Annotated in this window: 185 protein-coding genes and 3 tRNA genes (2 of these 188 cut by a window edge); 81 read left to right on the top strand and 107 right to left on the bottom strand. The window is 59.1% G+C overall.

What is annotated here, in order from left to right; all coding sequences use genetic code 11:
• From GRI91_RS09085 to GRI91_RS16075, 6 genes are all read right to left on the bottom strand, one after another.
• A protein-coding gene (locus tag GRI91_RS09085) for a cadherin domain-containing protein (protein ID WP_160736320.1) crosses the window boundary here: on the bottom strand, nucleotides 1–1192 show its beginning. It extends 2723 nt beyond the left edge of the window; 1192 of the gene's 3915 nt are visible here — the first part of the coding sequence; its start codon is at nucleotides 1190–1192; its stop codon lies beyond the left edge, outside the window.
• 168 nt (nucleotides 1193–1360) lie between these two features.
• Entirely contained in the window at nucleotides 1361–27346 is a 25986-nt protein-coding gene (locus GRI91_RS09080; protein WP_160736319.1) for a cadherin domain-containing protein, read from the bottom strand.
• Nucleotides 27347–27985: 639 nt separating this feature from the next.
• Nucleotides 27986–28891: a tyrosine-protein phosphatase gene (locus GRI91_RS09075; RefSeq protein ID WP_160736318.1), complete on the bottom strand. Its 906-nt coding sequence runs from the start codon at nucleotides 28889–28891 to the stop codon at nucleotides 27986–27988.
• Nucleotides 28892–28906: 15 nt separating this feature from the next.
• Complete coding sequence (locus tag GRI91_RS09070) at nucleotides 28907–29899, bottom strand: 5'/3'-nucleotidase SurE (protein ID WP_160736317.1); 993 nt, start codon at nucleotides 29897–29899, stop codon at nucleotides 28907–28909.
• A gap of 65 nt (nucleotides 29900–29964) precedes the next feature.
• The gene (locus tag GRI91_RS09065) at nucleotides 29965–31974 is read right to left on the bottom strand and encodes a TonB-dependent receptor (protein ID WP_237437778.1); all 2010 of its coding nucleotides are present in this window, start codon (nucleotides 31972–31974) and stop codon (nucleotides 29965–29967) included.
• Nucleotides 31874–32572, bottom strand: coding sequence for a TonB-dependent receptor plug domain-containing protein (locus GRI91_RS16075; protein ID WP_237437759.1), 699 nt, complete (start codon nucleotides 32570–32572; stop codon nucleotides 31874–31876). The genes GRI91_RS09065 and GRI91_RS16075 overlap by 101 nt, the downstream gene beginning before the upstream one ends.
• Before the next feature lie 118 nt (nucleotides 32573–32690).
• Between GRI91_RS16075 and GRI91_RS16335 the strand changes: the two genes are divergently transcribed.
• Nucleotides 32691–33941, top strand: a complete 1251-nt coding sequence (locus GRI91_RS16335) for a TetR family transcriptional regulator (RefSeq protein WP_160736316.1) — start codon at nucleotides 32691–32693, stop codon at nucleotides 33939–33941.
• A 193-nt stretch (nucleotides 33942–34134) separates the two neighbouring features.
• Here GRI91_RS16335 and adhP read toward each other — a convergent pair whose 3' ends face one another.
• From adhP to GRI91_RS09020, 8 genes are all read right to left on the bottom strand, one after another.
• Nucleotides 34135–35169, bottom strand: coding sequence for an alcohol dehydrogenase AdhP (adhP, locus tag GRI91_RS09055; RefSeq protein ID WP_160736315.1), 1035 nt, complete (start codon nucleotides 35167–35169; stop codon nucleotides 34135–34137).
• A 70-nt stretch (nucleotides 35170–35239) separates the two neighbouring features.
• On the bottom strand, nucleotides 35240–36760 hold the full coding sequence (adh, locus tag GRI91_RS09050; protein ID WP_160736314.1) for an aldehyde dehydrogenase: 1521 nt from the start codon (nucleotides 36758–36760) through the stop codon (nucleotides 35240–35242).
• 139 nt (nucleotides 36761–36899) lie between these two features.
• Nucleotides 36900–37847, bottom strand: a complete 948-nt coding sequence (locus tag GRI91_RS09045; RefSeq protein ID WP_160736403.1) for a GAF domain-containing protein — start codon at nucleotides 37845–37847, stop codon at nucleotides 36900–36902.
• A 144-nt stretch (nucleotides 37848–37991) separates the two neighbouring features.
• Nucleotides 37992–39572: a PepSY-associated TM helix domain-containing protein gene (locus GRI91_RS09040; RefSeq protein ID WP_160736313.1), complete on the bottom strand. Its 1581-nt coding sequence runs from the start codon at nucleotides 39570–39572 to the stop codon at nucleotides 37992–37994.
• On the bottom strand, nucleotides 39569–39862 hold the full coding sequence (locus tag GRI91_RS09035; RefSeq protein WP_160736312.1) for a hypothetical protein: 294 nt from the start codon (nucleotides 39860–39862) through the stop codon (nucleotides 39569–39571). Before GRI91_RS09035 ends, GRI91_RS09040 begins: the two co-directional genes overlap by 4 nt.
• Nucleotides 39859–40143: a hypothetical protein gene (locus GRI91_RS09030; protein ID WP_237437758.1), complete on the bottom strand. Its 285-nt coding sequence runs from the start codon at nucleotides 40141–40143 to the stop codon at nucleotides 39859–39861. Before GRI91_RS09030 ends, GRI91_RS09035 begins: the two co-directional genes overlap by 4 nt.
• Entirely contained in the window at nucleotides 40140–42383 is a 2244-nt protein-coding gene (locus GRI91_RS09025) for a TonB-dependent siderophore receptor (RefSeq protein WP_237437757.1), read from the bottom strand. Before GRI91_RS09025 ends, GRI91_RS09030 begins: the two co-directional genes overlap by 4 nt.
• Before the next feature lie 189 nt (nucleotides 42384–42572).
• Nucleotides 42573–43577: a helix-turn-helix transcriptional regulator gene (locus GRI91_RS09020; protein WP_160736310.1), complete on the bottom strand. Its 1005-nt coding sequence runs from the start codon at nucleotides 43575–43577 to the stop codon at nucleotides 42573–42575.
• Nucleotides 43578–43738: 161 nt separating this feature from the next.
• Here GRI91_RS09020 and GRI91_RS09015 point away from each other — a divergent pair, with 161 nt between their 5' ends.
• On the top strand, nucleotides 43739–44956 hold the full coding sequence (locus GRI91_RS09015; protein WP_160736309.1) for an MFS transporter: 1218 nt from the start codon (nucleotides 43739–43741) through the stop codon (nucleotides 44954–44956).
• 267 nt (nucleotides 44957–45223) lie between these two features.
• Here GRI91_RS09015 and GRI91_RS09010 read toward each other — a convergent pair.
• Nucleotides 45224–45298 (bottom strand) — tRNA-Gly (locus GRI91_RS09010).
• Nucleotides 45299–45473: 175 nt separating this feature from the next.
• On the opposite strand from GRI91_RS09010, the gene trxA reads away from it, so the two are divergent.
• Both trxA and GRI91_RS09000 read left to right on the top strand, forming a co-directional pair.
• On the top strand, nucleotides 45474–46403 hold the full coding sequence (gene trxA / locus GRI91_RS09005) for a thioredoxin (RefSeq protein ID WP_160736308.1): 930 nt from the start codon (nucleotides 45474–45476) through the stop codon (nucleotides 46401–46403).
• A gap of 4 nt (nucleotides 46404–46407) precedes the next feature.
• Nucleotides 46408–47022, top strand: coding sequence for an LON peptidase substrate-binding domain-containing protein (locus GRI91_RS09000; RefSeq protein ID WP_160736307.1), 615 nt, complete (start codon nucleotides 46408–46410; stop codon nucleotides 47020–47022).
• Nucleotides 47023–47044: 22 nt separating this feature from the next.
• Here the strand turns inward: GRI91_RS09000 and GRI91_RS08995 are convergent, their stop codons facing one another.
• From GRI91_RS08995 to argB, 6 genes are all read right to left on the bottom strand, one after another.
• Nucleotides 47045–47668 carry a MarC family protein gene (locus GRI91_RS08995; protein WP_160736306.1) on the bottom strand — a complete coding sequence of 208 codons (624 nt, stop codon included), beginning with the start codon at nucleotides 47666–47668 and terminating at the stop codon, nucleotides 47045–47047.
• Nucleotides 47665–48345 (bottom strand): hypothetical protein, encoded by a 681-nt coding sequence (locus GRI91_RS08990; protein ID WP_160736305.1) that lies wholly within the window; start codon nucleotides 48343–48345, stop codon nucleotides 47665–47667. Before GRI91_RS08990 ends, GRI91_RS08995 begins: the two co-directional genes overlap by 4 nt.
• On the bottom strand, nucleotides 48345–49241 hold the full coding sequence (gene folD / locus GRI91_RS08985) for a bifunctional methylenetetrahydrofolate dehydrogenase/methenyltetrahydrofolate cyclohydrolase FolD (protein ID WP_160736304.1): 897 nt from the start codon (nucleotides 49239–49241) through the stop codon (nucleotides 48345–48347). The genes GRI91_RS08990 and folD overlap by 1 nt, the downstream gene beginning before the upstream one ends.
• On the bottom strand, nucleotides 49241–49534 hold the full coding sequence (locus GRI91_RS08980) for a YggT family protein (RefSeq protein WP_160736303.1): 294 nt from the start codon (nucleotides 49532–49534) through the stop codon (nucleotides 49241–49243). Before GRI91_RS08980 ends, folD begins: the two co-directional genes overlap by 1 nt.
• A gap of 72 nt (nucleotides 49535–49606) precedes the next feature.
• A complete protein-coding gene (locus GRI91_RS08975) occupies nucleotides 49607–50155 on the bottom strand; it encodes a hypothetical protein (RefSeq protein WP_160736302.1) in 549 nt (182 codons plus the stop codon).
• A gap of 2 nt (nucleotides 50156–50157) precedes the next feature.
• A complete protein-coding gene (argB, locus tag GRI91_RS08970; protein ID WP_160736401.1) occupies nucleotides 50158–51060 on the bottom strand; it encodes an acetylglutamate kinase in 903 nt (300 codons plus the stop codon).
• Nucleotides 51061–51230: 170 nt separating this feature from the next.
• On the opposite strand from argB, the gene GRI91_RS08965 reads away from it, so the two are divergent.
• Entirely contained in the window at nucleotides 51231–51635 is a 405-nt protein-coding gene (locus tag GRI91_RS08965) for a hypothetical protein (protein ID WP_160736301.1), read from the top strand.
• Between the two features lie 79 nt (nucleotides 51636–51714).
• Nucleotides 51715–52161 carry a nuclear transport factor 2 family protein gene (locus GRI91_RS08960; RefSeq protein ID WP_160736300.1) on the top strand — a complete coding sequence of 149 codons (447 nt, stop codon included), beginning with the start codon at nucleotides 51715–51717 and terminating at the stop codon, nucleotides 52159–52161.
• A 56-nt stretch (nucleotides 52162–52217) separates the two neighbouring features.
• Here GRI91_RS08960 and GRI91_RS08955 read toward each other — a convergent pair whose 3' ends face one another.
• Together GRI91_RS08955 and GRI91_RS08950 are read right to left on the bottom strand one after the other, a co-directional pair.
• Entirely contained in the window at nucleotides 52218–52382 is a 165-nt protein-coding gene (locus tag GRI91_RS08955; RefSeq protein WP_160736299.1) for a hypothetical protein, read from the bottom strand.
• 114 nt (nucleotides 52383–52496) lie between these two features.
• Nucleotides 52497–53552 carry a ribonucleotide-diphosphate reductase subunit beta gene (locus GRI91_RS08950; protein WP_160736298.1) on the bottom strand — a complete coding sequence of 352 codons (1056 nt, stop codon included), beginning with the start codon at nucleotides 53550–53552 and terminating at the stop codon, nucleotides 52497–52499.
• 250 nt (nucleotides 53553–53802) lie between these two features.
• Here GRI91_RS08950 and GRI91_RS08945 point away from each other — a divergent pair, with 250 nt between their 5' ends.
• A complete protein-coding gene (locus GRI91_RS08945; protein WP_160736297.1) occupies nucleotides 53803–54132 on the top strand; it encodes a hypothetical protein in 330 nt (109 codons plus the stop codon).
• Nucleotides 54133–54361: 229 nt separating this feature from the next.
• On the opposite strand, the gene GRI91_RS08940 is transcribed toward GRI91_RS08945, so the two are convergent.
• From GRI91_RS08940 to GRI91_RS08925, 4 genes are all read right to left on the bottom strand, one after another.
• On the bottom strand, nucleotides 54362–56344 hold the full coding sequence (locus tag GRI91_RS08940) for a ribonucleoside-diphosphate reductase subunit alpha (protein WP_160736296.1): 1983 nt from the start codon (nucleotides 56342–56344) through the stop codon (nucleotides 54362–54364).
• Nucleotides 56345–56602: 258 nt separating this feature from the next.
• Nucleotides 56603–56746, bottom strand: a complete 144-nt coding sequence (locus GRI91_RS08935) for a hypothetical protein (protein ID WP_160736295.1) — start codon at nucleotides 56744–56746, stop codon at nucleotides 56603–56605.
• A 385-nt stretch (nucleotides 56747–57131) separates the two neighbouring features.
• Nucleotides 57132–58733 (bottom strand): L-aspartate oxidase, encoded by a 1602-nt coding sequence (nadB, locus tag GRI91_RS08930; protein WP_160736294.1) that lies wholly within the window; start codon nucleotides 58731–58733, stop codon nucleotides 57132–57134.
• Nucleotides 58734–58779: 46 nt separating this feature from the next.
• The gene (locus GRI91_RS08925) at nucleotides 58780–59739 is read right to left on the bottom strand and encodes an ABC transporter ATP-binding protein (protein WP_160736293.1); all 960 of its coding nucleotides are present in this window, start codon (nucleotides 59737–59739) and stop codon (nucleotides 58780–58782) included.
• Between the two features lie 107 nt (nucleotides 59740–59846).
• On the opposite strand from GRI91_RS08925, the gene GRI91_RS08920 reads away from it, so the two are divergent.
• The 4 genes from GRI91_RS08920 to GRI91_RS08905 all read left to right on the top strand — a co-directional run bounded on the left by GRI91_RS08920 (nucleotide 59847) and on the right by GRI91_RS08905 (nucleotide 62753).
• Nucleotides 59847–60104: a zinc-finger domain-containing protein gene (locus GRI91_RS08920; RefSeq protein ID WP_160736292.1), complete on the top strand. Its 258-nt coding sequence runs from the start codon at nucleotides 59847–59849 to the stop codon at nucleotides 60102–60104.
• A 184-nt stretch (nucleotides 60105–60288) separates the two neighbouring features.
• Nucleotides 60289–61713 carry a metalloprotease TldD gene (gene tldD, locus GRI91_RS08915; protein ID WP_160736400.1) on the top strand — a complete coding sequence of 475 codons (1425 nt, stop codon included), beginning with the start codon at nucleotides 60289–60291 and terminating at the stop codon, nucleotides 61711–61713.
• A gap of 86 nt (nucleotides 61714–61799) precedes the next feature.
• Nucleotides 61800–62195: a hypothetical protein gene (locus GRI91_RS08910; RefSeq protein WP_160736291.1), complete on the top strand. Its 396-nt coding sequence runs from the start codon at nucleotides 61800–61802 to the stop codon at nucleotides 62193–62195.
• A gap of 3 nt (nucleotides 62196–62198) precedes the next feature.
• Nucleotides 62199–62753: a DUF924 family protein gene (locus GRI91_RS08905; protein ID WP_160736290.1), complete on the top strand. Its 555-nt coding sequence runs from the start codon at nucleotides 62199–62201 to the stop codon at nucleotides 62751–62753.
• A 54-nt stretch (nucleotides 62754–62807) separates the two neighbouring features.
• Here GRI91_RS08905 and GRI91_RS08900 read toward each other — a convergent pair whose 3' ends face one another.
• The 6 genes from GRI91_RS08900 to guaA form a co-directional block, all read right to left on the bottom strand.
• Nucleotides 62808–63785, bottom strand: coding sequence for a zinc-binding dehydrogenase (locus tag GRI91_RS08900; RefSeq protein ID WP_160736289.1), 978 nt, complete (start codon nucleotides 63783–63785; stop codon nucleotides 62808–62810).
• Nucleotides 63786–63862: 77 nt separating this feature from the next.
• Nucleotides 63863–64843, bottom strand: coding sequence for a serine hydrolase domain-containing protein (locus GRI91_RS08895; RefSeq protein ID WP_160736288.1), 981 nt, complete (start codon nucleotides 64841–64843; stop codon nucleotides 63863–63865).
• 32 nt (nucleotides 64844–64875) lie between these two features.
• The gene (locus tag GRI91_RS08890; protein WP_160736287.1) at nucleotides 64876–65100 is read right to left on the bottom strand and encodes a YrhK family protein; all 225 of its coding nucleotides are present in this window, start codon (nucleotides 65098–65100) and stop codon (nucleotides 64876–64878) included.
• Nucleotides 65101–65212: 112 nt separating this feature from the next.
• Nucleotides 65213–65926 carry an endonuclease III domain-containing protein gene (locus GRI91_RS08885; protein WP_160736286.1) on the bottom strand — a complete coding sequence of 238 codons (714 nt, stop codon included), beginning with the start codon at nucleotides 65924–65926 and terminating at the stop codon, nucleotides 65213–65215.
• The gene (locus GRI91_RS08880; protein WP_160736285.1) at nucleotides 65923–66351 is read right to left on the bottom strand and encodes a GNAT family N-acetyltransferase; all 429 of its coding nucleotides are present in this window, start codon (nucleotides 66349–66351) and stop codon (nucleotides 65923–65925) included. Before GRI91_RS08880 ends, GRI91_RS08885 begins: the two co-directional genes overlap by 4 nt.
• Nucleotides 66348–67922 carry a glutamine-hydrolyzing GMP synthase gene (gene guaA, locus GRI91_RS08875; protein ID WP_160736284.1) on the bottom strand — a complete coding sequence of 525 codons (1575 nt, stop codon included), beginning with the start codon at nucleotides 67920–67922 and terminating at the stop codon, nucleotides 66348–66350. The genes GRI91_RS08880 and guaA overlap by 4 nt, the downstream gene beginning before the upstream one ends.
• 207 nt (nucleotides 67923–68129) lie before the next feature.
• Here guaA and GRI91_RS08870 point away from each other — a divergent pair, with 207 nt between their 5' ends.
• Both GRI91_RS08870 and gyrB read left to right on the top strand, forming a co-directional pair.
• The gene (locus tag GRI91_RS08870; protein WP_160736283.1) at nucleotides 68130–68435 is read left to right on the top strand and encodes a UrcA family protein; all 306 of its coding nucleotides are present in this window, start codon (nucleotides 68130–68132) and stop codon (nucleotides 68433–68435) included.
• Nucleotides 68436–68856: 421 nt separating this feature from the next.
• Complete coding sequence (gene gyrB / locus GRI91_RS08865) at nucleotides 68857–71346, top strand: DNA topoisomerase (ATP-hydrolyzing) subunit B (RefSeq protein ID WP_160736282.1); 2490 nt, start codon at nucleotides 68857–68859, stop codon at nucleotides 71344–71346.
• Between the two features lie 70 nt (nucleotides 71347–71416).
• Here the strand turns inward: gyrB and GRI91_RS08860 are convergent, their stop codons facing one another.
• A complete protein-coding gene (locus tag GRI91_RS08860) occupies nucleotides 71417–71890 on the bottom strand; it encodes a MarR family transcriptional regulator (protein ID WP_160736281.1) in 474 nt (157 codons plus the stop codon).
• Nucleotides 71891–72057: 167 nt separating this feature from the next.
• On the opposite strand from GRI91_RS08860, the gene GRI91_RS08855 reads away from it, so the two are divergent.
• Nucleotides 72058–73821 (top strand): bifunctional metallophosphatase/5'-nucleotidase, encoded by a 1764-nt coding sequence (locus GRI91_RS08855; RefSeq protein WP_160736280.1) that lies wholly within the window; start codon nucleotides 72058–72060, stop codon nucleotides 73819–73821.
• A 54-nt stretch (nucleotides 73822–73875) separates the two neighbouring features.
• Here the strand turns inward: GRI91_RS08855 and GRI91_RS08850 are convergent, their stop codons facing one another.
• From GRI91_RS08850 to GRI91_RS08840, 3 genes are all read right to left on the bottom strand, one after another.
• Nucleotides 73876–74382: a copper resistance protein NlpE gene (locus GRI91_RS08850; RefSeq protein WP_160736279.1), complete on the bottom strand. Its 507-nt coding sequence runs from the start codon at nucleotides 74380–74382 to the stop codon at nucleotides 73876–73878.
• Nucleotides 74383–74443: 61 nt separating this feature from the next.
• Nucleotides 74444–76045, bottom strand: coding sequence for a carboxyl transferase domain-containing protein (locus GRI91_RS08845; protein ID WP_160736278.1), 1602 nt, complete (start codon nucleotides 76043–76045; stop codon nucleotides 74444–74446).
• Entirely contained in the window at nucleotides 76042–77205 is a 1164-nt protein-coding gene (locus GRI91_RS08840) for an acyl-CoA dehydrogenase family protein (RefSeq protein WP_160736277.1), read from the bottom strand. Before GRI91_RS08840 ends, GRI91_RS08845 begins: the two co-directional genes overlap by 4 nt.
• Before the next feature lie 162 nt (nucleotides 77206–77367).
• On the opposite strand from GRI91_RS08840, the gene GRI91_RS08835 reads away from it, so the two are divergent.
• Genes GRI91_RS08835 through GRI91_RS08825 form a run of 3 tightly spaced genes read left to right on the top strand, consistent with a single transcriptional unit; the run spans nucleotide 77368 to nucleotide 81167 of the window.
• A complete protein-coding gene (locus GRI91_RS08835; RefSeq protein ID WP_160736276.1) occupies nucleotides 77368–78864 on the top strand; it encodes a PAS domain-containing protein in 1497 nt (498 codons plus the stop codon).
• 9 nt (nucleotides 78865–78873) lie between these two features.
• Nucleotides 78874–79641, top strand: a complete 768-nt coding sequence (locus GRI91_RS08830) for an ATP-binding cassette domain-containing protein (RefSeq protein ID WP_160736275.1) — start codon at nucleotides 78874–78876, stop codon at nucleotides 79639–79641.
• Nucleotides 79638–81167 (top strand): ABC transporter permease/substrate-binding protein, encoded by a 1530-nt coding sequence (locus tag GRI91_RS08825; protein ID WP_160736274.1) that lies wholly within the window; start codon nucleotides 79638–79640, stop codon nucleotides 81165–81167. Before GRI91_RS08830 ends, GRI91_RS08825 begins: the two co-directional genes overlap by 4 nt.
• 65 nt (nucleotides 81168–81232) lie before the next feature.
• Here GRI91_RS08825 and GRI91_RS08820 read toward each other — a convergent pair whose 3' ends face one another.
• Both GRI91_RS08820 and lgt read right to left on the bottom strand, forming a co-directional pair.
• Nucleotides 81233–82288, bottom strand: a complete 1056-nt coding sequence (locus GRI91_RS08820) for a class I SAM-dependent methyltransferase (RefSeq protein WP_160736273.1) — start codon at nucleotides 82286–82288, stop codon at nucleotides 81233–81235.
• 1 nt (nucleotide 82289) lies between these two features.
• Nucleotides 82290–83150, bottom strand: a complete 861-nt coding sequence (gene lgt / locus GRI91_RS08815) for a prolipoprotein diacylglyceryl transferase (protein WP_160736272.1) — start codon at nucleotides 83148–83150, stop codon at nucleotides 82290–82292.
• A 97-nt stretch (nucleotides 83151–83247) separates the two neighbouring features.
• On the opposite strand from lgt, the gene GRI91_RS08810 reads away from it, so the two are divergent.
• Nucleotides 83248–86049: a [protein-PII] uridylyltransferase gene (locus GRI91_RS08810; RefSeq protein WP_237437756.1), complete on the top strand. Its 2802-nt coding sequence runs from the start codon at nucleotides 83248–83250 to the stop codon at nucleotides 86047–86049.
• Between the two features lie 20 nt (nucleotides 86050–86069).
• Here GRI91_RS08810 and GRI91_RS08805 read toward each other — a convergent pair whose 3' ends face one another.
• On the bottom strand, nucleotides 86070–86735 hold the full coding sequence (locus GRI91_RS08805) for a YggS family pyridoxal phosphate-dependent enzyme (RefSeq protein WP_160736271.1): 666 nt from the start codon (nucleotides 86733–86735) through the stop codon (nucleotides 86070–86072).
• A 22-nt stretch (nucleotides 86736–86757) separates the two neighbouring features.
• Here GRI91_RS08805 and GRI91_RS08800 point away from each other — a divergent pair, with 22 nt between their 5' ends.
• From GRI91_RS08800 to GRI91_RS08785, 4 genes are all read left to right on the top strand, one after another.
• Nucleotides 86758–87306 carry a thiamine phosphate synthase gene (locus tag GRI91_RS08800; RefSeq protein WP_160736398.1) on the top strand — a complete coding sequence of 183 codons (549 nt, stop codon included), beginning with the start codon at nucleotides 86758–86760 and terminating at the stop codon, nucleotides 87304–87306.
• A gap of 101 nt (nucleotides 87307–87407) precedes the next feature.
• Nucleotides 87408–89780, top strand: coding sequence for a DNA translocase FtsK (locus GRI91_RS08795; RefSeq protein WP_160736270.1), 2373 nt, complete (start codon nucleotides 87408–87410; stop codon nucleotides 89778–89780).
• A gap of 146 nt (nucleotides 89781–89926) precedes the next feature.
• Nucleotides 89927–90112, top strand: coding sequence for a hypothetical protein (locus GRI91_RS08790; protein WP_160736269.1), 186 nt, complete (start codon nucleotides 89927–89929; stop codon nucleotides 90110–90112).
• Nucleotides 90113–90755: 643 nt separating this feature from the next.
• Complete coding sequence (locus GRI91_RS08785; RefSeq protein WP_160736268.1) at nucleotides 90756–91721, top strand: GGDEF domain-containing protein; 966 nt, start codon at nucleotides 90756–90758, stop codon at nucleotides 91719–91721.
• A 150-nt stretch (nucleotides 91722–91871) separates the two neighbouring features.
• Here GRI91_RS08785 and GRI91_RS08780 read toward each other — a convergent pair whose 3' ends face one another.
• Nucleotides 91872–94298 carry a TonB-dependent receptor gene (locus tag GRI91_RS08780; protein ID WP_237437755.1) on the bottom strand — a complete coding sequence of 809 codons (2427 nt, stop codon included), beginning with the start codon at nucleotides 94296–94298 and terminating at the stop codon, nucleotides 91872–91874.
• 19 nt (nucleotides 94299–94317) lie between these two features.
• Between GRI91_RS08780 and GRI91_RS08775 the strand changes: the two genes are divergently transcribed.
• Nucleotides 94318–94950 (top strand): MarR family winged helix-turn-helix transcriptional regulator, encoded by a 633-nt coding sequence (locus GRI91_RS08775; RefSeq protein WP_160736267.1) that lies wholly within the window; start codon nucleotides 94318–94320, stop codon nucleotides 94948–94950.
• 41 nt (nucleotides 94951–94991) lie between these two features.
• Here GRI91_RS08775 and GRI91_RS08770 read toward each other — a convergent pair whose 3' ends face one another.
• The 3 genes from GRI91_RS08770 to GRI91_RS08760 are packed head-to-tail and all read right to left on the bottom strand — an operon-like array spanning nucleotide 94992 to nucleotide 98140.
• A complete protein-coding gene (locus tag GRI91_RS08770; protein WP_160736266.1) occupies nucleotides 94992–95552 on the bottom strand; it encodes a hypothetical protein in 561 nt (186 codons plus the stop codon).
• Between the two features lie 48 nt (nucleotides 95553–95600).
• On the bottom strand, nucleotides 95601–96014 hold the full coding sequence (locus GRI91_RS08765; RefSeq protein WP_160736265.1) for an acyl-CoA thioesterase: 414 nt from the start codon (nucleotides 96012–96014) through the stop codon (nucleotides 95601–95603).
• A complete protein-coding gene (locus GRI91_RS08760; RefSeq protein WP_160736264.1) occupies nucleotides 96011–98140 on the bottom strand; it encodes a S9 family peptidase in 2130 nt (709 codons plus the stop codon). Before GRI91_RS08760 ends, GRI91_RS08765 begins: the two co-directional genes overlap by 4 nt.
• Nucleotides 98141–98168: 28 nt before the next feature.
• Here GRI91_RS08760 and GRI91_RS08755 point away from each other — a divergent pair, with 28 nt between their 5' ends.
• From GRI91_RS08755 to ribA, 13 genes are all read left to right on the top strand, one after another.
• Nucleotides 98169–99977: an aminopeptidase P family protein gene (locus GRI91_RS08755; protein WP_160736263.1), complete on the top strand. Its 1809-nt coding sequence runs from the start codon at nucleotides 98169–98171 to the stop codon at nucleotides 99975–99977.
• A 344-nt stretch (nucleotides 99978–100321) separates the two neighbouring features.
• Entirely contained in the window at nucleotides 100322–100852 is a 531-nt protein-coding gene (locus GRI91_RS08750; protein WP_160736262.1) for an EF-hand domain-containing protein, read from the top strand.
• A 34-nt stretch (nucleotides 100853–100886) separates the two neighbouring features.
• A complete protein-coding gene (locus tag GRI91_RS08745; protein ID WP_160736261.1) occupies nucleotides 100887–101621 on the top strand; it encodes a response regulator in 735 nt (244 codons plus the stop codon).
• Nucleotides 101621–103018: a sensor histidine kinase gene (locus tag GRI91_RS08740; protein WP_160736260.1), complete on the top strand. Its 1398-nt coding sequence runs from the start codon at nucleotides 101621–101623 to the stop codon at nucleotides 103016–103018. The genes GRI91_RS08745 and GRI91_RS08740 overlap by 1 nt, the downstream gene beginning before the upstream one ends.
• 79 nt (nucleotides 103019–103097) lie before the next feature.
• Nucleotides 103098–105758: a M1 family metallopeptidase gene (locus GRI91_RS08735; RefSeq protein WP_160736259.1), complete on the top strand. Its 2661-nt coding sequence runs from the start codon at nucleotides 103098–103100 to the stop codon at nucleotides 105756–105758.
• Nucleotides 105759–105893: 135 nt separating this feature from the next.
• Nucleotides 105894–107702, top strand: coding sequence for an aminodeoxychorismate synthase component I (gene pabB, locus GRI91_RS08730; RefSeq protein ID WP_160736258.1), 1809 nt, complete (start codon nucleotides 105894–105896; stop codon nucleotides 107700–107702).
• An 8-nt stretch (nucleotides 107703–107710) separates the two neighbouring features.
• Nucleotides 107711–108877 (top strand): pyridoxal phosphate-dependent aminotransferase, encoded by a 1167-nt coding sequence (locus GRI91_RS08725; protein WP_419866837.1) that lies wholly within the window; start codon nucleotides 107711–107713, stop codon nucleotides 108875–108877.
• A 13-nt stretch (nucleotides 108878–108890) separates the two neighbouring features.
• Nucleotides 108891–109565 (top strand): RluA family pseudouridine synthase, encoded by a 675-nt coding sequence (locus GRI91_RS08720; protein WP_160736256.1) that lies wholly within the window; start codon nucleotides 108891–108893, stop codon nucleotides 109563–109565.
• The gene (gene arfB / locus GRI91_RS08715) at nucleotides 109558–109974 is read left to right on the top strand and encodes an alternative ribosome rescue aminoacyl-tRNA hydrolase ArfB (RefSeq protein WP_160736255.1); all 417 of its coding nucleotides are present in this window, start codon (nucleotides 109558–109560) and stop codon (nucleotides 109972–109974) included. The genes GRI91_RS08720 and arfB overlap by 8 nt, the downstream gene beginning before the upstream one ends.
• Before the next feature lie 152 nt (nucleotides 109975–110126).
• Complete coding sequence (gene rpmG, locus GRI91_RS08710; RefSeq protein ID WP_160736254.1) at nucleotides 110127–110294, top strand: 50S ribosomal protein L33; 168 nt, start codon at nucleotides 110127–110129, stop codon at nucleotides 110292–110294.
• Between the two features lie 76 nt (nucleotides 110295–110370).
• The gene (locus GRI91_RS08705) at nucleotides 110371–111036 is read left to right on the top strand and encodes a LolA family protein (RefSeq protein WP_160736253.1); all 666 of its coding nucleotides are present in this window, start codon (nucleotides 110371–110373) and stop codon (nucleotides 111034–111036) included.
• 309 nt (nucleotides 111037–111345) lie between these two features.
• The gene (locus tag GRI91_RS08700; RefSeq protein ID WP_160736252.1) at nucleotides 111346–112140 is read left to right on the top strand and encodes an exodeoxyribonuclease III; all 795 of its coding nucleotides are present in this window, start codon (nucleotides 111346–111348) and stop codon (nucleotides 112138–112140) included.
• An 83-nt stretch (nucleotides 112141–112223) separates the two neighbouring features.
• Nucleotides 112224–113273, top strand: coding sequence for a GTP cyclohydrolase II (ribA, locus tag GRI91_RS08695; RefSeq protein WP_337190349.1), 1050 nt, complete (start codon nucleotides 112224–112226; stop codon nucleotides 113271–113273).
• A gap of 59 nt (nucleotides 113274–113332) precedes the next feature.
• Here the strand turns inward: ribA and GRI91_RS08690 are convergent, their stop codons facing one another.
• The 3 genes from GRI91_RS08690 to recQ form a co-directional block, all read right to left on the bottom strand.
• Complete coding sequence (locus GRI91_RS08690) at nucleotides 113333–113599, bottom strand: DksA/TraR family C4-type zinc finger protein (RefSeq protein ID WP_160736250.1); 267 nt, start codon at nucleotides 113597–113599, stop codon at nucleotides 113333–113335.
• A 78-nt stretch (nucleotides 113600–113677) separates the two neighbouring features.
• On the bottom strand, nucleotides 113678–114640 hold the full coding sequence (locus GRI91_RS08685) for a right-handed parallel beta-helix repeat-containing protein (RefSeq protein ID WP_237437753.1): 963 nt from the start codon (nucleotides 114638–114640) through the stop codon (nucleotides 113678–113680).
• Nucleotides 114641–114694: 54 nt separating this feature from the next.
• Nucleotides 114695–116509, bottom strand: a complete 1815-nt coding sequence (recQ, locus tag GRI91_RS08680) for a DNA helicase RecQ (protein WP_160736249.1) — start codon at nucleotides 116507–116509, stop codon at nucleotides 114695–114697.
• A gap of 178 nt (nucleotides 116510–116687) precedes the next feature.
• Here recQ and GRI91_RS08675 point away from each other — a divergent pair, with 178 nt between their 5' ends.
• Together GRI91_RS08675 and phhA are read left to right on the top strand one after the other, a co-directional pair.
• Nucleotides 116688–117002 carry a hypothetical protein gene (locus GRI91_RS08675; RefSeq protein ID WP_160736248.1) on the top strand — a complete coding sequence of 105 codons (315 nt, stop codon included), beginning with the start codon at nucleotides 116688–116690 and terminating at the stop codon, nucleotides 117000–117002.
• A 212-nt stretch (nucleotides 117003–117214) separates the two neighbouring features.
• Nucleotides 117215–118132 (top strand): phenylalanine 4-monooxygenase, encoded by a 918-nt coding sequence (phhA, locus tag GRI91_RS08670; RefSeq protein WP_160736247.1) that lies wholly within the window; start codon nucleotides 117215–117217, stop codon nucleotides 118130–118132.
• A 104-nt stretch (nucleotides 118133–118236) separates the two neighbouring features.
• On the opposite strand, the gene GRI91_RS08665 is transcribed toward phhA, so the two are convergent.
• From GRI91_RS08665 to GRI91_RS08650, 4 genes are all read right to left on the bottom strand, one after another.
• Nucleotides 118237–118494, bottom strand: a complete 258-nt coding sequence (locus GRI91_RS08665; protein WP_160736246.1) for a hypothetical protein — start codon at nucleotides 118492–118494, stop codon at nucleotides 118237–118239.
• A gap of 83 nt (nucleotides 118495–118577) precedes the next feature.
• Nucleotides 118578–118847, bottom strand: coding sequence for a GlsB/YeaQ/YmgE family stress response membrane protein (locus GRI91_RS08660; protein WP_160736245.1), 270 nt, complete (start codon nucleotides 118845–118847; stop codon nucleotides 118578–118580).
• A 156-nt stretch (nucleotides 118848–119003) separates the two neighbouring features.
• Nucleotides 119004–121121, bottom strand: a complete 2118-nt coding sequence (locus tag GRI91_RS08655; protein WP_160736244.1) for a M13 family metallopeptidase — start codon at nucleotides 121119–121121, stop codon at nucleotides 119004–119006.
• A gap of 210 nt (nucleotides 121122–121331) precedes the next feature.
• A complete protein-coding gene (locus GRI91_RS08650) occupies nucleotides 121332–123143 on the bottom strand; it encodes an ABC transporter transmembrane domain-containing protein (RefSeq protein ID WP_160736243.1) in 1812 nt (603 codons plus the stop codon).
• A gap of 176 nt (nucleotides 123144–123319) precedes the next feature.
• Here GRI91_RS08650 and GRI91_RS08645 point away from each other — a divergent pair, with 176 nt between their 5' ends.
• Nucleotides 123320–124549, top strand: coding sequence for a polyhydroxyalkanoate depolymerase (locus GRI91_RS08645; protein ID WP_160736242.1), 1230 nt, complete (start codon nucleotides 123320–123322; stop codon nucleotides 124547–124549).
• Nucleotides 124550–124626: 77 nt separating this feature from the next.
• Here GRI91_RS08645 and GRI91_RS08640 read toward each other — a convergent pair whose 3' ends face one another.
• On the bottom strand, nucleotides 124627–126015 hold the full coding sequence (locus GRI91_RS08640) for a putative O-glycosylation ligase, exosortase A system-associated (RefSeq protein WP_160736241.1): 1389 nt from the start codon (nucleotides 126013–126015) through the stop codon (nucleotides 124627–124629).
• Nucleotides 126016–126290: 275 nt separating this feature from the next.
• Here GRI91_RS08640 and GRI91_RS08635 point away from each other — a divergent pair, with 275 nt between their 5' ends.
• The 4 genes from GRI91_RS08635 to GRI91_RS08620 all read left to right on the top strand — a co-directional run bounded on the left by GRI91_RS08635 (nucleotide 126291) and on the right by GRI91_RS08620 (nucleotide 135275).
• Nucleotides 126291–127520, top strand: a complete 1230-nt coding sequence (locus GRI91_RS08635) for a TIGR04063 family PEP-CTERM/XrtA system glycosyltransferase (RefSeq protein ID WP_160736240.1) — start codon at nucleotides 126291–126293, stop codon at nucleotides 127518–127520.
• A gap of 36 nt (nucleotides 127521–127556) precedes the next feature.
• Nucleotides 127557–128906, top strand: a complete 1350-nt coding sequence (locus GRI91_RS08630; RefSeq protein WP_160736239.1) for a hypothetical protein — start codon at nucleotides 127557–127559, stop codon at nucleotides 128904–128906.
• A 276-nt stretch (nucleotides 128907–129182) separates the two neighbouring features.
• Entirely contained in the window at nucleotides 129183–133826 is a 4644-nt protein-coding gene (gene gltB / locus GRI91_RS08625; protein ID WP_237437752.1) for a glutamate synthase large subunit, read from the top strand.
• Between the two features lie 12 nt (nucleotides 133827–133838).
• Entirely contained in the window at nucleotides 133839–135275 is a 1437-nt protein-coding gene (locus GRI91_RS08620) for a glutamate synthase subunit beta (RefSeq protein ID WP_160736237.1), read from the top strand.
• Between the two features lie 49 nt (nucleotides 135276–135324).
• Here the strand turns inward: GRI91_RS08620 and GRI91_RS08615 are convergent, their stop codons facing one another.
• Nucleotides 135325–135654, bottom strand: a complete 330-nt coding sequence (locus GRI91_RS08615; RefSeq protein ID WP_160736236.1) for a TraR/DksA family transcriptional regulator — start codon at nucleotides 135652–135654, stop codon at nucleotides 135325–135327.
• A 32-nt stretch (nucleotides 135655–135686) separates the two neighbouring features.
• Entirely contained in the window at nucleotides 135687–136373 is a 687-nt protein-coding gene (ung, locus tag GRI91_RS08610; RefSeq protein WP_160736235.1) for a uracil-DNA glycosylase, read from the bottom strand.
• Nucleotides 136374–136452: 79 nt separating this feature from the next.
• On the opposite strand from ung, the gene GRI91_RS08605 reads away from it, so the two are divergent.
• The 3 genes from GRI91_RS08605 to GRI91_RS08595 are packed head-to-tail and all read left to right on the top strand — an operon-like array spanning nucleotide 136453 to nucleotide 138361.
• Nucleotides 136453–137070, top strand: coding sequence for a ribonuclease D (locus GRI91_RS08605; protein ID WP_160736234.1), 618 nt, complete (start codon nucleotides 136453–136455; stop codon nucleotides 137068–137070).
• A gap of 24 nt (nucleotides 137071–137094) precedes the next feature.
• A complete protein-coding gene (lptC, locus tag GRI91_RS08600; RefSeq protein WP_160736233.1) occupies nucleotides 137095–137754 on the top strand; it encodes an LPS export ABC transporter periplasmic protein LptC in 660 nt (219 codons plus the stop codon).
• A gap of 58 nt (nucleotides 137755–137812) precedes the next feature.
• On the top strand, nucleotides 137813–138361 hold the full coding sequence (locus GRI91_RS08595) for an LptA/OstA family protein (protein WP_419866836.1): 549 nt from the start codon (nucleotides 137813–137815) through the stop codon (nucleotides 138359–138361).
• Between the two features lie 6 nt (nucleotides 138362–138367).
• Here the strand turns inward: GRI91_RS08595 and GRI91_RS08590 are convergent, their stop codons facing one another.
• From GRI91_RS08590 to GRI91_RS08575, 4 genes are read right to left on the bottom strand one after another with little or no spacing between them, the layout of a single operon-like run.
• Nucleotides 138368–139414 carry a DNA polymerase III subunit delta gene (locus GRI91_RS08590; protein WP_160736232.1) on the bottom strand — a complete coding sequence of 349 codons (1047 nt, stop codon included), beginning with the start codon at nucleotides 139412–139414 and terminating at the stop codon, nucleotides 138368–138370.
• Nucleotides 139411–139902: an LPS assembly lipoprotein LptE gene (gene lptE, locus GRI91_RS08585; protein WP_419866835.1), complete on the bottom strand. Its 492-nt coding sequence runs from the start codon at nucleotides 139900–139902 to the stop codon at nucleotides 139411–139413. Before lptE ends, GRI91_RS08590 begins: the two co-directional genes overlap by 4 nt.
• Nucleotides 139902–142427 carry a leucine--tRNA ligase gene (gene leuS / locus GRI91_RS08580; RefSeq protein ID WP_160736231.1) on the bottom strand — a complete coding sequence of 842 codons (2526 nt, stop codon included), beginning with the start codon at nucleotides 142425–142427 and terminating at the stop codon, nucleotides 139902–139904. The genes lptE and leuS overlap by 1 nt, the downstream gene beginning before the upstream one ends.
• 24 nt (nucleotides 142428–142451) lie before the next feature.
• Complete coding sequence (locus GRI91_RS08575; protein ID WP_419866832.1) at nucleotides 142452–142910, bottom strand: DUF3576 domain-containing protein; 459 nt, start codon at nucleotides 142908–142910, stop codon at nucleotides 142452–142454.
• 413 nt (nucleotides 142911–143323) lie between these two features.
• On the opposite strand from GRI91_RS08575, the gene GRI91_RS08570 reads away from it, so the two are divergent.
• The 3 genes from GRI91_RS08570 to GRI91_RS08560 all read left to right on the top strand — a co-directional run bounded on the left by GRI91_RS08570 (nucleotide 143324) and on the right by GRI91_RS08560 (nucleotide 145237).
• Nucleotides 143324–144088 carry a Rho GTPase-activating protein gene (locus GRI91_RS08570; protein ID WP_160736230.1) on the top strand — a complete coding sequence of 255 codons (765 nt, stop codon included), beginning with the start codon at nucleotides 143324–143326 and terminating at the stop codon, nucleotides 144086–144088.
• Nucleotides 144089–144240: 152 nt separating this feature from the next.
• Nucleotides 144241–144963 carry an acetoacetyl-CoA reductase gene (phbB, locus tag GRI91_RS08565; RefSeq protein ID WP_160736229.1) on the top strand — a complete coding sequence of 241 codons (723 nt, stop codon included), beginning with the start codon at nucleotides 144241–144243 and terminating at the stop codon, nucleotides 144961–144963.
• Between the two features lie 10 nt (nucleotides 144964–144973).
• On the top strand, nucleotides 144974–145237 hold the full coding sequence (locus tag GRI91_RS08560) for a ribbon-helix-helix domain-containing protein (RefSeq protein ID WP_337190342.1): 264 nt from the start codon (nucleotides 144974–144976) through the stop codon (nucleotides 145235–145237).
• A gap of 52 nt (nucleotides 145238–145289) precedes the next feature.
• Here the strand turns inward: GRI91_RS08560 and GRI91_RS08555 are convergent, their stop codons facing one another.
• Both GRI91_RS08555 and murA read right to left on the bottom strand, forming a co-directional pair.
• Nucleotides 145290–145529, bottom strand: coding sequence for a hypothetical protein (locus tag GRI91_RS08555; protein ID WP_202385530.1), 240 nt, complete (start codon nucleotides 145527–145529; stop codon nucleotides 145290–145292).
• Between the two features lie 60 nt (nucleotides 145530–145589).
• Entirely contained in the window at nucleotides 145590–146870 is a 1281-nt protein-coding gene (murA, locus tag GRI91_RS08550) for a UDP-N-acetylglucosamine 1-carboxyvinyltransferase (protein ID WP_160736227.1), read from the bottom strand.
• An 82-nt stretch (nucleotides 146871–146952) separates the two neighbouring features.
• Here murA and GRI91_RS08545 point away from each other — a divergent pair, with 82 nt between their 5' ends.
• Nucleotides 146953–147828: a UTP--glucose-1-phosphate uridylyltransferase gene (locus GRI91_RS08545; protein ID WP_160736226.1), complete on the top strand. Its 876-nt coding sequence runs from the start codon at nucleotides 146953–146955 to the stop codon at nucleotides 147826–147828.
• A gap of 150 nt (nucleotides 147829–147978) precedes the next feature.
• Here GRI91_RS08545 and GRI91_RS08540 read toward each other — a convergent pair whose 3' ends face one another.
• From GRI91_RS08540 to glnE, 4 genes are all read right to left on the bottom strand, one after another.
• Nucleotides 147979–148596 (bottom strand): M23 family metallopeptidase, encoded by a 618-nt coding sequence (locus GRI91_RS08540; RefSeq protein WP_237437749.1) that lies wholly within the window; start codon nucleotides 148594–148596, stop codon nucleotides 147979–147981.
• A gap of 240 nt (nucleotides 148597–148836) precedes the next feature.
• On the bottom strand, nucleotides 148837–149625 hold the full coding sequence (locus GRI91_RS08535; protein WP_160736224.1) for a ferritin-like domain-containing protein: 789 nt from the start codon (nucleotides 149623–149625) through the stop codon (nucleotides 148837–148839).
• A gap of 16 nt (nucleotides 149626–149641) precedes the next feature.
• Complete coding sequence (locus GRI91_RS08530) at nucleotides 149642–150121, bottom strand: peroxiredoxin (protein WP_160736223.1); 480 nt, start codon at nucleotides 150119–150121, stop codon at nucleotides 149642–149644.
• Nucleotides 150118–152829, bottom strand: a complete 2712-nt coding sequence (gene glnE / locus GRI91_RS08525) for a bifunctional [glutamate--ammonia ligase]-adenylyl-L-tyrosine phosphorylase/[glutamate--ammonia-ligase] adenylyltransferase (RefSeq protein WP_160736391.1) — start codon at nucleotides 152827–152829, stop codon at nucleotides 150118–150120. Before glnE ends, GRI91_RS08530 begins: the two co-directional genes overlap by 4 nt.
• A 146-nt stretch (nucleotides 152830–152975) precedes the next feature.
• Here glnE and GRI91_RS08520 point away from each other — a divergent pair, with 146 nt between their 5' ends.
• Complete coding sequence (locus GRI91_RS08520; protein ID WP_160736222.1) at nucleotides 152976–154673, top strand: M28 family metallopeptidase; 1698 nt, start codon at nucleotides 152976–152978, stop codon at nucleotides 154671–154673.
• Between the two features lie 6 nt (nucleotides 154674–154679).
• Nucleotides 154680–155675, top strand: a complete 996-nt coding sequence (locus tag GRI91_RS08515; RefSeq protein WP_160736221.1) for an agmatine deiminase family protein — start codon at nucleotides 154680–154682, stop codon at nucleotides 155673–155675.
• 234 nt (nucleotides 155676–155909) lie between these two features.
• On the opposite strand, the gene thrS is transcribed toward GRI91_RS08515, so the two are convergent.
• The gene (thrS, locus tag GRI91_RS08510; protein ID WP_160736220.1) at nucleotides 155910–157907 is read right to left on the bottom strand and encodes a threonine--tRNA ligase; all 1998 of its coding nucleotides are present in this window, start codon (nucleotides 157905–157907) and stop codon (nucleotides 155910–155912) included.
• 324 nt (nucleotides 157908–158231) lie between these two features.
• On the opposite strand from thrS, the gene GRI91_RS08505 reads away from it, so the two are divergent.
• Genes GRI91_RS08505 through GRI91_RS08495 form a run of 3 tightly spaced genes read left to right on the top strand, consistent with a single transcriptional unit; the run spans nucleotide 158232 to nucleotide 159018 of the window.
• Nucleotides 158232–158414, top strand: coding sequence for an EbsA family protein (locus tag GRI91_RS08505; RefSeq protein WP_160736219.1), 183 nt, complete (start codon nucleotides 158232–158234; stop codon nucleotides 158412–158414).
• Nucleotides 158411–158818: a hypothetical protein gene (locus GRI91_RS08500; RefSeq protein WP_160736218.1), complete on the top strand. Its 408-nt coding sequence runs from the start codon at nucleotides 158411–158413 to the stop codon at nucleotides 158816–158818. Before GRI91_RS08505 ends, GRI91_RS08500 begins: the two co-directional genes overlap by 4 nt.
• Nucleotides 158815–159018, top strand: a complete 204-nt coding sequence (locus GRI91_RS08495; RefSeq protein WP_160736217.1) for a helix-turn-helix transcriptional regulator — start codon at nucleotides 158815–158817, stop codon at nucleotides 159016–159018. The genes GRI91_RS08500 and GRI91_RS08495 overlap by 4 nt, the downstream gene beginning before the upstream one ends.
• 11 nt (nucleotides 159019–159029) lie before the next feature.
• Here GRI91_RS08495 and GRI91_RS08490 read toward each other — a convergent pair whose 3' ends face one another.
• Nucleotides 159030–160373: an ArnT family glycosyltransferase gene (locus GRI91_RS08490; protein ID WP_160736216.1), complete on the bottom strand. Its 1344-nt coding sequence runs from the start codon at nucleotides 160371–160373 to the stop codon at nucleotides 159030–159032.
• A gap of 193 nt (nucleotides 160374–160566) precedes the next feature.
• On the opposite strand from GRI91_RS08490, the gene GRI91_RS08485 reads away from it, so the two are divergent.
• From GRI91_RS08485 to msrB, 8 genes are all read left to right on the top strand, one after another.
• Nucleotides 160567–161298, top strand: a complete 732-nt coding sequence (locus tag GRI91_RS08485) for an alpha/beta fold hydrolase (protein ID WP_160736215.1) — start codon at nucleotides 160567–160569, stop codon at nucleotides 161296–161298.
• A gap of 16 nt (nucleotides 161299–161314) precedes the next feature.
• Nucleotides 161315–162142, top strand: a complete 828-nt coding sequence (locus GRI91_RS08480; protein ID WP_160736214.1) for a tetratricopeptide repeat protein — start codon at nucleotides 161315–161317, stop codon at nucleotides 162140–162142.
• Nucleotides 162142–163131 carry an LLM class flavin-dependent oxidoreductase gene (locus tag GRI91_RS08475; RefSeq protein ID WP_160736213.1) on the top strand — a complete coding sequence of 330 codons (990 nt, stop codon included), beginning with the start codon at nucleotides 162142–162144 and terminating at the stop codon, nucleotides 163129–163131. The genes GRI91_RS08480 and GRI91_RS08475 overlap by 1 nt, the downstream gene beginning before the upstream one ends.
• Nucleotides 163132–163266: 135 nt before the next feature.
• Nucleotides 163267–167967 (top strand): NAD-glutamate dehydrogenase, encoded by a 4701-nt coding sequence (locus tag GRI91_RS08470; protein ID WP_237437774.1) that lies wholly within the window; start codon nucleotides 163267–163269, stop codon nucleotides 167965–167967.
• A gap of 43 nt (nucleotides 167968–168010) precedes the next feature.
• The gene (locus tag GRI91_RS08465; RefSeq protein ID WP_160736211.1) at nucleotides 168011–169237 is read left to right on the top strand and encodes an NAD(P)/FAD-dependent oxidoreductase; all 1227 of its coding nucleotides are present in this window, start codon (nucleotides 168011–168013) and stop codon (nucleotides 169235–169237) included.
• A complete protein-coding gene (locus GRI91_RS08460; protein WP_160736210.1) occupies nucleotides 169234–170184 on the top strand; it encodes an ABC transporter ATP-binding protein in 951 nt (316 codons plus the stop codon). The genes GRI91_RS08465 and GRI91_RS08460 overlap by 4 nt, the downstream gene beginning before the upstream one ends.
• Nucleotides 170181–171440 carry an ABC transporter permease gene (locus GRI91_RS08455; protein ID WP_160736209.1) on the top strand — a complete coding sequence of 420 codons (1260 nt, stop codon included), beginning with the start codon at nucleotides 170181–170183 and terminating at the stop codon, nucleotides 171438–171440. Before GRI91_RS08460 ends, GRI91_RS08455 begins: the two co-directional genes overlap by 4 nt.
• A 9-nt stretch (nucleotides 171441–171449) precedes the next feature.
• On the top strand, nucleotides 171450–171944 hold the full coding sequence (gene msrB, locus GRI91_RS08450) for a peptide-methionine (R)-S-oxide reductase MsrB (protein WP_160736208.1): 495 nt from the start codon (nucleotides 171450–171452) through the stop codon (nucleotides 171942–171944).
• A gap of 22 nt (nucleotides 171945–171966) precedes the next feature.
• On the opposite strand, the gene GRI91_RS08445 is transcribed toward msrB, so the two are convergent.
• The 3 genes from GRI91_RS08445 to hisN all read right to left on the bottom strand — a co-directional run bounded on the left by GRI91_RS08445 (nucleotide 171967) and on the right by hisN (nucleotide 174051).
• Nucleotides 171967–172596, bottom strand: a complete 630-nt coding sequence (locus tag GRI91_RS08445; protein ID WP_160736207.1) for a PilZ domain-containing protein — start codon at nucleotides 172594–172596, stop codon at nucleotides 171967–171969.
• 166 nt (nucleotides 172597–172762) lie between these two features.
• Nucleotides 172763–173191 carry a gamma-glutamylcyclotransferase family protein gene (locus tag GRI91_RS08440; protein ID WP_160736206.1) on the bottom strand — a complete coding sequence of 143 codons (429 nt, stop codon included), beginning with the start codon at nucleotides 173189–173191 and terminating at the stop codon, nucleotides 172763–172765.
• Between the two features lie 77 nt (nucleotides 173192–173268).
• Entirely contained in the window at nucleotides 173269–174051 is a 783-nt protein-coding gene (gene hisN, locus GRI91_RS08435; protein WP_160736205.1) for a histidinol-phosphatase, read from the bottom strand.
• Nucleotides 174052–174128: 77 nt separating this feature from the next.
• Between hisN and GRI91_RS08430 the strand changes: the two genes are divergently transcribed.
• Nucleotides 174129–175106, top strand: coding sequence for a helix-turn-helix domain-containing protein (locus tag GRI91_RS08430; RefSeq protein ID WP_337190348.1), 978 nt, complete (start codon nucleotides 174129–174131; stop codon nucleotides 175104–175106).
• Nucleotides 175107–175174: 68 nt separating this feature from the next.
• On the opposite strand, the gene GRI91_RS08425 is transcribed toward GRI91_RS08430, so the two are convergent.
• Both GRI91_RS08425 and glpX read right to left on the bottom strand, forming a co-directional pair.
• The gene (locus GRI91_RS08425) at nucleotides 175175–176110 is read right to left on the bottom strand and encodes a ribose-phosphate pyrophosphokinase (protein WP_160736203.1); all 936 of its coding nucleotides are present in this window, start codon (nucleotides 176108–176110) and stop codon (nucleotides 175175–175177) included.
• A 160-nt stretch (nucleotides 176111–176270) separates the two neighbouring features.
• Complete coding sequence (gene glpX / locus GRI91_RS08420; protein WP_160736202.1) at nucleotides 176271–177251, bottom strand: class II fructose-bisphosphatase; 981 nt, start codon at nucleotides 177249–177251, stop codon at nucleotides 176271–176273.
• 121 nt (nucleotides 177252–177372) lie between these two features.
• On the opposite strand from glpX, the gene GRI91_RS08415 reads away from it, so the two are divergent.
• Nucleotides 177373–177771 carry a hypothetical protein gene (locus GRI91_RS08415; protein ID WP_160736201.1) on the top strand — a complete coding sequence of 133 codons (399 nt, stop codon included), beginning with the start codon at nucleotides 177373–177375 and terminating at the stop codon, nucleotides 177769–177771.
• Between the two features lie 18 nt (nucleotides 177772–177789).
• Here the strand turns inward: GRI91_RS08415 and GRI91_RS08410 are convergent, their stop codons facing one another.
• Together GRI91_RS08410 and GRI91_RS08405 are read right to left on the bottom strand one after the other, a co-directional pair.
• Complete coding sequence (locus tag GRI91_RS08410; protein WP_160736200.1) at nucleotides 177790–179097, bottom strand: homoserine dehydrogenase; 1308 nt, start codon at nucleotides 179095–179097, stop codon at nucleotides 177790–177792.
• Nucleotides 179098–179173: 76 nt separating this feature from the next.
• Nucleotides 179174–180049 (bottom strand): hypothetical protein, encoded by an 876-nt coding sequence (locus GRI91_RS08405; protein WP_237437748.1) that lies wholly within the window; start codon nucleotides 180047–180049, stop codon nucleotides 179174–179176.
• Between the two features lie 346 nt (nucleotides 180050–180395).
• Between GRI91_RS08405 and GRI91_RS08400 the strand changes: the two genes are divergently transcribed.
• The 6 genes from GRI91_RS08400 (at nucleotide 180396) to GRI91_RS08375 (ending at nucleotide 184212) form a co-directional block, all read left to right on the top strand.
• Nucleotides 180396–181070, top strand: coding sequence for an energy transducer TonB (locus tag GRI91_RS08400; RefSeq protein WP_160736199.1), 675 nt, complete (start codon nucleotides 180396–180398; stop codon nucleotides 181068–181070).
• 84 nt (nucleotides 181071–181154) lie between these two features.
• Entirely contained in the window at nucleotides 181155–181943 is a 789-nt protein-coding gene (locus tag GRI91_RS08395; protein WP_160736198.1) for a MotA/TolQ/ExbB proton channel family protein, read from the top strand.
• Nucleotides 181944–182040: 97 nt separating this feature from the next.
• Nucleotides 182041–182574: an ExbD/TolR family protein gene (locus GRI91_RS08390; protein ID WP_202385529.1), complete on the top strand. Its 534-nt coding sequence runs from the start codon at nucleotides 182041–182043 to the stop codon at nucleotides 182572–182574.
• A 29-nt stretch (nucleotides 182575–182603) separates the two neighbouring features.
• Complete coding sequence (locus GRI91_RS08385) at nucleotides 182604–183038, top strand: ExbD/TolR family protein (RefSeq protein WP_160736197.1); 435 nt, start codon at nucleotides 182604–182606, stop codon at nucleotides 183036–183038.
• 18 nt (nucleotides 183039–183056) lie between these two features.
• Nucleotides 183057–183557 (top strand): GNAT family N-acetyltransferase, encoded by a 501-nt coding sequence (locus tag GRI91_RS08380; protein ID WP_237437747.1) that lies wholly within the window; start codon nucleotides 183057–183059, stop codon nucleotides 183555–183557.
• Nucleotides 183550–184212 (top strand): HAD-IA family hydrolase, encoded by a 663-nt coding sequence (locus tag GRI91_RS08375; RefSeq protein WP_160736196.1) that lies wholly within the window; start codon nucleotides 183550–183552, stop codon nucleotides 184210–184212. Before GRI91_RS08380 ends, GRI91_RS08375 begins: the two co-directional genes overlap by 8 nt.
• On the opposite strand, the gene GRI91_RS08370 is transcribed toward GRI91_RS08375, so the two are convergent.
• The 8 genes from GRI91_RS08370 to GRI91_RS08335 form a co-directional block, all read right to left on the bottom strand.
• The gene (locus GRI91_RS08370) at nucleotides 184209–186653 is read right to left on the bottom strand and encodes a ligase-associated DNA damage response DEXH box helicase (RefSeq protein WP_160736195.1); all 2445 of its coding nucleotides are present in this window, start codon (nucleotides 186651–186653) and stop codon (nucleotides 184209–184211) included. The two genes, GRI91_RS08375 and GRI91_RS08370, sit on opposite strands and share 4 nt — an antisense overlap.
• Nucleotides 186654–186838: 185 nt before the next feature.
• On the bottom strand, nucleotides 186839–187429 hold the full coding sequence (locus GRI91_RS08365) for a DUF1989 domain-containing protein (protein WP_160736194.1): 591 nt from the start codon (nucleotides 187427–187429) through the stop codon (nucleotides 186839–186841).
• Nucleotides 187426–188121, bottom strand: coding sequence for a guanitoxin biosynthesis heme-dependent pre-guanitoxin N-hydroxylase GntA (gntA, locus tag GRI91_RS08360; protein ID WP_419866834.1), 696 nt, complete (start codon nucleotides 188119–188121; stop codon nucleotides 187426–187428). Before gntA ends, GRI91_RS08365 begins: the two co-directional genes overlap by 4 nt.
• Nucleotides 188122–188205: 84 nt before the next feature.
• A complete protein-coding gene (locus GRI91_RS08355; protein WP_160736193.1) occupies nucleotides 188206–189057 on the bottom strand; it encodes a DUF2059 domain-containing protein in 852 nt (283 codons plus the stop codon).
• Nucleotides 189058–189083: 26 nt separating this feature from the next.
• A complete protein-coding gene (locus GRI91_RS08350; RefSeq protein WP_160736192.1) occupies nucleotides 189084–189935 on the bottom strand; it encodes an arylamine N-acetyltransferase family protein in 852 nt (283 codons plus the stop codon).
• Between the two features lie 22 nt (nucleotides 189936–189957).
• Entirely contained in the window at nucleotides 189958–191361 is a 1404-nt protein-coding gene (gene pgmG / locus GRI91_RS08345; protein WP_160736191.1) for a phosphoglucomutase/phosphomannomutase PgmG, read from the bottom strand.
• A gap of 17 nt (nucleotides 191362–191378) precedes the next feature.
• Nucleotides 191379–191663 (bottom strand): molecular chaperone DnaJ, encoded by a 285-nt coding sequence (locus GRI91_RS08340; protein ID WP_337190340.1) that lies wholly within the window; start codon nucleotides 191661–191663, stop codon nucleotides 191379–191381.
• A 4-nt stretch (nucleotides 191664–191667) separates the two neighbouring features.
• Entirely contained in the window at nucleotides 191668–192477 is an 810-nt protein-coding gene (locus GRI91_RS08335; RefSeq protein ID WP_160736190.1) for a division plane positioning ATPase MipZ, read from the bottom strand.
• Nucleotides 192478–192553: 76 nt separating this feature from the next.
• Between GRI91_RS08335 and panC the strand changes: the two genes are divergently transcribed.
• A complete protein-coding gene (gene panC, locus GRI91_RS08330) occupies nucleotides 192554–193417 on the top strand; it encodes a pantoate--beta-alanine ligase (RefSeq protein WP_160736385.1) in 864 nt (287 codons plus the stop codon).
• A gap of 141 nt (nucleotides 193418–193558) precedes the next feature.
• Here the strand turns inward: panC and GRI91_RS08325 are convergent, their stop codons facing one another.
• From GRI91_RS08325 to pepN, 23 genes are all read right to left on the bottom strand, one after another.
• Complete coding sequence (locus tag GRI91_RS08325; protein ID WP_237437746.1) at nucleotides 193559–194758, bottom strand: alpha/beta hydrolase; 1200 nt, start codon at nucleotides 194756–194758, stop codon at nucleotides 193559–193561.
• Between the two features lie 79 nt (nucleotides 194759–194837).
• Complete coding sequence (locus GRI91_RS08320; protein ID WP_160736189.1) at nucleotides 194838–197972, bottom strand: TonB-dependent receptor domain-containing protein; 3135 nt, start codon at nucleotides 197970–197972, stop codon at nucleotides 194838–194840.
• Nucleotides 197973–198252: 280 nt separating this feature from the next.
• A complete protein-coding gene (locus GRI91_RS08315; RefSeq protein WP_160736188.1) occupies nucleotides 198253–199704 on the bottom strand; it encodes a carotenoid oxygenase family protein in 1452 nt (483 codons plus the stop codon).
• Nucleotides 199705–199725: 21 nt separating this feature from the next.
• Nucleotides 199726–200598 carry an alpha/beta hydrolase gene (locus tag GRI91_RS08310; protein ID WP_160736187.1) on the bottom strand — a complete coding sequence of 291 codons (873 nt, stop codon included), beginning with the start codon at nucleotides 200596–200598 and terminating at the stop codon, nucleotides 199726–199728.
• Nucleotides 200595–201719, bottom strand: coding sequence for an NAD(P)-dependent alcohol dehydrogenase (locus GRI91_RS08305; protein ID WP_237437745.1), 1125 nt, complete (start codon nucleotides 201717–201719; stop codon nucleotides 200595–200597). The genes GRI91_RS08310 and GRI91_RS08305 overlap by 4 nt, the downstream gene beginning before the upstream one ends.
• A complete protein-coding gene (locus GRI91_RS08300) occupies nucleotides 201716–202237 on the bottom strand; it encodes a nuclear transport factor 2 family protein (protein ID WP_160736186.1) in 522 nt (173 codons plus the stop codon). Before GRI91_RS08300 ends, GRI91_RS08305 begins: the two co-directional genes overlap by 4 nt.
• 43 nt (nucleotides 202238–202280) lie before the next feature.
• Nucleotides 202281–203738 carry an aldehyde dehydrogenase family protein gene (locus GRI91_RS08295; protein WP_160736185.1) on the bottom strand — a complete coding sequence of 486 codons (1458 nt, stop codon included), beginning with the start codon at nucleotides 203736–203738 and terminating at the stop codon, nucleotides 202281–202283.
• Nucleotides 203739–203892: 154 nt separating this feature from the next.
• Nucleotides 203893–204822, bottom strand: coding sequence for a MarR family winged helix-turn-helix transcriptional regulator (locus GRI91_RS08290; RefSeq protein ID WP_160736184.1), 930 nt, complete (start codon nucleotides 204820–204822; stop codon nucleotides 203893–203895).
• 127 nt (nucleotides 204823–204949) lie between these two features.
• The gene (gene mdoH / locus GRI91_RS08285) at nucleotides 204950–206785 is read right to left on the bottom strand and encodes a glucans biosynthesis glucosyltransferase MdoH (protein ID WP_160736183.1); all 1836 of its coding nucleotides are present in this window, start codon (nucleotides 206783–206785) and stop codon (nucleotides 204950–204952) included.
• Entirely contained in the window at nucleotides 206782–208305 is a 1524-nt protein-coding gene (locus GRI91_RS08280) for an OpgD/OpgG family glucan biosynthesis protein (RefSeq protein WP_237437744.1), read from the bottom strand. Before GRI91_RS08280 ends, mdoH begins: the two co-directional genes overlap by 4 nt.
• Before the next feature lie 103 nt (nucleotides 208306–208408).
• A complete protein-coding gene (locus GRI91_RS08275; protein ID WP_160736381.1) occupies nucleotides 208409–209617 on the bottom strand; it encodes an ABC transporter permease in 1209 nt (402 codons plus the stop codon).
• Nucleotides 209617–210366, bottom strand: a complete 750-nt coding sequence (locus GRI91_RS08270; protein ID WP_160736182.1) for an ABC transporter ATP-binding protein — start codon at nucleotides 210364–210366, stop codon at nucleotides 209617–209619. Before GRI91_RS08270 ends, GRI91_RS08275 begins: the two co-directional genes overlap by 1 nt.
• On the bottom strand, nucleotides 210359–211696 hold the full coding sequence (locus GRI91_RS08265) for an efflux RND transporter periplasmic adaptor subunit (protein WP_160736181.1): 1338 nt from the start codon (nucleotides 211694–211696) through the stop codon (nucleotides 210359–210361). Before GRI91_RS08265 ends, GRI91_RS08270 begins: the two co-directional genes overlap by 8 nt.
• Nucleotides 211693–213171: an efflux transporter outer membrane subunit gene (locus GRI91_RS08260; protein ID WP_160736180.1), complete on the bottom strand. Its 1479-nt coding sequence runs from the start codon at nucleotides 213169–213171 to the stop codon at nucleotides 211693–211695. Before GRI91_RS08260 ends, GRI91_RS08265 begins: the two co-directional genes overlap by 4 nt.
• 217 nt (nucleotides 213172–213388) lie before the next feature.
• Nucleotides 213389–213462: transfer RNA gene (locus tag GRI91_RS08255), tRNA-Gly, on the bottom strand.
• 38 nt (nucleotides 213463–213500) lie between these two features.
• Nucleotides 213501–214115: an OmpA family protein gene (locus GRI91_RS08250; RefSeq protein ID WP_160736179.1), complete on the bottom strand. Its 615-nt coding sequence runs from the start codon at nucleotides 214113–214115 to the stop codon at nucleotides 213501–213503.
• Nucleotides 214112–215986, bottom strand: a complete 1875-nt coding sequence (locus GRI91_RS08245; RefSeq protein WP_160736178.1) for a cation:proton antiporter — start codon at nucleotides 215984–215986, stop codon at nucleotides 214112–214114. Before GRI91_RS08245 ends, GRI91_RS08250 begins: the two co-directional genes overlap by 4 nt.
• Before the next feature lie 94 nt (nucleotides 215987–216080).
• Nucleotides 216081–216617: an adenine phosphoribosyltransferase gene (locus GRI91_RS08240; RefSeq protein ID WP_160736177.1), complete on the bottom strand. Its 537-nt coding sequence runs from the start codon at nucleotides 216615–216617 to the stop codon at nucleotides 216081–216083.
• A 78-nt stretch (nucleotides 216618–216695) separates the two neighbouring features.
• Nucleotides 216696–217553 (bottom strand): cytochrome c1, encoded by an 858-nt coding sequence (locus tag GRI91_RS08235; RefSeq protein ID WP_160736176.1) that lies wholly within the window; start codon nucleotides 217551–217553, stop codon nucleotides 216696–216698.
• 26 nt (nucleotides 217554–217579) lie between these two features.
• Complete coding sequence (locus GRI91_RS08230) at nucleotides 217580–218875, bottom strand: cytochrome b (protein ID WP_160736175.1); 1296 nt, start codon at nucleotides 218873–218875, stop codon at nucleotides 217580–217582.
• A 17-nt stretch (nucleotides 218876–218892) separates the two neighbouring features.
• Nucleotides 218893–219471, bottom strand: a complete 579-nt coding sequence (gene petA / locus GRI91_RS08225; RefSeq protein ID WP_160736174.1) for a ubiquinol-cytochrome c reductase iron-sulfur subunit — start codon at nucleotides 219469–219471, stop codon at nucleotides 218893–218895.
• Nucleotides 219472–219647: 176 nt separating this feature from the next.
• The gene (gene pgeF, locus GRI91_RS08220; protein WP_160736173.1) at nucleotides 219648–220409 is read right to left on the bottom strand and encodes a peptidoglycan editing factor PgeF; all 762 of its coding nucleotides are present in this window, start codon (nucleotides 220407–220409) and stop codon (nucleotides 219648–219650) included.
• A complete protein-coding gene (gene pepN / locus GRI91_RS08215; RefSeq protein WP_160736172.1) occupies nucleotides 220402–223065 on the bottom strand; it encodes an aminopeptidase N in 2664 nt (887 codons plus the stop codon). Before pepN ends, pgeF begins: the two co-directional genes overlap by 8 nt.
• A 53-nt stretch (nucleotides 223066–223118) precedes the next feature.
• Between pepN and GRI91_RS08210 the strand changes: the two genes are divergently transcribed.
• Entirely contained in the window at nucleotides 223119–223895 is a 777-nt protein-coding gene (locus tag GRI91_RS08210; RefSeq protein WP_202385527.1) for a Rossmann-fold NAD(P)-binding domain-containing protein, read from the top strand.
• Here the strand turns inward: GRI91_RS08210 and GRI91_RS08205 are convergent.
• Nucleotides 223859–224821: a DMT family transporter gene (locus tag GRI91_RS08205; RefSeq protein WP_160736170.1), complete on the bottom strand. Its 963-nt coding sequence runs from the start codon at nucleotides 224819–224821 to the stop codon at nucleotides 223859–223861. The two genes, GRI91_RS08210 and GRI91_RS08205, sit on opposite strands and share 37 nt — an antisense overlap.
• Nucleotides 224818–225813, bottom strand: a complete 996-nt coding sequence (locus GRI91_RS08200) for a threonine aldolase family protein (protein ID WP_160736169.1) — start codon at nucleotides 225811–225813, stop codon at nucleotides 224818–224820. The genes GRI91_RS08205 and GRI91_RS08200 overlap by 4 nt, the downstream gene beginning before the upstream one ends.
• Nucleotides 225814–225871: 58 nt before the next feature.
• On the opposite strand from GRI91_RS08200, the gene GRI91_RS08195 reads away from it, so the two are divergent.
• Nucleotides 225872–226171 (top strand): GNAT family N-acetyltransferase, encoded by a 300-nt coding sequence (locus GRI91_RS08195; RefSeq protein ID WP_160736168.1) that lies wholly within the window; start codon nucleotides 225872–225874, stop codon nucleotides 226169–226171.
• A 148-nt stretch (nucleotides 226172–226319) separates the two neighbouring features.
• Nucleotides 226320–226739, top strand: a complete 420-nt coding sequence (locus GRI91_RS08190) for a PRC-barrel domain-containing protein (protein WP_160736167.1) — start codon at nucleotides 226320–226322, stop codon at nucleotides 226737–226739.
• Nucleotides 226740–226845: 106 nt separating this feature from the next.
• Here the strand turns inward: GRI91_RS08190 and GRI91_RS08185 are convergent.
• Nucleotides 226846–226920, bottom strand: a tRNA-Thr gene (locus tag GRI91_RS08185).
• A gap of 108 nt (nucleotides 226921–227028) precedes the next feature.
• On the opposite strand from GRI91_RS08185, the gene GRI91_RS15875 reads away from it, so the two are divergent.
• From GRI91_RS15875 to GRI91_RS08160, 6 genes are all read left to right on the top strand, one after another.
• Entirely contained in the window at nucleotides 227029–227196 is a 168-nt protein-coding gene (locus GRI91_RS15875; protein ID WP_202385526.1) for a hypothetical protein, read from the top strand.
• Nucleotides 227197–227274: 78 nt separating this feature from the next.
• On the top strand, nucleotides 227275–227961 hold the full coding sequence (gene gpmA, locus GRI91_RS08180) for a 2,3-diphosphoglycerate-dependent phosphoglycerate mutase (RefSeq protein WP_160736166.1): 687 nt from the start codon (nucleotides 227275–227277) through the stop codon (nucleotides 227959–227961).
• A 3-nt stretch (nucleotides 227962–227964) separates the two neighbouring features.
• Nucleotides 227965–228471: a 5-(carboxyamino)imidazole ribonucleotide mutase gene (gene purE, locus GRI91_RS08175; protein ID WP_237437743.1), complete on the top strand. Its 507-nt coding sequence runs from the start codon at nucleotides 227965–227967 to the stop codon at nucleotides 228469–228471.
• A gap of 28 nt (nucleotides 228472–228499) precedes the next feature.
• Entirely contained in the window at nucleotides 228500–229555 is a 1056-nt protein-coding gene (locus tag GRI91_RS08170) for a 5-(carboxyamino)imidazole ribonucleotide synthase (protein WP_160736165.1), read from the top strand.
• The gene (locus tag GRI91_RS08165) at nucleotides 229552–230043 is read left to right on the top strand and encodes a dihydrofolate reductase (RefSeq protein ID WP_160736164.1); all 492 of its coding nucleotides are present in this window, start codon (nucleotides 229552–229554) and stop codon (nucleotides 230041–230043) included. Before GRI91_RS08170 ends, GRI91_RS08165 begins: the two co-directional genes overlap by 4 nt.
• Nucleotides 230043–230686: the 5' portion of a bifunctional riboflavin kinase/FAD synthetase gene (locus GRI91_RS08160; protein WP_160736163.1), read on the top strand. 280 nt of this gene lie beyond the right edge of the window; only the first 644 of its 924 coding nucleotides appear in the window; the start codon lies at nucleotides 230043–230045; its stop codon lies beyond the right edge, outside the window. The genes GRI91_RS08165 and GRI91_RS08160 overlap by 1 nt, the downstream gene beginning before the upstream one ends.

Here is a 230686-nt window from a genome sequence, read left to right as displayed (position 1 = left end):
TCGAGAATATACTGAGGTTTTCGCCGGCTATAATGCTGTAGCTCAGTGTGTCACCATCCTGATCCGTGGCGACCACATCACCAATCGCGGTCTCATTTTCGACAATTGTGAAAGCTGCGGCGCTGGTAATTTCCGGCGCATCATTTGCGTTGGAAACAGCAATCGCGATAGTTTGTTTGCTGGTATCGGTGCCATCCGTGGCCGCAACCCTGACCTCGTAAACGCCGTTCTCGCCGTCATCGAGGCGCGTTTCAAAGTCAGGCGCCTCCTTGAAGCTCAGCTCACCCGTGGCGGAATCGATTTCAAAAAAATCGCCATCAGCGCCGCCGTCAATCGAATAGGTCACCGTGTCACTATCAGCGTCCGTGGCCGCCACAGTCATCACCAATGTTTCATTCTCAACGATAGTGCCGGTGGCATCGCTGGTGAATTCAGGTGCTGCATTGGGCTGGGCCGGTTCTGTCACGGAAATCGTGACATCGCGATCGGTCGTGTCCTCGCCGTCGCTGGCAGTCACGGTAACTTTATATTTGTTATCACCGCTCGCATCGAATTGAGGCGCCGTCTTAAATGTCACGGCGCCTGTCTGTCCGTCAATGTCGAACAAATCAGCGTCGCTGCCCGACAGGGAGTAGCTCACCGTGTCGCCATCCGCATCAGTCGCCTTCGCCTGATAGGCTGCCGTCTTGCCTGCCTCGACCGAAGAAGAGGCTGCGCTGGTGAATACGGGCGCGGCATTGCCATCACCGCCATCACCACCATCGCCGCCATCGCCGCCATCGCCACCGCCGGAATCACCGCTATCATCATCATTTCCGGATGCGGCATCGGCGACGGCGACCCCAGCGATACCGACACCAGCCGCCCCCAACAGGCCGGTGCCGACGGTTAAACCGCCAACACCCGCCGCAGCCGCCTGAGCAACGGTTTGCATGGCCGCTTGCGTCACAAAAATCTGACCATTCTGAGCGACGAACTGGCCAGCTTGCAGCGTGACTGTCTGCCCGTTCGCCGTAACCACTTCCAACGAGCCGTTCGGCAAAGTCTGCCACGACGTCACATTTTCAACTCCGCTGAGAGCGACCGTAGCTTCCCCACCGGTCTGTGCGAAAGCCTGATCAGCCAAACCCAGGCCCAATGCGCCAGCCAGTGCCGTTGCGCCTTTTGCCGATCTTCTTTTCCAAATGCTCATGCTCGTTGCTCCTGTAGATCCCTAAATCACTGGCAACTTTGTTGAGCAAACCGCCCCTTTATTCAATTAAGGGCGCGCACCTATGAAGATGGATAAGAGCATTAAATCCAACAAATAAAAGGCCGGAACCTTACGGCCCGGCCTTTTATTTTTCAGCTTTCAGAACAATCAGGAAAGTGGATCATCCGATATTACAGCATCGGATGCCAGTACGGCTTCCGCCATGGAATCTCCGGCATCATCCATGCCGCTTTCCGCATCACCAGCCACATCCTCCGAGTCGCTCGCCATCGGAACGGGGTCCATCGCGAAGCTGGAGAGATATTCCGGATCAGAAGTGGGGGCATCCAGATCCTGACCGCCGTCATTGGAAAGGTCATCGCCGAAACCGCCATCCCAGGAGCTCATCGCTACCGGTGGTAGAGCTGCTGCGACTACGCCAGTTTCAACCGACGCCCCGCTTGCGACGAGCAGGTTCGCATTTCCGCTTTCATAGCGATTGTAGTCAGTTCCATTAAATTGATAAGTTCCATTCGCTGTGAAGCCATCGGCATTTACAATGTCGCCGAAATTGCCCTCGGCAATCAACCATGCTTCACCAGCCATACGCCAGTCGCTGACATCCAGCAGCTGCGCTTCGGTGATCACCAGCGTATTATTCCCGCTGCCGGTGATATCGATCGCCTCGATAGCCGTGAGCTGAGCAGGCAACAGATCGGCAAGATCGTAAGTGTTGCTTCCTCCGCCCAGAACCAGCGTATCGAACCCGCTGCCACCATCCACATCGGCAAATGCCAGATCAGGCATGGTGATCACATCATCACCGGCACCGCCAAGAATGATATCCGCATCGCCATTGCCGGTGATGGCATCATTGCCATTGCCACCAACAAGCGTTTCGGCGCCAACCGTGCCGGTCAGAGTCTGGTCATCCTGATCACCCTGCAGATCCCACTGGGTGCCACCATAGACAATGTAGGCCTGTCCGGTGTCACCGGCCCCAGACGCACCGACAAGCAGATCGTCAAAGCCATCGCCATTGATGTCGCCGGCCGCCACAGCGGAGAGCTCGTCATCTTCCTGGCCGCCCTGGAGAATGAAGCCCTCCGAAGCAGTCAGCTCATCCAGATCGATTACCTGATTGCCACTCACTTCGGTGCCGAAGCCGGAATTCGTGCCGAATATCACATAGGTGGCACCAGCGCTGGAACCGCCGTCGCTGACCTGCGGCGCACCAACAATCAGATCGCGGAAACCATCTCCATTGATATCGCCCGCTCCGCTGACAGAGGTTCCCAACCGATCCGCTGAACCTTGAGAGCGGATGATGAAACCCTGGCTGCCCAATGTCCCAAGATCGATATCGGTGCGGGTTGCTCCACTTTGACCGAAGATGACATAGGCTTCTCCGCCGCCGCCAGCCACTGGGCCGCCGATGAGCAGATCATCAATGCCATCGCCATTTACATCGCCCAGAGCACTAAGCGCACTGCCGGCCTGACCGCCCAGCTTACTGCCGGAAATGGTGAAGCCTGGCACGCTCAAATTGGATGTATCAATGTTGCCCTGCGAAGTTCCGGTCTGACCGAAGAACACATAGATCTCACCCCGGGAGCTACTATAGAGAGGCGCGCCAACGGCCAGATCGACGATACCGTCACCATTAATATCGCCCGCACCAGACACTGCAGTACCGAGCCTGTTCCCTGTGGCATCCCCCTGGATTACGAAGCCATCCGGCGCGCTCAGGCTCCCGGCATTAAGCCGCGCCCTCTCAATGCCAGTCTGCCCATAAATGACATAGGCCTCACCGGCAGCAGTACCGCCGTCATCGCCTTCAGGCGCACCGATAATCAGATCATCAATGCCATCGCCATTGATGTCGCCCACCACGGAAACCGAAGAGCCGAAGTTGTCTCCACCATTGCCACCCTGAATGATGAAACCGTCAGCAGGGAGGAGTGCCGATGTATCAAGGGTGGTACGGCTGACACCAGCCTTGCCATAAATGACATAGGCTTCACCAGCAGAAGTACCGCCGTCATCGCCTTCAGGCGCTCCGATAATCAGGTCATCAATGCCATCGCCATTGATATCACCCGATGCCGAAATCGATGTACCAAGCACGTCCCCGCCGGCATCACCAATGATCCGGAAACCTTCTGATGTCCCGAGAGTGGCAAGGTCCAGCACACGGCGTCCATCGTCACCCAAAGTACCCAAAGGCACCGGGCCACCATAGATGACATAGGCTTCGCCGCTATTGCTACCATCGCCAGCAACGCCCGTGGCTCCGACGATAATGTCTTCGAAGCCATCGCCGTTGATATCACCAGCGGACGCCACCGAGAAGCCGAACAAATCATCCGCAACCTCACCCGAAATGGTGAAGCCAAAGTTCTTGGTCAGTTTGCCTACATCCAGCAGCAGTGACTGGCCATTGGGATCATTCGCTACCGTTACGTCCTGTGCGACCAGCACGTTGGCATTGCCGCGTTCATATAAATTGTAGGTGACGCCCTCATATTCATAGGTGTCGCTATCCATGAAGCCCTGGGTGAGGATATTATCCCCTTCATTGCCTTCAATGATAAGCCAGGCCTCACCATCCATGCGCCATCCACTGATACGCTGCAGCGAGGCATCATCCAGTGTCAGCGAATTGTCTCCGCTGCCTGTAATATCGATGTGTTCGATACCGGTCAGCTGTGACGATCCAAGCGAGGTGACATCAAAATTGGCACCCGCGCCTTCCAGCACGAGCGTGTCGATGCCGTTACCACCGTTGATGACAGCGAAAGTGAGATCAGGCTCAGAGATGATATCATCGCCTGATCCGCCGCGGATCACATCCGCGCCGCCATTGCCCTGAATGATATCATTGCCATTGCCGCCGATCAGCGTGTCAGCACCAGCCGCACCGAACAGCGTGTCATCAACTTGCTCACCCTGTATGCCCCATTTCGTGCCACCATAGATGATATAGGCTTCACCGACATTTTCGCCGACATCGTCACCATTTGGCGCGCCAACGATCAGATCGTCATAGCCATCACCATTAATGTCACCAGCGCCGGAGACTGAAGTGCCCAGCTCATCAACGGCAAAGTCACCCCGAATTGCGAAGCCTGTCGTTGCATCGAGGTCCGAGAGATCGATCGTCTGCACACCGCCCAATGCCTGGCCAAAGCCCTGTCCAGTGCCAAAGATGACATAGGCTTCACCAGCATCCTGGCCGCCGTCGTCCCCCTTGTTCGCTCCGACAATTATGTCGGCATAACCATCGCCATTCACATCACCTGCTGATGATACGGAATAGCCCAGCCCATCATTAGCTCCATCACCCAGGATGACAAAACCTGCACTGCCAGACAGGCTAGCGAGGTTGACGGTGCTGCGGTTTGCGCCTGCTTCACCGTAAATCACATAGGCGGAACCGCCGAGGCCGGTATCTGGCGTACCGATAATGATATCGTCGATACCATCACCATTCACGTCGCCCAAGGATGACACTGAATAGCTCTGCGCGCTGCCCGCCGTTATCGTAAAGCCCTGTGCCAGCGACAAAGAGCTGAGGTCAATCGTGTTACGGTTGGTGCCTGTTTCGCCATAGATGACATAGACTTCATCAGCATTTTCGGTCCCGACGATCAGATCGGCGATACCGTCACCATTGATATCACCCGCTGAAGAGACAGCATAACCAAGACCGTCAGCAGCAGTGACCCCCTCGATCGTGTAGCCCTGAATATTGGACAGACTGCCAACGCTCACGTCACCCCGGCTGGTGCCTGTTTCGCCATAGATGACATAGGCTTCACCGGTGTTGGAATTGGCGTCATTGGCGCCAACGATCAGATCGTCGATACCATCACCATTGACATCACCAGCGGCGGAGATCGAAACTCCCAGATTATCGCCCGTATTGCCACCGATAATCGCGAACCCGTCTTCGTTATCCATAGTCGGAACATAGACAAGGTCGCGACCCGAGCCGCCAACGCCGTAAATCACATAGGATTCATTGCCGCCGTCAGTGCCGACAAGCAAATCATCAATACCATCGCCATTGATGTCGCCCGCTGATGATACCGAGCTCCCCATGTAGTCACCGCTGACCCCATTGGAGATCACGAAACCTACATTTTCAGAAAGTGTCGTGAGATCGACAACGCGCCGACCGGTTCCATCATCCACGCCAAAGCCATCAGCTCCGCCATAGACCACATAGGCTTCACCTGATGTCGAGTCATAATCGGGTGCCCCGATAATCAGATCTGCATATCCATCGCCATTCACATCACCTGCGGACGATACTGAAGCACCCGTCAGGATGTTGGTGCTCGTGTCCCTACCCTTGATGACGAAGCCGTATTCTTCACCCAGCAAGGTCGTATCGACATAGGGCGCGGCGCCGGCAAGATCGTTCTGAACGACGACATTCTGCTCAACCAACAGATTGGCACGCCCACGTTCATAGAGATTGTAGGTTTCCCCGCCATATTCATAGGTGCCACTATTGGTGAAGCCCTGCGTTACGACGGCGTCTCCACTATTACCGGTAACGATCAGCCATGCTTCGCCATCCATCCGCCAATCAGTGATCTGGAGCAGCGTTTCGGCATCAATCTTCAGCGTATTGTCATCCGTACCTTCGATATCAATCAGTTCGATGCCGGACAGACGCGTATGATCAAGGGCGGTGAAGTCGAAACTGGCAGGCCCAGCATTCAACAGCAGCGCATCGAAACCGCTGCCGCCATTGACGTTGAGAAAGTTAAGATCGGAGACAAAGATAACATCATCACCTGCACCACCGCGGATGGAATCCGCCCCTCCCGCGCCGGTTAGAACATCATCATTATTTCCACCGATCAGGGTGTTTGCACCGCTGGTTCCGGCCCGAATAACGCCTTCCTGATCACCCAGAACGCCCCATTGCGGGCCACCATAGACGATATAGGCTTCACCCGCATCAGCGCCGCCATCATCACCACGCCGCGCACCGACAATCAGATCGTCATAGCCATCGTTATTGAGGTCACCCGCAGAGGATACAGAAATACCCAGATAGTCGCTCGGCGCATCGCCCCGGATGGCAAAGCCTTCGGTCGCAGTCAGATCGGTAAGGTCGATAACCTGCCGGCCCCCAACAGTCTGACCGAAACCGGACGTCGTGCCAAAAATCACATAGGCTTCACCCGCATCAATACCGCCATCATCGCTACTATAAGCGCCTACAATCAGGTCTTCCAAACCATCGCCATTGATGTCGCCCGCGAAGGACACCGCGTAACCTAGAGCGTCGCCCGCCGCATCGCCCTGGATAATGAAGCCTTCGCTGGCGGTCAGGTTGCTGGTGTCAACCAGGCCACGGCTCGCGCCAGCCTGACCATAAATCACATAGGCTTCACTCGCGTCGTTGCCGCCATCATCGCCATACCGCGCGCCGGCAATCAGATCATCATAGCCATCGCCATTAATGTCACCCGCAGACGATACCGAAAAGCCCAGACGGTCGTCCACCGCATCACCCTGGATAATGAAGCCATCGCTGGGGGTCAGGCTGCTGGTGTCAACCAGGCCACGGCTCGCGCCAGCCTGACCATAAATCACATAGGCCTCACCAGCATCAGTGCCACCATTTTCACCCCGAGGAGCACCGACAATCAGATCATCATAACCATCGCCATTCACATCACCTGCGGACGATACCGAATAACCCAGACGGTCACCCGCCGCATTACCCTGGATGATGAAACCATCGCTGGGGGTCAGGTTGCTGGTGTTAATCGCGCCACGGGTCGTCCCAGTCTGACCATAAACTACATAGGCTTCACCCGTGTCGCCGTCGACGCCGTAAGCACCGACAATCAGATCATCCACACCATCGCCATTGATGTCACCTGCAGACGACACAGAATAGCCCAGAACGTCAGCCGCCGCATTGCCCTGGATGATGAAGCCTTCGCTGACAGACAGGTTGCTGGTGTCGATCATGCTGCGGCTGGTGCTCGCCTGGCCATAAACCACATAAGCTTCACCCGTTTGGCTGTCGGCGCCAGAAGCACCGACAATCAGATCATCCAAACCATCCCCATTCACATCACCTGCGGACGATACGGAAACGCCCAGAACGTCAGCCGCCGCATTGCCCTGGATGATGAAGCCTTCGCTGGTGGATAGGCTGCTCGTGTCGATCACCCGGCGGCCTGTCCCGTCATCCACGCCGAAGCCATCGGTTCCGCCATAAATCACATAAGCCGTACCCGCTTCGCTGTCAGCGCCATAAGCACCGACAATCAGGTCATCATAGCCGTCGCCATTAACATCACCCGCAGACGATACCGAATTGCCCAGAGTGTCGTCTGCCACATCGCCCTGGATGATGAAGCCGTACCGTTCGGCCAACGCACCAACATCAAGATAAGGCGCATCGCCATTGGGATCCTGCTGCACAAAAACATCCTGTTCAACCAACAGGCTGACACGGCCGCGTTCGTACAATTGGTAGGTGACGCCCTCATATTCATAATCGCCACCGTTCAGGAAACCGCCCAGCAACACGGTATCGCCGTCATCACCCGCCACGATTAGCCAATCGCGGGTGTCCATCCGCAACCCGCCAGCATCGAAAATGAAGTCCTTGTCGATCACCAGCGAATTGTCGCCGGAACCGGAGATATCGATCTTCTCAATATCATAGATTTCGGGCGCATTTTCGTCCGTCAGGTCGAAAATCACATCTTCGCCGCCCAGCACCAGCGTATCGAAACCGCCGCCGCCATCGATATCGGCAAAATTCATATCAGGAACGATGATAATATCGTCGCCGGAACCACTGCGGATCACATCGTTACCGCCGCCAGCAGAGACCACATCGTCACCTGCGCCGGCGATAATCGTGTCATCATTGTCAGTCCCGGTCAGCGCGTCATTGCCCGAAGTGCCTTCAATGACCACCTGCCCCATATTCGCCTGACCATAGATGATATAGGCATTCCCGTTGCCTTCACCGGTTGGTGCACCGACGATCAGATCGTCGTAGCCATCGCCATCAATATCGCCCGCACCGGACACGGAATAGCCCAAGAGGCCGCTAGCTTCAGAACCCCGGATAATGAACCCTTGCTCTGCAGTCAGATCAGCAAGATCAAGCACCTGCTGGCTACCAACAAGCGCGCCATATCCGGAATCGCTGCCGAAAATTACGAACGCTTCACCGCCATTTGCATTATCTTTTGCGCCGATGATGAAGTCATCAATACCATCGCCGTTGATATCGCCAGCAAGGTCAAGACCAAAATCAAGTTGAGAATCGACTATTTCGTCGTTCTTGATGACGAAACCCTCTGACGGAGTCAGGTCATCGACGTCGATCGTGTCCTCCCCGGCAGGGTTCAGCTTACCAAAGGTGCTACCCTTAGCCTTACCATAAACAATGTAAGCTGTACTGCCCCCCGGAGTCTTTGGTGCGGCGATGAGTAGATCATCAATGCCATCATTATTGACATCGCCTATATTTGACAGACCGAGGCCAAGATTGCCGTCCGCGTCAGTCCCCTTAATGATGAAACCATCGCTCTTATTAAGCGACGCATTTGTCTCAAGCGTGCCACGATTTTTCCCGGCCTGGCCAAAGATTACAAATACGGCGCCACTATTGACGGTCGTCCCGTTATAATCATAACCCCGGGCACCGAGTAACAGATCATCAATACCATCATTGTTCACATCACCTGCTGACGATACCGCAACGCCCAGAACATCACCGTTCGCCGAGCCATTAATGACAAAGCCGATGTCTGGAACAAGGCTTCCCGTATAGTCGATATTTGCATAGTTTTGATCGGCCCGGCCATAGATAACGAGCACGCTACCAGCATTCTTTACTTCTGAACCGCTACTGTCTTTCGGATCTGCAAAGGGACTGCCCACGACAATGTCATTGATGCCATCGCCATTCAGATCACCAACGAAGTCTAGGGATACAAAACCGTCTGCGGAGTCGTCAGTGGATTCGATCATGAAGCCTTCACTCAGGCCCAAATTGCTTATGTCGACTGTTTGCTTTGTGCCCTTGGTCCCAAAAATAACGTGCACTTGGCCGTTGCCGTTGGGGTTGAGTGGGTCACCTGCCTCAGTTGCAGAGACAATCAGATCGGCAATGCCATCGCCATTCAGATCACCTCCCCCGGTGACCTCATAGCCCAGCAGGCCTTCTGCAAAATTCGAGCCTGTAATGCTGTAACCCTGGCTTGCGGTCAGAGCACCGACATCCAAGACCTTTCGGCCGGTTCCATCATCCACGCCAAAGCCATCGGAACTGCCATAGATGACATAGGCCTCACCGGAATCGAACAGGCCGCCGCTATCAACGCGACTGGCACCAACCACCAGATCGTCAAAGCCATCCCCGTTCACATCACCAGCCGATGATACAGAGAAGCCCAGTTCATCCCCTGCTGCGGTACCCTGGATGACAAACCCAAGGTGATCCGTCACCAGATCAGAATATATGATAGGTGCCGCTTCTTTACCGTCATTGGCGACAGATACAGATTGATCAACCAGCAGATTGGCACGCCCGCGTTCGTACAGATTGTAGGTTACACCTGCATATTCATACGTGCCGCCAGCGATGAAACCAATGGTGGTTACCTCATCCCCGGCATCGCCTTCCACGATCATCCAGGACTCTCCGCCCATTTGCCAATCAGTGGAATTGAACAGGCTGGTCGCATCAATGGTCAGATAATTGTCGCCGTCGCCGGTCAGATCAATCGCCTCGATCCCGGTGATGCGGTTGAAGCCTATATCTGTGAAATCAAAATTCAGATTGGTGGTCGACAAGCGCAAGGTGTCAAAACCATTGCCACCATCAATTTGCGTGAAATTGAGATCGCTCACCACGACGATATCATCGCCGGATCCGCCATTGATTACATCCGCACCACCGGCGGAAATAATCACATCATTGCCCTGACCACCGATCAAGTTTTCCGTGGCGTTGGAACCATTCAGCGTATCGTCGCCTTTGGTGCCTTCAATCACCTGCTGCCCCATGCGGGCACTGCCGTAGATGATATAGGCTTCACCGGCCGTGGGGTCGCCATCATCGCCAAAATGAGCGCCTACAATCAGATCATCATAGCCATCGCCATTGATGTCGCCCGCAGACGATACCGAATTGCCCAGCTCGTCGCCCGCCGCATCACCCTGAATTATAAAGCCTTCGGCTACGGTCAGATTACTCAGGTCGATCACCTGCTGGCTCCCAACAGTCTGACCGAAGCCGGACGTCGTACCGAAAATCACATAGGTTTCGCCCGCATCTTCACCGCCATTATCGCCCCCATAAGCGCCTACAATCAGATCATCCACACCATCGCCATTGAGGTCGCCAGCATTGGATACTGAATAGCCCAGATTGTTACCCAACGCACCGCTCCGAATAACAAAGCCATCCGCCCCGGACAGTGTGTTCGTGCCGATCGCGGTGCGGTTCACGCCGGTCTGGCCGAAAATCACATAGGCTTCACCCGCATCGCTGTTGACGCCAGAAGCACCGACAATCAGATCATCGATACCATCGCCATTGATATCGCCCGCAGAGGATACCGAATTGCCCAGCTCGTCACCTGCCGAAGCACCCTGGATGATGAAGCCTTCGCTGGCGATCAGGGTGCTGATGTCAATCGCGGTGCGGTTCACGCCGGCCTGACCATAAATCACATAGGCTTCACCCGTATCGCTGTTGACGCCAGAAGCACCAACAATCAGATCATCCAAACCATCGCCATTGATGTCACCTGCAGTCGATACCGAATTGCCCAGCTCGTCACCTGCCGAAGCACCCTGAATGACGAAGCCTTCGCTGACAGACAGGTTGTTGATGTCAATCGAGCCACGGCTGGCCCCCGCCTGACCATAAACCACATAAGCTTCACCCGCATCGCTGTCGACGCCAGAAGCACCGACAATCAAATCATCCAAACCATCGCCATTCACATCACCCGCAGACGATACGGAAACGCCCAGAACGTCATCTGCCACATTGCCCTCGATGATGAAGCCTTCGCTGGTGGACAGGCTGCTGGTGTCGATCACCCGGCGGCCTGTCCCATCATCCACACCGAAGCCACCGGCTCCGCCATAAATCACATAGGCATCACCCATGTCGCTGTTGGCGCCAGAAGCACCGACAATCAGATCATCCACACCATCGCCATTGATGTCACCCGCAGACGATACCGCATTGCCCAGCAGGTCACCCGCCACATCACCCTGAATGATGAAGCCTTCGCTGACAGACAGGTTGGTGGTGTCGATCACCCGGCGGCCTGTCCCATCATCCACGCCGAAGCCACCGGCTCCGCCATAGATCACATAGGCTTCACCCGCATCGGCGCCGCCATCATCGCCCCCATAAGCGCCGATAATCAAATCACCATAGCCATCGCCATTGATATCACCGGCACCGGATACGGATTGGCCCAGCCGGTCATTTGCAAAATCACCCCGGATGATGAAGCCGTAATGTGGGGTGTGAATGCTGGCATCTACCACCGGCGCGATGCCGGTATCATTGTTGGTAACGGCCACATCCTGTTCCACAAGCAGATTGGCACGCCCGCGTTCATACAGATTATAGGTCACGCCCTGATATTCACGCGTGCCGCCGAAGGTGAAACCCTGCGTTTCAACCGCATCGCCAGCATCGCCTTCCACGATCAGCCAGGCTTCGCCTTCCATCCGCCAGTCGGTGATTTCAAACAAGGTGGTCTGGTCAATCACCAGCGTGTTATTTCCGCTTCCCGAAATATCGATCCTTTCGATACCGGTCATTTGCACCGGTTGAAGGTCGCGCAGATCAAAGATCTCATTGGCACCGTCCAGCACCAGAGAATCGTCGCCTAGTCCGCCATTCACATTGGCAAAGTTCAGATCAAGCACAGTAATGGAATCATCACCGGCGCCGCCGCGGATCACATCCGCGCCGCCATTGCTCTCAATCACATCATTGCCATTGCCGCCAACCAGCGTGTCGACACCAGCCGAACCGATCAACAAATCATCAATTTGCTCGCCCTGCATACCCCATTTGCTGCCGCCATAGATGATATAGGCTTCGCCGGCATTAGTGCCGCCATCATCGCCGCCGGCCGCGCCAACAACCAAATCGTCATAGCCATCGCCATTCACATCGCCGGCGCTGGAAACAGACGTGCCCAGATTATCATCGGCCACGTCGCCCTGAATAATGAAGCCTTCTGCTGCCGTCAGGGCAGAAAGATTGAGGATCTGTCGGCCGCCTAATGCCTCGCCAAAGCCCGATCCGGTGCCGAAGATGACATAGGCCTCACCAGCATCGGTGCCGCCATTGTCGCCCTGACGCGCCGCAACAAGGATGTCGGCATAGCCATCGCCATTGATATCGCCGGCTGATGATACGGAATAACCAGCATAATCATCGGAATTGTCGCTTGTGATGACGAAGCCATTATTGGCATCCAGAGTACCCATGTCGACTATCGTGCGGGTTCTCGCCGCTTCGCCAAAGATCACATAGGTTTGGCTTTCGCCAGCCGCATTGGTCGCGCTGACAATCAGATCATCAATACCATCGCCATTCACATCTCCGGCATTTGAAACAGACGTACCCAGCTGGTCAAAGCCTGACGTGCCGCGAATGGTGTAGGCATCGGCTGCTGTAGCAAGCGTATCGATTTCGATTGTGGGGCTGCTCAACCCGGCTTTACCATAATAGATATAGGCGTGATTGGCCCCAGAAGCCCCGACGAACAGATCGTCAACACCATCGCCATCCACGTCACCAGCACTGGAAACCGAAATTCCCAGCTCGGCGGTGCTATTGCTATCCGTAAATTTAACGCCATCGACAGCAGTCAAGGCACTGAGATCAATGTCGTCGCGGCTCGTGCCGTCAGTGCCAAAGATGATATAGGCTTCACCGCCACCTAATGCGGCATCGGGAGCACCGATGATCAGGTCATCAATGCCATCGCCATTCACATCACCGGCACTGGAAACCGACATGCCCAGCGCATCGCCAGCCGCGGCCCCCGTGATCGTATAGCCGGCGGGTTTGACAGCATCGCTGACATTAATCGCACCGCGGTTTCTGCCCGCTTCGCCATAGAAGACATAGACTTCGCCTTTACCGGCATCAGCACTGGGCGCACCGACGATCAAATCGTCAATACCATCGCCGTTCACATCGCCTGTTGAGGATACGGAAATGCCCAGCTCATCACCAGCAGCTCCCGTAATTTCAAAGCCGTCAGCACTGGTCAGCGCGCTAACATCAATGACCTGGCGGCCAGTTCCGTCATCTACGCCGAAGCCGCTGCCCCCGCCATATACCACATAAGCCTTGCCGGGATTAGCCGGGTTGGCAGCATATGCACCGACGATCAAATCGGCATATCCATCACCATTCACATCGCCCGCAGAACTGACCGACCAGCCCAGCTGATCTCCCCCGTTGGCACCCTGAATAATGAAGCCGTAATCCCCGCTCAGCGCAGTCACATCCACGATCGGGGCAACACCATCCGCGTCATTGCCGACCGTGACATCCTGCGCAACCAGCAGATTGCCAAAACCGCGTTCGAACAGATTATACGTTACGCCGTCATAGTCGTAGGTGCCCGAAGCAATGAAGCCAGATGTCAGCACCTGATCGCCCAGATCACCCTGCACGATCATCCAGGCCTCGCCATCCATGCGCCAGTCGCTCACCTGATACAGATCATCCAGCCCCATGCGCAGCGTGTTGGCACCGGTGCCGGTAATATCGATCGCCTCCAGACCGTTAAGGCGGGTCTGCGTGGCCGGGGTGAAGCTGAATTCCTCTCCGCTGCCTTCGATCGCAAGAATGTCGAAGCCATTGCCGCCATCGATGGATTTGAAGTTGAAATCACCCACGGTGATGCGGTCATCGCCGGAACCGGCCCGAATGACATCACCGCCGCCCAGAGCATCGATTACATCATCACCATTACCGCCAATCAGCGTGTCCGCACCAACTGTACCTGTCAGATCCTGATCGCTCTGTTCGCCATAACGGCCCATGTCGGCGCCGCCGAAAATGACATAGGCTTCGCCCGCGCTGGGTCCGCCGTCATTGCCAAGATAGGCTCCGACGATCAGGTCGTCATAGCCATCGCCATCAACATCGCCGGCCGCAGAAACATCACGCCCCAGACGGTCGCCTGCGGCATCGCCCAGAATGCGGAAGCCAGCGGAACCATCCAGCGTCGCAACATCCAACTCTCGGCCGCCATTGCCATCATCGACACCGAACCCGTCAGCGCCGCCAAACACGACATAGGCATCGCCGGAGGCAGCACCGCCGCCATCGCCGTTATTGGCGCCCAGAACCATGTCCGCATAGCCATCTCCATTGAGATCGCCCGCAGAAGAAACTGCGTAGCCCAGCTGATCGCCATTCTGATTGCCGCGGATGACAAATCCGCTCTCACTGTCGAAATCGGCCAGATCGAGAATCAGCCTCCCCGTGACATCAGGAGAGCCGAAGCCGGAGTTCTTGCCGAACACAACATAGGCATCGCCAGCGGCCCCGATGATCATATCATCGAAGCCATCGCCATTGATATCGCCCGCAGAAGAGACCGAACGACCGGCCGACGAACCTGCGATCCCCTGGATCACGAAACCGCTATTGCCTGCCAGACTCGCCACGTCGATCACCTGGCGGCCATTCACAGCATTACCGAATCCGTTAGTGCCACCAAAGATCACATAGGCCTGCCCGGAATTGCTGCCGCCATCGTCACCTTCATAGGCGCTGACCAGCAAATCGGCATAACCATCGCCGTTAATGTCGCCCGCAGAGCTGACATCAGCGCCGAGCTGGTCGGATACGTTATCGCCCTGAATAATGAAGCCGTCTGCAGCAGACAGATTCGTCATGTCGAGCTCTTGACGGCCGTTGTTAACGGTGCCCAGCTGGCCAGAACCGCCATAAATCACATAGGCTTCACCCGCGGAGGCCCCGCCATCGCTGCCTGAACGGGCGCCCACGATCAGATCATCATAACCATCGCCATCGATATCCCCGGCAGCCGATACGGAGTAACCGAATTCATCCCCGGCCTGATCGCCGAGCAGCACGAGGCCCTGGCTTTCCGTAAGGTCGTTCACATCGATAATCGCACGGCCGGTGCCGTTCGCGGTGCGCACACCGCTGGCCCCGCCAAAGATGACATAGGCTTCACCGGTGTTTTGACCGCTATTGTCGGCAGGGTGTGCCCCAACCAGAATATCCTGATAGCCATCGCCATTGATATCACCGGCAGATGACACGGAACTGCCCAGCCAGTCATTCTCCTCGCCGGCCAGGATGAAGCCTTTATCCGACGTGAGCTGAGAAAGCCTGATATGTTGACGGCCCTGTCCATCCAGCGCGCCAAAACCGGCATCCGAGCCATAGATCACATAGGCCTTGCCCGTATCGGTGGCACCGGAATCCGCCTTGTTGGCACCCACGATGATATCGTCAAATCCATCATTATTGACGTCACCGATGGAAGAGACCGAATAGCCGGCACGGTCCTGCGCTGCTTCGCCCCTGATGACAAAACCCTGATCCGGTGCAAGAGTGCTGGTATCGATGCCTTCGACGACATCCGTCACTTCAATGCTAAAGTCACGAAGCGATGTTTCCGTGCCGTCCGTGACCGAGATGGTGATTTCATAAATCCCATCCTCATCTGCATCACCCGGCGCTTCAAAGTCCGGCGCCGAATTGAATGACAGAACACCGGTGTCTTCATCAATTGTGAACTTGTCTAAATCGGCTCCGCCATCAATGGCATAGGTCAATTCATCATTGTCATCATCGCTCGCCAGAATTTCGAGCGATTCCTCATTTTCGGCGATCTGGAGCAGTGGCTCGCTTTCAAAAACCGGGGCATCGTTTACCGACGTTACTGTGACCGTAATCCTTTGCTGCGCGGCATCTTCACCGTCCGATGCCTCGACAATGACTTCATAGATATTGTCTTCATCCGCATCCTGCGGCTCCTCATAATCGGGCGCCTCGATGAAGGACAATGCTCCTGTCGTTTCATCAATCTCGAACAGCGCACCATCAGCGCCCTCGACAATGGAATAGGTGATCTGATCAGAGTTCTGGTCCGTCGCCGTCACAACAGTCACTGCAGCGACATTTTCAGGCAGGCTGGCGGTGTCGCTGCTCGTAATGATTGGAGTGTCGTTTGAATCCGTAACCGTGACCGTCAAAGTCAGATCATAGGTTAAGTCACCATCGCTGACCGTCACGACCACTTCATAGATATTGTTCCCATCACTATCAGCTGGGTTTTCAAAATCGGGCTCATCCACAAAGGACAGCTGGCCATTACTTTCATTAATGGTGAAGGCATCGCGATCTGCACCATCGGTAATCGCATAGGTCAGGGTGGTGCCTGCATCCGGATCGCTGGCCGACAATTGCGTCACCGCAAGCCCGCCTTCTTCAGCCAGAGAGACCTCAGATTGGCTGGTAATAATCGGCGCTTCATTGGCATCGGTGATTTCGATCGTCACCGTTTCCTGCACGACCCCGCCCTTGCCATCATCGGCAGAAACAGTGACTTCGTAGATGTTATCACCATCTTCGCTGTCCGGATTTTCAAAGTCCGGCGCAATCCGGAAGGACAGATCCCCATTGTTCCTGTCGATGCTCAGCTTGTCAGAATCTGCGCCGCCGACAATTTCATAAGTCAGCGTATCTCCATCTGCGTCAGTAAAATCGGGCAGCGGGACTACAATCTGATTTTCGTCCATCTCCAGGTCTTTTGCGCCATCCAGAACCGGTGCGTCATTGGCATCAGTAACGCTGACGGTGATGGCCTCAGTCGTCAGATTGCTGCCATCAGACACACCAACGACAACCTGATAGAACCCATTCGTGTCAGCATCGGCGAAGGTCTCAAAATCCGGTGCGGATTTGAAAGACAATTCGCCTGTCGTTTCGTCAATTTCAAACAGACCACCGTCAGCGCCGCCTTCAATGCTGTAGCGTAGCGACGACACATCATCATCGGGATCCGTCGCGGTAACAGTCATCACTGCGGTCTGATTTTCCTCAACCACCGCACTGTTTTCACTGGTTATGACCGATGGATCATTGGCATCTTCGATCGTCACAGTCAGCGTCTGGCTGTCTGCGGCGCCTTCAGAATCCGTGACGGTTACTTCGACTTCATAGATGTTGCTGCCAGCGTCACTGCCGGGTGCTTCAAAATCCGGTGCGGATTTGAAAGACAATTCACCTGTCGTTGCGTTAATTTCAAACAGATCACGGTCAACGCCGCCTGAAATCGCATAGGTAAGCTCATCATCAGCATCCGGATCCGTGGCTTCCACAGTTTGGGCGAGCGCAATATTCTCAGCCAGAGTAACGTCGGTATCGCTGATGATCGTGGGTGCTTCATTGCCGTCATTCACGATTACAGTGACGGTTTGCTCAACCACAGTCGTACCATCATTAACCGATACGATCAGATCATACTCATTACTGCCTGCAGCACTCCCGGGTGTTTCGAAATCCGGTGCGGATTTGAAAGACAATTCACCTGTCGTTTCTTCAATCGCGAACAGGAGCGCGTCAGCACCGCCCGCAATTGCATAAGTCAGATTTTCGGTCAGCGTATCGACATCAGTGGCGGTGATCGTTCCGACCGCCTCTTCATCTTCACGCACTTCCAGCACAGCGTCGCTGGTGATGATCGGCGCATCATCGGTATCAGTCACCGTGATAGTCATGTCTTTCGTGACCAGGTTAGTGCCGTCATCAACCGAAATGGTTACCTGATAGTCATTGTCTTCATCGGCATCTGCCGGATCTTCAAAATCGGGTGCTGAGATGAAGGACAATTCGCCGGTTTCAGAATTGATAGTGAAAAGATCGCGATCGACACCGCCAGCGATTTCATAGACCAGCGTGTCATCTTCATCGATATCGGTTGCGTCGACATCGACCACCAGGCTTTCACCCTCTGCCATGCTGACCAGCGGATCGGTGGTGATGATTGAGGGATCATTTACGTCCGTCACTTCAATCGTGATCGTTTGCTTGGTCGTCAGAACCCCGTCGCTGACAGCCACTTCCACTTCATATGTGTTGTTCCCCTGGAAGTCCGTTGGCTGTTCGTAATCAGGCGCCTCAATGAAAGACAGCGCACCCGTGACTGGGTCGATTTCGAAGGCGGTCATGTCCACACCGCCAACGATGCTGTAAGTCAGACTGTCACCATCGGCATCTTCAGCCTTGATGGCCGCGGCCGCGAGACGATTTTCTTCAACCTGAAATGCATCCCCGCTGATGATGACAGGCGCATCATTCGCATTGAGCACCTGAACCTGAATGTCCTGACTGGTTGAGGAATTGCCATCGCTGACCGTGATGGTCAGGTCATAAATATTGTTGCTCCCGAAATCTTCGGGATTGTCATAATCCGGAGCAGAGACAAAAGTCAGAATGCCCGTTTCCGCATCGATGTCGAACTTCTCAAAATCCGGACCTCCACTGATCGAATAGGTCAGCGTGTCGTTGGCATCGGTGTCTGTGGCTTCAACCACTGCCACATCTGTCTTGCCTTCTTCGACAGTCAGCACTTCAAAGGTCGGAAGCTCAGGTGCTTCATTTACATTTTCAACGGTAACCGTGATCGTCTGCTCAGCATCGGCTTCCCCGTCGCTTACGCGAACCACGACGACATATTCATTCCTTTCGTCGAAATCATCGGGATTTTCAAAGTCCGGCGGTGAGATGAAGGACAGACCTCCGGTGACCGGATCGATCTCGAACAGACCCTTGTCCAGCCCGCCGATTATTTCATAGGTTAGCGCATCGCTGTCCGCATCTTCCCCGATTACCTGCAAAACAGAGGTCCGGTTTTCGGAAATCACTACGGCATTTGTGCTGGTGATTTGGGGAGCATCATTCTCATCCGTTACGGTGATCGTGATCGACTGCTCAGTCGTGACCTCACCATCGAATACAGACACCCTGATGTTATAAATATTATCGCCGTTCTGATCGCCCGCATTCTCGAAATCAGGTGTGGAGACAAATGACAATTCGCCTGTATTCTGATTGATAGTCAGCAGATCCCGATCGTCTCCGCCAATGATGTCCCAGACCAGCGCATCATCGTCGTCATCACTCGCCACCAGAGTGCCGGCACCTTGCACGCCCTCACCCAGGGTGATGTTTGTGGAGCCTGCGTCGATCACCGGCGCATCATTCGTATCGGTCAGTGTCACTTTGACTGTCTGCCTGACGCTGGTGACGCCATCGTCCACTTCGACAATGACTTCATAGACACCATTTTGATCGTCATCTGTCGGATTTTCATAATCCGGAGCGTTTTTGAACGCCAACTCACCAGATGCCGCGTCGATTTCAAACAGGGCCAGATCATCGCCACCGACAAGACGGTAAGTCAGATCATCCCCATCGGGGTCAGAAGCGACAACAGTGGTGACCTCCCTTATGTTTTCCGCAAGCGTGATATTTGCAGAACTGGAAATGGTCGGCGCTTCGTTCGTATCGACTATCGTGACTTCGATGTCCTGATATGTCGTCCGCGAACCATCGGAAACGCTGACTTTTACCACATATACATTGTTCCCATCTGCATCTTCAGGGTTCGCAAAATCGGGGGCGGATTTAAACTTCAGCTCACCAGTTGCTGCATCGATTTCGAACAATTCCCGGTCGGAGCTTTCGACGATTCCATAGGTGAGTGGATCACCATCGTCGTCCAGCCCTTCAACGAAGCCCACAATCACTGTGCCCTCAACCCGTGTTAAGGCCGCATCGCTCTCAATTGTCGGCGCTTCATTGCGGTTGGTGACCTGCACGCGGACGTCGCTGGTCGTAGTGGACTGACCATCGGACACCTGGATCGTCAGATCATAGTCATTCTGCTCATCCTGATCGGTGGGATTTTCGAAGTCGGGAGAATTGACAAAGGACAGGAGCCCGGTTTCGGGATCGATGATGAACTTGTCTGCATCATCACCGCCAATGATCGAATAGGTAAGCGTATCGAGATCCTGATCCACCGCCTCGATCAGACTTCCGGTGTCGCTGTTTTCCGCCATCGTGAGTTCGATATTGGCAGCCAGCTGAGGCGCATCATTCTTGTCCAGAATGGTTACGGTAACGTCTTCTCGCGTCGTGCTGGTGCCATCGAAAATGGCCACCGTGAATTCATAGGCATTGTTTTCATCTGCATCGGCCGGCGCTTCAAAATCCGGGGCGGTCTTGAAAGACAATTCACCTGTGACCGGGTCAATTTCAAACAGTGCCGCATCCGGCCCGCCATCCAGGGAGTACGTCAGCGTATCGCCATCGTCATCACGCGCGGAAAGGGTTGAAACCGCAAGACGGTTTTCAACCACGCTGAGCGCCGAAGCGCTGGTCATTACCGGTGCCTCCGCCTTGTTGGTGACGGTGACGGTGATGTCTTCATTGATGGTTGTCGTGCCATCGCTGACGCTGATGGTCAGATTATAGCTATTGTCATTGCCGGCATCACGCGGTGTTTCGTAATCTGGCACCTCCTTGAAGGTCAGCAGCCCGGTTGCCGGATCGATCGCGAAATAGTCAGCATCATCTCCGCCGCTTATGCCATAAACGAGCGCGTCCCCTTCACCATCCCGCGCTTCGAGTGTGGCAACGGTCGTCCGTCCTTCAACCACGGACAACGAAGTGAGGCTGACGATGCTCGGCGCCTCGTTTACATCATCGACGGTGATAATCAGGTTCTGGATTATGCTCTTCTCGCCATCCGAGATTTCGACCGCGATACTATAGGTTCCATCTCGATTGGCATCGTTCGGATATTCAAAATCCGGCGCGGCATCGAAAGACAGAGAACCACTATTCTCGTCAATTGAGAAGAGGGCCCGATCAGCCCCGCCAACAAGCGAGTAAGTGAGCGAGTCACCGTCGATGTCGCTTGCATCGATGATGGTCACCTGCTGCAGGTTTTCCTGAATATTCAGCGTTACCGATGCCGCGGCAGTGGGGGCTTCATTCTCATTTTCGACCGTGACGGTAAGCTGCTGAACATAGCTGCCGCCGTTCCCGTCACGCACAAGTACATCAACGCGATATTCATTATTGGCGTCGAAATCGTCCGGGTTTTCATAATCAGCTGCGTTCCTGAAGGAGAGCGCACCTGTTGCGGAATTGATGGTGAAGAGCTCTTTATCAACGCCACCTGCAATTTCGTAGGTGAGCGTATCGCCGGCATCCACATCATCGCCCAGAACCTGCGCCACTGCCGTGCCCTTTTCCTGGATTGTTATGGCATTACCACTCACTATGGTTGGTGCGTCATTCTGATCGGTGACGACGACGGTGATCACCCGTTGGGTGCTGGCTTGCCCGTCCGAGACTGCGACAAGCAGTTCATATTCATTATCGCCATTTTCATCGCCCGGATTTTCATAATCCGGCGCGTTCAGGAATGTCAGTTCACCGGTCGTACTCTCGAGAGCGAACAAATCCCGATCGTCACCGCCGATAAGGGACCACGTCAAAGAGTCTTGGTCATCGTCATTCGTGACCACCACGCCCGCTTCGGTTTCACCTTCGGCGATCGTAATGGGCAGGCCCTGTGTATCGACAACCGGCGCATCATTCTCATTGGTGATCGTGACCGTAATGTCCTGTTCGGTAGAAACAGTCCCGTCATTCACCAAAACCGTCAGCTCGTAGACATTGTTTTTGTCTTCATCGAGCGGGCTTTCGTAATCGGGCGCTTCGCGGAATGACAGAACGCCCGACGATGAAATCAGAAACAGGTCGGCATCTGCCCCGGACAAGAAATAACTTAGACTGTCATCATCATTGTCGGTGGCATCCACCGTCATGACCTGCGTATTGTTTTCGGCAAGTTCGGCAGCGCCATTGCTCGTAACAATAGGCGCTTCATTCGCATCGGTAATTTCGATGCGGATGGCCTGATCAACTGTTTTGCCGCCCTGGTCGGTTACCCGAACTTCAATTTCATAGATCCCGTCGGCATCGTCATCATCGGGGCTGTTAAAATCGGGAGCCGAATTAAAAGACACCTCGCCTGTAGTTTGATCGATCGTGAATTTGCTCAGGTCAGCCCCGCCAATGATCGTGAAGGTCAGATCATCGCCCGCATCCGGATCGGTTGCTTCCACAGTATGGGCAAGCAGATTGCCTTCATCGAGCTGTATATCAGCGTCGCTGATGATGGTGGGTGCTTCATTGACTCCCGTAACAACGACCTGCACGGGGGTAGAGATACTGCCCCCTTTCCCATCGCTGATATTGATGATCAGCTCATAAATATTGTCTTCATCTGCATCGGCTGGATTGTCGAAATCAGGGGCAGTACGGAAGGTCAGCTGCCCGGCTGAATTGATCTTAAACAGTTCAGAATCAAGGCCCTCCTGCAATGTATAGACTAGGAAATCGCCATCATCGTCGGTCACGTCTATCGTGCCGGCCAATGTCTTGTTTTCCGCAACAGTGAAGAAATCAGCGCCATCAAGAACCGGCACTTCATTCTTGTCCGTAACGGTAATTTCCAGGTTCTTGGATGTGACATTCTGGCCGTCATCAACCACGACCGTGATTTCGTAGACATTGTCTTCATCAGAGTCCTGGGGATTTTCAAAATTCGGCGCTTCTGCGAAAGACAATTTCCCGTTTTGGTCGATCACGAAATGCTCAACATCGTTGCCGGTCAACGAATAGGTGAGATCGTCTCCGTCCTGATCCACCGCATCAACATTTTTGATGGATGTACGGTTTTCAACGATGCTGATTTCTGCGTCCGTGGAGATGGTGGGGGCTTCATTCCGGTCGGTGACAGTGATTATCGCATTTTCAGATACGCTTTCATTCCCATCCGAAACCGTAACCGTTAGCTGATAGATATTGTCGCCATCGGCATCTCCGAAGGCTTCGTAATCAGGCGCTTCCTTGAACGACAATCTGCCCGTTACCTGATCAATTTCGAACAACGCGGCATCATTTCCGGTGAGCGTATATTGCAGTGGATCGCCATCGCTGTCTTCTGTCAGCACAGCGCCCAGTTCTGTACGCCCCTCATTGACGGTCAGATTCAGATCGTTGGTTATTTCAGGGGCCTCGTTACGGTCAGTGACCCGAACGATTATGGCTTGTTCCGTGACAGCTTCGCCATCGCCGACGCCCACTGTCACCTGATATTCATTGTCTCCATCGGAATCATCCGGAAGCTCGAAATCAGGAGCATCCTTGAAGAAAAGACGGCCGTCCTCATCAATGTCAAACAGGTTGGAATCCAGGCCACCAACAATGGAAAAACTGATTGCGTCGTCTTCAGGGTCACTGGCGATAACTGTCCCGGCGGCCGTACGGTTCTCCTGCATCAGGAACGATGCTTCGCTCTCGATCAGCGGCGCAGAATTGTCCGAAGTAACTTGAATGCTGAAGGTACGGCTGGCGATGAAGTCGCCATCGGTTGCGCGAACAGTAACTTGGTAGAAATTATTTTTGCCCGTATCTTGCGGATCATCGAAAACTGGCGGCGAACTGAAGGAAAGCTCGCCTGTATCACGGTCGATTTCGAACAAAGCCTGATCGGCCCCGCCATTGATGGACCATTCCAGATCGTCATTATCCGGATCAATACCCGCGACGGTCATCACGGTCGTAGCGCCGGCGGCGACGACCATTTCCGGACTGCTGGTAATTTCCGGAGCTTCGGCGATGTCCAGAACATTGATCGTAACGATCTGTTTTACGATTTCGCTGTCGACAGCAGCAGCGACCTCGATATTGTAGACATTGTTCTTACCGAAATCTTCCGGATTATCGTAGTCGGGAGCGGTTTTGAACGTCAACGCGCCTGTTTTGGAATCGATCGTAAACAGGTTCTTGTCGATACCGCCGGAGATTGAATAGACCGGTGCCTCACCATCGGCATCCTCCGCCACTACGCCGAGCACGTCCTGCTGGTTTTCATTGATGTCCACCGTATCCGGGCTGGTAATGACGATGGGTTCGTTCTTGTCCGTAACCTCGATCGTCAGTTCTTTGTCGATGATCGTTGTGCCATCGGAAACCGACACAGTGACATCGTAAATGTTATCCAGATCGGAATCGCTGGGGTTTTCGTAATCCGGTGCATCATTGAAAGACAGAACGCCGTTTTCATCAATATTGAACAGCAGGGCATCATCCCCGCTGAGCGTATAGGTCAGCGGATCATTGTCGCCATCGCGGGCCGTGATAGCGATAACTTGATTACGGTTTTCTGCCAGAGTGATCGTATCCGATCCGGAAATAACCGGCGGCTCGTTGCGATCGAGAATGGAGATACTGATCTCCTCAACCGAGGAATTGCCAGCGCCATCGCTGACGCGAACCTTAACTTTGTAAACATTGTCGATGTCAGCGTCATTCGGCTGCTCATAATCCGGCGCTTCGATAAACGACAGCAGACCGGTGTTTTCTGAAAGGGTGAAGAGCGCGTCATCCGCTCCCCCAGCAAATTCGTAAGTGACCTGATCGCCATCAGGATCTTGTGCTGAAAAGGTCGTGACGATGGTGCGGTTTTCGATCAGTTGAATCGGCGCGGCATTCAGAGCTGGTGCTTCATTCACATCGCCCACGGTTACGGTGATAGTCTTTTCTACAGACACCTCGCCATCACTTACGGAGACCTTCACTTCGTAAACATTGTCATCGTAAAAATTGGCGGGATCTTCGAAATCAGGGGCGTCCACAAAGGACAGCGCACCGGTTGTCTCGTCAATGCTGAAGGCTGACTGGTCGACCCCACCTGAAATCGACCACGTCAGTTCGTCGCCGTCCTGATCGCTGGCAGGGAGAACGGCGATGGTCGCGCGATTCTCATCAATCGTATAGGCCCCCAGCGCCTCGATCACAGGCGCATCGTTGACATCTTCAATAGTAACTTCGAAGTCTTTGGTAACGCTCAGACCGGTATCGTCCTTGACGGTGATGCTGATGGAGAAAACACCATCCAGGTCGTCATCATGCGGAACTTCAAAATCCGGCGTCTGACGCAGAGACAGAACACCCGAATTCGACAAGGTGAACTTAGCGGCGTCGTCTCCGCCCAGATTGTAGGTTAGAGTGCCGCCATCCGGATCATTGGCGGCGATTTGTCCGACTTTCTTGACGCCTTCCGGGACATTTATCACCGTATCGGTGTCGAATACTGGCGGTTCTTCGACGTCAGTCACAGAAATGCTGATCGAACGTTCTGAACGCAGCAAGCCATCACTGGCGACGACAGTTACCTGATAGGCGCTCTCGCCCGGCGCATAGCCCGGATTTTCGAAGTCAGGAGCATCGATGAAAGACACGGTCCCACTTGCATCAATCTGGAAAAGATCGGCGTCGGCCCCCTCCAAACTGTAGGTAAGTGTGTCATTTTCAGGATCGGTGGCAACCACCTTCCCCACTTGCTGAACACCTTCCGCGACACTGAAAGGCTCCGCTTCTTCAAACACGGGAGCTTCATTCTTATCGGTGATGGTGATCTTGATGGCCCGTTCGGCGGTGAGCGAGCCATCACTTGCGATCAAAGTCACGTCATAGACGCCGTCCCCGTCAGCATCGACCCGGGATTCGTAATCAGGTGCCTCTACAAAGGATATGACACCACTTTCACTCACAGCGAAAAAGCCGGAATCCTGGCCTGAAAGGCTATAGGTCAGCGCATCATTTTCAGGATCGCTAACGGTCAGCTGGCCAACGAGAGTTTCTCCTTCAATAACATCGAAGGCGTCGCCGACTTCGATCATCGGCGCTTCGTTTGTGTCTCCAACAGTAATGCTGATCGGAAGCTGTGTTGTTTCCACGCCATCGCTGACCTCGACGATGATTTTATAGACCCCGTCGGCATCTGCATCCTTGCGGTCCTCAAAATCGGGCGCTTCTTTAAAGGAAATGACACCGGTATCATCCACATCGAACAGGTCGGCGTCATCGCCGGCAAGGCTGAAAATCAGCGTGTCGCCGTCATCGTCACTTGCCGTGACATTGGTAACCGCAGTGTCGTTCTCGCTGACCTCTACCTCATTTGCGCCGGTGACGATCGGAGCGGCATTCTGCAGTTCTTCACCATCATCTGTCACTTCGACAACGATCTCAGTCGTCACCGTTTCGGTTCCGTCCGTGACGGATACAGTCACGGTATATTCGTTGGTCCCGGCCTGACTTGCCGGTGCCTCGTAATCAGGCGCAGTGATAAACTTCAATTCCCCCGTGGAGGGATCGATGGTGAACAAATCGGAGTCACCACCGGCTACAATATCGTAAGTCAGGACATCGTCAGGATCGTCATCCTGAGCCACCACAGTCATGACTGTAGTGGTGCCTTCAACTACGGATTCCGAGCTTGCGCTGGTAAATTCAGGCACATCATTGGTCTGCGCCCCACCATCATCCTGCACCTGAAGCCGCAAGGCCTTAACCGTGGAATCCGTTCCGTCAGTCGCAATAATCTGAACGAAATACGAACCCGGATCAGTATTTTCCGGATCCTTGAGGGAAATCACCCCGGTGTCTGAATCGATTTCAAAAATTCCGGAATAGATACCATTCCGGATACTCAACGAAACCGAGTCACCATCAAAATCCAGGGCCTGGACTCTGCCGTTATTTGTACCGCTGGTAAAAATGTTGAGCGCCGTATTGGTCACAATTTCAGGCGCCAAATTTACGGCCGTTGGGGACAGGGCCATGGGCGCAAAGCTCGCCGGGCTGGCGTCCGCCCCCTCATCAACGACCGCCGCCGCATCGGCAGAGCCGGAAGAAGCATCCTGCGAGACATCATCGACATTGGCATCGAAGTAGCTCTGGCTGATCAGCAAACTCGGGCCTGAATACGCGTAATCGCCAGTGGGAATCGTCAAGTGCCCCCCGGTCGTCAACTTCGCCAGAACGCTTCCGTCCTCTTGCGTTTCATAGGATTCGATATCCTGCAAAACCCGATATTGTACGCGTTTCGCCCCGAGAAAATTGGAGCCGCTGTCCACTTCCTGGGCAGAGATGGAGTTTTCGATCGACCAGCGCGACTTGAAAGACATTTGGAATGCTCCTGAAACAATTTACCCTGCGGTATCTCGCAACAGCTTCCTTATATCAGGCTACACTTCAATAACGTATATCTACATAAACCGGTCTATATTATAGAAAATTTCAAATTGATTAGGTTTTTATACTTATAAGCTTATTAATTATTTAGTTATAAATAAATATGTATTTGTTAATCGGATTTTTATGGAGGTTTAATGGGGACGCTCCCTGCAGAATAAACGGAAAGCGCGTGACAGCGGCGGCGCGAAGCACCGGGTTATTCCTGAGCACGCTCTCTGCGAATAGTGCAATGTGGTGATGCAGAACTCATCGCGTTTGGCGGGGCTATTGATCATGCAGGTGCCGCACTAGGGCGATGCCCCCGGGGCTGCGCACGCACTGAATTGCGCACCAGGCCGCCTTGGCAAGTGTGTAATCGATCTAATTCTCAAGTGCTTAGGAGTTTTCGAAAAAGCAATCGATCGCACCAAATAGCAAGTGTTTACGTTCCGATGCGTGCCGCCTTAAACAACAAACAAAAACCCCACCGTTGGTGCGGTGGGGCCATTTGGAGCGCCGGTACGACGCCAACTGATATGGTGTTGATACGTCCGGCGCTCCCGCGCAAGCTGCAACATTCGGGCCTTCGCTCAGGCCTCTTCGGTTAGGTTCTCCACGATCGCGCGCTTCATGTCTTTGGTGACGCCCAGTTCCTGCTCAATGAAGGCGTCGACCGAGCCATATTCGTCCTCAAGTGCGGAGAAGGCGCTTTCGATATAGGCCGGATCGGATGCGACCAGCGGCTCCACGGTCTCCCATGGCAGCTGCGCCAGCGCGGAGTAGGATGGGTTGCTGTCGGCAGTTTCCTGCATCTGCGCGCGATAATCCACAAGGTCGTCGGACAGCGCGTAATCGGCGACCACGGTTTCACGCGGAACGCCAAGCAGGGTCAGCAGCAGGGCCGCCCCGGTCCCCGCACGGTCCTTGCCCGCCGAACAATTGAAGGCCAGCGGTGTACGGGCTTCGGCGAGGTAGCGGAACATCTGCGCGTAGCTCTCGGCATTATCCTGCGCGATGGTGCGATAAAGGCCGGTCATGGCCTCGCGCGATTTTTCGGCACTCGCATCCGGACCGCCGAGCACATGCATCAGATCCCCTGCATTCAGTGCATAATCGCGCGTCCAATATTCGACATCGCTGTTTTCAGCGACATAGGGATTTGGCTCGCTCGCGCGCTCTTCCGTGGAGCGGAAGTCGCAAAAGGTGCGAATGCCGCGACGGGCAAGTTCGTCATTGTCGGCCTTGGTCAGGCCCGCCGGCGAACCAGAACGATAGACCGTTTCCCACTTCGTGATCCGGCCGTCAGCGGTTCTGTATCCGCCGAGGCCGCGAAAGTTCACACCGCCTTCCAAGTCGAGCACACGGCGCTCATCCGTAAGCGCCTCCTGGTTGGCGGCGACAGGAGAGAGTTCGGCTTCGGCCTGCGAAGGTTGGGCGGCGTTATCGCAGGCGGGAAGCAGGACCAGCGCGGCAAGCGGCAGGAGGATCGGACGCATCCGGCAAGCTCCAGTTTAGTCGGCGCTGTCGGAAAGGAGTTTGGACAGCTGCCAATCGACGGTGGCCGCGCCAGCGGGCGACGCAGCATAGCCGGCCTGCATCGGGCTCACCGCGATATGTTGGCGGTAAACGACGGATTCGTCATTCTGCTGGTCTGCTGTGGGCGAGGTCTCGTTCATCTCGAAGTTGAGGCCCGGCAGCGGCGGTACCTGTATTCCGCGCGCCTCGGCCATGGCCCGCATAGTGGGCGAAGCGGTCTCGGCCATGTTGTCAGAGAACCCGATCGCATAGGCATTATAGGTGCCGATCTGCGTTTGACGCCATTGCGCCCCTGCCAGATCGTCCGGAAAATTGACGTTTAGCGCAAGCCCGCGCGGCAGCAACGCGCCGTCACCCGCCTTGTTATCCAGCGCCGTGACCAGTTCCACGGCGCGCTGCGCGACCTGTACGGAAACAGGGTTGGCAAGATCTGCGCCCTCGCTGTTCGCGCCTGCCGAAAGGGCAATTGCGGGAAGCCCGCGCACGGCGGCAAATTGCGCATTGCTGACAGTGCCCGAACTCAGAATGATCGCGCCGACATTCTGCCCTTCATTGGGGCCCGACAGCACGAGATCGGGCTCACCGCCCCAACGCTCCATGCCCAGCACGTCCAGCCCGTAAAGCAGCGACATGACCGGGGTGCTGTTCACGTAGTAGAAGTCGTCCGCGGGAAGATCGTCGCGCGTCATCGGGCCGGCGCCAGGATCACCTGCCTGTGCGGCGTCATTGAGACAGGACTGCTCCAGCGGGGCGAGCGGCCGCCCGATGCTGAGCGCCGCCCCCATGCCGCTCTGATTGGTGCATGGGACTGACACGATCACATCGTGCCCGGCTTCCTTGAGTGCGTGATACAGCGCCACGACATTGCTGGTGAGGCCGTCGTCATTGGTGAGCACGATGTTGCGCGCCTGCACCTGGGTGGAGGTGAACATCAGGACGGCGGTGAGCAAAGAGAGTGACTTGCGCATGGGACGGACCTCGGATCGTATGAAGTGGAGAAGGCAGACCCTCGCCTGCCTTCCCAAAGTGACAATTAGAAGTTGAAGCGGATGCCGAACAGGTAGCGGCTGCCGATCTGCTCCACTTCGGATGGGGTAGCCGGGGTGCCTTCATAGGCGACGTAAGTCTCGTCGGTCAGGTTGGCGAGATCGGCGAACAGGGTCAGATTGTCATTCAGAGCATAGCGCACTGTGACATCGAGATTCTCGTAGCCGTCGCGAAATTCGCCCGCACCAAGGCCGCCCAGCGTATCGAGATATTTCGACCGCCACTGATACGCGACACGCAGCGAAAGGCCGCCACGTTCGTAAAAGAGCGATGCATTGGCAACGGTATGAGACAGGCCCTGGAAGTCGAAGGTGGCGGTCTGGCCGGTCGCCGCATCGATTCCGTCAAATTCGCCATCAAGCAAGGTCAAATTGCCCTGCACGCCGAACCCGGACAAAAAGCCCGGGAGGAAATCGAACTGGTTTTCAATGTTGAATTCCACACCGTACAGTCTGCCGCTGTCGCCATTGAAGGTGGAGCTGAGCAGGTAGCCGGAGCGATCGATGCCGTCGCTGTTATAGAGATCGGAGCCGACCACGCCCTGACTCTGGTACAGCACGTCGTCCACCCAGCGATGGAAGAAAGCGACCGAGGCCATCCCATTGTCGGCGAAGTAATATTCCGCGCTGGCATCTAGGCCCCAGGTATATTCGGGCGTCAGAGAAGGATTGCCGCCGCTGATCGTGGCGTCGGTATCGCTGACCGAGGCACCCACGCGGATCGCCGCGTAGGCCGGGCGCGATATGCCGCGCTGACCGCCGAGGCGAAGAACCAGATTGGGCATCGCCTCATAGCGCAGATTTATACTGGGAAAGATGTCGAAAAAGTCCTGCGAGGTCGCGACCGGCGTGGCCTCCGAACCACTGAGCACACTCCCCGCATTCTCGATCTTGTACCATTCGACCCGCGCGCCCCCGGTGATCAGCAGCGGACCGCTTTCATATTGCCCCATCGCGTAAGCAGCGAGGATCGTTTCCTGCTGATCATAGAGCGAAGTGGGGAGCACGAAGTCTTCGGTATCAATGTCTCCTGCTGCCAACGCTGCCTGAAGGTCTTTATTCAGCGCGACATCGTCGACGTAATTGATATCGAGGCCGAGCGGAAAACGGGTATCCCATGCACGATCGGTTACATAATCGTTGGGGTTGAAGCCGAGGGCGGCCAACGGCACGACGCCGCCAACACCGATATTGTTGCCTGAGATATCACGGTGTGTGCCGAACAGACCACCGCTGAGCTTCAGTTCGCCTATTTCCTTCCACGCATCCAGCTTGCCCGAATAAGCGTTCGAAACCGTTCCTTGCAGGATCGGAAGGAGGATTGTGCTCGGCACGCTCTGTTCGGTTTGGGGAATGGAGGACAGCTGGGCGCCGCGCGAGAATGTGCCGTCACCATTATCGACTGTGCGATACAGATCGACGATGGGGAAACGCGGATCCTTCGAGCGATCGTAAATCACGCTGAGGTCGCGGATCGATGATTGTACGAGCGGCAGATCGGTGGTGTTCTTGGTACGCGTATAGCCGAGCTTGCCCGACAGACCAAAGTCACCGGAGGACTCGTAATCGAAGCCAGTCGAGAGGATGATGTTCTCGTTCTCGTAGAGACCATCGTTGAAATTGGTCGTGATAGGTACGTTGAACAATTCGCCGGTCACCGGGCCCCGCGTGCCCGCTTCGGCGTCTTCCAGTTCGATCTGGTATGCGTTGCGGTGTTCCTTGTCGGTAAATTCGGTATAGATGCCGCGCGCAAACAGACGCAGATCATCACTCGCCTGAAACTCCAATGTGCCAAACAGGCCATTGTTCGACCGCTCCAGCTCGTAACTGCGAATGTCGATATCGGTCGGGGCACCATCGGCGCTGTAGCCTGCCTCACGGTTGTCGGTTACCTGATCACGCAGATAGTGCGAACCGCCCAGCGCAATGCCGACCACGTCGTTCGACCATGAGGCGCGCAGCGAAGCGGAACGCTGCTGTCCATCGCCAAGATCCATGAAACCGTAGCCGAGATCGCCGTTCACATTGAAGCCTTCCCCCCCCATTATCCAGCGGCGAGAATGTCTCCAGATCAACATTCGCGGTGATGGCTTCAGCCGTGATGTCGGGGGTAAGCGACTTGTTAATCACCAATTGCTGTAACAGGACCGCGGGCACAGCATCGAAGCGATAGGCGCGTTCCGATCCGCCTTCATCCACGCCGGTTTGCGGAATCCCGTCGATGCTGACGGAGGTCCAGCGATTGGGCGCGCCGCGCACCTGAATATAGCGCGCCTGGCCCTGGTCGCGCTGAACAGCAACACCTGGCAGTCGAGCGAGTGCAGCTGCGGTATTCTCGTCCGGGAAACGACCGACCGAGTCGGCGGTGGCCACGTCGACCACATTCACGGCCCGCCTCTTTGCCTCGGTCGCGTTCGCCAGCGATTCACGGATTGAGCCGGTCACGATGATTACATTCTCGTCAGCCGTATCATCCTGATTCTGCGCAAGGAGCGGCTGGTCCTGCGCAACCGCAGGCATCGCCACCGACATTGCAGTGGTTGCAGCGCAACAGAGCAACGCATGGCGACGGATGGTGTGGAAAAGAACACTCATTACCTATACCCCCTGAAACTGATTCGAGGGCTGCCTAGAACGTTTGTATGTCGGGTTCGTGACCAGTTGATTACGGTTGTGAGACTCTGGCACAAGGTTGGCCCAGAAGGGATTTTGAGTGACCAAGACCACCAGTGCGGCCGATAAAGGCTCAAAAAAGAACGAGAAAAGTGACCAGAAAGGGCGGTCAGACGCGCTCATATCGGCTGTAATCCACCACTGGAGCGCCTCACCCGATGACGCCCTGAGTGTTCGCAGCCTTACCTCCTCGATCGGCACTGCCGCCTCAGCGATCGATTATTACTTTGGCGGATTGGAACAGTTGTATGTGAGTGCTTCGCTACGGTCCCTGGCCGATGCAAAGGTCTGGATGGAAAGCGTTATTTGCGACCTTGCATGTTTAGGCGATCAACCGATGAGTGCGGGTCTGCGGTCATTCGTCATTGCCTCTCTGATCGATCGCTGGATCGGCGAACGACCGCTCGCGATGGCTTGGCGTCGGACAAAATCCTTTCCCGCGAAAGGTGAGGCAGTGGCAGCGCGATTGGCTTGGGACGAGGCATGGACCCGCCTCTGGACCCAGCTTGCCGAGCTCTTGGGTTTAGGGAAGCATGCGGACACTCTTGTGGCTTTCGCCGATGGTGAAGCCTGCCGCCACCTGTTGGAATGGAAACCAATTCTGGACGCAAGTCTGCTGCAAGAGACAGCGCAAGCATTGGTCGCATGGCTGGACGCGGGCCAGGTAGCAGGTGATGGCTGCCGGCTGGCATATCGCTCCGGCGTCACGGCAAGCTTTGCAGACATGTTCAGGAATGGCGGGCGCTCGGAAACCTCTTTTAGCGATGCTGCGGCCAATCTTCTCGCGCGCGAAGGGCGTTCGGGTGTCACTTTCCGGGCCGTGGCGAAAGAAGCCAACTCCACTCTTGGAGTCGTCTCCCATCACTTCGGCAGCAAGAGCAATTTGCTACGCGAGGCGCTCTGCCGGCTATATGAGCGCGAAGCGATGACGGGCGATAGGGAGGCACAGTTCAAGCAAGAGATTGCACCTTCGATAATGCTTGATGAAATCGTCGCGGCAATCGCAATCGGCACACACCCCGTTCTTTACGCTTACGACGAGATCGAACTCGCCATCTACAACGATCCCGAATTCATCGATCTACGGGCCGCCGTGCGCTGCATGGACGATCCCTCCGGAACCTGGGCCGTGAAGAACCTGCTCGGCGGACAGCAACCGTCGCAGGCGCTGGTTGCCGCTATTTCCTCCGTTTGCCGAGGAGCAGGACACCTGATCGCAACCGGCGTGAGGCCTGCGGACAACTCGAATGCGTTGATCCGTTCGGCTCTCACCCCATTCTGCGTGAATTGAGCCATCCATCATGACCAGAAGCGAAGCAGCCGGTTTCGCGGCCTTTTCACTCGTGATTAGTGCAAAGCCGGTTTCCGTCGGCCACCAGATCCCCACAATCTCGTACCGGCCCCGATCCGCGTACAGGCGATCACGCGGTGGACCGCTCAGCCCTCCAGCGTGATTGCCATCTCGCTCGGTATATCGCCTGGTTTTACTGCGTCATGTCGAGAACGATGCGGCCTTCGATCTGGCCCTTGTGCATCTGGTCGAACACCGAATTGATATCCTCCAGCTTGGCGGTCGAGATTGTCGCCGCCACCTTGCCATCGGCGGCGAAGTCCAGCGATTCCTGAAGGTCCAGCCGCGTGCCGACGATGGAGCCGCGCACGGTGATGCCGTTCAGCACCATGCCGAAGATGTTAAGCGGGAAATCGCCCGGCGGAAGGCCGTTGAGCGCGAGCGTGCCGCCGCGCCCGATCATGCCGACTGCCTGTTCGAATGCCTTCTCGCTCACCGCCGTCACCAGCGCGCCGCGTGCACCGCCGCCGGTCAATCGCTTGACCGTGGCGGCAGGGTTATGGTCGGTCCGGGCGTTGACCGTCTCCTTCGCTCCCAGCCTGCGCGCCAGATCGAGCTTGGCGTCGTCCACGTCCACCGCGACCACGTTCAGCCCCATCGCGACAGCATATTGCACGGCCATGTGCCCAAGCCCGCCAATGCCGGAGATGACCACCGCATCGCCCGGCTTGGTCTCGGTCATCTTCAATCCCTTATAGACCGTGACGCCTGCGCACAGCACCGGGGCGATTTCGTTGAAGCCGATATTGTCGGGCAGGTGGCCGACATAGTTCGGGTCGGCCAGCACATAGTCGGCGAACCCGCCATTGACCGAATAGCCGGTGTTGAGCTGGCTTTCGCACAGCGTTTCCCAGCCGCCGAGGCAGTGCACGCAATGGCCGCATGCGGAGTAGAGCCAGGGAACGCCGACCCGGTCGCCTTCCTTCACATGGGTGACGCCCTTGCCGACGGCGGACACGAAGCCGACGCCCTCATGCCCCGGAATGAAGGGCGGTTCGGGCTTGACCGGCCAGTCGCCCTCCGCCGCGTGCAGATCGGTATGGCAAACGCCCGAGGCCTGGATCGCCACCTGGATCATGCCAGGGCCGACTTCGGGGACCGGTACTTCCTCGATCCTCAGGGGTTCGCCGAAGGCGCGAACGACGGCAGCTTTCATGGTCTTGCTCATGACATTTCTCCTGAATCTTGGTTTAGTTGGAAGGCAGTGCGGCGGACAGCCACCGCACCGGCCTGTCGCCTCAGAAGAAGCCGAGCTTCTTCGCGCTGTAACTGACCAGCATGTTCTTGGTCTGCTGATAGTGGTCGAGCATCATGCGATGGTTTTCGCGCCCGATGCCCGACTGCTTGTAGCCGCCGAACGCCGCATGCGCGGGATAGGCGTGGTAGCAGTTGGTCCACACGCGCCCGGCCTGGATCGCACGGCCGAAGCGATAGCAGGTGTTGGCATCGCGGCTCCACACGCCTGCGCCCAGACCATAGAGCGTGTCGTTGGCGATCTGCAGCGCTTCGTCCTGATCCTTGAAGGTCGTGACCGAGAGGACGGGGCCGAAAATCTCCTCCTGGAAGATGCGCATCCGGTTGTTGCCGCGGAACACGGTCGGTTTGACGTAATAACCGTCCGCGATTTCGCCCTCGAACCGCGCCGCTTCGCCGCCGGTCAGCAGCTCGGCGCCCTCCTGCTTGCCAATATCGATATAGGAGAGGATCTTCTGCTGCTGTTCGGAGGAGGCCTGCGCACCGATCATGGTCTCCATGTCAAGCGGATTGCCCGCCTTGATCGCTTCGACGCGTTTGATCGCCTTTTCCATGAAGCGGTCATAGATGCGCTCGTGGACCAGCGCGCGGCTGGGGCAGGTGCACACCTCGCCCTGGTTGAGCGCGAACATCGCGAAACCTTCGATCGCCTTGTCGAGATAGTCGTCATCCTCGCGGCATACGTCTTCGAAGAAGATGTTCGGGCTCTTGCCGCCCAGCTCCAGCGTCACCGGGATCAGGTTCTCGGTGGCATATTGCATGATCAGGCGGCCGGTTGAGGTTTCGCCGGTAAAGGCGATCTTGGCGATCCGGCTGCTGCTGGCGAGCGGCTTGCCCGCTTCCACGCCGAACCCGTTGACGACGTTGACCACCCCGGCGGGCAGCAGGTCGCCGATCAGCTCCATCAGCACCATGATCGAAGCGGGGGTTTGTTCGGCGGGTTTCAGCACCACGCAATTGCCCGCAGCCAATGCCGGGGCGAGCTTCCACACCGCCATCAGGATCGGGAAGTTCCACGGGATGATCTGCCCGACCACGCCCAGCGGCTCGTGGAAATGATAGGCGACCGTATCGTGGTCGATCTCTGAAATGCCGCCTTCCTGCGCGCGGATGCAGCCCGCGAAATAGCGGAAATGGTCGATCGCCAGCGGGATGTCAGCGGCCATCGTCTCGCGCAGCGGTTTGCCGTTGTCCCAGGTTTCCGCGATGGCGATCTGTTGGAGATTGTCCTCCATCCGATCGGCGATCCGGTTCAGGATCAACGCGCGTTCGGCCACGCTGGTGCGGCCCCACGCATCCTTTGCCGCATGCGCTGCATCGAGCGCGGCCTCTACATCCGCCGCCTGACTGCGCGCGATTTGGCCGACCGGCTTGCCGGTGATTGAGGAGATATTGTCGAAATAGCGCCCGTCCTTGGGTGCAACCCATTTGCCGCCGATGAAGTTATCGTACCGCTCTGCAAACGGAGCGGTCATCGATGCGGCGGGATTGGTCTGCATGTCCATGATGTCATCCTCTCGAAATCGCCGGGCTGTCCCGGTCGTGAGGATGATGCTCCCGCGAAAACACCGCGCTGGAAAGTGCCGCCGGGCGGATGATCCGCGCAACTGTCTCGCTATCGAGACAGTTTGAAAAAACGAAGCGTCAATCGCGCGTCAGGCCGAGCTTCTCCATCCGGCGATAGAGCGTCGCCCGCCCGATCCCGAGCGCCTTGGCAGCGCGGGTGGCGTTGCCATCGGCCTGCGCAAGCGCACGTCTGAGCACCGCCCGTTCCGAGTCGTGGAAGGACGCTGTCTCCTCGCCGCCGAGAATGTCTGCCGCGCTGCGCGATCCGGTCAGGCAGGCATCGGACAGGTTCAGGCGATGACGCGCGGCATAGGTTGCTCCGATCACCAGATCATCACGGTCCACCGCCAGCAGCGCCGCCTCGCCTCCCGGCAGGTTCGCATCGATGATCCGGTGCCCTGCGAAGAACTTGCGGAATACTCCGCTTTCGATCCTGCGCGCCGCGTCCTGCACGATCTTCTGGATCAGCGCGCCCATCGCCGCGTTGTGATCGTCCCGGCAATTGGAAATGTCGAGCGCCCCGATGAGCTGCCCCGTCGCATCGTGCACGGGCGCGTCCATGCAGCTGATCCCGATATTGCGCGAGGCGAAGTGCTGGTCGCGGTGGATCGTGACCGGCCGCCCTTCGACGAGGCATGTGCCGATCCCGTTGGTACCTTCGCGGCTTTCGCTCCACACCCCGCCCGGGGTCAGCCCGACCTGGTCGAACATTGCACGGTCGCCGGTCTGGCTGCGCGATTCGAGGATGACGCCGTCCCTGTCGGACAGCATGACCGCGCAGCCGGTGGCGGCGACAGTCTGGTACAGCTGGTCAAGCAGCGGACGCGCGACTTCGAGCATCAGGCCATAGCGCTGCCTGCGCTGGGTAAGCTCGCTGCCGGACACCAGCTCCGGCACCCGCGCGGACCCGGCATCGAGCCCATGCTTGAGCCCCGAGCGACACCAGCTGGCCGCGACAAAGGACTGCGCGGCGCTTGAGGAGGACTGCAATACCTCTTCGACTGAGTCTTCATGCCGGTCTGACATGGTGTTTGCATACGACACTCTTCTTGGTTTGGCGAATCGGGCGGCAGGAATGCCACCTGAAGACGCGTACGCTGAAAACTTGGCAGTATGCTGACGGGCAGCTTGTCGCAGAGGTGCCAGCTTGAATGCGCCCGCATTAATCGCTCAAACGCTTTCGCCGATCGCGCTGGCTCCTTTGGCCGCCCATACGCTATCCCTCGGTCCGCTGCGGGCACGTCGCTTCGCGCCACCAGCGCTTCGGACAAGCAGGACAGCCAGCGCCACAGCCGTGCCATCGACGAGCCACAGTGAAAGTGATCCAGGCCAGTCGGATGTTGCCAACAGGCTCGCCGCAGGAATGGTCAGCAGCGCAAAGGCCGCCGCACATGACAGCTCCGGCCCTGAGCGGGCTGCGCCGCGAACCAGCGCCCATGCGGTGAACATCAGGAATACCGCGTAGTAGATGGCGCTATGCAGTTCGGTCGTGGCTGCGTGGCCAAGGGGCTTGGCCGCAGACAGCGTCAGCGCAATGCCGGCAATACAGCCAAGCGGTACGCCGACCGTGAGCGCGGCCAATATCCTGGTGGCGCGCGTCTGCTCGACCGCGCCGGCCTTGCGTTCGCGTTTACGCCGCGATTCGACCCACAACAGGTTGCCGGTGTAGAAAATAAACGCGCCCGACAGCCCCAGCAGGAAATAGGCCCAACGGATCGGCCCACCGCCGAAACTGCCGTAGTGAAGCGCGAAGAAGCTGGTGACGGCTTCGGACCAGCCATCCTGTCGGCCCGGCATATAGTCCACGCTCAGAATCTTGCCGTTCACCGGGTCCGCGGTCACCACACCATAAAGCGGCGTGCGGATCGGATAGTCGGGGTCGCCGCCCGTCGCGCGCACGACGCTGCGCCCGCCCGGCATAGCCGCATAGCTGAGCGTATAGGGTTCAAAATAGGGAGCCTCCTCACGCAGCTTCGCAACCATCTCCGCTGGTGCGAGTGGCTCGGGTGATGGCCCTGCGGCCACCATGCGCGGGCGCTGGCCGCCACTGTCGAAGGCCACGCCTTGCGCCATGTAGAGCTGATCGTGAAAGGCGAAGACCAGGGCAGTCAGCGCCATGACGATATGGAACGGCAGGCTGAACACACCGAGCAGATTGTGCAGGTCGAGCCACATGCGCTTCACGTTCTTGCCGAAGCGCAATGCGAAAAGATCCTTCACCAGACTGGGCAACAGGACGATCAGACCCGAAACCAGCGCGATGACATAGAGCATCGAGACAGCGCCCATGATCGGCATCGTAATCTCGTGATCGAACGGCAGGCCGATATTCCGATGCAGATCGTCGATGAATTGGGCCACCGGCGATGGCCCGCTGGTTTCGACCTGCAAGCTGCCATCCGGACGCAGTGAGGCGTAGTGGGTCGTTCCGCCGCCATGCTCAATCTCCTCCGGGTCGCCGCTTTTCCAGACCAGGCGCGCAGGGTGATGGGCGTCGATGACGAGGTTGACCTCATAAGACGCGGCCGCTTCGGGGTGCGCATCCATGACCTTGGTCAGAAGTTCTGGTGTGCGTTGCAGCGATGGAGCGGGGGCAAGCTGGCTGGGCGCGGAAGCCCATTGCTGCACCGGCCCTTCGAACATGGTGATGGCACCAGCATAAAAGGCGATGAACAAGGCAAGCCCGGAGATGATCCCGACCCAGCCGTGGATCTCCTTGTACATTTTGACGACATCGGCAGGCATCTTCATCGGACCGGCCCTCCCAACAATATGACAAGGCCCCAGACGAGACCATTGGCGAGCGTCAGCCACACCCAGGCGCGCGGGCCGGTGCGGAAGAAGAAACATAGCGAAACGGTCAGTGCCCAGACCGGGGCCATCATCCACATGGAAAACTGGCCCACGGTCGAAAAGGGCGTCGCCCCGCCCGCTACCAAGGTCCGCAACAGGCCCGCCGCGCCAAGCGCGAGCAGAAAGCCCATGACAAGCCCGGCGCTGGCCTTGCCCAACCAGTTCGATGCCCTCAGGGGAGGTTTCATCGCCCTTTCCCCTTACCGCGCATGAACCAGCCAACCATCACCGGCAGGAAGGACCATGTCAGCATCGCCAGCGTGACCAGAATGAATGAGGTCGTCACGGCACCGCGATCACGCAGCAGCAGCACGAACGCCGCAACCAGTCCCGCGATCCCGACCCACGGAAGCATCCCCCGCCATCGCCGTGACGCGAGCAGGGGCTGGTTGGATGATCCGAGATAGACGAGCGCTGCCGCCACCACAGTCAGACCGTAACCGAGACCGGATATCATCACGGTGCTCACCAGCGAAACTGCAGGCGAGCGGTGACGACGCGCCCCTGTCCGATATAGCACCCCGGGCTGATGCAGCTGGCGATATAGTGCTTGTCCGCAAGGTTGCGCGCGTTGAGCGAAAGCGACAGGCCGGAAAGGCGTTCATTGGTGACGCCGAAATCATACCGAACCAGCATGTCGAACAGCGCGTAGTCGGGGATCGCCAGCGTATTGGCCGTATCGCCATAGCTTTCGCCCGTATACCGCACGCCGCCGCCCAGCCCCAGCCCGGCCAGTGCACCCGAGGTGAAGCTCTGATCCACGAACAGCGACGCCATCCATTCGGGCAATTGCGACAGCGTGTTGCCGATCTCACTGACGGTGTTGGACTCGGTGACTTCGCTATCACTGCGGGTTGCGGTGCCGATTACGGTCATTCCCCATGGCAGGCTGGCCTTGCCTTCCAGTTCCGCGCCGCGGACGCGGCCTTCACCGGTCTGCACAAGGCACACCGATATGCCGCACAGCGTACCTTCGGGATCGGGCGTCGTGATATTCTGCTGGGTAATCTGATAGGCGCTTAGCGTCACATAGATGCTGTCGCCCTGCTGGTAGCGCAGGCCCACTTCATATTGCTGGCCAGTCGTCGGAACGAAAGGCACCCCGCCCTCGACCTGGCTGCTCGCCGGATCGCGGTTGGACACCATCGGCTGGAAGCTTTCCGAATAGCTGGCATAGGGGGCCAGCCCGTTGTCGAACAGCCACACCGCACCGGCGCGCCAGGTGAAGGCATCGCTTGTGGTCGTCAGGCGACCGCCCGTCTGGGGATTGTAACTGCGGTCCTTCGCCCAGTCCTGCCGTCCACCGATGGTCAGACGCAAGCGGCCTACGCTGATCTGGTCCTGCAGATACAGCCCTGTCTGCCGGCTGACCGTTTCGGTGTCGATCACGGCCCGCATATTATCGGCAAAGCCTCCCGTGCCGCGCGGCTTGGGATTGAAAATGTCGAGGATGGGGAGAACCAGCGCCCCGTTCACCAGATTATAGGTGTGCTCCCACTCGGCGCGGAAAAAGTCGAAACCGCCAAGCAGAATATGCTCGATCGCGCCGGTCGCAAAGCGCGCTTCGATCTGCGTATCAGTGGCAATTCCGTTTGTCTTGCCATTGCCCTGCACGGCCCTGCGATTGAGCGTGCGCCCCGCAATGCAGCCGGGGATCGTTTCGGGACAGGTGGTCAGCGTATTGCCGGCGGGCACCACACCGCGATAGATCGTGTCGAGATGCGAATAGCGGCTGTTGTTGCGCAGGGTGAACTGACTGCCCAGATCCTGCTCGAAGAAGGAGGCAATCAGATATTGGTTGCGATCGTACTGGTTCCAGTCGGGCTCTCCAAGGAAGGCGCTTTTGTCGAGCACACGCCCGTCGCTGGGGTAGAGCGTGCCGAGCGAGGGCAGGAACTGGAAGGTCGATCCGCCTTCATCGCGCTGATACTGGCCAATGACCGTCCAGCGTGTGCTCTCGCCAGGCTCCCAGGTGAGGCTTGGCGAAACATAATAGCGGCCAGTCGTCACGCCATCGATCTGGGTATCGCCATGGTGCGCAAGGCCGACGATCCGCCCGGCGAGCGTCCCTTCGCCATTCAGCGGTCCGGTGAAGTCGGCCCCGGCCTGCCACGACCAGTCACCAAGATTGGTATAGCCCGCGCCCTGCAGCAGAATCTCACCCTGCGATGAGAAACTCGGGCGCTTGGTGACGAGATTCACCACACCACCCGGCGCGGACTGCCCATAGAGCGCACCTGATGGCCCCTTGAGCACATCGATACGGTCAAGCGCGAAGGCATCAAAGGCGGGGCGCAACCACGTCCCTTCGCCGCCTGCGGGAATGCGCAGCCCGTCGATGAAGTTGTTGTTCGACGCAAAACCGCCAGCCCCGAACCCGCGAACGCTGACCTCGTCGACGCGGCTGTCTACCCCCGTAGGCTGAGCCTGGACGCCGGCCGTGTATGACAAGGCATCGGCCACGGTTTGGGCTGCGCGAAGATCGATTTCTGCTCTGTTGACGACCGAGATCGATTGCGGCGATTCGATGATGGGGGTGTTTGTCTTCGTCGTGGCGATGACGTCGGTCAGCGCGCCGGCGATCACAACAATCTGGCAGTCATCGCCGCGCTGGCAGCGGTGGGTCTCTTGCGCCATCAAGGGCGCGGCACAGCCCAGCGCGGCCAGCGCGATGCAGGATGACGACAGGCGAGAACGAGCACGAAACAACTGAAATTCCCCTGAGAAGTTGCTCTGGCAAGAGCGCGCCCAACAGTGCCGGGCAAGTATCTGCGAGTGATTTTCATTAGCGGACGGCCAGCATGCCTCCAATGGCCGCGTCTGGCGCATGCAGCACAAAAACTGTCGCCAGAAGCACGAGGCGCACAAGCGGGGAGAGATCCGCAGGCACCCGCCGTGTCAGGGCTTGTTCGATCGGTTTCTGAAAACCGGTGCATGTCCGAATTTGCGCCTATAGGCGGCAGAAAAAGCGGAAGGGCTGGCAAAGCCGACCTTATAAGCGGCTTCAGCCGCACCAAGCCCATGGTCGTCGATCATGATCCGGGCCATCTCCAGCCGCCGCTCCCGGACATAAGCGAAAACCGTCGTTCCGAACAAAGCCTTGAACCCGGTCTGCAAAGCATTGCGATTGATGCCCACCCGGCGCGCCAGTTCGATCGTCCCGGGCGGTGATGTAAACGAGGCATCGAGAATGCTCTGGGCCTGGAGAACCGCGTCATAACAGCGCGTGCCGAGCGCCGACCGTCTGTGCCCATCCTGACGTACGAGTTGCAGGGTGCGGAACATGAGCTGGAGAACCGCGGATTCGCGAAATAGCGCGCCAAGCGAGCCGCAATAGGGCGCCTCCGCCAGCGCCCGCGACAGATGGAGCATAACCTCGCAGCGCCGCAGGCTCATGGCGTGAAAATCCGGCTCCATCAGGCCCTGCAAGGTTTCCATGTCGCATTGGGAAAGCACATCCGGCCCCGCCTCCAGAAAGGCCGGAAGGATCATGACCCCCGCGCGCACACCATGCTCGCCAACCATAAGATGACGCGAACATTGCCGAGCTTCCCCGATCCCCAGGAGTTGTGCGCGTTCGGTCGGACTGGGGATCACATCCCCGCCATCGGGCCGGAACCTGCCATTTCCTCCCTTCAGCAACAGGCTGATCATGATGCAGCGATCGATGGGTTGAGCGATGATCGCCTCCGAGACCGAGGTGAGGTCGCTCGCCGAACCCACCAGCCCCGGATGCACCTCTTCCATCCACATCCAGCCTCGAAACCGGCCATTGACCACCCGTCTGGGACACTGCTGCGAGGGCGGTTCCGTCAGCGAGAGGGACACCGCTTCGCGCAAGATGTCCTGAACGGCAAAATCGCCTTCCATGAAACGGGCCATGAAACGGGTCTGCATCTGCATCGCAAAGTTCTTTCCAATCTCGTGCCTCAGCAGTCAGCTTGCGTGCTGCTGGAAACAGAATGAACTGTAGGACACACCCACCGAAGTTGCTATTGATAATTGATTGCAACTTCGGTGGGTGTGTCCATCAAAGAATCCGCTCTAATTATCCTGGGAATGTCATGAATATCGCTACCGAAACCAGAACCGTCAGCGCGCCCTTCAGCTTGAAACCACTGATGTTCGAGACATTCGTCTGCACCATGACCCTCATGGCTTTCGTGGCGCTTGCAGGCCCGATTGCGCGCGTAATCGGGCTTGCTGCCTGGCAGATGGGGATCGCGGTAGCCGTTGCCGGATTTGCTTGGATGCTGATGTCCCGCATTTGGGGCGTCTGGAGCGACAAGCGCGGGAGACGCCCGGTCATTCTCTTTGGGCTCACCTGCTTCGCTTTCAGCTATGCGTTGCACGCCTTGTTCCTCGATCTGGCCATGAAAGCAGCAATGGCTCCGTTTCTGGCCTTTATCGGGATTGTTCTGGGTCGCGGCCTGGCGGGCCTTTTCTATGCGGCGGTTCCCGCCACCAGCGCTGCGTTGGTGGCCGACCACGTACCGGCTGACAAACGCGCAAGTGCAATGGCCGCCATCGGCGCTTCGAGCGCAGCAGGCATGATGATCGGCCCCAGTGTCGCCGGGCTGCTCGGCCCGATCGACCTGAGCCTGCCGCTCTATATGATCGCGGTGCTTCCCTTCATCGCTCTGGCAGTTCTCTGGAAAGTCCTGCCGCGACAGGACATCCCGGCCCCCTCGGATCACCCGGCGCCGCGCATAACCGACCCTCGGCTGCGCAAGTCGATGATCGTGGCTTTCGCTGCAGCCTTCAGCGTGGCGGTGGCACAGATTATCGTCGGCTTCTTCGCACTCGACCGCCTGCACCTGGATCCTGGTGCGGCTGCGTATGCTTCGGGTATGGCGCTGGCAATCGTCGGGGTGGCACTGATTTGTGCGCAGATCTTCCTGCGCAAGCTGGGCTGGCCCCCGGAAAAACTGATCCGCGTAGGCGGCATATTGGGAGCGCTGGGATTTGCCAGCGTGATCTTCGCCACATCGACACCAATGCTGTGGGCAAGCTACGCTGTGGCCGCATTTGGCATGGGCTGGGTATACCCATCGGTATCCGCACTGGCAGCCAACTCGGTGGAGGCGCACGAACAGGGCGCTGCCGCAGGATCGGTCGCCGCAGCGCAAGGCCTGGGGGTCGTCGTCGGGCCGATCATCAGCACAGCCAGCTACGCCTTCGACCAGGGTTTTCCCTATCTGCTGATCGCCATCCTGCTTGCCGGAACAGTTCTTCGCCCGGATCGCAACCGCACAGGGCGTGCTGATTGTGGATGTGCGTGAAGGGCCGGTAGAGAGATGCGTTCATCCGCCAACAAGATACATCTTGGTGACAATGTTCTCGTTGGTCTGACTACCGAGAAATTCGTTGATGCAGAAGCGTCGCCCTGATTATCTCAGCGAAGGACGAGCTGCGATTGATGCATAGTTCGAAGAATCAGAAATAGCATTACCGGCTATCTTGGGAAGTTGCGTTCCACATGTGCGCCAACAGCCCCTCGACATCGCTAACGATGCCAGAAGAGTTACCAAACTAATCAATGGTAGAAATGGAGCGGGCGAAGAGATTCGAACTCTCGACCCCAACCTTGGCAAGGTTGTGCTCTACCCCTGAGCTACGCCCGCTCACTGGCGTTTTCCGGGAGTGTTTCCCGGTGGGGAGGCGCGCAATTAGCAACGCTTTTCGAATCCGGCAAGAGGAATTTTTCACTTTCTTGCTCCGCGTCGCTTTCTCCTTCACAATTGCGCAAGAGCGCCCACATGGGACCAATCCATATAAGCGCAATGACGGGAGCATACATTGGCAACCACAGGCCTCAACATCGACGAACAAAAGGCAGTTGAACGGTTTCGCACGCAGGTCGTCGAAAAGTCACAGACCAAGCTCGTCATTCTCGATTTCTGGGCTGAATGGTGCGGGCCGTGCAAGGCGCTGGCCCCGATGCTGGAAAAGGTCGCGGCAGAATATGCCGATAAGGGCGTGATTCTCCACAAGCTGAATGTCGATGAAGAACAATTCATCGCCTCGCAGTTTCAGGTGCGTTCCATTCCCACTGTCTATGCGATGTTTCAGGGGCAGCCCGTCGCTGACCTCACTCCCGCGCGGACAGAAAGCCAGTTGAAACAGATGCTGGACCAATTGCTGGAAAAGCTCCCCATCGAAGCAGGCACCGATGACGGCGGACAGGCTGGTGGCCAGCCGGCCGATCTGGAACAAGTGATCGCCATGGGCGAACAGGTTCTGGCGGATGGCGATGCAGAACGTGCCGCCAGCGTCTTCATGCAGATCGCCCAGATGGCCCCCGACAATGCCGCCGTGCATTCCGGGCTTATCCGCGCTCTGATCGCTGCCGGCCATGTGGAACAGGCACAACAGGTCTTTGATGGCCTGCCCGATACATTGAAAGAAGACCCCAGCATTGCGCAGGCGGCCAGCGCACTGGCCCTCGCCGAAGATGCGCCGGATGATGGTGAGCTGCAGACATTGCGGGCCGCCGCCGCTGAACGTCCGGCCGATATGGATGCGCAGTTCGAATTTGCTCAGGCAGCCTTTGCTGCGGGCGAACGCGACGAGGCAGCGGATACATTGCTGCGCATGATCGAAGCGGAGCCGGAATGGAATGAAGGCGCGGCCAAAGCCAAATTGCTGCAGATTTTTGAAGCTGTCGGTCTAGAAGATCCTTGGGTATCGGCCAGCCGCCGGCGGCTATCCCTGATCCTGTTCGGGTGATGAAATGAAACGCGCGCGGCTCTCTATATTCTCCTTGCAGGGGGCGATCCTGTTCCCCGGCCTGCAATTGCCCTTGCATGTATTTGAGCCGCGCTATCGCGACATGGTCGGACATGCGCTGGCCCGCGATCGCCAGATCGCGCTGATCCAGCCCATGGAGCCCGAAGACGAATCGGCGCTTTTTTCCATCGGCTGCCTTGGCCGGATTGAAGATGTCGAAGCGTTGGAGGATGGTCGCTACAATATCGTGCTGGAAGGGGTGGCGCGGTTCCGCATGTTGCGCGAGCTGGACGTGTCCACCAGCTTCCGCCAGATCGAGGCGGAGCTGTTCGACGATTCAGATGATGAAGCGATCAGCTTTGCTGAGCGCGCCTGGCTGGAAGACGAAGCGCGCCGGTTTGCCGATCTGCAAGGATATAGCGTGGATTGGGATTCGGTTGAACGGCTCGACGATATGTCGCTGGTCAATGGAATCAGTCAGATTGCCCCCTTCGACCCTGCAGCAAAGCAAGCCCTGCTCGAAGCCCCCGACCTGCGTGCCCGCTGCGAATTGCTGATTCAGTTGATGGAATTTTTCGGACGCAGCGATCCGGATGAGGACCGCGCCACGCTACAGTAACGGCCTCGCTCTTCGCTCCGGCTTAAATCCCGAAACTGCCGCGCAATCCGTCAATCACATATTGCGCCGCCAGCGCGGCCAGCAACACGCCCAGCAGGCGGGTGATAACGGCCTCTACGCGCGTGCCGAACAGCTTCATCAAACGTCCGGCGGCCAGCAAAGCAATCAGCGTCAGCAACATCACCGAGCCCAGCGCGCCAAGAATAACGAAACGCTGCGGCCAGCCCTCTGCCCCGCTCATCAGCAGCATGATCGATGCAATCGCGCCAGGACCAGCCAGCATTGGCATCGCCATCGGGAAAATCGAAACATCTTCGATTACCGGCTCCGACATCAGTTTTTCCGCACGTTCTTCGCGCCGCTGCGTCCGTTTTTCGAACACCATGTCGAGTGCAATCACGAACAGCATGATGCCGCCTGCAATGCGAAAGGCATCGAGTTCGATATGCAGCGCATCCAGCAAAGGCGCACCAAAAAAGGCAAAGCCGAACAGAATTATCGCCGCGATCACGGTCGCGCGAATCGCCATGGAACGCCGGTCATTTTCCGGCGCATCGGCGGTCAATCCGGCATAGATCGGGGCGCATCCCGGCGGATCAATAATGACGAACAGCGTCACGAAGGCAGAAAGAAAAAGCTCGATCATCGCTCGCCCTTCTCGCGCATTGGAGAGTGAAAGTCGATAATCGGCTGCATTTCCCCGTCACGCATCATGGACACCCGTATGAAACTGTCGTCATCTGCGGCCCAGCGATAGGTCAGCGTATCATCAAACGCGGCGCCTGATGGTGCTGTCGGGTCTATGGCAGAGAAATCGGGCCTATCTGACCGCGCGTCATGGAAAAGGTGATCGGCACCACATTGCGCGGTTTTCGCCTGCGCAAACTCCGGGCGCTTTGCGGGTGCCGGCAACTGGCGGGCAAGCCGCACCACCGCGCGATATTCACCCTTCTCTGCGCGGCGCCAAATGGTGACATAATCACCGAAATTCCGCGCTGATTGCTCATAAGCACCATAGGTTGCGGCGAGCGAGCCATCGCAGCTGGACCAGACATTATAGGGCCGCCAGCCCGTCATGGCAGGCAGGCCATTGCGGTCGTCCGGGCCCAGAAAAACCGTGTTTTCGAAAGCATAGTCCCGCCGCGCATGATCCAGGCCGTCAGTCTGATAGGCTCGTGCAAAAGCCAGATCGGCGGTCAGCACCCCGGTCGGATTCGCCGCTGGTCGGAAAGCTATGCCGCCCGCGCCCCGGTGCCCGGATGGGCCAGACGCGCAGGCGGACAGGACGAGACCTGACAATATGATCGCCAGGCCCCGGCGCATCAGATTGCGTCTTTATCCAATGCGATGTTTTCGCGGCGATAGGCCGAGACGAGCGTGTTACGCAGCAGCACGGCAATGGTCATCGGACCAACACCGCCGGGAACGGGCGTGATGGCGCCGGCAACATCGCTGGCACTGTCGAAATCGACATCACCGACAAGTTTGGTCTTGCCTTCTTCCTTACCCGGCACGCGATTGATGCCCACATCGATCACAGTGGCGCCTGGCTTGATCCAGTCACCCTTGATCATTTCCGGCCGCCCGACAGCCGCCACGACAATATCTGCCCGTTTGACGGTCGCTTCGAGATCTTTGGTCCGGCTGTGCGCGATCGTCACGGTGGCATTCGCATCGGTCAGCAATTGCGCCATCGGCTTGCCGACAATGTTCGAACGGCCGATTACGACCGCATCCTTGCCCGAGAGATCATCACCCAGCTGATCCTTGATCAGCATCAGGCAGCCGAGCGGCGTGCAGGGAACGAAGCCTTCCTGACCCACCGACAGACGACCGGCATTGATGATATGGAACCCGTCCACATCCTTGTCCGGATCAATCGTGGAGATGACTTTCTGTTCGTCGAGATGCTTCGGCAACGGCAACTGAACCAGAATTCCGTCGACTTTGGGGTCCTGATTGAGCTGCTCCACCAGGCTCAGCAATTCTTCTTCGCTGGCAGTATCGTCCAGGCGGTGCTCGTAGGAATTCATTCCTGCGGCCACTGTCGCCTTGCCCTTGCTGCGGACATAAACCTGACTGGCGGGATCTTCCCCTACCAGAACCACGGCCAGGCCGACCTTGCGCCCAGAACGCTGTTCAAAATTAGCGGCGAATTCGCCGACCTTGTCCCGCAGATCTTTCGCGAAAGCCTTACCGTCAATTAAAGCGGCACCCATCAAATACTCCCATAGGCCAGATTGTTCAGAATTATGCTTATTACGTTGAGCCCCACGATCAGCACCAGCGGTGAGAAATCGATCGCACCGGTATCCGGCATGATCCGCCGGATCGGCGCCAGCAACGGGTCGAGCAGAGCGTTGATCGCGCGCCAGATGGCCGCAACGAAATCATTCTGCATGTTCACGACATTGAACGATATCAGCAGGCTCAGCACGAATTGCACGATCACCAGAACGATGATGACCGAAATCAGATAGCCGACGATTTGTGCAAGTGTTGCAAATAACACGATAATGGACCTTTCGCTTGATGGTCGGGACCTAGCCCAGCAAGGGCAGGTGTATCAACCGACTAATACGCATTAGTCATTCAATTCAAACTTGGTGATCCGCCAGGCCAATTGCTCGGGCGTGGCACCGGGCACATCATTCACGCGGCGCATCGTAATGGTCCCGGTCCGTTTAACCTGCCCATGATTGGCAATCAGCGTAACCGGCGCGGTGTAATAGAGCGACCCGGCCGCGCCTTCGGTCTCGCCTTCGCCAAATTGCAGCCCGAAATCGTCATATTGTCCGAAAAGCTTGCGCAGGCTGGCGGCGTCGCGCTGATCCTCCTGCCAGGCCTGGGCTGCAGCCTTATAATCGCCCAGCATCAATGCCGAGGTGAAATAGCGCGCGACACGCTCCGGCTTGTCTCTTTCCTGCAAAGCGGCGCGGTCCAGCAGATCGGCTCCCTCGTCAGATCCAGCCGGCTGCGACGTTTGCCTTGCAACCGGAACCGCCACAGCCCCATCTTGCGAAGAGAGGCTTTGCGAGGGTTGCTCTGACGGAGCGTCCGAAGGCTCCGGTTCGGCTGAATTCTGACACGCAGCCAATGACAGCAGCATCGTGGCGAGAAGAATTGTCCGCATGATTATTGCGCCTTTATAAGTGTGCCAGCCCCGCGGGACGTGAAGAATTCCAGCAGCATCGCATGCGGTACACGTCCATCCAGCACCACGGCCGCCTCGCAACCAGCCTCGACCGCTTTTACGCAGGTTTCGAGCTTGGGGATCATCCCGCCACTAATGGTTCCATTTTGACGCAGCTCGGCGATGTCGGCGGGGATCAGATCCGTCAGCAGCCGCTTTTCCTTGTCCAGCACGCCGCTCACATCCGTCAGCAGAAACAGGCGCGCTGCACCAAGAGCCGCAGCGATGGCGCCGGCCATCGTATCGGCATTGATGTTGTAGGTATGGCCATCCTCACCGGCACCAATCGGTGCCACGATGGGGATCATTCCGGCAGCACTGACCGTTTTCAGCACTGTCGTATCGATATGGGAAGGTTCCCCGACAAAACCGAGATCGACTGCCTTTTCGATGTTGCTTTCGGGGTCGCGCGTGGTGCGCTGCACCTTGGTGGCAGTGACCATGCCGCCATCCTTGCCAGAAATACCGATCGCCTTGCCGCCAGCGCGCGCGATCCAGCTGACCAGCTCCTTGTTGATCGCTCCTGACAGAACCATTTCGGCAATCTCAGCCGTGGCTTTATCCGTCACGCGCAGCCCGTCGATAAAGCTCGATTCGACGCCGAGTTTTTTCAGCATGGCGCCAATTTGCGGGCCGCCGCCATGCACCACCACAGGGTTGATGCCCACAGCTTTCAGCAACACGATATCTTCGGCGAAGTCCCGAGCCGCTTCCGGGTCGCCCATTGCGTGACCGCCATATTTGACCACGAAAGTGCGCCCTGCATAGCGCTGGAAATAGGGTAGCGCCTCAATCAGCGTTTCCGCCTTTGTCAGCGTCGTCTTGTCCTGCCCATCACTGCCCATACCGGCCATTCCCATGATCTCCTACATGATCGGGCGCGCTGTAGCGGGATTGACCTCCCGCTGCAAAGGCGCAGTACAGTTCGAGGCCGTGAAATTAAGGCAAAAGCGATTCAGTTAGCGGAACAATGGCGCCATTCATCCGTCTGTCCGGTTTAGGCCAGGAGTATTTTATGTCACGGCAATCGACCACCGGATTAGCTGCGCTTTTGCTTTCAGGAGCAGCACTGACCGGATGCGTTACCCCCGCCGAGCAGGAACAATGCCCGGCCAGCGAAGACTGGCAGGCATGGGTAAATGCGATGCCCGGCCCGGGCACCAGCCGCAGCCTGATCGTTACTGGACAGGTTTATTTGGCAAAAGGCACCACCGCCAAGCTGGAACCGGGCATATCGGACCGGATGCTGCCACCGGGTCAGCAATTTGTGTTGCAGCTGAGTGCAGACGCCGATGCCCCCGGCGGGTGGCAGCCCATTCGTGGGACGCTGAAACCGGCGCTGGAGAGCTATCGTGAAGTCACGATCCGCTGCGGAGAAGGGAGCCTCGCGCGCATTCAGCCGGTTACAACTGCGTATTAATCGCATTATGCTATCGCCGATAGCTTGACACCCTAACCGGGAGAGGTTCTGTGTCCCCCAATAAAATGGGACGCAATATATGAATGTTTTCATGAGCCGCCTGGCCGCGGCCTATTCCTCTTGGGATAAGAGCAGCGGCCACACGCCGGAGCAGTTTTTCAACCTGCTGGCCGAGAATGTGGAAGTTCACACTATTCTCTCCGAGTGTTTACCCCAAGATCCTACTGCCGGACCTTTCCTGGGAAAACGGCATGCCTTTCACTGGTTCGCCTCCGTCGCCCTTCGCTGGGAAGTCCTGTCGGTGGAGACGATAAAGCTCACCAGCTCAGGAAACTGTGTGATTTGGGAGGGAAGATCCAAATATCGCAACCGGCAAACCTTGCGGATTCTGGAAACCCCGCGGCTCCAAATCTGGACGGTTGAGAATGGCCGGGCAGTCAAGGTCCAGGACTATCTGGACAGCCTCAGCTATGCGAAGGCGACCGGCGCGCTGGACGAAAAAAAGCCGGGATCACCTGAGACATAATGTAAGCCTGACGCTGGCGGACTGCTGCCGGCCGCCAGCCGTTTCAGCAGAATGCTCTACCGCTCAGCCAGCACAGAGTGTTCAGCGGAATTCTGATTATGCTCGACCTCGGGATCAAGCGCCCAGATGATCGCCAGCGCAATCAGGAGTGCGATCATAACGAACCAGAGCCATTTCGCATTGGTTCTCAATTGAGGCGGTTCATCGTGCGGTTCGAACATGGCATGCTGCTGATCTGAAAGTCCTTATTGCTCTGCGGGAGAGATGCCCATTGGCACCTCTCCCGCGATGCATTCAGCATTTACGCGAAGCAATTGACGGAGACATAGCGCCTATCATTCAGCCGCTTGCACTCCGCTGTCACCGAACAGGCCGGGGCCGTCATCCAGCTCTTCTTCCGTGTCATTGGCGTTCGCCTGACGACGCTTGTCGAAACTGTCCCAGACATCGTTCCAATTGCCGCGTGTTGCAGCCTTGGAATATTCGGTCGAACGGGTTTCAAAGAAATTGGCGTGCTCCACACCGTTGAGCAGCGGCGCGAGCCACGGCAATGGATGCTCCTCGATCAGATAGATCGGCTTCATACCCAGCTGCTGCAATCGCCAATCGGCGATGTAACGGATATATTTCTTGATCTCCTTGGGCGTCATTCCGTTGACCGGGCCCATTTCGAAAGCGAGATCGATAAAGGCATCTTCCAACCGCACCGTGGTCTGGCACTGGTCAGCGATGTCATCCTTCACCGCTTTGGTAAGGCAATTGCGCTCATTCACAAAAGCGTGGAACAGGCGCGTGATACCTTCACAATGCAGGCTTTCATCGCGCACAGACCAGCTGACGATCTGCCCCATTCCCTTCATCTTGTTGAAGCGGGGGAAATTCATCAGCATCGCGAAGCTGGCAAACAGCTGCACACCTTCGGTAAAGCCGCCAAACATGGCCAGCGTGCGGGCGATATCTTCATCATTATCGACACCGAATTTCTGAAGGTAGTCGTGCTTGTCCTTCATCTCGGCATATTCGAGGAACATGCCATATTCGCTTTCCGGCATACCGATCGTGTCGAGCAGATGGCTGTAGGCCGCAATATGGATGGTTTCCATATTGGAGAAGGACGCCAGCATCATCTTCACTTCGGTCGGTTTGAACACGCGGCCATATTTTTCGTGGTAGCAATCCTGCACCTCGACATCGGCCTGCGTGAAGAAACGGAAGATCTGGGTGAGCAGATTACGCTCATGGTCTGTCAGCTTCTGAGCCCAGTCGCGGCAGTCCTCACCCAGGGGAACTTCCTCTGGCATCCAGTGGACCTGTTGCTGCTTCTTCCAGAAATCAAAAGCCCACGGGTATTCAAAGGGCTTGTAGGTCTTGCGTGCTTCAAGCAACGACATGTTGTGTCTCCGTGGGTTGATCCGAGATTGGAGTGATAGAGGAATCCGGATCGAAAATCGACGATAAACCGGATCACTATCGTGGAAAAATATGTTCGCCAGCCATAGCACAGGGCGACCATTAAAGGCCTCTGCCGGCCCCGCGCAGGAAACGGGTCAGAGCGCCATTCGGAACATCGGGGCTCTGTTCGTCGTTGAACAGGTAATCCCGGTTTATCCGGACCCGAATACCAACCGAAGGAGGCCAGCTATGGGCCAACAAAAATCTGATGATTCGCGCGGCGAAAAACAGGAAGACGGAATTTCGGACTCCGCAATCAGCGAAACGAATCAATATCATCTGAATCAGCCATCGCTGCAGCATGGTGATTCGCAGGAAAGCACCTTGACGAAAGGTATCCGCGCCGAAGCGCAACAGGAAGGCCGGCCAGTCGAAGGCGAGCAAAGCAGCCATGACAGTGACGATGCCTTAACCGGGCAACAGGGTTTCGGGTATGGTGCCAGCGGTGGTTCGGAAATGAAGAAGGCTCCCGATGTCTCGGAACGTGGTTATGGGGGCCGCGGTCAGGCAGACAGTTAAAGGCACGGAGCGATATTCAGGTTCAAGAGGCGTCAGCGGGTAAATCGCAGGCGCCTTTTTTCGTGTCCGCGTCCTTTTTTCGTGTCCGCGTCCTTTTTTGCCGCGACAGGACTGGGTTTTTATCAGTCAAATCGCGCAATCTCGCGGTGATTGCGGCGCAGAAAATCATGAAAAAGGCGGAGGCCCTGAATGAGAGCCCCCGCCTGAAACATGTTTATACCAGCACTGCTTATTGGCAGGCGAGGCATTCCTCATAATCGGTCTGCTCACCGGCATTGAATTCATATTTCGCCGCATCGCTGGTGTTATCGGCTTCGACACCGCCGGCAAAACCGGCGCGCTGCACGCTCTTTGAGCGGAGATAATAGAGCGATTTGATACCTTTTTCCCAAGCCTGGAAGTGGAGCATCAAGAGATCCCATTTATCGACATCTGCCGGGATAAAGAGATTGAGGCTCTGCGCCTGATCGATGAAGGGCGAGCGATCGGCGGCGAATTCAAGCAGCCAGCGCTGATCGATTTCGAAGCTGGTCTTGAACACGGCCTTTTCCTCTGCGGTGAGGAAATCGAGATGCTGAACCGAACCGCCGTTTTCGAGAATGGAATTCCACACATTGGTCGAATCCTTGCTCTTCTCGCGCAGAACCTTCTCCAGATAGGGATTCTTGACGATGAAGCTGCCCGACAGGGTTTTGTGCGTATAGATATTGGCGGGGATCGGCTCGATACAGGCGCTGGTGCCGCCGGCAATGATGCTGATCGATGCGGTCGGCGCGATCGCCATTTTGCAGGAGAAACGCTCCATCATGCCCATTTCCTCGGCATCGGGGCACGGCCCGCGTTCCTTGGCCAGCACCATCGACGCCTCGTTTGCCTTGGCATTGATATGCTTGAACATTTTCAGGTTCCAGGTCTTGGCCATCGCACTTTCAAAGCCGATATTCTTGGCCTGCAGGAAGGAGTGGAAACCCATGACCCCCATACCCACGGAACGTTCACGCATGGCAGAATATTTCGCCCGCGCCATTTCAGAGGGTGCCCGGTCGATATAATCCTGCAGCACGTTGTCGAGGAAGCGCATGATGTCCTCGATAAACAGCTTGTCACCGTTCCATTCGTCCCAATTTTCAAGATTGAGCGATGAGAGGCAGCATACGGCGGTGCGGTCATTACCGAGATGGTCGATCCCGGTCGGCAGCGTGATTTCCGAACACAGATTGGAAGTGGAAACCTTCAGCCCCAGATCGCGGTGATGCTTCGGCATCATCCGGTTCACCGTGTCGGAGAAGACGATATAGGGCTCGCCCGTGGCCAGGCGGGTTTCAACGAGCTTCTGGAACAAGGCGCGCGCATTGATCGTGCTCCGCACGGTGCCATCACGCGGGCTCTTCAGATCGAAATCATCGCCACTACGGACTGCTTCCATGAATTCATCGGTCAGCAACACACCGTGATGGAGGTTGAGCGCCTTGCGGTTGAAATCGCCAGAAGGTTTGCGGATTTCGAGGAATTCCTCAATTTCGGGATGCGATACATCCAGATAGCACGCGGCCGAACCACGACGCAGCGACCCTTGCGAAATGGCCAGCGTCAGGCTGTCCATCACCCGCACGAAGGGTATGATGCCGCTGGTTTTGCCATTTAGGCCGACAGGTTCGCCAATACCGCGAACATTACCCCAATAGGTGCCAATGCCGCCGCCGCGCGAGGCAAGCCAGACATTCTCGTTCCAGGTGCCGACAATCCCTTCCAGACTGTCTTCCACGGAATTGAGATAGCAGCTGATCGGCAGACCTCGCCCCGTGCCGCCATTCGACAGAACAGGCGTGGCGGGCATGAACCAGAGACGCGAAATATAATCATACAGACGCTGCGCATGTTCCGCATCGTCGGCATAGGCATCCGCCACGCGGGCGAACAGATCCTGAAAACTCTCATTGGGCAGCAAATAACGGTCGATCAGCGTTTCCTTGCCGAATTCGGTCAGCAAGGCATCGCGGCTTTCATCGGTGACAACATTGAAACGCCGGTCGCGAACAGTGTGCGAAGTGATTTCAGGCTCCATTGAGGCTTTGGCCGCTTCCGCCATTGCGCCGCTCAAGGCTTCGGCGGCTTTTTCAGCTACCAAATTCTCATCTTTAATCTTATTCGACGACGCCTGAGTGGAGCTAAGTGCATCATCATAATCTTCGCTAACATTGTTGAATGCCATGCCTAGCCCCTTTGTTTATATGATTCTCAGCGAGCGATAACATACGCTCAGAAGTACTTTGCTTCTGAGTGCCATCACGCCGAAAACGCGCTTTCATAGAAAGATCTTTGGAGAATGATGCACATCATCTTGTGTGCCTCTAACAGCTCCTTACTACCAGTGGGGTTTTGAATCTCTCAGCTTCTAAAGTCAACCGTGACCGTTAACCAATGTCACGGCGGCACTAAAAGAGCAGTCAGAGAGATCCGACTCGCCCAATCACGGTGAAACATCTTCATCTGCCCCACTCTCATTGATCACCGAATACCATTTGCAGCCCCATTTCCCGCTGAAGATATCCACAACGAAAATCAGCCTGTTCAAATACCCCGCGACTTCGACAGGTGGTTTGCGCTTCAACATTCTCTTTTCTCCTAAAACCCACCCAAGGTATGGGATTTCTACATGTTGTGCATCGAATGAACTCTTGGCACTACATATGGGGTTAATAGGACATAAACCATTGAGGACTCAAGGTCTCTGAGGCTATCGATGAGGGACATTTGGGAGGTTATCGGGAGTGTATTATTCGACTAATACGCAGCGACGCGTGGAGCATCCTCGGTTGCCGCGCCGCGCAAGACTCAAAATGAATCAGTGCAGAAATATTTTGCTGGAACCGAAGTGATCAGCCCGTTGGACCAATCGAATCCAACCGCGAAATTTTGCGGCCCTGAAAGGCACTGAAATGTAACCTGAGACGCTTGCGAAACTGGCGCGCGCTGTGACGCGCCCCGTCAGGCAGGGATCACGGAACAAGGACGGTATCGCGTGCCTCATCCAGCAAGCCCGGATAGTTCAGCGTATAGTGCAGCCCCCGGCTTTCACGCCTTTTCAAGGCAGATTGCACGATAAGATCGGCGCATTGCAGCAAGTTGCGCAATTCGATCAGATCGGTCGTGACACGGAAATGCCCGTAAAAATCCGCCACTTCGTCATCGAGCATCTTGATCCTGTGCGCGGCCCGCTCCAGCCGCTTGGTGGTGCGCACAATGCCGACATAATTCCACATAAAGCGGCGAATTTCGGTCCAGTTCTGCTTGATCACGACTTCTTCATCTGAATCCGTCACCCGGCTTTCATCCCACGGACGGATGGGCGGCGGGGCGTCGAATTCATCCCATTTTTCGAGAATGTCGCGCGCGGCAGCTTCGCCGAATACAAAACATTCCAGCAGGCTGTTGGAGGCCAGCCGATTGGCGCCATGCAGACCGCTTTCCGTGCATTCTCCGGCCGCATAGAGGCCCGGCAGATCGGTCTTGCCATTAAGGTCGATCAGGATACCGCCGCAGGTATAATGCTGCGCGGGCACCACCGGGATTGGCTCGCGCGTCATATCGATGCCCAGGCCCAGCAGTTTTTCATGAATCGTCGGGAAATGTTCACGTACGAATTCCGGCGATTTATGGCTGATGTCCAGATGCACGTAATCAAGGCCCAGCCGCTTGATCTCATGATCAATGGCGCGGGCCACAATATCACGCGGCGCCAGTTCCGCGCGCTTGTCAAAAGCGGGCATGAAGCGTTCGCCCGCCCCGGGATAGCCGGGCGGGATTTTGAGATGTCCGCCCTCTCCGCGCACCGCCTCTGTGATCAGGAAGTTCTTGACCTCCAGATTATAGAGACAGGTGGGATGGAACTGCATCATCTCCATGTTGGAAACGCGGCAGCCCGCGCGCCAGGCCATGGCGATGCCGTCCCCCGTCGCACCGCGCGGCGCGGTGGAAAAGAGGTAACACCGCCCCGCCCCGCCCGATGCCAGCACCGTCGTGCGCGCAACATAAGCCTCAACCCGGCCCGTAGCCGCATCCAGCGCATAGGCGCCCCAGACATGGCCGGAGCCGGAATAGCGCTTCTCGTTCTTGCCGGTAATCAGATCGATACAGGTCCGATCGGGCAATAGAGTGATATTGGGATTTTCCTCTGCCGCTTTCAGCAAGGCAGCCTGCACTGCCCAGCCGGTCGCGTCATTCACATGCACGATCCGGCGGTGCGAATGGCCCCCTTCACGCGTCAGGTGCAGATCCTGCCCATCGCGATTGAAGGGCACGCCCAATTCACACAGACGGTCAATCGCATGGGGTGCACGCTCAATGACGAATTCCACCGTTTCGCGGCGATTAAGCCCGGCGCCAGCGTCCATCGTGTCGGCGACATGGTCTTCAAATGTGTCGCCCGCGTCGAGCACCGCGGCAATGCCGCCCTGTGCCCATGCGGTGGAGCCGCTGTTAAGTTGCCCCTTGGCCAGCACCAGCACGCGGCATTTGGTGGCAAGCGATAGTGCGGCGGTCAGCCCGGCCGCACCGGACCCGATGACGAGGACGTCATATTCATGTTCATTGTTAGCCATTTGCGTAGCGTCATGCCCCGCAAAACCCTGTGCTGCAAGCGTCCGCTTATCCGGCGCTGGCAGGCTCCGCTGCCTGAGCCTCGGTCGTCAGCCTGACAAACACATCTTCAAGATCGGCTTCACGGGTGGTGACATCGCGAATCGTGAAGCCTTTTTCCTGCACCACGCTCATCACCTGACCGGCATTGGCGCGATCCTTGTCATATGCGATTTCCATGATCTGATCGCCGGCTTTTTCGCAGCGCAGGAAGGCCGGATCATCCGGCAGCACATCAATATCGCGGTCCACGGTCAGCACCACGATCTTCTCCCGCGTCATATCGACCAATTCGCGCGTGGGTTTATTGGCGATCAGCTCCCCATGGTTGATGATCGCAATCCGCTCGCACAATTCCTCGGCTTCCTCGAGATAATGCGTGGTGAGCACCACCGTCACACCTTCACGGTTGAGTTCGGTGACCAATTCCCACAGCTGACGCCGCAATTCCACATCAACCCCGGCTGTCGGTTCGTCCAGCACCAGCACGGGCGGCGAATGCACCATCGCCTTGGCAATCAGCAGGCGGCGCTTCATCCCGCCAGACAGGGACCGCGCATAGGCATTGCGCTTATCCTCCAGATGCACCGCTTTCAGCAGATCTTCGGACCGCCGCAAGGCCTTGGCTATGCCATACATGCCGCCCTGATTTTCCAGCACTTCAAACGGGGTGAAGAACGGGTCGAAGACGATTTCTTGCGGAACAATGCCGATATTGGCTTTGGCATTGCGCTGATTCCGGTCGATATCATGGCCCCAGATGGAGACATCGCCAGAGGTTTTCATGACCAGACCGGACAGAATATTGATCAGCGTCGACTTGCCTGCCCCATTCGGACCAAGCAGGCCGAAGATCCCGCCTTCGGGCACATCGAAGCTGACGCCCTTCAGCGCCAGCTTGGGCGGTGCTTCGCCCTGGCTGGCATATTCCTTGACCAAATTGCGGATTGAAATAGCTGCATCGCTCATGAAATGGACCTCTACTGCCCATCGCTCCTCAGGCCAAGCATTGATAAGCCGAGATAAGCACAAGCTTCATATTGCAGGAATCGCCGGGGAGCGGTAAGCGGGCAGGCATGACCGATGTGCCCGAAACCACCCTTGTCGATACGCGCCATGTCTGGTGCGATGGTGCTGGCTCCATTCGTGCGGGTAAGAATTACAAATCCGCCGCTTTGGGCCATCCGCGAGTCTATATGGAAATAGACGAGCGAGGTTATGTCGAATGCGGCTATTGTGATCGGCGTTTCGTGCTGAAAGGCGGCGCGGCAGAGCAGGGCATCCACGAAATGAGCCCCGGCGATCTGCCCGAACCGAGCGAAACCGCAGCCTGAAACGGCTTCCCCGCGTAAACAGGCTGTGGCCAAAACGCGCCACTGCCTGAGCGCATCCTGCCTTAATAGGCTCCCGATAGAGCACCCCTGAACGGGCAAGCCCGTCCCTGTGAGCAGGCTCCGCGCAGTGTGCCTTGAGGCGACTACGCTTTCCCCGCGCGATAACGCACCCTATATCGCCCTGATGACTCGCAATGATCCGCGCGCTTTCCTTTATGGCGAAGGCAAACTCAGCCCCGATGAAGCCCAGCGTCTGGCAAAACAGACCCTGACCAGCTGCGACGATGGCGAATTGTTTCTGGAATTTGGGGTCAGCGAAACTTTCGCATTTGACGATGGCCGGCTGAAAACCTGTAATTATTCGCGTGATGGCGGCTTTGGCCTGCGCGGTGTCTCGGGCGAAATGACCGGCTTTGCCCACGCCAATGATATCAGCGCAGCGGCGATCTTGCGCGCTGGCGAAACGCTGAGCCTGCTGGACCCGACGTCCGCCCCCTCGGCCCCTGCACCGCGCAGCACCAACCGGCATCTTTATACCGATCAGAGCCCGCTCGACGCGGTGCCTTTCGCGCGCAAGGTCGCGCTGCTGGAACGGATCGATGAAGCGGCCAGAGCGCGCGATCCGCGTGTCGCTCAGGTCAGTGCCTCCCTGTCCGGCAGCTGGCGCGTGGTGGAAATCATCCGGCCTGACGGCTTTCTTGCCACCGATATCCGACCGCTGGTTCGCCTGAATGTTTCAATCGTGGCTGAAAGCAATGGCCGCCGCGAAACCGGCAGCTTTGGCATGGGCGGGCGCTTCCTCTACGATCATGTGTTTGAAGATGTGCAGTGGAACCGCGCGATTGACGAAGCGCTGTCACAAGCGCTGACCAATCTGGAAAGCGTGGATGCCCCCGCCGGACAGATGAAGGTTCTGCTCGGCCCCGGCTGGCCCGGCGTGCTGCTGCATGAAGCCGTCGGCCATGGGCTGGAGGGGGACTTCAATCGCAAAGGCACCAGCGCCTTTTCCGGCAAGATCGGGCAGCAAGTTGCGGCCCCCGGCGTGACGGTGGTGGATGATGGCACCATGGTGGATCGCCGCGGCTCCTTGTCGATTGACGATGAAGGAACGCCCACCAGCGAAACCGTGCTGATCGAAAATGGCATTCTGAAAGCCTATATGCAGGACCGGCTGAATGCCCGGCTCATGGGGGTCGAACCGACCGGGAATGGCCGCCGGGAAAGTTACGCCCATGCGCCGATGCCGCGCATGACCAACACCTTCATGCGCTCTGGCAAGGATGATCCGGCCGAGTTGCTTTCCCGTCTGGATGACGGGATTTATGCCAAGAGCTTTGGCGGCGGGCAGGTCGATATCGTATCCGGCAAATTCGTCTTTTCCTGCACGGAGGCCTACCGCGTCAAAAATGGCAAGGTCGGCGCGCCGATCAAAGGCGCCACGCTGATTGGGGATGGCCCTTCGGTTCTCAACCGCATTATCGGCATCGGCGATGATCTGGCGCTGGATGAAGGCGTGGGGACGTGCGGCAAAGGCGGGCAAAGTGTTCCTGCCGGTGTGGGGCAACCCAGCCTGCTGGTGGAAGGATTGACGGTGGGCGGCACAGCCTGAACTCGCCGCATGTTTCATTCTATCGCGAGTCAGGCTCTATTCAGCGTGCATATGGTTAAACATGCCTTTCAATGGGAGAATACACTATGAACAAGACATTTCTCGCCATCGCTGCATCTGCCCTTGCACTGACCGGCACCACCGCCCAAGCGGCCACAACAGCCGAAAAGGGTGAGGCCAGGCTCGAAAAGATGCTGGAAGGCCGGGTCGCCGGTGAACCCCAAAGCTGCATCTTCACGCCAAGTCAGAACCGCCTGAAGATCATTGACGAAACCGCGATGGTCTATGATGGCGGCAAAACCATCTATGTCGCCAAACCACGCGATCCACGCTCTCTGGACAAGAACGACATTCTGGTGATCGAACGCCGCGGAAGCCAGCTTTGCAGCCAGGACATCATCAAAACTGTCGATCGCTCAAGCGGGTTTATGACCGGGGTGGTATTTCTGGACGACTTCGTACCCTATACCAAACCTGATTGATCAATGACGGCGATGCAGCGCCCTTGGGCCGCGGAAATTATCCACTTCTGGTTTCACAAACTAAGTCCGTCGGACTGGTTTGGGCCAACAGAGGCGGTGGATGCGGCCCTGCGCGAGCGGTTTGAACCCGAACTGCTCGCTCTGCACGGGCAGCCTGCATCGCGGTTTTTAAATGATCCGCAGATCGCGCTCGCAGCGGTGCTGCTGTTCGATCAGATCCCGCGCAATATCTATCGCGGCTCCGCGCGATCCTTCTTCTTCGATCACCGCGCCCGGGAAATTTGCCGGGGCGCTTTGGCGGCGGGGTTTGACGCCGCGCTCAGCCAGCATCAGCGCCAATTTCTTGGCATGCCCCTGATGCATAGCGAGAATATCGCTGATCAACTGCTGAGCAAACGATATTTCACCCAGCTCAACCTGCCAGTCGTGCGCCGCTTTGCGGAAGAGCACTACGCCATGATCGCGCGTTTTGGCCGCTTCCCCCATCGCAACACCGTGCTGGGCCGGGAAAGTAGTGACCAAGAGAAGCGCGCCGTCGAGGCTGGCTTCGCATGGTGAAGTGATGCGCCCTTTGGGAGGGAGCAATTCCCCCTCCCAAAGAACGCGTCATCATCAGGGTTTTATCAGGACTTTACCGGATTTACCGCCAGCACGCGTCGCACGCGCGGCTTCGTCGATCTGGTCCAGCGGAAAGACACCGTCGGTCTCCAGCGTGACCTTGCCCTGGGCCAAGAGTGTAACCAGATCCTTCACAAAGCTTGCCAACCGTTCCGGCGCCATAGTTTCGAGCATTTTACCCAGCCAAAAGCCCCGCATCTCGATCTGTTTCAGAATCAGATCATTGGGTGACACGGTCAATGGCTGGCCAGACATGGCGCCGAAGGAGAGGAAGATCGCATTCTCCCCCAGCATATGCAGAATTTCGCCCGGAATCTCGCCGCCGACACCGTCAATGGCACCGATCAAGGGTGCATCACCGCAAAGCTGGCGCACCTGATCCTGCCAATCGTCTTTCTCGGTAGAGACGACCTTGTCGATACCCAGATCGGCCAGTTCCTTCACCGCTGAATCGCGCCGGACAAGGCCGATGACATTGATGCCCTTATCCTGACAGGCCTGCGCCACCACTTTGGCAACGGCGCCAGTGGCTGCAGTCTGGATGATCCAGTCACCCTGTTTCGCGCCCAGCGCATCAATCGCGAATAAGGCGCTGAGCGGCATCGCCAGCATCTGCGCTGCGGTTTCATCATCTATGGCACCGGGCAAAGGGACAATGACGCGCGCCGGGACACAGAAATATTCAGCCCAAGAGCCCTTGGCCCCCATCGCCGCAACCCGCTGCCCGACTTTCAGATCTTCTACACCCTCACCCAGCGCATCGATGATTCCCATGCCTTCGCTACCGCCAATGGCAGGAAGATCCGGTCGGTAGCCATAATTGCCCTCAACCGTGATGAGATCGTGATTATGGATGGAGGACAGCCCCATACGGACGCGCACCATGCCTTTTTCCGGTTCCGGAATGCCCGTTTCCTGGCATTTCAGAACCTCGTCCGGTTTGCCGAAACTCTCGTAAATAGCCGCTTTCATAAAAATCGTCCTTTCACACCAGCTATGCACGAGCCACCAATTGTTTCCCATTAAGTTGTGCACAATAGGACTTGAGCTCAGTCTTCACCCTTGCCGATGTTCGATATCCAGCTGTCGCGTGTTTGATGGATAAACTCGCGATCATCACGCGCGCTCATCGCCGCATAGCCCGTGTCCGTCACCCGGTCATAGACCGCAACCGATTTATACGGCCCATTGCTGCCGGTCAGCCATCGGATGAAGCGTTTGCCATCGGCCGTTTCGACCTCTTCATACCTGCTGCCCAGCGTGTAATTCTGTTCTGGCGTGGTAATGGTGTTGAGCTGCTTCAGCGAGGCGGCACTTAAGCCGCCGTGATCGGCAAATCGCAGCAAGGCAATCAGATCGCCGGGCTGCGTTGCGATACCTCCGGCACAGCGCAGATAATTGGGCAAAGGCCGTGCAGGCTCACTCGGTTCCTGACCATCCGGCCCCAATTGTCCAAGAAACACGTGGCTGTGTCCCATTCCGGCCGGCTTGAATATCAGCTCTTCCAAAGCGTCCGGCAGCTCTTTGCCGGTAACCCGTTCGATCACCGCCTGCGCGACAATCCAGTTCACGAGATCATAGGACCATTGCGCACCGGGAGTGAAAGCCAGCTCCCCAGCCGCGAAGCGGTTTGCCGCCTCTGCAGGGGGAAGTGTTGCCGTTGCGATGGCCGGGTCCTCCTGAAAGGCCGCCAGCAGCCTATCAGGCAGTCCGGAACGATTCGCCAGAACCTGACGCAGCGTCACATCTTGCGCGGCCGGGTTCTCATATTCGGGCAAGGTGACGCTGAGCGGCGCATCCAGATCAAGCCGCCCGGCCTCCGCCAATCGCAATGCAGCCAGAGAACAGGCGAATTTGCTGATCGATCCAGCCTGATAGATTGCGCCCTCGCCGTCATCACCCAGAGTCCGGCTGACAATATGCCCGTCAGGCGTCAGCTCGGCTTCACTGTAAGAGGGCCCAGCGCCAAAGACGGCCGTTGGCAGCAGACCAGCAACCACCACCGTCAGCCCGAAACACAGTCTTTTCATGTCACACCCCCCTTAAGGGCAACAGGGTGCGATTATTGGTCTTTGCTGTCCAGAATCTTCACGACCAGATCGCCCGCCGCACCTACCATCATCAGCAGGGACCCGGCGATGAACAACCAGACCCCAAGCGTCAGATGGGCCTCGAAGCGCGGGAGGAAGAAGATACTGCCGATAAAAAAGGTCAGATTCCCCAGCACACCGATGCCGCCATGGATCCAGCCATAATCTTTGACGATAACGCTCAATGTCTCTTTCAAACCTGACAGCCTCCTGTTGCTAAATCATGCGCGACTGAAGCGCAGTCTTGCGCCGCCACCCGCTAAAATCACGTCCAGCTTGATTATTACCACTCGATCATTCTTCACGCCATTAATCTGCGGAATTGCACTTCCCTGTCTCGCACAGCGATTGCGCCAGGCAATTCGCGCAATCCATGCGGGCAGGCCGGCACCAGGTCTGGCCGACTTTTTTCATCAGCAGATGATGCTCGTCATAGTCGGCCGCCCGCCATTCCGGCGGCATCACAGGCATGATGGCTGCATAGGCGCGCGCGGTATCCGCCTCGGCCGGGACCAGCCCCATGCGCTGTAGAATACGGCGGTGATGGCTGTCGAGCACAAGCACGGGGCGATCAAGTGTTGAGGCGTTCATTACACCGGCCGCAATCTTGCGCCCGACACCAGGCAGTTGTTCGAGCCAGTCCATCGCGTCTTCGGTGCCCATGTTCGCGAGATGCGACAGATCGACGCAGCCGCGCCGCATGATCAGATCGGCGAGCGAGGCCTTCAGCCGTTCCGCCGCGATATTGGGATAGGTCTGATTAGAAAGCTCGTGCTGCAATTGCTCAAGCGGCGCATCGGCGACGCCCTCCCAGCTTCCATAACGCTTCAACAGGCGATCGGTCGCAGCGTTGGAGACCTCGGACTTTGTTCGCGCCCCGATCACGCCCTGTACCAGCACCCATTCCGGCGCTCTCCACTCCTCTGCCGCGCGCCGGATATGTCCGAAGCGCTGCACCAGCAGCGGCTGGAGACGACGAAGAGTTTCAGTGCGAGGGTCCGGGCCGAGGGGAAGCTCCGTCATCGGGTAAGAGCAAGCCGGACGCTCGTTTGCCCGAAACCCATCTTCTCGTAAAATGCATGCGCCCGCTTGAGTTCGAAGCGGCTGGTGACCTCCACGATCGTACAGCCATCATCAGAGAATCGTTCAACGGCAGCTTTGACGAGCGCCGTTCCAATACCGGCTCCGCGGAATTCTTCTGCCACCACAAGAACTGTGATCCGCCCGACCGGCGCGTCGCGATGCGCGGGGTGCATCTGTGACAGCCCGATACAGCCAATTACGGCATCGTCGCGCTCGGCGACGAGCGTATTATCTCCGGCAGCTATGCTGCGGTCCAGTCGCTGCGGGAAAGTATCGGCAGAGGTTGAGAATCCGAACGCTTCGAATAGCGCGGCAACACATCCGGCATCGCGCTTTTCAATCGGACGAATTCTCAGCCCCGTCATTCCCACTCGATCGTGCCGGGGGGCTTTGACGTATAGTCATAGACCACGCGGTTGATGCCCTGCACTTCATTGATGATCCGGGTCGAAACCTGGCTGAGGAAGCTGGCATCGAAGGGATAGATATCGGCCGTCATCCCATCGGTGGACGTCACCGCGCGCAGGGCGCAGACATTATCATATGTCCGGCCATCGCCCATGACGCCGACGGTCTTGACCGGCAACAGCACGGCAAATGCCTGCCAGATCGCGTCATAGAGGCCCGCGTTGCGGATCTCTTCGAGATAGATCGCATCGGCCTTACGCAGAATGTCGCAGCGTTCCTTGTTCACTTCACCCGGGATGCGAATGGCAAGGCCCGGTCCGGGGAACGGGTGGCGGCCGACAAAGATCTCAGGCAGGCCCAGTTCACGGCCGAGTTCGCGCACTTCATCCTTGAACAGTTCACGCAAGGGTTCGACCAGCTGCATATTCATGCGTTCGGGCAAGCCGCCGACATTGTGATGGCTCTTGATCGTGACCGATGGGCCGCCAGTGAAGCTGACGCTTTCGATCACATCGGGATACAGCGTGCCCTGGGCGAGGAAATCAGCGCCGCCAATGCCCTTCGCTTCTTTTTCAAACAGATCGATAAAGGCGCCGCCGATGAATTTGCGCTTCTTTTCCGGGTCGGTGACACCCGACAGGCCGGTCATGAACTGCTCTTCGGCATCCACATGGATCAGCGGAATATTGTAATGGTCGCGGAACAGGGTGACGACCTGTTCGGCTTCATTCATGCGCATCAGCCCGTGATCGACAAAGACGCAGGTCAGCTGTTCGCCAATCGCTTCATGGATCAGGACTGCCGCAACCGCACTATCAACACCGCCGGAAAGGCCGCAAATGACCTTGCCATCGCCGACCTGATCGCGAATTTCCTCGATCTTGGTCTTGCGGAATTCCGCCATCGTCCAGTCACCGGCAAGGCCGCAGACATGCCGCACGAAATTGGACAGCAGCTTGCCGCCATCGGGCGTGTGGAACACTTCGGGATGAAACTGGGTGCCGTAGTAACGTCGTTCGTCATCGGCGATCAAAGCAAAAGGCGCCCCATCGGATGTGGCAACGATGCGGAAACCGGGCGCAAATTTGGTGACCTTGTCACCATGGCTCATCCAGACCTGATGCCGCTCACCCTTTTCCCACAACCCATCGAACAGAACGCAGCCATCACTGACGGTCAGGAATGCGCGGCCAAATTCCCCGCCATCGCCGGTTTCATGACCGGGGCGCACTTCGCCGCCCAATTGCTGCGTCATCACCTGCTGGCCATAACAGATGCCCAGAATCGGCAAGCCGGATTCGAACAAGATATCGGGCGCCCGCGGGCTGCCTTCATCGCAGACGGAAGCGGGTGATCCGGACAGGATGATGCCTTTCGGCTTCATCCGGTGGAATGCCTCCTCCGCCTGGGTAAAGGGTGTTATTTCGGAATAGACACCCGCTTCGCGCACGCGGCGCGCGATGAGCTGGGTTACCTGGCTGCCGAAATCGACAATGAGGATGGAATCGGGAAGATGCGTAGGGTCCATTCCAGCGCGTTAAGCTCACCTACCCCCTGATGTCCACCCGAGAAAGCGCCTTAATCCGCGTGAAAAGCCATCAATTGCAAAACTTGCAACTCCGCTGCTGGTTTTCTCATTTGTAGGCGGATGCCCGATCAGCGATAAAGGGGCATAACAAAAAAACGGATGTCCAGATGAAAGGCGGCTGAACTTTCACACAGGGGAATTTTTCCTATGCGTACTCTCATTGCCGCCGCTGCTGCCACGCTCGCTCTTGCTGGTGCAGCCAGCTCCGCTTCCGCTGAATCCGTTACCGTCCGCATTGACTATTCCGATCTCGACCTGACCAGCACAGCCGATCAGGCCAAGCTTGAGCAGCGGATCGAAGTCGCCGTTGACGATGCTTGCCAGAAGCCTGACATCCGCAATCTGCGCGGTCGCAGCTACTGGCGCGCTTGCCGTGAGGCCGCCTACGGCGCAGCTCAGGACGAAGCCAAGCGCACTGTCGCCATGGCCAAGTCAGACTCCGCCGACAGCTAAGAATTAGCGCCCCGGCCAAGTATTTCATAATTTGAATCAAGAGTTTACGGCGCACCTTCCGAAGTTGCGAAACACGCAACACGTCTTACAGTTTTCGCATTTGTGCCTTCATGCCGCCTCCACCATATGGCGCGCAAGAAACATAAAGTAAGACTCAGGATGACCGGAAGGTGCCCAACATTTTTATGGAGGACACCATGTTCAAGCGTATTGTAAAATTGTTCGTTGCCGGTGCTGCTGAGCGCCCGATGATCAACTGGATGGTCTGATGTAAGACTGCGGATTTTTCCGCATTGTCTCAGACCGCAAACGGCCGCCCGATGGGCGGCCGTTTTGCGTTGGAAAACACGCCCATCACAAGCCTGTGGGCAGGGTGCAGGGAAAACTTCCCTCTGGGGCTTTGCGCGCCTATATAGGTCCAATGGACGAAAATAACGAAATTGCCCGCAAACCCACGTATGAAGCTGACAGCATCAAGGTGCTCAAAGGACTGGATGCAGTTCGCAAACGGCCCGGCATGTATATCGGCGATACGGATGACGGCTCCGGCTTGCATCACATGGTCTTTGAAGTGTCCGACAATGCGATCGACGAAGCGCTTGCGGGACATTGCGATCTCGTCCTGATCGAACTCAACCCTGATGGCTCTGTCTCCGTTGAAGATAACGGACGCGGCATTCCAGTCGACATGCATAAGGGTGAAGGCGTTTCCGCTGCCGAAGTCATCATGACCCAGCTGCACGCGGGCGGTAAGTTCGAAAACACCTCTGACGATAATGCCTATAAGGTTTCGGGCGGCTTGCACGGTGTGGGTGTTTCGGTCGTGAACGCGCTGTCCGAATGGCTGGAACTGACCGTCTGGCGCAATGGCAAGGTCCACTGGATGCGTTTTGAGCACGGCAACACAGTCGCGCCGCTGGTCGAGCAGGAAGACTGCCCGCCGGATAAAACCGGCACGCGCGTTACCTTCATGCCCTCTACCGACACGTTCAAGAACGTGAACGAATTCGATTTTACGAAGCTTGAGCACCGCTACCGCGAGCTCGCTTTCCTCAATTCGGGCGTTCACATCCTGCTGCGCGACCGTCGCAGCGAAGAAATTGCCGAACATGATTTGTATTATGAAGGCGGTATTGCGGCATTCGTACAATATCTCGACCGCAACAAGCAGGCGATGATTCCCGCGCCAATTGCCATTTCCGCCGAGAAGGACGGGATCGGCATCGAAGTCGCGTTGGAATGGAATGATTCCTATTACGAAAACGTCCTGTGCTTCACGAACAATATCCCTCAACGTGACGGCGGGACCCATCTGGCCGCATTCCGCGCAGCACTGACCCGCACTCTGAATGGCTATGCCGACCGCTCGGGCGCGTTGAAGAAAGAAAAAGTCTCGCTTTCGGGCGAAGACATGCGTGAAGGTCTGACTGCCATCGTCTCGGTCAAACTGCCTGATCCCAAATTCGGGTCGCAGACCAAGGACAAACTGGTTTCCTCCGAAGTGCGTCAGCCGCTGGAAAGCCTGATGAGCGAGAAGATGAGCGAATGGCTGGAGGAAAATCCGCAGGAAGCCCGCAACATCATTCAAAAGGTGGTCGATGCGGCCGCCGCACGTGAAGCGGCCCGTAAAGCGCGCGAGTTGACCCGCCGTAAAGGTGCGATGGATATTGCCTCGCTTCCCGGCAAGCTGGCCGATTGCCAGGAACGCGACCCCAGCAAATCCGAACTCTTCCTGGTCGAAGGGGACTCCGCCGGCGGTTCGGCCAAACAGGGCCGTGACCGCAAGACGCAGGCGATTCTGCCACTGAAGGGTAAGATCCTGAATGTCGAACGCGCACGCTTCGACAGGATTATCTCGTCCAAGGAAGTCGGCACGCTGATCCAGGCGATGGGCACCGGCATACGCGACGAATTCAACCTGGATAAGCTGCGTTATCACAAGATCGTGATCATGACCGACGCCGATGTCGACGGTGCGCATATCCGGACCTTGCTGCTGACCTTCTTCCATCGCCAGATGCCGGAAATCATCCGCAACGGGCATCTCTATATTGCTCAGCCGCCGCTATTTAAGGTGAGCAAGAGCCGGTCCGAAGTATATCTAAAAGATCAGGGCGCGCTGGACCGCTATCTGGTGGAAGCTGGGCTGCAGGGCCGGGTTCTGGAAACCGCTGGCGGTGCACGCGCCGGTGCCGAATTGCAGGCGCTGGTCGAACATGCTTTGCGGCTGAAGAATCTGCTCAGCTTCGTGCCGCGCAAATATGACTCATCCATTATTGAAGCGATGGCCCTCACCGGATCGCTTGCCCCCGATATCAGCGATGCGGCGCGTAAAGAGGCACTCGCTCACGCAGCCAACAAGCTGGAAATGGTGGATGAAGACTCCAAATGGACCGGCGAAATCACCGAAGACGGCTCCATCCGCTTTAACCGGGTCTGGCGCGGCGTCACCGATGTTCACCTGATCGAAGCCCCCTTCCTGACCAGTGCTGAAGCCCGCAAGCTTCACACCCGCGCGCAGGAACATGCGGATGTCTATGAAACGCCAACCCGCTTCATTCGCGGCGGCGCGGCCGATGCTGCTGATGCCACCAGCGGTGAAGAAGACACCGATTTGCCGCTGCCCACGGACGAAAATGCCATCACCCGGCCGACCGTTCTGCTGGAACAGGTGATGGCCGCCGGACGCAAGGGCCTGGCAGTGCAGCGTTATAAAGGTCTGGGCGAAATGAATGCCGAGCAATTGTGGGAAACCACGCTGGACCCCGAAAATCGCGCCTTGCTGCAGGTGAAGATCGAAGATGCGGACGTGACGGACGAAATCTTCACCCGTCTGATGGGTGATGTGGTCGAACCGCGCCGCGAATTCATTCAGATGAACGCGCTCAACGTCGCCAATCTTGACGTCTGAGCCAATCTACCCAGGGAAAAACAAAGCGCGGCCGTCCCAAGCGGCGCCGCGCTTTGGCCCAGGGTGCTGATCAGCTAAGCGGCACTTGTTCGCTCTCCGCACGCGGGTTGCGCGCCGGGAGGCCGGCATCAAGCCGGTCGAGCATTTCTTCCATCGCGGTGACTATTACCGTTTTCGTGTTATCGCTGAGGCCGGCCACCAGCCGTTCCCGCAAGCGATCGGTGATGGCTAACATTTCCTCCAGCGCAGCCGTGCCCGCCGGAGTAAGCCCCAACAACCGGTTCCGTTTGTCCTTTGGATCCGGCAGTCTTTCGATGAACCCTTCATTTTGCAAGGAATCGAGCAGGCGAGTCAGCGTCGGTCCCTCAATCCGCATACGGCGCGCAATTTCAACCTGCGGGCTAAGTGGTGGCGCCACCAGAATTGTCGCCAACACCTCCAGCCGCGCCGAACTTTGCCGGTTGGCACGCAAATGCTCATCCACAATTGCCCGCCAGCGGCGACCAACAATAACCGTCATCCCCGTCAGCCAGATATCAGGCACGAAATCGCCTCTCAGCAACTTTTCGTAAGTTCCCTCTGCGGCTCCATCACATGTATTTTTTACGCCCGTCTTGTTCACTTTGCTGACTACCTTTAACGAAAGCAGAGGCCTCTCCCCTTACCGGAATAGGCGAATATTCCTTACCTTGGCTGGAACAGGATTGGTTTATGAAAGCCTCGTTCATCCTCGCGGGCCTGCTTGTTTTGTTCTCAGGCTGTGCCGCACAAGATACTGAAATCGGTTCATTTTCCAAGCACCTGAATTCACCATCTCCCGTCAAAGTCGGGTTAATCGCGATAAATGACTTTCACGGAGCGCTCGAGCCACCAGGCCGCACAGTCTCAGTTGAACTGGACAATGGCACTGTGGCCGAAGTCCCCGCCGGCGGGGCTGCGTGGCTGGCGACAACCATCGATGAATTGCGGGCCCGTCACCCTTACAATTTGACAGTAGCGGCAGGCGATCTGACCAGCGCATCTCAGCTCGCATCCTCCCTTTTTCTGGACGAAGCCGCAATTGGCGTGATGAACCGCATCGGGCTGGATCTGACGGCCGTTGGCAATCACGAATTTGATCGCGGCTGGCAGGAATTGCGCCGTTTGCAGAATGGCGGCTGCGAGAAATTGGCCAATCGGGAGCCCTGCGCGGTTGAGCCGGATTTCGCCGGCGCCTCTTACGAATATCTGGCCGCTAATGTCCGGATGGCCGACGGCTCAACCGTTTTTCCGGGCACGGCGCTGCGCACGTTCGGAGAAGCGCCGAATGCCGTGACCATCGGTTTTGTCGGCCTCACCCTGAAAGGAACGGCAGAGCTGGTCGTCCCGGGGGGCGTGGCCGGGCTGACCTTTGAAGATGAGGCGGAAACCATCAACCGTGCCACCACCGCATTGGACGAAGCCGGTGCGGATGCGATTGTGGTGCTGATCCATCAAGGCATCCTGACCGACCCGAAATCCCAGCCCAATGGCTGCGCCGATGCCGCCGGGCCACTTTTGCCGATTCTGCCCAAGCTCGACAGCCGCGTGGATGTGATCATATCGGGCCATACGCATTGGCAATATATCTGTGACTGGCCAAGCGGCGATGGCAGCAAGGAATTCCTGCTGACCAGCGCCGGCTTCCACGGCATTCTGGCGACCGACATCAACCTGTCTATCGATCCGCAAAGCGGTGATGTGCTCAGCAAGAGCGCGGAGAATATAGCGGTTCGCTCCCCCGCCTTTGGCGACACACCGATTGAAGCCTCTTTGCCGCCCGTGGCGCCGCGCGCAGATGTGAAGGAGTATGTCGCGCGCTATGTCGATGCGGCGCAGGCTTTCGAAGACCGGCCCGCAGGCCATCTGTCGCAAACGCTGGAAGAAAGCGATGATTACGAACGCGGCGGTGCACTGGGGCGGCTGATTGCCGACGCGCAGCTTGCCGCGACCCGCGAGAACGGGGCGCAGATCGCCTTCATGAATCCCGGCGGCGTGCGTGCACCCTTGCGGCCATCCCCCGATGGCGCGTTGACATTCGGGCAGATTTTCCGCACGCAACCCTTCGGCAATGTGCTGGTGACGATGACCCTGACGGGCGCGCAGATCCGTCAGGTGCTGGAAGAGCAATTGGCCGATGACAGGGATGAGGTGCAGATCCTCTCACCCTCAGCAGGGTTTGACTTCACTTTCGACCGGTCCCGCGCCGAAGGGCAGCGCATCGTCAGCCTGTCCCTGATGGGCGCGCCGCTGCAACCGGACCAGACCTACCGTGTGACGGTCAGCAATTTTCTCGCCGAAGGGGGGGATGGGTTCTCCGGCTTCAAACTGGGCACAGACCGGCAGATTGGCTTGAGCGATCTGGAAGCGCTGGAGGCCTGGCTGAAAGTGACGCCGCCGCGTGAGGCCCCGATACAGGAACGCGCTACCGAGATAGTCGGCAGCGCGCATCTTTAAGCTCTAAAGGATGTGGCAGGGGCGCATGCAACGCGCCCCTGCCAGCATCACTGCTCAGTCTTTTTTATCTGCGATCGTATTGGTGGTCGCACCCGGACCGCCCTGCATGTCTGTATCATCCTTGCGATACATGCCTTCTACCGTGATCTCACTCGGCATGCTGTCTTCATTCTCAAGCCGGTAAATCGCCCCATCGGCGATGGAGAAAACACCGGCCTTGCCGTCGAAATCCTCGATCAGGATGCGGTTGTTGTCGTCCATCCGCTTATATTTGCCGGAGGTGACCGTTCCATCAGGCGCGGTATATTCATAGGTATCATCTTCATTCAGGCGCAGCGTGCTTTTGCCACCTTCGCCATCCTGACTGTAATTCCCGTAATATTTGATGGTCGTCAGGGAATTGGCTGGAACCTGCGGCAGATTCACTGGCACTTCATCCAGCGGCATCGCAGTTTCTTCCACCGGTTCTGGGGTGGCCTCGCCCGCTGGAGTCGTGTCACCACAAGCGGCAAGGCCCAGTGCCACAGGAAGGGTTACGGCCATAGCAATTCCAAAACGCATCAAATCCTCCTTCGAGATTATTTCTCTTCAATGAGCGAAGCCGGGCATGGTTTCAAAATCGCTACATTCTGAAAATTCCGAATTGCGCGCGGTCGGGAATCGGCGCCTCCAATGCTGCAGCCAAAGCCAGTCCCAACACATCACGCGTTTGTGCCGGATCAATCACCCCATCATCCCACAGCCGCGCTGTCGCATAATAGGGATTGCCTTCGTTTTCATACTTCTCGCGAATGGGCGCTTTGAAGGCTTCGGCTTCTTCCTCGCTCCAGCTGTCCGCATCACGGTGGACGGTCGCCAGCACGCTGGCCGCCTGTTCGCCGCCCATCACGCTGATCCGCGCGTTGGGCCATGTGAAGAGGAAACGCGGCGAGTAGGCGCGTCCGCACATGCCGTAATTGCCCGCACCGAAAGACCCGCCGATCACCACGGTGATCTTGGGCACCTGCGCTGTGGCAACCGCCGTCACCAGCTTGGCGCCATGCTTGGCGATCCCTTCAGCTTCATATTTGCCACCGACCATGAAGCCGGAGACATTCTGCAGGAACAGCAAGGGAATGCGGCGCTGACACGCCAGCTCTATGAAATGGGCGCCCTTTTGCGCGCTTTCGGAAAAGATCACGCCATTGTTGGCCAGGATTGCCACCTCGCGGCCCCAGATACGGGCAAAACCGCAAACCAGCGTATTGCCATAAGCGCTTTTGAATTCGTGAAATTCACTGCCATCCACCAGCCGCGCGATCACTTCATGCACATCATAGGGCGCGCGCACATCATCGGGGATGATGCTGTAGAGGTCTTCTTGCGCGAATTTGGGCGGCACCACGTCATGGCTGCCCGTTTGATGCTCTGGGTTGTCTCCCAGATGGCTGACAATATCCCGCAGGATCGTCAGTGCATGGGCATCATCTTCAGCAACATGGTCGACCACGCCGGATGTACGGCCATGAAGATCACCGCCGCCAAGATCCTCGGCGCTGATTTCCTCCCCGGTCGCCGCCTTGACCAACGGTGGTCCAGCCAGAAAGATCGTGCCCTGATTGCGCACGATCACCGTTTCGTCACTCATCGCCGGGACATAGGCCCCCCCGGCAGTGCAGCTGCCCATCACGCAGGCAATCTGCGGGATGCCGAGTGCGGACATATTGGCCTGATTATAGAAGATCCGTCCAAAATGGTCGCGGTCAGGAAACACCTCTTCCTGATGCGGCAGATTGGCGCCGCCACTATCCACCAGATACAGGCAGGGCAGGTGGTTTTCCTGGGCGATTTCCTGAGCCCGCAAATGTTTCTTCACGGTCATCGGATAATAGGTGCCGCCCTTCACCGTCGCGTCATTGGCCAGGATCATGCACTGACGGCCAGATACACGGCCGATGCCCGCGATTGCGCCAGCGCCGGCGACTTCATCCCCATACAAGCCATTGGCTGCCAGCTGTGCGATCTCCAGAAAGGGAGAGCCTGGATCAAGCAAACGCGCAACCCGTTCACGCGGCAATATCTTGCCGCGGGCGACATGTTTCTCCCGGCTTCTTTCGGACCCTCCCAGCGCGGCCTGCGCGACCTTGTCGCGCAATTCCTGCACCAGTGCACGATTATGCGCCGCGCGGGCAATCGCTTCCGGATCAGCCAGATCAAGCTGGCTGGTCAACACTGGCGCGCTCATGCCGCACCGATCAGTTCGCGGCCAATCAGCATCCGGCGAATTTCATTGGTGCCCGCCCCGATATCCAGCAGCTTGGCATCGCGCAAATACCGCTCCACCGGCCAGTCGGTGGTATAACCCGCCCCGCCCAATGCCTGTACCGCCTCTCCGGAAACACGAAAAGCGTTCTCGCTTGCCAGCAGGATTGCGCCCGCAGCATCGAACCGCGTGGTTCGCCCGGCATCGCAGGCGCGCGCCACCGCATAGGTATAAGCCCGCGCGGATTGCAGCGCGACATACATGTCCGCGACCTTGGCCTGCATCAGTTGAAACGTGCCAATCGGCTTGCCGAATTGCGACCGCTCCCGAACATAGGGGATAACGGTATCGAGACAGGCCTGCATGATGCCCAGCTGCACCCCGGCCAGCACGGTCCGTTCATAATCCAGCCCGCTCATCAACACTTTCACGCCCTGACCGACTTCGCCCAGCACATTTTCATCCGGCACAAAGCAATCGTCAAAGACCAGCTCAGACGTGGGCGATGCCTTCATCCCCATCTTTTCAATCTTTTGCGCAGGCTTGAAACCGCCAAAGTCCTTTTTCACCAGAAAGGCCGTGATGCCGCGTGATCCGGCATCGGGATCGGTCTTCGCATAGACCACCACCACTTGCGCATCATGGCCATTGGTAATCCAGAATTTGGTGCCATTCAGACGGTAACCGCCGTCGGTCTTGGTGGCGCGCAATTTCATCGAAACCACGTCGGAGCCCGCGCCGGGTTCGCTCATCGCCAGCGCGCCGACATGGTCGCCGGAAATGAGCCCAGGCAGATGTCTGGCCTTCTGCGCATCATTGCCCCAGCGCGCAATCTGATTGATACACAGGTTCGAATGGGCACCATAACTCAAGCCCACCGAAGCGCTTGCCCGGCTGACTTCCTCAATGGCGACGACATGTTCGAGATAGCCGAGGCCCAGCCCGCCATCATCCTCCGCCACCGTGATACCGTGCAATCCCAGCGCGCCCATTTCCGGCCATAATTCTATTGGGAAGCGGCTGTCGCGGTCGATCTCTTCTGCCAGCGGCTCAATCCGTTCATCGGCAAAACGGGCGATGCTGTCACGGATCATTTCCGCTTCTTCCGTCAGGGCAAAGTCAAATTCAGGCGTTGCTTTCATTTGTATTTTCCTCTCACGGTGTGTTGTAACGATCCCGCGCCTCAGGGCAAACTGCTTACAATTGGAACTTTGTCCAAAGGAAACAAAAATCTCTCGATAATCTCGGGTTCCCAATTGAAATCCCGCAATTTTCGACTAACTCCACCACTCGGAGGGTCTCACGTGACAGAAGCGAAAACCGGATCAGGCAGCGGCAATCCGCTGCCAGTTATCAACGAAGCACGCCGGTTGGAAACTCTGGCCGATTATCACGCCACGCAACTAAGCGGCGACCCTGAATTGCAGCGTATCGTGCACTTCGCCGCGAAACTGTGCGACGTGCCGACGGCAATCGTCAGTCTGGTTGAAAGCGAGCGGCAATGCTTCATCGCCCGTGAAGGGCTTGAAGACGAAGAAACGCCCCGCAGCGTGTCTTTCTGCGCACACGCCATGCTTGATGACGAGCTGATGGAGATCCGCGACGCCACGCAGGATGATCGTTTTGCGAAGAACGCTCTCGTACAAGGTGGGCCGCAGATCCGCTTTTATGCCGGTCAGCCACTGCATGCGAATGATGGATCGCCATTGGGCGCACTATGCGTGATCGATACGAAACCGCGCCCTGATGGTTTGAACGCGCTCCAGAAACAGGGGCTCAAAGTTCTCGCAGAGGCCGTGATGTGCCGGATGCAGGGCCACCGGGATGCCCTGTTCGCTGCAAAAGAAATCAAGGGCAAAGAAGGACAATTCCTCACTCTGGTGGATTCGATACCGGCGATTGCCTGGTCCACCGATGCGGAGGGTAATTTCGATTATTTCAACCGCCGGATGATCGAGTTTACCGGGATCGAACGCGCCGATAATATCGATGCGATCCATCCCGAAGATGCCGAGGCGGCCGACAAAGCCTGGCGGCATTCACTCACGACCGGCGAACCCTATGAGGCAGAACACCGGCTGCGCCATGCCGATGGCAGCTTCCGCTGGATGATGGCCCGGGCCATTCCGGTGCGCGATGATACAGGCAAGATCATCCGCTGGTTCGGCTCCGCCGTGGATATCGATGCCGTACACAAATTGTCGGACAGCCGCGATCTGATGGCGCGCGAATTGTCGCACCGGATCAAGAATATTTTCGCCGTGGTGTCCGGCCTGATCTCTCTGACCATTCGCAAACGCCCGGATCAGCGCGAACTGGGGGATGAACTCATTCAGACCATCCGCGCCCTGGGACGTGCACATGATTTCGTGCGCCCGGTGGACGGTGCGGCGAGTGACAATCTGCGCGGGCTGTTGCAGGAACTCTTTGCCCCCTATGGCACCGGAGACGGTGCAAGAGTGCGCGTGGTGGGCGATGATTTCGGGATTTTGGCCCGCAGCGCCACCCCGCTGGCGCTGGTATTCCACGAATTGGCAACCAATTCCGCCAAATATGGCGCCTTGTCGGTTGAGGATGGTTTTGTTGAGCTGTCCGTATCCGATCAGGATGACGATTTGCTGGTTCTGCTATGGGAAGAACATGGCGGCCCGCCGCCCAAGACGATGCCGACAGATGGCTTCGGATCGCGGCTGGTCGAAATGAGCGTAACCGGCCAGCTGGGCGGATCATGGGAGCGCCGCTGGAGCGAAGACGGCCTCGTCGTGGAGCTAAGCCTATCCAAGAAGGCCATCGCGGCTTAGACTCGCCTGATGGCTGATCCCCACATTCCCTTCCTCCATTTCGACAATGTGGGGAAGCGGTATGGCGAAACGATCGCGGTCAAATCAGTCGCCCTTTCGATCACGCCGGGGAGCTTCGTGGCTCTGGTCGGTGCATCAGGGTCCGGCAAATCGACGCTGCTGAAAATGGTCAACAGACTGATTGAGCCAAGCCAGGGCCAGATCGCGCTGGAGGGAATGGATGTCAGTGCGATGGCCCCAGCCCGCCTGCGACGGCGGCTCGGCTATGTTTTTCAGGGGATCGGATTGTTTCCCCATTTCACCATCGCCGAAAATATCGGCATCGGCCCGAGGCTTGAAAAATCGCGCCTGAGCGCCGCGCGCATTGAGGAATTGCTGGAACTCGTCGCGCTTGATCCCGCCATGGCCAGCCGCATGCCGGCGGAATTGTCAGGGGGCCAGCGCCAACGTGTGGGCGTGGCCCGCGCGCTGGCGGGCGAACCGCATGGCCTGCTGATGGATGAACCCTTCGGCGCATTAGACCCTGTCACCCGCGATGCGCTGGGCGAAAAAGTGCGTGAGCTGCATCGTCAGCTGAAGCTGACCACCATCATGGTCACGCATGACATGGCGGAGGCTTTGCTACTGGCAGACCGGGTGCTGGTGATGGATCAGGGCCAGATCGTGGCGGATACCACGCCGCGGCAATTGCTGGCCGGGGATGGCGGCGATGTTGCGCAGGCACTGGTGGCGGTCCCCCGCGCTCAGGCGCGGGCGCTGGCGGACCTGACACCATGAACGCATTTATCACCGCGCTCACCCGTCTTGGCGACCCTCTGGCGCAGCATGTGCTGCTCAGCGCGGCAGCGCTGGCGCTGGGCACGGCCTTTGCCTTGCCACTGGCCGTCTGGGCCAGCCGGTCGCGCAATGTCGCGCGGATAGCACTCGGTTTCGCCAGTCTGGTGCAGACCGTGCCCGCCCTCGCTCTGCTGGCCTTGTTCTTTCCCCTCCTGCTGGCGCTGCGGTCGGTTTTCGGACCCTCTTTGCCGACATTGGGGTTCCTGCCTGCCCTGCTCGCGCTGGCGCTCTATGCCTTGCTGCCCGTGCTGCGAAATGCCGTAACCGCGCTCACCAATCTCGACCCCGGCATTCTGGAAGCGGCCGATGGCGTGGGGATGACCGCATGGCAGAAATTGCGCCTGGTGGAGGCGCCATTGGCCGCCCCCTTCATCATGGCGGGTCTGCGCACCGCCGCGGTCTGGACCATTGGCGCTGCCACTCTGGCCACCACAATCGGGCAAACCAGCCTGGGCGACCCGATTTTTGCCGGCCTGCAAACGCAAAACTGGGCATTGGTGCTGGCGGGCTGTTTCGCATCGGCCGCGCTGGCACTGATTGCGGACGGACTGCTCGGCCTCGTCGAATGGGGCTTTCGCAAGCGCCGCAGGCTCGCCGTTTTTCTGGGGCTCGCACTGGCGGCAATCGGCATTATCGGTGCGGGTATTTCCACGCGGGACGGATCGCGCGACGTGGTGGTGATCGGGTCCAAGAATTTCTCCGAACAATTCACGCTGGCCCGGCTGATCGGGCAGCGGCTCGAAAATGCGGGCTATGCGGTGCAATATCGGGAAGGACTGGGCTCCGCCGTCATTCACGGTGCGCTGACCAGCGGCGCGATTGATGTGTATGTCGATTATGCTGGCACCATCTGGGCCAATGAAATGCAGCGCGGCGAGACACCGCCCCGCGCGCAGATGATCGACGAGATCCGCCAGTGGGAAGCGGACAATTCCGGCACATTGATGCTGGGTGCGCTGGGTTTCGAAAATGCCTATGCCTTCGCCATGAAGGAGGATCGCGCCGAAGTATTGAGAGTCGCCTCCCTGACGGATCTGGCAGCGTCCGCCCCCTCGCTGGCAGTGGGCGGCGATGTCGAGTTTTTCGAACGGCCGGAATGGCGCGCGGTGCAGAAAGCCTATGGTTTGCGCTTTGCAGACCAGCGCAAATATACCGCCACCTTCATGTATGATGCGCTGACCGGCGGAGAGGCAGATGTGATCGCCGCCTTTTCATCCGATGGCCGGATCGCCGCCGATCGGCTGCGCGTACTCACGGACCCCAAAGGAGCGCTGCCCGCTTATGACGCGCTGTTGCTGATCACCCCGTCGCGCGCAGAAGATGCGCGATTTGTCGATGCTCTGAAGCCGCTGATCGGCGCGATTGACGTCGAAACAATGCGAGAAGCGAATTATGCGGTTGATCGTGAGGTGGATAAGAAGTCACCGCGCGAAGCGGCCCAATGGCTGGCGGAGCAGATCGACTAAGCGCGCGGGTCAGGCCGCAGCCCCGGACCGGACCTCAAGCATATATCTGGGAAAGCCTGGCCCGCTCACGCCGAAAAGCCTGCCGCATCTTGCGGCCAGCCCGGCCCGGTCAGCGCCATAACCTTGAACAGAGTGCCCATCTGATCAGCGTTACACAGCCGCTCCATCGCAATTCGGGGCTCATCCGCTTTGTCAGGCGCGGCCTTGGCCAGCATGGCCGCGCGTTGCTCGATCCCCATGGCCCGCAGCCAGTCCCCCTGATCCGCAATGCCCAGACAGTGAGCCCCGCCCTGCCGGGCAGCTTCAGCCATGGCGGAAAAATCGACATGCGCGGTCAGATCCGCATCCCCCGGCATGGCCAGCGCATCCACCTTGCCATGCGCGCGCACCGCCTGCAGCGTTGATCCGCTACGCTCCTGCGCAGAGCCATAATCAATGAACAGCGCCACCCCGCCCTGTTTGGCCAGCCGGCGCGCCACCTCATCCACCACCGCAGCGGCTGCCGGGCAGGTTTCTATGATGTTCCCTGCCTTTGCATCGCGCCGATGCACCGGAACGGCGGCATCCATTGGTCTGTCACCGGCGATAAAAACGAAGGCATCCCCCTCCAGCGCAACCATACGCTCACGCCAGCCATTCTCCGTCATCACCAGTTGGCGGATCGGCAGAGCATCCAGAAATTCATTGGCAATCAGCAATAAGGGCCCATCATCCGGCAGTGTAGAGAGATCCTGATGCGCGGTTACATTTTCCACCGCCTGATCCTGCACCGCCCGCAAGGCTTCCGATCCTTCGACCAGATGGATATCGGGCCGGCATTGGAAGCGGTTCATCGCGCGCAAGGCATCCCGTGCCAGAGTGCCCCGGCCCGGCCCCAATTCGACATAATGCGCCGCACGGGAAGCCCCGCCCCGCGCCCACATATCGGTCAGCCACAGGCCCGCCAGTTCACCGAACATCTGGCTGATTTCGGGCGCGGTGATGAAATCGCCATCGCGCCCGAAAGGGTTATGCGTGCTGTAATAATGCGCGTTCGATTCGCCCATGAACTGCGCCACGGTGATCGGCCCGTGATGCGCGATCACCCGGCGCAGGCGCGCGGCAATATCCCGGTCCGGCATATCAGCTCACCGGCCGATCACCGCTGGCAATCGGTTTGCGGTTCAGCGACCACACGATCAGGCCGATCCCCAGAATGATCAGCGGAATGGTCAGCCACTGGCCCATATTGAGGCCGCTGCGCGCTGCAAATTCGGCCAGTTGCGCATCGGGCTGGCGGAAGAATTCGACCACGAAACGCGCGAGTGCAATGCCGGTAACGAACACGCCCACCAGCAATCCGGTCCGGAAACGTGCGCGCGTCCGCCAGAACAGGAACAGCATGATGATGACCATCAGCAGCCCTTCCAGAGCCGCTTCGTAAAGCTGGCTGGGATGGCGCGCCAACGGCCCGCCACCCGGGAAAACCATGGCCCAGGGCACACCTTCGCCTGCGGGGCGGCCCCATAATTCGCCATTGATGAAATTCGCGATCCGGCCCAGCGTCATGCCAAAGGGCACATTGACCGCGACATAATCCGCGACGCGAATGAAGGGCAGTCCGCCGCGCCATGAGACATAGGCCATGGCCAGAACGGTGCCGATCAACCCGCCATGAAAGCTCATCCCGCCATTCCAGACAGCGACCAGAGCCGACGGGTCGCTCCACAAGGAGGGTTCATAAAACGTCGCATAGCCCAGCCGCCCACCGAGAATCACACCCAATGTGCAGTAGAAGAACAGGTCTTCGACATGATCCTGGGCCATCGGGGCCCCCGGCGCCTTCACCATTTTGGAAAGGTGCCAATAGGCCAGCAGAATGCCGATCAGATAGGCGAGCGAATAATATCGCAGGGTGAAAAAGCCCAGCTCGATACCGGGGCGCAGCCCCAGATCAGCCCAATGGATCGCTTCTCCGCTGGCAGCGTTCAGAAATTCGAGCATGCGCGTGGGTTCCTTAGTCGCCTATGCCCCATGACATGGGGCAGCCCGCGCCTCTTTGGCACAAGCTCAGGACGGACGAAAGACCGCGAAACGTTGCATGATGCGGCGGGCTGGTTATCTTAGCGATGTGAGCGCCATACGGATCCCCAATCAGCGCGCGGTTATCGACCGCCGACGCCTTTCTCTCTCGCTGTCCGAGCTGGTACAGAAGCACGGCACGCAGAAGTCCCGCCAATATATTGTCGAGGCACTGCGCGAAGCGCTGGCCAAAGGGCGGGAGGAATTGAGCCGCCGGCTGATGCAGAAGCCATCTGCCGGGCATGAATGCACGCATGGCCACGCTTTTCTGATCGATCAGCTGATCCGGGTGATGCATGATCACATCATCACCGACATCTATCCCGCGCCCAATCGCTCCACGGCAGAACGGCTCACCCTGATCGCGGTCGGCGGTTATGGCCGCGCCGAAATGGCGCCGCATTCGGATATCGATATCGCCTTCATCACACCTTCCAAGGACACCCCCTGGTGCGAACAGGTGATCGAAGCGATTCTGTATCTCCTCTGGGATCTCAGCCTGAAGGTCGGCCATTCCAGCCGCACATTGAGCGATATGGTGCGCATGGCGAAACAGGATCTGTCCATTCGCACCGCTCTGCTGGAAGGCCGCTATCTATGGGGCGATCAGGAATTGTATGAGGAAGCCAGCAGGCGCTTCCATTCCGAAGTCGTCGCCGGCACCGAATCGCAATTCGTCTCGGAAAAGCTGGCCGAGCGCGATGCCCGCCATGGCCGGATGGGTAACAGCCGCTATGTCGTCGAACCCAATGTGAAGGAAGGCAAAGGCGGCCTGCGCGATCTTCAGACGCTTTACTGGATCGGCAAATATATTCACAAGGTCCGCAGCGCCGCCGAACTGGTCGATGTGGGCCTGTTCACACAGCCCGAATATCGCGCTTTCCGCCGGGCGGAGGGTTTTCTGCTGGCGGTACGGTGCCACCTGCACACCATCACCGGACGGGCCGAGGACCGGCTGACCTTTGACCTGCAACCCCAAGTGGCGGAGCGTATGCAATTTGCCGAAAGGCCCGGCAAAAGCGCGGTTGAACGCTTCATGCAATTCTATTTTCTGCAGGCCAAACATGTCGGTAATCTTACCGGCGTTTTCTTGGCCCAGCTGGATGAACAGATCGCCAGCAAGCGGCGGGCAAAGGGCCTGCTGGCCGGGTTCAAGGCACGATCACGGATTGTTAAGGGCTATAAGGTCTTTGGCGGTAAGATCGCCGCGCCTTCGGATGACTGGTTTCAGAAAGATCCAGTCCGCATGATCGAGATCTTTCAGATTGCCGAAGCCAATGGCTATGAAGTCCATCCCGAAACCATGCGGATGGCCAATCGCGATTCCGTGCTGATCAAGGGCCAGATCCGCAAAGACCCGCGCGCGAACCGATTGTTCATGGACGTGCTGACCGGCCATAACGACCCGGAAACCGTTTTGCGCTGGATGAATGAAGCCGGGGTCTTCGGACGCTTCGTGCCCGATTTCGGCAAGGTCAACGCGCAGATGCAGTTCGACATGTATCACCATTATACGGTGGATGAGCATACGATCCGCGCCATCGGCCTGGTCTCTCGAATAGAGAAAGGTGAGCTGCGCGAAGATCACCCACTGGCGCATGAAGTCATTCACAAGCTCGGCTCACGCGAAGTCATCTATGTCGCGACCTTGCTGCATGACATCGCGAAGGGCCGCAATGGCGACCATTCGGTGCTGGGCGCCGAAATTGCCCTGAAACTCTGCCCGCGCTTTGGGCTGTCCGAACGGGAGACCGCATTGGTCAGCTGGCTGGTACGCTATCATCTGCTGATGAGTGCGACCTCCTTCAAACGCGATCTGGCCGATCCCAAAACGATCGAGGATTTCGCCGCGCAAACGCAGAGCCTCGAACGGTTGCGCCAATTGCTGGTGCTGACCATTGTCGATATTCGCGCGGTCGGGCCCGGTGTGTGGAACAGCTGGAAACGGCAATTGCTGAGCCAGCTTTACGAACTGACAGAAGAGCGTTTGCGCCCCGGGAGCAAAACCCGCGGCCGTGATGAACGGGTGGAACGCAAACGGCAGGAAGTCGCTGAATTGCTGGGCGACGGGTCCGATGTCATCGAACATCTCGATGACCGTTTCGATGCCTCTTACTGGCTGTCCGAACCTGCCGATATCATCGCGCTCAACCTGCCGCATTATGCCGCAGCGAAACGGCTGACGCATCATCTGTCGATCCATTGCGAATATTATGCCGCGCGCGGCGCCACGCTGGTGACGGTGATTGCCGATGACCATCCCGGCCTGTTCTTCCGCATAGCGGGCGCCATTCACCTCGCTGGCGGAAACATCATCGACGCGCGCATTCACACCACAAGGGTGGGCAAGGCGGTCGACAATTTCCTGGTTCAGGACCCGCTGGGGCGCCCTTTCCATGAAGAAATGCAGCTCAACCGCCTGCAAAGCGCGATCGAAGACGCGCTGGCCGGCAAGATTGAACTGATGCCGCAACTGGCGCGTCAGCCCAACCCGCGCACTCGCTCCGACAGTTTCGAAGTCCGCCCGCGCGTGACGATCGACAACAAGGCCAGCGATCGCTTCACCGTGATCGAAGTGAATGCGAAAGATCGCCCGGCGCTGCTCAACCGACTGGCGCGGGCGTTGTTCGAATCCACCCTGATGGTGCATTCCGCCCATGTGACCCATTATGGCGAACGAGCGGTGGATACATTCTATGTCACCGACCTGCTCGGCGGAAAGCTGGACCGCGCAGAACGCCGCGACAATGTGGAAGAGATGCTGCTAACCGCTGCCAGCGAGGAAGCAGAACAGCAATATCTGGAAGCTGTCGCCGACTGAGCCGGCGGGCGGTAGGCCGATCAGGCCTCCCGCGCACCGAATAAGGCACTGCCCACGCGGATATGGGTCGCACCCAGCATGATCGCGGTTTCGAAATCACCGCTCATCCCCATGCTGCGCCCCTCCAGCCCATGATCGCGGGCGAGCTTGTCCAGCAGCGCAAAGAAGGGTGCGGCTTCGATTTCCAGGGGGGGTACGCACATCAGACCGGCAATCGGTATGCCCGCATCTTGCGCCGCGGATAGCAAGGCGGGCAGCTCGTCAATCGCACAGCCACCCTTCTGCTCTTCCTCGCCAATATTGACCTGCACGAAACAGGGGACCCGGCGATCCGCCTTATCCATCGCTTTGCCAAGCGCCTTCACTAGGCTCATCCGGTCCAGCGAATGGATGCAGTCAAACAATTCCACGGCATCATCGGCTTTGTTCGATTGCAACTGACCGACAAGATGCAGTTCAGTATCGGGATAATCCTCACACAGGGCCGGCCATTTGGCCTGCGCTTCCTGCACGCGGTTCTCCCCAAAAACGCGCTGCCCCTCTTCCAGCAAGGGGCGAATCCGGTCTGCATCATGCGTCTTGCTGATGGCGATCAAGGTAACAGAATCTGCCTCGCGCCCGGAGATCTTGCAGGCATGGGCCATTTTCTGGCGAATATTCCCGAGCGGGGTGGCTGAATTATCCATAGGATCCGCCTATAGCGTGGCTATGGCGCATTTCCAGACCCGGCCTTGCGATACTCTGCCGCGATTGTGGCTGATTTCGGATGCCCGCAATGATCGGCAGCTGGAAAATGCGCTGCAACGCCTGCCGCGCGGGTCGGGCTTTATCTATCGCCATTACCACCTCTCTCACCGCGAACGGGCCGCACGCTTTGCCGCTCTGCTGCGACAGGCGAAATCGGCAAACCATGTGGTAGTGCTGGCAGATGATGCAGCAACCGCCCGCCAATGGGGGGCAGATGGTGTCTATGGCCGCGCGGCCCTGCATCCGGCACCCGGCCTGCTGCGCCTCTCCACCGCGCATTCACCGGCAGAGATTGCACAGGCCAATCGTGCCCGCGCCGATATGGCCCTGATCTCCCCCATATTCCCGACCCATTCGCATCCCGGCGCGCCGCATCTCGGGCCGATGCGATTTCAGGCACTGGCCGCACTGGCCACCATGCCGGTCATCGCCCTGGGGGGCATGAATCCGCGCAATGCCCGGCGATTGCGGATCAATCACTGGGCGGCGATTGACGGTCTCACCCCCTGACCCCATTGCTCCGACTTGACGGGGACTCCACCGCTTGCGCATTATAGAGCGCTCCAGCGACATATCGGGCCACCTATTCGGCCACAGATCAGGAAAGCATCATGGCGACACGGGCAGCGAGCCGACAAGGCAGCAAGAACAGCGTGACCGATTGGCGCGCCGCTTTCCGCGCCAGCTTGCGCCGCGCCGCGCAGCTGACCGGTGCGGTGCTGCTCTTCGCTGCGGCGCTGTTTCTGGCACTGGCGCTGCTGACCTATAGCCAAACCGATCCATCCTCCTCCACCGCCGCGGCAGGGTCCAATGTCCACAATTGGATGGGCCGCCCCGGTGCCTGGGTGGCGGATTTTGTGCTGATGATTTTTGGCCCGGTCGCCATATTGTTGCTGCCGCTGCTATACGCTTTTGGCCGCAAGCTCTGGCGCGATGCCGAGAATGAAGCCACCCCGCATGGCCGCCGCTGGTGGCGCACCGTGGGCATGCTTTTGGCCGCGATGTTGTTGCTGTGCATCGTTCTGTCGCTGATCTTCGACGGGCCCGGCGGCAGTCTGCCCGCATCCTTTGGCGGACTGGCCGGGCTGCTCGGCGCCAAATTGGTCGAAGCGCTTTCCGGATTGCTGCCAGAGGCGGTGCAGGGTTGGGCTATTCTGGCGCTTTCGCTGGCCTTTCTGGCTGGTGCCGCGACATTGATAAGCCGGGTCTTTGCCATTGACTGGGCGCAATTGCTCACCCTGCCCCGCTTCCTGCCGAACCTGCCTACACTGCGCCGCGCACGCTCTGAGAGAGCGGAAAAGCCGAGAAAAACCGCGCCGGAAACAACCCGCGAAGAGAGCAACACAGCCAGCCCCGCCATTCCCTTTGCAGAAACGCCGCCGCGCAAGGCGCCGGAAATTTCCGACCCCACCGCTCCGGTCGCCCCCGCTATCGCGAGCGGCAAGGCGAAGCAGAAGGATTTCTTCGACGATTTCGATCTGCCCAGCATCGATCTGCTGACCGATCCGCCGGTCAATAACGGGCCCAAGCTCGACAAGCTGGCACTGGAGCGCAATGCCCGGCTGCTGGAAAATGTGCTCGATGATTTCAACGTGAAGGGTGAGATTACCGCGGTACGCACTGGCCCGGTCGTCACGATGTACGAACTGGAACCGGCCCCCGGCATCAAGGCCGCCCGCGTGATCGGCCTGGCCGAGGATATCGCCCGCAATATGAGCGCGATTTCCGCGCGTGTTTCCCCCATTCCGGGCAAGACGGTGATGGGTATCGAACTGCCCAATGCCGACCGGCAGATGGTAGCCTTCAAGGAACTGGTCGCTGCCGCAGCCTTTCAGGATGCCAAGGGCAATCTGCCGATCATTCTGGGCAAGGATATTGCCGGCGAACCGATCGTCGCCGATCTTGCCGCCATGCCGCATTTGCTGGTCGCCGGTACCACCGGTTCGGGTAAATCGGTCGGGCTGAACTGTATTTTGCTCTCGCTGCTCTATCGTTTCAGCCCGGCGGAATGCCGCATGATCCTGATCGACCCCAAAGTGCTCGAACTGAAGAGCTATGACGATATTCCGCACCTCCTGTCCCCGGTGGTGACCGAACCGCATAAGTCGGTCCGCGCGCTGAAATGGGCGGTGGAGGAAATGGAACGCCGCTACCGGATGATGTCCTCCATCGGCGCGCGCAATCTGGGCGGTTTCAATGAACGGGTGAAGACTGCGCAGGCCAAGGGCAAACCGCTCGGCCGCCGCGTTCAGACGGGCTTCGACCCCGAAACGGGCGAGGAATTGTTCGAGGAGGAACAGCTCGATTACGAAGCGCTGCCACAGATCGTGCTGATCGTCGACGAACTGGCCGACCTCATGGTGACGGTGGGCAAGGAAATCGAAGTGCTGATCCAGCGCCTCAGCCAGAAATCGCGTGCCGCCGGCATCCATCTGATCATGGCGACACAGCGCCCGTCGGTCGATGTCATCACCGGCGTGATCAAGGCCAACCTCCCCACCCGGATCAGCTTCCACGTCACCAGCCGGATCGATTCGCGCACCATTCTGGGTGAACAGGGCGCGGAACAATTGCTGGGCAAAGGCGACATGCTGTTCAAACCCAGCAGCGGCGCGCTGAAACGCGTCCACGGCCCCTTTGTCTCCGATGAAGAAGTGGAAGTGGTCGCCAATCACTGGCGTGCGCAGGGCCAGCCCGATTATGTCGAATCGGTCACCGAAGAACCCGAAGATGGCGGCGGTCTGTCCTTCGAGGATGAACTGACCGCTTCCGACAATCCGGAAGAACGCAAATACCGCCAGGCCTGCCAGATCGTGATCGAAAACCAGAAGGCGAGCGGCAGCTGGCTGCAACGCCAGATGGGCGTCGGCTACAACACCGCGGCCAAATGGATCGAACGGATGGAAAGCGAAGGTCTGGTCGGCCCCGCCAACCATGTCGGCCGCCGCGAAATCTTCCGCGACCGCGACGGGAACCCGCTGTGAGGGGCGCCTGACCCCGCTCGTCATTCCCGCATAGGCGTGCAGGAGCCGTTTGCAGACAGTCTGATTTTGCAACACCAAGCCCGGAAAGCGGCCCTTCAGCTTACGACAACGTTGCAGACAACTGGTTCGGGTGGCATTGATGTCACGTGAGCCGCAGTAAACATCAGACCCGCAAGGGTGTCATGGACGGACAGTCCAAGCGGGGGATCGATTTGATGTTCGCCGAACGAGACCATGATGCAATGGAATGGGTTGCGAAACGACAGATCAAAAAAGACACTCTTAACGGTCGTCGTGCGGCGAAGATGGGCGCTGAATCACAAGAGGACTGATGTTCTCTTCCGCGACATTGCGGGCGTTGAATACTATGCTCGTGGCCAGCGTTTCTTGGGTTCCTGAGTAGCGAGACGAATCGTTTTCTCGTCTCTCTCATCGATGTTAATGATGTGATGGGGGCCGAAAGGCAACTCGATGCCGCTCCAGAACTCTCCATTCTCCGCAAGGGAATCCGGGTCGTTATCCAATAGTCCTAGATAGCCACCTACAGTCCGCTCCCGAACAAGCACCCACATGCGTTCTACCGCGACAGGCTCACCGGGGTCATCTACGCTGATGCGAAAGATGAGTTTGGCAAAGTCGCCGGGCTGTAACGCTTCGCGAGCCTCACGGGTTGGTATCAAGAACGTCGCAGGAGCGTCTCGATGACGCTCTTCACCGTCTTCTAGGCACCAACCGTCTACGTCGTAATCAGGCTCTCTCATCACAGACACTTATCGCCTCGCCGGACGTCTGGAAAGCACCCCATTTCTGCCGTACCATCGTTTCTCGCGCAGCTCTGAAAGACGACATGACAGCTTTGGCGATTTTCTGATTAAAATCTGCCATTCCGCTCACGACCCACACTCCGTCGTTGAGTGCGCAAATGTCGCAGCCTGGGAAACGGTCTCTTAAGATACGCAGGACTATGGGCATATCATGTCGATGTCTATTCAGCAGTCCAATGTGCCCTGTCGCGCACAGATCGAGTCACCGCAGACCTTGCCGGGATGCCAGCCGGGCCGGATCGACCCACTACTCGACCGTGCGATGGCCTCAGCAAAGGTCGGCGCCTGGTCTTGCGACCTTTCCGACAACGGGCTGAACTGGACATCAGGTGTCTACGATATCTTCGGGTTACCTCACGAGACCGTCGTTGATCGGCGAGAGACGCTTGATATGTACGCGGAAGAATCCCGTGATGAATTAGAGAGGCTCCGCGCCGAAGCCATAGCCCGAAGCGGCATCTTCACTCTCGATGCTCAAGTTAGGCGTTCGGATGGAGAAAAGCGGTGGATGCGTATCCACGGAGAGATGATCCGTTCCGCTGGCGCTGCTCCCATCCTCCATGGCTTGAAGCAGGATGTGACCGAAGAAAAAATGCGTTCGGAGGCGCTGCGGCGCTTGGCGGAGAATGACGCACTTACCGGCCTGGCCAACCGCGCTATCTACGAAAGCCGATTCCTTAACGGGCAGCGCACTGGTGCAGGGGTCGGATCACTCGGCGCACTTGTCCTTTTCGATCTGAACGATTTCAAGCAGATCAACGACCGGTGGGGCCATTTGGCGGGAGATGCCTGTCTTAAGGTATTCGCGGAGCGGTTATCCGCGATCTTTCCAGAAGCACTGCTTACCGCGAGGATCGGCGGCGATGAGTTCGCCGTGATACTTGGTAACGATGAGCCAGCAGACGTTATTGAGGCGCGCATCGCCCGCTTCCTGATCCACTTGCGTGCCCCCATTCTTTGGCAAGGGCACATGTTCACCGTCAGCGCCTCCAGCGGCATCGCGTTTTCGACCGATCCATATTCCTACGATGCCGAAGAAGTGTTCATCAGGGCCGACGCAGCGCTTTACGCCACCAAAAGAAGTTCTTGGCGGGCGCGGGTATCTGACCGCTGCTGAAACCGGGCATAGCTGGCCATAGATCCATTCCGACCGCAAGACCCACTCGCAAGCGTCTAAAGCGTAGATCCGCGGAGGCGTCGCTCTGCAGCAAAAACGGGGCAGCCCCAAAGGACCGCCCCGCTCTTGTAACCCTCTGACTTTCCGCAATCAGAACTCAGCAGAAACCTGCACGTACCAGTTGCGGGGGCGGGCGTAGATCTTTTCGGCGTAGCCCAGCGTGCCGAGCGAGGCGTTGCCCTGGATCAGATAGTCCTTGTCGAACAGATTGATCACGCCGGCCTGCAGTTTCCACGTGTCGTTCACGCCCAGCTCGACCGAACCATTGGCCACGAAATAGCCATCCTGTTCGATTTCCGGAACGCTGCCGGTGATAAACTGGAGCTTCGAGGTGTAGCTGCCATCAAACCGCGGGGTGAGCGTCATCCGGTCATTCAGCAGGAATTCGTAAGAAATCGCGAAATTGCCCTGGAATGACGGGGTCAGCGGCAGGCCGTCACCTGGCTGCACCGTGGCCGTCGCGCCCGGAATCGGGGTGATGGACAGGATTTCATCATCCAGCGTGCTGGCCCCGGCATCGATCCTCAGACCGCTGCCATAGGGGTGATAGCTTGCTTCCGCTTCAAACCCGCGAATGCGCGCTTTACCGGCATTGAACAACAGCGGCACGGCGCCTTCACGGAAGACCAGCTGAATGTCCTTATAGTCGGCCTGGAACGCGGCCATGTTCAGGCGGAAATCACCGACTTCCATCTTTGCACCGATTTCATAGCTATCGACCGATTCTTCATCGAAGGGAACCGGTTCGAAATCTGGCGGCGGGGCGTTGTAGCGCGTGTTGAACCCGCCCGATTTGAAACTGCGGGCATAGGATACATAGCCATTCAGCCAGTCGGTGAATTCATATGCGGCACTGGCGGAGCCAGTCAGCGCGCTGAACGTCTTCCGATTGGGTGTGTTGTAGATATAGAGCGGACCGCCATCGGGAATGGCTTCGGTCGGCAGCGGATCGGGATCGGGCAAGGTCGAGGGGAACAGGTTGAACACTGTCCCCTGATAGGTCTTGCGGTCTTCCGTATAACGCAGGCCGCCGGTCAGTTCGAGCCGGTCGGTTACTTCATAGGACAGCTCGCCAAATGCCGCCATGGAACGCGTTTCCAGATCGGAGAACTGCAAGTCGCGCGAACCGGGGCCACCATTGAGGATCGACCCGATCACCTGCGGCGTGGGCGGGAAGGACAAGGGCACGGTCGCCCGTTCATTGGTGTCTTCATCGAAATAATAAAGGCCGATGATCCCGCTGACCGGACCGGAATCATATTGCATCTGCAGTTCCTGACTGAACTGCTTCGATTCCGAGCCGACATCGGTGGTGATGATTTCAAACGGCGTGTTGTCGGCATCGCGAATGCCGCGCGATTCGGTGGAGCGATAGGCCGTGATGCTCTTCAGCGTCACTTCGGGGGAGACATCCCACACGGCAGTGCCCGACACGCCCCACACTTCCGAGGTACTGAGCACGGGCGCCGTGCCGCCATTGACGAATTTGCCCTTGGCCTGGAAGTCATTGGCGCAGCGCGCATCATCGATCAGCGGCACATTGGGCGCACCGAAACGTGGATCACCCGGTTCCAGCGGAGCGAAGGGAATGGTCGCGCCGGGGCATCCCGCACCGACGCTGACAATGGCCGGAACCGGCGCATTTTCATTGATCCCGGCAAAGACGAATGGCGCTCCGTTTTCGTCGCGCTTGGTGTAATCGCCGCGCAGCGAGATTTCGAAATTGGGAGTTGCTTCCCAGCGGAAGGCGCCGTTCAGCGTGAAACTGTCATCATTGCCCAGATCCAGCCCGTCAAAGGCGCGAATGACATAGCCGTCACGCTTGCGGAAACCGCCCGAAACACGCGCCGCGGCATTGTCTGAAATCGGCAGATTGAGCGCGGCAAACCCTTCGATCAGATCGTCTTCGCCAGCACGAATGCGCCCCTTGCCGGAAAATTCGCCGAAAATCGGTTCTTGTGTGCGGATCAGAATGGCACCGCCGATCGTGTTGCGGCCAAACAAGGTACCCTGCGGCCCGCGCAGCACTTCAACCCCGGCAATGTCGCCAAATTCGATCGTTCCGCCAACCGAGCGACCGACATAGACTTCATCAATATACATGCCGACGCCCGGATCGACCGCAGCCGTCGGGTCAAGCTGACCGATACCGCGAATGAAGACAACCGATGCGGCGCTGTTGCCGGACAATTGACCGGCAGGTTTGAACTGCAGGCTGGGCGTGATCTTTTCGAGATCCTGCGTCTGGCTGATCTGACGTTCGGCCAGCATGTCCGCGCTGAACGCAGAAATCGCAACCGGCGTTTCCTGCAGGCTTTCTTCACGGCGACGGGCGGTCACGATAATCGCCTGATCAAGCGACTGAACCGTGGCATCCTCTGGCGCGGGTGAAGTGGTGGTATCCTGTGCAGTTTGCGCCTGGGCGGTTGTCGCCAATCCGCAGGCCCCCAGCATAGTGGCGGCAAGGGCGCAACTGCCCAGCAATGGCGCGTGAAAGCGGCGTGAACCGTTCCTCATGATGTACTCTCCCAATTTCATGGCAAATTTCTATTCGCCGAGATTAGGTAATCTGTTACGGTTCATAATAGATACAGGCAATAATCAAATTCGGATGCCCGCCAACAAGGTCAAGAATAGAAGCAAAAATGCCACACTCTCTCTTTCCAAAAAAACGCGTTTACCCATGGTGAAGCCCCATCCGACTCGCTTTCCGGAAATAGAAAATGAGGGGGTGGACTTTGGTATTCTGCTGAGTCTTTCGGGATTTTCTACGCGTCTGGCCTGGATATTGGGCAGGACCCTGCTCGACGAGGCTATCGCTGAGCCGGGGGTTACACCGCAACGCTTCTCTTTACTTGAAGTGATTGGATGCAATCCCGGCCTTACTCAAAAGGCATTGGCCGATGCGCTCGGCATTTCCGGCCCCGCCGCATCCGTCATGATCGATTTCTGGACCAAAAAGGGCTATGCCGAGCGGCGAACCGTAAATGCAGACCGGCGCTCCTTTGGCATTTTCCTGACCAAAGAGGGCGAGACGGGACTGGCCGAATTGCGTGACCGTGTTCTGGCGGCCGACGCGGCCCTGACCGCAAATCTGACAGCGGACGAAATCAGGCAGTTCCGCAGCCTTCTGGCCAAGCTGCATTATCAGTCGAGACTGGCTCCGTGAAGGCTGGGCCAATGCTCGACGAGAGACCGAATTCTCGACACTTAATTTGCAGGATTGTATATCGCCGTTGCGATCACCTGCACTCTGTCTAACCTCTGGCCGGACTCATTTGCGCGACTGACGATCATGGAGAAAGCTGGTTCCTCGCGGTTGCGATACGTCGTAGAAACCATACCGCCTGCCGAACGCGTTTCCAGCACCTCCCAGCGGCGCCGAAACTCTCTCTGATTGATGACAGCTTCAACAGTAGGCTGCAAATCCTCTCCACCGCCACCGGTGATATGACACATGGGAAGCCGGTCAGAGACAACGAGTATATACCCCGCTTCGTCCGTCGAATTGATGCGCCAGTAATGGTTCGCCACGCGCAGCTTCTCCGGCGGGAGAGCAGCCGCATCTACCGATTCAACAAGGCCCATCCGATTGCCGAGGCCAATTGTTGCGATGAAGGGCTCAACACCCTCAGCCCAACTTGCCGGGTTGAGAACCCACTCTTCACAGCCGCGCAGTGCTCCGGCAAACCCTGCTTTCAGCGGATCCTCAGCGTGAACAGGATACGCTGTCGTGAAAGCTGCAAACAGGACTGCAAAACGAAAGGTCATCGGGAAGCCTTTTCAAGTAAACTGCGCGGTGAAGCGGTTCGGCATTTGCTATTCGCCTGATGCGACAGGCAGAAACGGCGCGGCCACTTCAGCCGGAACGCGTGTCAGGCGCAGGGTTTCGCGGTCGATCATCGCCCAGCGGGTACGGGCGGTGACGATGGCCTTCCCCGCTTCATTGCGGAAGCTGTAGTGGCGCGTGAATTGCGGGCCGCGCGGCCCTTCGCGGATTTCGGTCACACCCTCCACGCTTTCACCTTCACGGATATTGCCGCGATAATCGATCTCATGCCGGGTCACCAGCCAGGCATAGCGCTGCTGATGCTCGGCGGGTGCCACCGCTTCCCAATGGGCGGTGGAAAGATCCTCCATCCATTGCACCCAGACGGCATTGTTCACATGGCCGTTCACGTCGATGTGACGCGGCTCGGCAGTGAAGCGGAGGCGGTGGCTGCTGTGGCTCATGCCGCCGCGGTTTCCTCTTCGCTCAGGCCGAACTGCCACAGGATGAAGGCGAATTCCTCGGCCATTTCTTCCAGCGACTGGAAGCGACCGGACTTGCCGCCATGGCCCGCGCCCATATTGGTCTTGAGCAGCAATTCATTGTCGTCGGTCTTCAGCTCGCGCAATTTGGCGGCCCATTTGGCCGGCTCCCAATAGGTCACGCGCGGATCGTTGAGCCCGGCGGTCACGAGCAGCGGCGGATAGGCCTGCGCCCGGACATTGTCATAGGGGGAATAGCTGCGGATCAGCTCGAAAGCCTCGCGATCCTCTATCGGGTTGCCCCATTCGGGCCATTCGCCCGGCGTGAGCGGCAGCGAGGCATCGAGCATCGTCGCCAGCACATCCACGAAGGGCACATGAGCGACGCAGGCGCCGAACAGATCCGGGTCGGAATTGATCACCGCGCCCATCAATTCGCCGCCCGCAGAACCACCCGAAATGCTGATCCGGCCCTTTTTGGTGTCACCGCGCGCGATCAGTCCCTTCGCCACATCAACGAAATCGGTAAAGGCATTGGTCCGGCTTTCCAGCTTGCCCGCCTTGTACCAGGCGCGGCCAAGATCGTCGCCGCCGCGAATATGCGCGATGGCATAGGCAAAGCCGCGATCCACTAGGCTGAGCCGCGTGGTCGAAAAGCCCGGCGGAATGGCGAGGCCATAGGCACCATAGCCATAGAGATGGAGCGGGCCGCCCTGTGCGCGGTCTTTCCGATACATCAGGCTGACCGGAACCTTCGTGCCATCGCGCGCCTCTATATCCAGCCTTTCGGTGACATAGAGATCGCGGTCATAGCCCGAAGGGATTTCCTGAACCTTCAGCACCTCCAGCCGCTTCTCCGCGACATGGTAATCATAGGTGGTCGCCGGGCTGACCATGCTTTCATAGGACAGGCGCAGCTTTTCCATATCCCATTCGGGATTGTCGGCGAGGCCGGCGGAATAGCTTTCTTCGGGAAAGGCCACTTCCTCCACCTGCGCCGCGTCGTCATAGCTGCGGATCTGGATTGTATCGAGGCCGTTCAGCCGCCCTTCGGTGACATAGAAGCGTTTGAAAAGCTCAAAGCCGGTGAGATAGAATTCATCCGACCCTTCGATCAGCGTGGTCCATTCACCCGGACGGGTGAGTGGTGCGGTGGCGAGGCGGAAATTCTCATGGCGATCATTGGCATGGATGAAGAGCGTATCATCCCTGAGATCCACGTCATATTCGACGCCCACCTCGCGCGCTCGCACCAGAATGGGTTCGACCAACGGATCGGCAGCGGGCAGCAATCGTATTTCGCTGGTTTCATGGTCGCCCGTGCCGATGATCAGCCATTCTTCATTCGCGGACAGAGCCGAGGACACACGGAACCCCTCGTCATCCTCGTGATAGAGCTCGATATCCTTTTCAATCGCATCACCCAGCCAGTGCAGCCGTGCATTGTCGGTGCGCCATTGTTCATTGGCGAGCGAATAGACGAGGCCCTTATCGCCGCCCACCCAGATCAGCGATGACAGCGTACCGGGAATTTCGTCACCCAGCATTGCGCCGGTGTACAGGTCCTTGATCCGCGCGGTGAAGCGTTCGGAGCCATTGTCATCCACCGCATAGGCCAGCAGGCGGCCATTGCTGCTGATGGAAAAGGCACCGAGGCGGAAATAATCCTTCCCCTCTGCCAGCGCCACCTCATCCAGGATCAGCTGGTCAGCGCTGCCATCCTCCGCTGCCCCCACCGGGCGGCGCCACCATTTCTTATATTCGGCGCCTTCTTCATATTCGACCCAGTAAAGATAATCGCCATCCTTCTGCGGCACCGATCTGTCGGCTTCCTTGATCCGACCGCGCATCTCGGCAAAAAGTTTTTTCACCATGCCGCCTTGCGGCTTCATCCGCGTTTCGAACCAGCGATTCTCCTCCTCCAGATGGGCAAGGATAGTTTCGCTGGAAACCTCCGGATAACCGGGATCGCGCAGCCACGCATAGGGGTCGTCGATCGCGATTCCGTGATGCGTCATCACGAAATTTTTCTTTGCCGCGAGTGGCGGATGGATCGGTTCGGGGCGGGTCGGCTCGGTGCCGGTGGTGGAATTGGCCATGGGGAGCATCTATGTATGCGGGGAAAGGACCGCAACTATGTTGATGCAAACACATGAATCCCGATTGGAAGCGCTGCGCAAGGAATTGAGGCGTCAGGAGCTGGACGGATTCGTCGTGCCCATCTCCGATGAGCATATGAGCGAATATGTCGGGGAATACGCGCAAAGGCTGCATTGGCTGACCGGCTTTGAAGGGTCCGCCGGTGCTGCGGCCTTGCTGAATGACGAAGCCGCGATCTTTGTTGACGGCCGCTACACTGCGCAGGTCCGTGATCAGGTGGATGGCAAGCTGTTCCAGTATAAATCCGTGCCCGCCGACAATATGGGCGAATGGCTGGGCCAGAATGCCGAAGAAGGCGCCCGGATCGCCTATGATCCGTGGCTGCATACGCGCGGCTGGGCACAGAAACTGGCCGCCACGCTGGCAAAATATGGCGTGGAACTGGTCGAGGCACCGGACAATCCGATCGACCATATCTGGGAGGATCAGCCGCAGCCTTCCGCTGCCCCCGCCTTCCTGCAGGATGATGCGCTGGCAGGGCAGACCAGTGCGGATAAACGCGCCGCCATTGCGGAATGGCTCAAGGCCGAGGGGCTGGACGGAACCGTTATCTCCGCGCTCGATTCGGTTGCCTGGCTGCTGAATATCAGGGGTGAGGATGTCGCCCGCACGCCGGTGGCGCTGTCCTACGTTGTCGTCAATCAGGACGGTACGGCGGACTGGTTCATCGACCCGCGCAAAGTGCCTGAGGAAGTCTCGCGCAAGCTCGGCAATGCCGTGCGCATCCGCCAGCGCAGCGGCTTTGAAGGCGTGCTGCGGAGCGAATATGGCGGGCGGCGGATCGCGGTCGATCCCGAACGCACGGTCGCAGCGGTGTTTCAGGCGCTCGAAGCCGGACGCGCCGAAACGGTCGAGGCGATGGACCCCGCCGTGCTGCCCAAGGCCATCAAGAACGAAACGGAAATCGCTGGACAGCGCGCTTCACAGGCGCGGGATGGCGCTGCGGTGGCCAATTTCCTCCACTGGATTTCGGTCGAGGCGCCGAAGGGCGCCGTGGATGAATTATCCGCGGCCGAGAAATTGCAGGATTGCCGCGAAGCCTGCGGCGATCTGCGCGATCTTTCCTTCGATACGATTTCGGGTTCAGGCCCCAATGGTGCGAATCCGCATTACCGGGTGAATGAAAATACCAACCGCACGCTGGAGCCGAACAGCGTCTATCTGGTGGATTCGGGCGGCCAATATCCCGATGGGACGACCGATATCACCCGCACCGTCTGGATCGGCCCCGATGCCCCGCCGGCGGAAGTAAAGGACCGCTTCACCCGCGTTCTGAAGGGGCATATCGCGCTCGACCGGCAGATCTTCCCCGCCGGCACCAGCGGCGCCCAGCTCGATACGCTGGCGCGGCAATATCTGTGGATGGCAGGTGTGGATTATGGCCATGGCACCGGGCATGGCGTGGGTAGCTTTCTGGCCGTGCATGAAGGGCCGCAGCGCATTTCCAAACCGCGCGGCGGGCAAGCCGGCACCGATCAGGAACTCTTCGCGGGCATGATCCTGTCCAACGAACCAGGCTATTACAAGCCGAGCGCCTTTGGCATTCGGATCGAGAATCTGATCCTGGTCGAACCACGCGCCATCGAGGGCGCTGAAGGGGACTATTTCGGCTTCGAAACGCTCACCCTGGTACCGATCGACCGCAACTTGGTGGATGTCAGCCTGTTGCGCGAGGAAGAAATCGCCTGGTGGAACGACTATCATGCCAAGGTGCATGAGTGCCTCGCCCCCCAGCTGGAAGGCGATGCCCGCGTCTGGCTGGACGAAGCCTGCAAAGCGCTCTGACGCGCAAGCAGCCGCCCCGGCCTGATTGACCGGGGCGGCGGCTGCCCTGATATTGATGTTCGAAGACAGCCCTGTGTCGATGTACACGGGGCTGTTTCGCTTGGCCGCATGAATCCCGCACAGCCTGCCTCTGATGGGGACCGCTCTGCTTGCGGAAAGCCTCAATCTTTCGCCGGTATGAACGCCATCCGCGTCTTGCGACAATTTGCGACAAGGTCGCCCTGCACGGGCATAAAGCTGCGACACACGCCCCCTAAAACGGCATTGTGAGTGGCAAGGCAACGATGTTTCCCCCGTCTGATTGAAGCCCCGCCACTCTTACCATTTCAAGGAGTATATGAGCGATGGCTAAGAAACTGACTTTGAGCCTGGCAGCGGCCGCGACTGTGATTGCAGGCGGCGCGGCATTTGCTGCTCCCGGTGGCTATGGCGCCGGTAAGGATGTGACCCGCGCCAAGGTGCAGGAAAGATCCTCCGCGATGTTCGACCGGATGGATGCGAATGGTGACGGCATGCTTGATGAGGCCGACCACACGGCGCGCCTCGAAAAACGCTTCCAGAAAATGGATGCCGATGGCGATGGCGCACTCTCGCAGCAGGAATTTACCGCTGCCCATGAAAAGCGCGGCGGAAAACGCGGCCACAAGATGGGCCGTCATCGCGGGATGAGAGGCATGATGGGCGGTATGCCCCGCGCCAATGCCGATGGCCCGGTCACCAAGGCCGCATTTCAGGCTGCCGCCCTCGCCCGCTTTGACGCGGCCGATGCCAATAGTGACGGCACGCTGACCGCGGGAGAGCGGAAAGCCGCCCATCAGGCGATGCGTGAACAGCGCAAGGACCGGCGCGCTGCACGAAACAACACCGCCAGCTGACATTGATGATGAAAATGGGCTATCCCGGAACAGCATGACCGAAATGTCTTCCATCACGCTGTTGCTCGTCGATGACGAGCCCAGCCTGCGCGAACCCCTGGCGGATTATCTGACCCGTCAGGGGTTCGTCGTGCATGAAGCCGAAGATGCCGCCAAGGCGCGATCGGCGCTGATCCAGTTGCAGCCGGATCTGGTCCTGCTGGATATCATGATGCCAGGCGAAGATGGTCTTTCGCTATGCCGCCACCTGATCGAAACGAAGAAGATTCCGACCATCCTGCTCACCGCAAAGGGGGAGGCTATGGACCGGATCATCGGGCTGGAAGTCGGCGCAGATGATTATGTGGTAAAGCCTTTCGAACCGCGTGAACTGGTCGCTCGCATCCGCTCCGTCCTGCGCCGCGCCACCCGCCCGGCGAGCGAACCGTCAGAGGATGCACATTATGAATTTGAAGGCTGGAGGCTCGACCCGCTGAAGCACCGCTTGACCGACCGTGACGGCGCGGTGGTTCCGATTTCATCGGCCGAATTCCGGCTCCTGACCGCCTTTCTCGATCATCCACGGCAAGTGCTGGACCGCGACAAATTGCTGGATATGGTCCAGGGGCGGGAGGCGCATATGTTCGACCGGGCCGTCGATAATCAGGTCAGCCGTCTGCGCCGCAAGATCGAAGAGGATAGCCGCGATCCGAAGATGATCCAGACAGTCTGGGGCGGCGGCTACCGCTTTGCCGCCGATGTCCGCCGCATTCCGGCGGATCAGGCCTGATGCGGCGTCTGTTCCCCCGCAGCCTGCTGGGCCAGATGCTGCTGGCCGTGGCTGTGGCCCTGTTCGTTGCACAGGGGATTTCCGCCATATTGCTCTATCGCGCGCAGGAACAGCGGCGCGAAGCCGGTCTGCTTAACGCGGCCGCCTTCACCCTGCTGGCTGAACCGAATGAACGGCGCGAAAATCGCGGCGGAAAGCATGACCGGCACCATTGGCGCGATTTGCGCACCAGCCTGCGCGCTGCATCTCCGTTGCAACCCGGTGAACAGCGCGACACCAAACGCGAAACGGTTTTGCGGCGCATTCTGGAGGATCAGGGCACGCAGATTGACGATCTGGTCGTGCTGGAACGGCCCGTCACGCGGGATAGACCATCGCTGGAATATCTGCAGAACAGGCGCAACCGCCGTTTCTACGATGATCTGATAGAGCGCGAATTGCTGATCGCCGGATTGCGCACTGCGGGGCAGAGCGAGTGGGTTGTGGTGCGCATCCCCACGCCCAAGGGGGAGCCCCGCGCGCTGGGCTCTTTGGTGTTGCAAACCCTGTTTCTCTACGTCGTGCTGGTCGGCGGACTGGCCTTGCTGCTGCGCCGGATCACCCGTCCGATTGCCGCGCTGACCCGGCGGGTCGAAACCTTTACCGAAACCCGCGCGCTGGAAGGACAGATCATCCCCGGCGGCCCCGCTGATACGCGCCAGCTGATCAGCGCGCATAATGCGATGGAAGAACGGATCGCCGCGCTGCTGAATGAAAAAGACGTCATGCTCGGCGCGATCGGTCATGATCTCAAAACCCCGCTTGCGGCGCTGCGTGTCCGTATCGAATCTGTCGAAAATCCGGTTGAACGCGCCAAGATGGCCACCACGATAGAGGACATCACCCGCTCGCTGGACGATATTCTCTCGCTTGCCCGTGTGGGCCGCCCCACCGATGATCTGGAACGGACCGAACTCTCTGCGCTGGTTGCCTCGGTGGTTGAGGAATTTGAAGATATGGGCGAAGCGGTCGAACTCGGATCGACCACGCGCGTGTCGCTGCCTCTGCGCGCCACTTGGCTGCGCCGCGCCTTGCGCAATCTGGTCAGCAATGCGCTGCGTTATGGCGACAGGGCCCGCATTTCCGTCTTCGCGGAGGGGGATCAGGCCGTGATCCGGGTGGATGATGACGGCCCCGGCATCCCTGAAGACGAGATCGACAAAATGCTGCAACCTTTTACGCGCGGCGACCCTTCGCGCAATCGCGGCACGGGCGGTGCCGGACTGGGCCTGACACTGGCCCGCGCAATCGCCGAACAGCATGGCGGCACGCTGGTTTTACGCAATCGCCGGGATGACGGGGACGCCATCTCTGGCTTGCGCGCGGAGCTCCATCTTCCGACGAACGTTCCACAATGATCGACGAAAGGCTTAGACGCATCGATATTTGTTGCTAAACGGTTACATCGGAAATCATGATCCGGAGTCTCCTAAGAACATGCGTATAATTTTCCCATCCCTGGCCGCGATGTTGCTGGCTGGATGCGCCTCCATTCCGGCGAATGATGCAGGCCAGACACCGCAATTGTCCGGTGCGCCAGTCCCCGCCTCAATCCCCAGCGACCTGCCCCGCATTGCGCGCCCGTCGCATTATTCCATCACCATCACGCCCGATGCGGCCAATCTGACCTTCTCGGGTGTGTCCAGCGTGGACCTGGAAGTCTATGAAGCGGCCGATGCGCTGGTGCTGAGCGCGGCTGATCTGGACATTACCAAGGCCAGCCTGATCGCCGCCGACGGCAGCGTGATGGAGATGCAGGCAGCGCTCGATCCGGAAAAACAGACCGTGTCCTTCGCCAATGGCGAGACCATCGAGCCAGGCAAATATCGCCTCGACACGGCCTATACCGGCACGATCAACACGCAGGCCAACGGCCTGTTTGCACTGGATTACCCCGACAAAGTGACGGGTGAAGACCGCCGTGGTCTGTTCACCCAGTTCGAAGCGCCCGATGCGCGCCGCTTCGCACCGATGTTTGACGAGCCGATTTACAAGGCGACCTTCGATCTATCCGCCATCGTTCCCGCCGACCAGATGGCGGTGAGCAATATGCCGGTGGCCAGTGAAAAGGAGCTGGGCAACGGTTTCAAACAGGTCACGTTCGGCACCAGCCCGAAAATGTCCTCCTATCTGCTGTTCTTCGGCCTTGGCGATTTTGAACGCATGGCGAAAGCCACGCCCAGCGGCACCGAAGTGGGCATCGTTGCGCCCACCGGTAGCGGCGAAGAATCGCGCTATGCGCTCGACACGCTTGCCCCGCTGGTCGGCTATTACAACGATTATTTCGGCGTCGATTACCCACTGCCGAAGCTCGACAATATTGCCGGTCCCGGCCAGTCGCAATTTTTCGGCGCCATGGAAAACTGGGGCGCGGTGTTCACGTTCGAACGCATCCTCCTCAACGATCCCGCGATCACCAGCCCCGCCGTGCGCCAGCAGATTTACGTGACGCAGGCGCATGAAGTCGCGCATCAATGGTTCGGCGATCTGGTCACCATGGCATGGTGGGACGATCTCTGGCTGAATGAAGGTTTCGCCAGCTGGATGGAAACCAAGGCGACCGACCATTTCAATCCCGAATGGCAGGCGCTGCTCGGCCGCGTAAATGGCCGCGAATATGCGATGGGGCTCGACAGTTTCGAAACCACCCATCCGGTCGTGCAGAAAATCCGCACGGTGGAGGAAACCAATCAGGCCTTCGACGCCATCACCTATCAAAAGGGTGAAGCCGTCATCGCCATGCTGGAAGCCTATGCTGGCGAGGATATCTGGCGGACGGGTCTGCAGGATTACATGCAGGCCAACAAATACGGGAACACGCAGAGCAAGGATCTGTGGCAGGCGGTTGAAAAGGCTGGCGCGCCCGGTCTCACCACCATTGCCGATCAATTCACCCGTCAGCCCGGCGTTCCGCTGGTGATGGTTGAGGGTCAATGCGTGAATGGCTCGACCAAACTGGCCCTGACGCAGAGCGAATTCAGTCAGGACCGGCGCGAAGAAGCTGCTGCCAATCCGCAAAGCTGGAATGTGCCGCTGCTGATTTCTGTCGGTGACAATGCCCCGACGCGCCATATTCTGAAAGGGTCCACCTCGCTGACCCTGCCAGGCTGCGGCACGGTCATCGTCAATGCCGGTCAGCTGGGCTATTTCCGCACGCTCTATGCCGATGATATGCGCGCTGATCTGACCAAAACCCTGCCTGATATTGCCCCGATCGACCAGATGGGCCTCGTCTATGACAATATCGCTCTGGCAGAGGCGGGCTATCAACCGCTTGGCTCCGCGCTCGACATGCTCTCGGCAGTCCCGCAGAACGCCGATCCAGTGGTCGCACGCTCGGCGGTCGGTATCTGGTCCGATCTGGCGGGCTATCTCGAAGGCGAACCGGAAGAGGCGCAATTCAATGCGCTGATCGCGCAGAAATGGCTGCCGCGCCTGCAGCAGCTTGGTTTCGAACCCCGCAAGGGTGAAAAGCTGATCGATGCCAATCTGCGCTCGGCACTGCTCGGCACGCTGGGAACGCTCGGCAATCCGGAAGTCGTGAATGCGATCCGCAGCCGCTTCGCAGAGCTGAAAGACAATCCGCAGGCGCTGGACGGCCCGCTGAAGACCACTCTGCTGGCTGTCGCTGCGCGCAATGCCAGTGCGGAGGAATGGACGATGCTGGCCAACCTCGCTGCGAAGTCGAACAGCGCGGTGGAACGTTCGACCTATTACCGTCTGCTCGGCGCATCGAAGGACAAGGCCATTGCGCAACAGGCGCTGGATCTTGCCCTGACGGATAAGCCCGGCAAAACGGTGAGTGCGTCGATCATCACCAGCGTTGCCCAGAACTATCCGGAGCTGGCCTTCGATTTCATCCGGGCGAATCAGGACCGTGTGGACGAGCTGGTTGATAATGCTGGCCGCTCACGCTTCATTACCCGTGTGGTGTCATCATCCGATGAGCCGACCATGCTGACCAAGCTGGAAGCCTATCGCAGCACTCTGGATGCTGATGAAGCCAAGCCGGTGGACAAGGCGATTGCTGCCCTGCGCCAACGGATTGCCGCCGCGCCGAAAATGCGCGCCGGTATCAAGGCATGGCTGGCCCGCTAAGCCGCCCGGCGACACGTCCCGTCCCCAAGCCATCAGGCTTCGGGGCGGGATCGCCCACCTGTTGACTGAAATTCCTTCTGAAAAGGCGCTGTCAAGCGCTCGACTTCGGCGCAATTCGCGGTAAGGCAGAGGGCGATGCTTGGTCACGACCCTTTCATATTGCTGGATGATGCGCGCACCGAAAATCCCGGTGATGCGCGCTTGTTTGAAAACCCCCGCGCGCTGTTCATTGCGCGCCGCCCTGAAGATGTGCCCGGCATATTGCAGCAGGCCGAACAGGCACAGCAAGAAAACGGCGGCATTCTGGCCGGCTATCTATCCTATGAAGCCGGACTCGCACTGGAAGGACGGCTGGAAACGCTCGCCGCACCGCGCTGCGGCAGCAAAGGGCCCTTGGTCTGGTTTGGCCTGTTCGACAACGAAACCCGGATAGCCAGCTACGCCGTCCCGCAATGGCTGGCGGATCACGGCTCAGCCGGTGCAGCAGATCGCCCGGCAACACTCGGCCCGCTTGATCCGCAAATTTCAACCGGCGCCTATTGCGCGGCATTCGATCGGTTGCAGCAGGCCATTCGCGCTGGTGATATCTATCAGGCCAATCTCACTTTCCCGCTGGCGGGTGCTGCCGAGGGCGACCCGCTGGAAATTTATGCCCGCATCCGGGCGGAAGCGGCCGCGGGTCATGGCGGCATCATCTTCGACGGATCGCACTGGCTGCTGAGCTTCAGCCCCGAACTGTTCTTTGAACTGAAGGGCGACAGGGTCGAATGCCGCCCGATGAAAGGCACCCGCCCGCGCGGCACCACGCCGGAACGCGACGCGGAACTGGCGCGCGAACTGGCCGCATCGGCCAAGGACAAAGCCGAAAACCTGATGATCGTCGATCTGATGCGCAATGATCTGTCCCGCGTGGCCCGCCCGGGTTCGGTTCAGGTCGATGCGCCCTTCACGATTGAAACCTATCCCACCGTGCACACGATGGTTTCCACCATCAACGCCGTCATGCAGCCGCAAAAGGGCGCGATGGATGTCATCCGTGCGCTGTTCCCCTGCGGATCGATCACCGGAGCGCCCAAGATCCGCGCGATGGAGCTGATTGATGAAGTGGAGCGCGATGCCCGCGGCCCCTATTGCGGCTCAATCGGCGCGATCGATGCGGCTGGCAATGCCAGCTTCAACGTGGCGATCCGCACCTTGCGCCTGACCCCGGGTGAAAATCAGCGACATAGCGCAGAGCTCGGTGTGGGCGGTGCCATCGTGGCCGATAGCGACGCCATGGATGAATGGCGCGAATGCCTTGTCAAAGGCGGCTTCACCCGCAAAACGGCCGGCGGCTTCGATCTGATCGAAACCATGGGCTTCCATCCCGAAAACGGCATCCCTGAGCTTGAATTGCATCTTGGCCGAATCAAGGCCAGCGCCGCAGAGCTGGGCTTTCACTTTGACCGGCATGAGGCGCGCAACCGCATTCAGGCGGTGTGTTTCGAACTCGAGCAGCCCGCCCGTTTGCGCCTGTTGCTGGCACGCAGCGGTGCCATCACGCTCGACGCCGGCCCCATGCCCGCCCGCCCGATGGCCGAGCCAGTGCAATGTATTGCCCTGCCCCATCCCACAGTGGCGGGCGACTGGCGGCTCCGCCACAAGACCACCGATCGCCATTTCTATAATGATGCGCTGAGTGTTGCGCGCGAAAATGGCGCAGTGGAAGCTGTGCTGGTGCGCGAGGATGGCCGGGTGAGCGAAGGGTGTTACACCAATATCTTTGTGGAACGCGGCGGTATGCTTTACACGCCGCGCCTGTCGCTTGGCCTCCTGCCCGGCATTCTGCGCCAGTCGCTGATCGATGGGGGCAAGGCTGAGGAAGCCGATATCATGCTGGATGAACTCGGCGACGGTTTCTGGATCGGCAATGCCCTGCGGGGACTTATGAGAGCCACTTTATAATGAGCGAAATATTGCTGTCCCGCGCGCTGGAACGCATGGAACCATCCGGGACAACCGCCATGACTGACCGCGCGAGCGCTCTCCGTGAGGCCGGGCGGGACATCATCTCGCTATCGGTTGGCGAACCGGATTTCCCGACCCCTGCCCATGTCATCGCCGCAGCCAAGGACGCACTGGATCGCGGGCTCACCAAATATACGCCGGTCATCGGCACGCAGCAGCTGAAAGAAGCAGCCGCGACGCATTTCGAGCGTGATCTCGGTCTTCCTACCGCAGCCAAAGACGTGATCGTTTCTGCCGGCGGGAAACAGGCGATTTTCGAAGCACTGGTTGCCACGGTGAATGCCGGCGATGAAGTGGTCATCCCCAACCCGTGGTGGGTCAGCTATGCGCAGATCGTCAAATATGCCGGGGGGCAGGTCGTTCCGCTGGTCACGCAGGCGGACAACAATTTCTGCTTCACCGCGCGCGAGCTGGAGGCCGTAATCACGCCCCGCACGCGCTGGCTGTTGCTCAACAGTCCGGGCAACCCCACCGGTGCGGTGTATTCAGCCGGACTGCTGGCCGAAATCGGCGAAGTCCTGCGCCGCCACCCGCATGTGATGGTGCTCAGCGATGATATTTATGCGCCGCTCAATTACACCGGCCAGCCGCATCGAACATTGGCGGCCTTGTGTCCGGATCTGAAGCCGCGCGTATGCACCATATCCGGTGTGTCCAAAAGCCACGCGATGACCGGCTTTCGTATCGGCGTCGCCACCGGGCCGGGTTGGTTGCTGGAGGCGATGGGGCGGCTGCAAAGCAATTCATCGGGCAATGCCTGCTCCATCAGTCAGGCCGCCGCTGTGGCTGCCTTTACCGGGCCGCAAGACTTCCTGGATGAATGGCGGGAGCGTTTTCGCCAACGCCGGGATCTGGTGGTGCAGGGAATCAATGCCTGCCCCGGGCTTTCCACGCCATCTCCCGACGGCGCATTTTACTGCTTCATTGATGCCGCGCCGCTGATGCAGACCTATGGCAATGATGAAGCGCTGGCGCTGCACCTGCTGGAACATGGCGTGGCCGTGGTGGCGGCATCGGCTTTTGGCGGTGTCGACGGGTTCCGAATCAGCTTCGCCGCGGATGATGCCGTGCTTGAAGAAGCCCTGCGCCGCATCACATTGGCCCTATCATGAAAAAGACGACGCCATGAATTCATCTGCCCCCGGACGCCCCTCGATCCTGTTCGAAGATGGCGAAGCGCTGGTTATCGACAAGGCCGCTGGCCAGCCGATGGAACGGCCGCGCAAGGGCGGACCGTCGCTGTCCGATTGGTATGACGCGCTGAAACTGGGCTTCCAGCGCGCGCCCATGCCCGTCCACCGGCTCGATACCGACACCTCTGGCTGCCTGTTACTCGCCCGCAATCCCAAGGCGCTGAAGCGTTTCGCCAAGAGCTTTGAGGAGCGCCAGGTTGAAAAGCGCTATCTCGGTGTGCTCGCCGGTGAACTGGCGGAGGATGAAGGCACGGTGGAATTGTCGCTCGCCAAAGTCAGCAGCCAGAATCGTGGCTGGCGCATGATTCTGGCGAAGAAGGGCCAGCCTTCCGTCACCCACTGGACCAAACTGGCGGAAAAGGACGGGCTGACCTTTGTCGAATTTCGCCCGGAAACCGGGCGCACCCATCAGATTCGCGTTCATGCGGCCTCCGGCCTGGGCGTGCCCTTGCTGGGCGATCCCCTATATGGCCGCCCGGATCAGCGCGTATCGCGCATGATGCTGCATGCGGCATCGCTGCGGGTCGAGCGAATCGGCAAGCTCCCGGTGGAAGCGGCGGCGCCATTGCCCCATGCCTTTTCCCGGCTTGGTTTTGCTGATGGCTGATTCGGGGTCGGGCCTTGCTCAGCGTGCGGTTGCACTTTCGGAAGAAAGTTTCATCGCATCATCCGGCCCCGGCGGCCAGAATGTGAACAAGGTCGCCACCGCCGTACAATTGCGGCTGGATGTCTTTGCGCTGCGCCTGTCCCCACCCGTTTTTCACCGTTTGAAGGATCTTGCGGGAACGCGAATGAATTCGCGCGGCGAAATCGTGCTGACGGCGCGCAACCACCGCACGCAGGACGCGAATCGGCAGGATGCGCGGGAGAGACTCGCCGCCCTGATCGAACAGGCCGAGGAAGAACCCAGAAAGCGCAAGAAAAGCCGCGTCAATCGCGTGGGCAAGACAAAGCGGCTGAAATCCAAGAAGGCGCGCGGTACCGTGAAGGCCAATCGCGGCAAGGTGGACTGGTAAATTGCGCGGCAAACCGATGCTTTGCACCACGGTGGGCTTGACTTTTCACCACGCCTGACGCAATGGCCTCGCCTTGAAGGGCGGCGCACTTTGCGCCGCTTTGTTGTTTCGGCCCGCCGCGGCCGCTTGTCGAACATTTCAGGATTTGAGCCATGGCGAAGCCCGCAACCGTCAAGATCAAGCTGGTCTCCACCGCTGACACAGGTTTTTTCTACGTCACGAAGAAGAACCCGCGCAACACGACCGAGAAGATGACCTTCCGTAAATATGACCCCGTCGTGCGCAAGCATGTCGAGTTCAAGGAAGCCAAGATCAAGTAATCTTCGGCTTTGCTGAACGGCAGGAACCTTTGAGGTTCAGAACGGGTTCAACGCTGAACTGCTTGGAACTCGTTTTATGATTACACAATTTTCTCTGCTCAAAAAACCCGGGCGCGTTTTCGCGGCCGGGTTGCTTTCGCTCGCTGCTCCGGCGGCGCTGGTCGCGCCTGTCACCGCGACAGCGGCGACTTCGTCTTCGCAGCTTGATAGCGCCGTCGCCGCCTTGCGCGGGATTAAAACGATGCGCGCGGACTTCGTGCAGACGGATCGCTCCGGCCAGACGGTCGGCGGCGAACTGACGCTTAAGCGCCCCGGCAAAATTCGTTTCGAATATGAAGATGCGGTCAATATGCTGATCGTATCCAATGGCGATGCGCTGACCCTGGTCGATTACGATGTGCAGCAGGTTCAGCGCTGGCCAATCAGCAATTCCCCGCTGGGTGCGCTGCTTGATCCCAGCCGTGATCTGAAGAAATACGGCAAGCTCAAGCCTACTGGCGATCCCAATGTGATCAGCGTGGAAGTGCGTGATCCCAAGCGGCCGGAATATGGCGTGATCACTCTGGTATTCCTGCGTAATTCCGCTGCCCCTGGCGGCTTTGAGCTCAATAGCTGGGTTGCGCTCGATTCGCAGAACAAGCGCACGACCGTCCGTCTTTCGAATCAGCGTTACGGCGTTTCGGTTTCAGACAGCGCTTTTACCTATCGCGATCCGCGTCGCCGGTCACGCCGGCCACGGTAATTCGCCGCTTGGCGGTGAGACGTGCCATGGCAGCGACAAAGCCTAGGCTTTCATTCATCGATCAGAAAGCCTGCTACGCCTAAAACCGAATCAACAAGACGGTGATGAGCGGGTTTTCCCCCCTGTTGCCCTGCCATCGCAGAGCCGGCTTGTTAGCGTGACGAACGCTGTTGATGAACCCTCGCCCCAATGCCCCCGGGGTGAGGGTTTTTCTTTGCCTGTAACAGCCTGACCGCCGCTGGCGGATTGTCCGCAGTCACCGCGCCCGACTCTTCCCATTCCGCGCAACACGGCCTATTGCCCCCGGCCATGGTCAAGATTGCAAGCTGGAACATCAATTCGGTGCGTCTCAGGATGCCCATCGTCTCCCAATATCTGCAGGAGGAAGCACCCGATGTGCTCTGCCTGCAGGAGATCAAGACGATCGAGCAGAGCTTCCCGTTCAAGGCCTTTGCCGATCTTGGATATGAACATGTCGCCGTGCATGGTCAGAAGGGCTATCACGGCGTGGCCACGGTCAGCCGCATCCCCTTGCGGGAATTTTCGCGGCATGACTGGCAGGATAATGGCGAAGCGCGCCATGTCGGCGTCGAATTGCTCGGCCCTGGAAAGGGCATGATCGTGGAAAATGTCTATGTCCCGGCCGGCGGCGACATTCCGGATCGCGAGCAGAATGTGAAATTCGGCCAGAAGCTCGATTTCCTCGAGCGCATGACGCAGTGGGCGGGCAAGATTGACCGTCCCACGCTGATCGTGGGGGATTTCAACATCGCCCCGCTGGAAAGCGATGTCTGGAACCACAAGCAATTGCTGAAAGTCGTCAGCCATACCCCGCTGGAAGTGGAAACGTTGCAGCGTTTTCAGGATGCCCATGGCTGGACCGATATTGGCCGCAAACACATTCCCGCGCCTGAACGCTATTTCAGCTGGTGGAGCTACCGCTCCAAGGATTGGAAAGTGAATGATCGCGGACGGCGGCTGGACCATATGTGGGCCTCGCCCGAATTGGCGCAGCAATCAGTGGGCCATTCGGTTCTGGAAGCGGCGCGCGACTGGGAAAAACCTTCTGACCACGTGCCTTTGCTGACGGAGTTTGATCTCTGAGCACCGCTTCGCCGCCATCATCCGGATCATCTGACCCCGCCCGGGCGCAGTCCCCCTCGCCCGAACGCCGCGTAGCACAGGCGATTGACGGTTTGCGGCATGGCTGGCCAATAGCACTCGCGGGCGCTCCCGTGCTCCTCCCGGTGGAAACAGCCATTTCTCCCGCGGCGCAGGCGCCGCACATGCTGCTCGGTGCATCGCGGGCCGTCACGCTCAAACTGACGAATCAGCGAGATGCCGCCCCCCCCCATGCCCCGGTCCTGATTCGCGGAGCGGACGATTTCGCCCTCGCCGCCGCACGCGACATCGCCGATCCTTCGCGTGATCTGGTCAGCCCACTAAAAGGGCCATTTCGCGCAGAAACGCTGGAATGGGACGAAGCCGCCGCGGCGGCACTCGATCTGGCACGGCTGGCCGGGATCCTGCCCGCCTTTCTGGTCGCCCCCCACATGGGCGATCCGGCTGGTGCCGACCAACTGGCTGAGCCGGTTACGCTTGATCCGGCCGATCTGGATTGCTGGAAAGACAGCGGCGCGCTGACCATAGCCACGCGGGCCACATTGCCGGTGGCGGCCTGCGAAGATGCGCAAATCGTGGCGTTCCGTTCGACCAATGATCTGCGCGAACATGTCGCACTCATCATAGGCGAACAGAATGCTGATCGTCCGCCGCTGGTCCGGCTGCATAGCGAATGTCTGACCGGAGACATTCTGGGCAGCCTGAAATGTGATTGCGGGCCGCAGCTTGATGCCGCGCTGGCCGCCATGGCGAAAGAGGCCGAACAGGGCGGCTGGGGCGTATTGCTTTATCTGAGGCAGGAAGGGCGCGGCATCGGCCTGATCAACAAGCTACGTGCCTATCGGCTGCAGGATCAGGGATATGACACGGTGGATGCCAACCGGCGGCTGGGCCTGCCCGATGAAGCCCGCGATTTCCCGGTTGCCGCACGAATGCTGGAATTGCTGCATGTCGGTGCCATCCGGCTGATGACCAATAATCCGGCTAAAGTCGCGGCACTATCCTCCGCCGGGGTGAATATCAGCCAGAGGGTGCCGCATCAGTTGCCCGCCAATCCGCATAATGCGCGCTATCTCGATACGAAGCGCGATCGGGCGGGTCATTTGCTGGATTAAGCCGTAACGGCGGATCAACGGCACATTCTGAACCTCCGGCTGCTCATGGATCTATCCGACTACCGCAGCTGGCTGTCTTTACTTCCACGGCGATTGAAAGCACTGCTGGCCCGGTTGCTGCTGTCGCGTTCCTGCTGACAGGCAACACAGGTCCGCGCGCCTGGCAGCGCCTTGCGCCGGGCCTCGGGAATGTCCTCACCGCAAATCGAGCATTCACGCGCCGCTTCGCCCTGCGCCAAGGATGCACGCGCGCGCTGCACCGCATCCTTTACCGTATCATCGATCTGATCCTGCACCGCGCCATCGCGGGTCCATCCGCCTGCCATAGGCCATCTCCTTGTCTTTCAAAGGAAAGATAGGAACGCATCAGCCATTTCGCAAATTTCGGCAGCTTTTGACCCGGCTCACCGTCGTTCATATTTCTGGATCCGTGGACCCAGCTTATTATCCGATAGCCGAACATTATCGTCTGACCAATTGGCCACAAAAGTGGTGTCGTGCTGCACATCGGGAGCGACCCGCGCATCATTGCCGATGATCTGCAGGCCTTCCGATGTGTGGGGCTGCCCCTCCGCCGCGATGGCGATGAGGGCGGAGTAATTCTCCTTATCACGCCCCTGAACAAACCGATTGTTGCTGATCTGGCCCACTGATCCCCCCGGCAAGTCGATCATGTAATTGGTGGCGCGGCCCTGCGTATCGTCGAAGGAACTGCTGGCGACATCATTTTTCCGGGCGCGGCTTTTGAGATAATGCCCGCCACGCCCCTGTTCAAACCGGCTACGCGTCACGCGCAGGACGCCATAGTCACCAATATAAGCGGAATGGGCACAGCCACCGGCCCCGGCACATGTGCCCAGCCGACTGAAAGTGGAATGATCGATCACGATTTGCCCATTGGGATCGGCTGCTGTCAGGATACCCTGCTGGCTGTCGCGAAACCAGCTTTGCGCCACGGTCAGATTACCGCGTTCCAGCCGGATGCCCGCCCCATTATAATCAGGCACAGCCATATTCTGGAAAACCAGCCCCGAAACCTGCGCGCTGCGGCCACGCAGAACGAGGGCAGCCTTGCCTTCACATGTCACGCCATCAAAAATCGCCTGCCCCGCTTCAACCGCCAGATACGTCACCGCGCCGGCCGCCTGCACCGCGCATTCGGAATAGACCCCATTGGCGATGCGAATCGTTCCCCTGCCATCGCCAATGGCGTTAACCGCCTGTTGCAGCCGCGCGAAGCTCTGCCCGGTTTCCTCCACCTCAAAAGCGCCCGATTGGGCCTGCCCCATCGCCGCAGAGCCAGCGCATAGGACGGACAGGCCGCACAAAGTGACGGCGGTGCGAAGCGAGAATCTGCGTGTTTTCATGAAATGACGATAGCATGGTGCCCGCGCCATGCGACATGCGAAGTTGGCACTGCCTCAATATTGAGCAATCACCCGCAGGAAAGCATCGCCATAGGCATCCAGTTTTTTGCGCCCAACCCCCTGTATGTCCGCCATTTGCGCCAGATCCATGGGCCGTGCTTCGGTAAATTCGCGCAGCACCGCGTCATGGAAAATAACGTAAGGCGGCACTTTGGCGGCACGCGCCAGATCGCGGCGCAAGCTGCGCAGCGCATCGAACAGAGGGTCGCCCACAGGATTGGGGGTGGCATTGGCCTGGCCGCGACGGCTGCCGGTTTTGCGAGCCGGAGGGCGGGCCATGGCAATGATTTGCTCGCCAACCAGAACTGCCCGCGCATCACCGCCCAGCGCCAATCCGCCATGATCGGTCGGCAGCAAATGCCCGCGTGCCTGCAGAGCCCGGGTCAGCGGGCGCAATAAAGGCGCTTCATCGCGTTCGACAATGCCGAACACGCTCAACTGATCATGCCCGCGCTGACGCACCCGCTCATCATCCGCGCCGGTCAGCACTTTCTGAATATGGCCAAAGCCATAACTCTGCCCGGTCCGATACACCGCGCTCAGCAATTTGCGGGCCAGCTCTGTCGCGTCGATCACATCAGGGGGATCAAGGCAATTGTCGCAATTACCGCAGGTTTCAGGCGGGTTTTCGCCAAAATGGCGCAGCAACACCGCGCGGCGGCACCCGGCGGTCTCCACCAATGCGGCCAGTGCGTCGAGACGCTGGCTTTCTCCCTGACGGCGCCCCTCATCCATTTCAAACAGACGCTGGCGCGCGCGGGCGAAATCTTCTGCCCCCCACAGCATGATCGCCTGCGACGGGTCACCATCACGCCCGGCACGGCCGGTTTCCTGGTAGTAGGCCTCAATCGATTTGGGGATGCCCGCATGGGCCACAAAGCGCACATCCGGCTTGTCGATCCCCATGCCAAAGGCAACAGTGGCGACGATGACCGTATCCTCGCTCCCCACGAATGCCGCCTGATTATCCGCCCGCTCGTCCGGCGGCAATCCGGCGTGATAGGATAAGACGTTGCGGCCAGTCTGGCTGGACAGCCTCTGCGCCAGCTCCTCCACCTTCTTGCGGGTGGGGGCATAGATAATGCCCGGCCCCGGTTCATCCTCCAGCAGCTGTGTCAGCTGCCGCATCAGACTTTCACGGGGGCGAATGGCATAGCGGATATTCGGCCGATCGAAGCCGGCAATGATCAATCCACTTTCCGGAATGCCGAGCTGCGCCAGAATATCGGCGCGCGTATGCGCATCCGCCGTCGCGGTCAGCGCCAGCCGGGGCACATCGCCAAACCGCTCCAGCAACGGGCGCAAGGCCCGGTAATCGGGCCGGAAATCGTGCCCCCATTCTGATACGCAATGCGCTTCGTCGATCGCGAAAAGGGCAATGGGCGCGCTTTCCAGCAAGGCTTGGAAAGCGGGCTGACTGGCCCGTTCAGGCGCGACATAGAGCAGATCGAGCGCACCAGCGCGGAAGGCATCCTGTGTTTCGCGCCAGTCGGCATCGGCGCTGGTCAGCGTCGCAGCGCGAATTCCATTGGCGCGCGCTGACCGCAATTGATCATGCATCAATGCGATCAAGGGCGAAATGACCACACAGGTGCCCTCCCGCATGATGGCGGGCAATTGATAGGTGAGCGATTTCCCCGCGCCCGTCGGCATGACGGCAAGAGTGGACTGCCCGGCCAGAACCCGCTCCACCACTTCGGCCTGCCGGCCGCGAAACCCGGAAAAGCCAAAGGTTTCGCGCAGCGGGACAAGTGGATCCAGCGTCAGATCTTGCGCCGGCCCCGGAGGAGGTGATGCGGAAGCATGCATGATCAGATCACTGGCAGATGGCGGGCGGCAGGAAAACCCGTCGGCACGCTTTTATCCCGCATCACTTTGCCTCAGCATATCGCTTTTCCATTGCATCACGTCTTGGCTGCTTTAGGTTCCGGCACCTGCGAACGTGAAATATCATCCTGTTTGCGACATTATTATCGAGAGGTTTCTCATGAAGAAAATCGCCTATACCCTGCTCGCATCCGGCGCCGCTCTGGCCCTTGCTGCTTGCGGAAGTTCTGACAATGCATCGCAGGATGCAATGGCCGACACCGTGGAAATGCCAGCTGACGAAGCCATGCAGCCTGGTGTGGAAGACCCCGTGGCCGATGCGGATGCCGCGTCCGACGCTGCGGAAGATGCTGCCGAAAGCTCCGAAGCTGCTTCTGACGCCGCTGCCGAAGCGGGTGAAGCTGCAGAAGCCGCCGCTGCCGATGCAGCCGCTGCTGCAGAAGCTGCCACGCAGGCTGCCGAAAACGACATGTAAGCAGCCGGGCTTTTCGAAGCCTTGCCTGTTACACACAAATCAAGGCGGCTGGTCATCCGGCCGCCTTTTTTGTTGTCCTGCCGAATGACAAAGGCGCAGCCTTTCCGCAGCGTAGCCAGCGATATTCTGGCGATTGGGCGCTTGGCGGAAACAATTCACCGCTTGGCGCGGGAACATCGCCAAGGATTGTGTAGTTTGTTACAATAGTAACCATGTCAGATTTTTCACGCATCCCCCGGGTTCCGGAAGGAACCTACACCGCCCCCCTTCGCCGGCCGTCCCATATCGGCGAAAACTGGCTCGAGCCGAAACAGCGCAGCTATGATTCGGATGATGATGCGATCTGGAATGATTTGTTCGCGCGGCAGATGGAGCTTTTGCCCGGCCGTGCCTGCAGCGCCTTTCTGGAGGGGCTTGAGCGACTTGATCTGGGCAAAGGCGGTGTGCCTGAATTTGAAACGCTGTCCGAACAGCTGAACAAGCTGACCGGCTGGAGCGTGGTGCCCGTGCCGATGCTGATCCCGGACCACGTATTCTTCTGGCATCTGGCCAATCGCCGCTTTCCCGCAGGCAATTTTATCCGCACGCGTGAGACATTCGATTATATTCAGGAACCGGATGTCTTCCACGATGTGTTCGGCCATGTGCCCTTGCTTACCAATCCGGTGATGGCCGATTATATGCAGGAATATGGCAAGGCCGGGTGGAAGGCCATGCAGTACAACCGGTTGAAGGCGCTGGGCGCATTATATTGGTATACGGTGGAATTCGGCCTGATCCGCGAAAATGACGATCTACGGATTTTCGGCGCCGGAATCCTCTCGGGTCCGCGCGAGGCGATCTTTGCGCTGGAAGGACAATCCCCCAATCGCATCATGCTGAATGTCGACCGGGTCATGCGCACGGATTACGTGATTGATGATCTCCAGCCGACCTATTTCGTGATCGACAGTTTCGAAGATCTTCACCGCCAGACGGTGGAGCGCGATTTTGATCGCCTGTATCGGAATATCTCACCCGGCTTCACCTATGCCAATGCCGCGGTGATCGATGTCGACAATGTGCTGCATCGCGGGACACAGGAATATCAGCTGACCGGTGGCCGAGGTTCGGACGCGCGGCCGGTCTGAGCCTATCGCGCGGCGGGCCAAACCCGCGTACGATGTTTGCAGATTGCAGATACAAAAACGGCCCCGAATTGCTTCGGGGCCGTCTGTTTTCGCTGAACGCGAAATTACATTGCGTTGTCGTCCATTTCTTCGCCAACGGTATCAGCTTTTTCTTCCATTTCGTCTTCGACGGCGTCAGCCTTGTCTTCCATGGCGTCTGATTCGGCTTCCATGCCGGCATCGTCAAGCGCTTCAGCCTGCGAGTCCAGTTGAGCTTCCATTGCTTCGCCCTGGTCTTCCATAGCTTCTTCCTTCGGGCCGTCACATGCGGCAACGCCGAGGCCGAGAGCTGCTGCGGAAGCGAACATGATAAGTTTCTTCATAGGTAATTTCCCCTTCAAATATTGGGCAATGGCCCGTTAAAATGGCGCCATCGCCCTAGTGAACTCAGTAACGTACTGCTCTCTTAGCGCAACTTACCGCGATAAAACACATTAAGTGCGACGAGCATTAAAACCGAACCAACAAGGGATAGCAACAAACCACCCACACTATTGGTTCCCCCAACAAATTGAGCAAGGCCAAAAACTGGGTTAAAAATCAGCCCGACCAGCAAAGCACCGAGGATTCCTGCCCCGATATCCAGCCAGATTCCTTTCGAGCTTTCCGTATGCATGATGATCGAGCAGAGCCATCCCAAGACGGCCCCGGCGCCGATCATGAATAGAACGCCCATAAAAACCTCTTTACCACTTGTTCGAGAAAGCCGGTGTGGCAGGCTTTTGTTCCGCGAAACACGACGAACGGAGGAAAGACTTTTCACAGGAAGTATCGGGGGAACGGATACAAACATGTTCCGCACCCCGATATTTTATGGTTATCGGCTAAATGCTTACCAGATGGTCACGCGTTGTTCGGGCGGCAGATAGAGATCATCCTCCGGCGTCACGTCAAACGCATCATACCAGGCGTCCATATTGCGCACGATGCCGTTGGTCCGGAATTCCTCCGGACTATGCGGATCGGTCATCAGACGCTGCCGCCCGGCGGCGTCGCGCTGGGTTGAACGCCAGACCTGTGCCCAGGCGAGGAAAAAGCGCTGATCGCCCGTCAGCCCGTCAATGACCGGTGCTTCCTTGCCATCCAGCGACATTTTATACGCACGATAGGCCAGGCTCAGCCCGCCCAGATCACCGATATTCTCGCCCAGAGTGAAGGCGCCATTCACGCATGTTTTGCCATCATCATAGGGACAGAACTGGTTATATTGCGCCACCAGTTTGCCAGTCAGCTCTTCAAATTTCGCCTTGTCCTGCGGGGTCCACCAATTGCGCAACATGCCGGTGCCGTCGGACTTTGCGCCCTGGTCGTCAAAACCATGGCCCATTTCATGGCCGATCACGCCACCAATCGCGCCGTAATTCACGGCCGGATCGGCTGTTTCGTTGAAGAAGGGTGGCTGCAGGATAGCCGCCGGGAAGACGATTTCGTTCATCACCGGATTGTAATAGGCGTTCACGGTCTGCGGCAGCATGAACCATTCGCGGCGGTCCACAGGCTGCCCTAACCGGCTTAGATCATAGTCATGCTGCCAATCCATGGCCGCAACCCGGTTGGCCAGCGGAGTGTCCGCCGAAATCGTCAGACCTTCATAAGTCTTGAATTCATCCGGATAGCCAATCTTGGGCGTGAAGGCGTTAAGCTTGGCCTCTGCCTCTTTCTTGGTCTGATCGCCCATCCAGTCATTTTCGGCAATGCTTACGGCCAGCGCCTGGCGCAAGTTCTCGACCAGATCATCCATCGCGGCCTTGTTCTCTGGCGGGAAATACCGATCGACATAGATCTTGCCCAGCACTTCACCAAGCTCACTCTCCGTCGCGGCAATGGCGCGTTTCCAGCGCGGGCGTTGTTCTTCCTGCCCGTTCAGCAATTTGCCATAGAGATTGAAATGCGCCTGATCGATATCGCTCGGCAGAACGGAGGCGTTATTCGACAGGAACTGCGCCGCCATATAGGCCTTGAGCGTGGCAAGCGGCACTGTGTCGACCAGTTTCATCATCGCCGGCAAGCCACCGCCAATACCGTTCAGCATGGCCGCATCCAGCCCGGCGCTTTCCTCAGCTGTCGGGGGCAGTTGCGAGGCAAGGAAGGTCTGTTGATCGCCATAACCCTGCGATGCCAACATCTCATCGAGCGGGAAATCAGGCGCCAGCGCCTGCAATTCAGCGCGGCTGAGCTTGTTATAAGTCAGATCACGATTGCGCAGAGCCGTCCGGTCCCATTCCAGCATAGCGACGCTATGTTCGAAACTATAAACAGCCTCCGCCGCCTGCTCCGGCGCGGCATAGCCGGCTTTGCCCAGCAGGAAAGCGAGATAGCCCTTATAGGCTTTGCGGATTTCCTGATTACGTTCATTGTCGACCAGATAATAATCACGATCAGGCAGGCCCATGCCGTTAAAGCCGATCGAAACGATGTAGCTGTCGGGATCCTTGGAATCGACCGTGACACTGCCGCTGACAAGCGCCGGTTCGCCCGGTTCGCCCATCACATCAATCAGGGCCGACAGATCCTGCGCGGCCATGATCTCGTTCAGATAGGGCTTGGCAGGCGCCAACCCTGCACTGTTGATCGCATTCGTATCCATATAGGCGTTATAGGCATCGACAATCCGTCGCTCCTGCGTCCCCGGAGCAGGATTGGCCGCAAGCAGCTCATCCACCAAGGCATCCACATCGGCGGTCGATTTCTCGCGCAGGATGTTGAAAGCCCCGAAACGCGCATATTCGGGCGGGATCGGATTGTCAGCAATCCATTTGCCATTCACATAGGCGAAGAAGTCATCACCCGGATCAACCGCCGGATCGAGAGCATCGGGATCAACACCCCAAGTGCCGAAATGCATTTCCGGCGTCGGGATTTTTTCTTCCATTTCGTCCTGCGCCGCAGCGGGGATGGAAAGGGCAAGCGCAGCGGCGGAAACGCCGACTGCAAGAAGCTGTTTGATCATAAGTGACCTTTCAAAACAAAATCATCCGCCTTCCCCCTCCGCAGCGGACGAGGAAACGGTCATGAACCTATCTTAGTGCTGCACGCTGGCAAGCGTACGACGCTGATCGGTTACATTTGATACTTCGTAGATTAACTCAGCATGGCACCGCATCACAATCCGGGAGCCTTGAGGACTGCGTTGCTGGTTGTTTCTAGCCAGAAAAGATGATCAGCCAGTTGCGCCGGGATCAAGCGGCGTGTTGAACTGCAGCGATGCGAGGCGCGCATAAAGGCCACCTGCATTGGCGAGATCGGCATGACGGCCCTGTTCGACAATCCGGCCCTCTTCCATCACCACGATCCGGTCCGCCTCCCGCACAGTGGCGAGACGATGCGCGATGACCAGGGTTGTGCGATTTTGCATCAACCGTTCCAGCGCCTGCTGCACCAGCTGCTCACTCTCGGCATCCAAAGCGCTGGTTGCTTCATCCAGCAACAAGATCGGCGCATCGCGCAGGAGCGCACGGGCAATTGCCACACGCTGACGCTGCCCGCCTGACAGGCGCGCACCGCCTTCACCCAGGAATGTATCCAGACCATCGGGCAGATTGCGGAGGAATTCCTCCGCATTGGCAGCGCGTGCCGCGTCCCAGATCTGCGCATCGCTGGCATCCCAGGCGCCATAACGCAGATTATCGCGCGCATTGGCGGCAAACAGCACGCCTTCCTGAGGCACCAGCGCGATCCGGCTGCGAATATCGGCGGGATCGGCGGCAGTCAGGGCAACCCCGTCCAGCCGCACCGTCCCGGCATGGGGATCATAAAACCGCTCCACCAGCTGGAAAATCGTGGATTTCCCGGCGCCTGACGGCCCAACGATCGCCACCGTTTCTCCCGGCTCCACGGTCAGGTTGAAATCCGCCAGCGCCGCGTCCTTTGGCCGCGTGGGATAGCGGAATGTGACATTCTGGAAGGACAGGCCGCCGCGCGGCGGCTCTGGCAAGCGCTGTGGACGGACAGGCGCGGCAATTACGGGCCGTTCGCGCCATAATTCGTTCAATCGGCTGGCCGCCCCGGCACCGCGCAGCAAATCGCCATAAACCTCTGTCAGCGATCCGAAGGCCCCGGCCACCAGCACACCGGTCAGCACGAAGGCTGCAATAGTCCCGCCTGACAGAGATCCGGCGGCAACCTGCAAGGCGCCGCGCCAAAGCAAACCGGTAATCGCCCCGAAAATCACCAGAATGACGGTTCCGGTCATCAGGGAGCGCAGGAAAATCCGCCGCCGCGCCGTATCGAATGTGTCCTCCACCGCATCGGCAAAGCGCCCGGTTTCGCGGCTTTCCTGATTGAAACCCTGCACGATCTTCATCGCGCCCAGCACTTCAGACACCATCGAACCGACATCGGCGACCCGGTCCTGACTTTCGCGGGACACGACACGCAGGCGGCGCCCGAACCAGACAATCGGCAACAAGACGACCGGCACCGCGATAACCAGCAGACCGGTAAGACCCGGGGCGAGATAAAGCAGATAAACCACCCCGCCCAGCGCCATGATCAAATTGCGCAAGGCAACCGAAATCGTCGTGCCCACGACATGCTCGATCTGCGATGTATCGGCGGTCATGCGGGAGGAGATCTCCGTGGGGCTGTTCTCCTCGAAAAAGCCGGGAGAAAGCCTGAGCAGATTGCGCTGCACGCCCAACCGGATATCCGCCACCACGCGTTCACCCAGCCAGCTGACGAAATAGAACCGGCTGGCCGTGCCGATCGCGAGCACGACAACAATCACGAACAGATAGCGAAACCAGCGCGCGATATCGCCCGTATCGCCCGCGCCCTCCGAAAATCCGCGGTCGATGATCAGTCGGAAAGCCGCCGGAACGGCCAGAGTGGCTGCTGCAGTGACCGTGAGCGCCACACAGGCGAGCGCCACACGGCCGGGATATTTGGCCGCAGCCTGCCAGATCATGCGCAAGGGACCGAGCGTGTCGGCGGGGGCTACTTCGGAACGCGAAGACTTAGGGGAACGAGCCATACGGGGCCGTTAGCCGATAAATGCCCCAGTTTGAAGCAGTTGGTTTCAAGCCCCTGTTTCGGGCGCATTTTACCTCTGTAGCTATTGAAACTATTATGCCGCAGTGCAACATTAGGGGTGATGTAAGGTTTGCGCCGAGAACCTGCTATAAAGAGGCGCGCTGTTAGGAATGCCACATGCTGTATCAAGCTTATGAATTTAACCGGTCGCTCTTGTCGAGCGCCAGCAACTGGGCCTCTATCGGCGCGGAACTGCTGAATAATCCGGCATTACCCATGGGCTATTTCGGTATGGGGCCGATGGTGGCGAGCGCGCTGCAGGTGTTTGCCCATATCTATGAAGATCGCGGGAAACCGGTCTTTGGCATCGATTCGGTCGAGGTTGAGGGCAAGGAATATGCCGTTCATGAAGATGTAGTCTTCGAAAAACCCTTCGGCAGCTTGCGGCATTTCCGCCGCGAAGGTCTGCCCAAAGACGCGCCGCGCCTGCTGATAGTTGCGCCCATGAGCGGCCACTACGCCACGCTGCTGCGCGGTACGGTAGAGCGGATGGTCGAAAATCAGAACGTCTGGATCACCGATTGGGCCGATGCCAAGATGGTGCCGCTATCGGCCGGGCGCTTCGATCTGGATGATTACATCGATTATCTGATCGAATATCTCGAATTCCTGGGGCCGGGCATGCATATGCTGGCCGTGTGCCAGCCGGCCGTTCCCGCCTTTGCCGCCGCAGCGATTATGGGCAAGGACAAGAATCCGAATCGTCCGGCCAGCCTGACCATGATGGGCGGCCCGATTGATACACGCGCCAGCCCGACGTCGGTGAATGATGTGGCAATGGAACGGCCACTGAGCTGGTTCCGCAACAATGTGATTGCCACCGTGCCGCTCAATCATCCGGGCGGCGGGCGCAAGGTCTATCCGGGATTCTTGCAGCTGGCCGGTTTCATCTCGATGAATTTCGAGAACCATCTGAGCAGCCATTACGAGATGTTCAAACACCTCACCATGGGCGATCAGGAAAGCGCGGATGCGACCAAGAAATTCTACGACGAATATCTCTCGGTTTGCGACATGACCGCCGAATTCTATCTCCAGACTATCGAACATGTGTTCCAGGAACATTCGCTGCCCAAGGGCGAATTCGTCCATCGCGGCACGGCAATCGACCCCTCTGCCATTCACGATACGGCCTTGCTCGCCATTGAAGGGGAGCGGGACGATATTTCCGGCATCGGACAAACCCGCGCCGCTCTGGATCTGGCCGAAAAACTGCCCGTGAAAATGAAGAAATACCATCTGGCTCGCGATGTGGGCCATTACGGCATTTTCAATGGCAGCAAATGGCGCGGACGCATTGCTCCGGTGCTGGAAGAATGGATACGCGCGAATAGCCGCAAGAAATAAGGCTGGCCCGGCTGGTTCTTGCGGCAACTGGCTTCCAGACGATAACAGCCAAGCGCTGCATTACGCCGCCGCCCGCATCACTTCTGCCACGCGGGCCGGTGATCTTCGCTCAAGCGGGCTTTTTCATCGCGCAGCGCATGACGTTTACCCCGCGCGGCGGGCGCTTCAGTCCTCTGGACATAGCTCCACAAGCCACATTGCAGCCCCACGAGCATGAAGATGAAGGGTTGATAGGCAATGCCCACGAAGGCCGAGCCGACCAGATAAACGATCTGGCCCTGTTGCAGGGCAGTGGCCAGACCCCATTGCCAGCTTTTCTTGCCTGCATCGCTGCGTGCCATCCGCCAGCGAATCTTTTCCATCTGCCAGACACCCAGCAGCTGTATCCAGACCCACAGGATCAGCCCCGGCCAGCCTTGTTCGCCCAGCATTTCGAAATAAGAGGAATGGAAGGCGCGCGCTCTGTCGGTCACTTCCTGATAGGTCACTTCGCGATTGTCAGCGGGACCAGTGACGACCTGCGTAAAATAGGTGAAACTGTTGGCGCGATAGACGTCAAAGCCTCCGCCCAGCGGATGCTCCTTCACATAATCCAGCGTCCAGCCCCATACGGCGATGCGAGTGGATGCAGATTCATCCCCTTCGTGCTTCGTAATCGTGCCCATCCGGTCGACATAGCTTTGCGGCAGAAACGGCACCGCCGCCAGAAATGCCAGGCCTGCCGCCGCAACATATAATGTGCGGTAGCGCACACTGCGCAGCATCAACACACCCAGCACGCCGATACATAATAGTCCCGTGCGCGCCTGCGTGCCGATGGGGATCAGCAGGCTGGAAAAAATCAGGCCTGCCCCAAATATGCGGACCCGCCAATCGGGCGGGAAGATAGTGCCATGACGCATCAGCCATACAGCGACCGGAATGGATGCAATCGCGGCACAGGACAAGATCGACCCTTCATAGAGGCCGGTATTATCATTCACGAACAAATGCAGCATGCCATAGCCGCCGCCGCCGCCCAGGGTCTTGATACCGCCAGAAATCACGATGGCGCCCAGCGTCAGCACCATGGTCAGGGCGACAGCCTCCAGCCGCAATCGCGTCCGCAAGGTCAGCGGCAGGAACAGCGCGAAAAGCAGCGCTTTCCAGACCCATGACCATTTCGCCTCGGCCGCTTCCGGAAATACGGCGAATAATGTGGAAACACCGCAATAGACCAGCAGGATGGCCAGCAAGGCCTGACGCATGGTGAAGCGGCTGCCTTCTTTTTCATCCAGAGCCAGCCAGCCACCAAACGCCGCCACAAACGCAATCAGCGACACCGGAATGACCGTGACCAGAGACCAGCCGATTTTCTGCGGCGCGAGAATATCGATATAGATATAAAGCAGCACCCACAGAAAGGGGCGCTTCAGTCCGGCCAGAAGTACCAAACCGATGAAGCCGATGAAAAACAGATCAAGCATTATGCTGACCGGGGCGCGTGTTCCCCTCCGGCATGTCTCTTTCAGACACCGGCGCCTCTTCCGAAATGCTCAGATCAGGATCAGCGTCCAGTTCATCCCGCATGAGCAGCCGCCAAAAAGCGACAGCCAACAGAAAATGAATCATAAGCAGAACCAGCTTGTCGATCACTAGACTACCGCTTCCCCAACTTGCCGGCCCCTTCGCTCGGTAAAGGCTTACTTAATCAGCCATAGTTGACACCCCGTTAAGTTTCTTATGCCACATACACCGCCAGATGACACGAATACTGCACATCCTTGACCATTCCTTGCCGCTGCAAAGCGGCTATACCTTTCGCACGCGCGCTATTCTGAAAGCGCAGCAGGCGAGCGGTATGGATGTGCGCGGAATCACCGGTTTGCGGCACAGCGCCAAGGGGCCAAATCCCGAATATGCCGACAATCTCGAATTCCACCGCACACCGGGGCAGGCAAACGGCCCCGCTGGTTGGCGCGAATGGCAGGAAATCCGCAAGCTTTCGGCAGCGATTGGCGAAGTCATTGCCCAGTTTCAGCCCAATATTCTGCATGCGCATTCCCCGGCGCTGTGCGGCATGGCTGCCCTTGCTGCGGGACGCCGCCATGGCATCCCAGTGGTCTATGAAATACGCGCATTCTGGGAAGATGCCGCCGTCGGCAATGGCACGGGATCAGACCGGTCCTTGCGTTATCGCCTGACCAGAGCGCTGGAGAATAACGTGGTTCGCCGGGCCGATGCCGTCGTCACCATCTGCAACGGGTTGCAGGACGATCTCATCGCGCGCGGCTTCCCCGCAGACCGGATCAGCATCATGCCCAATGGTGTGGACCTGTCCATGTTCGGCAAACCCCTGCCGCGTGATCAAGCCCTCGCCGATTCGCTGAATATCGGTGACGGCCCGATTATCGGCTTTATCGGCAGCTTTTACGATTATGAAGGGATCGACGATCTGATCGCCGCCATGCCTTTATTGCTGGAGCGCCAGCCACAGGCACGGCTGCTGCTGGTCGGCGGAGGCCCGTGCGCAGATGCGTTGGCGGAGCAGGCTGCACGCTCCCCCGCGGCATCGGCCATCCACTTTACCGGGCGCGTGCCGCATGATCAGGTCGAACGCTATTACTCGCTATGCGACATCATGGCCTATCCCCGCAAAGCAAGCCGGCTGACCAATCTGGTTACGCCGCTCAAACCGCTCGAAGCCATGGCGCAGGGAAAAATCGTCGCCGCATCGAATGTCGGGGGACACCGCGAATTGATCCGTGATGGGGTAACCGGCTCACTCTTCACCGCCGACTCGCCGCATGACTGCGCCCAGGCTCTGGCTGAACTGATTGCGAAACGCGAAGACTGGCCAAATATGCGCGATGCAGGGCGTAATAATGTTACAAAGAACCACGACTGGGCCACAAATGTCGCCCAGTATCGGGACGTCTATAACAATGTCCTCGCGCAGGAAGAACGGAACCGGCAAGCTCGAGCGGCGTAATCTATCGCGGCCTTCACGATATGGATTGGGAATGAGATGATCACACAGGATGAAAGTTTCGCGACTGAGCGTGACAAGTCACCGATCAGCGCACATCCGCTGTTCCCTGCGATTGTCGCCTTGTGGTTCGCCGCATTGCTCGGCTTTGGCAGCCTGGTGCTCCCCGATGTCGTTCTGGAACGGCTGGTAAACGCACTTGGCCTGCCGGATATCATTCCCAGTGCGGCCGCTCCGCTTGGTTCGACAGCCCATGGATTGATTGCCGCCGTCGCCGCCTTGGGCGGCGCCTGCCTGGGCTATTTGCTGGCATGGCAGGTCGCGCGAGCACAGCGCAACAGTCTTGCCCAGCGGGTCGAGGAAGATGAGGCTTCGAACGACGTCGCCGCCACGCCGAGACGCCGCCGCCCGATTGCCGCACATAAAGAGCTGGGAGCAGATGGATTCGACGTTGAAGGCACGGATTACAGTGCAACGCATGGTCATGTGCTGACCGCGAGCCTGGATGAAAATTCCGCCAATGGTCTTTCCCTGCATCCTTTCGACGAGGCTGAAGCCGCGCTGACTGATGAGCCTGAAAATCCTCAAGGCATCTTCGAAATAGAAACCAATCAGGTGGCGGAGGACGCAGCCGACACTGAGGACGGTTTCACCTACCACCCCTTTACAGAAGCTGGCGCAGATGCGGCGGAGTACGGTGTGACAACGGATTATCTGGCAGGCAAGGCCGAGCTGATCGACGATGACACTGTACATGCCAGTCTGGCGCCCGGCGACGAACCCTTTACAAATGCCGAAATCGATTCTGCAGCAGAACTTGCTTCTGCGCCTCTATCGCACCTCAGCCTCGACGAACTGACCCAGAGACTGGCGCTGTCGATTGCTCAACGCCGTGCACAAGCGGCAGCGCGCAAGGAAGCTGAAGAAGAAGCGCACGGCCTGCAGCTCCACACTTTTCAAATGATTGACGAGCCCCCTGCAACCCCCGGCAGCGCCGCCGAAGCGCGCGAGGCATTCTTTTCGGATGAGGCGATTGAAGCAGTTCAGGATCATCGCAATGTCGGCGAGGATGATGCCGATATGGGGGGGCTGCACAGCTTCTTTTCCGAAGTGACCGAAACCAGCGATTCCGACGATTCCGCGACTCCGGAGAATTTTGAGGAGCAGGATGACTCAGCGCAGCGCGCGAATGGGAACGTCTTTGCCTTTGAGAATGGCAATGCGGCGCCGCGTAGCGATAATCAGTCAGTCAGGGAGCAATCCGGCATTACCCGCCCGTTTGATCCGCCCCGCGAAAATTCCGTTGCCGATGCTAAAAATGCCGCGACGCGGAGCGATCAGGAACAGGCCCTGCGCGAAGCCTTGCGCAAATTACAGCGCGTCAGCTAAACTGATTTTAGAGCGTCTTGATTTAATCCCGCCTCAAAAGGCATAATCAATCCGAAAACAGCGGCTGATGCTCACTGTTCATGTCCGGCGCGATGGTTGCATGGGCTGGCGAGGCATGGATTATGCTATCCAGAACCTTGCCAAAACATCTTCGTGTCGCCATGGGAGCATCTCGCGACATTTTTGGAGCACCTAAATTGGGGTGGGTCGCGTTTCATTGCCGGAAAACCCGACGATGAAGCGGCGATCTTTCCCGCTCGATACAGGATGGACAAGTTGACCGAGTTTCCCGCCCCGCAAGGCCTTTACGATTCACGCAACGAGCACGACGCATGTGGTGTGGGCTTTGTCGCCCATATTAAAGGCGAGAAATCTCATGCGATCGTAAGCCAGGCGTTGGAAATTCTGGCCAATATCGATCATCGCGGCGCGGTCGGTGCAGACCCGCTGCTTGGCGATGGTGCCGGAATTCTGATGCAGATTCCTGATCAGCTGTATCGCCAATGGGCCGATGCCGAAGGGCACGACCTCCCGGCAGCCGGCGATTACGCCGTGGCGATGTGCTTTCTGCCGCAAGGCGAAAAAGCGCGGCAGTTCGTGACCGAGCAATTCGAGAAATACATCGAAAAGGAAGGTCAGCGCCTCGTAGGCTGGCGCGATGTGCCGACCACGCTGGACGGCCTTGGCAAAGCGGTGCTGGAATCCATGCCGCTGATCCGCCAGGCATTTGTCGCTCGGGGAGATAATTGCCCCGATCAGGATGCTTTTGAGCGGAAATTGCTGGCGATTCGCAAGCAGCTGCAGAACCCGCTGCAGGAACTGGCTGAAAAGCATGACGACCCGGAAATCACCCGGCTCTATATGCCCAGCTTCTCCAGCCGCACCGTCGTTTACAAGGGCCTCCTCCTCGCCAATCAGGTGGAGACATTTTATGACGACTTGCGCAATCCCGATTGCGTGTCTGCATTGGGACTGGTGCATCAGCGCTTCTCGACCAACACCTTCCCCAGCTGGCGCCTTGCCCAGCCGTTCCGCCTGATAGCGCATAATGGCGAAATCAACACGGTTCGCGGCAATGTGAACTGGATGAATGCCCGCCGCCGCACGATGGAATCGGAGCTGCTCGGCGCGGATCTGGACAAGATGTGGCCGATCATCCCGCATGGTCAGTCCGATACGGCGTGTCTCGACAATGCGCTCGAACTGCTGCTGGCTGGCGGATACAGTCTGGCCCATGCAATGATGATGCTGGTGCCCGAAGCCTGGGCCGGCAATGATCTGATGGATCCATCGCGCAAGGCGTTTTACGAATATCACGCCGCGCTGATGGAACCCTGGGACGGGCCCGCCGCACTGGCCTTCACCGATGGTCGTCAGATTGCTGCGACGCTGGACCGCAACGGTCTGCGCCCCGCGCGCTATTGCGTGACCAAGGACGATATCGTCTGCCTCGCATCGGAAAGCGGCGTGCTGCCCTTCAAGGAAGAGGACATCATCCGCAAATGGCGGCTGCAGCCGGGCCGTATGCTGCTGATCGACCTGGAAGAAGGCCGCATCGTCGAGGATGAGGAAGTAAAGGCCAAGCTTGCCGACGCCCACCCTTATGCCGAATGGCTCGATCAGGCGCAGTATAAGCTGAAAGAGCTGGAAGCGATCGAAACCGATCACGAAGCCGTGCGCAATACCGAAAGCAGCTTGCTTCAACGGCAGCAGGCCTTTGGCTATACGCAGGAAGATATTGGCCGCTTTCTGGAACCGATGGCGACTGCCGGGGATGACCCGATCGGTTCCATGGGCACCGATACGCCAATTGCCGTGCTTTCGAACAAGAGCCGTCTGCTCTACGATTATTTCAAGCAGAACTTCGCGCAGGTCACCAATCCTCCGATCGATCCGATCCGCGAAGAATTGGTGATGAGCCTGCTGTCGATGATCGGCCCGCGTCCCAACCTGCTGGGCCGCGATGCTGGCACGCATAAGCGTCTGGAAGTCAGCCAGCCGATCCTGACCAATCAGGGCATGGAAAAAATCCGCTCGGTCGAAAAGAGCATGGATGGCGCTTTCCGTACCGAAACGATCGACATCACCTGGGATGCCGCAACCGGGGCCGATGGTCTCGAAATGGCCTTGAAGGAAATGTGCTGGGCGGCAACCGAGGCCGTGCTGCAGGACCGTAATATCCTGATCCTGTCGGACCGTGCGGAATCGAAGGACCGCATCCCGATGCCGGCTGCACTGGCGACCGCCGCCGTGCATCATCACCTCGTGCGCCAGGGCCTGCGTATGCAGACCGGTCTGGTGGTGGAAACCGGCGAAGCGCGCGAAGTGCATCATTTCTGCGTGCTGGCCGGCTATGGCGCCGAAGGGATCAACCCCTATCTCGCCTTCGAAAGCATGGAAGCTTTGCGGCGGGACAAGTTCCCCGAACTTGATACCAAAACGGTTGAGCAAAACTACATCAAGGCTGTGGGCAAGGGCATCCGCAAGGTCATGTCCAAGATGGGGATTTCCACCTATCAGTCCTATTGCGGTGCGCAGATCTTCGACGCGGTTGGTCTCTCCACCGAATTCGTCGAGAAGTTCTTTACCGGCACCGCCACCACGATCGAAGGCATCGGCCTGCCCGAAGTGGCCAGGGAATCGGTCCGCCGTCATGCTGGGGCCTATGGCGACAATCCGATCTACCGGAACATGCTCGATGTCGGCGGGATCTATCAATATCGCCTGCGCGGCGAAGATCACGCCTGGACACCCAGCAATATCGCCAATCTGCAACATGCAGTGCGCGGCAATAACCCGAAGAATTACGAGGAATTTGCCCGCAGCATCAATGAGCAGTCCGAAAGGCTGCTGACCATTCGCGGATTGATGGATTTCAAGAAGGCGGAAAACCCGATTCCGCTCGACGAAGTCGAATCCGCCGAAGAAATCGTGAAGCGTTTCTCCACCGGCGCGATGAGCTATGGCTCCATCAGCCGTGAAGCGCATACCACGCTGGCGATTGCGATGAACCGCATCGGCGCACGCTCGAATACGGGCGAAGGCGGCGAAGAAGTCGATCGCTTCACCCCGATGGCCAATGGCGATTCGATGCGCAGCAGCATCAAGCAGGTCGCTTCGGGCCGGTTCGGCGTGACCACTGAATATCTGGTCAATGCGGATGATATTCAGATCAAGATGGCGCAGGGCGCAAAGCCTGGCGAAGGCGGGCAATTGCCTGGCCATAAGGTCGACAAGGTGATCGGTGCAGTCCGCCACGCGACACCGGGTGTGGGGCTTATTTCCCCGCCGCCGCATCATGACATCTACTCGATCGAAGATCTCGCGCAGTTGATTCACGATCTCAAGAATGTGAACACCGGCGCACGGATCTCCGTCAAGCTCGTGTCTGAAGTGGGCGTGGGCACGGTCGCTGCGGGTGTTTCCAAGGCACGTGCCGACCATGTGACCATTTCGGGCTATGATGGCGGTACCGGCGCTTCGCCGCTGACCAGCCTCACCCATGCCGGCAGCCCCTGGGAAATCGGCCTGGCCGAAACCCAGCAGACCCTGCTGCTCAACGATCTGCGCAGCCGCATTGCGGTGCAGGTCGATGGCGGGCTGCGCACGGGCCGCGATGTCGCCATTGGCGCATTGCTGGGCGCGGATGAATTCGGTTTCGCCACCGCGCCGCTGATCGCCGCGGGCTGCATCATGATGCGCAAATGCCATCTCAACACCTGCCCGGTCGGTGTCGCGACGCAGAACCCCGAATTGCGCAAACGCTTTGTCGGCACGCCTGAGCATGTGATCAACTATTTCTTCTATGTGGCTGAGGAACTGCGCCAGATCATGGCGGAGATGGGCTTCAGGACGATCGACGAAATGGTCGGCCGGGTCGACCGGCTCGATACGCACCGCGCGATCAAGCACTGGAAGGCCGAAGGGCTCGACCTGTCGCGTCTGCTCTATCAAGTGCCGCTGGGCGAAGGTAAGAAGCTCCGCCACACCGAAACGCAGGAACACGGCCTCAGTGCGGCGCTTGACGTCGAATTGATCGAAGCAGCCAAACCCGCGATCGAATCCGGCGAAGCGCTGGTTCTCGACCGGCAGATCCGCAATGTGAACCGTACGGTCGGCGCGATGCTGTCGGGTGAAATCGCCCGGGCACATGGCCATGCCGGGCTGAAACCTGAACAGCTGCGGATCAATTTCACCGGTGTTGCCGGGCAAAGCTTCGCTGCATGGCTGGCACATGGCGTCACGCTGGATCTGGTGGGCGATGCTAATGACTATGTCGGCAAGGGACTCTCCGGCGGCCGCGTAATCGTGCGCCAGCCCGATGGCCTGGGCCGTACCGCCAATGACAATATCATCGTCGGCAATACCGTGCTTTATGGCGCGATTGCAGGGGAAGCCTATTTCAATGGCGTCGCGGGTGAACGCTTTGCGGTGCGCAATTCGGGCGCCCTCGCGGTGGTCGAAGGCACTGGCGATCATGGTTGTGAATATATGACCGGCGGCGTCGTGGTCGTACTCGGCCAGACGGGCCGCAATTTTGCAGCCGGCATGTCGGGCGGTATCGCTTATATTTACGATCCCGACCGGACATTCGAACAGCGCTGCAATATGGCAATGGTGGAACTCAGCGCCGTCACGCCGCAGCCGGACGAGGATGAAGGCCTTGGCCGTCCGCAGCAGCGCCCGCTGGGGGTCAATGATGGCGGCATGGGTGACATGCTGCGTCACGATGCCGAACGCCTGCGTATTCTTGTTGAGCGGCACAAGCTGCATACCGGCTCCAGCCGGGCGACAGAACTGCTCGACGATTGGGACAATGCACTCGGCAAATTCGTGAAAGTCATGCCGCGCGATTATTCCCGCGCGCTGAAACAGCTCGAAGCCGAACGCGAAGAAGCTGCCGCCGAAGCGGCCGAATAAGGGTTACAGACAATGGGTAAGGAAACCGGCTTTCTCGAGATCGATCGCCAGGATCGCACCTATGCCGATCCGCAGGAACGGCTGAAACATTACGACGAATTCACAATTCCGCATAGCGAGGAAGGGCTGAAGAATCAGGCCGCCCGCTGCATGAATTGCGGCATTCCGTATTGTCATAATGGTTGTCCGGTGAACAACATCATCCCGGACTGGAACCATCTGGTCTATGAAGGGGACTGGAAGAATGCACTCGAAGTGCTGCATTCAACCAACAACTTCCCCGAATTCACCGGCCGCGTCTGCCCCGCCCCGTGCGAGGCAAGCTGCACGCTGAACATCACGGACGAGCCCGTAACGATCAAGTCGATCGAATGCGCGATTGTCGATCGCGGATGGAAAGAAGGCTGGATCAAGCCGCAAATGCCGGAGAAGAAAACCGGCAAGCGCGTGGCCGTGGTCGGTTCCGGCCCGGCAGGTCTGGCCTGCGCCCAGCAGCTGGCACGCGCCGGCCACAGCGTCACCCTGTTCGAAAAGAGCGACCGGGTCGGCGGATTGCTGCGTTATGGCATTCCCGACTTCAAGATGGAAAAACATCTGATCAATCGCCGCATGGTGCAGATGGAAGCCGAAGGGATCAATTTCCGCACCTCCACCGAAGTAGGCGTGGACGTCTCGGTCAAATCCCTGCGCGAGAATTTTGACGCCATCGTGATGTCCGGCGGTTCGGAAAAGGCGCGTTGGCTCGACATTCCGGGTTCGGAGCTTTCCGGCGTGCGTCTGGCGATGGAATTCCTGACCCAGCAGAACAAGCGCAATGCTGGCGACGATGAACTGCGCGCCGCGCCGCGCGGCTCACTGACCGCGACCGACAAGGATGTGATCGTGATCGGCGGCGGTGATACCGGCTCCGACTGCGTCGGCACATCCAACCGTCAGGGTGCCAAAAGCGTTACCCAGATCGAAATCATGCCGCAGCCGCCTGAGAAGGAAAACAAGCTTCTGACATGGCCCGACTGGCCGATGAAGCTGCGCACATCCTCCAGCCATGAAGAAGGCGCGGATCGCGAATGGGCCGTGCTGACCAAGGAAGTGGTGAGCGAAGACGGCAAGGTGACCGGCCTCAAATGCGTGCGTCTCGAATGGGAAGGGCGCGAGATGAAGGAAGTGGAAGGCAGTGAATTCGTCCTTCCGGCCGATCTCATCCTGCTCGCCATGGGCTTTACCGGCCCGCGCAAGACCGGCCTGGTCGATCAGACCAACGTCGCGCTGACCGATCGCGGCAATGTCGATGCCAATACGCAGGACTACAAGACCAGCGAAGACATGATCTTCGCCTGCGGCGATATGCGCCGTGGTCAGAGCCTGATCGTCTGGGCCATCCGCGAGGGGCGCCAATGCGCCCGTTCGGTCGATGAAGCCCTGATGGGCGTCAGCGAATTGCCGCGCTGATATTTTGAAACCCGCTCTTCCAAACGGGAGAGCGGGTTTTTCTTTCCTCTCAGCCCCTTGCGCAGCTTACGCAAACGGCAACGCTGGGATCATGCCGCAATCGGCCTTCCGCGATTGTGTCTCCGCAAGTCGCGCAATAGCCCCATTCGCCGTCTTCCAATCGGGCAAGTGCGGCATCGATCCGCAGCCGTTCCGCCTTGCGGCGGCGCTGCGTGGCAAGATCCATCGCCTGTAGCTGCATCGCATCCATCCGGCTGAGACGCCCGACACTGTCCTGCTGCAGCGTCACGGGTTCGCGCCCTTCCGCGCTCATCGCATCCTGCTGATCAAGCTCATCGCGCCGGGCGAGCAGACTTTTGCGGGCTTCCTCTTCAGTCATGCGCGCCAGTCTCTCGCCAAATCAGCAGCTTGTCAAAGCGCGGACCAGTCGATCGAACCGCGGCCCTGCTCCTCAAGGAATGTATTGGCCCGGCTGAAGGGTTTGGAGCCGAAAAAACCCCGATAGGCCGAAAGCGGGCTCGGATGGGGGGAGGAAATCACCAGATGGCGGCCATCGGCTTTGAGTTCCGGAATATTGCGCGCCTTCTTCTGTGCGTGGCTGCCCCACAGGATAAACACGCTCGGCTCCTCGCGCGCCGCCACAGCGGCCACTGCCGCATCGGTGATGGCATCCCAGCCCATGCCCTGATGCGAGCCGGCCTTGCCGGCCTCTACGGTGAGTGCGTTGTTGAGCAGCAGCACACCCTGTCTGGCCCAGCCTTCCAGATTACCGTGATCGGGCACGGCAGTGCCGCAATCATCGGCCAGCTCCTTGTAGATATTCACAAGCGATGGCGGCACCTTGACGCCTTCCGGGACGGAGAAGGACAGGCCGTGCGCCTGACCGGGGCCATGATAGGGGTCCTGCCCCAGAATCACGACCTTCACCTGGTCCAGCGGCGTCAGTTCCAGCGCACGTAGCCTTTGCCCGCGAGGCGGATAGATGGGCGTGCCAGCCGCTTCCTGCGCTTTCAGCCAGCCACCCAGCTTGCGGCTTTCCTTCGCTGCGAGCACGGGTTCCAGCGCATCGCGCCAGCTTGGGGGGATCGATTCTGCCATCTCTCCTGCCTAGCCATCCCGGTGCTGCGGCAAAAGCACCTCTTTCCCTATTTTCGCAATCAGACTAAGGCGCATAGTCATGAGCGTTTATTTTCACGAAGAAGATCTGCCCGCCGACGCGCTGGGCCCCGGCCCTCTCGCGGTCGATACCGAAACCATGGGCTTAATCACCCGCCGTGACCGGCTGTGCCTGCTGCAAATCAGCGATGGCAGCGGTGACGAGCATCTGGTGCGTTTCGCCCCGGACAGCGACTATGCAGCCCCCAATCTCAAAGCGGTTCTCGCCGATCCTGAGCGTGTGAAACTGTACCATTTCGCCCGCTTCGATCTGGCTGCAATCGAATATTATCTGGGCGTGACCGCCGCTCCCGTTTTTTGCACCAAGATCGCCAGCAAGCTGGTCCGCACCTATACTGATCGTCACGGTCTCAAAAACCTCGTCAACGAATTGCTTGGCGCAGAAATTTCCAAGCAGCAGCAGTCAAGCGACTGGGGTGCGCCCGACATCAGTGATGCACAGCGCGACTATGCCGCATCCGATGTGCGCTTCCTTCACCGCATGAAAGACATCCTTGTGGAACGTCTCAAGCGCGAAGGACGTTTGGAAATGGCTCAGGCCTGTTTTGACTTCCTGCCGACCCGTGCGCGGCTCGATATTGCAGGCTGGGAAGACAAGGACATTTTCAGCCACGAATAAGGCAGCAGGCCGCTAAAACACATCATGACCGCCAAGGCCGATCAAATCCGCAGCCGCCGTCAGGCGTTTGCTGCACCAGGCAGCCCGCTTGACCGGGTGGTGCGCTGGCTTGCCCTTGGCTTGCCGGCGCTGGTCGGCGTGGTGGCGGCGCTGATGATCATCACCCCGCTCTCCCCGCGCGGTGAAGTCAGCTTTCTGCTTGATCGCAACAAGGTCGCCATTGCCGAGGACCGCCTGCGGGTCGATAATGCCATGTATCGCGGTCAGGATACGAGCGGGCGCCCCTTCTCGCTATTGGCTGGTGAAGCGGTGCAGAAAAGCGCCTCTGAGCCGGTCGTGAAGATGCAGGATCTGGTGGCCCGCCTGCTGCTTCCGGACGGGCCGGCGGTGCTGCGCGCCAATGCAGGCCGCTATAATCTCGATCTGGATGATGTGGTGGTGGACGGATTCATCAATTTCAGCGCCGCTGATGGATATCGCATGTCCGCCAGCAATGTGACAATCAATCTCGCCACCAAGACATTGCAGGGCGATGGTCTGGTTGAGGGCACCGTTCCCGCGGGCAGGTTCCGCGCCGATTCCCTCACGGCCGATCTGGCCGAGCGTACGGTTGCGCTGATCGGCAATGCCCGGCTGCGCATGACGCCGGGAAAAATGAAAATGCCGGCCGGAACAATGGAATGATATCCGCATGAGTGTGCTCTTCCCCTTCTCTGCCAAACGCTCTAATCAACCGATGATGATGCGATTGTCTTTCTCCCGGCTTGCTTTGCGCGGCCTGTTGGCAGGTTTGCTGGCCGGCGGTGTGGCCGCTACGGGCTTCAGCACCTTTGCCGGTGCACAAGCCATTTCCGGGTTCAATTCCAACGCGCCGGTCGATTATGCCGCTGACCGCATCGAATTACAGGACCGGCAGAACCGCGTCGTCCTGTCGGGCAATGTCCAGATTCGCCAAAGCGATCTGCGGCTTGACGCCGCGCGGACCACCGTCTCCTATAGTGACAATGGCAGCCTGCGTATTCAGCGTATTACCGCCAATGGCGGGGTTGTTGTAAGACGCGGCAATGAAACGGCGCGCGGATCAGTCGGAATTTATGATTTCAATCGCCGGATCATCACGCTGACGGGCGGCGTCGCTCTTAAACGCGGTGGGGACACGCTGAATGGCGGGCGACTGGTCATCGATCTCAACACCGGTCTTTCCAGCGTTGATGGTCGCTCCTCTGGCAGCGGATCGCAGCAGAATGGCGGCCGGGTAACCGGCAGCTTCTCCGTCCCTGATCAGAATTGATAAAACTCAGCGGCGCGGTGCAGCCGCGCGGGTAATTTCTGCGAGAGCCTGCGCCAGCAGCAGATCCCCGGCCTGACTGTCGGCCAGCATGGCGCGATGGGTTTCCATCAGCCTTTGTACCAGCCGGTCGAGCTTGCGACCGTTCCATGCGCGCAGCTGCGTGATCAGATCGCCCTTGTCGCGCCAGAATATCCGCCGGGCCTTCTGTTCTGATTCGAGCAGCGCCTGAACATTGCCCCCCGGGCCCAATTTGGCCGCCAGGGAAGCCAGCTGCGCCGCGCGCCGTTCCAGCGCCAGCAACACGCCCACCCCGTTCAGGCCGATTTCGCGCATGCGCTTCAATTCGCCGGATAGTTTGGCCGTTTCGCCAGAAAGCACCGCATTGACGAGCGGCATGAAGCCGTCCTCCTCCGTCTTGGCACCCACTTCCTGCAGGGCCTCCACCGTGGCGCTACGCGGACTTTGCGGGGAAGCGTTGAGATAGAGGGCGAGCTTGGTGACTTCGGATTGGGCCAGCCGGACATCGAGGCCCGATGCGCGCGCGATCTGTTCGGCCAGGTCGCCATTCAGGCGCAATCCCGCGGCATCCGCCATCATCCGAACATCGCCCGTTACCGAACGCAGATCAGGCGGATAGAACATCGCCACCAGCGCATCATCGCGCCCGGCCAGCAATTTCGCGCTGCGTGATTTATCGGTCGCCGAAGTGGCCACCACCAGCACTGGACAGGCGCCATCAGCTTCGCCGGCGTCATAATTCCCGATCAGCACTTTCAGCGCGTCATGCGCCTCGTCACCCTGCGCGCGGACATAAATATGACGCGCCCCGCCAAAGAGGGATTCGGACCGAGCTTCATCACCCAATTTCACCGGGTCGCGGCGCAATTCGCCGCCACTCATGTCCATGCGTTCACCGGGATCGGCCATTTGCGACAGGATCTTGCCCGCCGCGGCAGATGCCCCGGCTTCATCCTGACCGCAAAAGAAGAAAATCCGGCATTGGGCGGCTGCCCGGGCCGCTATTCCGCCAAAATCGCGCTGCGTCGCCTTCACTGCGCCTCGCGCATGCTCAGCGCCACCCGGGTAACGATCTGGTTTGCCACTTCCACCGCCAGGTTTTCCATCGCTGTTTTTTCCGCAGCGATCGTTGCATATTCAGAAGATACGACATCAATCCCGGCATCGGACCCTGCTGTCCGGTCCAGCAATATGGTGCCGGTCTGATTATCAATCAGCTGATAGCGGGCCCGCATGGTCAACCTTTCGCGGCCGATCGTGTCATCCGTCAGCAGGCCCAAACCTTCGAGCTGTTCATCCAGCCGCACATCCAGGCGGTAGCGGGGCGCGGTATCATGTCCGCCCTGCCCCAGCTGGTCGCGCAAAGCATTGCGCACCAGCCAACCGGACCGGCCGGAAATCGGACCGACTTCCACAGCCGACAGACCGCGTGCCACAGCTCCATTGCCGCCGCCCTGATACATCGGGCTGAGCCCGCAACCGCTCAGCGCGGCCGCCAGCAGAGCAAGAGGCACGAAGCGCATCATATGACGATATTCACCAATCGGTCGGGCACTACGATCACCTTGCGGATAGCTGCTCCATCGATTGAACGCTGAACCTTCTCGCTCGCCAGTGCAAGCGCTTCGAGCTCATCCTTCGGCATGCCCTTGGCCACGGTCAGCGTATCGCGCAGCTTGCCCTTCACCTGCACGGCGATGGTGACTTCGTCATCCACGAGCAGCGCTTCATCCACTGCGGGCCAGCTCGCTTCGGCAACCAGCGCACCGTCGCCCATCTGCGCCCAGCCTTCTTCGGCCAGATGCGGCATCATTGGCGCGATCAGCAGCAGGATGGAACGAATAGCCTCGCTGCGGCTGGCGGACGGCTTGGCCTTCTCCACCGCGCCTGTCAGCTCATAGATGCGCGCCACGGCCTTGTTGAAGGACAGGCCTTCAATATCCTCGGCCACTGCGGCGACAGTCTGGTGGGTCTTGCGCGCGAGCGCCTTGTCTTCGCCTTCGGCAGCCGCATCATATTGCGCGAACAGGCGCCACAGACGCTGAACGAACCGCGAGCAGCCTTCAATTCCGGCTTCAGACCAAGGCAAATCGCGTTCTGGCGGGCTGTCGGACAGCATGAACCAGCGCACGGCATCTGCGCCATACAGATCGACGATCTGATCGGGATCGACGACGTTCTTTTTCGACTTGGACATCTTGATCACGCGGCCGATTTCGACCGGCTGACCATCCGCCTTCAATGTTGCGCCTTCACCTGTCCGGTCCACTTCCGCCGGGCTGTAATAGACCGGCTGACCATTTTCAGCGCTCTTCCGCGAATAGGTCTCATGCGTGACCATGCCCTGGGTGAAAAGCTGGGCGAAAGGTTCGCTGACGTCCAGCATGCCGACATGCTTCAAGGCACGAGTCCAGAAACGGGCATAGAGCAGATGCAGAATCGCATGTTCGATCCCGCCGATATATTGATTCACCGGCAACCAGGCCGCGGCTTCTGCTGGGTCGAAGGGTTTGTCCTTCGGCTGGCTGGCAAAGCGGATGAAATACCACGAACTGTCAGCGAAGGTGTCCAGCGTGTCGGTCTCACGCTGCGCAGCACCGCCGCATTTGGGGCAGCTCGTGTGCTTCCAGGTCGGATGACGCTCCAGTGGATTGCCCGGGATCGAGACATCGACATCTTCGGGCAGTTTAACCGGCAGCTGATCCTTGGGCACCGGCACCACGCCGCAGCTGTCGCAATGGACGAAGGGGATCGGCGTGCCCCAGTAACGCTGGCGCGAAACGCCCCAGTCGCGCAGCCGCCAGACAGTCTTGCCTTCGCCCCAGCCTTCACTTTCGGCACGCGAAATGACGAGTGCCTTGGCCTCGGCCACGCTCATGCCGTCAAGCTCGCCCGAATTGACCAGCACGCCGTCGCCGCTCTCGGCTTCACCGTCGAAAGGCTTGTCCGCTTCTGCGGCGGAAGGCGCGACGACGCGCGGGATCGGCAAGCCATATTTGGTGGCGAATTCAAAGTCGCGCTGATCATGGCCCGGCACCGCCATCACTGCGCCGGTGCCGTAATCCATCAGCACGAAATTGGCGATATAGACCGGCAGCGCGGCCCCGGTGAAGGGATGCTTCGCCGTGATGCCCGTATCAAAACCCAGCTTTTCCGCTGTTTCCAGCTCTTCCGCCGTAGTCCCGCCAGCGCGGCATTGCTCGATAAAGTCCTGCGCATCGGCATTCTTCTCTGCGACCGCCTGCGCGATCGGATGATCGGCCGCAACCGCGACAAAGCTCGCGCCATAAATCGTGTCGGGCCGGGTGGAGTACACCTCCACATCGCCGCCATCGGACAGATCGAAGCGGAATTGCAGGCCGCTGCTCTTGCCGATCCAGTTTTCCTGCATCAGCCGGACCTTTTCCGGCCAGTTCTGGAGACTGCCGAGACCATCCAGCAGTTCCTCGGCAAATTGCGTGATCTTGAGGAACCACTGGCTAAGCTTGCGCTTTTCCACCAGCGCGCCCGAACGCCAGCCGCGCCCGTCGATCACCTGCTCATTCGCGAGCACGGTCTGGTCGACCGGGTCCCAATTGACCGCGCTTTCCTTGCGATAGACGAGACCCGATTCGTAGAAATCGAGAAACAGCGCCTGCTCGTGCCCGTAATAATCGGGGCTGCAGGTCGCCAGCTCGCGGCTCCAGTCGAGCGCGAAGCCAAGACGCTTCAATTGCGCCTTCATGTTTTCGATATTCTGATAAGTCCATTCGCCGGGATGGACCTTCTTTTCCATTGCGGCATTTTCGGCCGGCATGCCGAAGGCGTCCCAGCCCATCGGATGGAGCACTTCATGGCCCGTCATCCGTTTATAGCGCGCGAGCACGTCACCCATCGTGTAATTGCGGACATGGCCGATATGGATGCGCCCGGAGGGATAGGGGAACATCTCCAGCACATAGCTTTTCGGCTTGGCGCTGTTGCTGTCCGCACGGAAACAATCCTGTTTGTCCCATGCGCGCTGCCAGCGCCCGTCGACCTGCGACGGATCGAAACGTGTCTCGTTCACTTACCTGCCCCTTAGTTCAAGCAATCAGCCAATGGCCGAACGGCGCAAATCGCGGGCCTTGGTCAGGATAATATCTTCCAGCTTCTGCACCGTGGCCGCCTGCACCGGCGCCGCGACCCAGTTTCCGCCCTGCAGCACTTGCCGCGCGGCCGACACACGCAGCGCATCCGCGCGCAGATCCTGATCGAGAATGGTCACGGTCAGCTTCACGCGTTCTGTCGGATTTTCCGGCTGCGAATACCAATCGGTCACAATCACGCCGCCGGCACTGTCCGCCTGCGTCAAGGATGCAAAAGACAGCGTTTCGAGACTGGCGCGCCAGAGATAGGAATTGACGCCAATGGTCGTGACCTGCGCGGCGGCGACATCCGCTTGCGGACGTTTGTTGCCGCCACCACAGGCGCTCAACAATGCGGCCAGAACACCCAGAGCAGCAAACTGCCCGGCCTTCTTCATGCGGAGGGAGGAATATGAATGTGCCATGCTCGGTCCTGTTCGTATCGCGGGCAGCTGCCCTTTGGGGCCTCTATAACCACCGCAGATTTTGCGGCAAGGTCGCGGGATATATCGCGGGAATTTTCAGCCCTTGCCCAATGCCGCAAACTCAGGCCATTATGGCGCTGAATAACCCCTTAACCGAAGGCTGCGCAAACACGGTGAGGATTCACGGAATCGCGGAAAGCAAGCACGCAGAAACCCGGCCTGTGTATAAATGGCAACAGCCAGATGATTTTTTCGCAATTTCCAAATCTTCTCTATACAATCACCATATCTTGCGCGAAAACACATGCACTAGCTGAAGAATTATATTCATATTTCTCTGCTAAGAATGGGTTAAGAGTCGCAATGCTCTGATTTGGGGTGTTGCATTGGAATTAGGGGCGATTCGAAAGATCATGACACACAAGCGGAACAGGACCTGGCGCGGCTTTGCCGTCCCCCTGCTCGCGGCAGGTGTGCTTGGCGTAATTGCCGTTCCTACAGCCAGCCTCGCCGTTGATTCGCTGAATTCCAATGTGGTCAGTCTGGCGGCACGCGGCAGCTTCGCTTCCTTCACTCCCGCATCGATTGATCAGAAGCTGGCGCAGTTCATTTCCGAACGCAGCAGCGGCAAAGGGCGCATGATGCGCTTCACGCCTGCTGGCGTTACCGAACGCAGCAGCCGGCCGGTAACGGTGGCGATTCGCGTGGATGAACAGACCGCGCGGGCCATTTCGGTTCACTCCTCGATTGCCGCGGCCAAGGAACAGGTCGCATCCGAAAGAGATGTTCAGATTGCGCCCACGCGTTATAATCTGGGCCTGTCGCGCGGTTATAAGAGCTTTGCCCAGAACGAAAAACCGCTGGTCAAGAATCTTGCCGATGTGCAGATCCCTGATCTTGCGGCTTTCAAACCCAGCACAACGGATAAGGACAAGCCGAGCCGGTTTGCAGCCCGCATCGCGCTGGACGAAAAAGAAAATGCTGGCGTAAGCAAGAACACGATTGAAGCACTGGGTGGCCAGAGCGTTGATCTGGGCGGCAGCTATCGTGTGACGCGCAATCTCAATGTCACGGCGGGTGTTCGCTATTCGCAGGATCGTGACCGGTTGAGCCCGCTTGCCGACACGGATCAGCTGGATAGCCAGGCCGTTTATATCGGTACGCAATTCCGCTTCTGATCATTCAGCCGGATGTGAACGTCCGCTGGTCTCAAAATTCAACACAGTCTTTGAATCAGGCGGCCTTTCCCTTTGCGTAAAAGGGACTTCGCGCATAGGTTTTCCCTAGCTTCTCAATGAAGCCAGATCCACTTTATGGGAGTACTTTGCGAATGGCTCGTGTTGCAATCGTTACCGGCGGAACCAGAGGCATAGGGGCAGCCATCAGCGTGAAGCTGAAAGAAAACGGTTTTACCGTTGCCGCCAATTATGCAGGCAATGACGATAAGGCACGCGCCTTCACCGAGGAGACCGGCATTCCCGCGTATAAATGGGATGTGGGTGATTTCGAAGCCGCGCAGGAAGGCTGCACCAAAGTTGCCGCAGAACTCGGCCCCATTGAAGTGCTGGTGAACAATGCCGGGATCACACGTGACGGCACCATTTCCCGAATGACGCATCAGGATTGGGATGATGTCATCCGCATCAATCTCGGTGGCTGCTTCAACATGGCCAAGGCCTGCTTCCCCGGAATGCGGGAGCGTAAGTGGGGCCGCATCGTCAATATCGGCTCCATCAACGGTCAGGCCGGTCAGTATGGACAGGTCAATTACGCCGCAGCCAAAAGCGGCATTCACGGTTTCACCAAGGCCCTGGCCCAGGAAGGCGCGAAATTCGGGGTTACAGTGAACGCTATCGCCCCGGGCTATATCGACACCGACATGGTTGCCGCGGTGCCGGAAAATGTTCTGGAAAAGATCGTCGCTCGCATTCCGGTGGGCCGCCTTGGTCAGGCAGAGGAAATCGCGCGCGGCGTAGCCTATCTCTGCGGCGAAGATGCTGGCTTCGTCACCGGATCGACCATGTCGATCAATGGCGGACAGCACATGTATTAAGGACGGCCAGGTGTCCGGTGATTCGTATCATCCCCCCGTCAAACGGTCGGTTGAAATCGCCGGGCACAAGACGTCTATCAGTCTTGAACCGATTTACTGGGATGCCTTGAAACGGGCCGCCTTGGCCGAAAACGTACCCCTGAATGCCTTGGTCGCGCGAATTGACCGGCAGCGGCTCGACTCAGACGTACCGCCCGGCCTGGCCGGAGCCATCCGGATCTGGTTGCTGAGCCAGCTATTGGCGGAACAGGCACAAAAAAAGGTGGAAGGCTAAACCCAGTCTTCCACCTTTTTTGATTTAGATGGAGCAGATCGCTCCGTGCCCATCAGTAATTGGCAGGCGGATCGCTGGCCGGGAAGCTCTGATCCGAATCTTCATCGGCTTCATTCCATGAACGTGCCGGCTTGTCGCGCATGGCATTGGGGCCGGAATCACGCACATTGGAGAAGTTGGAATTGCTGCCCTGCCCTTCAGCATAGGCAGCACCGCCATCCTTGTTCTTCTCGTAATATTTATACCCGACATAGCCGAGCGTTCCGAGTGCAGCGAGTTTAAGCAAACCCATGATAAAACTTCCTTTCGTTCTTTCCCGACCAACGATCAGGATTGCAGAAAGGTCCGGAGCCTACCCGCCGACCCGTTCAATATCCGCGCCAAGCAGTGCCAGTTTTTCTTCGAGCCGTTCATAACCCCGATCAAGGTGATAAAGGCGGTGAACCTGCGTCTCCCCTTCTGCGGCCAATCCGGCGATAACGAGGCTCATCGATGCGCGCAGATCGGTTGCCATGACCTCAGCCCCCGTGAGCGCCTCCACCCCATGCACGATCGCTGTGCGGCCGGATGTTTCGATATTTGCCCCCATGCGATTAAGCTCGGGCACATGCATGTAACGATTTTCAAAAATCGTTTCTGTCAGCACGCTGGCGCCTTCTGCACGGCACAACAGAGCCATCAATTGCGCCTGCATATCGGTGGCGAAGCCGGGATAGGGCGCGGTCGACAAATTGACCGGCTTAAGCGGACCATGCACCTCAACCGAAATGCCCTTGGCATCACTTTCGACCGTCACACCGGCGTTGCGCAAAGCATGCAAAGTGGCCGACATCTCATCCGCTCGCGCGCCTTCCAGCCGCACCGAACCGCCCGTGATCGCCGCCGCGCAGGCGTAGGAGCCAGCTTCGATCCGGTCAGGCATGACCTTATACGTCGCCCCATTGAGCCGGGGAACGCCATGAACCACCAGTTCAGATGATCCGATGCCTTCGATCTCAGCCCCCATCGCGCAGAGCAGATTGCACAGATCGACGATCTCGGGTTCGCGCGCGGCATTGCTGAGGCGTGAAGTGCCCTTTGCCAGCACAGCCGCCATCAAGGCATTTTCGGTCGCGCCGACAGAAACGACGGGAAAATCGAAATCACCGCCCGGCAATCCTCCATCGGGAGCAACAGCCCGCACATATCCCTGCGCCAGTTCAATTTCCGCGCCAAACGCCTCCAGCGCCTTCAGATGCAAATCGATCGGACGGTTGCCGATGGCGCAGCCACCCGGCAGCGAAACCGTCGCCTCACCGGCGCGGGCCAGAAGCGGGCCCAGCACCAGAATCGATGCGCGCATTTTGCGCACCAGATCATACGGCGCCACGGTGGATGTCAGGCGGGTGGCCTGCAGCGTGACAACGCGGCCAAAATCTTCCGGCCGATGACCGGCAATCGCAACCGATACGCCAAACTGGGTCATCAGATGCTGAAAACCGTCAATATCAGCCAGCCGAGGCAAATTGCGCAGCGTTAACGGTTCGTCGGTCAGCAAAGCACAAGGGATCAGCGTGAGCGCTGCATTCTTGGCGCCTGAAATAGGAATCGTGCCGGAGAGACGATTGCCGCCTCGAATAATAATTTTGTCCATCGAACAACCATCTAAAGGTTTTATGGCATCGGACAAGTCAGCGGTTGACCAGAAAAATGGTCAACTTATAGTGCATCGCAACATGAGTAATAATCGCAGGATCCGCAAAGCCGTATTCCCCGTAGCGGGACTGGGCACTCGTTTTCTTCCGGCTACCAAGGCGGTACCGAAAGAATTGCTACCAATAGTGGATCGCCCACTTATTCAATATGCGATAGACGAAGCGCGCGAAGCGGGCATCGAAGAGATGATTTTCGTTACCGGACGCGGCAAGACTGCTTTGGTCGAAAATTTCGATACTGCATTTGAACTTGAAACCACGATGCGGGACCGGGGCAAGGACTTGTCCGTTTTGGACCCCACGCATTTCACCCCCGGAAATTTGATCACCGTACGGCAGCAGGTTCCGATGGGTCTGGGGCATGCCATCTGGTGCGCCCGCGCGATTGTGGGTGATGAACCCTTTGCCGTGCTCCTGCCCGATGAGCTGATGGTTGGCGAACCCGGCTGCATGGCGCAGATGGTTGAAGCCTATGAAGAGGTGGGCGGAAATCTGATTTCGGTGCTCGAAGTGCCGGAAGAGAATGTCTCCTCCTACGGCGTGATTGATCCCGGTGAAACGACAGGCGCGCTGACCGAAGTACGCGGCCTGGTGGAAAAGCCACCGCGGGGCCAGGCACCGTCCAACAAGATCGTCTCGGGACGCTATATTCTCCAATCCGAAGTCATGCGCACGCTCGAAACGCAGGGCAAAGGCGCTGGCGGAGAAATCCAGCTGACCGACGCCATGGCCAAGATGATCGGCAATCAGCCTTTCAACGCGGTTACCTTTCAGGGGCGCCGGTTCGATTGCGGCAGCAAAATAGGCTTTATCGAAGCCACGATCGCTCTGGCGCTGGAGCGCGAAGATATGGGCGCGGATGTGCGCAGAGTTCTGAAAGAAATGCTCGGCGACTGAGCTGCTAGGCCAACTTCCTCTGACGGGCTCTCAAACAGGCGGCACGTCACCAGGCAAATAGTCACAGGGCACATAATTGCCTACGCAGCAGATATGAAAAAGGGCGGTTGCAACCGCCCTTTTTCATATCGCCTGGATTTCAGCAGTCTCTTATTCGGGGCCGCCCTGTCCGCCGGGGCCTTCCACCAGCGCCAGATCGGTCGACACCATATAAGGCCGCGGATCGACCGGTTCACCGGCAACGCGCACTTCATAATGAAGATGCGGACCGGTTGAGCGACCAGTGGAACCGACATAGCCGATCAGATCGCCCTTATGGACGCGCTCACCGGCATGCACAGTGTAGGATTGAAGGTGAGCGTAACGTGTCTGCAGGTCGCCGCCATGTTCGATCTGCACATAATTGCCATAGGAACCGAAGCGGAAGGCTCGGGCGATCAAGCCGTCAGCCGTCGCATAGACCGGCGTACCGCGGGTCGCCGCGAGGTCGACACCATTGTGACGGGCGCGTTTGCGCAGAACCGGGTGGTTACGCATCCCGTAACCGCTGGTGAGGGTGAACCCTTCTACCGGCATGCGGGAGGGAACGGAGATCTTGGGGCTCGGTGCTTCACCGGCCGGGCTGTTACGGTCAAGATCGCGCCAGCTGGCAAACAGCTGCTGAAATTCGCGTTCGCCGCCTTCTGGTTCTGCGTCGGTTGAAACCGCGCTGGTGATCTGGGTGGTAGCGGTGTTGCTGGTGCCAGCCTGAGCCGGAGCAGCAGCCATTGCCACAATCCCGATAGAAAAAACTGAAAGGCTACGAAGCGAATTGCTAAAAATCATGCGACCTGTTTCCCGTCCTGTGTATCCGGTGCCAGCCTATGGCCATTGCACCTTGCGGATCCCCCAAAGCGGACCGAGCGATCAGCGTTCTGAAACGCCAATTTTCCCGGACCGGGAATTTTTCAAGAGACTTTCGGAACCCCCTTCGGTCTCTTGAGTTACAGTTATGCGGGTAATGAAAGATTACGCAACAGCAGCATAAAAGCTGCGCGACAGACCGGCAGCTTGCCGCGCCGAGTCGTTGAACGGCGGCTTAATGCGCCCCCGGAAATAGGTTTCCACCAAATTTTTCCAGAGGTTTTCCGGGGATTCTCCGCGATTCTCCGCCCTTGCGATAAAATGCTTGGCGCCAAAGCCAACGTGACGGATTTCATCGTCAAGAATGCGCTGGAGCACTTTTGCGCCGCTCAGATCGCCTTGCGAGCGTACCCTTTCCAGTGTCGGCGGCGTCACATCCAGCCCGCGGGCCTCCAGCACCATCGGCACGATGGCCAGCCTTGCGGCGACATCATGAGCCGTGGACTGCGCAGCTTCCCACAATCCATCATGCACCGGCAGAGCGCCGTAATGGCTGCCCATCCCCTTCAACTTGCGCGCGATAAGCGAGAAATGCATCGCCTCATCCGCAGCAACCGACAGAAAATCATCCGTGAAGCTGCGTTCCATCTCCCCGCCGAAGCGGCCGACGATATCAAGCGCGAGATCAATCGCCACAAATTCAATATGAGCCAGCGAATGCCACAGTGCGATGCGGTTCTTATCCGAACCCGCTTTGCCGCGTCTGGGCATTTTCGTGGGGTGCAGCAATTCGAGATAATCGGGCCAGGCCGGACGATCGGGCATGGGCGAATCGAATGTCGCCTCCAGCCGGCCATGACGCCAATCGCGCACCAGTGCGCGGGTCGTCATGACTTTAGCATGGGGATCTGCCGTCAGCAGAGCTGAGCGGATCGCGGCGGAGAGAGATGTCATGGAATCGTCCGGATCACTATGCGTCAAAGCGCTTGGCCGCCTCCAACACTTCCTGCGCGTGGTCCTTCACCTTCACCTTGCGCCATATCCGCACAATCCGTCCTTCGGCATCGATCAGATAGGTGCTGCGCTCCAGCCCCATATGGGTTTTGCCGTACATCATCTTTTCCACCCATATGCCCAATGCGTCGGCCAGCCCGTTTTCAGCTGGATCGCTGGCCAGTGGTGCCTTGAGATCCTGTTTGGCGATGAAGTTCTGGTGCTTCTTTGGCGAATCCTTGCTGATGCCGAGCAATGCAGTGTCTGCTTGCTCAAATTCGGGCAACAAGGCGCTGAAATCCTTATTCTCGGTGGTACAGCCCGGCGTGTTGTCGCGCGGATAGAAGAACAGCACCAGCTTGCGCCCGCGAAAATCGGACGGGCGGATTTCACCACCATCCGGGGTCTGCATGACCACATCGGGCACCATATCACCTTGTTCGGGGCGCTTGCTCATAGCTCTATCTCCAATGTTTCGTCGAATATGTCGGTCCAGATTTCTGCTACCCCCTGCCTCGCCTTCCCCAGCTTTTGCAAGAGCGTGTCAAAATCCGCCGATCCGCAGGCGCTCGCCAGTACGTCTTGCGCCGTTTTGGTCGGCACCTGACCATCCGGCGCGAGCAGCCGTGACGCGATCAGACTGCGCGCCAATGTTTGATAATGATCCAGCAGTACCGGCGGCACCAGATCGGCCTTTGCCAATGCGGTGATCGCATCGGCCATATCCGGATGCAGCCCAATACCTTCACGCAATTGAAGATAATGGATCAAAAATTCACAATCGACGAGCCCGCCGCGCAGCATTTTCATATCCAATGGGCCAGACGGCTGTTTATGCGCCGCCACATCGGCCCGCATTTTGAGTACATCGGCGCGCAGAGTCTCATGATCGCGCGGCGCCTGCAAAATCGCACAGATTTCTTCCTGCAGACGGGTGCAGGCCTCACTTGATCCGGCCACAGGCCGCGCACGGGTGAGCGCCATATGCTCCCACGTCCAGGCATCCTCGCGCTGATAACGGGCGAAGCTTTCCACGCTGACCGCGATCGGCCCCTGCGCACCCTGCGGGCGAAGCCGCGTATCCACTTCGTACAAGGCCCCCTGCGCGGTGGGCACGGACAAGGCCGCGGTGACACGCTGCGCCAGCCGGTTGAAATACAGCGATGCGGTCAGCGGGCGGCGGCCATCCGATTCCACCCCGAATTCACCATCGAACAGATAAATCAGATCAAGGTCGGACGCATGGGTCAGCGATCCACCGCCCAGACGCCCCAGTCCCAGAACCAGCAGCTCATCGCCCTCCACGCGGCCATGCGCCTGCGCGAATTCAGCCTCCGCCACACTGGCCCCGGCTTTCAGTGCGGCTTCCGCGACACGCGACAGGCCGGCGGCAATATCCAGCGGGTCATGACGGGATTCGATCAGCTGGACCCCCAGCGCGAATCGCTCCTCCCCCACCACCTGCCGGATGCGGTCGAGTTTGCGTTCATAATCATCGCCCTTCTCGCTGCGCAGCATCCGCTTGCGGAGCGTCTCGACATCCTCTGGCAGATCGAGGGCAGAGGCATCGATCAGCGCGTCCAGCAGCTCTGGCCGCCGGGCCAGCTCATCGGCCAGTGGCGGAGCCAGAATCAGCACCCGCAGCACCTGATCAAGCAAGCCAGGACGCGCTTCAAACAGGCGAAACAGATTGATGGCCGAGGGCAGCCGCGACAATAAGGATTCCCAGCGCGCAAAGGCCCGCTGCGGATCAGGCGCCTGCGCCAGTGATTCGATCAGCGCGGGGCGGATGGCATGAAACGCCTCCCGCGCAGCGCCGGAGCGCAGGGCCCGGATCATATCCGGCCAATTGGCGATCCGTTCGGCCAGCCGCTCCGCATCGGGCAGGTCATGGCGCGCCAGCATCTCCGCCACGCTTTCATTCCGCGCCTGACCGGCGGCAGACGAAGAATCACCCGCCGAGCCATCATTATCCAGCAATTGGTCATAACGTGCCGCGACCGCACCGGTAATCTCCTCCAGCTCTGCAATCAGGGCCGCTCCATCCTTGAGACCGTCCAGCTGCGCGACATTGTCGATGGCGCCCGCATCCTGCGGCAATTCATGCGTCTGGCGGTCCTCCACCATTTGCAGCCGATGCTCGATCACACGCAGCCGGTCATAGGATTCGCCCAGCATGGCGGCATCCTCCGCCGCTATGATGTCCGCCGCAGCCAGCGCATCCAGCGCCGCCCGCGTGCCTCTCAGCCGTAAATCGCGGTTACGTCCGCCGTGAATCAACTGATGGGTCTGGGCGAAGAATTCGATCTCTCGAATCCCCCCGCGCCCCTTTTTCACATCATAGCCGGGACCGGGACGGCGGGCGCCTTCATGACTGTCCCGAATACGCTGGGTCAGCTGGCGAATTTCCTCAATCGCCGTGAAATCGAGATTGCGGCGCCAGATAAAGGGCCGGATCGTATCCAGAAATTCCTGCGCCTCCGCGATGCTCCCGGCCGAAGCGCGGGAGCGGATGAAGGCAGCGCGTTCCCACGCTAGCGCCGAGCTTTCATAATGCGTCAGCGCCCCGTCATACGATATTGCCAGCGGACTGACTTCAGAGGCAGGGCGCAGCCGCAGATCAACCCGAAAAACATAGCCATCACCGGTCTGCCGGGTCAGCAATTCCATCAGGCGGCGCGCAACACGCTGGGCCGCTTCGCCGGGCTCATCCCGTTCCCGCCGGGGCAGCGTATCGGGATCATACAGCAAGATCGGATCGATGTCGGAGCTGTAATTAAGCTCCCTCGCCCCATGTTTGCCGAGCGCGATGGCGCTGAATCCCGCCGGTTCGGCGTCGGGCACCCTGTGGGTAATCCCCGCGGTAATGGCGCGGTCCAATGCGCGGTCGGCAAAGGCTGACAATTGCTCCATCACCTGCGCCAGAGGGAAGGCCCCGGCCAGATCTCCGATCGCCAGCGATACCGAAAGCGCCAGCTTTTCGCGCCGCAGCGCCGCACCGACATCCTCGATCCCTTCCCCCGCATGATGGGCGAAATCCAGCGCCGCATCGCCATTACCCGCCGCCAGCAATTCGGCGAGCTGCGGCAAACGGTCCAATCCGCGTGACAAGAAGGGGGCGTGGGAACGGGCGCGCTTCAGCGCGAATGACCAGTCAGCTTGCATAGGCACTGAGTGCCCGCGCGGCGGCGCTTCCACAAGCCTTCACTTCAGACATCCATTCATAGGGGGCTTCTTGGGGGGCAGACTTGTGGAGCACGCCCTGCTTTGCCACAAGACGCGCATCGCAAGAGCCCATGAGGGGATAATTCATGCTTCGATTTGCCTGTTTCGCCGCCGCCGCATCGCTGATGCTGGCCGGCTGTTCCGATTCTGCGGAGGATGCGGATCAGGCCGCAGCCACGCTCGACATTCCCGAAGTGGCACCGGGGGATATTTCGCTGGAAACAATGAAAGAGGTCACCAAGACCCTTTCTTCCGATGAATTTGAAGGCCGCGCACCGGGGACGCCGGGCGGTGCAAAGACGCTGGAATATCTGGTCGAGCAATTCAAGCAGGCAGGGTTGGAACCCGGCAATAAGGGCAGCTGGTATCAGGACGTGCCGCTGGTGGAGATTACCAGCGAGAATTTTCAGCCGCTGACCGTCAATGGCGGGGATAAGAAATTGTCCTTCTCCTATGGCGATGACTGGGTTGGCACCACCTACCGTGAAACCGACTCCATCGCGCTGAAAGACAGCGAACTGGTCTTTGTCGGCTATGGCATCAACGCGCCGGAGAAGAACTGGAACGATTATGCCGGACTGGACATGACAGGGAAGACTGCGGTCATCCTCGTCAATGATCCCGATTGGGAAAGCGAGGCCAGTGAAGGCCCCTTCAATGGCAAGGCGATGACCTATTATGGCCGCTGGACCTATAAATATGAAGAAGCCGCAAGACAGGGCGCGGATGCAGCGCTGATCATTCATGACACCTACCCCGCTTCCTATGGCTGGAATGTGGTCGAAAGTTCATGGTCCGGCCCGCAGGCCTATGCTCAACGCAAGGATAAGGGCGCGGATCAGACCATGCTGAATGGCTGGGTCCAGAAGGATGTGGCCATGAAGATCATGTCCGCCACCGGCCATGATCTGGGCGATCTGATGGAAGCGGCGAAGAAACCCGGTTTCGAGCCGGTCGATCTGGGCGCGAGTATCTCCACCGGCTTCGACAACACCGTGCGCACCTTTGATTCAAAGAATGTCGTCGGCGTGCTGCCGGGCAATGAACGGCCTGATGAATATGTGCTCTATACCGCGCATTGGGACCATCTGGGGCACTGCAAGGCCGATGATACCGGTGACGATATCTGCAATGGCGCGGTGGACAACGCCACCGGCACCGCCGCTCTGGTCGCCATTGCCGCCGCGCAGAAAAAAGCCGGGCCGACCGCGCGCAGTCAGGTCTTCCTGGCAGTAACGGCGGAAGAATCGGGCCTGCTCGGCTCCGAATATTACGGCGCCAATCCGGTCGTACCGTTGGAACAGACTGTGGCCGGGGTGAATATGGATGCCCTGTCCTTGGCGGGCGAAGCAAAGGACGTGACCGTGATGGGCATGGGCAAGAGCCAGCTTGACGGCTTCCTGGAGTCCGCGCTCAAGGCCGAAGGGCGTGTGGCGACAGCCGATCCCGAACCGCAAAATGGCTATTACTATCGTTCTGACCATTTCAGCTTCGCCAAGCGCGGCGTGCCGATGTTCTACATTGATGGAGGACAGGATCTGGTCGATGGCGGCACGGAGGCTGGCGCCGCCTATCAGGCCGATTACACGGAAAATCGCTATCATGGTCCCAAGGATGAGTATGATCCGAACTGGGATTGGAACGGGGTCGGGAAGGACCTTCAGCTGTTCTACCGGCTCGGACGGATGCTGGCGATGAGCAGCAGTTGGCCCAATTGGAATGACGGAGATGAATTCCGCGCCGCGCGCGAGGAAAGCTGTGCCGCCTCCGATGCAGGGTGCTGATCATCCATGAATGCGTATTTCCCGCCTGAGTGGCACGAACAGGACTGGCTATGGATCGGCTTTCCGCATGATGAAAGCGAATGGCCGGGCTTCCTCGCCCGCGCGCAGGAACAGATCGCGGCCTTTGCCAATGCGGTAGCGGACAGCGGTCAGGAAGTGCGACTGGTGGTGCGCGACGGGGCCAATGCTCTCCGCGCCCGCCAGCTTACCAGCACAGCGGTAAAGATCGTGCCGCATCATTATGGGGATGTCTGGCTGCGCGATACCGGACCGCTGGTGCTGCTGCAGGAAGATAGGCGCGTCGCGCAGCGCTTTGGCTTCAATGGCTGGGGCGGCAAATATCTAATGGAGGGTGACCAGACCATCGGCGCGGATCTGGCCGCAGAGGCCGGTCTGGAGGTGCGCAGTGCCGACTGGATTCTGGAAGGCGGCGCGCTGGATATTGATGGCAGCGGTCTGGTCGCCGCGACCGAGCAATGTCTGCTGAACCCGAATCGCAACCCGTCGCTGTCACGCAGCGATATCGAAGCACGGCTTGCGCGTGATCTGGGGCTGGATCGGGTCTTGTGGCTGGGCGATGGGCTGATCAATGATCACACCGATGGCCATGTCGATAATCTGGCAAGGTTCGTTGCGCCGGGCATTCTGGCCCTGCCGCAAGCGACCGGGCCGGACGACCCCAATGCAGGCATTTATGCGGATGCGAAGGCACGGGCCGAGGAATTTGGTCTGACCGTGCGCAATGTCCCCTCCCCCGGACGGGTGGAAAGCGGCGACCGGATCGAGCCGGCAAGCTATATGAACTTTGCCATCACATCGCATCTGGTGGTGGTGCCGATCTATGGCACGCAGCATGATGATGATGGTGTGGCCGCGATTCGCGAATTGTTTCCGGACCGCCGGACAATTGGCGTTATGGCCGATGCTGTGCTGGCCGGAGGCGGCAGTTTTCATTGCGCCAGCCAGCAAATGCCGCGGCAAAGCAGGGGTGCGACGGCGTAAACGCTTCTTTAGGGTTTTGGGCGGATTATGGCTTTATGAACAAAGCCTTTGCCCCCCCAGCCCCTTCTCTTGCCGATCGGATTCTCTCCGTTTCCCGAATGGTAATCGTGACGGGGTGTGCAATGGCTTTGATTCTGGCGGGCGAGACCCTGCCTTTCTGATTTCTTTCTCTCCCGAAATCCGGAAACTGAAAAGGGGAGCGCAAAACGCTCCCCTTTTTTCGTGCTCGCTTGATCAGCGTAGATCGGGCGGCGTCGCGGCTTCCTTCAGCATGGTGATGGCGTCATCAATGCTCATCACGCGCTGTTCCTTTTCGCCCAATGTGCGAACGGCAACGGTGCCTTCCTCCGCCTCTCGCATCCCCATGACGAGCAGATAGGGCACCTTGGCCAGGCTGTGTTCGCGCACCTTGTAATTGATCTTCTCGTTCCGGAAGTCGCTTTCCACACGAATGCCCGCAGCCTGAAGCTTGCTGATGCTTTCTGAGGCATAGGCATCGGCATCGGAAACGATCGTTGCGACCACGGCCTGTACCGGTGCCAACCAGACAGGCAGGCGACCGGCGAAATGTTCGATCAGAATGCCGATGAAACGTTCATAGGACCCGAAAATCGCGCGGTGGAGCATCACCGGACGGTGCTTCTCGCCATCTTCGCCAATATAGCTCGCATCGAGCCTTTCGGGCAGCACGCGGTCCGACTGAATCGTGCCGACCTGCCAGGTGCGGCCAATGGCGTCGGTCAGATGCCATTCCAGCTTGGGTGCGTAGAAGGCCCCTTCGCCGGGCAGTTCTTCCCAGCCAAATTCCTCCGTCGCCAGCCCTGCGCGGACAACCGCATCGCGCAGCTCATTCTCGGCCTTGTCCCAATCGGCATCCGAACCAAACCGCTGTTCAGGACGCAGCGCCAGCTTGATCGCATAGGTGAAACCAAAATCCTTGTAGATCCGGTCCGCAAGTCGGCAGAAAGCCTGCACTTCCTCGACGATCTGGTCTTCTGTGCAGAAGATATGCGCGTCATCCTGCGTGAACTGGCGGACCCGCATCAACCCGTGCAACGCACCATGCGGCTCGTTCCGATGGCAGCAGCCATTTTCATAGATACGCAGCGGCAGATCGCGATAGGATTTGATCCCCTGACGGAAGATCAGCACATGTGCCGGGCAATTCATCGGCTTGAGCGCCATCCACTCAGCCGCGTCGGAAACAATCGGGCCTTCATCCTCAGTATTGGGGACTTCATCGGGGATGACGAACATGTTTTCGCGATATTTGCCCCAATGGCCGCTCTGTTCCCACTGGCGCGCATCCATCACCTGCGGCGTCTTGACTTCATTATAGCCGGCCCCGTCGATCGCCCGGCGCATATAGGCTTCAAGCTCACGCCAGATCTGATAGCCATGGGGATGCCAAAAAACCGATCCATGCGCTTCCGACTGCAGGTGGAAGAGGTTCATTTCCTGGCCCAGCTTGCGGTGATCGCGCTTGGCGGCCTCTTCAAGCCGGGTGAGATGCGCATTCAGCTGTTTCTTGTTCAGCCAGCCCGTGCCGTAAATACGCGTCAATTGCGCATTATTCTGATCACCGCGCCAATAGGCACCCGCCACACGCATCAGCTTGAAAGCCTGCGGGTCGAGCTTGCCGGTGCTGGGCAGATGCGGGCCGCGGCACATGTCGAGCCAGTCATCGCCTGACCAGTAAACGGTCAGTTCTTCATTTTCAGGCAGCTCAGCGGCCCATTCGGCCTTGAACGTTTCACCTTCGGCAGACCATTTGTCGATCAACTGCTGGCGCGACCAGATTTCACGCCGTAGCGGCTTGTCCGCCTTAATGATCTCCCGCATCTTCTCTTCAATTGCGGGCAGATCATCCATCGAGAAGGGATCGCGCGTCGTCGGCGCCTTCACATCATAATAGAAACCGTCATCGGTTGCCGGGCCAAAAGTGATCTGCGTCCCCGGCCACAGCGCCTGGACCGCTTCAGCCAGAACATGCGCAAAATCGTGCCGCGCCAGCTCCAGCGCCTCCGCCTCATCGCGTGAAGTCACCAGCGCCAGCTCGGTGTCCCCCTCCAGCGGGCGGTTAATATCGCGCAATTCGCCATTTACCTTCGCCGCCAGAGCCGCCTTGGCGAGCCCCGGCCCGATTGCAGCGGCGACATCGCCCGGAGTCGAACCCTGCGGCATTTCTCGTACGGAACCATCGGGAAGGCTGATCTTGATCACTTCACTCATCGCACTCGTCTTTCATACTCATCCGGTAACCGCCCATGGCACAATGGGCCGCGCATCGGAAGATACGGCGTCCTGCTAATCTAACGGTTTCGGGAGGAGACGCCATTCCGCCCGAAATCCGGGCGGCGTCGGCGGCTTGGATCAGGCCGCGACCAACCGCCCCGGAGAAGTCCGGGTGGTTGTGGTGGTGGTCGTGGTCAGCCGATGTGCCATGGGCAGGCCTCTAGCAGCGCAATCAAAGGATGTCACCCCGTGTCAATGTTGCTTGACATCGGCATGATGATAGTCAATCTTGCTTTACATAAAAGCAAGGGAGCTTGACCTATGAACCGTATGACCAGCATCATTTGCTGGGCGCTCGTCTTTATCGCTCTGGCCATCGCCAATGTGGCAGGCTGGGTGGAGGACACAGACGCCCACACGATGTTCCTCCTGCTCGCCATCATCTTCGCTGTTACCAGCGCTGGAAGCTGTCTGCGTTCATGCCGCAGAGGAATGGGATCATGACCTGCCATCCACGCTCCACACCGGCATTCCGCCGCTACATGCGCCGTTTTCTGATCGCGACCGGTCTTTATATCGGGACATTCATGATTGGCGTACGCCTCGTACCGGATGATGCTCCGCCCAGCCCTCTCTATATCGGGCTGGCTCTGTTGCCGGGGCTCGCTATCCTCGGGTGGATCTGGGCCATGGGACGGCTGCTGATCGAGATGGAAGACGAATATTTGCGGATGCTTGAAGTTCGCAAATTCATGATCGCGACGGCTTTCGCTCTGACGATTTCCGGCGTCTGGGGCCTGCTCGAACTCTATGTGACTGTACCGCGCCTGCCGGTTTTCATGATCTTCCCCCTGTGGTGCGTCGGCCTGGCCGTGGGGCAGATATGGAACCGGGTCAGCGGGGCATGAAGAACCGGCTCAGGGTTCTGCGCGCCGAACATGGCTGGAGCCAGCAGGCACTGGCCGACAAGCTGGGTGTCTCACGCCAGAGCGTCAATGCGATCGAGACCGGCAAATATGATCCTTCGCTGCCGCTGGCCTTCAGAATCTCCGAGTGCTTCGGTCTCCCGATCGAGGATATTTTCCTGCGTGAAGAGCCGTCATCATAACCCTCGGCACACTATAAACGCTGCATGGCGGGGTTCCGGGCCGAGGATAAATGCAGCGTCAGCAACCAACCACAAGTAAGGCAGATGAAGGGCATGATCGGATAGTGAAAGCGTGACTGACCGGAAAATACCACGCAAATGAGGGTGAGATAGAGCGCCAGCATATAGGGTAGTAGCCACCAGCCGGCCCAGCGTTGCCCCACACGCAATCGCAGCTCTGTCCGCATCATGAAGGCGGCCAGAAACCCGATCATCAGCAGCGCGTAATATGCCTGATTGGCGTAACGCAGGGTGCGATACAGCCTCTGGTACTCATAATAAGACGGCGCACCGCTCTGATAGGCCCATTCCCCCTCCCCATCGGGCAGCCACAGACGCAGTATTTTGCGCGCCGAAAGCGACAGAAACCTCTGCGGATTATCGGCAATCCATTCTTTCGCAATCCGGCCCGCTTCGGCGTCGCGCTCCACTTCAGACAGACCGGGCCGGTTCTGCACTTCCCGTACCACTGGTGCGTCGGGTGAGTAATCTCCCGTGGCAAAGTCATGATTGCCGGTCAGCAAAGTGATGCCGCCATTGGTGGAGACCGGGACAAATTCGCCAAGCTGCTGATAATTGCGGATCGTCCACGGGGCTATAGTCAGCAAGGCAACCAGCAGCACCAGCGCACCCTGACCGAACAAGGCCGGAAAACGCCGCCAGAATGGAGCAGCTCGCAGCCAGTCGATCGCGAAGATCGCCGGGATGACGACAATCGTCTGTGCCTTAACCAAAGTCGCCACACCGAAGATCACACCAGCCAGCAGCAAGCTGCGCCAATGGGTGCGGCTTAGCAAAATCCAGCAGCCGAGCATCAGCAAGGCCGTGTAATATACCTCCGTCAGCGCAAGCGGCACATAGGCAATGGCATTGGGATATACGGCCAGCAGCAACAGCCCGGTCCGCGCGGCGAGTTCATTGCCTGATAATAAGCGCCCCAGTTTGAGCATCATAAGCCCAATCACCAGCGAGGCCGCCAGATTGAACAGACCAACCACCAGCGGCGAAGCGCCAAAAACCCGGAAGATAACGGACAGCGTCAAGGGCCAGCCGGGCGGCCAGAAGGCGCTCGGCTCCCCCTCGCCATTCATATACCCCCGGCCTTGCGCCAGACTGATCGCCTGATCGTAATACCAATCCGCATCAGGAGTGAGTGCGACCTCTGGGATCAGGGCGAGAATTCGCAAACCGATATAGAGGCCCCAGATAAAGCACAACCATTGCTGACCCTCCGCAAAGGCGGAACTCCGTGAAAGCACATCGTCAAACGCGCGATGAGCGCCGCGCGCCCCAACCTGCCTTGGCCGTACAATCATCAATTGTCCCCCCTGCCGAGGGATTAGGATGGACTAAGCCTCACTCTGCAAGGCTTTCTGACAAGCCCCGCGGAGGCTGTCTTAAATTCGGACACATTTATCTGGGCGGGCGACGGGACTTGGGTCCAACCGGCCAACCGATCACTTGCACCAGCCACTTGTGCATAGGCGCGCCACTTCCCACTATCCCTATATGGCTGACATTCAATTTCACGAGATGGCCGATGGGCGCAGAATAGCCTTCCGTCATATCAAAGGCACCGGCCCTGCGCTGATTTTCCTGCCCGGATATATGAGCGACATGGAAGGCAGCAAAGCCACGGCCCTGTTTGACTGGGCGGTGCGCGAAGGGCGCGAATGTCTGCTACTCGATTATTCGGGCTGCGGCCGCAGCAATGGCGATTTTGCCGAGGGGACCTTGTCCCGTTGGCGCGAAGAAGTGCTGTCATTGGTGGAGCAGCGAATTATCGGCTCTGTCATTCTGGTCGGGTCCTCCATGGGCGGATGGCTGATGCTGCTGGTGGCGCGCATGTTGCCGGGCCGTGTTGCGGGCATGGTCGGCATTGCCGCGGCCCCCGATTTTACCGAATGGGGTTTCACCGCAGAGGAAAAAGCCATCATGCAAGGCGGTGAAACACTGCTGCGCGATAATCCCTATGGCCCCGAGCCGACGCCGACCCATGCCGGGTTCTGGCAGGATGGCGAACGGGTAAAGCAATTGCGCGGCATCATCGAAGCCGATTGCCGGGTGCGTCTGCTGCATGGGCAGGATGACGACGTAGTGCCACCGGAAATCTCGCTACGTCTGGCGTCCCGCCTGCGTTCAGACGATGTGCAGGTCACTCTCGTCAAGCGCGGGGATCACCGTCTCTCGCGCGAAGAGGATATTGCCCTGTTGCTGCGCACTGTGGAGGCGCTCCGCTGAGACAGGACCCTATTGCATGCCCCTGACACCCCTCATTTCCGCCGCGCTGCTGCCGCTGTTCCTGCAGACGGCCGCGCAAGGAACCACACCGGATCTTCCGGTCCCATCCAGCCAAACTGCGATGTCCAGCCCGGCCACAATCGAACGCGACCGGCTGACCGTTTGCCTGGAAGAAGCGCGGCAGGATCCGGCAACCGCCATCGTCACCGCCTCCACCTGGCTGGCCGAAGTCGTCGGGCCGGAGCGCAGCTATCCGCAGCAATGTCTGGGTATGGCCTATACCAGCCTGCTACGTTGGCAGGCGGCAGAAGATTCCTTCATGATGGCGCGCAATGCCCGGCTGGAAGATAACCATCTCAGCCGAGCAAAACTGGCCGCCATGGCAGGCAATGCAGCGCTGGCCGACAATCGGCTGGAGGATGCGCTGGGCACGCTCGATCTGGCCTTGCGCGATGCCGCGCTGACCGGTGATCCGATGGTAAGCGGCGGCATCGAAGTGGACCGGGCACGGACCCTGGTCGGGCTGGGCCGAATGGACGAAGCGCGGCAGGCGCTGGCAACGGCCCGGCAGGATGCCGCACAAAATTCCGAAGCATGGCTGCTTTCGGCAACGCTTTCCCGGCGTGAAGACAGGCTGGAAGATGCCCAGATGCAGATCCGCACCGCCGCGGGCCTTGCCCCGCAAGACCCGCGAATCGGCTTGGAGGCAGGCGTTATCGCCATGCTGGCCGGTGACAGTGAGGCCGCACGGGCAAGCTGGGAATCGGTCATCGCGCTCGACTCAGACAGCGAACAGGCCGCCACCGCCCGCACCTATTTGTCTCAAATGAAGGAGACGCCGTAATGACCCCCTTTTCCGTTCTCGACCTCATCCCCGTCCGCGAAGGCAGTGACGTTTCCGGCGCCTTGTTGGAGGCCGGCAAGCTGGCACAGACGGCCGAGGAGCAAGGTTATAAACGCTTCTGGGTGGCCGAACATCACGCCACCGAGGGCATTGCCGGCGGTGCCACGGCGGTTGCCCTGTCCCATATCGGCCATGTCACCAGCACTATTCGCATCGGTTCCGGCGGGATCATGCTGCCCAATCACAACCCCTTCGTGATTGCCGAACAATTCGGCACGCTGGAGGCGCTGTTTCCCGGGCGGGTTGATCTGGGCCTGGGCCGCGCTCCCGGTGCGGGCGGACGGATTGCGCAGGCGCTGCGCAAGGATCTGATGCGTTCGGCCGAGAGCTTCCCGCAGGATGTCGTGGAACTGCGCGCCTTGCTCACCGGCGATATCGATCTGCCCATCAAGGCAACGCCGGGCCTTGGATCGAATGTCGAGATGTGGATGCTCGGCTCCAGCCTCTTCGGCGCGCAACTGGCCGCCCGGCTCGGTCTGCCTTATGCCTTTGCGAGCCATTTCGCGCCCGCGCATCTCGATGAAGCGCTCAAGACCTACCGCCAGGAATTCCGCCCTTCGGCACAGCTGGATAAACCCCATGCGATGGCCGCGATGACAGTGATTACCGCTGAAAGTGATGCGGAGGCTCAATTGCTGGCATCATCGGGCGATCAGTCCTTTGTCCGCTTGCGCAGTGGTGATCCGGGCAAGCTTCCACTGCCCGTCCCCGGTTACCGCGATTCGCTGCCCGGACCGGCGCAGGCCATGCTGGCAGGAATGGATGTGGCCCGGGCGGTCGGCTCCCCCGCCACGGTGAGGAAACACATCGGCGCCTTTCTGGACCGCACACAGGCGGACGAACTCATTCTGTCTGGTGCCACATTCGACCCCGCCGCGCGCCGCCATTCGCTGTCGCTGACCATGGAGGCCATGCGGGCTGAGGTTTGATATGCAGCGGCTCTGGCTCTTCCAGAATTATCGGATAGAGTGGCGCAAAATTATTTCAGCGCTGCCGGTGGAACGCTCTGCGCTGCGAGCCGCTTGCATAAGGCAGGCATAATAAGAGAGGCAAATATGGCGGATATGCAGGATCGCGAAACTGAAGACACCCAGCTGAGCCCGGCCGAGCGCGCCCTGGCGGGTGAGCTGTCGGAGAAAATCTGCAATTCGCTGCTCCCCGGTGAAACCGCGCTGGACGACGGGCCACTGGAAAACGCCTCCCACTTTCTGCTTGAAGCCGCGCGCATACGTGAGCCAGGCAAACCGGCCATATTGATCCGCAGCGCGCAGGATGAACGCCGCGTCACGCGCATTGCCATCATCAATGACGACATGCCGTTTCTGGTCGATTCCTGCACTGCTCTGGTGGCGGAACAAGGCGCGCCGGTTGATCGGTTATTGCATCCTGTTCTGATGGTGGAGCGGGATGCAAATGGCCAGCTCACCAGCATTTCCGAAGAGGAAAGCTCCTTGCGCGAATCCATGATCTATATGGAAACGCCGCGTCTGGATGCCAAGGAACGCGCCGCCTTGCGCAGCGGGTTGCTTTCCACACTCGACGACATTGCTGCGGCGGTCGAAGATTGGGGGGCAATGCGTGACCGGCTGATGCAGGACGCCAGCAGCATCGCCAGTGAAGAAGGCGCCGCCTTGCTGAAATGGCTGAGCGATGGGCAGATGACGCAGCTCGGCCATGTCACGCGCCAGCGCGACGGATCGCAAAGCGAGAGTATGGGCATATGCCGCGCCAGCACGAATAGCCTGCTGGCGGAAGAAAGCCTCGCCCGTGCCTTTGCATGGTTCGATGATGGCCCTGGACGCGATCAGCACGCCCCGCTCATCATCAAGGCGAATCAGGGTGCACAGGTTCACCGGCGCGCACCGATAGACCTGTTCATCATCCCCGTGACGCAAGATGGGGAGATTACGGCCCTGTCGATCCATGCCGGCCTGTGGACCAGTGCGGCCCTCGCCATGCGCCCTTCCAACGTGCCATGGCTGCGCGGGCAATTGGAACGGATCCGGAAAGATCTGGGCTTTCAGGCGGACAGCCATGACGCCAAGGCCTTGATTCATGCGCTGACCACCTTGCCGCATGATCTGGTTATCGGCTTCCCCGATGACGATATTGCCCGCGTCGCTACCACCATGATGAGCCTGGTGGATCGCCCGCGCCCCAAACTGGCCCTGGTTGAGGCGCCATTGCAGCGGCATATCTTCGGCTTCGTCTGGTTGCCGCGCGATATGCTTTCCACCACTGTCCGGCTTCAGGTGCAGGCTCTGCTGGAACAGGAAACCGGCGCGCGGACTCTTGATTGGAGCCTGGTGGTCGAAGGCGGATCGCTGGCCATGCTGCGCTATGTGCTCGATATCCGGAATGTCGAAAAAGACTATGACGAAGCCGCCATCGACCATCAGCTGCAGGATATGCTGCGCGGCTGGACCGAAGCGGTCGAGCATGAGCTGATCGCGGTGACGGAAAGCGGCCGCGCTGCGGCATTGGCGCACCGTTATGCCGACAGTTTCCCGGCCTCCTATCGCACCACCTACGGCCCGGCCGAAGCGGCGCGCGATATTGAGCGGATGCGGCGCTTGGGTACGGATAGTGAAGCACTGCCGCTCAAACGCGACGCCCGTCTTTACCGGCTCAAAAATGATGCCGCTCACGAATTACGGTTGAAAATCTATCAGGCAGAAGGCTCCATGCCGCTGTCCGACGCCGTGCCAGCGCTGGAAAACTTCGGCTTCCGCGTACTCGCTGAAGTGCCGACGGAATTGCAGAACGGTACGATTGGTACCATCCACGATTTCCGCCTGTCGATGGCCGATAGCGATGATGCCACGGAATTGCTCCACCGCGATCAGGCAATCGAAAACGCCATCAGCGCGGTGATCAATGGCACCAGCGAAGATGACGTCTTCAACCGTCTGGTGATCGACACGGCACTGAAGGCCGAGGAAGCAAACTGGCTGCGCGCGATCTATCGCTATTTGCGGCAGACCGGAATGGGCTTCACCATCTATACGGTGGTGGATGCACTGAGCAGCGCAAAGAATGTCACCCGCGCTCTGACAGATCTGCTGCGTGCACGGCACGACCCGGAATTTGACGGAGACCGCGAACAGGCCTGCGAACAGGCAGAAGAAGCTGTCCGCGACGGGTTGAGCCACGTTGCCGCGATCAATGATGACCGTTTGCTCCGGCTTTACCGCGCAGTCATCAAGGCCGTGCTGCGCACCAATGCCTTTGCTCCGGCAGGCAATGAAGCACTCGCCTTCAAACTGAATTCACCGGAAGTCCCCAACTTGCCAAAGCCCGTGCCATGGCGGGAAATCTTCGTCTATTCGCGCCGGGTTGAGGGCATCCATTTACGGGCCGGCCCCGTGGCACGCGGCGGGCTGCGCTGGTCGGACCGCCGGGACGATTTCCGCACCGAAGTGCTGGGATTGATGAAAGCGCAGCGCGTGAAGAATGCCGTGATTGTGCCGACCGGCGCGAAAGGCGGCTTCTATCCCAAATTGCTGCCCGATCCCTCCACCGATCGCGATGGCTGGGCCGCCGAAGGCAAGGCCAGTTACCAGATCTTCATCCGCAGCCTGTTGTCGATCACGGACAATATTGTCGATGACGCCGTGGTGCATCCTGACAATGTGGTGATCCTGGACGGCGAAGATCCCTATTTCGTGGTCGCAGCCGATAAGGGCACGGCCAGCTTCTCCGATGTCGCCAATGCCATCGCGGCAGAGCGCGATTTCTGGCTGGACGATGCTTTCGCCAGCGGCGGCAGCCATGGATATGACCATAAGGCGATGGGAATCACCGCCCGGGGTGCCTGGATTTCGGTACAGCGCCATTTCCTGGAAATGGGCGTCGATGTGCAGAAGGACCCGGTCCGCGTGATCGGCTGCGGCGACATGTCGGGCGACGTGTTCGGCAATGGCATGCTGCTTTCCAAATCGATCAAGCTGGTGGCGGCCTTTGACCACCGCCATATCTTCCTCGATCCCGATCCCGATCCCGCCGCCAGCTGGGAGGAACGCAAGCGCCTGTTCGACCTGCCGCGTTCGAGCTGGGCGGATTATGACGAAAGCCTGATTTCCAGCGGCGGCGGCGCATTTGCGCGCAGTATGAAACAGATCCCGCTGAGCGAGGAAATCCGTACCTTGCTGGGCATTGAGGCGACGGAACTCGACCCCGACAGCCTGATCTCAGCCATATTGAAGGCTCAGGTTGATCTGCTCTGGTTTGGTGGAATCGGCACCTATGTGAAGGCCGCCTATCAGAACAATATCGAAGTCGGCGACCCCACCAATGACTCATTGCGGATCAATGGGCGTGATCTGAACGTGAAAGTGGTCGGCGAAGGCGCCAATCTGGGCGTGACGCAGGCCGGGCGTATTGAATTCGCACTGCAAGGCGGGCGAATTAACGCTGATTTCATCGACAATTCCGCCGGGGTGGATTGCTCCGATAATGAAGTGAATATCAAGATCGCGCTGGCCGCAGCACAGCGCAAGGAATCACTTAGCGATGATGATCGGAACGCCTTCCTTGAGGAGATGACCGAGGACGTGTCCCAGCTGGTGCTGGAAGACAACCGGTTGCAGGCACTGGCCTTGTCCATCGCCGAACAAGGGGGCGCCCGCGCCATCCCTGCGCAGATGCGTTTGATCGAAACGCTGGAGGAAATTGGCGATCTCGACCGACGCACCGAAGGGCTGGCTGACGCCGAAACGCTGTCACGCCGGGCCAGTGATGATCGCGGCCTGACACGGCCGGAACTTGCCATCCTGCTTTCCAGCGCAAAACTGGCCTTGCAAGCAGCACTGGAAGGTAGCGGGATCAGCGAAGATCCCTCCGCCGTGCCCCTGCTGCTGGCCGATTTCCCGTCCGCGATGCAGGACCGGTTCCGCCAGCAGATCATCAACCACCAGCTGCGCGATGAAATCGTGGCGACGACTATCGCCAATCAGGTCATCAATCGCATGGGGCTGGTCCAGCCGTTCGAACTGGCGGAAGAAGAAGGCGCCAGCCTGTCCAAAGTCGGGGCTGCATTCCTGTGCGCCAGCCGCATCTTTGACATGCCCAGCCTGTGGCATGATCTGGAAACAGCCGACATGTCCGAGCCGGCCCGGCTTGAATTGTTCGATCTTGCCGCATTGGCACTGCGCGGCCATATGGCTGATCTGATCCGTGCCGGTGCGGGTGATGTACCCTCGCACGAACTGATCGAACAGCTTTCACCCGCCGTCGGCGAATTGAAAGCCGAGGTGAATGCCCTGATTTCCAAGGCAGCATCCGATCATGCCGAAGCCATCATTACCCGGCTCAGCGAACAAAAAGCGCCGCAGGATCTCGCCACCCGGGTTGCGGAACTCTTCAAGCTTGATGGGGCTATCGGTCTGGCCCGCCTGTCGCGCGATACCGGCATTCCTGCGGAGCGCCTGACCGTCAGCTTCACCGAATTGGGTGAACGGCTCGCGCTCGACTGGGCCCAGGGCAAGGCGGCCCTGATGGACCCGTCCGATCCGTGGGAACGGCTGCTGGTCGCCGGGCTCGCGCGCGATTTCCAGCAAATGCGCTTCGACTTTCTCGAAATCCTGGCGCAGCGCAAGGATGCGGGCTCCGATCCTGCTTTTGCACTGGATGTATGGGCGGAAAGTCATGACGCGGGAATAAAGCACTTCCGCAGCATGATTAACCGCGCGCAATCCTCCTCTCCGGTCAGCCCGGCGATGCTGGCACAAATAGCCAGTCAGGCGCGAAACCTGCTGAAAAGCTAATCCGCCCTTGACGATAAGCGGTTTTCCGCCAATCCACTCTCCCATGAGCCAAGCAGATGTCCTTATCGTCGGCACCGGTCATGGGGGAGCCCAGGCCGCGATTGCCCTTCGTCAGCAAGGTTTTGAGGGGTCGATCATGATGATCGGGCGCGATCCTCACCCGCCTTATGAACGGCCCCCTTTGTCCAAGGAATATCTGGCGCGCGACAAGACTTTTGAACGCATCATGATCCGTCCGGAGAAGTTCTGGGCGGACAAGAATGTGGAACTAAGGCTTTCCAATGCGGTCACTGCGGTCGATCCGATTGCCAAGGAAATCTCCACCGCCTCTGGCGAAACGATTTCCTATGGCTCGCTGATCTGGGCTGCTGGCGGCGACCCGCGGCGGCTGTCCTGTTCCGGCGCCGATCTTGATGGTGTGCATTCGGTGCGCAATCGTGCCGATGTTGACCGCATGATGAAGGAACTGGATGCCGGCGCGAAACGCGTGGTCGTGATTGGCGGCGGTTACATCGGGCTGGAAGCAGCCGCCGTGCTGACGAAATTCGAATGCGAAGTGACATTGATCGAGGCACAGGACCGGGTCCTGGCACGAGTGGCGGGTGAAGACCTTTCCCGCTTCTATGAACGGGAGCACCGTGCCCACGGCGTGGATCTGCGACTGGAAGCTTTGGTGGATTGTCTTGAAGGCGATGGCCAAAAGGTAACCGGCGTCAAACTGACTGACGGCACCACCATTGCCTGCGACATGGTCGTGGTCGGTATCGGTATCGTACCGGCGGTCGGCGCGCTGATCGCCGCCGGGGCCAGCGGCGCCAATGGCGTGGATGTGGACGAATACTGCCGCACCAGTCTGGAGGATGTATTCGCCATCGGAGACTGCGCCGCCCATGCCAATGCCTATGCCGCAGGCGCGGTCATCCGGTTGGAAAGCGTCCAGAATGCCAATGATATGGCAACCACAGCCGCCCGCGCGATCTGCGACAATAGCGAACCCTATAATGCACTGCCGTGGTTCTGGTCCAACCAGTATGATCTGAAGCTGCAGACGGCCGGGCTGAGCATGAATTATGATACGACCGTGCTACGCGGCGATCCGGAAGAGCGCAGCTTTTCCGTCATCTATCTGCGTGAAGGGCGCGTGATTGCGCTCGATTGTGTCAATAGGATGAAGGATTACGTTCAGGGGCGCAAACTGGTGGAAGCCCGCGCTCAGATCGAACCTGAAAGACTTTTGGATACAGACACCCCGCTAAAGGAAATGCTTTGACGGAAACCAACCCCGCACTCGCCATTGAGGCACGGGGGCTGGTTAAGCGTTTCGGCCGCAATCTGGCTGTGGACGGCGTCGATATTTCCGTGCCGCGCGGCGCGATATACGGAATTCTTGGGCCCAATGGCGCGGGCAAGACCACGACCCTGCGCATGCTGTTGGGCATCATCGATCCCGATGCGGGGGAGAGGCTGGTGCTGGGGGAAAGCAACCCCCGCAATGTCTCCCGCCTGATCGGCTATCTGCCCGAAGAGCGCGGCCTCTATCCCTCCATGAAAGCGATCGATGCCATCGCTTTCATGGGGGCCTTGCGCGGCTTACCGCTGAAGGAAGGTCGCCTGCGCGCGCGTGAGATGATGGAAAATCATGGCCTGGGGGACGCTGTCGAACGTCAGGTACGGCATCTGTCCAAGGGCATGGCGCAAACCGTGCAATTGCTCGGCACACTGGTCCACCGGCCCAGTCTGGTCTTTTTGGATGAACCCTTTGCCGGGCTGGATGCACTCAATCAGGGCCGTCTGGAGGCCACGATCCGTGATCTTGCGGCCGATGGCACAACCGTGATCTTTTCCACCCATGTCATCGCCCATGCCGAACGGCTATGCGAAGAGGTAGCGATTATCGCCGGGGGCAAGGTGCCCTTTGCCGGTAAAGTCGAAACAGCACGGGACCGTATTCCGCCCCGCGTTCAGCTCGAAACGCGTTCCGACGATGGCCCATGGCGTGACGCCTTGCCAGCCGATGCGAGGAAGGAAGGCCGCAGCTGGCTCTTTTCGCTTCCCGAAGGCGAGGTCGAGGATCTGCTGAAAGCTCTGATCGCCAGCGATGCCGGGATCAAATCGCTTTCGATCGAACGGGCCGGATTGCATGATGCCTTCGTCGATATTGCCGGCGCTGCCGCAGCACAGGCGATGAAAGATAACCATCCGGGGGAAACAGCATGACGGGTGCGGCAGGACGGCTCAGCTTCTGGTCCGCCGCATGGGTCATCGCGCGGCGCGATTTTCTGGCCATTCTCACCAGCCGGGCATTTCTGTTTTTCCTGCTTGGCCCGCTGTTCCCCCTGATTGTGGGTGTCTTGGCAGGAAGCATTGGCCAGTCGATTGATCGCGGTGGTGGGGCCACAGCCCCCATTGCCGTCGCCATGGAGCAAAGCGACGCCGATCGCGTCATCGCGGCACGTGAGCAATTTGCCTCCTCCCTCAACGATTTTGCCCCTCCCCTGCGCAAAGTGGGCGCCCTGCCTGCCGGAATGGCACCAAGCGAATTCATGGACGCGCATGGAAGCGAATTTTCCGGGGTTCTCTATGGCAGTTTGCAATCGCCTGGGCTGGCCGGCTCACCCGCTTTGCTGGAGAACAGCAAAGGTCCGCTGACCATGTTGTGCAGCTGGGCCGCGGCCGCATCGGTTCCCAAATTACCAGAGCTAGCCCTTACCCCCACAGCCGCCCCTGACACGGCGCAGCGCCCACGCGACAGATTGGTCACCGCGCAAGCGGCGCAGACCCTGCTCTTCCTGCTGATCATGCTGCTGGCCGGCATGGTCCTGTCCAATCTGGTGGAGGAAAAAGGCAATAAGATCATCGAGATTCTGGCCGCCGCCATTCCCATGGATGCGCTGTTTCTCGGCAAATTATTCGCCATGCTGGGCATATCCACGGTGGGGATTGCGATCTGGGGGTCTTGCGCCGCGCTGATTCTGATGCTGGGCGGGTCCGCGCTGGGCGCAATCACCGCCCCGGCAGTTGGCTGGACAGCATTCTTCGCGCTCGGCACCATCTATTTCGCGATGGGCTATCTGCTGCTCGGCTCAATCTTTCTCGCCATCGGCTCGCTCGCCACAACGGTCCGCGAAGTACAGACGCTATCCATGCCGGTCACCATGTTTCAGGTGCTGGTGTTCTTCTTTGCCAGTCTGGCCATTGCCCATCAGGGCGATATTCTGGAATGGATCGCCATTGCCTTTCCGCTCAGCTCTCCCTTCGCCATGATCGCGCGCGCGGCGACGCAGCCGGAATTGTGGCCTCATGCGCTGGCCCTGTGTTGGCAGATCGCCTGTGTTGCCCTGTTTATTCGCCTGGGTGCGCGGCTGTTCCGCCGCAAGGTGATGCAAAGCGGCACCCCGCAGGGCAAAGCGGGCAACGCCGGCAGGCGCAGACTCTGGACCTTGTTAAGGAAAGGTTCTGAATCAAGGGGATAAACTGCGATCATGCTTATTCAGAACACCAGCCGCAGACGAGCACTCGGCCTTCTGGCCGGGGCAGCGCTTACGCCGGTGCTGGCAGCCTGTGGCAGCACCCCCGCCAATGCGCGCGATTACCCGGTCAAGCTGACCGAAGCACAATGGCAGGGGCGCCTGTCGCCCGCGCAGTTCCGAATTTTACGTCAGGCAGGGACCGAGCGGCCCTATAGCTCGCCGTTGAACGATGAAAAGCGCAAGGGCACGTTTTTATGTGCTGGCTGCGACAATGCGGTGTTCCCCTCCACCACCAAATATGACAGCGGCACGGGCTGGCCCAGTTTCTACCGCCCGCTGAAAGGCGCCATTGGTCGCTCGACCGATCGCAAGCTCGGCTATTCTCGTACCGAAGTGCATTGCGCCGATTGCGGCGGCCATCTTGGCCATGTGTTCAATGATGGCCCGGCACCGACTGGCAAGCGTTACTGCCTGAATGGTGTGGCGCTGAAATTCCGGCCGGCCTGATCCGGTACCCCGGCTAGGCGATTCAGCGCTTGATCGGGGCTTGAATCTCGGCGGCGACACTCGCCAGATCGCCGAATTTCAGCGTATCGGTGAAGACGAGCCCATAGGCCCCATTTTTACGCCAGCGAACCTTGGCCGATATGACCGGCAGGCAATCCGCCTCCAGTCTTAATGGCTGATCAATCGCGAGATGTTGCGAACAGGCGATTCGCGCGCCTTGCTGAGAGATATCCAAAATCACCACCCCGGCCGTTTCACCATGGAAAGAAACCAGGGCTGGCAACTGCAGACGCAGCCGCAAGGGGCGCTTTGGAAAACGGCTTTTCCCCACAATCAGGCGGTCAATGTCGACCGGTCCGACGAAGGCAAAGCCCGCTTTCCCTTCGGTTTCCCAGACACGTTGCAGCTCGTGCCGGTCGCCATTGGGCATTTCCAGCGTCAGGTTCGTGTCTTCAGGCAGGGGGTGAAATGTGCGTACGCTGATCCCGGTGGAGGATGCATCGCGTACCACGCAGAGATATTCGCCCGAAGTGCCAATCAGCTTGGCCGTGCGGATTAAAGGCGTGAAGCGCGGCGCCTGCCGCTGATCCGCCCATTCAGGAGAGAAGCCACCTTCCCCCGCTGGATGGTTGAGATCAACATAGTCAGACATAAGGCCAGGCATCTCCGCAATTCATGGGTGGAATTCACCCTTTCTCCCACGCTAGTGTCACGCTCTTAAGGAAGAGTAAAATGCATAAGGTACTCTGAACAATAAATAATCTCCGGTCAGATTGAGCGCAGCCCCTCAACCATCCCCGATCCTGCTCCCTCAGCTGTCAGGTGCCGGAATAAGGCTGATGCCCGGTTTCCTTGAGGAAGCGCGCAAAATCGCCATGCGGAATGGGGCGCAGCTGCGGCGAGAGCGCATGATTGTAAAAATAGACTTCTGCCACGCAATGCGTGCCGTCCGCGCAAACCGCATCCATCTCTATTCGGCGATATTCACCCTTGTCCGGGTCATCCGGGTCGATCCGTTCAAACCGGTCCAGCGCCTCGGTATCAACCGATCCCGCCTCATGCACCATGCCTTGCACTTCGCCTGTCCCCTCCACCAGCACGGGATAGGCCCCCTGCGGGTCACCTGCGGCATATAATCGCCCGGTGACAGTGGCCCGGCGACCCGGCCCGAGATCAGCCAGCAGAGTTTTGACAGCAGGCGGCGCTACATCGCCCAGCAAGACGCCATAGAAGAACAGAAAACGCATGGGTGTCCCTTCCTCAGGAACCGCGTGCAAACATGCCGGGCGCTAACCGCTTGTCAGCCTGCCTTCGCGCTTGCGGTTCAATGACTATGCGCCAGAGCCTCGATCACATCATCCATCCGCGCACTGTCACCCAAGGCGAGGACATGACCGTCAGACCCGGCATGAAGCGGATCACCATTCCAGTCACTCATCACCCCGCCAGCGCCTTCAACAATCGGGACCAGCGCGGCAAAATCGTATAATTTCAAGCCAGCTTCGCAAATCACATCGATATGGCCGGAAGCCAGCATGGCGTAATTGTAACAATCTCCGCCCATCACCATGCGCTTATGATCGGTTTGCCCGGCCAGAGCCATGAATTGGTGACCCTGCTGTTCATCAAAATAATGCGGTCCGGTGGTGGCCAGCGTCGCATCGGACAATTCGCGGCAGGCGCGCGTGGTGGCAGGGCGGCCGTTAAAGGTCGTTTCCTGCCCGGCGACACCTATCCAGCGCTCATCCAATATCGGTTGATCGATAATGCCCAGCAGGGGAAAGCCATCAACCAGCAGCGCGATCAGCGTACCGAAAATCGGCCGCCCCGCCATAAAGGCGGTGGTGCCATCAATCGGGTCCAGCACCCATTGGCGGCGGGAAGAGCCTTCGGTAACACCGAATTCCTCGCCTATTATACCGTCTTCGGGCACCGCTTGTTCAAGCAGCGTCCGCATGGCGCGTTCAGCATCCCTATCCGCCTGCGTTACCGGAGAGGCATCATCCTTGCGCTCACTTTCCGTCAAATTGCGGAAATGAGGGCGAATGGCCTCGCGCGCGGCGTCCGCCAGAGAGACAGCCAGTTCAATATCTTTTTTTGAAACCATGAATTATCGCCAATGCGGTCCTCTAAAAGTGTCACGGATTTAATCAATTTGCGAAATCGTCTGCGTTGTCTAAACTGATGTGCAGGGGGTCGTTAATGCCAGATAGAATAGATGCGAACACTAGTAATGTGAAAAGCCCGCTGGTTTCGCATACCGGTCAGACAAACTCAGGTTTGCCACTGTCGATTAACCGCCCTGCCTCGCCAGATTTACAGCCTTGGGTCGCCCGTCTAGTCGCGGCTCAAGTGGATGCGCCGGAGGACACCTTCATCTCCTGCGGCATGTGCAATGATATCACCTATATTCGCATGCTTATGAAGGGCAAGTGGACCGCCGAGACCGCGGACGGCACCGGCCATTATGAGAAACAGGCCCTCCTCTTCGGCCCGCATTCCCACCGTATGCCCATCACCTGTACCGGGCCGATTGCAACGGTGGGGATTGGGCTGCGGCCCGGCGCACTGCACGCCATAACCCGGTTGCGCAGCGATCAGATCGTCGACCGGATTTTGCCGGTGGAGGAATTCGGCCTTGCGCAACAGGATTTTACCGGCGCTCTTGAACCCGGGAGCACACCAGAGGATTGGCTGGAGATTGCCGAAAATGCCCTGATCCGGCTGATTGACGCAAAGGGCGCGCGGCGTCCGGACCCGCTCTGCACGGCATTTGATCAGGCCTGCTTTGCCAATCCGAACCTGTCCGTATCCGACTTCTCTGATCGGCATGACGTCGGGATCCGGCGACTGGAACGGTTGGTGAAACGGGATTTTGGTCTGACGCCGAAACAGGTTTTGCGGCGGGCGCGGGCACTGGACCTGGCGTCACAGCTTTGCGGTGTCGCTGATAGCAAGGAAGAAGCAGAGACCCTGCTCCGCTATTGCGATCAATCCCATCAGATACGCGAATTCGCGACATTTTTCGGCGCCACGCCGCATCAATTCGCCATTCACGCAAAGCCGCTCTTAACGCTCAATCTGGAAACGCGCCAATCACGGCGACTGGAGGAACTGGCCCGGATAGAACCGGATGACCGCCCACCCTGGCGCGATGATTGAGCGGTCATCGGCCGCCGGACCGCGCCCCGAGCCAACGGCTCAGGGCTAACGGTTCCGGCGCCGACAGATCAATCGAACAGGCTGGAAACCGAACTTTCATCCGCAATCCGCCGCACGGCTTCGCCAATCAGCGGGGCGATGGTCAGGTTGCGGATACGGTCGCTCTGCATCGTCGCTTCGGTCGGCAGGATGGTGTCGGTAATCACCAGTTCCTTCAGCGCGGATTTGTCGATCCGGGCCACGGCGCCGCCGGACAGAACACCATGCGTGATGTAAGCTGCAACGCTCTTTGCCCCCTGATCCAGCAAGGCCTGCGCCGCATTGCACAAGGTGCCGCCCGAATCGATGATATCGTCGATCAGCACGCAGGCACGGCCCTGCACGTCACCGATAATATTCATCACTTCCGATTCGCCGGGACGTTCACGGCGCTTATCGACAATGGCCAGAGGCGCATTATCAAGTCGCTTCGCAAGGGCGCGGGCGCGCACAACGCCGCCAACATCGGGGGAAACAACCATCAGCTCTTCATCGCCATAACGCGCCTGAATATCGGCGGCCATGGTCGGCGCAGCATAGAGATTGTCGGTTGGAATATCGAAGAAGCCCTGAATCTGCCCGGCATGGAGATCAACCGACAACACGCGGTCTGCCCCAGCTTCGGTGATCAGATTGGCTACCAATTTGGCTGAAATCGGGGTGCGGGGGCCGGGTTTGCGATCCTGACGGGCATAGCCGAAATAGGGTACCACGGCGGTGATCCGGCGGGCCGAAGCGCGTCTGAGCGCATCGATGCAGATCAGCAATTCCATCAGATTGTCATTCGCCGGGAATGACGTGGACTGAATAAGGAAAACGTCTTCGCCGCGAACATTGTCGAGGATCTCTACAAAGATCTCCTCATCCGCGAAACGGCGCACGCTGGCATCAGTCAGCGGCATTTCCAGATAGGCGGCGATCGCCCGGGCGAGCGGCAAATTGGAATTGCCGGCCATGATCTTCATTGCGGAGTACCTCTTTTATCGGCGCGCGAAATGGTGCTGTCCGGCGCTCTAGCGCAGAGTCACACGAATGCAACCTGCGCCGTGGCCGGACAATGCGAAGACCGCCTTTTTGGCACGGGTGTGCCACCTGAGCTATCGGCTCCGGTGGCACCCGCTGTCTTCAGTAACGGTGTTCGCCGCGCACCCAGCGCACCGTGCCGGAGCTCGCGCGCATCACGACGCTTTCCGTCGTCATCATCTTGTTCTTGCGCTTCACGCCTTTGAGCAGCGACCCATCGGTCACGCCGGTGGCCGCGAAAATGCAATCGCCCTTGGCCAGATCATTCAGCAGATAGATCCGATCGAGATCTTCAATGCCCCATTTACGGGCCCGTTCACGCTCATCATCATTGCGGAAGATCAGCTTGCCGTTGAACTGACCGCCGATACAACGCAGGGCCGCCGCCGCCAGCACGCCTTCAGGCGCGCCGCCCGAGCCCATATAGATATCGATCGTGGTGTCTTCATCCGAAGTGGCGATCACACCGGCCACGTCACCATCTGGAATCAGGTGTATGCCGCAGCCGATCTTGCGCAATTCCTCGATCATTTCCGCGTGACGCGGGCGGTCGAGTACGCAGACGATAATATCGGCAGGCTCCACCCCTTTGGCCGCCGCGACGGATTCGACATTTTCAGTGACGCTTTTTTCCAGGCTGATCACACCTTCCGGATAGCCGGGGCCAATTGCGATCTTCTGCATATAGACATCAGGCGCGTTAAGCAGGCAGCCTTCTTCCGCTGCGGCGAGCACAGCCAGAGCATTGGGGCCGGCCTTCGCCGTGATGGTGGTGCCTTCCAGTGGGTCGAGAGCGATATCGATCTTCGGCCCCTTGCCAGGTGCACCGCCGACCTTTTCACCGATATACAGCATCGGTGCTTCATCGCGTTCGCCTTCGCCGATCACCACGGTGCCATCCATGTAAAGCTCGTCGAAGGCTTCACGCATGGCTTCTACTGCGGCGGCATCGGCTGCTTTTTCATCGCCACGCCCCACCAGTTTAGACGCCGCAATAGCGGCTGCTTCGGTAACCCGAACCATTTCGAGCACGAGCACCCGATCAAGTATATTGCTGGCTGGTGTGGAAGGCGTAGCATTCATGTCCAATTCACTCCCGAATTCATTACGGATAAGCGCTTAGGGCGGAGAATAGTCGATGTCGAGATTAACGGCCACAATTGCTTTGGTTGTTGCGCTATTACTTAGTGCACCCGCAAAAATTGTGGCTGCTGACAATACGGGCCCAACGGCCGAAGATGCACTCGCCAAGGCTCGGGAAGTTTATGGCCCGCCGCAGCTCGCCAAACCGAAATGCCCCGAGGCGCAAACACCCGGCGAACTGGTGGTCTGCGCCTTGCCGCAGGACGATTCGGATTTCAGGGTCAACCCGACCAGCACAACCGACCCGCGATCAGCGCAAGCGCTTGATGACGGGATTCCGCGCGCGCCGGACGTGGCGGGGGACGGGATTTTCAAAGGACCCGGCACCATGTCCGGGGGCTGCTTTTTGAATAAATGCCCGCCGCCGCCTGCCTATATAGTGGATTTCAGCAAGCTGCCCGAGCCACCACCGGGTTCGGATGCCGATCGCATGGCCCGCGGTGAAATACCGGGACCATAGCGATCGGTGTCATCGAGGTCAGGAGCCGAGCAGCCGCATGACCAGAGGCGGTTCGGTAATGCTGGCCGATCCTTCGAGCAGCTTCAGCGCCTCTGTAATGCAATGTTCGGGCGCCTCATGCGTGACGATGGCGACCAGCACATCATCGCCATTGGCAGGCTCACCTTTCTGGATCAGGCTTTCTATCGAAACACCGGCATCGCGCATTGCGGCCGTGATTTCGGCCAGAACACCAGGGCGATCCGCGACGATGAAGCGCAGATAGGTACGGCTGATCCGGTGGCCGGCATCAGCACGCGGCATTTCTTCCAGTTCCGCGACGGGGATCGAGAAGGGCGCGCCCAGCTCGCCGCGCGCGATATCGATAATATCGGCCATCACCGCGCTGGCGGTGGGGCCATCACCCGCACCGGCGCCCTGAAACAGCAGGCGGCCGACAAAATTGCCCTCTGCCACCACCGCATTGGTCGGGCCATCAACTGCGGCCAGCGGATGATCGAGCGGCACAAGGTAAGGCTGCACGCGCTGCAACAGGCGGGCACCTTCATCGTCATGATCAACATCGGCCATACCGATCAGGCGGATGACATAGCCCAGCGATGCGGCCTGCGCGATATCCGCCGCGCGAACACGCGTGATGCCGATCATGTCGACCGCCTGAAAATCAAGCCGCGTGCCAAAGGCGATGGATGCCAGGATCGACAATTTATGCGCTGCGTCGACGCCATCAATATCGAAACCGGGATCTGCCTCGGCATAGCCGAGGTCCTGTGCTTCCTTCAGCACATCGTCAAAGTCGCGGCCGGTATCTTCCATGGTCGAAAGCACATAATTACACGTGCCGTTGAGAATGCCGTAAATCCGCTCGATAACATTCGCGGCCGCGCCTTCGCGCATGCCCTTCACCACCGGAATGCCGCCAGCCACTGCCGCTTCATATTTGAGAGCGACGCCTTGCGCCTCCGCGCTTTGCGCCAGAGACAGGCCGTGATGCGCAATCATGGCCTTATTCGCAGTAACCAGAGACTTGCCGGATTGCAGCGTATTGCGCGCCAATGTCAGCGCAGGTCCATCCGAACCACCGACAAGCTCCACCACCACATCGACATCATCACGGGCCGCCATGGCCGTCATGTCATCTTCCCAGGCATAAGGAGACAGATCGACGCCGCGATCCTTGGTCCGGTCGCGGGCGCTGACCGCCGTAATCTGGATCGGACGCCCGGCGCGCCGTTCAATCAATGCGCCATTGGCTTCAAGAAGACGAATGACACCGGCGCCCACAGTCCCCAGGCCGGCAAGTGCGATGCGTAACGGTGTAGCCATTTTTCTCCCCTATGCTTCAACGGCGCGGGAATTAGGCGGCTGGAACCGCCTTGGCTAGGGCGATGTCATCCTTTTTTCAGCTGCTGGTGATATTTCGCGTACATTCGCCCAGATCACGCCGGACAAATTCATAATCGACCTGGGCCTGATAGCGCGGCGCCGATTCTGACTGCAAAAACGCCGATTCGGGTATCTCATCGGGCATCAGGCAGGCGATTCGGTACCATTCCATCGTGTTCGGCTCAGGCGGCTGTGCGGATTGGTCGACGATTTCACTCCATGAAACGCCCCAGCGGGGGTCCATATTCGGTCGCCGCACCACGCTGATGGAAACCGGCGCTCCGCTCTTCGTATTGAAAAATATCTGGGTTTCGGATTCTCCGGCCAGATTGCCGCGCACCGACATCACATCCTGTATTCCGGTAACGCGGGGCAAGGCATCCGGGGCGGTCATCTCACCCAGCAACTTACGCACCGTCGCTTCGAGCTCGGGTGTTGCCGGCAATTGCGCATCGGGTGTCACCAGACTGAATTGCCCCGGGCGCCCGGCCACGTTTTTGCCGAATAACAGAACGGACTGCTTCTTCACTTTCGGCGCCTTGCCATTTTCAGTGAGCGGCAAATCGACAAGATATTTGAGCTTCTCCCCCACCGCGGCAGAGCCAAAAAGAAGCGCCTGCGTATCTGCCTCAAGATAGAGGCGGACATGGCCGGGCTGCAGCCCTGCGGATCGCTCCGGCTCCACGGTCGCCTGATCAGTGATTTGCGCGCGGATCACCATGTCGGAACGATCCACCAATGTAGCCAGATCGGCAAAGGTCGGCGCATCCGCCGCAGCCTGCGCAGACGTGGAGGAAACAGGTTGGGCACTTCCCGGCATGGCGCAGCCCCCAGCAATCAATGGCGAAAGCACGAGCGCAAGATGGCGAAAGGGGGGCAGCTGCAATGTCATGCTGGAAAAGGACTCCTGATGAGAATCGACTCAATTCAAAACGTGTGATCGTCAGGTTCGCTCCCGAAAATCTCTAAAAAGTAACAATGCATTCATGTATGAATCGCAGGTTAACCGATAAAGCGTTTGCTCACGCTAACGATCATCGCTAAGACGCCGAAAAAGTGGGAAAACAAACTTTATAATTATAGTCCCACTCTCCTGATGCGCGTTTTTTCGGGTCCGAAGTTGCGCCAGAAGGTTTTGCAGGGTGGACAAGTTTCGCTAGTATCTGACAGGATAAGTTTCCCGTCAGATACAAAGCTGGGCGTTTGCCTGGCGTTGTCAAATGGAGTGATGCGACTGAATGGCATACGCTGACCAACAGATGAGCGGTTCGCGCATTGTCGCGATTATCATCGTTGTCCTCATACACGTTGCAATCGGTTACGCTCTGATCACTGGGCTTGCCTATTCGGCTGCTCAGCAGGTGATCGAACGTGTGACGACTGTGGATATCGAGGAACCACCGCCACCTCCGCCGGAGGATGAACCGCCTCCGCCGCCGCCGGAACAACCCGCGGCACCCCCACCTCCCGTGGCCCCCCCGCCTCCCATTAATGTGAGCCGGACGCCGCCTAAAATTGTGACTCAGATTGAAATTCCGCCGCCCGCGCCGCCTGCGCTGGTCGTGCCGCCGCCGGCTCCGCCTGCGCCGCCACCGCCGCCGCCTGCTCCGCGCGTGCAGCCCAAACCGCCGCAGCCGCGCAACAACCCGGGTACATGGGCAACGCCCAATGACTATCCGTCGCGTGCCCTGCGTGAGGAACGTGAAGGCGTTACCCGTTTCCGGGTCACCGTCGGCACAAACGGGCGGGTTGAAAATTGTCAGGTCGTCGGCTCGAGTGGCCATCCCGATCTTGATGAAGCAACCTGTAAGAATGTCACCCGTCGTGCACGTTTCCGTGCAGCAACGAATGGCAATGGCGATGAAGTGACCGGCACATATAGCAATGCCGTGCGCTGGGTCATTCCAGACTAAGTTTACAATTTCGCGCCTCCGCCCAGGGTGGGCGGAGGCGCTTGATCATTAAAACTGCTTTTGTCTTAGAAGAGGACTACCCGCATGCTTATCGATATCCTAGCCGCCGCCGGTGGCGAAGCGGCTCCGCAGAACAAATTCGGCTTCATGGAAGCTCTCAACCAGGGCGGTCTTATCGCCTGGTCGATTTTCACCGTGCTGGTCATCATGTCAGCCGGCTCTTTCTACATCCTGATCACCAAGCTGCTCGAGCAGAACAAGATCATGCGTCAGTACAAGGCGGTTCGTACGAGCTTCTGGCGCGCCAACACCGTCAAGGAAGGTGCGACCAAGCTCGAAAAGAACAGCGCATGGCGCCAGATCGCCGACGATGGTCTCGCTGCCGAAGCACAGCACGGCAAGATGAATGACGAACTGGAAGCCCATGACTGGCTGCACGGTTCGCTGGCTCGCTCGGAAGCAGCAGTGAATGCCAAGCTCGCCGGCGGCCTGTCCTTCCTCGCAACCGTGGGTGCTACCGCACCGTTCATCGGTCTGCTTGGTACGGTTATCGGCATCTATCGCGCCCTGATCAACATCGGCCTCGCTGGCTCCGCTTCGATCGACAAGGTCGCTGGCCCGGTTGGTGAAGCTCTGATCATGACCGCCATCGGTCTGCTCGTGGCTGTTCCTGCTGTGCTTGCCTATAACTGGCTGCAGGCTCGCAACAAGCGTATCGCCGAATTGCTGAATGGCTTCTCGACCGATCTGCTGGCCAACTTCACCTCGCATGGTGCTGTGAAGCCTGCCGTAATGACCGCAACGTCAACGCAGCAGGCTGGCAAGGCTACGAAAACCGCTCCTGCGGCAGCCAAGCCGGCGCCGAAGGCCTGATCCAGCTAACCAGGATCGTTCGGGCAGGAACGGGCTCCGGCATGCGGGCCGCCCGTTCCTCCCAAATCGCAACGAAGCTTTGAGTTAGGACTAGACCATGGCCATATCTGCAGGCGGCGGCGGCAGCGAAACCCCGATGTCAGACATCAACACCACGCCTCTCGTGGACGTGATGCTGGTGCTCCTGATCATCTTCCTTATCGCTGTTCCGGTCGCCATCCAGACTATCGAAGAACTGGAAATTCCAGTCTTCGAATCGACCGAATCCAAGGACAAGGTCGAAAATCTCCTGCTGACCGTCACGACCACCGATTCGGAAGGCCGCACTGCGGGCGATCCGGGTTATACGGGTGCAGCACGCGACGGCGAATGCCGGGTGTATTTCAACAATATCACCCCGGTCACATCGCAGGAACTTTATGACAAGGCGTTCGAACGTCTCGACAATGTCGTGCAGCGTGAAGGCGGCATCGAAGCGATCATGCAGGATCCCGAAAAGATCCCGCAGGTTCACATCCGCGGGGATGTCGATGCACCCTGGCGCTGTGTCGCGGGTACGATCTTCAACGTCCAGGCAGCCGGTTATCCGACCATCGGGTTCATTTCGAATCCGGTCGATCCGAACGCTTGATCCGCACGATACTCAAGGAGTAACACTCTATGGCAATGTCAGGCGGCAAAGATGATGGTTCGCCGATGATGGAAATGAACACGACGCCGTTGATCGACGTCATGCTCGTTCTCCTCATCATGTTCATCATCACCATTCCGGTTGCAACGCACTCGGTCGATATCGATCTGCCGACCCCTTCCCCCAATCCGACCAACGATGTCGATCCGGTGAAGAACAAGATCGTATTGACTCAGAATGGCGAAATTCTGTGGAATGGCGAAGCCATCAATCAGAACCAGCTGGTTGCGAATCTTCAGCAGACGCTGACCTTCGCAGTTGAGCCGGAACTGCAATTCGAACCAGAACCTGTCGCGAGCTATGACCTCTCGGCAAAGGTTCTCAACATCATCAAGGGGTCCGGCGTGACCAAATTTGGTTTTGTCGGAAACGAACAATATCGCACCTTCGGCAAGGCCGGATAAAGCGATCATCTCCGATGAATGGCAAAGGGGTGGAGGTTTCTCCGCCCCTTTTCTTTTGCCCTCGTCCGGCGCGGTGGTTATCCTATCCGCATGTTGCCCTCCGCCTATCTTCTCCGCCGCGCAATCCCCGAAGTGGAGGACTATCTTCGCTTGCGGCGCGATTCGGGCCTGACCCCGCATAGCCGGGCTGCGGCACAGATCGGCCTGCCCAATTCCTTCCTAAGCGTATCGGTGCTGCTCGATGAAGATATGGTCGGCATGGGCCGGGTCATCGGCGATGGCGGCCTGTTCTTCCAGATCGTCGATATCGCCGTCCTGCCTGCGCATCAGGGCAAGGGACTGGGCAAGGCAATCATGGCCACGCTGATGGATGATCTGCGCAGCCGAATCACCGACAGGGCCTATGTCAGCCTGATCGCCGATGGACAGGCGCATGAACTCTACACCCAATATGGTTTCGAACCCGTCGCACCGCGCTCCATCGGCATGGCTCAATTTCTCGACCCGGCACGTGGCTGAAGGCCTGCCTGAGAAGCGGACTATCCTGTTCGATGTTGATGGCGTGCTGATCCATGGCTGGCACGCCAAGGAGGAGAAACGCCGTCGCTGGGATGAAAATCTCCAGACGGATCTCGGTATTGATCCCGCTGAATTTACCGCGACCTTCTTCCCTGACATATTCCCTAACCAAGTGCTGACTGGCCGCATCTCACTGATTTCCGCGCTTGAAATATGGTTGAGCGAGCGGAGCTATGACGTGTCACCCATGGCTCTCATCTCCTATTGGTTCGCTCAGGACGCTGTAGTGAACAGGGAAATGCTCCCTATACTTGAAGCACTGTCTGAACATGGCGCCGTCCGGCTGTGCCTCGCTACCAATCAGGAGCATTTACGGGCGGCCCATCTCTGGCAGCAGGTGGGTTTCAGCAGCTATTTCGACGACATGTTTCATGCGGCGCGGCTTGGTGCGATCAAGCCCGATCCTGCCTTCTTTCATGCGGTCGACAAACGGCTCGGTCGTCAAATCACCCCTCCGCTTTTGTTCGATGATAATGAGGACGTCATCGCGGCGGCCGGCCGTCATGGATGGGAAGCTATCCTCTTTGAGGACGAAACAAGCTGTAAAAACCATCCCTCTATCGCAGCTTATCTAGCCGAAATTACCCATCGCTAAATCCCCGCATCAGGCTGCATTGCCGCGCCAGCGAGACTGTCTGCCTCAAACAGCAATTCATCATCGACCGAACCTTGCGGCAGGCTTTCGCGGCCGATCATCACCATGACGGGCACGGCCAGCGGGCTAACCCGCTCAAGCTTCACATGCTGGAGATTGTCGGCCGCGCCATCGAGCAGATCGCCGAGGCGCCCGATATCGGTCATCCGCGCGCGGGCATCGGCCCAGGCGGCTTCGATCAGCACGTGGTCCGGTTCATATTTTCGCAGCACGTCATAGATCAGATCGGTCGAGAAGGTGACTTGCCGCCCGGTCTTGCGCTTGCCCGGATGTTGCCGCTCCACCAATCCTGAGATCACCGCAACTTCCCGAAAAGCCCGGCGCAGCAGATAGGAATCCTGCACCCAATCGACGAATTCATGCGCCAGAATATCGGGAGAGAGCAGCGGTGCGGGGTCGTCCACCGGTTTCAGACCCCAGACGGCGAGCGAATAATCATTGGCGACGAAGCCGCCCGGCGCGAGGCCGCGATCCTCCATCCTTTTCGTGATCAACATGCCGAGCGACTGGTTCGCATTCCAGCCGGTGAACGTGTAATAAACCGTATATTCGCGTTGCGCATGGGGGAAGCTTTCCACCAGCAGCCTGTCCGGCCCCGGCATGGCGGAGCGCCAGTCCTGCATTTCCAGCCATTCGCGCACGTCATCGGGAAAACGCGCCCAGCCCACCCGATCGACCAACATCGCCTGCACCCGGTCCGCCAGATGGGTGGTCAGCGGCAAGCGCTGTCCCCCATAGCTCGGGATCATGGCGGATTTCTTGGCCGCGCGGACGATGACATCCATATCTTTCAGAGATTCGACTTCCAGGCTCATCCCGGCGAAGGAAAATGTGTCACCCGGCGACAGCGACGCAGCGAAGCGTTCCTCTACCTTGCCCAGCGAACGGCCATTCCGAAACCGCACCGTCAACATTTCCGAATCGACAATGATGCCCGCATTCATGCGGTGACGCTGAGCATGATCAGGATGCGTCAGCCGCCAAATGCCGGCCTTGTCGCGCACAATCCGGCGAAAGCGGTCATAGGCTTCGAGCGAGTACCCCCCGGTTGCCACAAATTGCAGCACGCGCTCCCATGCGGCCTCATCCAGATCGACATAGGATAGGGATGAACGCACTTCTGTCAGGAGCTCCATTTCCTGAAACGGCGCCGCGCAGGCGCAAGCCATCACATGCTGCGCCAGCACATCGAGCCCGCCGGGGCGAAAGCTCTCACCATCGCGCTGCCCCTCATCCACCGCATCCTTGGCTGCCGTGGCTTCCAGAAATTCGAAGCGGTTGCCCGGCACCAGCAGCGCCCGGCTCGGGCTGTCGAGCCGGTGATTGGCCCGCCCGATCCGCTGCAGAAGGCGCGAGGAGCCCTTGGGCGCTCCCATCTGCACCACGCAGTCGATATCCCCCCAATCGACGCCCAGATCGAGACTGGCGGTCGCCACGAGGGCACGCAGCTCCCCCCGAGCCATCGCGCCTTCCACCTTGCGCCGCGCCTCCCGCGACAGCGAGCCATGGTGGATGCCAATGGGCAGCGTATCGTCATTCACATCCCACAATTTCTGGAAGATATATTCGGCCAGAAAGCGCGTGTTGGTGAAGATCAGCGTGGTTCGGTTGCGGCAGATTTCCTCATAAAGCTGCGGAATTGCCCAGATCGCGGCATGGCCGCCCCAGGGGACGCGTTCTTCCTGTGGCAGGAGGATTTCAACCTCGGCCGGGGCGCCTGCCTCCCCTTCGACCAGATCCACCGCATCCACGTCTCCCCAAGGCGCCAGCCAGGCGCGGAAGGCTTCCGGATCAGCCAGCGTGGCGGAGAGCGCCACACGGCGCATGTCGGGCGCGATTTTCTGCAGGCGGGACAGCGACAGTGCCAGCAGATCGCCGCGCTTGCCGGTGGCGAAGGCATGGATCTCGTCGATCACGATCCGTTTCAGATCTTTGAAGAGCTCAAAACTGTCAGGATAGGACAGCAGCAGCGAGAGCGATTCAGGCGTGGTCAGCAGGACATGGGGCGGCTTGCTGCGCTGGCGTTTCTTGCGGTCGGAGGGCGTATCACCGCTGCGGGTCTCGATCCTGAGCGGGAGGCCCATTTCCTCCACCGGCGTCACCAGATTGCGCTGCACATCATGCGCCAGCGCTTTCAGCGGTGAGACATAGAGCGTGTGCAACCCCTCGGGTGGCCCGGCCTCCCCGAATTGCGAGGGGCAGAAGGCCGCCAGTGTGGGGAGGAAACCCGCCAGCGTCTTGCCCGCCCCGGTATCGGCGACCAGCAGAGCGTGCTTATCGGCCAGCGCCGAATCGAGCATCGCCATCTGGTGCCGACGCGGCCGCCAGCCACGCCCCGCAAACCATTCTGCAATTTCTGGCGGGAGAGGTGATTCGTTCATCCGGCCGGCTCGCTTGCTGAATGGGATGGAACGGAAGTGACAGTCTTAAACAGCGCAAATCCGCCGATTTCTGCACAGAGCGTCACGCTCCCCGCCCTGTCCCGGCAGGCCCGGATCATTGATGAAAGAACGGAAACGCGCATGCGGGGAATCTAGGCCCCGGCCATAGGCGTAGGAAAGCGCAATCAGCCCTCTATCCGGTAATGAATCGGGCGGAAACTGCCGCCATTGGAATCATAGGCCGAACAGGCGGTAAGCCCGATGACCAGATCGCATTCCGCACGCAGCCGCAGGAAGTCGCCCGGACTGGTCGTGGGCGGCAGCACTTCCAGTTTCCCACTCGCGCCATCCACCGGCACATTCATGAAGACGTTGAAGGCCGTGGGGATGGCATCGGGCTCCACGCCATAGGGCGCCAATGCCTCCGCCAGATTGCCGAAGCAGCCGCGATGGACGGGCTTGTCCTTGTAGAAATGGCGGAACGTCGCTTCACTGCACGGGGTGAGCAGGAAATCATGCCGCCCGACGCTGTCCTCGATGATCGTCAGCATCGGGTTCGAACGATTGGACCACAGCACATTGCCGGTGGTGAGGCTGATAGTCTCCTCATAATCGAAGGTTCGCCCGTTGGAGATCACCTCGCGCACATCATCGGCGGCATAGGCCAGCAGATCACTCACCTGCATACCCTCGGGATCGATCACCTGAAGCACCTGGCCTTTGGCAAGGCGAAATGCAGCGCCGCTGCGCGGAGGAATCTCGGTAATTTCGCTCATGCCTTGTCATTACCCAATGTGGTGTCGCGGGGATCATGGAAGGGGCAGGCCCAGCCATCCTCCACCGCGCGCCCGCTATATTGCCGCGCCTCGCTCGCTTCGCCGTGGCGCGCCAGCATCGGATTGAGGCTGCCGGCCAGATCAAAATCGCGGGCAAGGATCGTTTCCCGCATACGCTCATAGCGGTTCTGATCACGCAAACGCTCGAACTGGTCATGCAAATTGAAGACCATGACCGGATGGGCGAAACGGCGTGCTGGCCGTGAAGCCTGGGGATGCAACCCCACAACGAAAAAGGCCTCGCCGCCGAAACTCAGCGAAAAATGCGGCTCGGCCGGGTCGGCGCTGACGGTGGTGTTGTAAGGCTGGCCGCGCCAGTGGTCCTTGTCCGCAAAAGACTGGATTCGTGTCCACATCGCGCTTTCAAATGCACCTTCGTCCAGATCATCCGGGCCGTCAAAGATGAAAGCAAGGCTGCGCAGCCCCGCCGGATCTTGGCGATAGGCGCGAGACCAGTCGAGCAAGTGCTGATGGATGCGCACATCATCCCAACCGCTGGTCAGTCTGTGACAGGCCACGACTTTCAGCGTGCCCCGCGCCATGGCCGATTTGGCTCCGACGCAGGGGAAACCCTTTTCTGCGATCATCGCAAAGAGCTCTTCCCCCGCCTCATCATCCTGTTTCTGGTCAATCACCACCGCCCCTCCCTTAAACAACCCCTTGAAAACGCGGAGTTAAGCGGATCGTTCCGGGCAGGTCAGCGCGTTCAGGAAAATTCAGAATTTGGGCTTGTCGGGCGCTTCCTCCGGCATGGTCGCAGCAAGATCTTCAGCCGTAATGCCAATCAATTCCGCCAGCTCGGCCTGCTCTTCCGCATCCAGATCGGCCAGACCGCGTGGATCATCCAGACCAGCCAGGGCCTCCGCTATATTCGCCGACATTTTCGGCATGGCCTTGATGATCATCGGCATGACCTTGGTCGTCGCCGCCATGATCTGTGGGTCGGTGTAAAGTGGCAGGGTTTCGGCAGCAAAATGCGCGCCGCTGGGCGTGGCAAAGAAGGCGTTGATATCAGCCAGTTCCTGCGCGCTGAAGCGGACGGCATAGGCGCGCGTCAGCCCTTCACGCAGAGCAGGCTCCAGCACTCCGGTCATTTCGGTGACTTGTTCCACCATCACCGCCATTGCCCGTTCGCCGCGCTCGGCAAAGTAGGGATCGATTATCTGCATGACCGCCCGTTTGCTTTCTTCATCCAGCGCCGCGATACGCTCCGTCGGCTGGCCGAGCTTGCGCGCCAGCAAAGCATCCGGAATGCCTCCGCCAAGACCGAGCATCCGGTTGAAGATGTCGCTCATGGTGGTGCCGACGATTTCGCCATAGATTCCCTCTGGCACAATCAGAGCCACGGCTTTTTCCGCTTCGGGCAGACGGGCCTCCTGCTCGGCAGTGAGCGGATCGGCAGTGAAGAGGTCGTCCATCATCGCCTGCATCTCCGTCATCTCCGCATCCGCGGTGTTCTGAGATGACGAGGGAGTCGATTCCTGGGCGGAGGCTTGCACGGGCGCGGCCAGCCCGAAAGCGAGCGCGGCCAGAGCCGTGGCGGGATAGCTGGAAATGCGAAGTTTCATGATCTCTCTCTGGTGGTTCCTCGTGATCATTCCTGCCTGAAGAGCGGCAGTGATCTGATTTCCTGTTCGTTCAAATCAAGTTTGAACAGCGTCTGCAGCACATCGCGATATTCCGCGGCATCGCCGATTTCGCGCCGTTCGCTGTGTCCATCGCTGTGGCGGGTAAAGATGCGGTCTGTCAGCGAGGCAAAACCATCTGGCAGCGCGATACTGACCACTTGCAGTGTCGTAAAACGCGTGTCCGGCCGCGTAGCTGTCCAGTGATTGGCTTGCTCCAGATCGGCTGCCGCCACGGGGGCGAGGTCGAATGTATATTGCGCCTGCCACCCTTCATGCGGTGCCGGGCGCCCGTCAGTGGCCGCCACGGGCCCGGCACGCTCCAGCAACCATTCCCCGTTCAGACCGCCGCCCTGTTTGCGCAGGCGATGGGCGGCACCGTCATTGCTGGGAATTTCCGACCCCTCTGTCAGCGGAATAGGCGGCAGGAAGCTGCCCCCGAAACCGCCATCGACAATCCATTCTCGCCCGCCAATATCCGCCAACAGCAGCACGTGGCTGCGCACCGGCACCGGATCATCCGCGCCCAGCCCCAGCCGCACACGGCCCAGCAGGGGGCGATTGGCAATGCTCATATCGTGCAGCATGTCAGACAGCAGACGGTTCTGTTCGAAACAATATCCGCCACGCCGCTGACCGGTGAATTTGGCAAACACGGCGTCGCTGCCGATCGCGATGCCGCGGCCCAGCAATATATCGAGATTTTCGAACGGGATCGCCTGCCGGTGCGCCTCCACCAGCCGCGTTATACCTACCGGATCGGATGACGGCACATGGCCCAATCCGATCCGGCGGCAATAGGTTTCCAGTCTTTCACTCATTCCGGCGATGCCAGTGCTGAAATCAATGGCCAGCCTGCGGTCCGCGTTCGAGGCCGGAAAGCCGCAACTGCTCATCAATCTGCGCCATCAGGCGGTCGAGCCCTTCCTGCGTGTCGCTTTCGGCGCGGGCCACCAGCACATCCTGCGTGTTGGAGGCGCGCAGCAGCCACCAGCCATCCTGATTGGTAACGCGCACCCCATCGGTGCCGTTCACATCATCAGGGCTATCCGCCAGACGCTCCTTCACTTCGTCGATCGCGGCGAATTTGCGGCTTTCATCGACCTGGAAGCGCATTTCAGGGGTGTTGAGCATATTGGGCATCTCGCCGCGCAATTGCGTGACCGATTTGCCCAGCCGCGCGGAAGCGGCAAGCAGGCGCAAACCGGCATAGAGCGCATCGTCATAGCCGTAATAGTCATCGGCAAAGAAGACATGGCCGCTCATTTCGCCTGCCAGCGGTGCGCCGGTTTCCTTCATCTTGGATTTGATCAGGCTGTGCCCGGTCTTCCACATCACCCCGTTTCCGCCGCAAGCGGCGACATGATCGAACAAGGCGCGAGAGGCCTTCACATCGGCAATGATCGTCGCGCCCTTGCGCCGATTGAGCAGATCCTCGGCATAAATCATCAGCAGCTGATCGCCCCAGATGATCCGCCCTTCCCCGTCAATTGCGCCGATCCGGTCGCCATCGCCGTCGAACGCAATACCAAGGTTAAGATGTTGTACAGATACAATGTTTTGCAGGTCGTTAAGGTTTTCGGGGACAGTAGGGTCAGGATGATGATTCGGAAAATTCCCGTCGACCTCCGCGAAGAGGACATGATGCTCACCTGGGAGCCGAGCGACGAGCTTTTCGAGCGCTGGCCCGGCAGCACCGTTTCCGGCGTCCCATGCGACCTTGATTCCGCTCAGTTGCTCCACCGGGATTCCATCGAGTGCGGTGAGGAGCCGATCGATATAGGCATCCATGATGTCACGGGTTTCGACAGTCCCGGTTCCGTTGGACCAGTTCCCCGTTTCAGCAAGCTCACCGATTTTGAGGATATCAGCCCCGAAGAACGGCCGCCCCTGAAATACCATTTTGAAGCCATTGTAATTGGCGGGATTGTGGCTGCCTGTTATCTGAATGCCGCCATCTACATCCTCAGCTGACGCCTCGGCGTAATACAGCATCGGCGTTGGCCCCATGCCCACGCGCACGACATCGCAGCCGCCCGACGTCAGCCCTTCGATCAGGGCATGTTCGAGCACGGGTGAACTCACACGCCCGTCATAACCAACCGCGACCTTCGATCCGCCCGCCTCGCGCAGCAGGGTGGCAAAGCCGCGTCCGATCGCCCGGGCATCGTCCGGCCCCAACGTTTCACCAATAATTCCGCGAATGTCATATTCACGCAGCACGGTGGAATCGAATTGATGAGACATGATGTTCCTCGCTGTCACTACTTGTTTCTATCCATACGCTCGAGCAGCAGATCACGTGCCGCATTCACTGCAATAACATCCTCATGCCGCCCACCCCGATCGGGATGAACTGCGGTGAGGCGTTTGCGATGTGCGTCGATAATGTCTTCGCGCGAGGCATCAGGCCCGAGGCCGAGCAGACGGCGCGCCTGTTTTTCCAGATCTTCGCGCGTGGGGCGGAGCAAACCCTCCCACGGCCAGCGCCCGGTGAGCATTTTCCAGATGAGCACGCCCAGCGCCGCGAGGAGGAGAAATTTGCTCACCGCGTCAGGCCGTTTCGGCTTTGCGGCGGTCAGGCATGGGCAGATTGAGACCGGAGACCAGACCGCGCAATTCCTGACGCGCGACCAGATGGCTGGTGCCCAGATCGCCCAGATGCCCCTTGTCGAGCAGCGTCAGGCCGGAAGGGAACAATTCGCGGTAGATCACGCGTTCGGACATGCCGCGCGCCACCCGGAACCCCACTCGTTTGGAGAGTTCATGCAGCGCCTGATCGATCCGTTTCTGGTTGCGCGCCTCGATATGCTGGGTCCGGTTGCGCACCACCACCCAGTCCATTTCGCGGCGCTGGTCACGCAATTGGCTCATCGCCCGCTTCTTGCGCGTTTCCCAGATCAGTTCGGCATAGAAGCTGAGCCGTTTGACCTTGAAATTCTCCGCATCGACCTGACCGATCAGGTCGAAATCGACGAAGGAATCATTCAGCGGCGTCACCAGCGTATCGGCTTCGGTCGCCACGTGGCGGGCCAGCACATCGTCACGCCCCGGCGTATCGAAAATGATGAAATCGGCCCCTTCGCTCAGCCGTTCGATCTGGGCATCGAGCGCGGCGGTCTCGTCCCCCTCAAACACGTCGAATGTCGCCGTGGGCAGGTCGATATCGCGCCGTTTGGCCGTCTCCGCGCGGTTTTCCAGATAGCGGAACAACGTGCGTTGACGCGGATCAAGGTCGATCGCAGCCACTTTGACGCCGTGATAGGCCAGTGCCACGGCAACATGCACTGCGGTGGTGGATTTACCCGTCCCGCCTTTTTCATTGGCGAAGACTATCCGGTGGGGGGCTGCTGTCTCAGACACGAATGCTGGCTCTTTCTCTCAACAGGGCACCCGTATAGGGCATTTGACCATAAGCCTTATCGAAGCGGAGAATCCGGTGCAAATTATCAATCAGCTTGATCCCCTGCGCAATGCCGTTTCGGCGCTGCGCGAAAGCGGCACTATCGCGCTCGTCCCGACCATGGGCGCGCTGCATGACGGACATATGGCATTGATCCGCGCTGCGGGCGAGCGGGCCGACCATGTCGTGGCATCCATCTTCGTCAATCCCACGCAATTCGGCCCGAATGAAGATCTGGATTCCTATCCCCGGCAATTGGAAGACGATGCCCGCATGCTGCAGCAGGCCGGCACGGCCCTGCTTTGGGCACCGGATGTGGAGCAAATGTACCCGCAAGGTTTCGCCACCAGCATTTCCGTGTCCGGCGTGTCGGAAGGATTCTGCGGCGCAGCGCGGCCGGGACATTTTGATGGGGTGGCAACGGTGGTGGCCAAATTGTTCAATCAGGTCCGGCCCGATCTGGCGCTGTTCGGGGAGAAGGACTGGCAGCAACTGGCCGTCATCCGCCGCATGGCGCGCGATCTGGACCTGACGCAGCCCCGCGCCGACGCGATTCTGGGTGTGCCGATCGTGCGTGAAGAGGATGGCCTGGCGATGAGCAGCCGCAATCGCTACCTTTCCGCCGAAAACCGCCGCCGTGCCGCCAGTTTGCCGCGCGCGATGAAACAGGCGATTCACAAGATCGACGGCGGCGATGATGTGGACAATGCGCTGACCACGCTTGAGGAAACGCTGCTGAGCGCGGGCTTTTCCGCGGTAGATTACGCCCAGCTCGCCGATGCCGCCTCCTTAGCGCCGCTTAGCGAAATGGGTACGCAGCCCGCCCGCCTGCTGGTGGCGGCACGGATCGGCGGGACACGGCTGATCGACAATATGCCGGTTCTTCCCACCACCGAATAAACGCGCAACGGCCAATGGATGCGCAAAATCCCTGGGAGTGCCGGCCCCGGCCAAGGTGGTGAGATGCCGGGGCCGGCAGAATGCGCGGCGGCGAGAGGATACTGGCCCAACCGCCACGCATTCCAACCGTGACATCGTGCCTTATTGAAACAGGCGCGGTGCAAAATCTGCGAAATAGCGCCGCCAGTTGATCCAGGTGTGGCCGCCTTCGCTTTCATTATAAATATGGTCGATTCCATATTTCTCGAAGATACCGCGGGTCGGTGCGACGGTGCCATGGAGGAAATCGTCCTTGCCCATCGCGTAATAGACCAGCTTCAGATCCTGCGCCGCCTGCTTCAGCGCGGCATCGTTGGTCTTTTCATAATCCGCGACCTGATCGCCCGCACCCTGCATGCCAAGCCCCATCGAGAAGATCCCGATATAGTGGAACAGGTCGGGATGGGTGAGCCCGTTACGGATCGTATGCGCGCCGCCCATGGAAAGCCCTGCCATCGCCCGCGCATCGGGGTCATCGATGGTGCGAAAATGGCTGTCCACATAGGGGATGAGATCCTGAATCAGATCATTGCCGAAATCATTATTGGCCAGCAGATCGACATCGGGGCGCACCGGCGTGTGCCCATCGGGCATCACGACGATCATCTTCTTCGCCTTGCCCGCGGCAATCAGATTATCGAGGATGACATTTTCCCGGCCCACTGTGGACCAGCTGTCATCACTGTCGCCTGCACCATGGACGAGATAAAGGACCGGATAATCGGCTTCCCCATCATCATCCATATAGCCCGGCGGGGTGTAGATATGCGCCCGGCGCGGCGCACCGATCGCATCGGACCAATAGGTGATTTCACTCACCACCCCATGGGCCACATCCTTGTTCCATTGCTGGAAGGCCCCCTCCGGCCCCGGCACCTGGAACATCGAATTGATCCCCACACGCTCTTCCGAAAACATCGTGCCGAGTGGATCGGGCACGCGCGCGCCATCGACCATGAAATTGAAGCGATAGGTATCGGCGGGCACCGGCTTGGCCGTGGTGACGCTCCACAATCCGGTGTCGTCCTGCGTCATTTCCAGACCAAAAGGCGTGCCCGGCGGGAAACCCATGGGGATGATGTCGGCGATATCCGAACTCGTCACCCGCACGTCCTGCGCCTCAGGCGCACAAACGCGGAAGGTCACGCGGTGATCAGGCAGCACCTCGACCGATGTGTAATCGGGCATGGCGAACATGCCGGTCGGGCGGCAGCTTGCTCCATCGGCGGGGGTTGGCTGGGCATAGGCAGGCATCGCCAGAGCGGCGAGCGCGCCGAGAATGGAATATTTGAGCAGTTTCAAAGTGGGTCTCCCAGTCTGAAAGGGCGGGAAAGCGGGTAAATGGCCGGCGCGATCCCTCTTTCGCGCCGGCCGTCCTTCGTCAGAAGGATTTGGTGACCTGGAACTGCACATAGCGGCCATAGGCATTATGCGCGGTCAGATCGATCGAGGAGCTCGGCGTCAGGGCCGAATTCACGATCGGCGGGTCCTTGTCGAACAGATTGGTGACCGTCGCACTCAGCCGCAGCCCGTCCATGAAGCCGAAGCGGTTATCGCCGCGGTCGAAGCTGAGCGAGAGATTGAGATCGAAGGTCGTCCAGGAACCGATTTCCTGTTCCGGTTGCAGCTCACCCGCAATCGTCAGCGGCGCATCATTGGTATAGCCGCCGGTGTAATTGCCGAACAGCGTCGCCGAGAACGGGCCGGTGGCATAGGAGATATTGCCGCGACCGCGCCAGCTGATCGGGTCACCGATCGTGTCCAGCGTATCGACCGGATCATTGCCTGCGACCGTCACCGACTTGCTCGACAGGATGTGGCTGACACCCAGATTGAAGCCGAAGCGGCCGGCATCGGTGCCTGTGACATAATCGAGGCTGAGATCGATGCCGTCCTGCATGGTTTTGGCTGCGCTCAGGCCGCGCCCGTCGAGCACCACGTCGATCCCGCAATAATCGCGCGGATTGACGCCGGCATTCGCCTGATAGAGAAAGCTCGCATATTCGACGAGATTGGGGTCGAAGGTCGAGGGGTCCGAATTAACGCATGTGTCGGGATTGTTGATCGGCACGATATAGGCCGAATAGATCTCCCGGTTCTCTGCCGTTGCCAGGAACAGATTGTTGTTGGGCGCGCTGCCCAGCTTGTTGTTGTAGGAAATATTGTAATAGGTGGTGGTGAATTTGAAGCCGGGCAGCGATGTCGGCGTGAAATCCATCCCCACTTGCCAGTTCGTCCCGGTTTCCGCCTTCAGATTGGGATTGTTGCCGATATAGAGCAGTGTGTTGGCCACCCCGCCATCGTTCGGAATATCGTCGACCCCGGGCGGCAGCGTGGTGGAAAGACCGACCCCGACCGAGAAGACCCCGGCATTGAGTTCTGGCAGACCCGGCGCGCGGAACGACGTCCCCCATGATCCGCGGAAGGAGAGGCTCTGATTCACCATCCAGTTCGCGCTGATCTTGGGATTGGTGGTCGATCCGAAGTCCGAATAATGGTCATAACGCAGCGCCCCACTCAGCGTCAGTTCCTCCATCAGCGGAACGTCCATATCGTAGCCCACCAGCGGCAGATAGATTTCACCGAACACCGCATATTGTTCACGTGTTGAACGGGCATCGGCATCGGGCGTGGTCACATAACCCGGGTCAGGCGGACGGTTGGCCGCATTCTGTAGCTTCTGAATGCCATAATAATATTCGCCGCCGATCGCCGCCTTCATCGTGCCGCCCGGCAGCTGTGCCAGCGAGCCGTCGAGCTTCATCACCACGTCATGGGAGTAATTCTGCCCATATTGGGAATTGGTGCCGAGGATATAATCGAGCTGATCCTGGGTAAATTGCGTGGTCGCAAAAGGATTGACCCGCAGCGGATCACCTTCCGGACGGTCGATCAGATTCTGCAAGGCGTTCTGAAGCCCGAGGCCCAGCTGCGGCACGCTGCCGATGGGATCGTAAAGCAGATTGATCGCCGAGGCGTTGTTTTCGAGCGAGATGTAATTGCCGAGATAGCAGACGCCGCAGCTCTTGTTCTGGCCGTATGTGTAATAGGTTTCCCAGTTCCAGTCACCAAAGAGACCGGAACGCACCCCGAAAGTGTTGGTGAAGCTTTCATCCGGGTTCTGATTGCCGAAGCGCGGCGCGCCATCGGGCATCCGCGCCAGCAGATTCATCTGCACCACGAGCGGCTGTTGCACGGCAGGGAACGCGCCGGGGACCGAGGAACGCACCGTATTGGGCAGGCCATCGATATAGGCCGGGTTTTCCGGATCGATATAGACGCTGGCGCTGGTCACGGAATTGCCGGACAGATAGGTGCGCGTAAACTGTTTGGAATGGGTGTAGAAGGCCTGATCGTAGATCGTGAAATCGCCGATTTCCTGATTGAAAAACACCGCCACCTGATGACGATCGAGTTCGCCCAGATAGTCTTCGTAATCGGTGCGATCGACAAGATTGGGATAGCCGACACAGGAACCGTCATCACAATCGAGACGCACTTCGCGCAGATCGGCTGCGGTCAGAGGAGCGCCGGTCGGATTGTCGGGCACGGCATAATAGGTATAGGCGCCGCCCTGCGGGAACAGCGGATTTCGCAGCCCGTCGGCGGTAGGGATCACCACATTGCCGGCATAAGCGGCGGTTGCCGCATTATCGACCACGCGATCATCCTGCCCGCCAAAACCGCGCTGATCGGCCCGCAGCCGCGCATTGCGCCCGCGCAGATAGGGATCACGATGGAAATATTCATAGGTCGCGATGATATTGCCCGACCCCATGCCGGTATCCCATTTGGTGCCGACCGTGCCGGTGAGAGCATATTCATCATTATTATAGGCGCCGATCGTGTAGCGACCGCCCAGCTCCACGCCCTGAAAATCCTTGCGCAGAACATAGTTGATCACGCCGGCGATGGCGTCCGAACCATAAATCGCCGAAGCGCCATCGGCGATCACCTCGATCCGTTCGATCGCTGCAATCGGCACCTGATTGGCTTCGCTGAACGCCCCGGCAGTGCCGCTAGGCGTGACGCGGTGACCATCGACTAGCGTCAGCGTCGCCCCCTGCCCGACCCCGCGCAGATTGATCGCATTGCCGCGGGTCGCATTGCCTCCACCCTGCGCATTGCCGCCATTGCTGGCCGCAGTGAACGACCCGACATTCTGCACTTGCGGCAGCGTGCGCAACACATCCGCGACCGAATTCCGGCCGGTGGAAAGCACGTCTTCCCGGCTCAGGACGACCGTTTCACTGCCGACATTCTTGACGCCGGAAATATTGGTGCCGGTAACGACGATTTCCTTATAGGCGGTGGCCTCGTCAAAGGCGCTGTCGGCCTCGCGCGGCAATTGCACCGGATCGGTAACAGTCGAATCTCCATAGCCGGGCTGATCGGTCCGGTTCTCCGATTCACTGGTATCCTGTGCATGCAATGCCGGCCCGCTGGCCAGCGCTATCGCCATCACGCCCAGGCTGATTCCAAAGCGCGCAATTGTCCTGTCTTGGTATTTCTTCATATCCCCCCCACGAACCGAGTAAAACTCGTCCGTATCGGCCTGTTGCCAGCCGATATTGCTTCACCATTTTCGGAGAGGGTTGTAATTGCGGCTGCCCCACGCAGTCAGCGCGTGACAGCCTGTGTGCGCTCGTCTGCCACATGGCAACGATCCGCCTATTTCCTCTCCGAATGCCCGCATCTTTTGGCGAGTCACCAAAGAGTATAACTACAACTTTATTATTAGCGCTACAAAAATTTACCTTTCCGTGACTGCCAGGCGACAGCCAAGGAAATAAAACTCAGATTTCCGCCAGTTCGTAGGGATATTTTCCGCTGCTTATTGTTTCGGCCGGGACCCATGTTCCGTGAAAGGTCGACCGGACCCGCACTGGCAGTTTCACCGTCGCCACCGGTCCGGCAGCCAGGTTCTGCGCGTCGAGTATCACCAGATCGCTGCGCCCTTCGGAGACACGCGCCACCGGCACCAGCAGCCAGCCATCCCCTTCCGGTGAATCGGGTGTGCGAGGCACGAACTGGCATTCCTGCACCGTGTCGCCCGGCCCCGGTGAATAGGTATCGAGCGTGCCGGTTTCGAAGTCGAACCGCCCGGTGGAGCTGGAGCCGTCTTTCGAACGATAGACGATCATGAAACCATGGCGATAGGGGCGCCCCTGATACCGGTCATCGGTGCGCGGCATTTCGCAGCTGACATCCAGCAGCCGGTTCTTCTCGATAGCGCCGTCATTCGACGTCAGATCCATCGTCAGCCGGGTGAGGAAAGGCGGCACGAAGGGTGTTTCCGCGCCATCAGGCGCCGGGAAAAACGGGAAGCAATTGCCTTCATAGAAACAGACGTCGAGATGGACCTTGTCCCCCTCGCGCACCGCATTCATCATATGGCCTGCGCTCGCCGCCGGACCTTTGAACCATTTGATCCCGCTGGCATCGCCATAACGCGGCACCAGTGCGATATGGGTTTCCTCCTCGGGCCGCCACTGGAAGTAATTCCCGCCCGCTTTCACCACATCCATATCGGTGATCAGCGGGAAGAAGGGGAAAACGATCCATTCATCGGTCACCGCGAAATCATGCACGCAGCAGGGATAGGGCATTTCGAACCAGACTTCGTTCGCCTTCTTGCCGTCCTTGTCGAACAGATAGAAGCAGATGTCCTTCGACCCGTCCCCCTTCGCCTGATAGGCAAAGGCGAGCAGTTCATTGGTGATCGGATCGACCTTGGGATGCGCGGTGAAGGTCTGCGCCGTAATCTGACCGTTCATGTCGGTGCGGCCGATCGTTTCCAGCGTATCGGGATCGAGCTCGTAGGGGTGGTCGTCTTCCTTGAGCGCATAGAGATGCCCGGCATGGAACATGGCGGTGGTGTTGGCCGTGCCCATATTCGCATCGCGTGCCTCGGGCGCATTGGTGTAGCGATTGCGATATCGGCCGAACAGCGCGCGCTTGGCGTCCTTCTGCATCTTGTAACGCTCGGTCGTGACCCAGCGGCTGCGATAGGAAACCTGCCCCTGCTCGAAGCGGAACATGTGAAACATGCCCTCCCCATCGATGAAGATATCGTCGTCCCTGCCCGAAGGATATTGCCAGTCGGCCCCGTTGCGATAGAGCGTGCCTTCCAGAGCTTCAGGGATTTCCCCCTGAATGACCTCCAGCCCTTCTATCGTGCTTTCGGTCCGCATCGGCTGGCCCCAACCCTTGAACAGGGCATTCTCCGAAAAACGCACAGGTTCCATAGTCTCTCTCCCTCTTGTTTCCTACGCCGTCTGCGCGGCGATGAATTGCGTGATGATGGGCTCCAGCGTGCTGCCGGGCGAACCGACCTCCAGACCGGGCGACAGATGGTTGTGGCCGGTGAGATAATGCATGCGGGGATAGCGCGAATGCGCCTTGCCATAGGCTGCGACCAGCGCCGCCGCCTGTTTCTGAAAGTCCGGCACGTCAAATTCGGACACGGTCGCCAGCCAGGGGATCGGGCTGGAAATCAGCCCGTCCTGCGTGGAACAGCCGGCATAGAAGCTCTCATCCTCGCCATAATAGGCCTTGTGGAACGGGTTCGCATCGGCCCGCGCGACATCATAGATGCAGGAGATCAGCAGCGCCCCGGCAATGCCTGCTTTGCCGCCGGGATGGAAACGCTCATGCGCGCAATAGCTGGCGACATGCACCGCGCCGGCAGACTGCCCCATCAGGAATACCTGCTCCGGATCACCGCCATGTTGCGCGATATTTTCCTGCAGCCATGTGACCAGCCGCGCGAGATCCTCCGGCCCGGCAGGCCAGGGATTATCGGGCGCGAGGCGATAGGTGATCGTTACGCCCACCATGCCATTGCGGGCCGCGAAATCGCCGATATTGTCGTGAAAGGGCGTGTCTGGCGTGCGTTTGTCCCCCATCACGAAACCGCCGCCATGGACATAGACCAGCACCGGCGCGGCTTTCGCGCTCTCCTGCCGGAAAATATCGAGCCTGTGGCGCTCATGCGGGCCATAGGCATGGTCGCGCGTCACCACGGTCGCGGAATCCATCCCGCCATGGCTGGCGGCAAAGATCGCCTGCGTTGCGCGCATCATATCGGGTGTCAGATTGAGACCAAGTTCGGCGAGTTTCTGGCGTGTCTCCAGCTTCATGCGGCATCTCCCTCAGTCTGGCCGGGCATGATCAGCACCGGCTTGAACACATTGCCCGCTTCAAGATCGGCAAAGGCATCGCCAATCTGGTCGAAGCGATAGGTCCGGATCAGCCGGTCGAACGGGAAGCGGCCCTGCCGCCAATAGTCGATCAGTTTCGGCAGGAAGAGACGCGGCGCGGCATCGCCGCCCAATATTCCGCGCAATTGCTTGCCCCCCGCCAGCATCGGGAACATCGCCGGCGCCCATTCACCGCGCGGTGCGGAAACGAAGCCAGCCGTGCCGTTCATGGCCAGACAGTCGAGCGCCAATGTCTGCACCGCGCCCACGGTCGTCGTGTTGAGCGAATATTCGACCCCGCGCCCGGTCACCGCGCGGATCTTGTCCGCCAGCCCCTCTTCATCGGCGAGGAATGTGTCGGTCGCACCCATTTCGCGCGCCATTTCCAGCCGGTCCGGCTTCACATCCACCGCGGCGATACGCTGCGCGCCCATCAGCCTGGCGGCCATCACAGCGGAAAGGCCGACCGCGCCGGTGCCGAAGATGGCGATACTTTCCCCATAGCCGAGCTTCAGCGCCTCGATCACCGAGCCCGCGCCGGTGATGATACCGCAGCCAAGCGGTGCGAGCTTGTCCAGCGGCAGATCCTTATCCACCTTCACCGCCGTGCGCTGCGGCACGATCGCATGGGTGGCAAAGCTCGATTGTCCGAAGAAATGCGAATGCAGGCTCTCCCCGCCGCAGCACAGCGCGGTTGATCCATCCATCCGCTTGCCGCCGAAAGTCAGCGGCATGGCCATGTCGCAATAGCTGGGCTTGTTGTTCAGGCAGCTTGGGCACTGGCCGCAGGAGGAACCGCTGAGCAGCACGTGGTCGCCCACGGCGAAACCCTGCACGCCCGCGCCCAGTTCTTCCACCACGCCAGCCCCTTCATGGCCGAGCGTGATCGGAAGCGGTGACAGCCGCCCTTCATGCGCGTGAATATCCGTGTGACAGATACCCACTGCGACGATGCGGATGCGCATTTCGCCCGCGCGCGGAGCCTCCAGCTCGGCCTGTTCCAGAACCGGGGCCGGCGTGCCCGGGCGGCTGACAGCGGCGGTAATCTCCATCACGCTCATTTCGTGCCGCCAAGATTGTCAGGGTCGACTGGCGGAGCCACATGATTGGGGCGCTCAGCCATCAGGAAGTCCCCTTTCCAGGGCACCTGATCGGCCGCGGTCCAGGCGTTCACATGCAGCGACTGGAAGCGCCACGGCCCTTCCTTTTTCGTCACATGGTCGATCCGCGTGCCGATGCCGAAGACGAAATTGGTCTTGTAGTCGGTCTGGAACTGCAGGATCTGGAAGAAGCAGCGGACATCCACTTCGCCTTCTTCCTCACGCGGCTCCATGATGAAATGGTTCATCAGATGCTGGCGGCCATACCACCAGTGCTGCCGGTCGTTCCACAGCGAGCGGAGGTTATCGGCAATCGCTGCATGCCCTTCGACGCGGCCCTGCCAGAGATGGTCGAAACCGGCATCCTGCGTGAAGGTGGACAGCGCCATGTCGAGATCGGCGAGATCGATCCCCCAGGCATAGCGCGCATAGAGCTCCTGAATTTCCATCCGATCGAGCGCGGTGAGTTCCCAGGCCATTGTCTCTTCCCTTGTCTGTTATGTCGTCAGGTCGCGGTGCCGTTTAATCGGGCGCGCCCAGATGGTGGTCATCGCGGATATCGGCGACCGCGCCATTCTGCGTCAGCAGCGCCTTGCGCCGGACATAACGCAATATCGCCTCCGGCCCGGTGCGCGCGCCGCCGCCGACACCTGACACGCCAAAGGCATTGCTGCCCACTGTGCGGTTCTTGGCGAAGGTGAGGAACGTATCCTGCATGAAGACCGAACCGGCATTGATCCGCTCGCCAATTGCCAGCGCCTCTTCATTGCTCCCGGCGATGACATTGGCGGTGAGGCCGAAGTCGGTGTCATTGGCGAGCTCAATGCCTTCCTCCAGCGTGTCGAAGGCCATTATCGGCAGGCATGGACCGAAGGTTTCCTCGCGCATGATCGCCATGTCATGGGTGACATCGGTGAGAATCGTGGGCCGCATATAAAGCCCGCCGTTGATCTCCAGCACCTCGCCGCCGGTGTGTACGGTGGCCCCCTTCGCCTTCGCATCGTCGATCTGTTTCATCACGATCTGCGCCTGCGGGGCGAAGGTGAAGGGGTGGAGATGGCCGGCACGCGGATCATCCGAATTCAGCCGCACCTCACCCGCCTTCTCGATCAGCCGCTCGACAAAGGCATCATGCAGGCCGCGCTGAACATAGATCCGCTCGACCGAGAAACAGACCATCCCATTGGCATGCACGGCCCCGCGCAAGGCGGCGGTTGCCGCACGTTCCAGATCGGCTGTGTCCGTAATGATCAGCGGATCCTTGCCGCCCAGTTCGAGATAGCACGGGATCAGCCTTTGCGCGCATTGCACCGCGATTTGGCGCCCCGTCGGCACCGATCCCGTGAAACAGACCAGATCGGATTCCTCGATCATCGCCTGACCGGTGGAACCATCGCCCTGCACGAAATCGAACACACCGGCCAGTTCGGGCACCTCAGCCACGGCATCAAATAGCGGCTCAACCCAGCGCGGGGTCACTTCCGATGGTTTGATCAGCACTGCACAACCGGCGAACAACGCCGGAATCGCATCGAGCAGCACCAGCATCATCGGCGCGTTCCACGGGCCGATCACACTCACCAGCGGATAGGGCACGAATTGGGTGGTAACATCCACCTGCGGCTGCGCCCTGGATGGCCCGTGATAGGCGGCATCTGCCAGCGCGGCCTCGGCATCCTCCACCCAGCCGCCAATATTGCCCATGGTGATGAAGCCCTGAAGATAGGACGTGTGACACCCCCCGGTATCGGCTGCATCCGCTTCAGCAATGGCATCCTTGCGCCGGGCCACTTCACCCAGAAAACGCTGCATCACACCAATGCGGGCCTGCAGCCCCATCTCGGCCCAGCCATGCTGATTTGCGCGTAAGGCCGCAGCCTTCTGCGCGACCTGCTGCGCCGTGGCGACAGTGATCTGAAAATCCACCATGCCACTGCGCGGATTACGCACCGGCAAGGTCGCCTGGTCTGCATCGGCCATTGCTGTCTCCCAAAGCGGGACGTTCTTATACGACGCCCTCAATCAATTAGTCCGACATAGTTGTATTTACATTAGGTGAGGAGTCAAGAGATTGCTTGGAGCAGTCAATCACAGGGGCGAAGGGGCTGCCGCAGGGCGCGACTCAGGACATTGCCTAAACGGCAGAATGCGCGGGTATCAGAGCGATAGCACCGGGGTAGCGCAAGCGGTCGCTATGGGCGTGGACCAGTGTCCGCAATTGACCGATCAGCCATTCAACCCGTTCCGCGCTCATGCAATCGGTCAGCACTCTTTGCGATTTATCTGCCAATGGCTTCACCCCATCGAGCGCCGCTGCCCCCGCATCGGTCAGGCGATACACCGTCGCCCGGCCATCTTCGGGTGAGCGCTGCCCCGCAATCAACTTGCGGCGCGCCAGTCCCTTCATGATGACCGCGCAGGTCGAGGGATCGAGACCAAAAAGCCGCGCGAAACCGGTCTGGGTCAGATGCGGCCTGTGCAGCAGCAGGAATAGCAGGGAAAACTGCCGCAAGGTCAGGTTGAAAGCCGCCGCATCGCTGAGGAAGTTCGCATGGTACAATTGCAGGGCCCGGCGCATGAGGAACGTCGGCGCAAGATCCAGCACCCCGGTCTGCGGATCACAAGCCGGCAGCCATGTCGGTGCAGCATCCGTTGGATGCCGCGCCACGCGATGCAGCAAATCCACCAGCACATGTGCATCTTCCTGCTTCAGCGGCGCTGTCAGCTGGTGCTGCAAGCGCAGGAATGCGCGGCGCAAACTCGGCAGCTGCGCCAGCCCGGCATCGGTGAATGTAATCAGCGCGCGCCGCCGATCTTCGCGGCAGGGGCGCCTTTCCACCCATCCACGTGCGACCAGATTGTCGCAAATATAGGCGGTGGTCGACTTATCGACCCCAGCGGCACGGCCGAGCGTCACCTGCGGTGATGGTCCCAACCGGTCGATCAGCAGCAGAAACTCGCTCTGCGGCAAAGTGGCTTCACAATCCGCTTCATTGAACAAAGCGGTCGCAATCTGATCGATACGGGCCAGCAGAAACCCCGGTTTGCCCAGAAAAATCTCCATCAGCGACGTGTCGCTGAGATTGTTTTCCGCTAAATTGCTCCGTCCACCCCGCATCTGGTCATATTAGGCACAACTTCAGTCCAAAACCAAATCCGCAGCGCGAATAAGGGGATTATCGATACGCTGCTTAAGCACGCCCGGCGGTGTTTTCCGGCGGACGCTGCCGTTCGGGCGGGCGCACGGAACGCTCCGTATCGTCGATAATAGGCGGCGGAACGATGAACAATCCTTTGCCCAATGCCCAGTCCCCCCAGCGCTTGCTCGATGTCCAGGAAACCAGCCAGGGCGCCACCAGCAGTCCCAGCGTCACCGGGGTGAGCCATGCCGCAGCCACCGGATCAACCAGCGCAACCACGATGAACAAGGCCGCCAGCGCGAGATGTTCACGGAAATGTGGCAGCACCTCGCCCACGGACAACCCGTCCACTTCGCGCACCTGTTCCGTCCAATGAGACGGAATGCCCAGCAACAGGCCCACCAATGCCTTGGTCTGCATCACCATGGTGATCGGCGCGAGCAATACGGCGAGGCCCGCTTCCAAGGCAACCGATTTGATCACCGATTTCGCCCCGCCGAAACTTTCCCGCCGGGCCTTGTTCGCCAGCACCCAGATCCCGCTCATGATCTTGGGACCGAACAGGATCACCGCCGTCAGTGCCAGAACGAAACCGGGAAGCCCGTCAGAAATCACGCTGGCAGGCGTAAGCTGGGCATGGATCAGTGTGGTGAGAATCAGCACGAGCCACGCCGGTGAGGTGCAATAGGCCGATGCACCGATCAGCAATTGCAACCGCCCGGCCCAATGGAAACCGGACGCATCGATAAGACGCAGATGTTGCAGATTGCCCTGCATCCAGCGTCTGTCACGGATCGCATTGTCGATGATGGTGGGCGGAAATTCCTCATAACTGCCGTCGATCATCACCATGTGGACCGCCCAGCCACGGCGGCGCAGCAAGGCGGATTCGACCATGTCATGGCTTTGTATGTGGCCGCCAAAGGGCGGTTTTCCCGGCAATACCGGCAAGCCGCAACTTTCGGCAAAGGCGCGCGTGCGCACAATCGCATTATGGCCCCAGAAATTCGCCTCCGTCCCCGACCACCAGAGCAGCCCGGCTGACGCGATCGGGCCATAGGCATAGCCCGCAAATTGCATCCAGCGCTGAAAGAGCGTTTGCGCGTTGATCACTTGCGGCACGGTCTGAAGCAGGCCGACCGAGGGCTTGTTTTCGAGAATCGACGCCATCCCCACCATGGCGCTGCCGCTCATCATGCTATCGGCATCAAGCACGATCATATGTTCATAGGCACCGCCGAAGCGCTTCACCCATTCTTCGATATTGCCGGGCTTGCGGCCGATATTCTCTGGCCGGCGGCGATAATAGACATTGATCGGCGCATGAGCCGCAACCTCCGCCCAGACTTCCTCTTCCCGCTTGCCATTGAGCTCCTTGGAATCGCTCAGCACAAAGAAGTCGAAATAATCCGCTCCGCCGGCACGGGCGACCGATTCAGTCATCGCTTTCACCCGCGCGAACACAGCCTCGACGCTTTCATTATAGATCGGCATGAGAATAGCCGTGCGGTGGCTCAGCACCGAGACCGGGCGGGGTATGGGCGTAAAGCCGGGATGATCGCCGGTGATCAGTTTCAAAAAGCCAATCGAAGAACTGATAAAGCCGAAGGCGATCCAGCAGAACAGCGGGAAGAACACCGCCATCAGCAGCATATCCGCTATGCCAAAGCCGTCGCGCCCCAGCGCAATGCGAATTTCGGTTGTCCCGGCCACGCCCAGCAACAGGGTCGCCAGAATCAGCACGAGCCGCTTGGCAAAAATGTGCTGCGGCTGGGTCTGGACTTCGATCGTGCCCGGCGGATTACCGAAAAAGCGCTGCTCCGGCATGGCGATCGGGCTTTCCTCCGGTAAATTCCGGGGGGCGGTCGGGGTGATGATATCGCTCATGGCAGCAAGGGCTGAATGACTGTTTCGGACAAGGCATCGTCTCCCTGACGGAGATAGAGGCGGAATTCTGAGGGCGGCTTACCGTCCAGTGCGATGTCGAGTGTGACCCGGCACAGTGAATCCTGACCTGCCACCGGGAAGGCTGCCGAATGGAGGAGGCGGTCCTCTGGCAAATTGGTGTCAGCCACCAGACCCGACTGACGGGTCAGACCGGCCAGATTCGGCCCTGCAAAATCAAACACATATTTGCGCGCATGCTCGGTCGGCAGCGCGCCGGGGATACCGGCCGCGCCTTGCCAGCGATGCACCAGACGTGCGCCCTCCCATGCCGAAGGGTCAGCCGAAACCCAATGCAGCCGATATGCATAGTCGCGCCTCTCACCAGCGCGAGGCGCGGCATCAGGCGTCCAGAAAGCGGCGATGTTATCGGCCGTTTCAGAGGCCGTCGGCATCTCATAGAGCATCACCGCGCCCGCCCCCCATTCGCCTTGCGGTTCGACCCACAAATCGGGACGCTTTTCATAAAAGGCCCCGTCATCCTGATAATGCGCGAAATTGCGATCACGCTGAATCAGGCCGAAACCTGCCGGTGAAGGCGCGTTAAAAACGCTGATCCGGGCATTCGGCGGATTAATCAGCGGGCGGAACACACGCTCTCCATTGGCCGCGAAAATGGCCAGCCCATCAGAATCGTGAATTTCCGGGCGCCAGTCGATCCGTTTCTCCGCGCTTTGATCATACCAGAACATCGAACTCGCAGGCGCCACACCCAATCGTTCAATATCTTTCCTCATGAACAGCACCGCACTGACATCCTGCGTGACGCCTTGCGGACCCTTGCGATTGTCGAAACGATAGGCGCCCGACAGGCTTGGCCCGTCGAGCAGGGCATAGACGATCGTCTGATCGGGCCCGAGTTCCTCGATCCAGAAATCCGAAAAGCGCGGAAATTCCTCGGCCCGGGCAAGGCCGGTGTCGACGGCAATGCCTCTTGCGGAAAGCCCGTATTGATTGTCCGCCCCAGCGCTGCGGAAATAAGACGCCCCGAGAAACGCCAGCCAATCGCGCGGTTGCCCGGCATCCATCACGCGGAACCCCGCCGGGTCGGCGGTGCCGCCATCGGCAAACAAGCCCCTGCTATCCATCAGCGGCCGCGCCATGCCATTTTGCAGCAGATGCAGGCCCACCGGCTGCTCCGCAACGGCTGCAGTCGCGGGGAACAGCCGGATATTATCGCCCAGAAACTCCGCCTGACCATAAGTGAGCCTGACCGATTCATCATAATCGGACGCCAGATGGGTCGATTTCGCCCCTGCGCGATACGGACGCGCCGCCAAGTGCCGTGCCCTGTCCTGCAATTCTTCCCACGAGAAACGGCGAGCCTTGCCCAGCGCCCCTGCCGGCGTTGCATGAGCCATTCCCGGCAGACCGAAAGCGCCGAATGCAAGGCCGAAGCCAAGACTGGCATTCAATCCGCCATGGAGAATGGTGCGACGGGATAGGGGGGTATCAGCGCTCATGGGGGAGTAGGGGTTTTCCTAAGGGTTTATGGAGGACACGCCAATCTACTCTTCGCAGGCGCAAAATGTCCCCCGATGTCGGTAGTTCATCGCAGATTGCCCACTATTCGTGGCGTAAAGCGTCAATCGGGTTGAGCCGGGCGGCCCGCCGCGCCGGAAAATAGCCAAACACGACCCCGATCAGCGCCGAAATCACAAAACTCAGAATATTGATGAAGGGATCGAATGCGAAGGGCAGACCGAGAGCGCCAGCGAGCCCCCATGAGGCAAGCAATGCAATCACGATGCCGGTTATTCCGCCAAGGCAGGACAGCACCACGGCTTCGACCAGAAATTGCAGCATCACTTCCTTGCCCAGCGCCCCGATAGCGAGGCGAATGCCGATTTCCCGGGTCCGTTCGGTCACGGAAACCAGCATGATATTCATGATCCCAATGCCGCCCACGACCAGACTGACCGCGGCAACCGCCCCCAGAAAGGCGGTGATGGTGGCGGTGGATTGCGACACTGCATCCGCAATCTGGCGGGTGTCGAGAATGTTGAAATCATCGGGCGTTTGCGGCGCAATATGGCGTCGTTCACGCAGCAACGCACTGATCGCGCGGGTTACCTGCTGCGTATCGAAGTCATCTTCCACCGACACCATGATCGCGCGGATGTCGCGGTTGCCCGTAAAGCGCCGCTGCACGGCTTTGATTGGCATCACCACGATATCGTCCTGATCCGCGCCAAAACCGCCCTGCCCACGCGCTTCGAGCACGCCGATCACATCGCAGGCGACATCGCCCAGACGGATGCGTTGCCCCTCCGGATCGACATCACTGAACAGCTGCTGTTTTACCGTAGCGCCGATAATACAGACCGATTTACCCGCTTCTTCTTCCTCTTGCGAAAAATATCGCCCGCTTTCGAGTGCCCAGCTCTGGGCCACGAAATAGCCATTTCCGGTGCCGGTGATGGTGGTCTGCCAATTCTGCGCATTGCGCACGGCCAGCGTGCTCGCCTGCGCCTGACCAGCCACAGCGCGCACACCGGCGATCTGATCGCGAATTGCGTCGAGATCGCTATTGTCGAAAGGTGGCGGCGCAACCCCGCCCCCGCCGCGCCCGAAACCCTGGCCGGGGCGGATCATCAGCACATTGGCACCAAGCGAGGATATCTGCTCGCGCACCGATGCGGTCGCGCCATTGCCCAGCGTCACCATGGTAATCACGGCCCCGACACCAATCACGATACCAAGCGTGGTCAGAAAGGAGCGCAGGAGATGGCGGCGGATCTCACGAATTGCCAGCAGCAGAGTGGTGAAAAACATCATCCGCCCGCTCCCGCCGATGGCTGGCCACTCTGGCGCTCCACGCTTTCCACCAGCCCATCGCGAAAATGCACGATCGTGCGCGCAAAAGCCGCCATTTCGGGTTCATGGGTCACCATCAGCACGGTAATCCCGTCGCGGTTGAGCGCGCTCAGCAGTTCCATGATTTCAATCGATCGTTCGGAATCCAGATTGCCGGTCGGCTCATCTGCCAGCAGCAGATCGGGATCCGTCACGATCGCCCGGGCAATCGCCACGCGCTGCTGCTGCCCGCCCGAAAGCTCTGCCGGTGAATGATCGGCCCATGGCGCCAGGCCAACACGGTCCAGTGCTGCCATCGCCTTGGTGCGCCGCTCTGTACGGCCCGCGCCGCGATAGAGCAGCGGCAATTCGACATTTTCTATCGCCGATGTCCGGGCGAGCAGATTGAAGCCCTGAAAAACGAAACCGAGATAGTTCCGCCGCAACAGGGCGCGGTCATCGCGCCCCAATTGCTCCACGGCAACGCCGCGAAACAAATAGCTTCCCGCGCTTGGCACATCGAGACAGCCAAGAATGTTCATCGTGGTCGATTTGCCCGATCCCGAGGCCCCCATAACGGCGGCAAAATCGCCGCGCTGGATTTCCAGATCAACTCCCTTAAGCGCCTGAAATGCAGCCGGGCCTTCTCCAAATACCTTGGTCACTCCTTGAAGCCGGATCATCGGCGTGGCCGCCCCGGCTGAACCGGATGGCGAAGCGTCAGCCATCGCTGCCCGTCGCCCGTTGCCCGACAATCACCTTCATGCCGGCTTTCAGTTTCTCCGAAGTGACCTCGGTCTGGCTCCCATCGCTGGCTCCTGTGGTGACATTCACCCGTTCGGGCTGACCATCATCGTTCAGAATATAGATAGTCTGTTCACTGCCGCGGCCGATGGTCGCCTGCGCTTCAGCGCCATCGCCGCCCGGCGGACCGGGGCCGATCTGCAGCCCTCCTCCGTCACCCGCAGACGTTGCGCTTTCCAGTTCGAAGCGCAGCGCGCCATTGGGGACCAGCAGAACATTGTCGCGCTTCTCCACCGCGATATCAGCCGTCGCTGTCATCCCCGGCCGCAATTTCAGATCCGGATTGGCGACGCTCAGCGTGGCCGCATAAGAGACCACCTGAGACGTGCTGGTGGAGCCGGTGGACGTGCCGCTATCCGCCGAAAGATTGGAGCCCAAATCGACGCGCGTTATCCGCGCCGGAAAACGCTGCCCCGGAAAGGCATCGACCGTGAAGGTCGCGCTTTGACCTTGCTCGACTTCGCCCACATCCGCTTCATCCACCGCGACTTCCAGTTTCATCTGCGAGAGGTCTTCAGCGATCACGAACAGCGTCGGCGTGTTAAAGGAAGCGGCCACCGTCTGCCCCGGTTCGATCTGACGCGCCAGCACCACGCCATTTACCGGAGAACGGATCACCGTGCGGGTGAGCTGCGTACGATCGGAGCTGAGCGTTGCCCGCGCCGACACCACATTGGCCTCGGCCGAACGGAGCGCGGCAACGGCGCGATCGTAATCCGCCTCTGCTGCTTCCATCTCCGTCTTGGCCGGCACTCTGCCATCGGACAGGCGCTTGACCTCACGCAGACGATTAAGCTGCGCCCGTGATTGCTCCAGCGTCGCCCGCGCCTGTGCCACAGCAGCGATATTGGCCTTGAGCATAGCCTCGCTCTGATTCACGGCATCCTGAAACCGCGCCGGATCGATCAGCGCCAGGCGCTGCCCCTTGGTAACCCGGTCGTTCACATCGACCATCACCCGCGTGACGAGGCCGGACAGTTCCGAGCCGACATCCACCTGATTGGTCGGCTGCAACTTGCCCGTGGCCGAAACCGTTACCGCGAGATCCCCGCGCACCGCTTCCTGCGTAATATAGCTGGGCTGTTCCGCCCCGCCCGCGCAACGCGCCAGCAGCAGCAGCAGGACAATGATCGCCAGTCCGGCGACCATCCATTTGATCCGCCCGCGCCAGCGCCCGCCCGGACGCGCGCCGAGAAACTGATCGAGCGTTTCCTCGGTTTCGACCGGTGTTGCGCTGCCCGTTTCCGAATTCATTCGGCACCTCCGATTGGTTCGACGGCGCTGCCATCGGGAATATCTGCCACTTCCCAGCCTCCGCCCAGGGCCAGATAAAGCTGAATCAGCGCGGTCGAGCGCGCGGTGCGCGCCTGATCGACCGAATTGCGGGCCGAAAGCAGCGCGCTTTCCGCATTGTTGAGTGTCACGAAGTCAGTCAGGCCAGCGCGATATTGGCTGCGCGACAGGATCGCAAAATTCTCGGCCGCTTGCAGAGCATCCTCATACCACACCAGCTGGCTTTCGGCACTGCGCGCGGAAACCAGTGCATTCTCGACATCTTCCAGCGCTGTGTTGACGCTCTGGCGATAGGCGGCCAACGCTTCTTCCGCAGCGGCCTCACGCGCTGTCACTGCCGCGCGCCGCGCGCCGCCATCGAACACGGTCTGCGCGAGTTTGACAAAAATCTGCCCGCTGACGAGATCAAACAATCCGTCAAGATTATCAGCGCTGGTGTCGATCGTGCCGCCAATATTCAGGGCAGGTAGCAGCGCCGCCCGCGCCACACCGATCCGCGCCGTCGCAGCTGCCAGCGACCGCTCTGCCGCCATGACATCAGGCCGCATCCGCAGAACATCAGCAGGCACGCCTATTCCTATTCCCGCGTCCCCGCTGGGAATATCCTGAGCGTCTGAAAAGCGTTCACGGAAAGCGCCGGGTTCGCGGCCCGCCAGCACGGCGAGCCGCGCCGTCGTCTGCGCAATGGCCGCTTCCAGATCAATAATATTGGCCGCTGTTTGTGAACGCTGAATCCGTGCCTGTTCGCTGTCCAGACTGGAAACGAGACCTGCCTGAACGCGAAACGTGGCGATTTCGTAATTGTCTTGCTGAATCTCGAAACTCGCGCGCGCATTGGCAAGTTGCGCCTGTTGGCCACGCAAAATCACGTAATTGCGGGCCATTTCCGCTTCGACTGCGGCCAGCACATCGGCATAGCGCAAACCCTGTCCGGTCAGATCCGCGAGCGAAGCCTCCACATCACGGCGATTACCGCCGAAAATATCCGCTTGCCAGCTGGCATCCACCCCCAGGTTGAAACTGTCAGTATCGGGCAATGTAGCACCGCGGATACCGACATTGCGGCCATATCCCCCCGAAGTGGCAATTGTCGGAAACAGGCTTGCGCGCGACTGTGAAAGTGCGGCCCGCGCCTGCTTTAGCCGGGCCAGAGCCTGTGCCACATCGAGATTGGCGGCGCGGCTTTCCTCGACCAGATCAATCAGCTGCGGATCGTCAAACAATGTCCACCAGCGCGTGAGCATATCGGCCCTGTCCTCGGTTTCAGCCACCGAGTAACTGTCCGGCAATCCCAGCTCACTGGCACTGGGCGGCCGATAATCGGGGCCCGTTGCACAAGCCGACAGCGCCAACGCCCCGGCGCCCGCTCCCAGAATGCGGCGCAGGTGATGATATCGACCACCAGCAGAGATAGTTAGGGCCCTATTCGGAAACATACTCTGTCTAAGCCAGATCCGCGCGGTCGGAGCAAGTCATTCTCCCCAAAACTCTACCGGCACTCGAACCATCGCCGCATCCATTCGGCGCCTTGATCGCCCCCGCGTGCTGCGGCGTGGCGTGACTGCCGCGAGCGTTACGGCACGCGCACCACCTGCCACACTCGTTTCCTGCGCTGGCGGAAGGCAGGCGTCCTGAATCTTATGAGGGAGGAAATGGAGCGGGTAGCGGGAATCGAACCCGCATAACCAGCTTGGAAGGCTGGGGCTTTACCACTAAGCTATACCCGCTCGGGTCTGATCCCGATGCCACCGGCGGTGCCCATCCGTCAAGCGTCTGGTTCGTCTTTCGGTGTTTCTTCGTTATTATCCGCTGCTTCTTCCGCATCTTTGCCGATTTCAGGTTCGGGAGGCGCGATGCTGATATCAACTCTGCGGTTCAGCGCGCGGCCCGCTTCATTCGGTGTGCCATCGGGGCGCGCATTGGGTACGACTGGATTCTGTTCACCAAAAGCGATGACCGTGATCCGGTCTTCATCCACACCATTGGCGATAAGATATTTCGCCACCACTTCCGCGCGTTTTTTCGACGCTTTCAGATTGGCACTGTCGGTCCCTTCCGAATCGCTGTGCCCGCGAAGAATAATCGGCCAACCTTCAGCCGCCTGATCGGATTCCAGCACAGTCTGAAGCGTCTTGGTCGCATCGGGGCTGAGTTCAAAGCCGCCATTGGCGAAGGAGGCCGTCGCTTTCAGCGGTTCGGGCGGAATATCGAGCACGGGTTCCGGCGCGACATCGGGGCGAATGATCGACGTCGGCGCGGGGGTGGAAGCCTCCGCAGTTGGCGTCGCGCTGGGTTCAGCTTCGGGTGTTTCCACCCTTTCGCAGGCGGATAACAAGGCTGCTGCAGAAATCAGCGCCGCTGTGGCTCCTATGAATTTCATGTCTGTGCCTCTCCCTTTTGTATTCCCGCACGGCGAGCGCCGCTCGCCTTGGCCGCTTTTCTGGCAGCAACATCTTCAGGTTTTTTCTGCCGCGGCGGTGAGAATGAAATGATGGTGTCGCCTGGCGCCGGCTCCGGCGCGGCCGCATGGGTGAAGAAACGCATCTGGCCATCCGGTTTCAGCAGCAACAACATATTCGCCGAATCGGGCAGGTTTTCACGCGCGTCTTCGACGTCGAACTGATCGGACAGCCGCGTCTTGCGGAAGACCCAGCCCTCCATCAACCGGCGATGGACATCCGATACGCCGTAACCCGATGCAAAGAGCGCGCGCCCACGCAAGGAACCGGGCAAAGAGCGCGGATCTTCGTCATTGGTCGTCTCGCCCAGCTGATACACGGCATCGCGGCCAATTTCGAAGGCGAACTCATTGCAGACGAGCGCATTATAAGCCTCGTTCTCCGTCGCCGCGACCAGCACATTATAGGGCGAAAGATCGAGATTATGCTCGGTCGCTTCATTCAGAATTTCACCATGATACGTCGGCAGTCCGGCTGCACGGGCGGGTTTCAGGCGCTGCCAGCTGGAATCCACGATTGTGATGGGCGTTTTCATGTCATGCAATTGACGGCCGAGCTGGATCGTCCACGGCGTGGCACCCACAATCAGCAGGCCGGGGCGGCTCGCCCCTTTCACCTTGAGCCAGCGTGCAACCAGATCAATGGTGAAGCCATGCGCGACGATGGTGGTCACAACGACGGCAAAGCTGAGGCCGATCAGGATCGAACCATCACCATACCCAAGATCGGACAGGCGCAGGGCGAACAGACCCGAGATAGCCACCAGAACGATACCGCGCGGGGCGATCCACGCTAGGAAAAGGCGCTCATTCCAAGGCACTTTGCTGAAGGCGAGTGAGATAAGGATCGTGGCCGGACGGACCAGAAACAGCAGCGCCAGAAGGAACAGGCCGAAGCGCCATTCGAACTGCCGCAGCGATTCGAGGTCGAGCGAGGCCGACAGCAGGATGAAAATCCCGGATACCAGCAGCACCGCGACATTCTGCTTGAACGGATGAATGGAGCGCAAGGATTGCACATCCATATTGGCAAGCGCGATGCCCATGACCGTAACCGCGACCAGACCAGCCTCATGCTCGATCATGTTACACAGGACGAAAATGCCGATCACCGCGACCAGCAGCACCGGCACTTTGAGATATTCCGGCACAGCGCCGCGCGGGAAGGCCCAGGAAATCGCCCAGGCGGCAGCGTAGCCGATAACGCCCGATACGCCTGCCGCGATCAGCAGCGGCGGGACGACCTCGAACACGGTCGCGCCATCGGCAGACAGCCGGAAATATTCATAGGCGATAACCGCACAGAGTGCGCCGAAGGGGTCATTGACGATCGCTTCCCATTTGAGCAGCGCAGCAGGCCGTTGCTGAATGGTCGACTGGCGCAGCAAAGGCAGCACCACGGTCGGCCCTGTAACCACCAGAATACCGGCGAAGAGGATCGAAACCGGCCAAACCAGCCCGGCAATGTAATAGCTGGCCAGTGAACCAAACAGCCATGCCAGGGGAACGCCCAGGATGACGAGGCGCCAGACACCACTGCCATATTTGTTGAGTTCGCGAAAATCGAGGCTGAGCCCGCCTTCGAACAGGATCAGCGCAACACCGATCGAGATCATCGGCTCCATCAGCGCACCGAATGTTTCGTGCGGATGCATGATGTGAAGGATCGGCCCCACCAGGAAACCGGCCGCGAGCATCAGGACGATGGCTGGCCAACCGGTGCGCCATGCGATCCATTGCGCGCCGATACCCAGCACCCCGACAAGGGCAATCACCAATGCTTGTTGTTCCATCTTACCCCGTCTTGGTGGCGTGACTGCACCAGGGGACCAATGCCCCACAATGCCTTTTTATCCCATAGCGCCCCGGTTTACCGAAAAAGTCATTCTAATCGCCGGGAAAATCAAACAGGGCTGTGCTGCTGATCTCGGCCTCTCGCAATTTCTGTGCGCCGCCAAGATCAGGCAGATCGATCACGAACATCGCATGATTGACCCTTGCCCCTGCCTGCCGAAGAAGCTGGGCACCCGCAACCGCAGTGCCGCCGGTGGCGATCAGATCATCCACCAGCACGATAGAATCGCCGCTGGCGATATCGGTGGCATCAATCTCGAGCCGGGCGGTGCCATATTCCAGCGCATAATCCATGCCCATCGTCACCACCGGCAATTTGCCGGGTTTGCGCAAGGGAATGAAACCAAGCCCAAGGCGTGCAGCGACGGCAGCGCCGAAGATGAACCCCCGCGCCTCAACCCCGGCAATGGCCGCAGGCTGCAGCGCCGAGACGCGGTCAGCCAGGAGATCGACGGCTGCCGACAGGCCTTTGCCATTGGAAACGAGCCCGGAAATGTCACGGAACTGGATGCCGGGTTTCGGAAAATCCGGGACAGTGCGGATCAGGGCCTTGAGCTCTTGCAAATTCATCAGGCCACCTTTCAGCAAAACGCCCCCCGCATCAAGCGATGCGAGGGGCGATTGCAATCTGAAGGATAATCCGCGGGATCAATCCTGCGTGATGATCTTCTTTTTCTTATTCGCCCAGACCTGCTGTTTGGCAAGATAGGCCAGGACCGTGGCGAAGAGCAGGAAGCCGAGAACCGGCCAGCCGGTCTGCTTGCGCTTCACCATGCTGGGTTCCGCAGTCCAGGTCAGGAAAGCGGCGACGTCCTGCGACATCTGATCGACCGTCGCCTCTGTCCCGTCACTATAGCTGACCTGACCATTGCTGGTCAGCGGCGGTGCCATCGCCAGATTGAGGTTGGGGAAATAGGGGTTGTAATGCAGGCCGGAAGGCGTCTTCGAAGCCGGAAATTCTTCCAGCAATTCGGCAGGCTGATCTTGGAAACCGGTCAGCAGCGAATAGACATAGGCCGGGCCTTCATGCCGCGCCTTGGTGATCAGCGAAAGATCAGGCGGTACGGCATTGTTGTTGGCAGCGGCTGCCGCGATATTGTTGGGATAGGGTGACGGGAAGTAATCCGTCGGTTCGCCCGGACGCGTGGTGGTTTCACCCGTGTTCGGATCAATACCCGGGACAACCCAGCTGGCAGCTTCGGCCTTCACTTCAGCTTCGCTATAGCCAAGCTGCTGCAAGTTGCGGAAGGCAACATGGCGCAGCGAATGGCAGGCCGAGCAGACTTCCTTATACACCTGGTAGCCGCGCTGCAGCTGCTGGGTGTCCCATTTGCCGAAAGCACCGTCGCTGGCGAGATGCAGTTCCTTGGGATGTTTGTGGAACACATGCTCGGCGGTTTCTTCGCCCATGCCTTCCGTGACGGCGCTATAGGCGCCGACGCCGAAGGCCCACAATACGCCGACCGAGAAAAACAGGCCGGCAAGGATTCCGATGATGCGGATCATGATCGTATCTTTCCTCTAACCTGTTCTTACGTTGCCGGAGTGGCGTTTTCGCCCTGCACGATCTTGTCTTCCGAACCGAGCACCGCTTCGGTGATCGAATAAGGCAGTGGCTGCGGCTTTTCGATCGAAGAGACGATCGGCAGCACAACCAGGAAGTGCAGGAAGTAATATGCAGTCGCCACCTGGCTCAGCATCACGAAGGGTTCTTCTGCCGGAGCACCGCCACAATAGAACAGCACCGCCATCGTCGGGATCAGGCCGAACCAGAAGAACTTCTTGAACATCGGACGATAATGGCCCGAGCGTACCGGCGAACGGTCCAGCCATGGCAGGATGAACCACAGGAGGATCGAACCGAACATGGCAAGCACGCCCATCAGTTTCGCCGGAATGAAGAAGAAGTCCTGCGTGAAGGCACGAAGAATCGCGTAGAACGGCCAGAAATACCATTCCGGAACGATATGCGCCGGCGTGGAAAGCGGGTTGGCCGGAATGTAATTATCCGGATGCCCCATATAGTTCGGCAGGAAGAACACGAACGCACAATAGAACAGCAGGAACACGCCCAGCCCGAAACCGTCTTTGGCGGTGTAATAGGGATGGAAGGGAACCGTGTCGCTTTCGTCCTTGATTTCCACGCCAGTGGGGTTGGAAGAGCCAGGAATGTGCAGCGCCCAGATATGCAGGATGACAACACCGGCAATCACGAAGGGCAGCAGGAAGTGCAGCGAGAAGAAGCGGTTCAGCGCAGCGTTGTCCGGCGCAAAGCCGCCCAGCAGCCACACCTGCAGCGGTTCACCCACCAGCGGAATAGCGCTGAACAGACCGGTGATCACCTTGGCACCCCAGAAGCTCATCTGACCCCATGGAAGCACATAGCCCATGAAGGCGGTTGCCATCATCAGCAGGAAGATAACCACGCCCAGCAGCCAGATCATCTCGCGCGGGGCCTTGTAGGAACTGTAATAGAACCCACGGAAAATATGGAGATAGACCACCACGAAGAAGAAGCTGGCACCGTTGGCATGCGCATAACGCAGCATCCAGCCCCAGTTCACATCACGCATGATGTGTTCGGTGGAATCAAACGCGACCAGCGCATTGGGTGCGTAATGCATCGCCAATATGACGCCGGTTATGATCTGAAGCATGAGACAGAAGCCGGCGAGCACGCCGAAATTCCACATATAGTTCAGATTGCGCGGAACGGGGTAGCCGGCACCCACGGCGTTATAGACGAACCGCGGCAGAGGCAGTTTCTCGTCGAGAAACCGCATCAACGGGTTAGTGGGTGTGTAATGCTTGGCCCAGGGGAAGCTCATAATGTCTCTCTCTCGCCTCAGCCGATCAGGATGGTGGTGTCGGAGGTGAATTCGTAATCAGGCACGACCAGATTGGACGGTGCCGGACCTTTACGAATACGCGCTGCCGTGTCGTAGCTCGAACCATGGCAGGGGCAGAAATAGCCGCCATATTCGCCTTTGTTCTCACCTTCGCCGGCGCCCAGCGGCACGCAGCCAAGATGGGTGCAGACACCCATGGTCACGAGAAGATTGTGATGACCTTCCCGGGTCCGCTCATCCAGTGTTTCAGGATCGCGCAGGGTTGAAATATCAACTGCATTCGCTGCCTCGATTTCCTCCGGCGTAAGATTACGCACGAAAACGGGCTGCTTGCGGAATACCGCCTTGATCGCCTGACCTGGCTCAATCGCGGAAATATCCAGCTCTGTGGTACTTTCCGCCAACACGTCTTTCGACGGTGCCATTTGGCTGATCAAAGGAAGAAGCGTTGCGAGACCGCCAACGCCAGCGGCGCTTACCGCCGCGATATTGATGAAATCGCGCCGACGAACGCCTTCGCTGTTCGCTTCGGTGGCCAGCGCATCCGGTTCTGCGGTGCCAGTGCTTGTTGCCATCAACCTTGCCTTACCTGCGGGAACACCCATGTTCGGTGACATGGCCCCCTGAATCTAGACCCGCCGTGCGCCACGGATACCCCCTATGACGCATGCTCCAGACGCAAATCCGGAACCGACTTGGCGCGGCTGATAGACGAGCGGAAGCTTAAAGCCAACAGGGTTTTAGCCGCTTTTTATTGCGGCAGACCAATCAAAGAGAACTCGCGGCCATAGGTATCCTGCCCCAGATGGGTCGAACGGCGATAAGAAAAGAACCGCCTTTCATTACTATAGGTATCCAGTCCGAGCGGCTCTATGCGGGCGATTTCCGCGCGTTGCAGCCGCGCCGCGACATAATCTTCGAGTGCGAATTGCCAATGACCTGCCCGGCCCGCAGTAAAGAATCGCCCGTCTTCTTCAGAAAATTCCCGGCGAAAATCTTCCCCAACTTCGTAGCTCTCCTGAGCGATGCAGGGACCGATTGCGGCCGCGATATTTTCCCGCCGTGCGCCAAGTGCTTCCATCGCCGCAATCGTCGCCTCGATCACGCCGCCATGCGCGCCGCGCCAGCCGGCATGCGCGGCACCGACAATGCCGTGTTGCGAATCGGCAAACAGCACCGGCGCGCAATCGGCGGTGAGGATGCCGAGCACGATACCCGGCCGGTCCGTCACCATGCCATCGCCGCGCGGACGGTCCGCTTCGTCCCAGCATTCGCGGACCGTCACCACGTTGGATGAATGGATCTGATAAAGACAGGCCAGCTGCGCGCCGGGCTGCACCGCATCCACCGCAAGGCGGCGATTCTCTGCGACAGCATCGGGATCGTCTGCGGAACCAAGCCCCACATTCAGCCCCGCCGTCACGCCGCCGGAGACACCGCCCCGGCGGCCAAGAAAGCCGTGTGGCACGCCAGCAAGTGCGCTGGCGCGAATCACTTCAACCGGCTCAGCCAAGGCTGCGGCTCACCTGTTCATACGTATCGCGTGACAAGGCGGGCGCTGCGGCAATCCGCTCCAGTTCCTGCTTCATCATGGCCGCACGTTTCGGCTCGATCCGGCGCCAGCGGCCGAGGAAGGGCACGAAACGCGCCGCCGTCTGCGGATTGATCGGGTCCAGCGCCAGAATCACATCGGCGATCATGCGGTACCCCTCGCCATCGGCCTGATGGAAGGTCGGCGATGCCGCCGCAAAGGCCATATAGAGCGAACGTGCCCGGTTGGGATTGCGGAGCGTGAAGTCGGGGTGTTCGGCCAGCTCTTTCACATGGCGCAAGGCGCCCGGATGCAGCGATTGCGCCTGAATCGCGAACCATTTGTCCACCACCAGCGGATTGTCGCGATAGCGATCGTAAAAATCGCTCAGCATGGCATCGCGGTCCGGCGATTCCAGCCCCGCCATCACCATCAGCGCGCCCTGACGATCGGTCATGTTGTCGGCTGCCTGATATTGGTCCTGCGCAAGCCCAGCCGCCAGCTCCGGCTTACCCGCAGCCAGATAGACCAGCGCCTGCGTCTTCACCTTGCGCAGCCCGCGTGCCGCGGCATCACGGCTGTAGGAGACGCCCGATGCGCGCTGGTGAATGGCCTGCAGCTCTGCGCCGCAATGCGCGCCCAGCCATGCCTTCAACCCTTCACGCTCGGCATGAATCTCCGCCGGGTCGCTCACCAGCATCTGTTCGGCAAGATAGGATGCTCCGGGCAGGATCATCAATTCGCCGCGCATCAGATCATCCAGCGTATCATCGGTCAGAATCGCGCGGAAAGCGGTACCGATCGCGGCGCGTGCAGCGGCGCGGTCATCGTCGCTCAAATGGCCGCCGATCGCTTTTTTCAAATGGCCCACGATCAGATCCTGCATCGCCTCATAGCGGGCGAAGGGATCATCATCACGCGCGGCCAGAAACACCAGATCATCCGCGGCGATTTCACGGTCGATCGCCACGGGCGCGGAAAATCCGCGGTTGAGCGAGAGGATCGGCAATTGATCAAAGCCGGCGAAGCGGAAGCTTTGCTGTTCCTGCGTCAGGACAATCAGCTGCTCCCCGCCATGCTGGCCGCTTTCCCGGTCGAACAGGGCGATCCGCAGCGGAATCGGCATGGGCTGCTTGCCGCTTTGCCCCGGCGTGGCCGGTGCGCTTTGCTGCAATGTCAGCACCGCTTCGCCGTCCTCCAGCGCCAGTTCCACGGTCACACGCGGCGCCCCGGCCTGACTGTACCACAGGCGGAATTGCGCCAGATCCAGCCCGGCGCCTTCCTCGATCGCCGCAACGAAATCCTCGCATGTGGCCGCTTCGCCATCATGCCGGTCGAAATACAGATCGGTGCCCTGGCGGAAACGCTCCTCACCGGCCATGGTCCGCATCATACGGATGACTTCGGCGCCCTTATTATAGACAGTCGCAGTATAGAAATTAGAGATTTCCCGATAGGAATCGGGCCGGATCGGATGCGCCAGCGGGCCGCTATCCTCAGGGAATTGCGCCGCGCGCAGCACGCGCACATCCTCAATCCGCTTCACGGCAGCACTGCCCATATCCTGACTGAAGAGCTGATCGCGCAGGACGGTAAAGCCCTCTTTCAAGGACAGCTGGAACCAGTCGCGGCAGGTAATGCGGTTGCCCGACCAATTGTGGAAATATTCATGGCCGATGACACCTTCCACCCCGTCATAATCACCATCGGTTGCACTGTCGGAATCGGCCAGAACATATTTCGTATTGAATATGTTGAGCCCCTTATTCTCCATCGCGCCCATGTTGAAATCGCTGACGGCGACGATGTTGAACGTGTCGAGATCATATTCACGGCCGAAGCGCTCTTCGTCCCACTTCATGCTCTTGATCAGCGATTCCATCGCATGTTCCGTGCGGCCAAGATCGCCTTCACGCACCCAGACGGCGAGATCGACCTTGCGCCCGCTCATCGTCGTGAAGACGTCTTTGCGCGCCACCAGATCGCCGGCCACCAGGGCGAAGAGATAGGATGGTTTGGGCCACGGGTCATACCATTCCGCCCAATGCACACCCTCCGCACTCTCGCCGCCATCCACGTGATTGCCGTTGGAAAGCAGCACGGGAAACTGATCCTTGGGCCCGCTCATCCGCACGCGATAGGTCGAAAGGACGTCTGGCCTGTCGGGGAAGAATGTGATGCGGCGGAAGCCCTCGGCCTCACATTGCGTGCACAGCATGCCGTTGGAGGCATAGAGACCCATCAGCTGCGTATTTGCGGAAGGATCGATTTCGGTGACGATTTCCACCTGATGCGCCTCGCCCGGCAATGTCAGCACCAGATCGGCACCTTCCATCACCCAGCTTTGGACAACCGCGCCATCCACCCGGATTTCAACCGGGGTGAGGCCATCACCATTCAGCCGCAAAGTCGGGTCGGCCTCCGCGACGGGATTGCGTTCGACATCCAGCCGGGCCGTGATTCGCGTCTGGTTCAGGCCCAGCACGAAATCGAGCGCAACCTGCGGCACATTCCAGGCGAAGGGGCGATAATCCTCCCGCCGGATCAGTTGCGGCTCCGGCGACGTGTGGGGTTCGACCGCGGCATCAGCCATTTCAGGGTTGCCGTCGGGATTTGAGGGGGTGCGTGCAATATCCATAAATTGAGCCTTTAGCTGTTTTCCTGACGGCATTCAGCAGTAGAATGCAGCGCATGACCTATTTGTTCATCTTCGGGCTTGGCTATTCGGCAAAATGGATCAGAGCTGAGGCGGAATCGGCCGGCTATATTGTGGAGGGGACCGGGCGCGGCGGCACGGTTTCCTTCGATGATGATGCCGCAGTCACAGCCGCCCTGGCCCGCGCCAGCCATGTGCTGTCATCCGTCCCGCCCGATGGTGAGAGTGATCCGGTGCTCGATCGCTATGGCGCGCAGCTGGATCACACTTGGCTGGGCTATCTTTCCTCCACTGGCGTCTATGGCGATGCGGGCGGGGCGTGGGTGGATGAAAGCGCGCCCACCGGCCATGGCCGCCGCAGCGCCCGTGCGGAGATGGATGGCCGCTGGCTGGACCGCGGCGCGCGGGTGTTCCGCCTGCCTGGCATTTATGGCCCCGGCCGCAGTGCCTTTGACCGCATCCGGGAGGGCCGCGCCAAGCGGATCGACATGCCCGGGCAGGTTTTCAGCCGCGTTCATGTCGCGGATATTGCGCGCGGGGTCATTGCCGGGTTTGTCGCCCCGCCGGGCGCCTATAATCTGGCGGATGATCTGCCTTGCAGCCAGAACCGGCTGATCGAGGAAGCCTGCGCCATCATGGACGCGCCGCTGCCGCCGCTGCAAAGTCTGGAGGAAGCCAATCTCTCCCCCATGGCGCGCGGCTTCTATGCTGAAAATCGCCGGGTCGCCAACGGCAAGGCAAAACGCGTGCTGGGCTGGCGCCCGCAATACCCTGATTATCGCAGTGGATTGCGGGGAATCGCCGAATCCTGAATGCTGCGCGCCGCAGGCAGGCTACGTGCGCGCAAGGCCACCAGCATGCCCAGCAGCGCCACCGCCGCCCCGGCGATCGCCAGCGATGACCAGCGGAAATCCTCGAACAGGGTGGAAAGCAGCATCGCCACCACCGGCACCAGCACGCCATTATAGGCCGCCCGCCCCGGCCCCAGCTGCCGCACCAGCCCGAAATAGAGCGGGAAAGTGACGACCGAGCCAAAAATCCCGAGATAGGCAACGCCGAGCCAATATTCGCGCGAGGTGGGAAATACGGGCGCGCCCGCCACCGTCCAGGCGAAGGCCGCGTCGGCCAGCGTGCCCCACAACATAGCCCAGGCAAGCATCAGCACCATCGGCCGCAGCCGTGCGGTTTCGGATGCCTGAAGAACATTGGCAGTCGAGGCCGACAAGATCCCGCACAAGGCGAAGAATACCCCCAGCGCCACCATTCCATCTGGCGGTGCGGCACGATATTCATGCACCAGAAGACAGGCGATCCCGACCAGCGCCAAGCCGGTGCCGGCCAGGAAACGCGTGGTGATCTCCTGCCCCAGAAAAATGCGCGCGAATATGGCATTGGGCAGCATCAGCAGTGCGAAGATCACCGCCACCAGCCCCGATGTCAGGTGGATTTCCGCGCGATAGACGAAGTTGAAATTGAGGAAGAACTGGCTGAGACCAATGGCAATCGCCATCAGATGCCCGCCCAATGTCATGCGAAAACCGCGCCGCTGGAAAGCCGCGAGCAAAAACATGCCGACGGTCGCAATGGCGAAGCGATAGGTAACCGACCAGCTTTCAGGCGCCAGGCCGATCTGGCCCTTGATCACCAGCCAGGTCGACCCCCAGATCAGCGCCACCAGCAGGAAGGGCAGCACGATGCCGGGCCGCATCAGGGCATGGGGAGGCTTGGGACCGATCATAGCGCAGCAATCGCGCGGGCCAGCCCCGCCGCATCATGGGGATGGGTGTTCCAGGCCGTGACGAAGCGCGCCGCATCATCGCCCCAATCGTAAAAGCCGAAGCCCTGATCGCGCAAGGCGGCCTTTTCCGCCTGCGTCAGGCGGCAGAAAACCTCATTCGCTTCCACCGGAAAGAGCAATCTGTCCTCCGCCCTTGCCGCAATCTGTGCCGCAGCCTGATTGGCCGCGCGCGCATTCGCCAGCCACAGATCATCCTGCAGCATCGCCAGCAATTGCGCCGCCAGATAGCGACCCTTTGATTGCAGATGACCGGCCCGTTTGCGGCGGTAGCGCGCGATATCGGCGAGGTCGGAATCGAAAAAGACGATCGCCTCAGCGCTCATCGCGCCATTCTTGATACAGCCGAAACTCAGTGCGTCGACCGGTCCGGCGGCGTCTGCGGGGGAACAATCCAGCCCGGCAACCGCATTGGCGAAACGCGCACCATCCATATGGAAGCGCCAGCCTTTGCTGCGCGCCAAGGCGCCCAATGCGGCAATTTCCTGCGGCTGATAGAGTGCGCCATATTCACTCGCCTGCGTGACCGACAGCGCCGCGGGCTGAACCTGATGCACATCATCACGAATATTCGCCGTGGCAGCCAGCACGCTGTCCGGATTGAGCTTCGCCGCGTCGCCCTCCGCCAGAATCAACTTGGCACCGTGCAGATAGAAACCGGGCGCACCGCCTTCATCCATCTCGATATGCGCTTCACGGTGACATATGACCGCGCCATGCGGCGGCACCATGGTGGACAGGGCGAGGCAATTCGCCGCCGTCCCGGTGGCGACCCACAAAACATGGCACTCGCGGCCAAAAGTTTCCGAGAAGGCGGCATCCAGCCGCTGGCTGAGCGCATCTCCATCATAGGGGGCGCTCGCCTGATCGGCGTCACGCATGGCCTGCCAGATCGCCGGATGCACCACAGCGGCATTGTCAGAGAGAAATTGCATAGGAACGCCATGGCCAAGCCGTTCGTTTGAAGCAAGAATTCTAACAGGAGATGCGCCAATGTCCGGCAAAATTGCGATCGAACGCGAAAGTCACACCACACATGGCGCCTATCGCGTCGACATTGATGGCGCGAAGGCCGAGTTGACCTGGCAGGCAAAGGGCGGAGCGCGAATCGCCGATCACACATTTGTCGCGCCGGAATTGCGCGGACAGGGCATTGCCGCTCAATTGGTCGAAGCACTGGTCGAAGATGCGAGACAGGAGGATTTCACCATCGTGCCGCAATGCAGCTATGTCGCGGCCGCTTTTCGCCGCCATCCCGAATGGCGCAGCCTGCGCGCACCGACCGAGAGCTGAGGCGGGAAATAGTCTAAAACTGAAAGTTTCTCATTTGCGGGCAGGCGGCGGAACCCAAATGCTCCCATGCCGTTTAAGAATCAGACCGGTGGCGGGGACCATCCCCCCTCCCTCCCCGTCACCGGCAAATTGCGGAAGGAGACCTGAGATGTCCGACACCGACCCCACCCCCCAGGCAGAGCTTGATAAACGGCGCGACTATGATCGCAGCCGCCCGCTCGAACGCGATGAAACGACCAATCTGATCAGCTCGGACAAGGTTGAAGGCACCAACGTCTATGCCAAGGATGGCGAAAAGATCGGCCATATCGACCATTTGATGATCGGCAAGATATCGGGCCGCGTCGAATATGCGGTGATGAGCTTTGGTGGCTTTCTGGGACTCGGCGAACTGTATCATCCCCTGCCGTGGGATGCGCTCGATTATGATCCCGAAAAGCACGGCTATGTGGTCACGATCGACAAGGAAAAACTGCACGACGCGCCGCGTTACAAACCGGAAGATCTGCCCATGTTTGACCGGCAATTCGGCCAGACCGTCTATGGCTATTACGGCGTGATTTACTGACATCGCCCCCGACTGCCCGCCCTCCGGCAGTCGCAGACATGGCGCGCAGCACAAAAGGCTCCGGTTAATCGGGGCCTTTTTTCGTTCTGGATGTGGGGGGAGCCGATGGTGCTGCTAGAGAGAATTGAACTCTCGGCCTCACCCTTACCAAGGGTGCGCTCTACCACTGAGCTACAGCAGCCAGCCATCGGGACCATGCCGGGCAGAGAAACTCCGTCCGACAGGGGCGCGCTCTTGGCCATGCGCGACGCTCTTGTCAAGCGCTGCCTTTAGCGCCAAGGCATTGATCATGACGAGCGGACAGCAAAAACCCCTCAGCCGGGAAGAACGGCTGGCAGCCAAATTGCGCGAAAATCTGCGCCGGCGAAAAACGCAGGCGCGCGCGCTGGAAAATAGCGGTGAAATGGATGCCGATGAGAACGGTGCCGATTCGCGGAATAATTCTAGCGAGGGGTAAAGAAACGCGCCTCTTTCCAAATTGAGCGCGAAAAGCTACCCAGCCACGCTCCCGAAAGCTGTAGGAGCTAATGACGCCGTGCCCACGCTTATTCTCGTCCGCCATGGCCAGAGCCAGTGGAACCTGGAAAACCGTTTCACCGGCTGGTGGGATGTCGATCTGACTGACAAAGGCGTGAGCGAAGCACGCGCCGCTGGCACGCTGCTGAAGGATAAGAATGTCCTGCCCAGCCGCGCCTTCACCTCTCTCCAGACCCGCGCCATCCGCACGCTGCATTTTGCGCTGGAAGGATGCGGGCGGCTGTGGATCCCGGAAGTGAAGGACTGGCGGCTGAATGAGCGCCACTATGGCGGGCTGACCGGCCTCAACAAGGCCGAAACCGCCGAAAAGCATGGCGAGGAACAGGTTCATGAGTGGCGCCGCAGTTTCGACGTGCCGCCCCCGGAAATGGACGCAGACAGCCCGTTCGATCTGGCATCCGATCCGCGCTATGACGGCATCGACGTGCCCCGCACCGAAAGCCTGAAGCTGACAATTGAACGCGTGCTGCCTTATTGGGAAAGCGACATCAAACCGGTGCTCGCCAGCGGGGAGACGGTCATCATTTCCGCGCATGGCAATTCGCTGCGCGCGCTGGTGAAGCATCTATCGGGCATTTCCGATGAGGATATTACCGGCCTTGAGATCCCGACCGGCCAGCCGATCGTCTATGATTTCGACGATGCGATGCAGCCGGCCGAACGATATTATCTGAAGGATCGCTGAGTTATGGTGGATCAGGCCAGCGGTAACGCAAAGGTCGCACTCGTTATGGGCAGCCAGTCGGACTGGCCCACGATGCAGCGCGCCGCCAATATCCTCGATGAACTGAACGTCGCCTATGATGCGAAGATCGTTTCAGCCCATCGCACGCCGGACCGGATGTATATGTTCGGCAAACGCGCGGCGGATGAAGGCTATCAGGTGATCATTGCCGGGGCTGGCGGCGCGGCGCATCTGCCGGGCATGCTATCCGCACTCACCCATTTGCCGGTGCTCGGCGTTCCTGTGCAGAGCAAGGCCATGTCGGGCCTCGACAGCCTGCTGTCGATTGTCCAAATGCCCGCCGGTATTCCCACCGGAACCCTGGCGATCGGCGAAGCCGGCGCGACCAATGCCGGATTGATGGCGGCGGCGATTCTGGCGTTGCAGGATGCCGATCTGTCCGACCGGTTACAGAAATGGCGCGCCGCACGCGCAGTGGCGGTGGCCGAAACACCTTCGGATGAGGTATAAGACAGCACTGCATGAAACGGGACGGCAAATGATCCAACCGGGCGCGACGATCGGAATTATGGGCGGCGGCCAATTGGGCCGAATGCTGGCGGTGGCAGCAGCGCAGCTTGGCTATCGCTGCCATATATACGCCCCCGAGGCAGAAAGCATCGCCGCGGATGTCAGTGCCCGCTTCACCAGCGCGGACTGGGATGACAGGGCGGCGCTCACTGCCTTTGCCGATGATTGCGCGGTCATCACCTATGAGTTTGAAAACGTACCGGTGGAACCGCTGACCGCGATCCCGGCGGAAAAACTCGCCCCCGGCACGCGCGCGCTTGAAGTGGCGCAGGACCGCCTGCTGGAAAAACGCTTCATCACCGAACTGGGTGGCCGTCCGGCCCCCTATGCACCGGTCGATTCGGCAGCCGATATGGCAGAGGCGATCCGCTCCATCGGCGCGCCCGGAATTCTCAAGACCCGCCGCGATGGCTATGACGGCAAGGGCCAGTGGCGCATCGCCTCGGCCGATCTGGCCGAAGAACTCGATCTGCCCGAGACACCGCTGATCTATGAAGGGCTTGTCCGCTTTGCCGGGGAATTTTCGGTTATTCTGGCGCGGCGCGCCGATGGTGAAATCTGTTTCTGGGAAAGTGCGCAGAATACCCATGTGAAAGGCATTCTGGCCAAATCCGTGCTGCCCGCCGGACCGACCATTGCCGAACAAGTGCCCGTGGCCCGCAAGCTCGCTGCCGAAGCGGCTGAAAAACTGGGCTATGTCGGCGTGCTGACGCTGGAATTTTTCGCCACGGATGACGGGCCGGTCTTCAATGAAATGGCCCCGCGGGTTCATAATTCAGGCCATTGGTCCACCGAAGGCGCGGTCACCAGCCAGTTTGAAAACCACATTCGCGCCATTTGCGGCTTACCGCTGGGCGATACGGCCACGGTGGGCTCCTCGGTGGAAATGCGCAATCTGATCGGCACCAGCGGCGAAGAAGCGCTCGCTTTGCTGGAGGACCCGCAGGCGCATCTGCATTTTTATGGCAAACTGGACGCTCGGCCCGGTCGCAAGATGGGCCATGTGACCCGGATCGACGCATGAATACGGGCCGCGAAATCGTCTTTGTGGTGGCCCGCGCGCAGGATGGCACAATCGGGCAGAATGGTCAGGTTCCGTGGAAAATCCGCGAGGATCTGAGGCATTTTGTCGCTCTGACGCAGGGCACCCCCATGATCATGGGACGCAAGACATTTGAAAGCCTGCCCGGCCTGCTGAAGGGGCGCCGCCATATTGTGCTGACGCGTGACCGGGAATGGCGGGCAGAGGGCGCCGAAGTCGCCCATTCCCCCGAACAGGCGATGGATATTGCCGGCAAGGGCACCATTTCCATCATTGGCGGGGCGGAAATCTATGATCTGTTCCTGCCCTGTGCGAGCCGGATTGAACTGACCGAAATTCACGAAGAAACCGGCGGCGACACCAAAATGGACGCCCCCGGACCCGATTGGCGCGAAATAGCGCGGCAGCACCACCCGGCCGAGGGTAAAAACCCGGCCTTTTCCTTCGTCACATTGGAGCGGAGCACGTGATGCGCCTCGATCATCGCGAACCTATTCCCGACCATTTGCGCGGGGCCATTGTGGCGCTGGGTAATTTTGATGGCTTCCATCTGGGACATCAGAAGGTCGTGGCCGAAGCCGTGGCCTGGGCAAAGCGTGAAAACCGCCCGGTGATTGTCGCCACATTCGACCCGCATCCCGTGCGCCATTTCGCGCCGCATGTCCCGCCCTTCCGCCTGACCACGCTGGATCAGCGGCAGGAATTGTTCGAGGCGGCCGGCGCGGATGCGATGCTGGTGTTTCATTTTGATCAGCAACTGGCCGCCACCACGGCAGAAGGTTTCGTCCATAAATTGCTGGGCGATCATATTGGCGCAGGTGGTCTGGTCACCGGCGAAGATTTCACTTTCGGCAAGGATCGCGGCGGCAATCGCGATTTGATGGCCCGCTGCGGCGCGGAGGCCGGAATGGGCACGCGCGCCGTGCCGCCCGTTCTGGATGGCGGCATGCCCGTTTCCTCCAGCCGGGTACGCGATGCGCTGAAAGCCGGCGATTGCTTCAATGCCGCGCGGCTGATGACGCGCCCTTTCGCCATTCGTTCCTGCGTGCAGCATGGTGACAAGCGCGGCCGGGAAATCGGCTTTCCCACCGCGAATCTGGATATGAGCCATTA

The organism is Altericroceibacterium endophyticum, assembly GCF_009827595.1.
Classification (GTDB): Bacteria; Pseudomonadota; Alphaproteobacteria; order Sphingomonadales; family Sphingomonadaceae; genus Altericroceibacterium; species Altericroceibacterium endophyticum.
The sequence above is the reverse complement of the archived record's forward strand: the minus strand, read 5'-3'. Positions and strand labels throughout refer to the sequence as shown.

Coding starts and splice junctions, on each gene's coding strand:
- GRI91_RS09080 (WP_160736319.1), bottom strand. CDS start 27,346: ATGTCTTTCAAGTCGCGCTGGTCGATCGAAAACTCCATCTCTGCCCAG.
- GRI91_RS09075 (WP_160736318.1), bottom strand. CDS start 28,891: ATGCGTCCGATCCTCCTGCCGCTTGCCGCGCTGGTCCTGCTTCCCGCC.
- GRI91_RS09070 (WP_160736317.1), bottom strand. CDS start 29,899: ATGCGCAAGTCACTCTCTTTGCTCACCGCCGTCCTGATGTTCACCTCC.
- GRI91_RS09065 (WP_237437778.1), bottom strand. CDS start 31,974: ATGGATCTTGGCGATGGACAGCAGCGTTCCGCTTCGCTGCGCGCCTCA.
- GRI91_RS16075 (WP_237437759.1), bottom strand. CDS start 32,572: ATGAGTGTTCTTTTCCACACCATCCGTCGCCATGCGTTGCTCTGTTGC.
- adhP (WP_160736315.1), bottom strand. CDS start 35,169: ATGAGCAAGACCATGAAAGCTGCCGTCGTTCGCGCCTTCGGCGAACCC.
- adh (WP_160736314.1), bottom strand. CDS start 36,760: ATGGACATGCAGACCAATCCCGCCGCATCGATGACCGCTCCGTTTGCA.
- GRI91_RS09045 (WP_160736403.1), bottom strand. CDS start 37,847: ATGTCAGACCGGCATGAAGACTCAGTCGAAGAGGTATTGCAGTCCTCC.
- GRI91_RS09040 (WP_160736313.1), bottom strand. CDS start 39,572: ATGAAGATGCCTGCCGATGTCGTCAAAATGTACAAGGAGATCCACGGC.
- GRI91_RS09035 (WP_160736312.1), bottom strand. CDS start 39,862: ATGAAACCTCCCCTGAGGGCATCGAACTGGTTGGGCAAGGCCAGCGCC.
- GRI91_RS09020 (WP_160736310.1), bottom strand. CDS start 43,577: ATGCAGATGCAGACCCGTTTCATGGCCCGTTTCATGGAAGGCGATTTT.
- GRI91_RS09015 (WP_160736309.1), top strand. CDS start 43,739: ATGAATATCGCTACCGAAACCAGAACCGTCAGCGCGCCCTTCAGCTTG.
- GRI91_RS09000 (WP_160736307.1), top strand. CDS start 46,408: ATGAAACGCGCGCGGCTCTCTATATTCTCCTTGCAGGGGGCGATCCTG.
- GRI91_RS08995 (WP_160736306.1), bottom strand. CDS start 47,668: ATGATCGAGCTTTTTCTTTCTGCCTTCGTGACGCTGTTCGTCATTATT.
- GRI91_RS08990 (WP_160736305.1), bottom strand. CDS start 48,345: ATGCGCCGGGGCCTGGCGATCATATTGTCAGGTCTCGTCCTGTCCGCC.
- folD (WP_160736304.1), bottom strand. CDS start 49,241: ATGGGTGCCGCTTTAATTGACGGTAAGGCTTTCGCGAAAGATCTGCGG.
- GRI91_RS08975 (WP_160736302.1), bottom strand. CDS start 50,155: ATGCGGACAATTCTTCTCGCCACGATGCTGCTGTCATTGGCTGCGTGT.
- argB (WP_160736401.1), bottom strand. CDS start 51,060: ATGGGCAGTGATGGGCAGGACAAGACGACGCTGACAAAGGCGGAAACG.
- GRI91_RS08965 (WP_160736301.1), top strand. CDS start 51,231: ATGTCACGGCAATCGACCACCGGATTAGCTGCGCTTTTGCTTTCAGGA.
- GRI91_RS08960 (WP_160736300.1), top strand. CDS start 51,715: ATGAATGTTTTCATGAGCCGCCTGGCCGCGGCCTATTCCTCTTGGGAT.
- GRI91_RS08955 (WP_160736299.1), bottom strand. CDS start 52,382: ATGTTCGAACCGCACGATGAACCGCCTCAATTGAGAACCAATGCGAAA.
- GRI91_RS08950 (WP_160736298.1), bottom strand. CDS start 53,552: ATGTCGTTGCTTGAAGCACGCAAGACCTACAAGCCCTTTGAATACCCG.
- GRI91_RS08945 (WP_160736297.1), top strand. CDS start 53,803: ATGGGCCAACAAAAATCTGATGATTCGCGCGGCGAAAAACAGGAAGAC.
- GRI91_RS08940 (WP_160736296.1), bottom strand. CDS start 56,344: ATGGCATTCAACAATGTTAGCGAAGATTATGATGATGCACTTAGCTCC.
- GRI91_RS08935 (WP_160736295.1), bottom strand. CDS start 56,746: ATGTTGAAGCGCAAACCACCTGTCGAAGTCGCGGGGTATTTGAACAGG.
- nadB (WP_160736294.1), bottom strand. CDS start 58,733: ATGGCTAACAATGAACATGAATATGACGTCCTCGTCATCGGGTCCGGT.
- GRI91_RS08925 (WP_160736293.1), bottom strand. CDS start 59,739: ATGAGCGATGCAGCTATTTCAATCCGCAATTTGGTCAAGGAATATGCC.
- GRI91_RS08920 (WP_160736292.1), top strand. CDS start 59,847: ATGACCGATGTGCCCGAAACCACCCTTGTCGATACGCGCCATGTCTGG.
- tldD (WP_160736400.1), top strand. CDS start 60,289: ATGACTCGCAATGATCCGCGCGCTTTCCTTTATGGCGAAGGCAAACTC.
- GRI91_RS08910 (WP_160736291.1), top strand. CDS start 61,800: ATGAACAAGACATTTCTCGCCATCGCTGCATCTGCCCTTGCACTGACC.
- GRI91_RS08905 (WP_160736290.1), top strand. CDS start 62,199: ATGACGGCGATGCAGCGCCCTTGGGCCGCGGAAATTATCCACTTCTGG.
- GRI91_RS08900 (WP_160736289.1), bottom strand. CDS start 63,785: ATGAAAGCGGCTATTTACGAGAGTTTCGGCAAACCGGACGAGGTTCTG.
- GRI91_RS08895 (WP_160736288.1), bottom strand. CDS start 64,843: ATGAAAAGACTGTGTTTCGGGCTGACGGTGGTGGTTGCTGGTCTGCTG.
- GRI91_RS08885 (WP_160736286.1), bottom strand. CDS start 65,926: ATGACGGAGCTTCCCCTCGGCCCGGACCCTCGCACTGAAACTCTTCGT.
- GRI91_RS08880 (WP_160736285.1), bottom strand. CDS start 66,351: ATGACGGGGCTGAGAATTCGTCCGATTGAAAAGCGCGATGCCGGATGT.
- guaA (WP_160736284.1), bottom strand. CDS start 67,922: ATGGACCCTACGCATCTTCCCGATTCCATCCTCATTGTCGATTTCGGC.
- GRI91_RS08870 (WP_160736283.1), top strand. CDS start 68,130: ATGCGTACTCTCATTGCCGCCGCTGCTGCCACGCTCGCTCTTGCTGGT.
- gyrB (WP_160736282.1), top strand. CDS start 68,857: ATGGACGAAAATAACGAAATTGCCCGCAAACCCACGTATGAAGCTGAC.
- GRI91_RS08855 (WP_160736280.1), top strand. CDS start 72,058: ATGAAAGCCTCGTTCATCCTCGCGGGCCTGCTTGTTTTGTTCTCAGGC.
- GRI91_RS08850 (WP_160736279.1), bottom strand. CDS start 74,382: ATGCGTTTTGGAATTGCTATGGCCGTAACCCTTCCTGTGGCACTGGGC.
- GRI91_RS08845 (WP_160736278.1), bottom strand. CDS start 76,045: ATGAGCGCGCCAGTGTTGACCAGCCAGCTTGATCTGGCTGATCCGGAA.
- GRI91_RS08840 (WP_160736277.1), bottom strand. CDS start 77,205: ATGAAAGCAACGCCTGAATTTGACTTTGCCCTGACGGAAGAAGCGGAA.
- GRI91_RS08830 (WP_160736275.1), top strand. CDS start 78,874: ATGGCTGATCCCCACATTCCCTTCCTCCATTTCGACAATGTGGGGAAG.
- GRI91_RS08825 (WP_160736274.1), top strand. CDS start 79,638: ATGAACGCATTTATCACCGCGCTCACCCGTCTTGGCGACCCTCTGGCG.
- GRI91_RS08820 (WP_160736273.1), bottom strand. CDS start 82,288: ATGCCGGACCGGGATATTGCCGCGCGCCTGCGCCGGGTGATCGCGCAT.
- lgt (WP_160736272.1), bottom strand. CDS start 83,150: ATGCTCGAATTTCTGAACGCTGCCAGCGGAGAAGCGATCCATTGGGCT.
- GRI91_RS08810 (WP_237437756.1), top strand. CDS start 83,248: ATGATGCGGCGGGCTGGTTATCTTAGCGATGTGAGCGCCATACGGATC.
- GRI91_RS08805 (WP_160736271.1), bottom strand. CDS start 86,735: ATGGATAATTCAGCCACCCCGCTCGGGAATATTCGCCAGAAAATGGCC.
- GRI91_RS08800 (WP_160736398.1), top strand. CDS start 86,758: ATGGCGCATTTCCAGACCCGGCCTTGCGATACTCTGCCGCGATTGTGG.
- GRI91_RS08795 (WP_160736270.1), top strand. CDS start 87,408: ATGGCGACACGGGCAGCGAGCCGACAAGGCAGCAAGAACAGCGTGACC.
- GRI91_RS08785 (WP_160736268.1), top strand. CDS start 90,756: ATGTCGATGTCTATTCAGCAGTCCAATGTGCCCTGTCGCGCACAGATC.
- GRI91_RS08780 (WP_237437755.1), bottom strand. CDS start 94,298: ATGAGGAACGGTTCACGCCGCTTTCACGCGCCATTGCTGGGCAGTTGC.
- GRI91_RS08775 (WP_160736267.1), top strand. CDS start 94,318: ATGGCAAATTTCTATTCGCCGAGATTAGGTAATCTGTTACGGTTCATA.
- GRI91_RS08770 (WP_160736266.1), bottom strand. CDS start 95,552: ATGACCTTTCGTTTTGCAGTCCTGTTTGCAGCTTTCACGACAGCGTAT.
- GRI91_RS08765 (WP_160736265.1), bottom strand. CDS start 96,014: ATGAGCCACAGCAGCCACCGCCTCCGCTTCACTGCCGAGCCGCGTCAC.
- GRI91_RS08760 (WP_160736264.1), bottom strand. CDS start 98,140: ATGCTCCCCATGGCCAATTCCACCACCGGCACCGAGCCGACCCGCCCC.
- GRI91_RS08755 (WP_160736263.1), top strand. CDS start 98,169: ATGTTGATGCAAACACATGAATCCCGATTGGAAGCGCTGCGCAAGGAA.
- GRI91_RS08750 (WP_160736262.1), top strand. CDS start 100,322: ATGGCTAAGAAACTGACTTTGAGCCTGGCAGCGGCCGCGACTGTGATT.
- GRI91_RS08745 (WP_160736261.1), top strand. CDS start 100,887: ATGACCGAAATGTCTTCCATCACGCTGTTGCTCGTCGATGACGAGCCC.
- GRI91_RS08740 (WP_160736260.1), top strand. CDS start 101,621: ATGCGGCGTCTGTTCCCCCGCAGCCTGCTGGGCCAGATGCTGCTGGCC.
- GRI91_RS08735 (WP_160736259.1), top strand. CDS start 103,098: ATGCGTATAATTTTCCCATCCCTGGCCGCGATGTTGCTGGCTGGATGC.
- pabB (WP_160736258.1), top strand. CDS start 105,894: ATGCTTGGTCACGACCCTTTCATATTGCTGGATGATGCGCGCACCGAA.
- GRI91_RS08720 (WP_160736256.1), top strand. CDS start 108,891: ATGAATTCATCTGCCCCCGGACGCCCCTCGATCCTGTTCGAAGATGGC.
- arfB (WP_160736255.1), top strand. CDS start 109,558: ATGGCTGATTCGGGGTCGGGCCTTGCTCAGCGTGCGGTTGCACTTTCG.
- rpmG (WP_160736254.1), top strand. CDS start 110,127: ATGGCGAAGCCCGCAACCGTCAAGATCAAGCTGGTCTCCACCGCTGAC.
- GRI91_RS08705 (WP_160736253.1), top strand. CDS start 110,371: ATGATTACACAATTTTCTCTGCTCAAAAAACCCGGGCGCGTTTTCGCG.
- GRI91_RS08700 (WP_160736252.1), top strand. CDS start 111,346: ATGGTCAAGATTGCAAGCTGGAACATCAATTCGGTGCGTCTCAGGATG.
- GRI91_RS08690 (WP_160736250.1), bottom strand. CDS start 113,599: ATGGCAGGCGGATGGACCCGCGATGGCGCGGTGCAGGATCAGATCGAT.
- GRI91_RS08685 (WP_237437753.1), bottom strand. CDS start 114,640: ATGAAAACACGCAGATTCTCGCTTCGCACCGCCGTCACTTTGTGCGGC.
- recQ (WP_160736249.1), bottom strand. CDS start 116,509: ATGCATGCTTCCGCATCACCTCCTCCGGGGCCGGCGCAAGATCTGACG.
- GRI91_RS08675 (WP_160736248.1), top strand. CDS start 116,688: ATGAAGAAAATCGCCTATACCCTGCTCGCATCCGGCGCCGCTCTGGCC.
- phhA (WP_160736247.1), top strand. CDS start 117,215: ATGTCAGATTTTTCACGCATCCCCCGGGTTCCGGAAGGAACCTACACC.
- GRI91_RS08665 (WP_160736246.1), bottom strand. CDS start 118,494: ATGAAGAAACTTATCATGTTCGCTTCCGCAGCAGCTCTCGGCCTCGGC.
- GRI91_RS08660 (WP_160736245.1), bottom strand. CDS start 118,847: ATGGGCGTTCTATTCATGATCGGCGCCGGGGCCGTCTTGGGATGGCTC.
- GRI91_RS08655 (WP_160736244.1), bottom strand. CDS start 121,121: ATGATCAAACAGCTTCTTGCAGTCGGCGTTTCCGCCGCTGCGCTTGCC.
- GRI91_RS08650 (WP_160736243.1), bottom strand. CDS start 123,143: ATGGCTCGTTCCCCTAAGTCTTCGCGTTCCGAAGTAGCCCCCGCCGAC.
- GRI91_RS08645 (WP_160736242.1), top strand. CDS start 123,320: ATGCTGTATCAAGCTTATGAATTTAACCGGTCGCTCTTGTCGAGCGCC.
- GRI91_RS08640 (WP_160736241.1), bottom strand. CDS start 126,015: ATGCTTGATCTGTTTTTCATCGGCTTCATCGGTTTGGTACTTCTGGCC.
- GRI91_RS08635 (WP_160736240.1), top strand. CDS start 126,291: ATGACACGAATACTGCACATCCTTGACCATTCCTTGCCGCTGCAAAGC.
- GRI91_RS08630 (WP_160736239.1), top strand. CDS start 127,557: ATGATCACACAGGATGAAAGTTTCGCGACTGAGCGTGACAAGTCACCG.
- GRI91_RS08620 (WP_160736237.1), top strand. CDS start 133,839: ATGGGTAAGGAAACCGGCTTTCTCGAGATCGATCGCCAGGATCGCACC.
- GRI91_RS08615 (WP_160736236.1), bottom strand. CDS start 135,654: ATGACTGAAGAGGAAGCCCGCAAAAGTCTGCTCGCCCGGCGCGATGAG.
- ung (WP_160736235.1), bottom strand. CDS start 136,373: ATGGCAGAATCGATCCCCCCAAGCTGGCGCGATGCGCTGGAACCCGTG.
- GRI91_RS08605 (WP_160736234.1), top strand. CDS start 136,453: ATGAGCGTTTATTTTCACGAAGAAGATCTGCCCGCCGACGCGCTGGGC.
- lptC (WP_160736233.1), top strand. CDS start 137,095: ATGACCGCCAAGGCCGATCAAATCCGCAGCCGCCGTCAGGCGTTTGCT.
- GRI91_RS08595 (WP_419866836.1), top strand. CDS start 137,813: ATGCGATTGTCTTTCTCCCGGCTTGCTTTGCGCGGCCTGTTGGCAGGT.
- lptE (WP_419866835.1), bottom strand. CDS start 139,902: ATGCGCTTCGTGCCTCTTGCTCTGCTGGCGGCCGCGCTGAGCGGTTGC.
- GRI91_RS08575 (WP_419866832.1), bottom strand. CDS start 142,910: ATGGCACATTCATATTCCTCCCTCCGCATGAAGAAGGCCGGGCAGTTT.
- GRI91_RS08570 (WP_160736230.1), top strand. CDS start 143,324: ATGACACACAAGCGGAACAGGACCTGGCGCGGCTTTGCCGTCCCCCTG.
- phbB (WP_160736229.1), top strand. CDS start 144,241: ATGGCTCGTGTTGCAATCGTTACCGGCGGAACCAGAGGCATAGGGGCA.
- GRI91_RS08555 (WP_202385530.1), bottom strand. CDS start 145,529: ATGGGTTTGCTTAAACTCGCTGCACTCGGAACGCTCGGCTATGTCGGG.
- murA (WP_160736227.1), bottom strand. CDS start 146,870: ATGGACAAAATTATTATTCGAGGCGGCAATCGTCTCTCCGGCACGATT.
- GRI91_RS08545 (WP_160736226.1), top strand. CDS start 146,953: ATGAGTAATAATCGCAGGATCCGCAAAGCCGTATTCCCCGTAGCGGGA.
- GRI91_RS08540 (WP_237437749.1), bottom strand. CDS start 148,596: ATGGCTGCTGCTCCGGCTCAGGCTGGCACCAGCAACACCGCTACCACC.
- GRI91_RS08535 (WP_160736224.1), bottom strand. CDS start 149,625: ATGACATCTCTCTCCGCCGCGATCCGCTCAGCTCTGCTGACGGCAGAT.
- GRI91_RS08530 (WP_160736223.1), bottom strand. CDS start 150,121: ATGAGCAAGCGCCCCGAACAAGGTGATATGGTGCCCGATGTGGTCATG.
- glnE (WP_160736391.1), bottom strand. CDS start 152,829: ATGCAAGCTGACTGGTCATTCGCGCTGAAGCGCGCCCGTTCCCACGCC.
- GRI91_RS08520 (WP_160736222.1), top strand. CDS start 152,976: ATGCTTCGATTTGCCTGTTTCGCCGCCGCCGCATCGCTGATGCTGGCC.
- GRI91_RS08515 (WP_160736221.1), top strand. CDS start 154,680: ATGAATGCGTATTTCCCGCCTGAGTGGCACGAACAGGACTGGCTATGG.
- thrS (WP_160736220.1), bottom strand. CDS start 157,907: ATGAGTGAAGTGATCAAGATCAGCCTTCCCGATGGTTCCGTACGAGAA.
- GRI91_RS08505 (WP_160736219.1), top strand. CDS start 158,232: ATGAACCGTATGACCAGCATCATTTGCTGGGCGCTCGTCTTTATCGCT.
- GRI91_RS08500 (WP_160736218.1), top strand. CDS start 158,411: ATGACCTGCCATCCACGCTCCACACCGGCATTCCGCCGCTACATGCGC.
- GRI91_RS08495 (WP_160736217.1), top strand. CDS start 158,815: ATGAAGAACCGGCTCAGGGTTCTGCGCGCCGAACATGGCTGGAGCCAG.
- GRI91_RS08490 (WP_160736216.1), bottom strand. CDS start 160,373: ATGATTGTACGGCCAAGGCAGGTTGGGGCGCGCGGCGCTCATCGCGCG.
- GRI91_RS08485 (WP_160736215.1), top strand. CDS start 160,567: ATGGCTGACATTCAATTTCACGAGATGGCCGATGGGCGCAGAATAGCC.
- GRI91_RS08480 (WP_160736214.1), top strand. CDS start 161,315: ATGCCCCTGACACCCCTCATTTCCGCCGCGCTGCTGCCGCTGTTCCTG.
- GRI91_RS08475 (WP_160736213.1), top strand. CDS start 162,142: ATGACCCCCTTTTCCGTTCTCGACCTCATCCCCGTCCGCGAAGGCAGT.
- GRI91_RS08470 (WP_237437774.1), top strand. CDS start 163,267: ATGCAGGATCGCGAAACTGAAGACACCCAGCTGAGCCCGGCCGAGCGC.
- GRI91_RS08465 (WP_160736211.1), top strand. CDS start 168,011: ATGAGCCAAGCAGATGTCCTTATCGTCGGCACCGGTCATGGGGGAGCC.
- GRI91_RS08455 (WP_160736209.1), top strand. CDS start 170,181: ATGACGGGTGCGGCAGGACGGCTCAGCTTCTGGTCCGCCGCATGGGTC.
- msrB (WP_160736208.1), top strand. CDS start 171,450: ATGCTTATTCAGAACACCAGCCGCAGACGAGCACTCGGCCTTCTGGCC.
- GRI91_RS08445 (WP_160736207.1), bottom strand. CDS start 172,596: ATGTCTGACTATGTTGATCTCAACCATCCAGCGGGGGAAGGTGGCTTC.
- GRI91_RS08440 (WP_160736206.1), bottom strand. CDS start 173,191: ATGCGTTTTCTGTTCTTCTATGGCGTCTTGCTGGGCGATGTAGCGCCG.
- hisN (WP_160736205.1), bottom strand. CDS start 174,051: ATGGTTTCAAAAAAAGATATTGAACTGGCTGTCTCTCTGGCGGACGCC.
- GRI91_RS08430 (WP_337190348.1), top strand. CDS start 174,129: ATGTGCAGGGGGTCGTTAATGCCAGATAGAATAGATGCGAACACTAGT.
- GRI91_RS08425 (WP_160736203.1), bottom strand. CDS start 176,110: ATGAAGATCATGGCCGGCAATTCCAATTTGCCGCTCGCCCGGGCGATC.
- glpX (WP_160736202.1), bottom strand. CDS start 177,251: ATGAATGCTACGCCTTCCACACCAGCCAGCAATATACTTGATCGGGTG.
- GRI91_RS08410 (WP_160736200.1), bottom strand. CDS start 179,097: ATGGCTACACCGTTACGCATCGCACTTGCCGGCCTGGGGACTGTGGGC.
- GRI91_RS08405 (WP_237437748.1), bottom strand. CDS start 180,049: ATGACATTGCAGCTGCCCCCCTTTCGCCATCTTGCGCTCGTGCTTTCG.
- GRI91_RS08400 (WP_160736199.1), top strand. CDS start 180,396: ATGGCATACGCTGACCAACAGATGAGCGGTTCGCGCATTGTCGCGATT.
- GRI91_RS08395 (WP_160736198.1), top strand. CDS start 181,155: ATGCTTATCGATATCCTAGCCGCCGCCGGTGGCGAAGCGGCTCCGCAG.
- GRI91_RS08390 (WP_202385529.1), top strand. CDS start 182,041: ATGGCCATATCTGCAGGCGGCGGCGGCAGCGAAACCCCGATGTCAGAC.
- GRI91_RS08385 (WP_160736197.1), top strand. CDS start 182,604: ATGGCAATGTCAGGCGGCAAAGATGATGGTTCGCCGATGATGGAAATG.
- GRI91_RS08380 (WP_237437747.1), top strand. CDS start 183,057: ATGGCAAAGGGGTGGAGGTTTCTCCGCCCCTTTTCTTTTGCCCTCGTC.
- GRI91_RS08370 (WP_160736195.1), bottom strand. CDS start 186,653: ATGAACGAATCACCTCTCCCGCCAGAAATTGCAGAATGGTTTGCGGGG.
- GRI91_RS08365 (WP_160736194.1), bottom strand. CDS start 187,429: ATGAGCGAAATTACCGAGATTCCTCCGCGCAGCGGCGCTGCATTTCGC.
- GRI91_RS08355 (WP_160736193.1), bottom strand. CDS start 189,057: ATGAAACTTCGCATTTCCAGCTATCCCGCCACGGCTCTGGCCGCGCTC.
- GRI91_RS08350 (WP_160736192.1), bottom strand. CDS start 189,935: ATGAGTGAAAGACTGGAAACCTATTGCCGCCGGATCGGATTGGGCCAT.
- pgmG (WP_160736191.1), bottom strand. CDS start 191,361: ATGTCTCATCAATTCGATTCCACCGTGCTGCGTGAATATGACATTCGC.
- GRI91_RS08320 (WP_160736189.1), bottom strand. CDS start 197,972: ATGAAGAAATACCAAGACAGGACAATTGCGCGCTTTGGAATCAGCCTG.
- GRI91_RS08315 (WP_160736188.1), bottom strand. CDS start 199,704: ATGGAACCTGTGCGTTTTTCGGAGAATGCCCTGTTCAAGGGTTGGGGC.
- GRI91_RS08310 (WP_160736187.1), bottom strand. CDS start 200,598: ATGAAGCTGGAGACACGCCAGAAACTCGCCGAACTTGGTCTCAATCTG.
- GRI91_RS08305 (WP_237437745.1), bottom strand. CDS start 201,719: ATGAGCGTGATGGAGATTACCGCCGCTGTCAGCCGCCCGGGCACGCCG.
- GRI91_RS08300 (WP_160736186.1), bottom strand. CDS start 202,237: ATGGCCTGGGAACTCACCGCGCTCGATCGGATGGAAATTCAGGAGCTC.
- GRI91_RS08295 (WP_160736185.1), bottom strand. CDS start 203,738: ATGGCCGATGCAGACCAGGCGACCTTGCCGGTGCGTAATCCGCGCAGT.
- GRI91_RS08290 (WP_160736184.1), bottom strand. CDS start 204,822: ATGGAGATTTTTCTGGGCAAACCGGGGTTTCTGCTGGCCCGTATCGAT.
- mdoH (WP_160736183.1), bottom strand. CDS start 206,785: ATGAGCGATATCATCACCCCGACCGCCCCCCGGAATTTACCGGAGGAA.
- GRI91_RS08280 (WP_237437744.1), bottom strand. CDS start 208,305: ATGAGCGCTGATACCCCCCTATCCCGTCGCACCATTCTCCATGGCGGA.
- GRI91_RS08275 (WP_160736381.1), bottom strand. CDS start 209,617: ATGTTTTTCACCACTCTGCTGCTGGCAATTCGTGAGATCCGCCGCCAT.
- GRI91_RS08270 (WP_160736182.1), bottom strand. CDS start 210,366: ATGGCTGACGCTTCGCCATCCGGTTCAGCCGGGGCGGCCACGCCGATG.
- GRI91_RS08265 (WP_160736181.1), bottom strand. CDS start 211,696: ATGAATTCGGAAACGGGCAGCGCAACACCGGTCGAAACCGAGGAAACG.
- GRI91_RS08260 (WP_160736180.1), bottom strand. CDS start 213,171: ATGTTTCCGAATAGGGCCCTAACTATCTCTGCTGGTGGTCGATATCAT.
- GRI91_RS08250 (WP_160736179.1), bottom strand. CDS start 214,115: ATGAAATTCATAGGAGCCACAGCGGCGCTGATTTCTGCAGCAGCCTTG.
- GRI91_RS08245 (WP_160736178.1), bottom strand. CDS start 215,986: ATGGAACAACAAGCATTGGTGATTGCCCTTGTCGGGGTGCTGGGTATC.
- GRI91_RS08240 (WP_160736177.1), bottom strand. CDS start 216,617: ATGAATTTGCAAGAGCTCAAGGCCCTGATCCGCACTGTCCCGGATTTT.
- GRI91_RS08235 (WP_160736176.1), bottom strand. CDS start 217,553: ATGATCCGCATCATCGGAATCCTTGCCGGCCTGTTTTTCTCGGTCGGC.
- GRI91_RS08230 (WP_160736175.1), bottom strand. CDS start 218,875: ATGAGCTTCCCCTGGGCCAAGCATTACACACCCACTAACCCGTTGATG.
- petA (WP_160736174.1), bottom strand. CDS start 219,471: ATGGCAACAAGCACTGGCACCGCAGAACCGGATGCGCTGGCCACCGAA.
- pepN (WP_160736172.1), bottom strand. CDS start 223,065: ATGGATATTGCACGCACCCCCTCAAATCCCGACGGCAACCCTGAAATG.
- GRI91_RS08210 (WP_202385527.1), top strand. CDS start 223,119: ATGACCTATTTGTTCATCTTCGGGCTTGGCTATTCGGCAAAATGGATC.
- GRI91_RS08205 (WP_160736170.1), bottom strand. CDS start 224,821: ATGATCGGTCCCAAGCCTCCCCATGCCCTGATGCGGCCCGGCATCGTG.
- GRI91_RS08200 (WP_160736169.1), bottom strand. CDS start 225,813: ATGCAATTTCTCTCTGACAATGCCGCTGTGGTGCATCCGGCGATCTGG.
- GRI91_RS08195 (WP_160736168.1), top strand. CDS start 225,872: ATGTCCGGCAAAATTGCGATCGAACGCGAAAGTCACACCACACATGGC.
- GRI91_RS08190 (WP_160736167.1), top strand. CDS start 226,320: ATGTCCGACACCGACCCCACCCCCCAGGCAGAGCTTGATAAACGGCGC.
- GRI91_RS15875 (WP_202385526.1), top strand. CDS start 227,029: ATGACGAGCGGACAGCAAAAACCCCTCAGCCGGGAAGAACGGCTGGCA.
- purE (WP_237437743.1), top strand. CDS start 227,965: ATGGTGGATCAGGCCAGCGGTAACGCAAAGGTCGCACTCGTTATGGGC.
- GRI91_RS08170 (WP_160736165.1), top strand. CDS start 228,500: ATGATCCAACCGGGCGCGACGATCGGAATTATGGGCGGCGGCCAATTG.
- GRI91_RS08165 (WP_160736164.1), top strand. CDS start 229,552: ATGAATACGGGCCGCGAAATCGTCTTTGTGGTGGCCCGCGCGCAGGAT.